The organism is Comamonas sp. HJ-2, from assembly GCF_053615495.1.
Map to the genome: position 1 here is coordinate 1 of NZ_JBSIFD010000001.1, position 228,967 is coordinate 228,967.

Annotated in this window: 209 protein-coding genes and 2 tRNA genes (1 of these 211 cut by a window edge); 103 read left to right on the top strand and 108 right to left on the bottom strand. The window is 61.7% G+C overall.

Annotated elements, in window-relative coordinates; translation table 11 throughout:
* Window positions 1-312 precede the first annotated feature (312 nt).
* The 6 genes from ACWGXF_RS00005 to cysS all read right to left on the bottom strand — a co-directional run bounded on the left by ACWGXF_RS00005 (window position 313) and on the right by cysS (window position 6,267).
* Window positions 313-405: transfer RNA gene (locus tag ACWGXF_RS00005), tRNA-Ser, on the bottom strand.
* A 54-nt stretch (window positions 406-459) separates the two neighbouring features.
* Window positions 460-1,725, bottom strand: coding sequence for an aspartate kinase (locus ACWGXF_RS00010; protein ID WP_003057587.1), 1,266 nt, complete (start codon window positions 1,723-1,725; stop codon window positions 460-462).
* 93 nt (window positions 1,726-1,818) lie between these two features.
* Complete coding sequence (gene tilS, locus ACWGXF_RS00015) at window positions 1,819-2,829, bottom strand: tRNA lysidine(34) synthetase TilS (RefSeq protein ID WP_256629949.1); 1,011 nt, start codon at window positions 2,827-2,829, stop codon at window positions 1,819-1,821.
* A 139-nt stretch (window positions 2,830-2,968) separates the two neighbouring features.
* Window positions 2,969-3,946 (bottom strand): acetyl-CoA carboxylase carboxyltransferase subunit alpha, encoded by a 978-nt coding sequence (locus tag ACWGXF_RS00020; protein WP_003057594.1) that lies wholly within the window; start codon window positions 3,944-3,946, stop codon window positions 2,969-2,971.
* 60 nt (window positions 3,947-4,006) lie between these two features.
* A complete protein-coding gene (locus ACWGXF_RS00025) occupies window positions 4,007-4,831 on the bottom strand; it encodes a DNA-3-methyladenine glycosylase family protein (RefSeq protein WP_039049873.1) in 825 nt (274 codons plus the stop codon).
* Window positions 4,832-4,881: 50 nt separating this feature from the next.
* Complete coding sequence (gene cysS / locus ACWGXF_RS00030; protein ID WP_256629948.1) at window positions 4,882-6,267, bottom strand: cysteine--tRNA ligase; 1,386 nt, start codon at window positions 6,265-6,267, stop codon at window positions 4,882-4,884.
* Between the two features lie 221 nt (window positions 6,268-6,488).
* Here cysS and ACWGXF_RS00035 point away from each other — a divergent pair, with 221 nt between their 5' ends.
* The 4 genes from ACWGXF_RS00035 to ACWGXF_RS00050 all read left to right on the top strand — a co-directional run bounded on the left by ACWGXF_RS00035 (window position 6,489) and on the right by ACWGXF_RS00050 (window position 9,540).
* Entirely contained in the window at window positions 6,489-7,052 is a 564-nt protein-coding gene (locus ACWGXF_RS00035; RefSeq protein ID WP_003070694.1) for a tetratricopeptide repeat protein, read from the top strand.
* 132 nt (window positions 7,053-7,184) lie between these two features.
* Entirely contained in the window at window positions 7,185-7,769 is a 585-nt protein-coding gene (locus ACWGXF_RS00040) for a peptidylprolyl isomerase (protein WP_003070692.1), read from the top strand.
* A 69-nt stretch (window positions 7,770-7,838) separates the two neighbouring features.
* Window positions 7,839-8,366, top strand: coding sequence for a peptidylprolyl isomerase (locus ACWGXF_RS00045; RefSeq protein ID WP_034360031.1), 528 nt, complete (start codon window positions 7,839-7,841; stop codon window positions 8,364-8,366).
* Window positions 8,367-8,742: 376 nt separating this feature from the next.
* Window positions 8,743-9,540 carry a UDP-2,3-diacylglucosamine diphosphatase gene (locus ACWGXF_RS00050; RefSeq protein WP_256629947.1) on the top strand — a complete coding sequence of 266 codons (798 nt, stop codon included), beginning with the start codon at window positions 8,743-8,745 and terminating at the stop codon, window positions 9,538-9,540.
* Window positions 9,541-9,735: 195 nt separating this feature from the next.
* Here the strand turns inward: ACWGXF_RS00050 and ACWGXF_RS00055 are convergent, their stop codons facing one another.
* Window positions 9,736-11,382 carry an acyl-CoA synthetase gene (locus tag ACWGXF_RS00055; RefSeq protein WP_256629946.1) on the bottom strand — a complete coding sequence of 549 codons (1,647 nt, stop codon included), beginning with the start codon at window positions 11,380-11,382 and terminating at the stop codon, window positions 9,736-9,738.
* Window positions 11,383-11,975: 593 nt separating this feature from the next.
* Between ACWGXF_RS00055 and dnaG the strand changes: the two genes are divergently transcribed.
* From dnaG to ACWGXF_RS00085, 6 genes are all read left to right on the top strand, one after another.
* Window positions 11,976-13,961: a DNA primase gene (gene dnaG, locus ACWGXF_RS00060; protein ID WP_452101619.1), complete on the top strand. Its 1,986-nt coding sequence runs from the start codon at window positions 11,976-11,978 to the stop codon at window positions 13,959-13,961.
* A 275-nt stretch (window positions 13,962-14,236) separates the two neighbouring features.
* Complete coding sequence (gene rpoD, locus ACWGXF_RS00065; protein ID WP_003076272.1) at window positions 14,237-16,684, top strand: RNA polymerase sigma factor RpoD; 2,448 nt, start codon at window positions 14,237-14,239, stop codon at window positions 16,682-16,684.
* A gap of 146 nt (window positions 16,685-16,830) precedes the next feature.
* Window positions 16,831-17,823 carry a Bug family tripartite tricarboxylate transporter substrate binding protein gene (locus ACWGXF_RS00070; protein WP_039049879.1) on the top strand — a complete coding sequence of 331 codons (993 nt, stop codon included), beginning with the start codon at window positions 16,831-16,833 and terminating at the stop codon, window positions 17,821-17,823.
* A gap of 21 nt (window positions 17,824-17,844) precedes the next feature.
* A complete protein-coding gene (locus ACWGXF_RS00075) occupies window positions 17,845-18,789 on the top strand; it encodes a ketopantoate reductase family protein (protein WP_012837407.1) in 945 nt (314 codons plus the stop codon).
* Window positions 18,790-19,145: 356 nt separating this feature from the next.
* Window positions 19,146-19,451, top strand: a complete 306-nt coding sequence (locus tag ACWGXF_RS00080; protein ID WP_003057624.1) for a winged helix-turn-helix transcriptional regulator — start codon at window positions 19,146-19,148, stop codon at window positions 19,449-19,451.
* Between the two features lie 130 nt (window positions 19,452-19,581).
* Window positions 19,582-19,935 (top strand): FKBP-type peptidyl-prolyl cis-trans isomerase, encoded by a 354-nt coding sequence (locus ACWGXF_RS00085; RefSeq protein WP_003070674.1) that lies wholly within the window; start codon window positions 19,582-19,584, stop codon window positions 19,933-19,935.
* Between the two features lie 76 nt (window positions 19,936-20,011).
* On the opposite strand, the gene ACWGXF_RS00090 is transcribed toward ACWGXF_RS00085, so the two are convergent.
* From ACWGXF_RS00090 to ppsA, 4 genes are all read right to left on the bottom strand, one after another.
* The gene (locus ACWGXF_RS00090) at window positions 20,012-20,518 is read right to left on the bottom strand and encodes a hypothetical protein (protein WP_003070671.1); all 507 of its coding nucleotides are present in this window, start codon (window positions 20,516-20,518) and stop codon (window positions 20,012-20,014) included.
* Window positions 20,519-20,708: 190 nt separating this feature from the next.
* The gene (locus ACWGXF_RS00095) at window positions 20,709-22,793 is read right to left on the bottom strand and encodes a VC_2705 family sodium/solute symporter (RefSeq protein WP_012837406.1); all 2,085 of its coding nucleotides are present in this window, start codon (window positions 22,791-22,793) and stop codon (window positions 20,709-20,711) included.
* The gene (locus tag ACWGXF_RS00100; RefSeq protein ID WP_034349047.1) at window positions 22,786-23,175 is read right to left on the bottom strand and encodes a DUF4212 domain-containing protein; all 390 of its coding nucleotides are present in this window, start codon (window positions 23,173-23,175) and stop codon (window positions 22,786-22,788) included. The genes ACWGXF_RS00095 and ACWGXF_RS00100 overlap by 8 nt, the downstream gene beginning before the upstream one ends.
* Window positions 23,176-23,190: 15 nt before the next feature.
* Complete coding sequence (gene ppsA / locus ACWGXF_RS00105) at window positions 23,191-25,581, bottom strand: phosphoenolpyruvate synthase (RefSeq protein ID WP_012837405.1); 2,391 nt, start codon at window positions 25,579-25,581, stop codon at window positions 23,191-23,193.
* Between the two features lie 250 nt (window positions 25,582-25,831).
* On the opposite strand from ppsA, the gene ppsR reads away from it, so the two are divergent.
* The gene (ppsR, locus tag ACWGXF_RS00110; RefSeq protein WP_003057637.1) at window positions 25,832-26,653 is read left to right on the top strand and encodes a posphoenolpyruvate synthetase regulatory kinase/phosphorylase PpsR; all 822 of its coding nucleotides are present in this window, start codon (window positions 25,832-25,834) and stop codon (window positions 26,651-26,653) included.
* Between the two features lie 151 nt (window positions 26,654-26,804).
* Here the strand turns inward: ppsR and ACWGXF_RS00115 are convergent, their stop codons facing one another.
* Window positions 26,805-27,734 carry a LysR family transcriptional regulator gene (locus tag ACWGXF_RS00115; protein ID WP_256629944.1) on the bottom strand — a complete coding sequence of 310 codons (930 nt, stop codon included), beginning with the start codon at window positions 27,732-27,734 and terminating at the stop codon, window positions 26,805-26,807.
* A gap of 189 nt (window positions 27,735-27,923) precedes the next feature.
* Here ACWGXF_RS00115 and ACWGXF_RS00120 point away from each other — a divergent pair, with 189 nt between their 5' ends.
* Window positions 27,924-28,196 (top strand): DUF2798 domain-containing protein, encoded by a 273-nt coding sequence (locus ACWGXF_RS00120; RefSeq protein WP_003070654.1) that lies wholly within the window; start codon window positions 27,924-27,926, stop codon window positions 28,194-28,196.
* Between the two features lie 88 nt (window positions 28,197-28,284).
* On the opposite strand, the gene ACWGXF_RS00125 is transcribed toward ACWGXF_RS00120, so the two are convergent.
* The 8 genes from ACWGXF_RS00125 to ahpC form a co-directional block, all read right to left on the bottom strand.
* Window positions 28,285-29,109, bottom strand: a complete 825-nt coding sequence (locus ACWGXF_RS00125) for a heme ABC transporter ATP-binding protein (RefSeq protein WP_256629943.1) — start codon at window positions 29,107-29,109, stop codon at window positions 28,285-28,287.
* Window positions 29,106-30,215 carry a FecCD family ABC transporter permease gene (locus ACWGXF_RS00130; RefSeq protein ID WP_003070649.1) on the bottom strand — a complete coding sequence of 370 codons (1,110 nt, stop codon included), beginning with the start codon at window positions 30,213-30,215 and terminating at the stop codon, window positions 29,106-29,108. Before ACWGXF_RS00130 ends, ACWGXF_RS00125 begins: the two co-directional genes overlap by 4 nt.
* A gap of 14 nt (window positions 30,216-30,229) precedes the next feature.
* Window positions 30,230-31,114 carry a heme/hemin ABC transporter substrate-binding protein gene (locus ACWGXF_RS00135; protein ID WP_256629942.1) on the bottom strand — a complete coding sequence of 295 codons (885 nt, stop codon included), beginning with the start codon at window positions 31,112-31,114 and terminating at the stop codon, window positions 30,230-30,232.
* Window positions 31,111-32,223, bottom strand: a complete 1,113-nt coding sequence (locus tag ACWGXF_RS00140) for a hemin-degrading factor (protein WP_256629941.1) — start codon at window positions 32,221-32,223, stop codon at window positions 31,111-31,113. Before ACWGXF_RS00140 ends, ACWGXF_RS00135 begins: the two co-directional genes overlap by 4 nt.
* On the bottom strand, window positions 32,220-32,609 hold the full coding sequence (locus tag ACWGXF_RS00145) for a hypothetical protein (protein WP_039049886.1): 390 nt from the start codon (window positions 32,607-32,609) through the stop codon (window positions 32,220-32,222). The genes ACWGXF_RS00140 and ACWGXF_RS00145 overlap by 4 nt, the downstream gene beginning before the upstream one ends.
* A 70-nt stretch (window positions 32,610-32,679) precedes the next feature.
* Window positions 32,680-34,944, bottom strand: a complete 2,265-nt coding sequence (locus tag ACWGXF_RS00150; protein ID WP_452101620.1) for a TonB-dependent hemoglobin/transferrin/lactoferrin family receptor — start codon at window positions 34,942-34,944, stop codon at window positions 32,680-32,682.
* 377 nt (window positions 34,945-35,321) lie between these two features.
* Window positions 35,322-36,878 carry an alkyl hydroperoxide reductase subunit F gene (gene ahpF / locus ACWGXF_RS00155; RefSeq protein ID WP_054073624.1) on the bottom strand — a complete coding sequence of 519 codons (1,557 nt, stop codon included), beginning with the start codon at window positions 36,876-36,878 and terminating at the stop codon, window positions 35,322-35,324.
* Between the two features lie 175 nt (window positions 36,879-37,053).
* Window positions 37,054-37,629: an alkyl hydroperoxide reductase subunit C gene (gene ahpC / locus ACWGXF_RS00160; RefSeq protein WP_003057651.1), complete on the bottom strand. Its 576-nt coding sequence runs from the start codon at window positions 37,627-37,629 to the stop codon at window positions 37,054-37,056.
* 393 nt (window positions 37,630-38,022) lie between these two features.
* On the opposite strand from ahpC, the gene bfr reads away from it, so the two are divergent.
* The gene (bfr, locus tag ACWGXF_RS00165) at window positions 38,023-38,499 is read left to right on the top strand and encodes a bacterioferritin (protein ID WP_012837398.1); all 477 of its coding nucleotides are present in this window, start codon (window positions 38,023-38,025) and stop codon (window positions 38,497-38,499) included.
* Window positions 38,500-38,563: 64 nt separating this feature from the next.
* Here the strand turns inward: bfr and ACWGXF_RS00170 are convergent, their stop codons facing one another.
* The 4 genes from ACWGXF_RS00170 to ACWGXF_RS00185 all read right to left on the bottom strand — a co-directional run bounded on the left by ACWGXF_RS00170 (window position 38,564) and on the right by ACWGXF_RS00185 (window position 43,770).
* Window positions 38,564-39,520: an alpha-E domain-containing protein gene (locus ACWGXF_RS00170; protein ID WP_003057653.1), complete on the bottom strand. Its 957-nt coding sequence runs from the start codon at window positions 39,518-39,520 to the stop codon at window positions 38,564-38,566.
* Window positions 39,514-39,660, bottom strand: coding sequence for an alpha-E domain-containing protein (locus ACWGXF_RS00175; protein WP_080692907.1), 147 nt, complete (start codon window positions 39,658-39,660; stop codon window positions 39,514-39,516). Before ACWGXF_RS00175 ends, ACWGXF_RS00170 begins: the two co-directional genes overlap by 7 nt.
* Window positions 39,660-41,120: a circularly permuted type 2 ATP-grasp protein gene (locus ACWGXF_RS00180; RefSeq protein WP_041743952.1), complete on the bottom strand. Its 1,461-nt coding sequence runs from the start codon at window positions 41,118-41,120 to the stop codon at window positions 39,660-39,662. The genes ACWGXF_RS00175 and ACWGXF_RS00180 overlap by 1 nt, the downstream gene beginning before the upstream one ends.
* Window positions 41,121-41,280: 160 nt before the next feature.
* Entirely contained in the window at window positions 41,281-43,770 is a 2,490-nt protein-coding gene (locus tag ACWGXF_RS00185; protein WP_427772664.1) for a DNA internalization-related competence protein ComEC/Rec2, read from the bottom strand.
* A gap of 207 nt (window positions 43,771-43,977) precedes the next feature.
* On the opposite strand from ACWGXF_RS00185, the gene ACWGXF_RS00190 reads away from it, so the two are divergent.
* Entirely contained in the window at window positions 43,978-44,436 is a 459-nt protein-coding gene (locus ACWGXF_RS00190; RefSeq protein WP_003064600.1) for a RidA family protein, read from the top strand.
* Window positions 44,437-44,599: 163 nt separating this feature from the next.
* Window positions 44,600-45,496: a pyridoxal kinase PdxY gene (gene pdxY, locus ACWGXF_RS00195; protein ID WP_012837395.1), complete on the top strand. Its 897-nt coding sequence runs from the start codon at window positions 44,600-44,602 to the stop codon at window positions 45,494-45,496.
* 288 nt (window positions 45,497-45,784) lie between these two features.
* Here the strand turns inward: pdxY and ACWGXF_RS00200 are convergent, their stop codons facing one another.
* Entirely contained in the window at window positions 45,785-47,266 is a 1,482-nt protein-coding gene (locus ACWGXF_RS00200; RefSeq protein WP_256629938.1) for an MFS transporter, read from the bottom strand.
* A 227-nt stretch (window positions 47,267-47,493) separates the two neighbouring features.
* The gene (locus ACWGXF_RS00205) at window positions 47,494-47,958 is read right to left on the bottom strand and encodes a PACE efflux transporter (protein ID WP_237734727.1); all 465 of its coding nucleotides are present in this window, start codon (window positions 47,956-47,958) and stop codon (window positions 47,494-47,496) included.
* Window positions 47,959-48,041: 83 nt separating this feature from the next.
* Here ACWGXF_RS00205 and ACWGXF_RS00210 point away from each other — a divergent pair, with 83 nt between their 5' ends.
* Entirely contained in the window at window positions 48,042-48,926 is an 885-nt protein-coding gene (locus ACWGXF_RS00210) for a LysR family transcriptional regulator (protein WP_039049892.1), read from the top strand.
* A 149-nt stretch (window positions 48,927-49,075) separates the two neighbouring features.
* On the opposite strand, the gene parC is transcribed toward ACWGXF_RS00210, so the two are convergent.
* From parC to ACWGXF_RS00225, 3 genes are read right to left on the bottom strand one after another with little or no spacing between them, the layout of a single operon-like run.
* Entirely contained in the window at window positions 49,076-51,466 is a 2,391-nt protein-coding gene (gene parC / locus ACWGXF_RS00215) for a DNA topoisomerase IV subunit A (RefSeq protein ID WP_452101621.1), read from the bottom strand.
* A gap of 40 nt (window positions 51,467-51,506) precedes the next feature.
* Window positions 51,507-52,373 (bottom strand): lytic transglycosylase domain-containing protein, encoded by an 867-nt coding sequence (locus tag ACWGXF_RS00220; protein ID WP_202787639.1) that lies wholly within the window; start codon window positions 52,371-52,373, stop codon window positions 51,507-51,509.
* 53 nt (window positions 52,374-52,426) lie between these two features.
* On the bottom strand, window positions 52,427-54,397 hold the full coding sequence (locus tag ACWGXF_RS00225; RefSeq protein ID WP_256629935.1) for a DNA topoisomerase IV subunit B: 1,971 nt from the start codon (window positions 54,395-54,397) through the stop codon (window positions 52,427-52,429).
* A 419-nt stretch (window positions 54,398-54,816) separates the two neighbouring features.
* On the opposite strand from ACWGXF_RS00225, the gene ACWGXF_RS00230 reads away from it, so the two are divergent.
* From ACWGXF_RS00230 to bamC, 7 genes are all read left to right on the top strand, one after another.
* Complete coding sequence (locus ACWGXF_RS00230; RefSeq protein ID WP_012837388.1) at window positions 54,817-56,013, top strand: MFS transporter; 1,197 nt, start codon at window positions 54,817-54,819, stop codon at window positions 56,011-56,013.
* 16 nt (window positions 56,014-56,029) lie between these two features.
* A complete protein-coding gene (locus ACWGXF_RS00235) occupies window positions 56,030-56,161 on the top strand; it encodes a hypothetical protein (RefSeq protein ID WP_003057673.1) in 132 nt (43 codons plus the stop codon).
* Window positions 56,162-56,203: 42 nt separating this feature from the next.
* Window positions 56,204-57,016 carry an SDR family oxidoreductase gene (locus ACWGXF_RS00240; RefSeq protein ID WP_256629934.1) on the top strand — a complete coding sequence of 271 codons (813 nt, stop codon included), beginning with the start codon at window positions 56,204-56,206 and terminating at the stop codon, window positions 57,014-57,016.
* An 81-nt stretch (window positions 57,017-57,097) separates the two neighbouring features.
* Window positions 57,098-57,691, top strand: a complete 594-nt coding sequence (locus ACWGXF_RS00245) for a class I SAM-dependent methyltransferase (RefSeq protein ID WP_370466538.1) — start codon at window positions 57,098-57,100, stop codon at window positions 57,689-57,691.
* A 35-nt stretch (window positions 57,692-57,726) separates the two neighbouring features.
* Window positions 57,727-59,877: a DUF6630 family protein gene (locus ACWGXF_RS00250; protein ID WP_256629932.1), complete on the top strand. Its 2,151-nt coding sequence runs from the start codon at window positions 57,727-57,729 to the stop codon at window positions 59,875-59,877.
* A gap of 298 nt (window positions 59,878-60,175) precedes the next feature.
* On the top strand, window positions 60,176-61,072 hold the full coding sequence (gene dapA / locus ACWGXF_RS00255) for a 4-hydroxy-tetrahydrodipicolinate synthase (protein WP_003064577.1): 897 nt from the start codon (window positions 60,176-60,178) through the stop codon (window positions 61,070-61,072).
* A gap of 63 nt (window positions 61,073-61,135) precedes the next feature.
* Window positions 61,136-62,248, top strand: a complete 1,113-nt coding sequence (gene bamC, locus ACWGXF_RS00260) for an outer membrane protein assembly factor BamC (protein WP_039049897.1) — start codon at window positions 61,136-61,138, stop codon at window positions 62,246-62,248.
* Between the two features lie 273 nt (window positions 62,249-62,521).
* Here the strand turns inward: bamC and ACWGXF_RS00265 are convergent, their stop codons facing one another.
* The 3 genes from ACWGXF_RS00265 to ACWGXF_RS00275 form a co-directional block, all read right to left on the bottom strand.
* A complete protein-coding gene (locus ACWGXF_RS00265; protein WP_034359978.1) occupies window positions 62,522-62,788 on the bottom strand; it encodes a hypothetical protein in 267 nt (88 codons plus the stop codon).
* A 377-nt stretch (window positions 62,789-63,165) separates the two neighbouring features.
* Window positions 63,166-64,290, bottom strand: coding sequence for a JmjC domain-containing protein (locus tag ACWGXF_RS00270; protein ID WP_012837381.1), 1,125 nt, complete (start codon window positions 64,288-64,290; stop codon window positions 63,166-63,168).
* Between the two features lie 71 nt (window positions 64,291-64,361).
* Entirely contained in the window at window positions 64,362-65,312 is a 951-nt protein-coding gene (locus ACWGXF_RS00275) for an AraC-like ligand-binding domain-containing protein (RefSeq protein WP_039049899.1), read from the bottom strand.
* Between the two features lie 358 nt (window positions 65,313-65,670).
* Here ACWGXF_RS00275 and ACWGXF_RS00280 point away from each other — a divergent pair, with 358 nt between their 5' ends.
* The 4 genes from ACWGXF_RS00280 to ACWGXF_RS00295 all read left to right on the top strand — a co-directional run bounded on the left by ACWGXF_RS00280 (window position 65,671) and on the right by ACWGXF_RS00295 (window position 69,718).
* The gene (locus ACWGXF_RS00280) at window positions 65,671-67,122 is read left to right on the top strand and encodes an aldehyde dehydrogenase (protein WP_452101622.1); all 1,452 of its coding nucleotides are present in this window, start codon (window positions 65,671-65,673) and stop codon (window positions 67,120-67,122) included.
* 176 nt (window positions 67,123-67,298) lie between these two features.
* Entirely contained in the window at window positions 67,299-67,619 is a 321-nt protein-coding gene (locus tag ACWGXF_RS00285; RefSeq protein ID WP_452101623.1) for a c-type cytochrome, read from the top strand.
* 13 nt (window positions 67,620-67,632) lie between these two features.
* Entirely contained in the window at window positions 67,633-68,148 is a 516-nt protein-coding gene (locus ACWGXF_RS00290; protein WP_256629930.1) for a hypothetical protein, read from the top strand.
* A 19-nt stretch (window positions 68,149-68,167) separates the two neighbouring features.
* Complete coding sequence (locus ACWGXF_RS00295; protein WP_003064558.1) at window positions 68,168-69,718, top strand: FAD-binding oxidoreductase; 1,551 nt, start codon at window positions 68,168-68,170, stop codon at window positions 69,716-69,718.
* 253 nt (window positions 69,719-69,971) lie between these two features.
* Here the strand turns inward: ACWGXF_RS00295 and ACWGXF_RS00300 are convergent, their stop codons facing one another.
* Window positions 69,972-70,952 carry an AraC family transcriptional regulator gene (locus ACWGXF_RS00300; protein WP_256629928.1) on the bottom strand — a complete coding sequence of 327 codons (981 nt, stop codon included), beginning with the start codon at window positions 70,950-70,952 and terminating at the stop codon, window positions 69,972-69,974.
* A 216-nt stretch (window positions 70,953-71,168) separates the two neighbouring features.
* On the opposite strand from ACWGXF_RS00300, the gene ACWGXF_RS00305 reads away from it, so the two are divergent.
* The 6 genes from ACWGXF_RS00305 (at window position 71,169) to ACWGXF_RS00330 (ending at window position 77,552) form a co-directional block, all read left to right on the top strand.
* Window positions 71,169-72,392, top strand: coding sequence for an amino acid ABC transporter substrate-binding protein (locus ACWGXF_RS00305; RefSeq protein WP_256629927.1), 1,224 nt, complete (start codon window positions 71,169-71,171; stop codon window positions 72,390-72,392).
* A gap of 221 nt (window positions 72,393-72,613) precedes the next feature.
* The gene (locus ACWGXF_RS00310) at window positions 72,614-73,489 is read left to right on the top strand and encodes a branched-chain amino acid ABC transporter permease (RefSeq protein ID WP_256629926.1); all 876 of its coding nucleotides are present in this window, start codon (window positions 72,614-72,616) and stop codon (window positions 73,487-73,489) included.
* A complete protein-coding gene (locus tag ACWGXF_RS00315) occupies window positions 73,486-74,436 on the top strand; it encodes a branched-chain amino acid ABC transporter permease (RefSeq protein WP_256629925.1) in 951 nt (316 codons plus the stop codon). Before ACWGXF_RS00310 ends, ACWGXF_RS00315 begins: the two co-directional genes overlap by 4 nt.
* Window positions 74,433-75,203: an ABC transporter ATP-binding protein gene (locus tag ACWGXF_RS00320; protein WP_256629924.1), complete on the top strand. Its 771-nt coding sequence runs from the start codon at window positions 74,433-74,435 to the stop codon at window positions 75,201-75,203. The genes ACWGXF_RS00315 and ACWGXF_RS00320 overlap by 4 nt, the downstream gene beginning before the upstream one ends.
* A complete protein-coding gene (locus ACWGXF_RS00325; RefSeq protein ID WP_256629923.1) occupies window positions 75,196-75,909 on the top strand; it encodes an ABC transporter ATP-binding protein in 714 nt (237 codons plus the stop codon). The genes ACWGXF_RS00320 and ACWGXF_RS00325 overlap by 8 nt, the downstream gene beginning before the upstream one ends.
* A gap of 191 nt (window positions 75,910-76,100) precedes the next feature.
* Entirely contained in the window at window positions 76,101-77,552 is a 1,452-nt protein-coding gene (locus ACWGXF_RS00330) for an aldehyde dehydrogenase (protein WP_039049905.1), read from the top strand.
* A gap of 278 nt (window positions 77,553-77,830) precedes the next feature.
* Here the strand turns inward: ACWGXF_RS00330 and ACWGXF_RS00335 are convergent, their stop codons facing one another.
* Window positions 77,831-78,607 carry a DUF2076 domain-containing protein gene (locus ACWGXF_RS00335; RefSeq protein WP_087865946.1) on the bottom strand — a complete coding sequence of 259 codons (777 nt, stop codon included), beginning with the start codon at window positions 78,605-78,607 and terminating at the stop codon, window positions 77,831-77,833.
* Between the two features lie 235 nt (window positions 78,608-78,842).
* On the opposite strand from ACWGXF_RS00335, the gene ACWGXF_RS00340 reads away from it, so the two are divergent.
* A complete protein-coding gene (locus ACWGXF_RS00340) occupies window positions 78,843-79,364 on the top strand; it encodes an FKBP-type peptidyl-prolyl cis-trans isomerase (protein WP_003064531.1) in 522 nt (173 codons plus the stop codon).
* 181 nt (window positions 79,365-79,545) lie between these two features.
* Here ACWGXF_RS00340 and ACWGXF_RS00345 read toward each other — a convergent pair whose 3' ends face one another.
* Together ACWGXF_RS00345 and ACWGXF_RS00350 are read right to left on the bottom strand one after the other, a co-directional pair.
* Window positions 79,546-80,151: a glycine zipper 2TM domain-containing protein gene (locus tag ACWGXF_RS00345; RefSeq protein WP_003064528.1), complete on the bottom strand. Its 606-nt coding sequence runs from the start codon at window positions 80,149-80,151 to the stop codon at window positions 79,546-79,548.
* A gap of 277 nt (window positions 80,152-80,428) precedes the next feature.
* Window positions 80,429-80,809 (bottom strand): PepSY domain-containing protein, encoded by a 381-nt coding sequence (locus ACWGXF_RS00350; RefSeq protein ID WP_012837367.1) that lies wholly within the window; start codon window positions 80,807-80,809, stop codon window positions 80,429-80,431.
* Window positions 80,810-81,089: 280 nt separating this feature from the next.
* Between ACWGXF_RS00350 and ACWGXF_RS00355 the strand changes: the two genes are divergently transcribed.
* From ACWGXF_RS00355 to ACWGXF_RS00365, 3 genes are read left to right on the top strand one after another with little or no spacing between them, the layout of a single operon-like run.
* On the top strand, window positions 81,090-81,398 hold the full coding sequence (locus ACWGXF_RS00355) for a PepSY domain-containing protein (RefSeq protein WP_012837366.1): 309 nt from the start codon (window positions 81,090-81,092) through the stop codon (window positions 81,396-81,398).
* A gap of 28 nt (window positions 81,399-81,426) precedes the next feature.
* Window positions 81,427-82,098: a response regulator transcription factor gene (locus ACWGXF_RS00360; RefSeq protein WP_046461267.1), complete on the top strand. Its 672-nt coding sequence runs from the start codon at window positions 81,427-81,429 to the stop codon at window positions 82,096-82,098.
* A 5-nt stretch (window positions 82,099-82,103) separates the two neighbouring features.
* Window positions 82,104-83,591, top strand: a complete 1,488-nt coding sequence (locus tag ACWGXF_RS00365; protein WP_256629922.1) for a sensor histidine kinase — start codon at window positions 82,104-82,106, stop codon at window positions 83,589-83,591.
* A gap of 6 nt (window positions 83,592-83,597) precedes the next feature.
* On the opposite strand, the gene ACWGXF_RS00370 is transcribed toward ACWGXF_RS00365, so the two are convergent.
* The 4 genes from ACWGXF_RS00370 to coaBC all read right to left on the bottom strand — a co-directional run bounded on the left by ACWGXF_RS00370 (window position 83,598) and on the right by coaBC (window position 86,803).
* Window positions 83,598-84,407: a hypothetical protein gene (locus ACWGXF_RS00370; RefSeq protein WP_452101624.1), complete on the bottom strand. Its 810-nt coding sequence runs from the start codon at window positions 84,405-84,407 to the stop codon at window positions 83,598-83,600.
* A 30-nt stretch (window positions 84,408-84,437) separates the two neighbouring features.
* Entirely contained in the window at window positions 84,438-84,887 is a 450-nt protein-coding gene (gene dut / locus ACWGXF_RS00375; RefSeq protein WP_003064513.1) for a dUTP diphosphatase, read from the bottom strand.
* Window positions 84,888-85,034: 147 nt separating this feature from the next.
* Window positions 85,035-85,553 carry a hypothetical protein gene (locus ACWGXF_RS00380; protein WP_039049908.1) on the bottom strand — a complete coding sequence of 173 codons (519 nt, stop codon included), beginning with the start codon at window positions 85,551-85,553 and terminating at the stop codon, window positions 85,035-85,037.
* 23 nt (window positions 85,554-85,576) lie between these two features.
* On the bottom strand, window positions 85,577-86,803 hold the full coding sequence (gene coaBC / locus ACWGXF_RS00385) for a bifunctional phosphopantothenoylcysteine decarboxylase/phosphopantothenate--cysteine ligase CoaBC (protein ID WP_256629921.1): 1,227 nt from the start codon (window positions 86,801-86,803) through the stop codon (window positions 85,577-85,579).
* Between the two features lie 113 nt (window positions 86,804-86,916).
* On the opposite strand from coaBC, the gene ACWGXF_RS00390 reads away from it, so the two are divergent.
* From ACWGXF_RS00390 to ACWGXF_RS00410, 5 genes are all read left to right on the top strand, one after another.
* Window positions 86,917-88,578 (top strand): CTP synthase, encoded by a 1,662-nt coding sequence (locus ACWGXF_RS00390; RefSeq protein ID WP_034359936.1) that lies wholly within the window; start codon window positions 86,917-86,919, stop codon window positions 88,576-88,578.
* A gap of 150 nt (window positions 88,579-88,728) precedes the next feature.
* Window positions 88,729-89,586 carry a 3-deoxy-8-phosphooctulonate synthase gene (gene kdsA / locus ACWGXF_RS00395; RefSeq protein ID WP_003057718.1) on the top strand — a complete coding sequence of 286 codons (858 nt, stop codon included), beginning with the start codon at window positions 88,729-88,731 and terminating at the stop codon, window positions 89,584-89,586.
* 435 nt (window positions 89,587-90,021) lie between these two features.
* Entirely contained in the window at window positions 90,022-91,308 is a 1,287-nt protein-coding gene (eno, locus tag ACWGXF_RS00400) for a phosphopyruvate hydratase (RefSeq protein ID WP_012837357.1), read from the top strand.
* Window positions 91,309-91,384: 76 nt separating this feature from the next.
* Complete coding sequence (locus ACWGXF_RS00405; RefSeq protein ID WP_003064503.1) at window positions 91,385-91,663, top strand: septum formation initiator family protein; 279 nt, start codon at window positions 91,385-91,387, stop codon at window positions 91,661-91,663.
* Window positions 91,632-92,174, top strand: a complete 543-nt coding sequence (locus ACWGXF_RS00410) for a hypothetical protein (RefSeq protein WP_256629920.1) — start codon at window positions 91,632-91,634, stop codon at window positions 92,172-92,174. The genes ACWGXF_RS00405 and ACWGXF_RS00410 overlap by 32 nt, the downstream gene beginning before the upstream one ends.
* 123 nt (window positions 92,175-92,297) lie before the next feature.
* Here ACWGXF_RS00410 and hslO read toward each other — a convergent pair whose 3' ends face one another.
* The gene (hslO, locus tag ACWGXF_RS00415; RefSeq protein WP_452101625.1) at window positions 92,298-93,305 is read right to left on the bottom strand and encodes an Hsp33 family molecular chaperone HslO; all 1,008 of its coding nucleotides are present in this window, start codon (window positions 93,303-93,305) and stop codon (window positions 92,298-92,300) included.
* Window positions 93,306-93,335: 30 nt separating this feature from the next.
* Window positions 93,336-93,860, bottom strand: a complete 525-nt coding sequence (locus tag ACWGXF_RS00420; protein WP_003064497.1) for a gamma carbonic anhydrase family protein — start codon at window positions 93,858-93,860, stop codon at window positions 93,336-93,338.
* Window positions 93,861-93,910: 50 nt separating this feature from the next.
* On the opposite strand from ACWGXF_RS00420, the gene ACWGXF_RS00425 reads away from it, so the two are divergent.
* From ACWGXF_RS00425 to ACWGXF_RS00435, 3 genes are all read left to right on the top strand, one after another.
* A complete protein-coding gene (locus tag ACWGXF_RS00425; protein ID WP_039049910.1) occupies window positions 93,911-94,717 on the top strand; it encodes a ferritin-like domain-containing protein in 807 nt (268 codons plus the stop codon).
* A 161-nt stretch (window positions 94,718-94,878) separates the two neighbouring features.
* Window positions 94,879-96,138 carry an EAL and HDOD domain-containing protein gene (locus ACWGXF_RS00430; protein ID WP_003064492.1) on the top strand — a complete coding sequence of 420 codons (1,260 nt, stop codon included), beginning with the start codon at window positions 94,879-94,881 and terminating at the stop codon, window positions 96,136-96,138.
* Between the two features lie 35 nt (window positions 96,139-96,173).
* Entirely contained in the window at window positions 96,174-97,460 is a 1,287-nt protein-coding gene (locus tag ACWGXF_RS00435; RefSeq protein WP_003064490.1) for an EAL and HDOD domain-containing protein, read from the top strand.
* A 102-nt stretch (window positions 97,461-97,562) separates the two neighbouring features.
* Here ACWGXF_RS00435 and ACWGXF_RS00440 read toward each other — a convergent pair whose 3' ends face one another.
* The gene (locus ACWGXF_RS00440; protein ID WP_039049971.1) at window positions 97,563-98,567 is read right to left on the bottom strand and encodes a Bug family tripartite tricarboxylate transporter substrate binding protein; all 1,005 of its coding nucleotides are present in this window, start codon (window positions 98,565-98,567) and stop codon (window positions 97,563-97,565) included.
* A 224-nt stretch (window positions 98,568-98,791) separates the two neighbouring features.
* Between ACWGXF_RS00440 and ACWGXF_RS00445 the strand changes: the two genes are divergently transcribed.
* Window positions 98,792-99,442: a twin-arginine translocation pathway signal gene (locus ACWGXF_RS00445; RefSeq protein WP_003064486.1), complete on the top strand. Its 651-nt coding sequence runs from the start codon at window positions 98,792-98,794 to the stop codon at window positions 99,440-99,442.
* Between the two features lie 8 nt (window positions 99,443-99,450).
* Here ACWGXF_RS00445 and xerD read toward each other — a convergent pair whose 3' ends face one another.
* Window positions 99,451-100,407 (bottom strand): site-specific tyrosine recombinase XerD, encoded by a 957-nt coding sequence (gene xerD / locus ACWGXF_RS00450; protein WP_452101626.1) that lies wholly within the window; start codon window positions 100,405-100,407, stop codon window positions 99,451-99,453.
* Window positions 100,408-100,569: 162 nt separating this feature from the next.
* On the opposite strand from xerD, the gene ACWGXF_RS00455 reads away from it, so the two are divergent.
* Window positions 100,570-100,815, top strand: a complete 246-nt coding sequence (locus ACWGXF_RS00455) for a hypothetical protein (RefSeq protein WP_256629918.1) — start codon at window positions 100,570-100,572, stop codon at window positions 100,813-100,815.
* Between the two features lie 674 nt (window positions 100,816-101,489).
* Here ACWGXF_RS00455 and ACWGXF_RS00460 read toward each other — a convergent pair.
* Together ACWGXF_RS00460 and ACWGXF_RS00465 are read right to left on the bottom strand one after the other, a co-directional pair.
* Complete coding sequence (locus tag ACWGXF_RS00460) at window positions 101,490-101,708, bottom strand: DUF4287 domain-containing protein (protein WP_256629917.1); 219 nt, start codon at window positions 101,706-101,708, stop codon at window positions 101,490-101,492.
* 268 nt (window positions 101,709-101,976) lie between these two features.
* Window positions 101,977-102,957 (bottom strand): tripartite tricarboxylate transporter substrate binding protein BugE, encoded by a 981-nt coding sequence (locus ACWGXF_RS00465; protein WP_034359925.1) that lies wholly within the window; start codon window positions 102,955-102,957, stop codon window positions 101,977-101,979.
* 236 nt (window positions 102,958-103,193) lie between these two features.
* Here ACWGXF_RS00465 and ACWGXF_RS00470 point away from each other — a divergent pair, with 236 nt between their 5' ends.
* Window positions 103,194-104,102: an AEC family transporter gene (locus tag ACWGXF_RS00470; RefSeq protein WP_012837347.1), complete on the top strand. Its 909-nt coding sequence runs from the start codon at window positions 103,194-103,196 to the stop codon at window positions 104,100-104,102.
* A 56-nt stretch (window positions 104,103-104,158) separates the two neighbouring features.
* Here the strand turns inward: ACWGXF_RS00470 and queG are convergent, their stop codons facing one another.
* The gene (queG, locus tag ACWGXF_RS00475; RefSeq protein ID WP_039052318.1) at window positions 104,159-105,199 is read right to left on the bottom strand and encodes a tRNA epoxyqueuosine(34) reductase QueG; all 1,041 of its coding nucleotides are present in this window, start codon (window positions 105,197-105,199) and stop codon (window positions 104,159-104,161) included.
* Window positions 105,200-105,211: 12 nt separating this feature from the next.
* On the opposite strand from queG, the gene tsaE reads away from it, so the two are divergent.
* The 3 genes from tsaE to ACWGXF_RS00490 all read left to right on the top strand — a co-directional run bounded on the left by tsaE (window position 105,212) and on the right by ACWGXF_RS00490 (window position 107,656).
* Window positions 105,212-105,733: a tRNA (adenosine(37)-N6)-threonylcarbamoyltransferase complex ATPase subunit type 1 TsaE gene (tsaE, locus tag ACWGXF_RS00480; RefSeq protein ID WP_003064470.1), complete on the top strand. Its 522-nt coding sequence runs from the start codon at window positions 105,212-105,214 to the stop codon at window positions 105,731-105,733.
* On the top strand, window positions 105,730-107,256 hold the full coding sequence (locus ACWGXF_RS00485) for an N-acetylmuramoyl-L-alanine amidase (RefSeq protein WP_256629916.1): 1,527 nt from the start codon (window positions 105,730-105,732) through the stop codon (window positions 107,254-107,256). The genes tsaE and ACWGXF_RS00485 overlap by 4 nt, the downstream gene beginning before the upstream one ends.
* Window positions 107,257-107,440: 184 nt before the next feature.
* On the top strand, window positions 107,441-107,656 hold the full coding sequence (locus tag ACWGXF_RS00490; RefSeq protein WP_003064466.1) for a glycine zipper 2TM domain-containing protein: 216 nt from the start codon (window positions 107,441-107,443) through the stop codon (window positions 107,654-107,656).
* A gap of 107 nt (window positions 107,657-107,763) precedes the next feature.
* Here the strand turns inward: ACWGXF_RS00490 and ACWGXF_RS00495 are convergent, their stop codons facing one another.
* Window positions 107,764-108,417 (bottom strand): DedA family protein, encoded by a 654-nt coding sequence (locus tag ACWGXF_RS00495; protein ID WP_003064464.1) that lies wholly within the window; start codon window positions 108,415-108,417, stop codon window positions 107,764-107,766.
* A gap of 380 nt (window positions 108,418-108,797) precedes the next feature.
* On the opposite strand from ACWGXF_RS00495, the gene ACWGXF_RS00500 reads away from it, so the two are divergent.
* From ACWGXF_RS00500 to ACWGXF_RS00510, 3 genes are all read left to right on the top strand, one after another.
* Complete coding sequence (locus tag ACWGXF_RS00500) at window positions 108,798-109,046, top strand: hypothetical protein (RefSeq protein ID WP_003064462.1); 249 nt, start codon at window positions 108,798-108,800, stop codon at window positions 109,044-109,046.
* Window positions 109,047-109,156: 110 nt separating this feature from the next.
* Window positions 109,157-111,394: a DNA mismatch repair endonuclease MutL gene (gene mutL, locus ACWGXF_RS00505; protein ID WP_452101627.1), complete on the top strand. Its 2,238-nt coding sequence runs from the start codon at window positions 109,157-109,159 to the stop codon at window positions 111,392-111,394.
* A gap of 98 nt (window positions 111,395-111,492) precedes the next feature.
* Window positions 111,493-112,368: a MurR/RpiR family transcriptional regulator gene (locus ACWGXF_RS00510; protein ID WP_012837342.1), complete on the top strand. Its 876-nt coding sequence runs from the start codon at window positions 111,493-111,495 to the stop codon at window positions 112,366-112,368.
* 99 nt (window positions 112,369-112,467) lie between these two features.
* Here the strand turns inward: ACWGXF_RS00510 and ACWGXF_RS00515 are convergent, their stop codons facing one another.
* Together ACWGXF_RS00515 and ACWGXF_RS00520 are read right to left on the bottom strand one after the other, a co-directional pair.
* Window positions 112,468-113,172 (bottom strand): aspartate/glutamate racemase family protein, encoded by a 705-nt coding sequence (locus ACWGXF_RS00515; RefSeq protein WP_427772605.1) that lies wholly within the window; start codon window positions 113,170-113,172, stop codon window positions 112,468-112,470.
* Window positions 113,169-114,662 carry an MFS transporter gene (locus ACWGXF_RS00520; protein WP_452101628.1) on the bottom strand — a complete coding sequence of 498 codons (1,494 nt, stop codon included), beginning with the start codon at window positions 114,660-114,662 and terminating at the stop codon, window positions 113,169-113,171. Before ACWGXF_RS00520 ends, ACWGXF_RS00515 begins: the two co-directional genes overlap by 4 nt.
* A 523-nt stretch (window positions 114,663-115,185) precedes the next feature.
* Between ACWGXF_RS00520 and gdhA the strand changes: the two genes are divergently transcribed.
* Entirely contained in the window at window positions 115,186-116,532 is a 1,347-nt protein-coding gene (gdhA, locus tag ACWGXF_RS00525) for an NADP-specific glutamate dehydrogenase (protein ID WP_003064453.1), read from the top strand.
* Window positions 116,533-116,635: 103 nt separating this feature from the next.
* Here the strand turns inward: gdhA and ACWGXF_RS00530 are convergent, their stop codons facing one another.
* On the bottom strand, window positions 116,636-119,341 hold the full coding sequence (locus ACWGXF_RS00530) for an HAD-IC family P-type ATPase (RefSeq protein ID WP_452101629.1): 2,706 nt from the start codon (window positions 119,339-119,341) through the stop codon (window positions 116,636-116,638).
* Window positions 119,342-119,784: 443 nt separating this feature from the next.
* On the opposite strand from ACWGXF_RS00530, the gene ACWGXF_RS00535 reads away from it, so the two are divergent.
* From ACWGXF_RS00535 to ACWGXF_RS00545, 3 genes are all read left to right on the top strand, one after another.
* Window positions 119,785-120,726 (top strand): Bug family tripartite tricarboxylate transporter substrate binding protein, encoded by a 942-nt coding sequence (locus tag ACWGXF_RS00535; RefSeq protein WP_080771282.1) that lies wholly within the window; start codon window positions 119,785-119,787, stop codon window positions 120,724-120,726.
* Between the two features lie 177 nt (window positions 120,727-120,903).
* Window positions 120,904-121,341 (top strand): cupin domain-containing protein, encoded by a 438-nt coding sequence (locus tag ACWGXF_RS00540; protein WP_452101630.1) that lies wholly within the window; start codon window positions 120,904-120,906, stop codon window positions 121,339-121,341.
* Window positions 121,342-121,435: 94 nt separating this feature from the next.
* Complete coding sequence (locus tag ACWGXF_RS00545; RefSeq protein ID WP_452101631.1) at window positions 121,436-121,801, top strand: DUF5329 domain-containing protein; 366 nt, start codon at window positions 121,436-121,438, stop codon at window positions 121,799-121,801.
* A gap of 16 nt (window positions 121,802-121,817) precedes the next feature.
* On the opposite strand, the gene ACWGXF_RS00550 is transcribed toward ACWGXF_RS00545, so the two are convergent.
* Window positions 121,818-122,693, bottom strand: a complete 876-nt coding sequence (locus tag ACWGXF_RS00550; RefSeq protein ID WP_012837335.1) for a methylglyoxal synthase — start codon at window positions 122,691-122,693, stop codon at window positions 121,818-121,820.
* A gap of 183 nt (window positions 122,694-122,876) precedes the next feature.
* On the opposite strand from ACWGXF_RS00550, the gene ACWGXF_RS00555 reads away from it, so the two are divergent.
* The 9 genes from ACWGXF_RS00555 (at window position 122,877) to ACWGXF_RS00595 (ending at window position 133,838) form a co-directional block, all read left to right on the top strand.
* Complete coding sequence (locus tag ACWGXF_RS00555; RefSeq protein WP_054073600.1) at window positions 122,877-123,740, top strand: alpha/beta hydrolase; 864 nt, start codon at window positions 122,877-122,879, stop codon at window positions 123,738-123,740.
* A gap of 158 nt (window positions 123,741-123,898) precedes the next feature.
* Window positions 123,899-125,074 (top strand): multidrug effflux MFS transporter, encoded by a 1,176-nt coding sequence (locus ACWGXF_RS00560; protein ID WP_452101632.1) that lies wholly within the window; start codon window positions 123,899-123,901, stop codon window positions 125,072-125,074.
* Window positions 125,075-125,190: 116 nt separating this feature from the next.
* Entirely contained in the window at window positions 125,191-126,189 is a 999-nt protein-coding gene (locus ACWGXF_RS00565) for a tripartite tricarboxylate transporter substrate-binding protein (RefSeq protein ID WP_452101633.1), read from the top strand.
* 16 nt (window positions 126,190-126,205) lie between these two features.
* Entirely contained in the window at window positions 126,206-127,528 is a 1,323-nt protein-coding gene (locus ACWGXF_RS00570) for a sulfatase family protein (protein ID WP_034359900.1), read from the top strand.
* 120 nt (window positions 127,529-127,648) lie between these two features.
* Entirely contained in the window at window positions 127,649-128,656 is a 1,008-nt protein-coding gene (gene miaA / locus ACWGXF_RS00575) for a tRNA (adenosine(37)-N6)-dimethylallyltransferase MiaA (RefSeq protein WP_452101634.1), read from the top strand.
* Window positions 128,657-128,694: 38 nt separating this feature from the next.
* Window positions 128,695-129,429, top strand: a complete 735-nt coding sequence (locus tag ACWGXF_RS00580; RefSeq protein ID WP_034408705.1) for an ABC transporter ATP-binding protein — start codon at window positions 128,695-128,697, stop codon at window positions 129,427-129,429.
* 20 nt (window positions 129,430-129,449) lie between these two features.
* Window positions 129,450-132,074 carry an FtsX-like permease family protein gene (locus ACWGXF_RS00585; protein WP_452101635.1) on the top strand — a complete coding sequence of 875 codons (2,625 nt, stop codon included), beginning with the start codon at window positions 129,450-129,452 and terminating at the stop codon, window positions 132,072-132,074.
* Between the two features lie 87 nt (window positions 132,075-132,161).
* Entirely contained in the window at window positions 132,162-132,602 is a 441-nt protein-coding gene (locus ACWGXF_RS00590) for a VOC family protein (RefSeq protein ID WP_054073596.1), read from the top strand.
* Between the two features lie 63 nt (window positions 132,603-132,665).
* The gene (locus ACWGXF_RS00595) at window positions 132,666-133,838 is read left to right on the top strand and encodes a lipocalin-like domain-containing protein (RefSeq protein WP_256629910.1); all 1,173 of its coding nucleotides are present in this window, start codon (window positions 132,666-132,668) and stop codon (window positions 133,836-133,838) included.
* Here ACWGXF_RS00595 and ACWGXF_RS00600 read toward each other — a convergent pair.
* From ACWGXF_RS00600 to ACWGXF_RS00630, 7 genes are all read right to left on the bottom strand, one after another.
* Entirely contained in the window at window positions 133,827-134,507 is a 681-nt protein-coding gene (locus ACWGXF_RS00600; protein ID WP_012837325.1) for a TetR/AcrR family transcriptional regulator, read from the bottom strand. The genes ACWGXF_RS00595 and ACWGXF_RS00600 overlap by 12 nt on opposite strands.
* Before the next feature lie 177 nt (window positions 134,508-134,684).
* Window positions 134,685-137,129 carry a membrane-bound PQQ-dependent dehydrogenase, glucose/quinate/shikimate family gene (locus tag ACWGXF_RS00605; RefSeq protein WP_452101636.1) on the bottom strand — a complete coding sequence of 815 codons (2,445 nt, stop codon included), beginning with the start codon at window positions 137,127-137,129 and terminating at the stop codon, window positions 134,685-134,687.
* 222 nt (window positions 137,130-137,351) lie between these two features.
* Complete coding sequence (locus tag ACWGXF_RS00610; RefSeq protein WP_003064416.1) at window positions 137,352-138,344, bottom strand: branched-chain amino acid ABC transporter permease; 993 nt, start codon at window positions 138,342-138,344, stop codon at window positions 137,352-137,354.
* A gap of 12 nt (window positions 138,345-138,356) precedes the next feature.
* Window positions 138,357-139,241: a branched-chain amino acid ABC transporter permease gene (locus ACWGXF_RS00615; RefSeq protein WP_003057801.1), complete on the bottom strand. Its 885-nt coding sequence runs from the start codon at window positions 139,239-139,241 to the stop codon at window positions 138,357-138,359.
* A gap of 48 nt (window positions 139,242-139,289) precedes the next feature.
* On the bottom strand, window positions 139,290-140,486 hold the full coding sequence (locus tag ACWGXF_RS00620; RefSeq protein ID WP_003076472.1) for an ABC transporter substrate-binding protein: 1,197 nt from the start codon (window positions 140,484-140,486) through the stop codon (window positions 139,290-139,292).
* Between the two features lie 55 nt (window positions 140,487-140,541).
* Window positions 140,542-141,261, bottom strand: coding sequence for an ABC transporter ATP-binding protein (locus ACWGXF_RS00625; RefSeq protein ID WP_003057808.1), 720 nt, complete (start codon window positions 141,259-141,261; stop codon window positions 140,542-140,544).
* Window positions 141,262-141,377: 116 nt separating this feature from the next.
* Window positions 141,378-142,148: an ABC transporter ATP-binding protein gene (locus tag ACWGXF_RS00630; protein WP_039049932.1), complete on the bottom strand. Its 771-nt coding sequence runs from the start codon at window positions 142,146-142,148 to the stop codon at window positions 141,378-141,380.
* A 718-nt stretch (window positions 142,149-142,866) separates the two neighbouring features.
* Between ACWGXF_RS00630 and ACWGXF_RS00635 the strand changes: the two genes are divergently transcribed.
* From ACWGXF_RS00635 to ACWGXF_RS00645, 3 genes are read left to right on the top strand one after another with little or no spacing between them, the layout of a single operon-like run.
* Entirely contained in the window at window positions 142,867-143,256 is a 390-nt protein-coding gene (locus ACWGXF_RS00635; RefSeq protein WP_012837322.1) for a COG4315 family predicted lipoprotein, read from the top strand.
* Window positions 143,257-143,784 carry an RNA polymerase sigma factor gene (locus tag ACWGXF_RS00640; protein WP_003064403.1) on the top strand — a complete coding sequence of 176 codons (528 nt, stop codon included), beginning with the start codon at window positions 143,257-143,259 and terminating at the stop codon, window positions 143,782-143,784. It begins immediately after the preceding gene.
* Window positions 143,785-143,795: 11 nt separating this feature from the next.
* Window positions 143,796-144,584, top strand: coding sequence for an anti-sigma factor family protein (locus ACWGXF_RS00645; RefSeq protein ID WP_256629908.1), 789 nt, complete (start codon window positions 143,796-143,798; stop codon window positions 144,582-144,584).
* A 48-nt stretch (window positions 144,585-144,632) separates the two neighbouring features.
* Here ACWGXF_RS00645 and ACWGXF_RS00650 read toward each other — a convergent pair whose 3' ends face one another.
* The 22 genes from ACWGXF_RS00650 to rpsO all read right to left on the bottom strand — a co-directional run bounded on the left by ACWGXF_RS00650 (window position 144,633) and on the right by rpsO (window position 165,292).
* Window positions 144,633-145,145, bottom strand: coding sequence for a DUF1178 family protein (locus ACWGXF_RS00650; RefSeq protein WP_256629907.1), 513 nt, complete (start codon window positions 145,143-145,145; stop codon window positions 144,633-144,635).
* Between the two features lie 8 nt (window positions 145,146-145,153).
* The gene (locus ACWGXF_RS00655; RefSeq protein ID WP_003076486.1) at window positions 145,154-145,459 is read right to left on the bottom strand and encodes a DUF2818 family protein; all 306 of its coding nucleotides are present in this window, start codon (window positions 145,457-145,459) and stop codon (window positions 145,154-145,156) included.
* A gap of 56 nt (window positions 145,460-145,515) precedes the next feature.
* Complete coding sequence (gene nuoN / locus ACWGXF_RS00660; RefSeq protein WP_003064398.1) at window positions 145,516-147,009, bottom strand: NADH-quinone oxidoreductase subunit NuoN; 1,494 nt, start codon at window positions 147,007-147,009, stop codon at window positions 145,516-145,518.
* A gap of 24 nt (window positions 147,010-147,033) precedes the next feature.
* A complete protein-coding gene (locus ACWGXF_RS00665; RefSeq protein WP_003064396.1) occupies window positions 147,034-148,509 on the bottom strand; it encodes an NADH-quinone oxidoreductase subunit M in 1,476 nt (491 codons plus the stop codon).
* 16 nt (window positions 148,510-148,525) lie between these two features.
* On the bottom strand, window positions 148,526-150,562 hold the full coding sequence (nuoL, locus tag ACWGXF_RS00670; protein ID WP_177340986.1) for an NADH-quinone oxidoreductase subunit L: 2,037 nt from the start codon (window positions 150,560-150,562) through the stop codon (window positions 148,526-148,528).
* Between the two features lie 30 nt (window positions 150,563-150,592).
* On the bottom strand, window positions 150,593-150,901 hold the full coding sequence (nuoK, locus tag ACWGXF_RS00675) for an NADH-quinone oxidoreductase subunit NuoK (RefSeq protein WP_003057821.1): 309 nt from the start codon (window positions 150,899-150,901) through the stop codon (window positions 150,593-150,595).
* Window positions 150,898-151,578 carry an NADH-quinone oxidoreductase subunit J gene (locus ACWGXF_RS00680; RefSeq protein WP_003076492.1) on the bottom strand — a complete coding sequence of 227 codons (681 nt, stop codon included), beginning with the start codon at window positions 151,576-151,578 and terminating at the stop codon, window positions 150,898-150,900. Before ACWGXF_RS00680 ends, nuoK begins: the two co-directional genes overlap by 4 nt.
* 34 nt (window positions 151,579-151,612) lie before the next feature.
* Window positions 151,613-152,122 carry an NADH-quinone oxidoreductase subunit NuoI gene (gene nuoI, locus ACWGXF_RS00685; protein WP_003057824.1) on the bottom strand — a complete coding sequence of 170 codons (510 nt, stop codon included), beginning with the start codon at window positions 152,120-152,122 and terminating at the stop codon, window positions 151,613-151,615.
* Between the two features lie 11 nt (window positions 152,123-152,133).
* The gene (gene nuoH / locus ACWGXF_RS00690) at window positions 152,134-153,210 is read right to left on the bottom strand and encodes an NADH-quinone oxidoreductase subunit NuoH (RefSeq protein ID WP_003057825.1); all 1,077 of its coding nucleotides are present in this window, start codon (window positions 153,208-153,210) and stop codon (window positions 152,134-152,136) included.
* Complete coding sequence (gene nuoG / locus ACWGXF_RS00695) at window positions 153,207-155,324, bottom strand: NADH-quinone oxidoreductase subunit NuoG (RefSeq protein ID WP_045838310.1); 2,118 nt, start codon at window positions 155,322-155,324, stop codon at window positions 153,207-153,209. The genes nuoH and nuoG overlap by 4 nt, the downstream gene beginning before the upstream one ends.
* A gap of 23 nt (window positions 155,325-155,347) precedes the next feature.
* Window positions 155,348-156,712 carry an NADH-quinone oxidoreductase subunit NuoF gene (gene nuoF, locus ACWGXF_RS00700; RefSeq protein WP_003064388.1) on the bottom strand — a complete coding sequence of 455 codons (1,365 nt, stop codon included), beginning with the start codon at window positions 156,710-156,712 and terminating at the stop codon, window positions 155,348-155,350.
* The gene (nuoE, locus tag ACWGXF_RS00705) at window positions 156,709-157,200 is read right to left on the bottom strand and encodes an NADH-quinone oxidoreductase subunit NuoE (protein WP_003057829.1); all 492 of its coding nucleotides are present in this window, start codon (window positions 157,198-157,200) and stop codon (window positions 156,709-156,711) included. The genes nuoF and nuoE overlap by 4 nt, the downstream gene beginning before the upstream one ends.
* Entirely contained in the window at window positions 157,197-158,450 is a 1,254-nt protein-coding gene (locus ACWGXF_RS00710) for an NADH-quinone oxidoreductase subunit D (RefSeq protein WP_003076498.1), read from the bottom strand. Before ACWGXF_RS00710 ends, nuoE begins: the two co-directional genes overlap by 4 nt.
* Window positions 158,451-158,479: 29 nt before the next feature.
* Window positions 158,480-159,091 (bottom strand): NADH-quinone oxidoreductase subunit C, encoded by a 612-nt coding sequence (locus ACWGXF_RS00715; RefSeq protein WP_012837316.1) that lies wholly within the window; start codon window positions 159,089-159,091, stop codon window positions 158,480-158,482.
* Between the two features lie 9 nt (window positions 159,092-159,100).
* Window positions 159,101-159,580 (bottom strand): NuoB/complex I 20 kDa subunit family protein, encoded by a 480-nt coding sequence (locus tag ACWGXF_RS00720; protein WP_003057832.1) that lies wholly within the window; start codon window positions 159,578-159,580, stop codon window positions 159,101-159,103.
* Between the two features lie 22 nt (window positions 159,581-159,602).
* A complete protein-coding gene (locus ACWGXF_RS00725) occupies window positions 159,603-159,962 on the bottom strand; it encodes an NADH-quinone oxidoreductase subunit A (protein ID WP_003064381.1) in 360 nt (119 codons plus the stop codon).
* Window positions 159,963-160,036: 74 nt separating this feature from the next.
* Window positions 160,037-160,121, bottom strand: a tRNA-Leu gene (locus ACWGXF_RS00730).
* A gap of 120 nt (window positions 160,122-160,241) precedes the next feature.
* On the bottom strand, window positions 160,242-160,637 hold the full coding sequence (secG, locus tag ACWGXF_RS00735) for a preprotein translocase subunit SecG (RefSeq protein WP_034378756.1): 396 nt from the start codon (window positions 160,635-160,637) through the stop codon (window positions 160,242-160,244).
* 57 nt (window positions 160,638-160,694) lie between these two features.
* Complete coding sequence (gene tpiA, locus ACWGXF_RS00740) at window positions 160,695-161,441, bottom strand: triose-phosphate isomerase (RefSeq protein WP_452101637.1); 747 nt, start codon at window positions 161,439-161,441, stop codon at window positions 160,695-160,697.
* On the bottom strand, window positions 161,438-162,445 hold the full coding sequence (locus ACWGXF_RS00745; protein WP_452101638.1) for an NAD(P)H-quinone oxidoreductase: 1,008 nt from the start codon (window positions 162,443-162,445) through the stop codon (window positions 161,438-161,440). The genes tpiA and ACWGXF_RS00745 overlap by 4 nt, the downstream gene beginning before the upstream one ends.
* A gap of 131 nt (window positions 162,446-162,576) precedes the next feature.
* Window positions 162,577-164,820, bottom strand: coding sequence for a polyribonucleotide nucleotidyltransferase (gene pnp, locus ACWGXF_RS00750; RefSeq protein ID WP_012837311.1), 2,244 nt, complete (start codon window positions 164,818-164,820; stop codon window positions 162,577-162,579).
* Window positions 164,821-165,025: 205 nt separating this feature from the next.
* A complete protein-coding gene (gene rpsO, locus ACWGXF_RS00755; RefSeq protein WP_003057844.1) occupies window positions 165,026-165,292 on the bottom strand; it encodes a 30S ribosomal protein S15 in 267 nt (88 codons plus the stop codon).
* 597 nt (window positions 165,293-165,889) lie between these two features.
* On the opposite strand from rpsO, the gene ACWGXF_RS00760 reads away from it, so the two are divergent.
* The 9 genes from ACWGXF_RS00760 to ACWGXF_RS00800 are packed head-to-tail and all read left to right on the top strand — an operon-like array spanning window position 165,890 to window position 176,624.
* Window positions 165,890-166,474 (top strand): GspH/FimT family pseudopilin, encoded by a 585-nt coding sequence (locus tag ACWGXF_RS00760; RefSeq protein ID WP_041743941.1) that lies wholly within the window; start codon window positions 165,890-165,892, stop codon window positions 166,472-166,474.
* 57 nt (window positions 166,475-166,531) lie between these two features.
* Window positions 166,532-167,116, top strand: coding sequence for a GspH/FimT family pseudopilin (locus ACWGXF_RS00765; protein WP_172415273.1), 585 nt, complete (start codon window positions 166,532-166,534; stop codon window positions 167,114-167,116).
* Window positions 167,104-167,808 carry a type IV pilus modification protein PilV gene (gene pilV, locus ACWGXF_RS00770; protein WP_452101639.1) on the top strand — a complete coding sequence of 235 codons (705 nt, stop codon included), beginning with the start codon at window positions 167,104-167,106 and terminating at the stop codon, window positions 167,806-167,808. Before ACWGXF_RS00765 ends, pilV begins: the two co-directional genes overlap by 13 nt.
* A gap of 9 nt (window positions 167,809-167,817) precedes the next feature.
* A complete protein-coding gene (locus ACWGXF_RS00775) occupies window positions 167,818-168,678 on the top strand; it encodes a PilW family protein (protein WP_012837307.1) in 861 nt (286 codons plus the stop codon).
* Between the two features lie 5 nt (window positions 168,679-168,683).
* Window positions 168,684-169,511 carry a pilus assembly PilX family protein gene (locus tag ACWGXF_RS00780; protein WP_041743939.1) on the top strand — a complete coding sequence of 276 codons (828 nt, stop codon included), beginning with the start codon at window positions 168,684-168,686 and terminating at the stop codon, window positions 169,509-169,511.
* A gap of 38 nt (window positions 169,512-169,549) precedes the next feature.
* The gene (locus ACWGXF_RS00785; protein ID WP_054073590.1) at window positions 169,550-173,245 is read left to right on the top strand and encodes a pilus assembly protein; all 3,696 of its coding nucleotides are present in this window, start codon (window positions 169,550-169,552) and stop codon (window positions 173,243-173,245) included.
* Between the two features lie 30 nt (window positions 173,246-173,275).
* Complete coding sequence (locus ACWGXF_RS00790) at window positions 173,276-173,716, top strand: type IV pilin protein (protein WP_003064356.1); 441 nt, start codon at window positions 173,276-173,278, stop codon at window positions 173,714-173,716.
* Window positions 173,717-173,746: 30 nt separating this feature from the next.
* Window positions 173,747-174,856 carry a bifunctional diaminohydroxyphosphoribosylaminopyrimidine deaminase/5-amino-6-(5-phosphoribosylamino)uracil reductase RibD gene (gene ribD / locus ACWGXF_RS00795; protein WP_087865222.1) on the top strand — a complete coding sequence of 370 codons (1,110 nt, stop codon included), beginning with the start codon at window positions 173,747-173,749 and terminating at the stop codon, window positions 174,854-174,856.
* A gap of 52 nt (window positions 174,857-174,908) precedes the next feature.
* On the top strand, window positions 174,909-176,624 hold the full coding sequence (locus ACWGXF_RS00800) for a phospholipase D-like domain-containing protein (RefSeq protein ID WP_054073588.1): 1,716 nt from the start codon (window positions 174,909-174,911) through the stop codon (window positions 176,622-176,624).
* Here the strand turns inward: ACWGXF_RS00800 and ACWGXF_RS00805 are convergent.
* Window positions 176,578-177,621 (bottom strand): tRNA dihydrouridine synthase, encoded by a 1,044-nt coding sequence (locus ACWGXF_RS00805; RefSeq protein WP_087866442.1) that lies wholly within the window; start codon window positions 177,619-177,621, stop codon window positions 176,578-176,580. The genes ACWGXF_RS00800 and ACWGXF_RS00805 overlap by 47 nt on opposite strands.
* A 172-nt stretch (window positions 177,622-177,793) precedes the next feature.
* Here ACWGXF_RS00805 and ACWGXF_RS00810 point away from each other — a divergent pair, with 172 nt between their 5' ends.
* Window positions 177,794-178,405, top strand: a complete 612-nt coding sequence (locus ACWGXF_RS00810; protein WP_452101640.1) for a hypothetical protein — start codon at window positions 177,794-177,796, stop codon at window positions 178,403-178,405.
* Window positions 178,406-178,416: 11 nt separating this feature from the next.
* Here the strand turns inward: ACWGXF_RS00810 and ACWGXF_RS00815 are convergent, their stop codons facing one another.
* The 6 genes from ACWGXF_RS00815 to ACWGXF_RS00840 form a co-directional block, all read right to left on the bottom strand.
* Window positions 178,417-179,631 (bottom strand): methyltransferase, encoded by a 1,215-nt coding sequence (locus ACWGXF_RS00815; protein ID WP_452101641.1) that lies wholly within the window; start codon window positions 179,629-179,631, stop codon window positions 178,417-178,419.
* Between the two features lie 33 nt (window positions 179,632-179,664).
* Complete coding sequence (locus ACWGXF_RS00820) at window positions 179,665-180,189, bottom strand: GNAT family N-acetyltransferase (protein ID WP_034348967.1); 525 nt, start codon at window positions 180,187-180,189, stop codon at window positions 179,665-179,667.
* A gap of 267 nt (window positions 180,190-180,456) precedes the next feature.
* The gene (locus ACWGXF_RS00825) at window positions 180,457-181,896 is read right to left on the bottom strand and encodes a coniferyl aldehyde dehydrogenase (RefSeq protein ID WP_003064341.1); all 1,440 of its coding nucleotides are present in this window, start codon (window positions 181,894-181,896) and stop codon (window positions 180,457-180,459) included.
* A 180-nt stretch (window positions 181,897-182,076) separates the two neighbouring features.
* Window positions 182,077-182,433 (bottom strand): hypothetical protein, encoded by a 357-nt coding sequence (locus tag ACWGXF_RS00830; RefSeq protein WP_012837300.1) that lies wholly within the window; start codon window positions 182,431-182,433, stop codon window positions 182,077-182,079.
* Between the two features lie 29 nt (window positions 182,434-182,462).
* Window positions 182,463-185,075, bottom strand: coding sequence for an ATP-dependent chaperone ClpB (gene clpB / locus ACWGXF_RS00835; protein ID WP_034359764.1), 2,613 nt, complete (start codon window positions 185,073-185,075; stop codon window positions 182,463-182,465).
* Between the two features lie 131 nt (window positions 185,076-185,206).
* Complete coding sequence (locus ACWGXF_RS00840; protein WP_452101642.1) at window positions 185,207-186,127, bottom strand: helix-turn-helix domain-containing protein; 921 nt, start codon at window positions 186,125-186,127, stop codon at window positions 185,207-185,209.
* A gap of 123 nt (window positions 186,128-186,250) precedes the next feature.
* Between ACWGXF_RS00840 and ACWGXF_RS00845 the strand changes: the two genes are divergently transcribed.
* Window positions 186,251-187,144, top strand: a complete 894-nt coding sequence (locus tag ACWGXF_RS00845; RefSeq protein ID WP_256629892.1) for a DMT family transporter — start codon at window positions 186,251-186,253, stop codon at window positions 187,142-187,144.
* A gap of 159 nt (window positions 187,145-187,303) precedes the next feature.
* Here ACWGXF_RS00845 and moaE read toward each other — a convergent pair whose 3' ends face one another.
* Window positions 187,304-187,768: a molybdopterin synthase catalytic subunit MoaE gene (moaE, locus tag ACWGXF_RS00850; protein WP_256631309.1), complete on the bottom strand. Its 465-nt coding sequence runs from the start codon at window positions 187,766-187,768 to the stop codon at window positions 187,304-187,306.
* Window positions 187,769-187,821: 53 nt separating this feature from the next.
* Between moaE and ACWGXF_RS00855 the strand changes: the two genes are divergently transcribed.
* On the top strand, window positions 187,822-188,076 hold the full coding sequence (locus ACWGXF_RS00855) for a hypothetical protein (protein WP_003057869.1): 255 nt from the start codon (window positions 187,822-187,824) through the stop codon (window positions 188,074-188,076).
* 3 nt (window positions 188,077-188,079) lie between these two features.
* The gene (locus ACWGXF_RS00860; protein ID WP_256629891.1) at window positions 188,080-188,406 is read left to right on the top strand and encodes a hypothetical protein; all 327 of its coding nucleotides are present in this window, start codon (window positions 188,080-188,082) and stop codon (window positions 188,404-188,406) included.
* A gap of 68 nt (window positions 188,407-188,474) precedes the next feature.
* On the opposite strand, the gene ACWGXF_RS00865 is transcribed toward ACWGXF_RS00860, so the two are convergent.
* The 3 genes from ACWGXF_RS00865 to ACWGXF_RS00875 all read right to left on the bottom strand — a co-directional run bounded on the left by ACWGXF_RS00865 (window position 188,475) and on the right by ACWGXF_RS00875 (window position 190,147).
* Window positions 188,475-189,062, bottom strand: a complete 588-nt coding sequence (locus ACWGXF_RS00865) for a hypothetical protein (RefSeq protein WP_256629890.1) — start codon at window positions 189,060-189,062, stop codon at window positions 188,475-188,477.
* Window positions 189,059-189,409, bottom strand: a complete 351-nt coding sequence (locus tag ACWGXF_RS00870; RefSeq protein WP_012837293.1) for a GIY-YIG nuclease family protein — start codon at window positions 189,407-189,409, stop codon at window positions 189,059-189,061. The genes ACWGXF_RS00865 and ACWGXF_RS00870 overlap by 4 nt, the downstream gene beginning before the upstream one ends.
* Window positions 189,410-189,580: 171 nt before the next feature.
* Window positions 189,581-190,147, bottom strand: a complete 567-nt coding sequence (locus ACWGXF_RS00875; protein WP_041744441.1) for a TetR/AcrR family transcriptional regulator — start codon at window positions 190,145-190,147, stop codon at window positions 189,581-189,583.
* 95 nt (window positions 190,148-190,242) lie between these two features.
* On the opposite strand from ACWGXF_RS00875, the gene ACWGXF_RS00880 reads away from it, so the two are divergent.
* Complete coding sequence (locus ACWGXF_RS00880) at window positions 190,243-191,436, top strand: MFS transporter (RefSeq protein WP_256629889.1); 1,194 nt, start codon at window positions 190,243-190,245, stop codon at window positions 191,434-191,436.
* A gap of 108 nt (window positions 191,437-191,544) precedes the next feature.
* Here ACWGXF_RS00880 and ACWGXF_RS00885 read toward each other — a convergent pair whose 3' ends face one another.
* The 9 genes from ACWGXF_RS00885 to ACWGXF_RS00925 form a co-directional block, all read right to left on the bottom strand.
* Window positions 191,545-191,898: a recombinase family protein gene (locus ACWGXF_RS00885; RefSeq protein WP_003064321.1), complete on the bottom strand. Its 354-nt coding sequence runs from the start codon at window positions 191,896-191,898 to the stop codon at window positions 191,545-191,547.
* Window positions 191,895-193,322: a short-chain fatty acid transporter gene (locus ACWGXF_RS00890; protein ID WP_003064320.1), complete on the bottom strand. Its 1,428-nt coding sequence runs from the start codon at window positions 193,320-193,322 to the stop codon at window positions 191,895-191,897. The genes ACWGXF_RS00885 and ACWGXF_RS00890 overlap by 4 nt, the downstream gene beginning before the upstream one ends.
* Window positions 193,323-193,556: 234 nt before the next feature.
* Window positions 193,557-193,811 carry a molybdopterin converting factor subunit 1 gene (moaD, locus tag ACWGXF_RS00895; protein ID WP_003064318.1) on the bottom strand — a complete coding sequence of 85 codons (255 nt, stop codon included), beginning with the start codon at window positions 193,809-193,811 and terminating at the stop codon, window positions 193,557-193,559.
* Window positions 193,812-193,822: 11 nt separating this feature from the next.
* Complete coding sequence (locus ACWGXF_RS00900) at window positions 193,823-195,079, bottom strand: molybdopterin molybdotransferase MoeA (RefSeq protein ID WP_012837289.1); 1,257 nt, start codon at window positions 195,077-195,079, stop codon at window positions 193,823-193,825.
* 14 nt (window positions 195,080-195,093) lie between these two features.
* On the bottom strand, window positions 195,094-195,636 hold the full coding sequence (mobB, locus tag ACWGXF_RS00905) for a molybdopterin-guanine dinucleotide biosynthesis protein B (RefSeq protein ID WP_452101643.1): 543 nt from the start codon (window positions 195,634-195,636) through the stop codon (window positions 195,094-195,096).
* Between the two features lie 129 nt (window positions 195,637-195,765).
* On the bottom strand, window positions 195,766-197,190 hold the full coding sequence (gene thrC / locus ACWGXF_RS00910) for a threonine synthase (RefSeq protein ID WP_452101644.1): 1,425 nt from the start codon (window positions 197,188-197,190) through the stop codon (window positions 195,766-195,768).
* Between the two features lie 155 nt (window positions 197,191-197,345).
* Entirely contained in the window at window positions 197,346-198,542 is a 1,197-nt protein-coding gene (locus ACWGXF_RS00915) for a hypothetical protein (RefSeq protein ID WP_452101645.1), read from the bottom strand.
* Window positions 198,543-198,633: 91 nt separating this feature from the next.
* Window positions 198,634-199,968 (bottom strand): homoserine dehydrogenase, encoded by a 1,335-nt coding sequence (locus tag ACWGXF_RS00920; RefSeq protein ID WP_003064309.1) that lies wholly within the window; start codon window positions 199,966-199,968, stop codon window positions 198,634-198,636.
* 68 nt (window positions 199,969-200,036) lie between these two features.
* Entirely contained in the window at window positions 200,037-201,326 is a 1,290-nt protein-coding gene (locus ACWGXF_RS00925; protein WP_452101646.1) for a pyridoxal phosphate-dependent aminotransferase, read from the bottom strand.
* Between the two features lie 166 nt (window positions 201,327-201,492).
* On the opposite strand from ACWGXF_RS00925, the gene ACWGXF_RS00930 reads away from it, so the two are divergent.
* The 4 genes from ACWGXF_RS00930 (at window position 201,493) to ACWGXF_RS00945 (ending at window position 204,840) form a co-directional block, all read left to right on the top strand.
* Window positions 201,493-201,861: an Mth938-like domain-containing protein gene (locus ACWGXF_RS00930; RefSeq protein WP_003064306.1), complete on the top strand. Its 369-nt coding sequence runs from the start codon at window positions 201,493-201,495 to the stop codon at window positions 201,859-201,861.
* Window positions 201,862-202,000: 139 nt separating this feature from the next.
* A complete protein-coding gene (locus ACWGXF_RS00935) occupies window positions 202,001-202,489 on the top strand; it encodes a peroxiredoxin (RefSeq protein ID WP_003057908.1) in 489 nt (162 codons plus the stop codon).
* A 221-nt stretch (window positions 202,490-202,710) separates the two neighbouring features.
* A complete protein-coding gene (locus ACWGXF_RS00940) occupies window positions 202,711-204,435 on the top strand; it encodes a PhoH family protein (RefSeq protein WP_059439928.1) in 1,725 nt (574 codons plus the stop codon).
* A complete protein-coding gene (locus tag ACWGXF_RS00945) occupies window positions 204,436-204,840 on the top strand; it encodes a hypothetical protein (protein ID WP_003064300.1) in 405 nt (134 codons plus the stop codon). It begins immediately after the preceding gene.
* A 157-nt stretch (window positions 204,841-204,997) separates the two neighbouring features.
* On the opposite strand, the gene dnaB is transcribed toward ACWGXF_RS00945, so the two are convergent.
* From dnaB to rpsF, 5 genes are all read right to left on the bottom strand, one after another.
* On the bottom strand, window positions 204,998-206,431 hold the full coding sequence (gene dnaB, locus ACWGXF_RS00950; protein WP_034359740.1) for a replicative DNA helicase: 1,434 nt from the start codon (window positions 206,429-206,431) through the stop codon (window positions 204,998-205,000).
* A gap of 150 nt (window positions 206,432-206,581) precedes the next feature.
* Window positions 206,582-207,034 (bottom strand): 50S ribosomal protein L9, encoded by a 453-nt coding sequence (gene rplI / locus ACWGXF_RS00955; RefSeq protein ID WP_003064296.1) that lies wholly within the window; start codon window positions 207,032-207,034, stop codon window positions 206,582-206,584.
* 11 nt (window positions 207,035-207,045) lie between these two features.
* Complete coding sequence (gene rpsR, locus ACWGXF_RS00960; RefSeq protein ID WP_003057920.1) at window positions 207,046-207,327, bottom strand: 30S ribosomal protein S18; 282 nt, start codon at window positions 207,325-207,327, stop codon at window positions 207,046-207,048.
* 18 nt (window positions 207,328-207,345) lie between these two features.
* A complete protein-coding gene (gene priB / locus ACWGXF_RS00965) occupies window positions 207,346-207,636 on the bottom strand; it encodes a primosomal replication protein N (RefSeq protein ID WP_003064293.1) in 291 nt (96 codons plus the stop codon).
* Between the two features lie 20 nt (window positions 207,637-207,656).
* A complete protein-coding gene (rpsF, locus tag ACWGXF_RS00970; protein WP_003064289.1) occupies window positions 207,657-208,019 on the bottom strand; it encodes a 30S ribosomal protein S6 in 363 nt (120 codons plus the stop codon).
* Between the two features lie 314 nt (window positions 208,020-208,333).
* Between rpsF and grpE the strand changes: the two genes are divergently transcribed.
* The 3 genes from grpE (at window position 208,334) to dnaJ (ending at window position 212,178) form a co-directional block, all read left to right on the top strand.
* A complete protein-coding gene (grpE, locus tag ACWGXF_RS00975; protein WP_012837282.1) occupies window positions 208,334-208,879 on the top strand; it encodes a nucleotide exchange factor GrpE in 546 nt (181 codons plus the stop codon).
* A 124-nt stretch (window positions 208,880-209,003) separates the two neighbouring features.
* Complete coding sequence (dnaK, locus tag ACWGXF_RS00980) at window positions 209,004-210,947, top strand: molecular chaperone DnaK (protein WP_003064285.1); 1,944 nt, start codon at window positions 209,004-209,006, stop codon at window positions 210,945-210,947.
* A 100-nt stretch (window positions 210,948-211,047) separates the two neighbouring features.
* The gene (gene dnaJ, locus ACWGXF_RS00985) at window positions 211,048-212,178 is read left to right on the top strand and encodes a molecular chaperone DnaJ (protein ID WP_452101647.1); all 1,131 of its coding nucleotides are present in this window, start codon (window positions 211,048-211,050) and stop codon (window positions 212,176-212,178) included.
* Window positions 212,179-212,241: 63 nt separating this feature from the next.
* On the opposite strand, the gene ACWGXF_RS00990 is transcribed toward dnaJ, so the two are convergent.
* Window positions 212,242-213,546 carry a tetratricopeptide repeat protein gene (locus tag ACWGXF_RS00990; RefSeq protein WP_452101648.1) on the bottom strand — a complete coding sequence of 435 codons (1,305 nt, stop codon included), beginning with the start codon at window positions 213,544-213,546 and terminating at the stop codon, window positions 212,242-212,244.
* A gap of 350 nt (window positions 213,547-213,896) precedes the next feature.
* On the opposite strand from ACWGXF_RS00990, the gene ACWGXF_RS00995 reads away from it, so the two are divergent.
* The 11 genes from ACWGXF_RS00995 to accD all read left to right on the top strand — a co-directional run bounded on the left by ACWGXF_RS00995 (window position 213,897) and on the right by accD (window position 227,993).
* Entirely contained in the window at window positions 213,897-214,865 is a 969-nt protein-coding gene (locus ACWGXF_RS00995) for a LysR family transcriptional regulator (RefSeq protein WP_003064272.1), read from the top strand.
* Window positions 214,866-214,922: 57 nt separating this feature from the next.
* On the top strand, window positions 214,923-216,344 hold the full coding sequence (gene leuC / locus ACWGXF_RS01000) for a 3-isopropylmalate dehydratase large subunit (protein ID WP_003064269.1): 1,422 nt from the start codon (window positions 214,923-214,925) through the stop codon (window positions 216,342-216,344).
* A gap of 125 nt (window positions 216,345-216,469) precedes the next feature.
* On the top strand, window positions 216,470-217,126 hold the full coding sequence (leuD, locus tag ACWGXF_RS01005; protein WP_003057935.1) for a 3-isopropylmalate dehydratase small subunit: 657 nt from the start codon (window positions 216,470-216,472) through the stop codon (window positions 217,124-217,126).
* 237 nt (window positions 217,127-217,363) lie between these two features.
* Window positions 217,364-218,440, top strand: a complete 1,077-nt coding sequence (gene leuB, locus ACWGXF_RS01010; RefSeq protein WP_003064266.1) for a 3-isopropylmalate dehydrogenase — start codon at window positions 217,364-217,366, stop codon at window positions 218,438-218,440.
* Window positions 218,441-218,814: 374 nt separating this feature from the next.
* A complete protein-coding gene (gene asd / locus ACWGXF_RS01015; protein WP_039049954.1) occupies window positions 218,815-219,927 on the top strand; it encodes an aspartate-semialdehyde dehydrogenase in 1,113 nt (370 codons plus the stop codon).
* A 371-nt stretch (window positions 219,928-220,298) separates the two neighbouring features.
* The gene (locus tag ACWGXF_RS01020; protein WP_256629882.1) at window positions 220,299-223,208 is read left to right on the top strand and encodes a FimV/HubP family polar landmark protein; all 2,910 of its coding nucleotides are present in this window, start codon (window positions 220,299-220,301) and stop codon (window positions 223,206-223,208) included.
* Window positions 223,209-223,248: 40 nt separating this feature from the next.
* Window positions 223,249-224,079: a tRNA pseudouridine(38-40) synthase TruA gene (gene truA, locus ACWGXF_RS01025; RefSeq protein ID WP_003064254.1), complete on the top strand. Its 831-nt coding sequence runs from the start codon at window positions 223,249-223,251 to the stop codon at window positions 224,077-224,079.
* A gap of 42 nt (window positions 224,080-224,121) precedes the next feature.
* Window positions 224,122-224,907, top strand: coding sequence for a phosphoribosylanthranilate isomerase (locus ACWGXF_RS01030; protein ID WP_003064251.1), 786 nt, complete (start codon window positions 224,122-224,124; stop codon window positions 224,905-224,907).
* Entirely contained in the window at window positions 224,832-226,124 is a 1,293-nt protein-coding gene (gene trpB, locus ACWGXF_RS01035) for a tryptophan synthase subunit beta (RefSeq protein WP_003064250.1), read from the top strand. Before ACWGXF_RS01030 ends, trpB begins: the two co-directional genes overlap by 76 nt.
* Window positions 226,121-226,930 carry a tryptophan synthase subunit alpha gene (trpA, locus tag ACWGXF_RS01040; protein WP_003064247.1) on the top strand — a complete coding sequence of 270 codons (810 nt, stop codon included), beginning with the start codon at window positions 226,121-226,123 and terminating at the stop codon, window positions 226,928-226,930. Before trpB ends, trpA begins: the two co-directional genes overlap by 4 nt.
* Window positions 226,931-227,117: 187 nt before the next feature.
* Window positions 227,118-227,993, top strand: coding sequence for an acetyl-CoA carboxylase, carboxyltransferase subunit beta (accD, locus tag ACWGXF_RS01045; protein WP_003064244.1), 876 nt, complete (start codon window positions 227,118-227,120; stop codon window positions 227,991-227,993).
* Between the two features lie 159 nt (window positions 227,994-228,152).
* Here the strand turns inward: accD and ACWGXF_RS01050 are convergent, their stop codons facing one another.
* A complete protein-coding gene (locus tag ACWGXF_RS01050; protein ID WP_012837276.1) occupies window positions 228,153-228,719 on the bottom strand; it encodes a YggT family protein in 567 nt (188 codons plus the stop codon).
* Window positions 228,720-228,779: 60 nt separating this feature from the next.
* Here ACWGXF_RS01050 and ACWGXF_RS01055 point away from each other — a divergent pair, with 60 nt between their 5' ends.
* A protein-coding gene (locus ACWGXF_RS01055; protein WP_012837275.1) for an LON peptidase substrate-binding domain-containing protein crosses the window boundary here: on the top strand, window positions 228,780-228,967 show its beginning. Its footprint extends 463 nt past the window's final position; only the first 188 of its 651 coding nucleotides appear in the window; its start codon is at window positions 228,780-228,782; its stop codon lies beyond the right edge, outside the window.

Here is a 228,967-nt window from a genome sequence, read left to right on the forward strand (position 1 = left end):
TCACTCACTTGACGGAATCAAGAAGAATTAATTCTTCCTCATTACTGTTTTTGTGAGCGTTTGATAACTCCGAAGAGTTTGTTCCGAAGAACTGGCTGCTTGCCCTCAAACGCCCACGCTTATCGGCTGTATTTTTTTAAGGAACCGAGTGCAAAACCGGAAAACCCGATCTGAATCTCGTTGCTTGCTGCGATCAGCGAAGCCTTGCATTGTAGCCTGTTTTTACCAGGCTCAAATCAAAGTTTGAAACTTTTTGTCAAGACCCAGAAGGTCTTGACAAAAAGAAAAAGCCTTTCGGCTTTTTCTTTGATTTGGCGGAAACGGAGGGATTCGAACCCTCGATGAGGCTCTACACCCCATACTCCCTTAGCAGGGGAGCACCTTCGGCCACTCGGTCACGTTTCCGGAATGACGCTATTGTAAACAGCTTTTTTGTTCGTTTTTGGAAAGTTGCGAAAATTATTCGCTTTTGTCCAAACCGAAGGCTGTGTGCAGGGAGCGCACGGCCAGCTCCAGGTACTTCTCGTCGATCACGACCGAAGTCTTGATCTCGGAAGTCGAGATCATCTGGATGTTCACACCTTCCTTGCTCAGGGCACGGAACATGGTGGAGGCAACACCCACATGGCTGCGCATGCCGATGCCGACGATGCTGACCTTGGCGATATTGGGATTGCCCACCACTTCGGAAGCACCCAGTGCAGGAACAACGCTTTCACGCAGCAGTTCCATGGCACGCTGGTAGTCGCCCTGACTCACGGTGAAGCTGAAGTCGGTCTTGCCGTCCTTGGAGATGTTCTGGATGATCACATCGACTTCGATGTTGGCATCAGCCACGGGGCCCAGGATGGCAGCAGCCACGCCGGGAGTATCAGGCACTCCCAGCACGGAGATCTTGGCCTCGCCACGGTTGAAAGCGATGCCGGATACGACAGCCTTTTCCATTTTTTCGTCTTCCTCAAAAGTAATCAGCGTGCCGGACTTGGCTTCTTCTTCCAGATCGATATCCCAGGGCGTGAAGCTCGACAGCACGCGCATGGGCACCTTGTACTTGCCTGCAAACTCCACGGAACGGATCTGCAGCACCTTGGAGCCCAGGCTGGCCATTTCCAGCATTTCCTCAAAGCTCACCGTACCCAGGCGCTTGGCAGCAGGCACCACACGGGGATCGGTGGTGTAGACGCCATCCACATCGGTATAGATCAGGCATTCGGCAGCCTTCAGGGCGGCAGCCACGGCCACAGCCGAAGTATCGGAGCCGCCACGTCCCAGCGTGGTGATATTGCCTTCGGGATCGATACCCTGGAAGCCAGTCACGATCACGACACGACCTGCCTCGAGGTCGGCGCGCACGCGCTTGTCGTCGATGGACTCGATGCGAGCCTTGGTGTAGCTGCTATCGGTGCGCACGGGCACTTGCCAGCCCGCATAGCTGACGGATTCCATGCCTTCGGCCTGCAGCGCAATGGCCAGCAGCGCCGAGGATGCCTGCTCGCCAGTGGCGGCCAGCATATCAAGCTCACGATAGTACGAACTCTTGGCGTGGCTGGGAGCCAGTTCGCTGGCCAGACCCAGCAAACGGTTGGTTTCGCCACTCATGGCGCTGGGCACAACCACCAACTGGTGACCTGCCCGAGCCCATTTGGCCACACGCTTGGCGACGTTGCGGATGCGCTCTGTCGAGCCCATCGAGGTGCCGCCGTATTTATGAACGATCAGTGCCATTGGATACTAAAGGGTGACGAAACAGCAGCCACGGCGCAGATCACAAAGGTTTTGGCGCGCCGGCGGTTTTCGTACAGGTAAAAAAACCAAAACCTAGGAATTGTACCAACCGAGACTTGCCCCCTGGCGCTCCACAAAACCTCGCCCCACCTTGATGTGGATGCGGTGCCCTCGCGTAGTGCAAACGCCGAGCTGCGCCATGAGCTGCGCAAGCTGGGCCGCCGTCGGCGTCGTGCCATGCTCGGTGCGCAACCAATAACGCAGGACATTGCCCAGACGCAGCTCGCTCAAACCCTGCAATGCCTTGATGGCGGGCGGCACCCCCACCCGCAGCAGATCTGCCGCCGCCTGCTGATCCAGCAACTGCGACGCCTGGGCGCAATGGGCGCTGCTGCGTGCAAACGTGCTGCGAAACTGCGGAAAGACCTGCTCCAGCACCGGCAGCAACTGAGCCCGAATGCGATTGCGCGTGTAGCCTGGATCGGCATTCGTCGGATCCTCGACCCAGCTCAAACTCCTGAGCCGCAGCCAGTCACGCAGCGCCTGCCCCGGCACCTCCAGCAAGGGCCTGAACCATTCCAGCCCTGCTCTTTGCCAATGCCCTGGCATGGCCGCCAGACCGGCCACACCGGCACCGCGCGAGAGCGCCAGCAGCAAGGTCTCGACCTGATCGTCGGCATGCTGAGCCAGCGCCATGGAGCGCACCGCATCCAGCGCAGCGCCCTGCGCATCGAGCCAAGGCTGCCGGGCCGCCTGAATCAAAGCCGCATAACGCCCCTGGCGCGCCGCATCTTCGGGGCTTTGTCCCCGCACATTGCGCGCATCGATGGCGCAGACCTTGAGGGCAATGCCGTGCCGGGCACACAGTTGCTCACAGTGCCGCTGAAATTCATCAGCCGCCGCCTGCAAACCGTGGTGCACATGAATCGCCCTCACCCGCCCCGGCCAGCGCGCATGGCAGGCCAGCAGCAGAGCCGACGAATCGGCTCCGCCGCTGAAAGCCACGGCCAGTGGCAGCGGCGGCTCGAATGCCGCCATCGCTGCATCCACCCGAGCAGCCGAGGCCCGCAACAAGTCAGCATCTGACTGGGCTTGCATGAACAACAGACTCCCTATTTCCAATTCAATAGCAGCTAGCGCTTACCCCAAAAGGGCTAGAAGCGCACTTCACTCAAAGCCTTTCGGCAAAAACAAATGGCTCCCGAAGGAGCCATTGTGCGCAAGCAGCATCAAGCCCGCTGGATCAGCGGTTGTCAGCCTTGGTGTCGGCAAACTTGCCATAGCTCTGAATGCGGTCGTAGCGACGATCCTGCAGCTCCTTGGGCTTGAGATCGGTCAACTGGCGATAGGCATCGCCCAACGCACGCTTGAGGAAGGCACCCATTTGCTTGTGATCGCGGTGAGCACCGCCCACAGGCTCGTTGACGATCTTGTCCACCAGACCCAGCGCCTTGAGGCGGTGAGCAGTGATGCCCATAGCGTCCGCAGCTTCCTGGGCCTTTTCGCCGGTCTTCCACAGAATGGAAGCGCAGCCTTCGGGACTGATCACCGAGTACACGGAGTACTGCAGCATCAGCACCTGGTCTGCCACGGCAATGGCCAGCGCACCACCCGAGCCACCTTCACCGATGATGGTGGTGATGATGGGGGTCTGCAGCTGAGCCATTTCGTAGATGTTGCGACCGATGGCCTCGGACTGACCACGCTCCTCGGCATCGATGCCGGGGAAGGCGCCGGGCGTGTCCACGAAAGTGAACACGGGCAGCTTGAACTTCTCGGCCGTCTTCATCAGACGCAAGGCCTTGCGATAGCCCTCGGGACGCGTCATGCCGAAGTTGCGCAGCGTACGCTCCTTGGTATCGCGGCCCTTTTGATGACCGATCACCATGCAGGGCTGGCCGTTGAAGCGCGCCAGGCCACCGATGATGGACTGGTCATCCGCAAAGTGGCGGTCGCCGTGCATTTCGACAAAGTCGGTAAAGCACTCGCGCACATAGTCGAGCGTATAGGGGCGCTCGGTATGGCGTGCGATCTTGGTGATCTGCCAGGGGGTCAGGTCGCTGTAGATGTCCTTGGTCAGCTGCAGGCTTTTCTTGCTGAGCTGATCGATCTCTTCCGAGATATCTACTGCGCTTTCAGTCTGCACATAGCGCAGTTCTTCGATTTTGGATTCGAGTTCGGCAATGGGCTGCTCAAAATCCAGAAAGTTCTTTTTCGCCAACGTATTTCTCCTTGTGCCAGCCTGTTGCAATCCTTGCAATCGGCCAGTGGACAGATGTCATCAAGCCACAGGCTGCGCCTCGAGCGAGCGCCAAATATACCAAGTTGCAACCGTACACCACGGTTTCCAAGCCTCGGCAACTTCACGGGCATCGCTGCGACTGACAGGATCGCCCGAAAAATGATTGAGAGAGATGCCCTGTATCAAACCGGCATCATCCAAAGGCAACACATTGGGCCGCCCCAGACAGTAAATCAGAAAATTCTCGGCCGTCCAGCGGCTGAGGCCGCGTATGGACATCAGCTCGGCAATGATGACTTCATCGCTCATCTGAGCCCATTCATCCATGTGCAGACGGTTCTCGGTGAAGTGCAGAGCCAGATCGACCAGATAGTCCACCTTGCGGGCCGACAATCCCACCGCACGCATATCGTCCACCTTGAGCCTGAGCACCTGCTCGGGCTGCATGGCAGCAGGCAGCCTGACGAACTTGTTCCACAAGGTCTTGGCGGACTTCGCCGAAATCTGCTGCCCGATGATGGACCGGGCCAAGGTGGCAAAGGCCTGCTCCTGCCCGCAAGGCAACAGCGCCTGGCTGCCGAGTTGCGGAATCAGGCGCTTGAGCACACGGTCGCGGCGCATGAGCTGACGACAGGCCTCAGCCCAATAGGCGGGCACGCCATCGGGCAGATCCAGATGAATCTTTGGAGCGGCCGCTTTGGACGCGACTGCCTGCTTTGCAGTTGTACCCGCAGGCTGAGCAATGGCTGCGGCCCCCAAAGGCGCTACAGGCAAAGGCGCAGCCGGCCCCATGGGCACGGGCAGATCAGCCACCAGCGGCAGCTGTTCAAACTCCATGGTGTCCAGATGCTTGGCCGCACTCATGCACGACTCTCCGCACTGCTCACACAGTTGATGGAATATTGCATGCAGCCTCAGCCCTTGGCGGCCGCTTCCCAGGTCGTGCCCGCGGCCGAGTCCTTGAGGACGATGCCCTGATCAAGCAGCTCCTTGCGGATGCGGTCGGCCTCGGCCCAGTTCTTGGCAGCCTTGGCCTCTGCGCGTGCGGCAATCTGCGCCTCGATCGCTGCCGCGTCCACCCCTTCGGCACCAGCCTGCAGAAACTTTTGCGGCTCGGCCTGCAGCAGGCCCAGGCAGGCCCCCAGAGCCTTGAGCAAGCCAGCCACTTCGGGCGACTTGCTGCGGTTGACCTCGGCGGCCAGCTCGAACAGCACGGCCACGGCCTCGGGCGTGCCGAAGTCTTCGTCCATCGCCGCCTTGAAGCGGGCGGCATAGGGATTGCTCCAGTCGATCTGCACCTCGGCAGGCGTCACCAGGTCTAGCGCGGTATAGAGGCGCTTGAGCGCACCGCGCGCATCATCGAGATGCACATTGGAATAGTTCAGCGGGCTGCGGTAGTGACTGCGTACGACGAAGAAACGGATGGTCTCGGCGTCGTACTCCTTGAGCACGTCGCGGATGGTGAAGAAGTTGCCCAGCGACTTGGACATCTTCTCGTTGTCCACGTTGATGAAGCCGTTGTGCATCCAGGTCCGGGCGAACGGCTTGCCGGTCGCACCTTCGCTCTGGGCAATCTCGTTCTCGTGGTGGGGGAACTGCAGATCCGCACCGCCGCCATGGATGTCGAAGCTCTCGCCCAGCAGCTCGCAACCCATGGCCGAGCATTCGATATGCCAGCCGGGGCGACCTTCGCCAAATGGACTCTGCCATCTCACATCGGCCGGCTCGTCGGCCTTGGCCGACTTCCACAGCACAAAGTCCAGCGGGTCGTGCTTGCCGTCTACCACGGCCACACGCTCGCCGGCGTTGAGCTCGTCCAGCGACTTGCCCGAGAGCTTGCCGTAGCCCGGAAACTTGCGCACGGCGTAGTTCACATCGCCGTTGCCGGCCTGATAGGCCAGGCCCTTGTCCTGCAAACGGGCGATCATGCCCAGCATCTGCGGCACGTATTCGGTGGCGCGCGGCTCCAGCGTGGGGCGCTCGATGCCCAGCGCATCCGCGTCCTGGTGCAGCGCATCGATCATGCGGTCGGTCAGACTGCGTATGGTCTCGCCGTTTTCCACCGCTCGCTTGATGATCTTGTCATCGATGTCGGTGATGTTGCGCACATAGGTCACCTTGTAGCCGCTGGCGCGCAGCCAGCGCTGCACCACGTCGAAAGCCACCATGGAGCGTGCGTGGCCCAGGTGGCAGAGGTCATAGACCGTCATGCCACAGACGTACATACGCACATGGCCCGGCTCAAGCGGCGAAAACGATTCCAGTGCACGCGACAGCGTGTTGTAGATACGCAAACTCATGAATCTTGAAATAGGGAGAGAGGGTGGCGAGCAGCAGCACTGGTCATGCCTGCGATGCATAAACCATGCCTGCCATTCCCTGAGGCTGAAAAATGCGCACTAGCATCCAGACACATCCCGGTCCGGCCAGACGCCTAAGCGCCGCACACCCCTCAGCTACAATTCCCCGCAGTATAAGCTCCCGCCGCAGCGCAGTTTTGCGGCGCCATGAAAGCACCTACATGCCTGTACGCAACTTGTTCAGTACCGCAGCGCGTGCGGCAGCCCTGGCTGCCTTGCTCGCTGCAGGTAGCGCCTACGCCGACGATTACACGGATGTTGCCCAGTTGCTCAAGAGCGGCAAGACACAGCAGGCGCTGCAAAAAGCGGACACCTATCTGGCCAAGAATTCACGCGACCCGCAGATGCGTTTTCTGCGCGGCATCGCGCTGAGCAATGACGGCAAGACCGAGGACGCGATTGCAGCGTTTCGCCAGCTGACCGAGGACTATCCCGAGCTGCCCGAGCCCTATAACAACCTGGCCGTGATCTATGCACGCCAGGGTGACCTGGATCGCGCCCGCGCCGCGCTCGAAGCCGCCGTGCGCAACAATCCGAACTATGCCGTGGCGCACGAGAACCTGGGCGATATCTATGCCCGCCTGGCCTATCAGTCCTATGCGCAGTCCCTGGCCAAGGGCGGTCGCCCCGCAGCCCTGAACCCCAAGCTCAAGCAGCTCAAGGACCTGCTGCAGCCTGCGGCCTCTCTCGCAACGCCTGCCCCGGCCCAGCCTGCACAGCGCTGAACCAGTTTTTTGCCATCGCCGCCCTTCTCCCTCTTGTGAAGCAGGCCGGCGCCCTCAGCTGCCTCAAGCCTGTTTTTCGCAGCCGCCATCCCTGCGGCCCTGCCCAAGGCCCACTTACCCAGGAATATGACCATGCTGAATTTCCGTCGAAACAGCCTCAAGGCCCTGTCTGCCATTGCGCTGACAGCCACTGTTTTTGCCATCCCCGGCCTGGCCCAGGCGCAATCCAAGGTGCAGCTCAAGACCAGCATGGGCGATATCGTGGTCGAGCTCAACGATGCCAAGGCCCCCAAGAGCGCGGCCAATTTTCTGCAGTATGTGCGTGACAAGCACTATGACGGCACGGTGTTCCACCGCGTCATCGACGGCTTCATGATCCAGGGCGGCGGCATGGACACCAATCTGAACGAAAAGCCCACACGCGCCCCGATTCCGCTGGAAGCCAGCAACGGCCTCAAGAACGACCGCGGCACGATTGCCATGGCGCGCACCGGCAACCCCAATTCCGCCACCTCGCAGTTCTTCATCAATGTGGTGAACAATGACATGCTCAACGCCCCCAAGCCCGACGGCCATGGCTATGCCGTCTTCGGCAAGGTCGTCAAGGGCATGGATGTGGTGGACAAAATCCGCGCCGTGGCTACGGGCAACCGTGGCATGCACCAGAATGTGCCCACGACGCCGGTAACAATCCTCTCCGCCACCGAAATCAAGTAAACAACCCGGCGGCGCTGCACCTGCCGGGCCGCGCCCGCCTCCTTACTCCATCCTCTAGAAAGCACAGACATGAGCAATCCCCAAGTCGAACTGCACGTGACCATCAACGTGGCTGACACCGCAACCCAGGGCGTGATCACGCTGGAACTGGACGCCGTGAACGCGCCCAAGTCCACCGAGAACTTCCTGAACTACGTGAACCAGGGCTTCTACAACGGCACCATCTTCCACCGCGTGATCAAGAACTTCATGATCCAGGGCGGCGGTTTCGCAGCCGACATGAAGCAGAAGGAAACCGCTGCTCCCATCGAGAACGAAGCCAAGAACGGCCTGAAGAACGACAAGTACACGATTGCCATGGCTCGCACCAGCGATCCTCACAGCGCAACCGCCCAGTTCTTCATCAACACCGTGGACAACGGCTTCCTGAACCACACCGCCCCCACCGGCCAGGGCTGGGGCTATGCCGTGTTCGGCAAGGTGGTCAAGGGTGAAGAAGTCGTGGACGCCATCAAGAAGGTGCGCACCACTCGCAAGGGCTTCCACGACGACGTGCCTTTCGACGCCGTGGTGATCGACAAGGCCGTGGCCCTGTAAATTGATCCCCCTGAGCCGCTTTGCGGCTTCCCCCTGAGGGGGACGACGGCCTCGCTGCGGGGCGGCCCTTGCTTGCCGTCTCTCGCACGAGGCCGTTGTGGTTTTAGGAACCGCTTACTTCACGACTTACGCAAAAACGGGTTCAGGCAGGATGACTGCCTCTGGAAGCAGGCTGTTGTTGCATTCTTGTTTGCGCAAGTCCTCACTTGTTCAAATGACTGAATCCATCGTTCATTCTGATTCCCACGCGACTGCGCCTCAAGTGACGCAGATGCAAGGCGCCCCCGGCCGGGACGACGGCCTCGCTGCGGGGCGGCCCTTGCTTGCCGTCTCTTTGTGAGGCCGTTATTGTTTTCAGGCTGCGCACTTTTCATTCATGGCTGAATCTTCTGATCCACGCACTGCCGCTCCTCAAGTCGCGCAGCTCCAGGCTGAGCCCCACTGGCGCACGCTTGATTTCATTTCCGACCTGCATCTGCAGCCTTCGGAGCCGCAGACGGTTGAAGCCTGGCGCAGCTATCTGGCACGCAGCACGGCCGACGCCATCTTTATCCTCGGCGATCTGTTTGAAGTCTGGGTGGGTGACGATGCACTCGATGAGCCCGGCAGCTTCGAAGCCGAATGTGCTGCCGTGCTGCGCGAGGCGGCGCAGCAGCGCCCGCTGTTCTTCATGGTCGGCAACCGCGACTTTCTGGCCGGTGACGAATTTCTGCGCCGAAGCGGCATGACCGGCCTTTGCGACCCCACGGTGCTGCGGTGGGCAGGCACCAGCATCCTGCTCAGCCATGGCGATGCGCTGTGCCTTGACGATGTGGATTACCAGCAATTCCGTGCTGTTTCGCGCTCCGCCGCCTGGCAGCAGCAACTGCTGGCCCAGCCCCTGGCCGTGCGCCGCGCGATCGGCAGATCGGCACGCAGCGAAAGCGAGCAGCGCAAGCAAAGCGGCGCACCCTACGCGGATGCCGACGCGCAGATGAGTGCCACCTGGATGCAGGTCGCGCAAGCGCCCTGGCTGATTCACGGCCACACTCATCAGCCCGCCGACCACGCACTGGGCAATGACCAATGGCGCATCGTGCTCAGCGACTGGCATATCGATGCCGATACGCGTCGCGCCGAGGTGCTGCGTGTGACGCCCGAAGGCTGGCAGCGCATACCGCCCGAGCTGGCCTGACGCGCCGCCCCAGTTGGCGCTATCCAATTCAGAGCTTCTTGCACTTGCCATTCATAGATTTCAGATTGAAAACTATCCAAGTTCTATGAATAACAAGCGCTAGCAGCTATCAAATTTACTGAACTGACGACAGACACGGAAAAGCCCGCCGTCCAAAGAGCTGGAGCACCGGGCTTCTTTGTTTACGGCCAGATCTCAAACCGAGATAGCTGAAGCCGAGCCTGCCTGCTTGCGCAGCTCGAACTTCTGGATCTTGCCCGTGCTGGTCTTGGGCAGCTCGCCAAACACCACGGCGCGCGGCACCTTGTAGCCGGCCAGATGCTTTTTGCAGTGGGCAATGATGTCTTCGGCCGTGGTCTCGGCTCCGGCCTTGAGTTCGATGAAGGCGCAGGGCGTCTCGCCCCATTTGGGATCGGGCTTGGCCACCACGGCCGCAGCCAGCACGGCGGGGTGGCGATAGAGCACATCCTCCACTTCGATGGACGAGATGTTCTCGCCGCCCGAGATGATGATGTCCTTGCTGCGATCCTTGATCTGGATATAGCCGTCGGGATGCTGCACAGCCAGGTCGCCGCTATGGAACCATCCGCCGCGGAAAGCCTCCTGCGTCGCCTGCGGGTTCTTGAGATAGCCCTTCATGGCGATATTGCCCTGGAACATGATCTCGCCCATGGTCTGACCGTCGCGCGGCACGGGCTGCATGGTTTCGGGGTCCAGCACGGCCGCAGAGCGCTGCAGGTGGTAGCGCACGCCCTGGCGCGAATTCAGACGGGCGCGCTCGCCGATATCGAGCGCATTCCAGCTTTCATGCTTGGCGCAGACCGTGGCTGGGCCATAGGTTTCGGTCAGGCCGTAGACATGGGTGATGTCAAAGCCCATGGCCTCCATGCCCTCGATCATCGATGCGGGCGGCGCTGCCCCTGCCACCATGGCCTTGACGCCGGCGGGCACGCCCTGCTTCATGGCAGCCGGCGCATTCACCAGCAGGCTGTGCACAATGGGCGCACCGCAGTAATGGCTCACGCCGTGGTTGCGAATGGCATCAAAAATCGCCTGTGCATCCACCCGGCGCAGGCAGACATTGACCGCCGCGCGTGCAGCCACCGTCCAGGGGAAGCACCAGCCGTTGCAGTGGAACATGGGCAGCGTCCACAGATAGACGGCGTGCTTGGGCATGTCCCACTCCAGCACATTGCTGATGGCGTTGTTGTGCGCGCCGCGATGGTGGTAGACCACGCCCTTGGGGTTCCCGGTGGTTCCGCTGGTGTAGTTCAGCGCAATCGCATCCCATTCGTCGCCGGGCAACTGCCAATCGAAACCGGCATCGCCCTGGGCCACGAAGCTCTCGTAGTCGATGGCACCGATCTGCTCGGCCGCTTCGCCGTAAACCGGGTCTTCGACCTGGATCACATAAATGGGCACGGTGCTCTGTCGCAGCTTGAGCGCCCTGGTCATTAGAGGCGCGAACTCGGGGTCCACGATCAAGGCCCTGGCTTCGCCGTGATCCAGCATGAATGCCAGGGTCTCGGCATCGAGCCGGGTATTGAGCGTGTTGAGCACGGCACCGGCCATGGGCACGCCAAAGTGCGCCTCCACCATGGGCGGCGTATTGGGCAGCATCACGGCCACTGTGTCGTTCTTGCCGATGCCGATTTTCTGCAGGCTGCTGGCCAGTTGGCGGCAACGCGCATAGGTTTGCGCCCAGTTCTGGCGCAGGTCGCCATGAACAATGGCCAGGCGCTCGGGGTAGACCTCGGCCGTGCGGGCAATAAATCCCAGCGGCGTCAGCGCGGCATGGTTGGCGGTATTCGGGGCGAGGTTCAGATCGAAAGAACTTGTCATGTTTGTCTCCTGAGCGTTTTGTACTCCAGCATCCGTCACGCCAGGCTTACAACCGAGCGCCATGCAGGCTTGTTGTGATCGGGATCAAGCAGTTGCGCCCGAAATGGCTGCACCGCACCGGCAAACCGGCATGCGACATGCGCAGACAAACCAGAGCAATGTAAAAGGTCATTCAGCGAGACAGTACTTTCAACAGCTTCTGAAAATCGATAAATTCATTTGAAATCAACCACATGGAATCCTATTGAAAAATCCCCTCATTCCCCAGGTAGGGCCAACTCATGCAAGTCATCTATAAGACATCATTTATCTGACAGACCAATCACCAGGACTTCGAATCGCTTTTAGAATGCGCACATGTTTTGAGTACATGACTGCCTGCATCGGCAGTGCAAGACCGGCATCTCTGCCCGCACGGAGCCGGTCGCAAGCCTCAAGACTGAGTGGCGGAGGAGACGTTTTAGAGGAGAGCCTGGCAATGACCCAGGCATCAGGAGACCTGAGCCTGCACCCATGGGTGCAGGCTTTTTTTTGCCCGCCTGCTCCATTCCTGCCGCGCCCTCGGCCATTGCCGAAAAAGGCAGAATACGCGGGTGGCCATTCCCCAATCATTCATCCAAGAGTTGCTATCCCGCGTCGACGTGGTCGACATCGTGGGCCGCTATGTGCAGCTCAAAAAGGGCGGCGCCAACTTCATGGGCTTATGCCCGTTCCATAGCGAGAAGTCGCCCTCTTTCACCGTCAGCCCCAGCAAGCAGTTCTTTCACTGCTTTGGCTGTGGCAAGAATGGCAATGCCATCGGCTTTCTGATGGAGCATGCCGGCATGGGCTTTGTCGAAGCCGTGCAGGAGCTTGCCAACCAATGCGGCCTGCAAGTGCCGCAGGACGACATCAGTCCTGCCGAGCGCCAGCGCCAGGCTCAGCAAAAGCAAAAGGCGGAAACACTGAGTGATCTGCTGGAAAAAGCCGGCGAGTCCTATCGCAAGCAGCTCAAGGCAGCTCCGAAAGCCATCGAGTATCTGAAAAAGCGCGGCGTCTCCGGCGAAGTCTCCAAGCGCTTTGGCCTGGGCTATGCCCCTGCAGGCTGGCATGGTCTGGCCAGCGTATTTGCCGAGTACGACAACCCGCAGCTCGAAGAATGCGGGCTGGTCATCGTGGGCGAGGACGACAGTCGCCGCTATGACCGCTTCCGCGACCGGCTCATGTTCCCGATTCGCAATGTCAAAGGCGAGTGCATAGGCTTTGGCGGGCGGGTGTTCGGCGATGAAAAGCCCAAATACCTGAACTCGCCCGAAACCCCGGTCTTCCACAAGGGCCGCGAACTCTACGGCCTTTACGAGGCCCGGCAGGCCCTGCGCGACATGGGCTACGCCCTGGTCACAGAAGGCTATATGGACGTGGTGGCACTGGCCCAACTGGGCTTTGCCAATGCTGTGGCAACGCTGGGGACGGCCTGCACGCCCGAGCATGTGCAAAAGCTGTTTCGATTCACCGATGCCGTGGTCTTCAGCTTCGACGGTGACGGTGCGGGGCGGCGCGCCGCCCGCAAGGCGCTGGATGCGGCCCTGCCACTGGCGACGGACACGCGCTCCATCAAATTCCTGTTCCTGCCTTCGGAACATGACCCTGACAGCTTCATCCGCGAATTCGGCCCCGAGGCCTTCTCGCGCTATGTGGGCGATGCCACGCCGCTGAGCCGCTTTCTCATCGAATCGGCCAGCGAAGGCTGCGACCTGGGACAGACAGAAGGCCGTGCCCATATGGCCAGCAACGCCCGGCCGCTGTGGTCGCTGCTGCCCGACGGCGCACTCAAGCGCCAGTTGCTCTCCGAAATCGCAGCCCTGGCTCAGCTGGACTCGCGCGACCTCTCCGATATCTGGGCGCAGGAGGCGGCACGCACCGCCCCCATTGCCCGCCGCGCGCCTGCGCCCCCCGGCCCTCAGGCACCAGAATGGGATGCGCCTGCGGACAACTGGGAAAGCGCTCCCGACTGGGCCGATGCCGCGGCACCGGCTCCCTCCTACCCGAGCCAGGGCAGCGGTGGCAACTGGTCGGGCCGCAAGGAATTCGGCCGCCAGCGCAAGCCCTGGGGCAAGAAGGGCGAGGACTGGAACCCGCCGCAGCTGGGCCCGCGCCCCACGCCGGTCAGCCGCGAAGACCAGGCCGCACGCCTGCTGATGTGTCACATGGAGTTCATGGAAGAGATGACCCATGAGGACTTCGATGCCCTGGCTCGCTGCAACCAAAGCCATGCTCCCTTGTTCCGTTGGCTGGAGGCCCAGTTCACCGAATCCGGCCCGCGCTCCTGGGCAGTGCTGCGCGAGCAATTGCAAGGCTCTCCCTGCGAGCCGCTGGCCCAAAAGCTCATGAGCGGCGCCCATGCCAACCCCGAGGGCGAGGTGGACGAGTTGCGCAAGGAGTTGCGCGGCACTCTCAATCTGATCCTGGTGGATCATCTCAAGCGCGAAGAAGCCAAGGCCCTCAAGGAAATTGCTACGGACCCCACCGCGGCAAGACGTTACATTGAGTTTCAACAGCGGCGAAAAAATTTATCTGTAATTATTAGCTCCACCTCTTGACATCTTTAAAAAAGGTATAATTTAGTGGATATAGGCAAGAGCGACAGCAACACCTCCGACCCGGGCACCGTGAAGAAATCACGTGATGGCAGCAACTGCATGGCCCATTTCTCGCAAGGATTGCATACCAAATGATCGCCCCAACATCTTGCCATGGAGTCTTTGTGCTCCACCGGACAGGCTAGGCCTGTTCTTGCGCCAGCTTTCATGGCGTTTGTTTGCATTTTCCGTTTTCCTTTGTGTGTTTGTGTGTGTTCGTACCGTGAGAGGTGTTCATGCCCGTTTCAAAGTCCGTGAAGTCCAAGCAGGCCCCAGAAGCTTCAGCAAAGCCCAAGACCTCTAAAACTTCCACTTCCGCAGCAGAGCCCGCGAAAAAGGCCAGTGCCAGCAAGCCTGCTGTGAAGAAGAGTGCTGCATCTGCAGCCGAAGCAAAGAAAGACACCACCGTGGTTACCAAGTCACAAGCCGAACTCAAAGCCATGGCCGATGCGCTGCTGGCGCAGGCAACTCCCAAGCGCGGCCGCAAGAAGGCCGAAGAAGACGACGACACAGCTGCCGCTCCTGCCGCCAAGAAGACTGTCGCCAAAAAGGCCCCTGCTGCCAAGAAGGCTGCCGCCGTCAAGGCCCCAGCTGCCAGTGCCGATGCCGACAAGGCTCCCGCCAAGCGCGGCCGCAAGCCCAAGGCCAAGGAGGCCGACGAGGACATGGATGATGCAGACCTGTCGGATATCGACAGCGATCTGGAAGGCGAAGTCGAAGAGGAGGCATCGACCGAAGCGTCTGCTGCTCCTGCCGAAAAGGCCAAGCCTCTGCGCATGAAGATCAGCAAGGCGAAGGAACGCGCCTTGATGAAGGAATTCGGCCTGGACGAGACTGTTCTGACCGAAGAGGAAATGAACACCCGCCGTCAGCGTCTGAAGATGCTGATCAAGCTGGGCAAGACCCGCGGCTACCTGACCCACGCCGAAATCAACGACCACCTGCCCGACAAGCTGGTTGATGCCGAAACGCTGGAAGTCGTGATCTCCATGTTGAACGACATGGGCGTGGCCGTGTACGAGCAGACTCCCGATGCGGAAACCCTGCTGCTGAACAACACCGGCCAGTCGGCGACCACCGAAGAAGAAGCGGAAGAAGAGGCCGAAGCGGCTCTGTCCACCGTGGACTCCGAATTCGGTCGCACCACCGACCCCGTGCGCATGTACATGCGTGAAATGGGCACCGTCGAACTGCTGACACGCGAAGGCGAAATCGAAATCGCCAAGCGCATCGAAGGCGGTCTGATGGACATGATGGAAGCCATCTCGGCCTCCCCCGCGACCATCGCCGAAATCCTCAACATGGCCGAGGAAATCCGCGAAGGCAAGGTTGTCATCTCCACCGTGGTGGACGGCTTCGTCAATGCCAACGAGAACGACGACTATGTGGCCGAGGAAGACTTCGACGAATACGACGAAGAAGACGACGACGACGGCAAGGGCGGCTCCAAGGCTCTGACCAAGAAGCTCGAAGAGCTGAAGAACGAAGCCCTGGGTCGCTTTGACTCCATGCGCGAACTCTTCGACAAGATGCACAAGGTGTATGACAAGGAAGGCTACGGCACCGAGGCATACATGAAGGTGCAGAAGGCCATCACCGAAGAGCTGATGACCATTCGCTTCACGGCCAAGACGATTGAAAAGCTCTGCGATCTGGTGCGCGCCCAGGTGGACGACGTGCGCAAGAAGGAACGCGAGCTGCGCAAGATCATCGTTGACAAGTGCGGCATGCCCCAGGAGCAGTTCATCAAGGACTTCCCGCCCAATCTGCTGAACCTGGACTGGGTCATCAAGCAAGTGGCGGCAGGCAAGAACTACAGCGCCGTGCTGGAGCGCAACATCCCGCCCGTGCAGGAGCTGCAGCAGAACCTGATCGACCTGCAGGCCCGCGTGGTCGTGCCTCTGGAAGAGCTCAAGCACATCAACAAGCGCATGAACAGCGGCGAGCGCGCCAGCCGCGATGCCAAGAAGGAAATGATCGAGGCCAATCTGCGTCTCGTGATCTCCATCGCCAAGAAGTACACCAATCGCGGTCTGCAATTCCTGGATCTGATCCAGGAAGGCAATATCGGCCTGATGAAGGCCGTGGACAAGTTCGAATATCGTCGCGGCTACAAGTTCTCGACCTATGCAACCTGGTGGATTCGTCAGGCCATCACGCGCTCCATCGCCGACCAGGCCCGCACGATCCGCATCCCCGTGCACATGATCGAGACCATCAACAAGATGAACCGCATCTCGCGCCAGCACTTGCAAGAGTTTGGTTTCGAGCCCGATGCGTCCATCCTGGCAGCCAAGATGGAGATCCCCGAGGACAAGATCCGCAAGATCATGAAGATCGCCAAGGAACCGATCTCGATGGAAACCCCCATCGGCGACGACGACGATTCCCACCTGGGCGACTTCATCGAGGACGGCAACAACACGGCACCTATCGACGCCGCCATGCAGGCCGGTCTGCGCGATGTGGTCAAGGACATTCTCGACGGCCTGACGCCTCGCGAAGCCAAGGTGCTGCGCATGCGCTTCGGTATCGAAATGTCCACCGACCATACGCTGGAAGAAGTCGGCAAGCAGTTTGACGTGACGCGCGAGCGCATCCGTCAGATCGAAGCCAAGGCGCTGCGCAAACTCAAGCACCCTTCGCGCTCCGACAAGCTGCGCAGCTTCATCGACTCGCTGTAAAGTCAGTCCGAGGAACCGGCTCGCCGGCTCCCCGCTACTCAAAGCCCCGACCTGCCCAGGTCGGGGCTTTTTCGCATGCAGCCCAGGTCAGCAAGCCTTCGCTTGCGGCCAAACACACCAAAAGACACATAACAACGGAGACAGACATGAATACCCCCCACGCGGGCAATGCCCTGACACGCCGCCACTGGCTAAGCTATTGCGCTGCCTTGCTGTCTACACCTTTTGCAGCCATCGCCAATCCTCCCCAGCGCCTTGGCACGCAGCTGCGTATCGTGATCCCCGCCAACCCCGGTGGCGGCTGGGACCAGACTGGCCGCGCCCTGGGCGCAGTGCTGACCAGCAGCGGCATGGTGGACAAGGTCGTTTATGAAAACATCGGCGGCAAGGGCGGCACCATAGGCTTGGCCGAGTACACCAAACGCTATGGCAGCGACCCCAACAGCCTGCTGATCGGCGGCATGGTCATGGTCGGCGCCCTGGCATTGAACAAGAAGTCAGCAGAGCTGCAGCAGGTGCAGCCCCTGGCGCGCCTGACCAGCGACTATCTGGTGGTGGCCGTGCCCACCGACTCGCCGCTTGCCAACCCCAAGGCACTGGCCAAGGCCATGCGCGAGAACCTGCCGGCACTGACCATTGCCGGAGGCTCTGCAGGCGGTGTGGACCATATGTACGCAGGCATGCTGGCCCGCCTGGCCAAGGCCAATGCGGAGCAACTGCAATACAAACCCTTTGCCGGCGGTAACGATGTGCTCCAGGCCCTGCTGCAAAAGCAGGTGCAGGTGGGAATCTCGGGTTACAGCGAGTTCAGAGAAGCCTTGCAGGCGGGCAAACTGCGCGCCCTCGGTGTTTCGTCACGCCGTGCCATGTTCGGCATTGCCTCCATGCGCGACCAGGGTCTGGATGCTGAAATGTCGAACTGGCGTGCCGTCTTTACAGGCAAGAATCTGCCGGCAGAACGCGCCCAGCAACTGCTGGCTGCTATCGACCATGCAAGCAACCAGGACAGCTGGAAGCAAGCCCTGGTCAGCAATAATTGGAACTCTTCCTGGCAAACCGGCAAGGCACTGCATGAATTTCTGGAGGTCGAAACCTCCACTGCCCAGCTGATGACCTATCTGCTCAAGCTCAAGAGCTGAGCCTCTTTGCGAGATAGCCTCATGAACATGGTCAACCACACCGCCGCCTCCGCCCGCCTGTCCATTGCCGTCATGGGTGCGGGCTCGGTGGGCTGCTACTTTGGTGCTCTGCTGGCACGCGCCGGCCACCCGGTCACGCTGATCGGTAGAGCATCGCATATGCAGGCCATCAGCCAGCACGGGCTGCGACTGCAGACGGCGACAGAAGATCTGAACATCCCCATCACCACCAGCACCGAAGCCAGTGCCGTGGCAGGCGCCGATGTGGTGCTGTTCTGCGTGAAATCCACCGACACCGAAGCAGCGGCTGCACAGATCAAACCCCACCTGGCAGCGCACACTCAGGTACTGAGCTTGCAGAACGGCGTGGACAACGACCGGCGCCTGCGCCTGGTACTGGGGCAGCAGCCGGTGGCTGCTGCCGTGGTTTATGTCGCCACCGCCATGGCCGGCCCAGGCCATGTGCGTCACTTCGGCCGGGGCGAACTGCTCATCGCCCCCTGTCCGCAGGGTGACGAGATTGCACTCCAGTTCAGCGCAGCAAACATCCCCACCCAGACCTCGGACGGCGTGCTGACCGCACTCTGGCAAAAACTCATCATCAACTGCGTGTACAACGCACTCTCCGCCCTCACCCAGCAGCCCTATGGCTGGCTGATCGCGCAGCAGGGCGTACCCGCCGTCATGCAGGATATTGCCGCCGAATGCAAGGCCGTAGCTCTGGCCGACGGCGTGCTGCTGCCGGCCTCCGTGGACGAGGCTGTAGCGGCCATAGCGCGCACCATGCCCCGACAGCTCTCTTCCACGGCCCAGGATCTGGCGCGCGGCAAGACCACGGAAATCGACCATCTCAACGGCTATGTGGTGCGGCGCGGTCAGGCGCTGGGCATTGCCACGCCGATCAACCGTCTGCTGCAGGTGCTGGTGCAACTCAAGCAAATGCCGGCACAAAAGCAGGAACTATGATTTCCATAGCTGCTTGCTCTGACAAATCAATGGCTAGAGTCAATTTTTACACCCGGAAACACCTAAGCCAGTACTAACACTTCCGGCATGGCTCGCCACCCCGTCCCGAGGGCTGCTTCAGTTCTGCCCCTATTGCTACAAACCCTGAAGCAAGCGAGTCTTCTCCCTGATTCGTGGCTGACCCGCAACACTTGCGCGCTGTTTGTGGCCTTTATCACTTCAAGGCGTTGCAGTCGAAGATTTGAAGCTACTAAACTTGTAGCAAAATAAATTAACCGCTATAGTCCATTGGACATGGCACTGAAAGCGCCTAGTGCGCCCAGCTCGACAACATCATTGCGCAAGGAGAAGCGTCCATGAGCTCCAAGGAAAACGCCGCCATCAACCAGCTGTTCGAGAAGCTCGAATGCCGCTATGCGCTGCGCGTGCTGTGGGCCTTGCGGGATGGTCATCCCCAGACCTTCCGACTGCTGCAAGACAGTGTGGGCGGCATCACCCCCAACACCTTGAACACCCGTATCAAGGAGCTGCGCGAGTGCGGCCTGCTCGAGCATGGCAGCGACGGCTACACCGTCACCCTGACCGGGCAGGATCTGCTCAAGCGTCTGTCCGATGTACAAGCCTTTGCCAACCGCTGGGTTGCCGCGCGCGCCAAGAAGTAAACCTTGCCGCTGTTGCGGCCGGGGGACTGGCAGCAAGCGGGTGCACCACTATCATCCAAGGGCCCCAAGCGTGCTTGGCGGGCCCTTTTTTCCATCGCCTTTTTCTGCTTTGCGCTGAAAGGAAATCATCATGGCATTCAACACTACTGCCTCCGGCCTGCAATACGAAGACACCGTCGTGGGCGAAGGCGCCGAAGCCAAGGCCGGTCAGAACGTGACCGTGCACTACACCGGCTGGCTCTACAACAATGGCGTGCAAGGCGCCAAGTTCGACTCCAGCAAGGACCGCAACGATCCTTTCGTCTTTCCCCTGGGCGCCGGCATGGTCATCAAGGGTTGGGACGAGGGCGTGCAGGGCATGAAGGTGGGCGGCCAGCGCACGCTGCTGATCCCCGCCGCCCTGGGCTATGGCGCGCGCGGCGCCGGTGGCGTGATCCCGCCCAACGCCACGCTGAAGTTTGACGTGGAACTGCTGGCTGTCTAAAAACAGGCTGGATCATCAAAAAAGCGGCTCTCCGAAGCCGCTTTTTTCTTTGCGAGAGGCTCGGCACAGATGGTGCCTATGTCTCATCCGCCTCAAACAGCGCCCTGTGCAACGACGTATAGGCCTTGTCACCCGCAGCATCTCGTATGCGCGGAGCCAGCGCTGCCAGTTGCTCATAACCCATGGCCGCCTCCACCGCCAGATTCAGCCGGAAGCCCTTGAGCCCAAGAGCCCCCGTGATGGACACCGCTATCGGATAGGCCCTCTGGTAGCGCCTCTGGGCGCTGCCAGGGTCGACGTCAGCAGTTGCCAACGATGCCGAACTGCTCTTTGAGAGCGAAGATGCATGGGCCTGTGCTGCAGCATCAGCCGCGACGGACGACTCTCTTGTGGCCAGCCAGCCCTTGCCGACCAGCGCCAGAATATCATCCTTGTTCACCCCCAGCGCCGAGGTCGCCTCCAGCACCTGCATGAGACTGCGACGACCGTCAAACAGCAAAAAGGCCGAGCGCAGCCGCTGGCTCAGATCGGCATGGCGCTCCTTGAAGGCCAGCTGCCCCTCGGGTGTTTTGACTAGATACATCGACCCCGCCCTCTGTGCATTGAATTGCTTCCCGCCATGCAGAGTGGCAGTTATGGCTGGAGCTGAAAAGCGGGTTTTCCTGCAAGCCTGGTCCGCCCATGCTCCAGATCAGTTCACGGCGGATATTCAGCAGAAAACTGCCTCGAACCCGACCCAAAAGATCGCTGAAGGCCATCCAATCAAGAGTTTTTCAAACTCTCGCCCGCCGCTGCTCCCACCAGCTGACGAGCAATGTGGTGGCCAAGCCCACCGGCACGCCAAACACTCCGGCCGAGATGGGCTGAATACCCCACCACAGCGCTTCGCCACGGAGGACCGATGGCAGCACCCCTTGCAGGCCCGGAACGTGCGAGGCCATGTAGTAAAGCGTCACGGCCAGGCCCAGCAGCATGCCGGCCACCGCACCACGACGCGTGGTGCCACGCCAGAAGATGCCCAGCACCATGGCCGGCACCAAAGCCGAGCCCGCCAGAGAGAAGGAGGCAGAGACCATGGGAAGAATGTCCGAAGAGCGCCGCGCCGCCACAAACGCCGCCGACAGGGCCACCAGCAGCAATGCGAATTTGGAAAGAATCACGCGCTGTTCAGGCGAGATGCGGCGCTTGCGCGTATCCAGGCGCTGGCGCTCCTGGAAATAGAGATCCCGCACCAGGGCATTGCTGATGGTCAGCAGCAGACCGTCGGCCGTGGACAGGGCCGCCGCCAGCCCGCCCGCAGCCACCAGCCCGGAGAGCACATAAGGCATCCCACCGAGTTCTGGAGTGGCCAGCATGATGAGGTCGGCCCCCATGCGGATTTCGGCGAACTGCAAAATGCCATCGCCGTTGATGTCCTCCACCGACAGCAGCGAGGCATCCACCCTTGACCACTGCGCTATCCAGTTCGGCAAGGCATCGAAATGCGTGCCAACGAGATTGCTCATGACCTCGTACTTCACCAGTACGGCCAAGGCTGGCGCCCCCAGATACAGCAACCCGATGAAGAACAGCGACCAGGCCACGGAGGTACGTGCGGCAGACACCGAGGGAACCGTGAAATAGCGCGTGAGCAAGTGCGGCAGCCCGGCCGTGCCGACCATCAAGCAGAACATCAGCGCCAGGAAATTGCGCCGACTTTCCTCATAGGCCTGCCGCTCGGCCGGAGAGCCATCCGGATCCCCCGCGAAAGGCTGGCTTTGCAGCGGCATGCCGCCCAGCGGCTTGGCCCGCTCATAGGCCTCGTGCAACTCACGGCTCCAGAGCTCGCGCGCCGCCGCCTCGTCCTTGGGCATGGCGGCCAGCTCCCGGCTGGCGGCCATGATGGCGCCGATATTGCCGCTGCTGGTGCGCAGCTCGCGGATATGCTCGCTCAGTGCCTGGCGTTCGGCCGCCAGCACATTGGGCACATCGCGCAGCTTGGCCTGCAGCACCTGAGCACGGGTGCGATAGGCCTCCAGCACCGACTGCTCGGCCTCTGAGGAAAGCAACTGCTGCTCCATGGCGCCGATCTTGCCCAGTTGCTGGCTATAGGCCAACTGCGCCCAGGGGTTGCCCAGCTGTTTGTAGGCCAGCCAGGAGACAGGCAGCATGAAGGCCAGCAGGATCACCACATATTGCGCCACCTGGGTCCAGGTGATCGCCCGCATGCCGCCGAGGAACGAGCACAGCAGCACGCCGCCCAGCCCCAGCATGATGCCGATCTCGAACTGCACGCCGGTCAGTCGCGCAGCAATCAGGCCCACGCCATAGATCTGCGCCACCACATAGGTGAAGGAACAGGTGATGGCCGCCAGCGCAGCAATAATGCGCGGCCAACGTCCGCCATAGCGCGCCTGGAAGAAATCCGGCACGGTATAGAGATTCATGGCCCGCAGATAGGGGGCAATCAGCATGCCGACCAGACAGAACCCGCCCGTCCATCCCAGGACATAGGCCAGTCCGCCGGGCTGCGTGCCGGTTCCCGAAAAGCCTTGCAGATAAAGCGCACCGGAGAGGCTGATGAAGGAGGCTGCGCTCATCCAGTCGGCAGCGGCCGCCATGCCGTTGTAGAAAGGCGGAATGCGCCGGCCGGCGACGAAATACTCCTCGGCATCGCTGGTGCGCGAATACACGCCGATGGCCGCGTACACCATCACCGTGGAGAACAGGAAGATGGGCCCGATCCAGTGGCGAGAGAGCCCGCGCTCCTCGGCCCAGAGCATGGTCAGCAGAAAGCCTGCCGTTCCCAGCACATAGAGAAACAGGATGCGATGCAGCCGCCAGTGATAGGCACGGCTCAGAACTGGCCGCTCAGGCATGAAGATCGGAAGCGGCAGAGGAGGCGTCGTGAGCCTCAGCCGCTTTGCGCGCCTCGTCACGCGCCTGCTGGCGTTCAAAATAATCCATGGCCACACAATAGACCACGATGATGAGCAGGAACATCAGGACCGCCCCTTGGGCCGCCATCCAGTAGGCCACGGGCCAGTCGGGCACCAGCGCCTGGATATCGCGCGCAAAGTAGCAGATGCCAAATGAAAATACCACCCAGACCGTCAGCAGCAAGGCCTTGAGTCTCAGGTGGTAGGTATCGTGCAGATCCGGCGGGAAGGTGACTTCCACCGGATTGCCCAAAGCATCGAATGCCTGTCGCGGAGCATCCGACACAGCATCGTCATGCACGGGCGCGTGATGCGTCTGCATGCCGATGCGCAAGGCTTACTCAGCCAGCTTCTGCCAGGTGGAGACCACGCTGTCAGGGTTCAGAGAGATGGACGAGATGCCTTCGTCGGCCAGCCACTTGGCAAAGTCGGGGTGGTCCGAAGGGCCTTGGCCGCAGATGCCCACATACTTGTTCTGGTCGCGGCAGGCCTTGATGGCACGAGCCAGCAGCTTCTTGACGGCGGGGTCGCGCTCGTCGAAGTCGGCGGCCAGCAGCTCCAGGCCCGAGTCGCGGTCCAGGCCCAGGGTCAGCTGGGTCAGGTCGTTGGAGCCCACGGAGAAGCCGTCGAAGTACTCGAGGAACTCTTCGGCAAGGACTGCGTTGGAGGGCACTTCGCACATCATGATCAGCTGCAGGCCGTTCTCGCCGCGCTTGAGGCCGTTCTCGGCCAGCAACTCGGTCACGCGCTTGGCCTGGCCCAGCGTGCGCACGAAGGGGATCATGATCTTGACGTTGGTCAAGCCCATGTCCTCGCGCACACGGAGCAGGGCTTCGCATTCCATCTTGAAGGCCTCGCCGAACTCGGCCGAGATGTAGCGCGCGGCACCACGGAAGCCCAGCATGGGGTTCTCTTCCTCGGGCTCATAACGGCTGCCGCCGATCAGCTTGCGGTATTCGTTGGACTTGAAGTCCGACATGCGCACGATCACGGGCTTGGGCCAGAAGGCAGCGGCAATCGTTGCCACACCTTCGGTCACCTTGTCCACGTAGAAGGCACGGGGCGAAGCATGGCCACGCGCCACGGACTCGACCGCCTTCTTCAGGTCGGCGTCAACGGCGGGGTAGTCCAGGATGGCCTTGGGGTGCACGCCGATGTTGTTGTTGATGATGAATTCCAGACGGGCCAGACCCACGCCTTCATTGGGCAGCTGGGCAAAGTCGAAAGCCAGCTGGGGGTTGCCCACGTTCATCATGATCTTGGTGGGGATGCTGGGCATCTCGCCACGCTTGACCTCGGTCACTTCGGTTTCCAGCAGGCCATCATAGATCTTGCCGGTATCGCCTTCCGCGCAGGACACGGTGACCAGTGTTTCGGCCTTGAGCAGATCGGTCGCGTTGCCGCAGCCCACAACGGCAGGGATGCCCAGCTCGCGCGCAATGATGGCGGCGTGGCAGGTACGGCCACCGCGGTTGGTGACGATGGCCGAAGCCTTCTTCATGACGGGCTCCCAGTTGGGGTCGGTCATGTCGGTCACCAGCACGTCGCCGGCCTGCACCTGATCCATCTGCGAGATGTCGGACACCAGGCGCACGGGGCCGGTGCCGATCTTCTGGCCGATGGCGCGGCCTTCGGCCAGCACGGTGCCTGTGCCCTTGAGCTTGTAGCGCAGCTCGGCCTGGCCCTTGGCCTGGCTCTTCACGGTTTCGGGACGCGCCTGCAGGATGTAGAGCTGGCCGTCGGTGCCGTCCTTGCCCCATTCGATATCCATGGGGCGGCCGTAGTGCTGCTCGATCACCAGAGCGTAATGCGCCAGTTGCTGCACTTCCTCGTCGGTCAGCGAATAGCGGTTGCGCAGTTCGTGGGCCACATCGGTGGTCTTGACCAGCTTGCCGTCTGCAGCCTTTTCCTCGGGCGTGGCAAAGATCATCTGGATCAGCTTGGAGCCCAGATTGCGGCGGATCAGCGCCTTGTTGCCAGCCTTGAGCATGGGCTTGTGCACATAGAACTCGTCGGGGTTCACGGCGCCCTGCACCACGGTCTCGCCCAGGCCGTAGCTGGAGGTGATGAAGACCACTTCCTCGAAACCGGATTCGGTGTCGATGGTGAACATCACGCCGGCAGCGCCCTTGTCGGAGCGCACCATGCGCTGCACGCCAGCGGACAGTGCCACCACATCGTGCTCGAAGCCCTTGTGCACGCGGTAGGAGATGGCGCGGTCGTTGTACAGCGACGCGAACACTTCCTTCATCTTGTGCAGCACGTCTTCGATGCCCACCACGTTCAGGAAGGTTTCCTGCTGGCCGGCAAACGATGCATCGGGCAGGTCTTCTGCCGTGGCGGAAGAGCGCACGGCAAACGATGCCTCGGCATTGCCGCCTTGCAGGCGGACAAATTCCTCACGAATGGCCTGCTCCAGATCGGCAGGGAACGGCTGGCTCTCCACCATGGCGCGGATTTCCGCGCCCACAGCGGCTAGAGCGCGGACATCGTCCACGTCCAGAGCGGCCAGCTTGGCCGAGATCTTGCCAGCCAGACCTTCAAAGGCCAGGAACTCGCGGAATGCATGAGCCGTGGTGGCAAAGCCGGTGGGCACGCGCACGCCCTGGGGCAGTTGCGAGATCATTTCGCCGAGCGAGGCGTTCTTGCCGCCTACGGACTCGACATCAGACATTCTCAGTTTTTCAAACGGAACGACCAGAGCGGTCGCTTCGAACAGTTGAGACATGGGAAGCTCCAAAGTTAAAAACCGGTACGCAGGCGGCTCTGGGCTGAATGGCCAGGGCACGCGAACCCATGCTGCTGGAGTGCAGTGCTTTGCTGTTCTGGATGTCGACCGTCAACGAGCATGGGCTTGAATTTGGGAATAATGGGCGCCATTGTAGGCTGAGCCGGCGAGCGTCGCGTGGCTCAAACCAGATTCAGAGTCCGGGACATGGCATTGCTTGCACAGGTCCCACCTAATAACTGCGCGCACCATGCATACCCATACAATTTTTGTCATTTCTGACGGCACAGGCATCACGGCCGAGACCTTTGGCACGGCCATCATGGCCCAGTTCGAGAGCAAGCCGAGGCTGATTCGCATCCCCTTTGTGGACTCCATGGACAAGATTCATCAGGCCGTGCGCCAGATCAACCATGTGGCCGAGGTGGAGAAGAGAAAGCCCATCATCTTCACCACCCTGGTCAATCAGGAGATGCTGGAATTCCTTGAAGCCAACTGCAAGGGCAAGCTGTTCGACATGTTCGGCACCTTTGTACGCCCGCTGGAGGTGGAACTGGGCCAGAAGTCGCTGCACCGCGTGGGCCGCTTTGCCGACATCAGCGAGAGCAAGGAATATCTGGAGCGCATGGAGGCCATCAACTACACGCTGGCCCATGACGACGGTCAGACCCATGCCGACCTGAGCGGCGCCGACGTGATTCTGGTGGGCGTGAGCCGCTCGGGCAAGACGCCAACCAGCCTGTACCTGGCCATGCAGTTTGGCCTCAAGGTGGCCAACTACCCGCTGATTCCCGAAGACTTCGAGCGCAAGCAGTTGCCGCCCGCGCTGGAGCCCTACCGCAAAAAGCTGTTTGGCCTGACGATTCAGCCCGAGCGCCTGTCCAGCATCCGCAACGAACGCCGCCCCGACTCCAAGTACGCCAGCCTGCCCAACTGCCGCTACGAGGTAGCCGAGGCCGAGGCCATGATGCGCAGAAGCGGCATCGAGTGGCTGTCCAGCACCACCAAGTCAATCGAAGAGATTGCCACCACCATCTTGCAGGAAGTGCTGCCGCAGCATCTGGGACATTAAGCCTCCCCTGAGCGGCTTCGCCGCTTCCCTAAGGGGACGCAGCCCTCGCTGCGAGGCGGCTCTTGCTCGGCCGCCCTTACTTAGCCCGCGCCTTTAGCCCGCGCCTGCGTCAAGAACTACGGGCAATGCAGGCGCCACGCAGTGTCCTCGCTCAACGCAGGACGGGCTGCTGCGGCAGCTCCTTCAGCAGATAGTCCACCAGGGCGCGAACCTTGGCCGGCACATATTTACGGTCCTTGAAGCAGGCGAAGAAGTCCAGCGGAGCATCCTCGAACTGCAACTGGCCCTTGCGCGCCGGCTTGAGTGCCAGAGGCACCAGCCGCCCCTTGCGCACCTCCTCATGGACGATGAAGCTGCCGGCCCAGGCGATGCCGCCACCGGCAGCGGCGAACTCCACCAGAGCATCGATATCGCTGCCTATGGCCGCAATTTTCTGCTGCGGATCGGTGCGCTGGCCATCGCGCAGAAAGGGCCAGCGCATGAGCCGGCCGTCACGCTCGCGCCGATACAGCAAACAGGGATGCTCGAGCAGATCCTGTGCCGACTGCGGTCGGCCATGCTGCTGCAGGTACTGCGGCGAGGCACACAGAATGCGCGGCACCGAGGCCAGCAGCCGTACCGACATGCCGGGCTCCAGCACATCGCGGTAGCGCACGCTGATGTCCACATCCTCCTTGAGCACATCCACATGCCGGTCCGTGATCAAGAGCTCCAGCTCCAGTCGCGGATGCAGCGCGGCAAACGCCGGCAGCAGCGGCGCCAGCACATGGCGGCCGAAGGCTGCCATGCAGGCAATGCGCAGGCGGCCTTGCAGCTCTCCATGAATCAGCGAGAGATCGGACTGGGCCTTTTCGAGCTCGTCGAGCACCGGAGCGACGCGCGCCAGATAGCTCTCGCCGGCCTCGGTCAAGGCCATGGACCGGGTGGTGCGGGTGATCAGGCGCGTGCCCAGCTCGCGCTCCAGCCGCGCGATGTTCTGGCTGGCAGCGGCGGGCGAAATGCCCAGTTGGCGCGCGGCCGAGGCGATGGAGCCGCCCTCCAGCGCTTTGACAAAGGTTTCTATGGCTCGCAGATTCGGCATGACTGCGAATGTATCTCCAATTGAATTCGAAAGTTCTACTTATGAGTACAACAAGTCCCGGACCTCTACCGCCGGCCGCCGCTGATGCTTACAGTGCAACCCTGTTTCCCATCCATGCATTCGGCCTCAAGCCTTTGACACAGCAACGCAAGTCGCCATGACGCCGAATGCATTTTCAGCATCGTTCCCATGAATTCATACTCCAGCTCCTTCTCCTCCAGACTTTCCGCACTGAAGCTGCACAGGCGTTACACGCCGTTTGTTTTCGCGTTTTTCATGGCCGGCATCATGGCCTTCCTGATGTGCTGCACCATTGTGGCGGCCAATACCGGCTTTGATGCCGGCTACGTCCGTCGTGTGTTCAGCGCCTATGCGCTGGCCATGCCGGTGGCGTTCTTCTGCGTGATGATGGTCAGGCCGCTGGTGCTCAAGCTGGTTGCGCTGACCGTGCATACACATTGACAGCCAGTGACAGCCAAGTCATGAACTATTGAATCTGAAGCAGCCTGCGCATGACTGGCTTCAGAATTCAATGCAGTCCACTGAAATTTCAAGCTGACAAAGCGGTATCCGCTACAAAAATATATTGCAGCGCGCCGTCGCTGCTGTGCACCGGGTCGCACTGCATGCCCCAGACCTGGCGCACCAGCGCAGGCTGCAGCACATCCAGCACCGCACCGTGATGCACTCCGGCATCACCGCCCAGCACCAGCACATCGTCGGCATAGCGCAGCGCCAGGTTCAGGTCATGGATCACCGCCACCACGCCTGCGCCCTGCTGCCCAGCCCACTGGCGCAGCAGGCGCATGGCGTGGTGCTGATGAGCCAGATCGAGAGCGGCTGTAGGCTCGTCCAGCAGCAGCCAGCGCGCCGCGCCGTCGGCGGGCGGCTGCCAGATCTGCGCCAGAGCCCTGGCCAGATGGGTGCGAGCCCGCTCGCCGCCTGACAGCGTGTTGATGCTGCGCTGCGCCAGATGATCAACCCCGGTCAACTCCATGGCCTGCACCGGAATCTGCGCCTCCCCGCAGCCGGGCTGATGACGATGCGGATAACGCCCCAGCTCCACCACCTCCTGGGCCGTGAAGTCAAAGGCCACGCTGCAATCCTGGGGCATGACGGAGCGCCGACGTGCCAGGCCCTCCACCGCATGCCCGGACAGCTCCAGCCCGTCGAGCAGAACCTGGCCCGACTGCGGCGCGCGCTCGCCCACCAGCATGGACATCAGCGTGGACTTGCCGGCGCCGTTGGGGCCGAGGATGGCGGTAAAGCGCCCGGCCTGAATCCGCACATCCACCGTCGCCAGGCGCGGCCCCTTGGCTACGCCTACGCCCAGATTGCGGCATTCGAGGCTGGACAGCCTGTGGTGCGCACTCATACCTTGCTCCTGAACTGGCGCAGCATGGCCAGGAAAAGCGGCACGCCGATAAACGCGGTGAGCACGCCCAGCGGCAGCTCGGCCGGCTTGACGATGGTGCGCGCCACGGCATCGGCGCTGACCACCAGCGCCGCACCCAGCAGGGCCGATCCCGGCAGCACCACGCGATGATCGGGACCGGCAATCAGCCGCACCCAGTGCGGCGCGACCAGACCGATGAAGCCGATGATGCCCGTGGTCGCGGTCACGGCGCCCACAGCCAGCGCCGCCACCATCACGGCGCGGCGCTTGGTTTTCTCCACGGCCACGCCCAGCAGATTGGCCTGGGCTTCGCCCAGGGCAATCGCATTCAGCGGCCTTGCCAGCGCCAGCGCCGCCGCTGCGCTGACGGCCACAGCCGCCGACACCAGGGCCACCGCACTCCAGCGCGAGGCGCCCAGGCTGCCCAGCAACCACATCTGCAGATTGCGCAGTTGCTCGTCCGTCGATACAAAGCTCAGAAAGCCCAGTCCGGCACCGGCCAGCGCATTGATGGCAATGCCGGCCAGCAGCATCAGGCCGATGCGGGTCGTGCCCTGGACCTGGCCCAGTACATAAACCACGGCGGTCACGGCCAGACCGCCGCCAAAAGCCATGGCCACCAGGGCCCAGCTGCCCAGATGACGCGGCAGCCAGGGCAGATACAGGCCGCCCAGCACGATGGTGATGCCGGCAGCCAGGGCCGCGCCGCTGCTCACGCCGATGAGCCCGGGGTCGGCCAGAGGATTGCGAAACAGCCCCTGCATCAATGCGCCGGCCAGCCCCAGTCCTGCACCCGCAGCCACGCCCATGAGCAGGCGCGGCAGGCGGATATTGAGAAAGACCAGATGCTCGGGGCCGCTGTCCACGGCAGCGCCAAAAAGACTGCGAAGCCCGTCCCAGGCAATCCCGGGCAGTTGCCCCGGTGCAATGGCATAGGCCCCGCTGGCCGCGCCCCACACCATGGCCAGCAACACCAGAGCCGCCCCCAGCAGCAGGGCTGCGCTGCGGCTGAGCCGCCCAGCAGGAGTGCGCCAACGTGATGCGACGGGCAGCTCGACTGCTGGCTTTGGTGCCACGCTCCCCATGCTTGCGCTCATGCTCAGGCCACCCACTGCAAAGCGCGCATATGCAAAGCCTGCACGGCACTGGGCAGGCGCGGGCCGAAGCCCAGCAAATGGCTGGCTTCCAGCGTCACCAGTGCCTTCTTGGCATGGGCGGGCGTCAGTGCCAGCTCGGGCCGCCTCCAGAACGCGGCCTCGCCACCCAGTGCTTCAATGCCCTGCGTGGTGTTGATGATGACCTCGGGCGCTGCGCTGGCCATGGCTTCGGCAGTCAAGGGCTTGTAGCCGTCGAACTGGTCGATGACATTGACACAACCTGCGTACTGGATCAGCGCATTGGCTGCCGTGCCCTTGCCCGCCACTTGCGGACTGCCGCTGTGCGAGAGCACAAACAGCACGCGCGGCTTGCGCTGGGCCTTGGCCACCTGGGCCTGCACGCTGCTCCACTGCGCTTCGAGCTGGGCCAACAGCTGGTCGGCTTCGGCCATGCGGCCGGTTTCGCGGCCCACGACCTTGACCTTTTCCTGCACCTCGGCCCAGTTGTGCCTGGCCACAACCAGCGATACGCGTACGCCTGCCTGACGGATCTGATCGAGCACCACAGGAGGCCCGGCCTCGCTGGTTGCGATCACCGCATCGGGCTTGAGCGAGAGCAGGCCTTCGGCCGAGAGCTGGCGCACATAGCCGACCTTGGCGGTTTTTTGCGCTGCTTCGGGAAACAGGCTGGTGGTGTCAGTGCCCACCAGCAGGTTCTGGGCATTGAGCAGGTAGACCACCTCGGTCAGTGCGCCGCTGAGCGACACCAGCCGCTTCGCTCCTGGCGCGGCAGCGGCGGTCTGTGCCAGGGTCGGCAGGGCCGTACCCGCCACGGCCGCGCCCAGCCAGTGCAGACCCTGGCGTCGGGAAATGCCTGGCGTGCTCATACGGCCTCCGCCACTGCAGTCTTGCGCGGCAGGCCGGCCACCAGATCGCGCCAGCCTTGCAGCTCGGGCTGGCCTGGCTTGCGCTCACCGAAGAACATGGCCATGTTGTTGCCTTCGGCATCAAAGGCCTCGACCGAGGTCACCACGCCATCGCTGGTGGGTTTCTGCACCACCCAGACATTGGCTATCAGGTCGATGCGCAGATGGAGGTTGAAGCCCTTGTCCAGCACATTGATCCAGCGCACGCCGTCCTTGCCGTCCATGGGCTGGATATTGCTCACGGGGCCGGTGTGGATCTGGATGCAGCCGCTGCTGCCCACAAACACCATGATGGAGACACCGTCCACCGCCGCATCGCCCAGCAGCTGCGCGACCGCGTCGGTGCTCAGGCGTTCGCAGTACTGGGGCACCAGACGGAAGGCCTGCTGGCGCTCGGCACCGAACCTGCGCAGCATCTCGAAGAACTCATGCGTGTCCTTCATATCGGTCCAGGCCTTGGTCAGCGCGGGCACGTCGATCTCGGCATCGGCCTTGACGGCAGGCTTGGCCGCAGGCTCGCGGAACACATAGCCTGCGGAGGGCTCGGCAAAGCGCTCCACCAGTGCATTCCAGGCCGCCATGTCCGTGACCTCGCGCGCAAACACCTTGTGCACGGCACGGCCGGCGGCGTCATAGAACTGCAGGCTGCGCATGGCGGGGCGATTGCCGTTGGCGGACTCCTCGGTCACGGCAAAGCCGGCATGCCAGTGCATGAAGAACAGGCGCAGATCGATCTCGCGGCTCAGCGCCAGACCGACCGGGCCTTGGGCCGAGAGGTTCTGGTAGATACCGTCTTTTTCATGCACGGTGGATTCGTTGCGCGTGAGCGCCATCACGGTGCCGCAGGCTTCCAGGCCTTTAAGAATGTCCAGCCATTCGGCGCGCAGCGGCACGGCCTTGAGCGTGCGGTCATGTTCGCCGCCATGGGCCGCGATGACCGCGCCTTCGCTCAGCTGCAGCGCCTCGGCCGCATCCTTGGCACGCAGGCCTTGCTCGCGCTTTTGCGCGAATTGCTCACGGATCTGCACCGCAGTCATGGTCTGGATTTCAGGGGATGTGATGGCGTTCATTGCAGGGTCTCCGGGCTGTGATGCCAATGTGGTTGTGGGTTGGAAAATTCGTCGTCAAAGCGGGGAGCCGAAGCCTGGGCTTCGGGCTCTGGTTCAGGCTGGGCCAGCACCCGGGCCACCGTGGCCCAACGCTGCTCCAGCTTTTGCAGAAAGTGGCGCATGCCCTCAGAGCGCTCACAGCCGTCCAGGCCTTCGGCCATGCGCGCCAGTTGCGTCGATACCCTCTGAGCCATGGGCGCGCGGTGCGCCGCACAGCAGGCCTGGCTGAAACCGGTCATCAGCGCCAGCACCGTGGCCAGCTGGGCCTCGCCCTCGGTGAGCAGATATTCCTCATCGCGACTGCCAGATGCACTTTGGGCATTGGCGGCGTTCTCGAAAACAGACATGGCACACTCCCGTAGTTCTTGAGCAAAAAGGCCTCCAGCGCTTATCCATCAAGCGCTGTCAGCTACAAAATCAGAAGTCCTGAACCAGAGACACGCGCACATTGCGGCCCGGCTGGGTAAAGGCATCGGCAATCTGCGTCGTGCGGCTCAAGCCACGTACATCCGCCCAGCGCGAATACTTTTTGTCGGTCAGGTTGTAGATGCCCACATTCAGACGCGTGCCTGGACGGATACGCCATTGCGCACTCAAATCCAGTACCGTCGCGGATGGGCTGAGCAAGGGGCGGCCAGTGGAAAGATCAGGCGCATCCTTGTCTTTTTTGCCTGCCCAGTGCGAGGCGCTGAGCTGCACGCCCACATTCGAGCGGTCATAGCGCACGCCCAGCACCAGTTGCTGAGGCGAGATGGTGTCCACCGGCTTGTTGGTGCTCTTGTCCGTACCCTTGGTGTAGCCATAGGCGGCATTGGTGCGCCAGTTGCCGCCCGCAAACCGGCCCCAGTCATAGTCGGCCTTGAGCTCGAAGCTGCTGATATGCACGCGGTTCAGATTGACGGACTGGAACGTCGCGGGGTTGTTGCGATCGCCGTATTCGCCCGCAACCTGCACCTGATCCTGAATGAAGTCCTTGTAGCGGCCCGTGAATACTGCGGCATCGAGGCGCAGCGCACTCATGCGGCCACGCAGGCCCAGCTCGAAGGTATTGCTTTTTTCCGCCTTGAGATCGGGGTTGGGAATGCTCTTGTAGAACATGAACGGGTTCTCGAAGAAGGCATTGATCTGCCCTGCGTTCGGCGCCCTGAAGCCGGCGGCATAGTTGCCGTAGACCGACCAGGCATCGTTCATCTGGAACATGGCGCCCAGCTTGGGGGAGACGGCGGAGTCCGAATTGCTGACCGCTGTGCCGCCAAACCCTTGCTGCTTGGGCTTGATGCTGTAGTGCTCGGCCCGCAATCCGGGCGTCAGGCTGAAAGCACCATAGTGCAGCTCGGCCTGGGCAAACAGCGCGGTCGAGGTTTCCGTGGTGTCGGGGAAGCGCTTGAGCGGAAAGCTCTCGCCCGCCGGCGGCGTGATGCCGTTCTGCTCGTTGACCACCTTGCCGCGCAGATAGTCGACGCCATAGCTGAACTTGCCGCTGAGACCATTGCTCCAGCGCAGCGTCTTGCCGGCCTGGGCGTGCAGTTGCAGCGCATCCTCGTCATAGGTCACATCGCGCTCGCGATAGGCCAGCGGTGGGGTGCGGGTTTCGGTCACGAACTCGCGCGAGCTCGAGCTTTGATAGCTGGCCATCAGCTTGAGCTCGTCGGCCAGTGCCGTATCCAGCTGCTGCCACTGCCCCTGCCAGGTAGCGCGCCAGCGCTTCATGGTGGTCTCGGCACGCGAATCACGGACGGTGGAGCTGCGAGCGCTCAACAGGTCGTAGTCGGCGCGCTTGTCCACGTTTTCCAGCGTGAAGACATGTTTTTGCACGGCCGATGGCGTATAGACCAGGCGCCCCAGCAGCGAATGGCTCTTGTCCTTTTCGGGATTGGGCGTGGTACGCAGAGCACCCACGGTGTTATTGCTGCCCATATTCTCCAGCGCGCTGGAGCGGCCCACACCGGCCGAAAGCAGCCAACTCCATTCATCGCTGGCCTTGCCCGCGAGGGTTGCGCCCAGGCGCTTGCCGTTGTCCGAGCCGTCATAGCTGGCCGAGACCCGGCCGCCAAGGGTCTTGCCGTCCTTGAGCAGATCGCTGGGCTGCACGGTGATGAAGTTGACCAGACCGCCCATGCCGTCCGAGCCATAGAGCGCAGGCACGGCACCGCGCAGAATTTCCACGCGCTGCACCAGACCCAGGTCCAGATAGTCACGGCCAAAGGCATTGGCGCTGAAGGTATAGCTGCGCGGCAGACGCACTCCATCGACCAGCATCAGTACGCGGTTGCCTTCGAGGCCGCGGATATTGAAGCCGCTGTTCTGGTCGCGCCCGGTAGGAGAGCCGGCCAACGTGAAACGCGCAGGACTGCGCGGCACGGTCACATTGGGCAGCTTGGCTGCAAGCTCGCGGATGTCGCCAATCTGCTCCTCTTCCATCTGCTTGGCATCGATGACGTCCACCGTCATGGGCAGGCTGTCGGCATCCTGCTCGTCGCGCGAGGCACTGACCACCACATCGCGCAGCACGGGAGTGTTGCGGTCGGTGCGGGCCGCTGCAACTTGAATGGATTCGGAAGACTTTTGCTGCGCCTGAACCGAGATGGCAGCGCAGGCCAGTGCGCAGGCCAGAGCCAGCGGACGGAGATTGGAGCGTGGCGCCAGCATGGCGCGGGCGTGCAAAGCGGTGGCGGATGCCATACCAGAAACCCTCTTTATTCATAGAAATGGACAAGAGCTGGCTTCTGATTGGTACCTCAATGGCCACAGGTCGAAACGTCAGAGGCTTCGCGGCCTGTAGCTGGCACGGCATTGGCTGGCTGAATGGAGAAAGTATATGCGAATAATTCTCAACCGCAAATGAATTCGTTACAAAACCGGGAATTGAGTCTTGGCGCAAGGCTGCGGCTTGCACCATCGCCTGTTTTCAGGCGGCTGTCCCGACCCGATGAACGCTGCAGCCCTGACAATCCCGGCGGCCATACCCCTCTTCGCGGCCGTTCATAAGAAAAAAGGACTGCCCAAGCAGTCCTTTTTTAATAGCCACCATCGCTTACCTTGCAAGCGATGCAGGCCGTTTAGTTGCGGATCAGATGATCGAAGGCCGATAGCGCTGCAGTGGCACCGGCGCCGGCGGCGATCACGATCTGCTTGTAAGGCACCGTGGTGCAGTCACCGGCGGCGAACACCCCGGGCAGACTGGTCTGCCCCTTGGCATCCACCATGATTTCGCCGAACTTGCTCAGCTCCAGTGTGCCCTTGAGCCATTCGGTGTTCGGCACCAGGCCGATCTGCACAAACACACCTTCGAGCTCCACATGGTGCTCTGCGCCGCTTGTACGGTCCTTGTAGCTCAGGCCGTTGACCTTGCCGTTGGCACCCGTGATCTCGGTGGTCTGGGCGTTGGTGATGACGGTCACATTGGGCAGGCTGTGCAGCTTCTTGACCAGCACGGCATCGGCCTTGAGCTGATCGGCAAATTCCACCACCGTCACATGGGCCACCAGACCCGCCAGGTCGATCGCAGCTTCGATGCCGGAGTTGCCGCCGCCGATCACCGAGACGCGCTTGCCCTTGAACAGCGGACCGTCGCAGTGCGGGCAGTAAGCCACGCCCTTGTTCTTGTACTCGGCTTCGCCGGGTACGTTCACATTGCGCCAGCGCGCACCGGTGGACAGGATCACGGTCTTGGCCTTGAGCGAGCCGCCATTGGCCAGTTGCACCTCCACCAGACCACCGGGCTGCGCTGCGGGAATCAGCTTCTCGGCGCGCTGCAGGTTCATGATGTCCACGTCATAGGCACGGGTGTGGGCTTCCAGGGCTGCGGCGAACTTGGGTCCGTCGGTTTCCAGCACGGAGATGTAGTTCTCGATCGCCAGTGTGTCGTTGACCTGGCCGCCAAAGCGCTCGGCTGCCACGCCGGTGCGAATGCCCTTGCGAGCCGCGTACACGGCGGCTGCCGCGCCGGCAGGACCGCCGCCGATGATCAGCACGTCGAAGGCTTCCTTGGCCGACAGCTTGGCTGCGTCACGCGAGGCTGCACCGGTGTCCAGCTTGGCCACGATTTCTTCGATGGTCATGCGACCGGAGCCGAACACGCTGCCGTTCATGAACACCATGGGCACGGCCATGATTTCGCGCTCGGTCACTTCCTTCTGGAAGGCACCGCCTTCGATCACCGTGGTCTTGACCTTGGGGTTGAGAATCGCCATCAGCGACAGCGCCTGAACCACGTCGGGGCAGTTGTGGCAGCTCAGGCTCATATAGACCTCGAAGTTGAAGTCGCCGTCCAGAGCCTTGATCTGGTCGATCACATCCTGCTCCACCTTGGGAGGATGGCCGCCCGTCCACAGCAGGGCCAGCACCAGCGAGGTGAATTCATGGCCCAGGGGCAGGCCGGCAAAACGCAGCTGGGTGGCCGTGCCCTGGCGCTGCAGCGTGAACGAGGGCTTGCGGGCATCGCTGCCGTCGGTGCGCAGCGAAATCTTGTCGCTGCGCAGGGACTGGATGGTCTTCAGCAGATCGTGCATCTGTGCACTGGTCTCGCTGTCATCCAGAGAAGCCACCAGCTCAAACGGCTGCTGCACGCGTTCCAGGTAGGCGGCGAGTTGGGCTTTGAGTTGATCGTCAAGCATGGTGGATTCCTTTGAATTTAGAGTTGTTGATGCAATGCAGCAAAGTGCTTTTGAGGCCTTTGCCCGCCCATGAAAGCAAAAACTGGGCGAAAAAAAGCCGGACGGACAGGCGGCACTCGCCTGAACGTCGTCCGGCTTTCAGAGCGCATGCACGCTCAGCCGATAGGTATCAGGCTTAGATCTTGCCGACCAGATCCAGCGAAGGAGTGATCGTGCTGGCGCCTTCCTTCCACTTGGCGGGGCACACCTGGCCGGGGTTGGCGGCGGTGAACTGGGCAGCCTTGAGCTTGCGCAGGGTTTCGGACACGTCACGAGCGATTTCGTTGGAATGCACTTCCATGGTCTTGATCACGCCTTCGGGGTTGATCACGAAGGTGCCGCGCAGAGCCAGGCCTTCTTCGGGGATGTGCACGCCGAAAGCGTTGGTCAGCTGGTGTGTGGGGTCGCCAACCAGGGGGAACTTGGCCTTGCCCACTGCGTCGGAAGTTTCGTGCCACACCTTGTGCGAGAAGTGGGTGTCGGTGGTCACGATGTAGACCTCGGCACCGGCCTTCTGGAACTCGGCGTAGTTGTTGGCTGCGTCTTCGATTTCGGTGGGGCAGTTGAAGGTGAAGGCGGCGGGCATGAAGATCACCACAGACCACTTGCCCTTCAGGCTCTCTTCAGTCACGGTGATGAATTCACCCTTGCCGTTGCGGTTCACATAGGCTTCGGTCTTGAAAGGTTGAACTTGAGTGTTGATCAGAGACATTTGCTGTTTCCTTGTGGTTAGTGTTTGAAGACAGGATGAAGTTTAGAGCGGTCCACTTAATAAAACCAATCGATTGATTTCATCAAATTGATTTACAAAACCTATCAAACCAGATTCCCGGCTTCTGATGTCAAGCCGCACCGCTGTGCAGCTCAGCTTTCTATTGTGGGCCGAAACCAGGTAGTTCAAGCCAATAGTCCTTCAATCACGCTCATAGCTTTTGTTGTCATCACTGAGTCAAACCTTGCGAGGAAGGTCAGTCAGGCAGCACGTAAGCTAAACGAGAACGCGCATCAGATGCAGCCAATTCGCGCGGGCATGGGCTTTGTTTGATTTGCCTCATAAAGCATGGACAATCGACGCGAACAACAACTGCCCGAGAAGGAGTCCCCCATGAAAGGTGATGCACAAGTCATTTCCTGGCTGCAAGCCCAGCTCAAGAACGAACTGACCGCCATCAACCAGTACTTTCTGCATTACCGCATGTACAAGCACTGGGGCTTCGACAAGCTGGCCAAGAAGGAATATGAGGAATCCATCGGCGAGATGAAGCATGCCGACGCGCTGATGGACCGCATCTTCATGCTCGACGGCCTGCCCAATCTGCAGGACCTGGGCAAGCTGCAGATCGGCGAGGACGTGCCGGAAGCCCTGGCCTGCGACCTGCGCCTGGAGCAAGCGGCGCAGCAGACCATCAAGGACGGGATCGCACACTGCGAATCCGTGCGCGACTATGTTTCGCGCGATCTGCTGCAGAAGATTCTGGACGACACCGAAGAGCACATCGACTTCCTCGAAACCCAGCTCGACCTGATCGACAAGGTCGGCACGCAGAACTATCTGCAGTCGCTGATGGGCGAGATCGAATAATTTCGGCTTCACGCTGAAAGACAAAAGCGGCCTCAGGGCCGCTTTTGCTTTGGAGACCCCGGCCTCAGGTCGGCATCAGGAAGTCCCGGCTGATGCCGGAACCCAGATCGTTGACGCGGTCGAGAAACTGCGTCAGATAGGCGTGCAGGCCGGTGGTCAGTATCTCGTCGATGCGACCGTATTGCAGGTCGGCCAGCAAGCGTCCGGCCTTGCGCGTGGTTTCCTGCGAATGGTCGTTGGCCACGCGCTCCAGGTTCTTGACCACCTCATGCATGCTGGCCAGCAACGAGCGCGGCATGTCGGCGCGCAGCATCAGCAGCTCGGCCACGCGTTCGGGCGTGATCACATCGCGGTAGACCTTGCGGTAGACCTCGAAGGCCGAGACGCTGCGCAGCAAGGCGCTCCAGTGATAGAAGTCGAAGTTCATCAGGGCGCGACCGCGCGGCATGCCGTGGTAGTCGCGCTCTATGGAATGGAACTTCACATCCAGCAAACGTGCCGTGTTGTCGGCCCGCTCGACAAAAGTGCCCAGGCGCACAAAGTGCAGCGCCTCGTCCTTGAGCATGGTGCCCAGCGACACACCGCGCCACAGGTGTGAGCGGTATTTGACCCATTCGAAGAACTGCGCCGGATCCTTTTTCCAGGCATCCTTGCCGAAGTGGCGCTGCAGCGCCAGCCAGGTCTGATTCTGCGTTTCCCAGGACTCCGTGGTCAGCGCACCGCGCACGGCACGCGCGTTCTCGCGTGCAGCCTTCAGACAGGCAAAGATGGAGGACGGATTGGCCTCGTCCGACACCATGAACTGCAGCACCGACTCACGATCCACCACGGGAAACTGCGCCTTGAAGGCCGGGATCAGCTCGCTGATGGACAGCACGCTCTGCCAGCCACGGTGCGCATCATGGATGGCCTGCGGCAGCATGGCGGTTTCATAGGCCACGCTGAGCATGCGCGCGGTGTTCTCCGCCCGCTCGGTGTAGCGGGACATCCAATACAAATGATCGGCGGTACGACTCAGCATAGGCCCTCCTTGGGCAGAGAACCCCGCACGCGCTGAACGCGCGCGCCGTATTCTGGTGAAAAAATGCTTGCAGCATTTTTTTCCGCCCGCTCGGTGTAGCGGGACATCCAGTAAAGATGATCTGCGGTATGCGACAGCATCAGCGAGCTCCCCCTTGATCTTCCAGCACCCAGGTATCCTTGGTTCCGCCGCCCTGAGACGAATTCACCACCAGCGATCCCTGCTTGAGCGCCACACGCGTGAGTCCACCGGCCACCATATTGACCTCGGTGCCCGTGAGCACAAAGGGCCGCAGGTCGATATGGCGCGGCGCTATGCCTTTTTCCACCATGGTCGGGCAGGTGGACAGGGAAAGCGTGGGCTGCGCGATATAGCCCGATGGATTGCCGACCAGCACACGGCGAAAAGCCTCTATCTCGGCCTTGGTCGCCGCCGGCCCGATCAGCATGCCGTAGCCACCTGCACCGTGCACCTCCTTGACGACCAGCTCATGCAGGTGGTCGAGCACGTATTTGAGGTCCTCCTCCTTGCGGCACAGCCAGGTCGGCACGTTCTGCAGGATGGGCTCCTCACCCAGATAGAAGCGGATCATCTCCGGCACATAGGGATATACCGATTTGTCGTCGGCCAGGCCCGTGCCCACGGCATTGCAGATATTGACGTTGCCTGCGCGGTAGGCCCGCATCAGGCCCTTGCAGCCCAGCGTCGATGTGGGCCTGAAGACTTCGGGGTCGAGGAAATCATCGTCCACACGGCGGTAGATCACGTCCACACGCTGCAGCCCCTGGGTGGTGCGCATATAGACCACGTCTTTCTCGACCACCAGATCCTGCCCTTCGACCAACTCCACCCCCATTTGCTGGGCCAGGAAGGCATGCTCGAAATAGGCGCTGTTGTACATGCCCGGCGTCAGCACCACCACCGTGGGCTCCAGCACGCCCGACGGTGCGCTGGCACGCAGGGTGTCGAGCAGCATGTCGGGATAGTGGGCCACGGGTGCCACGGCATGCTTGCCGAAAAGTTCGGGGAACAGGCGCATGGTCATGCGGCGGTTCTCCAGCATGTAGGAAACACCCGATGGCACGCGCAGATTGTCTTCGAGCACGTAATAGACGCCGTTGCCCTGCTCATCGGGCGCGCGCACGATGTCTATGCCGGCGATATTGGCGTAGACATCGTTGGGCACCTGAATGCCTTCCATCTCGGGCCTGTACTGGCTGTTGCCGCGCACCAGCTCCGTCGGAATCAGACCGGCGCGCACCATGTCCTGGCCATGGTAGGCATCGCGGATAAAGCAGTTGAGCGCCTTCACGCGCTGGGCCAGACCGGCCTGCATGCTGGCCCACTCATGGGCCGGAATGATGCGGGGGATCAAATCGAACGGAATCAGGCGCTCCGTACCGGCGCCGCTCTCGTCCTTGTCGCCATAGACGGCAAAGGTGATACCCACGCGGCGAAAAACGATTTCCGCCTCGGCACTGCGCGCTCGCAGATATTCCTGCGATTGTTTGCCCAGCCACTGCGCATAGTCCCGATAGTGGTCTCGCACCGCACCACCTTCGGCGGGCAAGCTCAGATACATCTCATCGAATGTGCGCATCTTGTCCTCTCTATTTTTGCCGCTGCTCACGCAGGCAAGCCACGGATTTCAGTTTAGCGACGCCGCACCGGACAAGCTGCCAGGCAACGAGCGTGCAACCATGCATGTCTGCATCCGCCCGAAAGCGGTACAGCATCAATGCAAGCTCCATGCCAGTTTCTCAGGGCTGCTCCTTGGAAACGGCATGGACATCCCAATAATGCGCCCGAATCAAGCGCTCGCATTCCAATTTTTCAGGTTGAGCAGAGTTCCAGTAGGCTGCGCCGCAGCGATCCTGAGCCACCAGCTGGCTGCCCACCGCCTGATAGCGCTGCACCACAGCTGCCACCGGATGCCCGAAGCGATTCCGATAACCCGCCTGCACCACCGCCCAGCGCGGCCGCAGCGTGTTGACCCAGGACTCGGTCGATGAAGTCTTGCTGCCATGGTGAGGCACCAGCAGCCAGTCCACAGGCTCGTCCAGACTGGTTTGCAACAGTTGCTGCTCCTGCGCTGCCTCGATATCTCCGGCCAACAGGGCCACGCGCCCGCTGGCCGAACGCAGGCGCAACACGCAACTGCCAAAGTTCGGCTTGGCCTTGCGACCATTGAGCCAGGCCTCTCCTGCAGGCGGGTGCAGCACTTCAAACGTCACACCATCCCATTGCCAGTGCTGCCCCTGTGTACAGCGCAGAACCGGAGCCAGGCCCGCCAGTTGCGGGGCTTGAATCACCGAGTCCGAGCCCCAGACTTTCGCGCGAGGCTGAGCCTCCTTGACGGCCAGAGCCCCGCCGGTGTGATCCTTGTCGCTGTGACTGAGCATCATGGCATCAATCTGCATGCCATTCGCGGCCATCAGCGGCAGGAGCACACGCTCGCCGGCATCGCTCTGGCGGCTGTACTGCGGCCCTGCGTCATAGAGCAGACGGTGGCTGGCTGTGCTGATGATGACGGCATTGCCCTGGCCGATATCCGCCGCCAGCAGTTCAAACTCGCCCGCACGCGGCCATGATCGAGGCCAAAACAGGGCTGGCAAAACAAATATGGCCGCCACCAGCCGCAACCTGAGTGGCAAAGGCGCAATCACCAGCAGTCCGGCGGCTATCGCCAGCACACTGGCCCACCAGGCAGGCTGCGGCAAGGCCCATACGGCTCCGGGCAGCGCAGCCAGCCACTGCAGCAGGCTCATCAAGGGCAGCATGGCGACGGCGGCAGCGCTTGCCGCCATGGGCAGCACGGCAGCCAGCAAGGCCAGCGGCGTGACCACCAATGTCACCCAGGGAATGGCCAGCAGATTGGCCAGCAGGCCCACGACGGACACCTGACCAAACAGCAGCAGACCCAGTGGTGCCAAGGCCAGGGAGATCAGCCACTGCTCGCGCCACAACTCCTTCAATCTTGCGAGAAATCGTCTTTTTGCGCTTGCAGCTTCAGCGCTAACGGCCCCTGAATTGGAAGCAAGCAATACGCCGACGGCGACAAAACTGAGCCAGAACCCAGCCTGCCACAACGCCCAGGGATCGGCCACAACAATCACCGCCAGTGCCAGCAGCCATACACAGGCCCAGGGCCAGCGCACGCCCAGCCATTGAAGCAGCGCCACTACGGCCAGCATGCAGATCGTGCGCTGCGCAGGCAGGCCCCAACCGCTGAACAAGGCATAGGCCGCCGCCAGTAACACACCCATGACCAGGGCCGCGCGCGGGGCAGGCATCCAACGACAAGCGCGCGCACTCAGCCTCCATACACGGCCCACTATCAAGACTGCCAGCCAGGCAAACATGGTGATATGCAGGCCCGATATGCTCATCAGATGCGCCACACCTGTCTGACGGAACAGGGTCCAGTCCTTGCGCTCGATCGCCTGCTGATCGCCCACGGCCAGCGCAGCCACCACGCCCAGAGCGGTCTGAGCATGCTCTGCACCGCCACCTGGCAACCAGCGCTGCAAGCGCAATGCCTCGCCCTGAATGCGATCGCGCAAGCCCTGTCGCCAGCGCTGCAGCGGATATTGGCTTGTCACGCCCAGCAGTTCGGGCGCGGGCTGCTTGCGCACATAGCCCGTGGCCTGCACTCCTTGCTCCCAGGCCAGCAGCTCATAGTCAAAGCCGTGAGGATTGCGCGAGCCATGCGGGCGCTTGATGCGCACCGTGAAGCGCCAACGCTGGCCGGGACTCAGCGCCATGCCCTGGGCCCAGTCAGGGACGAGAGGCTGGCTGGCGTCCGGCACCTGCCCGAACGGGCCATACCAGGACAGCTCCAGCAGCCTTGGCACGCCGGCATCCGAACTATCGACCACAAAACGCCAGCGCTGGCCGTTGGCCTGGTTCTGCAGCATGGAGGCAATCCGGCCTTCCACCTGCAAGTCCACCGCCTCCAGCGCCTGTGGCAGGGTCTGCGTCAGATAAACATGTGCACGCCAACCCGTCCCCCCCGCCACACAGCAGGCAGTACCCAACAGCATCAGCCACCAGCTCTGCCAGGGTCTGCCACGCCATCTGCATGCAAACAGCAGTGTCAGCAAACCCCAGGCCAGCAAGATCTGGTAGAGCGACAGATGCCACAGCCTGGCCTGGGTCACCTGCCATGCAGCGCCCAGCACACAACCCCAGAGCGGCGCCAGCCAGGACAGGCGGTGACGCTGAGAGCTTGGAGTCTGATGGAGCGGCATGCTGCCATGCTAGGAGGGAGCGACCAGGCCCAGCATTGCGACTATCCCTGCCCTGTCTCGCACACCAAAACGGCATCAAACACTTGCTCTCATTGTGCGAGCAGCTATCAATTCAAAAGCTATGGCCGCTGGCCAAGGCGATCCATGTCCGGGCCCTCTGCTGTGTCAAACTTGTCGATCCTTAGCCTCGCACTTTTTGGAGCCGTCATGAGCGTCTATGAAAAACTCAAAGCCCTGAACATCACCCTGCCCGAAGTGGCCATGCCTGCAGCCGCCTACCTGCCCTATATGCAGACCGGCAATCTGGTGTTCCTCAGCGGCCATATCGCCAAGCAGAACGGCCAGCCCTGGGTCGGCAAGCTGGGCGAGAACATGACGACCGAAGAAGGCAAGCAGGCAGCCCGAGCCGTGGCCGTGGATCTGATGGGCACGCTGCAGCATGCCTGCGGCGGCGATCTGAATCGTGTCAAGCGCATCGTCAAGGTCATGAGCCTGGTCAACTCCAGCACCAGCTATACCGAGCAGCATCTGGTCACCAACGGCTGCAGCGAACTGCTGGGCGAAGTCTTCGGCGAAGCCGGCAAGCACGCCCGCAGCGCCTTCGGCGTGGCCCAGATTCCCCTGGGCTGCTGCGTGGAAATCGAGCTGATGGCCGAGCTGGGCTAAGACTTCCGCTCACACACATAAAGTGAGCTAATACCGCTTGCCATTCATAGAGTTCAGATACAAAACTATCTGAATTGATTGATTGGCACGCGCAAGCAGCTCACTTTATCTTTGCAGCGCGATGCTTGCCGCAAGCATCTCGATCACTCACGAAAGAGCCTTTATGCCCAGCACGCAGGCACCCCCGCTGGTTCTCAGCATTCAATCCCATGTCGCCTACGGCCATGTGGGCAACGACGCCGCCATGCTGCCGCTACAGCTGCTGGGCATAGAGCCCGTGGCCGTGCATACGGTGCAGTTCTCCAACCACACGGGCTACGGCGAATTCAAGGGCCAGGTCTTCACGCCCGCCCATGTACAGGATGTGCTGGACGGCCTGCGCGCCCGCGGCGTGCTGGCGCGCTGCACGGCCGTGCTCTCGGGCTATCTGGGCGATGCCGGTGTGGGCGAAGCCATTCTGGCCGCCGTGCAGGAGGTGCGCGCCGCCCAGCCCAAGGCACACTATCTGTGCGACCCGGTCATGGGCGATGTGGGGCGCGGCGTGTTTGTGCGCCCCGGCATCCCGGACTTTCTGCGCAAGCGCGCGCTGTCCCAGGCCAGCGTCATCACGCCCAACCATTACGAGTTCGAGCTGCTGTGCGGCGGCCAGCCGCTGAGCACCGTGGAAGCGGCCACCCAGGCGGCCCGAGCCATGCTCACGCAGCTGCATCACAGCCCGTCGGCCCTGATCGTCATCACCAGCCTGCGCACCGACGATCTGCCTGCCGACCAACTGGCCACGCTGGCCGTGACTGCCGACAAGTCCTGGCTGGTACAGACGCCCTATATCGACCTGCACCCCCTGCCCAACGGCATGGGCGATGTGTTCTCGGCCGTGCTGCTGGGCCATCTGATTCAAGGGCGCGCCGTGCCCGATGCCGTGTCCAGGGCCGTGAGCACCTTGTATGCCCTGGTTTCTCGCACCGAATCGGGGCAGCGCGACCTGCCCCTGGTCGCCTGCCGCGACCAGATAATAGCTCCCGCGCAAACCTTCACGGCACTGCCTGTGCCAGCGCAGTGAATGGGCGCAAGAGCTTTGCCAAAGCTCTTTGCATCAACAGGCCTCCGGGGACTGGAGCGAGCTAGGCCTCAACCCAGGTCGAAATCGAATTTCCTGCTGTGAGCATTAATCCCCGGCGGCCGGAATTGAGTCAGCGAGGCGGGCTGCTTTGGAATAGATTTTGACTGTCGCCGTTCGGCGGCCCAAAGCCGCCGCACGCGTGCTTTATGAAACGACAGCTTTGGACCAAAGCTGCGGCGCGCTGTTGCAAAAGCAGAGCAGCCTCAAAATCCTGCCTCTGGCCTGGAGTCAGCTGCCCGTCTGCTGCTTGGGTAAATGACGAGCCATCACCAAAACGACTAGCGCGAGAGAAAAAAGCAACGCGATGACAACACCGCTAACCGCGGCAAAAGACGCTTCAAACGCTTGCATTGCGCTTTGTAAAACGGCTGGAGATTGGATGCCTTGTTGGGTATTTCGGTACGCTTCGTCCAGGCCGCTGCCAGCCATGGCCTCTATACCGCCGTGTCGTACATGCGCGACGTAGACCGCAGTCATCAGGGAGCCAAAAATAGTCACCCCCAACCCTCCTCCAAACTCATAGGCCACGCCTTCTACAGACCCCGCCATGCCTGCGCGGTCTTCTGACACATTCGTCATTACCAGCGCGCTGGAGGCGGTCAGGCTGAAGCCTATTCCCACACCGCACAAGGCCAGGACCCCCACTTGCCACAATGCGCCTGCCTCGTTCAAGCCAAGATACCCCCAGATGCCTGAGGCACACATGACCAGGCCGGCAGCAATGACACGTGGACCGCCAATGCGTCCAATCAATACCCCCGCCAATGGTCCTGCGAAGAAAGATCCCAAGGAGATAGGCAGAACAAATGCTCCTGCCTCAAGGGGACTTTTTCCCAGAACCAACTGCAGCCTCTGACTGAGCACCAACTCAAAGCCGATCAGCATCATTGACGCCACGAGGGCGATAAAAATACCCATGGCTATGGGGGTGACTGAAAGCAAGCTGAAATCAATCAATGGTTGAGGCAGCCGGAGTTGACGTCGCACAAAGACTGTCAATGTCACAGCTCCCGCAAGCAAAGCCCCCCAGGCCAAGAGCACATGACTATCGAGCTTGGCCAATTCCTTGATGCCATAAGCCAGTGCGATGATGCCAAGCGTGCTTTGCCAGCAGCTATGCAAGTCGATGGTGACGCTCGCATTCCCCGCGCTCTTGGGAACCAGCCACCAGGCCAGCACTGCAGCCACAGCAATGATGGGGACGTTGATCAGAAAAACCGAACCCCACCAAAAATGCTCCAGCAAGACTCCACCCAAGACCGGGCCCACCGCAGCGCCACCAGAGGCCACAGACGCCCAGATACCAATGGCGAAAGCCAGTTCCTTGGGGTCATGGAAGGTGGTACGAACAATGGCAATCGTGGCCGGCATCATGGCTGCGCCGCCAATGGCAAGCAATGCACGAGCAGCGATCAGTACAGCGGCGCTGGGAGCAAATGCTGCAATCACGGAGGCCAGTCCAAACAGAGCCATGCCACTGATAAAGACCATCCGGTGGCCCAGACGATCGCCTAAGGCACCCATGGCAGGCATCAATCCGGCCATCACCAAAGAGTAGGCATTGAGAATCCACAGCTTCTCCGAAGCCGTGGTGTGCAGGGCCTGCGCCAGACTCGGCAACGCCGTGTAGAGCACCGTCATATCGATGACGATGAGCAGCAACGCCGTTGAAACCACGCCAAGCGTGAGCCAGCGGCTCTGGAATTTCATAGAGAACCTTCGAACATTGACTTCGGTGCCTCGCAGATGCAGGCCTTGTGGCATTCGCTGGATAGCGCGACTGGCTAGCCTCCAAGCCAAGCGACATGATGGGCGCTCCAATTCAGTCTTCAGTCCGACACTGGACTGCGCGGGGAATCCGTAACTGCAGCTCAAACCTGCACCACGTCATGAAGCCAGCCCCTCCATGAGACTTGGCACCCAAGCCGGGCTGTGAACTATGAAGCCTCGCCCAAGTTGGAAACTACCTGAGGACGGCTATTTTCCCTGACCGGAAAAAAACGGTCATAGGCGACGTTGAACACAAAGTTGTAAACAAGATAGAACACGACGATAGCCAGATCGAGCACCAGCGTATCGAGTAGCGTCATATTCAGATACCAGGCTATCAACGGCAGCAGAATCAGCAACAGACCCGCCTCAAACAAGACGGTGTGCAGCAGGCGTGCTTTGAAGCTCTTGCGAATATGGCCGTACATCTCCCGCATGCAGCGATCAAATCCGATGTTGAACGTGAAATTCCAAACCGTCGCGATCGTGGCAGAGCCGATACCCACCACACCCATGTGCGTCATGGGCTTGTTGAACAAGGCTGCCGAGGCCGGGATGATGATCATCAACCCGATAGCCTCGAACATCAAAGCGTGCCGCACCCGATCAGAAAGACTGCGCGTTTTCATCATTTTTCTCCAATCACATTGATTGGTGTGCAATGTATCTTGATATCAAATAATGAAAAGTTATATTCCATCTTAAAATCAGATAGATGAGCATATCCATGGATCAACTGGAAGCATTCGTCTCGGCGGCAGAAAAAGGATCGTTTTCTGCCGCCGGACGAGCTTTGCGCAAGGCGCAATCAGCCGTCAGCACCCAGGTTTCAAACCTGGAAACGGATCTTGGGGTGATGCTGTTCAACCGTTCCGGGCGCAACCCCTCGTTGACGGCTGCGGGCGAGCGCCTGCTGGCTGAGGCCAGGCTGATCCTCGATCGCCGCGAACACCTCATTGGGGTTGCGGCGAGCTTCGAGGCGCATGTTGAAAAGCGCCTTGTCGTAGCCATCGACGAGCTCTACCCGGAGCATGTGCAGGGAGAGCTATTCGCCGAGTTCGCGAGCCTCTTTCCCCATGTCGAACTGGAGTTGCTGTTCCCCATGATGGAGGATGTCAGCAATATGATTCTTGATGGAAAAGCGGATATCGGAGTGATGTGGCGCCAGGAATCGCTGCCCGCAGAACTTGGCTTTCACACTATTGGCTGGGTACCGCTCAAACTGGTTTGCGGAAGCAACCATCCGCTTGCGCACACCGTTGTCGACTGGGAGGAGCTCAAGCGTCACCGCCAAATCATGGTGACCCTGAGGTCCGAGGGAACCGAAAAGCACCGCCTTCGCGTCGCTGCCGAGGTCTGGTGGGTCGAAAGCCACTGGGTCATCCTGCAAATCCTCAAGCAAGGAATTGGCTGGGCACTGATCCCTGATCACATCATCGCGCGCTCGCCTATCGCCAAGGACCTCGTCATGCCAGCGCTACGATTCGACGAAGGGGCGCACCCAGTGGCCTTGGAGCTGGTTTGGCACAAGCAGCGGCCCAGCGGGCCCGCGGCCACATGGCTGCGCGAGAGATTTGCGGCAACGAAGATCTATACGTGACAATTTCCGAGAAAGATCGAAGCGATACCGTTGACGGCTTCGACACAAACGTCCGCCACGGATCGTTCTCTGCCATTCCTTCTTCAAGCCCGATCAAAAAAACCGCTCCAGCAAAACTGACGCGGTTTTTTCATGGGCGTATCGATCACTTATTCCACGCGCGTCACCGCCTGGGGCTTGAAGCCCAGGTCGGCGGCCTTGCCCTTGCGGCCGCGGTTGCCGCGGGCGTTGTTGAGGCTGCGGATCTCCAACGTCTCGGTACGCGCCTTGCCGCCACGCCCCACGCCATCCAGGCGAATGCTGCGCGTATAGGCGGCAGCGCCGGCCAGCTGGTCCTTGTCTTCCAGGCTGATCAGCATCAGGCCGCGCCCGCCCTTGGGCATGGCCTTGAGCTCGGCGATCTCGAAGGTCAGAATGCGACCGCCCACCGAGGCGCAGATCACATGGCTGGCGGGGTTGAGCAAACCGGCCCCCTGATCGCCGCCTTCCACATATTCGGCACGCGCATTCATGGGCACGCCATGCACCACCGAAGGCGCGCACAGTGTCTCGCCCTCGCCCAGCGTGACAAAGGCCTTGCCGGCCTTCTGGCGCGAGACCATATCGCCCACATTCGCCGTGAAGCCATAGGCGCCCGAGCCCGACAGCAGCAGCTGTGTGCTTTCGCTGCCGGCAAAGTAGTACAGCAGCTGGGTACCGGCTTCGAGTTCGATCATCGTCGTCACGGGCTGGCCGTCGCCGCGTCCGCCCGGCAGGGCCGATACCGGCACCGAGTAGACCCGGCCGTTGCTGCCAAAGGCCAGCAACTGATCGACGGTGCGGCACTCGAACGTGCCGTAGAGGCTGTCGCCGGCCTTGAAGCTCAGCGTGGCAGCGTCCACACCATGGCCTTGACGCGTGCGCACCCAGCCCTTTTCGGAAATGATCACGGTCGTGGGTTCATCCACCACCTTGACCTCGGCCACCACCTTTTTCTCCTCGTGGATCAGCGTGCGACGGGCATCGCCGAAGGTCTTGGCATCGGCCTCGATTTCCTTGCAGATCAGGCGGCGCATGGTCGCTTCGCTGCCCAGGATGTCCTCCAGCTTGCCCTGCTCGCTGCGCAGCTCCTTGAGCTCCTGCTCGATCTTGATGGCCTCCAGGCGCGCCAATTGACGCAGACGGATTTCAAGAATGTCCTCGGCCTGACGCTCGGAGAGATTGAAGGCGTCGATCAGGGCCTGCTTGGGTTCATCGCTGGCGCGGATGATGGCAATAACCTTGTCGATATTGAGCAGCACGGCCTGACGGCCTTCGAGGATGTGGATGCGATCGAGCACCTTCTCCAGCCGGTGCTGGCTGCGTCGCGTCACGGTCTGGAAGCGGAAGGCAATCCACTCCTCCAGCATCTGGCGCAGCGACTTCTGCACCGGGCGGCCATCGAGGCCGATGCTGGTCAGGTTGATCGAGCTCGAAGACTCCAGGCTGGTGTGGGCCAGCAGCGCCGTGATCAGCTCCGACTGGGGAATCTTGCCGGTCTTGGGTTCGAACACGATGCGTACCGGCGCATCCTTGCTCGACTCGTCGCGCACGCAGTCCAGCACGGCCAGCATGCTGGCCTTGAGCTGGGTCTGCTCCTGACTCAGCGCCTTCTTGCCGGTCTTGACCTTGGGGTTGGTGATGTCCTCGATCTCTTCGAGCACCTTCTGGGCCGACACGCCGGGCGGCAGCTCGGTCACCACCAGTTGCCACTGGCCGCGTGCCAGCTCTTCGATCTTCCAGCGCGCACGCACCTTGAGACTGCCACGACCCGTGCGGTAGGCATCGGCAATATCGCTGCTGGACGAAATGATCTGGCCGCCGCCCGGATAGTCGGGGCCGGGAATCAGCGCCAGCAACTCTTCCTCGGGCAGTTGCGGCTTCTTGATCAAGGCCACGCAGGCCGCTGCCACCTCGGGCAGATTGTGGCTCGGGATTTCCGTTGCCAGACCCACGGCGATGCCGCTGGCGCCATTGAGCAGCGAGAACGGCAGACGCGCCGGAAGCTGCTTGGGCTCCTGGGTGCTGCCGTCGTAGTTGGGCACAAAGTCCACGGTGCCCATATCGATTTCGTCGAGCAGCAGGCCGGTGATCTTGGACAGGCGCGCCTCGGTGTAACGCATGGCCGCTGCGCCGTCGCCGTCGCGGCTGCCGAAGTTGCCCTGGCCGTCGACCAGCGGATAGCGCTGATTGAAGTCCTGGGCCATGCGCACCAGTGCGTCGTAGGCCGACTGGTCGCCGTGCGGGTGAAAGCGGCCCAGCACGTCGCCGACGACACGGGCGCTCTTGACCGGCTTGGCCGCCGTATTGCCGTGCGGGCCGCTATAGCCCAGACCCATGCGGTCCATGGCATAGAGGATGCGGCGCTGCACGGGCTTGAGGCCATCGCTGACATCGGGCAGGGCACGACCCTTGACCACCGACAAAGCGTATTCGAGATAGGCGCGCTGTGCGTATTGACCCAGGTCCAGTGCATCGCCAGCGGCTTGTTGAGACAAATCCAGTGTGGTTTGATCGCTCATGAATTCTTCGTGATTTTCCAAATTGCGCCGATCCGGCGACTCAAGGTATTTGCGCGTCCGCAGCCGCAGAGGCCGCGCCCGGCAGAGTCATGCGTATGCGGGAGCCGCCGCGGCCAGCCGAGCCGGCCGCAGCCAGCCGGCCGCTCAGGGGCCGGGCTGCCTGCAACTGCTCGTAAATGCCCGTGACGGCCTTGACGTAATTCATTGTTTCTTTGTAGGGCGGAATCGCCTTGCCGAATTTCTGCACCGCACCTTCGCCCGCGTTATAGGCTGCCAGCACCAGATCGAGCCGGCCCGGGAACAAGTCCATCAGATAGCTCAGATAGCGCGCGCCGGCAGGCACGTTCACGGCCGGGTCGGCCAGCTGCTGCTGCATGCTGCGCTTTTTGCTGGCCGACACGCCAAAGCGCTCTGCCGTGGCCGGCATCAGCTGCATCAGGCCGACAGCGCCCTTGGGCGAGACGGCCTGGGCATCAAAGCCGGACTCCACGGCGATCACGGCCTTGATCAGGTCGTAGTCCACGCCGGTTCTCTCGGCCGCTTTCTGCAGATGCGGCCTCACGCTCTTGTAGCGCGGCGAGACCTCGAAAAAGCTCTGCATGCGCGTGCGGGCGTTGAGCCCCTCGGCCGCCGAATCCTGCTTGAGCTGCAGACCCGGTTGGCTGCTGTCGTAGAGCTCGCCCTTGAAGAACAGCTTGTAGCGCTCGTCCAGCGCCTCGGCCGCAAAGTGCGTGACGCCGAATTCGTCGACATAGGCCCAGAGATCGGCATGCGCCGCCGGCGCCAGGGCCAGCCAGCCCGAGCCCGCCAGCAGGGCCGCCACCACCGCACGTCGCAAGCGCACGGACGCGAACCCGCCGCGCGCGGGCGGCTGGCTGGGTGAGGCATCGAACATGGGCTTGTGCATGGCTGGCTCCATCGACCGCTGGTGAGCGCTAGTGCAGGCGTTGTAACGCCCGCCTAGATATCGACCTCCACGGCATCGCCATGCAGCTCCATCAGCTCGCGGCGGGCGGCGGCTTCGCCCTTGCCCATGAGCTTGGTGACCACGGCCTCCGACTGTGCAAAGTCCAGATTCATGAACTGCACCGGCAGCAGACGACGCGTATCGGGGTTCAGCGTGGTTTCCCACAGCTGTTCGGCATTCATCTCGCCCAGGCCCTTGAAACGGCTGACCTGGCATTTCTCGCGCGGCACGCCGTCCTTGGCGCATTTCTCGATGATGGCATCGAGCTCGCCCGCATCCAGCGCATAGACCTTGATGGCGGGCTTTTTGCCGCGCGCCGGCACGTCCACCCGGAACAGCGGCGGCAGCGCCACATGGATGTGGCCGGCCTCGATGAGCTTGGGGAAATGCTTGAAGAACAGCGTCAGCAGCAGCACCTGGATGTGCGAGCCGTCCACGTCCGCATCCGAGAGAATGCAGATCTTGCCGTAGCGCAGGCCGGACAGGTCGGGCTCGTCATTGGGGCCATGCGGGTCCACGCCGATCGCCACCGAGATATCGTGGATTTCGTTGTTGGCGAACAGCCGGTCGCGGTCCACCTCCCAGGTGTTGAGCACCTTGCCGCGCAGCGGCAGGATCGCCTGGGTTTCCTTGTCGCGGCCCATCTTGGCGCTGCCGCCCGCAGAGTCGCCCTCGACCAGGAACACCTCGTTGACGGCGATGTCCTTGCTCTCGCAATCGGTCAGCTTGCCGGGCAGCACGGCCACGCCGCTGCCCTTGCGCTTTTCCACCTTCTGGCCCGCCTTCTGGCGGGTCTGGGCCGCCTTGATGGCGATCTCGGCCAGCTTCTTGCCCCAGTCCACGTGCTCGTTGAGCCACAGCTCCAGCGCCGGGCGCACAAAGCCCGAGACCAGACGCACGGCATCGCGCGAATTCAGGCGCTCCTTGATCTGGCCCTGGAACTGCGGGTCCAGCACCTTGGCGTTGAGCACATAGCTGGCGCGCGCGAACACGTCGTCGGGCATCAGCTTGACGCCCTTGGGTAGCAGCGAGTGCATGTCGATGAAGGCCTTGACGGCCTGGAACAGGCCGTCGCGCAGGCCGCTGTCATGCGTGCCGCCCGCCGTGGTCGGAATCAGGTTGACATAGCTTTCGCGCAGCGGCGCGCCATCTTCGGTAAAGGCCACGCACCAGGCCGCGCCCTCGCCTTCGGCAAAGCTGTCGTTGTTCTTGTCGGCAAAGCCCTCGCCCTCGAACAGGGGAATGACGGGCTCGCCATTCAGGCTCTGCGCCAGATAGTCGCGCAGGCCGCCCTTGAACTGCCAGCTCTGGGTGTCGCGCGATTTTTCGTTGACCAGCGAAACGGCCACGCCGGGCATGAGCACGGCCTTGCTGCGCAGCAGATGCACCAGCTCGCCCATGGGCAGGGCCGAGGATTCGAAGTATTTGGCATCGGGCCAGGCACGTACCGTCGTGCCCTGCTTGCGCTCGCCGGCCTGCAGAGGGCGCACCTTGAGCGGCTCGATCACATCGCCGCCCGAGAACACCAGCGTGGCCACCTGGCCGTCGCGATGCACCTGCACCTCCAGGCGCGTGGCCAGCGCATTCGTCACCGAGACGCCCACGCCATGCAGACCGCCCGAGAAACTGTAGGCGCCGCCATTGCCCTTGTCGAACTTGCCGCCCGCGTGCAAACGGGTGAAGACCAGCTCCACCACGGGCGCCTTTTCCTCGGGATGCAGACCAAAGGGAATGCCGCGCCCGTCGTCCTCCACACTATAGGAGCCGTCGGCGTGCATGGTGAACTTGATTTTCTTGCCGTAGCCGGCAAGCGCCTCGTCGGCCGCGTTGTCGATCACCTCCTGCAGGATGTGCAGGGGGTTGTCGGTGCGCGTATACATGCCGGGACGCTGTTTGACAGGCTCCAGACCCTTGAGAACGCGGATCGAGCCTTCGGAATATTCGTTGGACGGTTTGACTGCCATGGGGGCGGATTGTAGTGGCCTCTCCGAATGAGAGCTGGATAAATTCACAGTTGTTTACTCCCAATACTCTTGCACAAAGCCCGAACATCTGTCTTGGCAACGTGTTTTTACCGGGTCTTCATCGCTGCGGATACTCTGAAAACAATAGCATTTACCGCTTGCCATTCATGCGTTATGGATAGTTTCAAATCAATATCCATTACACGGATTGCGCAAAGCGCTCACTTTTTATTTTTTTCTGCCCAGCTCCGGCTCCCGCGCCGCAGCTTGCCGGTCACGCATTCTGGCAGGGCAGCCTGCCACGCATGTGACGGCCTGTGCAGGCGCAAAACAGCTTGTTTCGTTAAAGTGACAAGTTGACCGCACCCCAAGCCTTTTTTCGCACACACGGCATGACTACAAAGACAACTCAAGCCCCCATGTCCATGGCGCAGATTCTTCTGTGCGGTGGCGCCATCGTCACGCTCTCCATGGGCATACGCCACGGCTTCGGCCTGTGGCTGCAACCTATCACCCAGGAGATGGGCTGGACGCGCGAGAACTTTTCCCTGGCCATTGCCGTGCAGAACCTGTCCTGGGGCATCTTGGGCATCTTTGTCGGCATGCTGGCCGACCGCATCGGCGCCTTCAAGGTGCTGATCGGCGGCTCCATCCTCTATGCGCTGGGCCTGGCCGGCATGGCGCTGTCTCCCGATGCCACCGTGTTTTTGCTGACCGCCGGCGTGCTGATCGGCGCGGCCCAGGCCGGCACCACCTATGCCGTGATCTACGGCGTGCTGGGCCGGCAGATTCCCGTGGCGCGGCGCAGCTGGGCCATGGGCGTGGCCGCGGCAGCGGGATCGTTTGGCCAGTTCTTCATGGTGCCCGTGGAAGGCAAGCTGATCGCGCAGTTCGGCTGGTCCAATGCCTTGTTGATACTGGCGCTGTTCGCGCTGCTGATCGCCGCCCTGGCCTTTGGCCTGCGCGAGCCGGGCTTTGGCGGCAGCACGCCCATCAAGCGCGAGCAGACCGTGGGCCAGGCGCTCAGGGAAGCCTGGACCTACCCCAGCTTTCTGCTGCTGATGGCGGGCTACTTTGTCTGCGGCTTCCAGGTCATGTTCATCGGGGTGCACATGCCCAGCTATCTGAAGGACTTCGGCATGGCGCCCCATGTGGCCAGCTATTCGCTGGCACTGGTCGGCCTGTTCAATATCTTCGGCACCTATCTGGCCGGCAATCTGGGCCAGAAGCTGCCCAAGCGCTACCTGCTGTCGGGCATCTACGGTCTGCGCTCGGTGGCCACCGTGGCCTTTTTGCTGGCACCGCTGTCGCCCTGGTCGGTCTATGCCTTCTGCGCCGCCATGGGCTTTCTGTGGCTGTCCACCGTGCCGCTGACCAATGCCACCATCGCCCAGATCTTCGGCGTGCAGCATCTGTCCATGCTGGGCGGCTTTGTCTTCTTCAGCCACCAGATCGGCAGCTTCCTGGGCGTATGGCTTGGCGGCTATCTCTACGATATCAACGGCAACTACGATATGGTCTGGTACATCTCGATTGCCCTGGGCATTTTTGCCGCCGTCGTCAACCTGCCCGTGCGCGAGGCAGCCATTGTGCGCCGCGCGCCCAGCGCCGCCTGATACCGGAGACACCACCATGCAGCTCAAACTCTGGCAACGCATCTCCATCTGGTGTGCCGTGCTCGTGCTGCTGCTGGCGGTGTTTGCCCTGTATCTGCAACCGGAATTCATGCTCACACTCGCAGACCAGGTCTGGGCCTGCTTCTGAGCTCTTGGGCAAGCTGCCCGGGCGGCATGGCCGGGAGAGAGCATGACCCGCATCATCATCACCGGAGCCTCGGACGGCATAGGCGCCGAAATGGCCCGACAGCTGGCACAAACCCATCAGAGCCGGCTGCAGCTGACGCTGGCCGCGCGCAATGCCGGCAATCTGCAAGCCGTGGCAGAGCAATGCCGGGCCCTGGGGGCGCAGGTGCTGACAGTTCCCACCGATGTGAGCGAAGAGGCCCAGTGCCGCGCGCTGATCGACGCAGCCGTGCAGCAGTTTGGCGGGCTGGACGCCCTGATCAACAATGCCGGCATCTCGGCCCATGCGCTGTTCGAACAGGTCAGCGCACAAGACCTGGGCTGGTATGAGAGGCTGATGCGCATCAACCTCTGGGGCAGCGTCTGGTGCACCCATGCGGCGCTGCCGCACCTCAAGGCCAGCCAGGGCTCCATCGTCGCCGTGTCTTCGCTGGCCGGTCTGATCGGCGTGCCGGGTCGCACGGCCTACAGCGCCAGCAAGTTCGCCATGGCCGGCTTCTTCGAAGCCCTGCGCATCGAGCTCAAACCCGCCGGCGTGAGCGTGACCACGGCCTACCCCGGCGTGGTGGATACGCGCATCCGCTACCACGGCTACAACGCCAGAGGCGAGGCCGCAGGCGTCAGCGGCCTCAAGGAAGACGGCGCGATGACGGTGGCCGAATGCGCGCGCCTCATACTCGACGGCATGAGGCGCCGCCAGCGCGAGGTGGTGATGACGGGCAAGGGCAAGCTGGGCCGCTTCATCAAGCTGATCGCCCCTGGCATGGTGGAAGACATGGCCCTGGCCGCGCTCAAGGACGATGTGAAGCCGCACTGAGCCGGCGCGAGCTGCTGCCGATGCAGCGACGCACGGGCCATGCGAGGATTTGGCTGCGGGCACTGCTATAGTTTTCGCAAGATGACCAGCAACACCCAGCCTCCCACACCCGCCGCCATTCCTGCGATTGCCGCCAGCCACTGCGCGCCGGCGCCCTCCGCCTGGATTGCCCGCTTTGCCCATCTGCTACGCCCGCAGGGCTCTGTACTGGATCTGGCCTGCGGCATGGGCCGCCATACCCGTTTCCTCTCGGCCTTGAATCACGCGTTGACCAGCGTGGACAAGGCGCCGGAAGCGACCCGGTCCGTGGCGGATATCGCCGAGACGATTACCGCCGACATCGAGAACAACGCCTGGCCGCTGACGGGCCGCAGCTTTGATGGCGTGGTCGTCACCAACTATCTGTGGCGTCCGCTGTGGCCGCAGATTCTGAACAGCGTCAGGCCCGGCGGCGTGCTGCTCTACGAAACCTTCGCCCAGGGCAACGAGGCCTATGGCAAGCCCTCGCGCCCGGACTTCCTGCTGGCGCCAGCCGAGTTGCTGCAGGTCTGCGCAGGCTGGAGCATCGTCGCCTACGAGCACGGCCTGCTGCACCAGCCCGAGCGCGTGGTGCAGCGCATTGCCGCCATCAGGCCCGATGGCCCGGCCGCGCCTGCCGCATTGCTTCAAGCCTGACGCCCCTCTTCTGCATCCACATCTGCCCGACCGCCATGCCCGCCTACGCCCTGCTGCTTGCCCACGACGAACACCCCAGTGCCTCGACAGAGTGGCCCGCAGAGCCCGGCGGCAGTTGTGACGGCTGGGCCGAATGGTTCAGCAGCACACCGCTGTTGTTCAGCGTGCTGCTGGGCGATGCGCGGCATCTGCCCGAACTGGTTCCCTGCAGCGCCTACCAGGACAAGCAAAGCCTCTCGGCCCTGGCCGCACCCATGGAGCAGGTCCGGGCCCGCTGGCAATGGCTGAGGAGCGTGATTGAGCCATTGCCCGCAAAAAGCCCTGCGCATTGGCCCGACTCCGTCAAGAAGCAATGGCAGCACATCGATCACACCATCAGCACCAGCACGCGCCAGTGGCTGCTGCTGGACTGCGCCACGCTATGTCCGCATGACTTTGACGAAGCGGAGTTCACGACCTTTTTGCAGGCCCAGCGCGAGCTATGCCGGCAATGGAGCTGCAGCGGCGGCGAGCTGCCCGAATCCCTGCAGGCCTTGAAGCGGGCACCGCAATCCCATCTGGGATGGTGGAGCGATTCGGTCATTGCACGCACCGAGGTGATCGAGCAGCAAAGCGAAGAAGACTGGCCCGCCTGGCTGGCCGATCACTACGAGCCGCGCCGCCATGGCGCCTGGGACGAAGCGACCGAAAGCTATTACGTCATGCCCAAACTGCACCCGCGCACGGGCCTGAAGCCACAGAACGAAGCCGAGCGCGACCACTGGCCTGTGGGCATGGTCACGCCCTATGGCCGCTGGCTTCAGCGCCCCCTGGAAGGCGCGAGCATGACTTTTGTCTCTGGCGAGCATCTGAGCGTGCACTATCCCGAGACCACGCCGGGCGAAGGCGCGAGGTCCGGCATCAAGGATTTGAACGGCATCTGGCTGGTATCGCCCTCCGAGGGCTATCGCGACGCCTATGCCGTCACGCCCCATGTGATGGCCTGCAGATCACCGAGGCAGGAAAACATGCAGGACCTGCGCAACCTGCCCGGCCTCGCGTTGCTGCACGAAGGGCTCAGCAGCATCGACTACAACGAGGAGCAGGACGAATTCATCCGTGCCGAACAAGGCCCTTATGGCGACTCGCGCCAGCTGCTGCTCAAGCCAGACGGCCACCCTGTGTTTGATGCGGGCCGCTATGAGCACATCAACGACTTCAGCGCCAAGACAGAACTGGCCGTCGCCTGCGTCCGGGAACCCTTTGTCAACGAGCAGGGCGAACAGGAGCACCGCATCCTCGAAGGCGTGATTGACATCCGCGGCCAGGAAATCATCCCCTGTCAGTTCAAGACCATAGAGCGCGGCTTCAGCAGCTCGCCCCCCAAGGTATTTCCCGGTCGCAAGCTTCTGGCCATCACCGAAAAAGGCGAGCCGCGCATCTTCAACACCAAAGGCAAGCTGCTGGCCGCCCCTGATATCTGGTGCCCGCCGCTGAACTGCAGTCCGAAGAAAAATGAACTGCTCACCTTTGTGGGCGAAGGGCCGGGGGCCGAACTGGTCATGTTCTCCATCCAGGATTTCAGCATCACCCGCACCGGAGAAACCTGGGAGGACTACCGTAACGCACTGCGCGGCATGTTCAAGGGCTTAGGTGGCGACACCCCCGAAACCACGACCATGACCCGCGCGGAACTGATAGAGGCAGAGGATGGGGCCTGGATGCAGGATATATCGCGCATCCTCTGCCTGAATGACGAAAGCCGGACCGCAGAACTGCTGCAGCAATGGCGCGACTGCGTGGCGGCACCTGATCCTGACGACATGGGCTGGGACGAAGATGACGAGATCGACCCCGATGTCATGCATCTGCCCGCTGGTGAAAACGCGCTGACCCTGTACTGGGTGCATCTGCTTGCCGTTGCCGGTCAGTTCGCCCGCTTTGACTGGAAGGATGCCGACGGCATTGCGAACACGCACTGGCTGCCCGGCACCGATGACTGGCAGTGGGACACGCCCGCTGACGGTGTTGAATCGGGCCTGGAGCATATGGCCGAGCATATGGCCGGCCGCCAGCTGGCCCTGATCAAGCTGGCCACCGATGACGACAGCCTGCGCGTGACCGTGGTGCGCTCGGCAGATGCCGAGGACTTCATGGAGCGGCTGGCGCAGGCCCATATCAGCGCCTGGAACTACAGCGCGAACTGAAGCGATGCCAGCGTGGCAGGAACCACGGTCGCCGGGCCTGCCTGCAGGCTTTGAGGAAAACGGCCGGACCGCATTGAGCAAGACTTGCAAAGCCGCCAGATTGCAGCCATGCCGTCCGAAACAAAGCCATGATCAACGAACAATATGACGCACATAAATTAAATATTTCGTCATTTCGTCATTTATCAACAACACTTCGACAAAAACAGAGTTTTGCTAGACACTGTTGATCGCAAACCACTGCCTGCACCCTGTCCCTGTTTGTAGAATTCATTTTTACCGTTTTCTGATTGCGGATATGACATCACCCTCCGTTGCTCTCACTGGCAGCATTGTTGCCCTCATTACGCCCATGCTCGAAGACGGTAGCGTCGACTACCCGTCGCTGCGCAAACTCATCGACTGGCATGTGGCCGAAGGCACCAACTGCATCGGTGTGGTCGGCACCACCGGTGAATCGCCCACCGTGAATGTCGAAGAGCATTGCGAAATCATTCGTGTCGCCGTGGAACAGGCCGCCGGCCGCGTCTCCATCATGGCCGGCTGCGGTGCCAACAGCACGCACGAAGCCATCGAGCTGGCCAAGTACGCCAAGAAGGTGGGCGCCGACAGCCAGCTGCAGGTCGTTCCCTACTACAACAAGCCCACACAGGAAGGCCAGTACCAGCACTTCAAGGCCATCGCCGAAGCCACTGGCGACCTGCCCGTGGTCCTGTACAACGTGCCCGGCCGCTCGGTTGCGGACATGCAGCACGACACCGTGCTGCGCCTGGCCCAGATCCCCGGCATCATCGGCATCAAGGAAGCCACCGGCAACATCGAGCGTGCCCAATGGCTGATCCGCGACGTGCCTGCCGGCTTCGGCGTCTACTCCGGTGACGACCCCACCGCCGTGGCACTGATGCTGTGCGGCGGCCACGGCAATATCAGCGTGACGGCCAACGTCGCTCCTCGCCTGATGAGCGAGCTGTGCAAGGCCGCCATGGCCGGCGATACCAAGCGCGCCATGGAAATCCAGTTCAAGCTCATGCCCCTGCACAAGAGCCTGTTTGTGGAAGCCAATCCCATTCCCGTGAAATGGGCAGCAGCCCGCATGGGTTTGTGCGGCCCCGCCATGCGCCTGCCCATGACGCCGCTGAGCGAGCAATGCGAAGCAGTTGTTGAGGATGCTCTGCGTAAAGTTGGCGTACTCTGATCGAGTTGCGCTAAGCTAGCGGTTTTTCGCACATAGCTTGAACGCTACCCAAGGACAATCCGCGTGAAACAACAAACAGCACGTTTGAGCCTGCTCAGCATCGCGCTGGGCCTGTCTGCCTGCACGACCACGTTCCAAGAGACCAAGATCGACTACAAGAGCGCGGGCAAGAATCAAGCTCCCTCTCTTGAAGTCCCTCCGGATCTGACGCAGCTGTCGCAAGACTCGCGCTATACCGTCCCTGGTGGCGTGGTATCCGCTGCTGCCATGCAGGCCAATGCCAAGGCCGCCAAGCCTGCCGACAACAACACCGCGGCCAACAAGATTGGCGACGTCCGCATCGAGCGCGACGGTGCCGAGCATTGGCTCGTGGTTGATCGTGCAGCCGACAAGCTCTGGGAGCCCACTCGCGACTTCTGGCTGGAAAACGGCTTCATCTACTCGATGGAAGACCGCCAGCTGGGCATTCTCGAGACCGACTGGGCCGAAAACCGCGCCAAGCTGCCTCAGGACATCATCCGCAAAAGCCTGGGCAAGGTGTTCGATTCGCTCTATTCCACCAGCGAGCGCGACAAATTCCGCACCCGCCTGGAGCGCGAACCCGATGGCAAGACCCGCATCTATGTCACCCACCGTGGCATGCAGGAGGTCTACACCAGCGAGCGCAAGGACAACACCATCTGGCAACCACGTCCTCGCGACCCCGAACTGGAAACCGAATTCCTGCGCCGCATCATGGTCAAGCTGGGCGTGAGCGAAGAGCAGGCCTCTGCCGTCGCCAAGGCGGACAAGTCTGCAGCCACCACCTCGACCGGCGCACGCATGGACACCATCAACGGCGTGCCCACGCTGCAGCTGGAAGAAGGCTTTGAGCGCGCATGGCGCCGCGTTGGCGTGGCGCTGGACCGCACCGGCTTCACCGTGGAAGACCGCGACCGCAGCCGCGGCCTCTACTATGTGCGCTACGTGGACCCGAACGCCAAGCCTGAGTCCAAGGGCTTCTTCAGCAAGATCTTCAGCCAGGGCAAGGAAGCTGCCGCGCCTCAGAAGTATCAGATCCAGGTCAAGGGTGACGGCAACAAGTCCCAGGTCAGCGTGCTCAATGAGCAAGGCCAGCCGGACAGCTCCGCCAACGGCCAGCGTATCGTGCGCATCATCACCGATGATCTGAAGTAAAGAGCGCTGCACCCCATACAAAAGCCACCAAACTCAGCTCTGGTGGCTTTTTTCATGTCCTAACGAATCGAACTTCGGCTTGGGGGCTGCCGCTCATGGCGTGCGCTTGCCCGCCAAAATCCGCCCAAGTGCAGATTACAGGTGCAGACCTTATATGCCGGCAAGCATCCGCAGCTCGAAAATCCGCTGCGAAATCCAGACGTAAAAAAACCGCACCTGAGTGCGGTTTTTTTATGCTTGAGGCCTGGGCCTCAAGCTGGCTGATGCAGCGAATTACTTGGCAGCAGGAGCTTCAGCGGCGGGAGCAGCAGGAGCGTCAGCGGCAGGAGCAGCAGGAGCGTCAGCGGCGGGGGCAGCAGGAGCGTCAGCGGCAGGAGCAGCAGCGTCAGCGGCGGGAGCAGCAGGAGCTTCAGCAGCAGGAGCGGGAGCAGCAGGAGCTTCCACAGCAGGTGCGGGAGCAGCAGGAGCTTCTTCCTTCTTGCCGCAAGCAGCCAGAGCAGCAGCAGCGATCACGGTAGCCAGAATCAGAGAGTTCTTCATGACAGTTTCCTAAATGGTAGGTTCAGCAGACGGTATGCAGATTGCCATTACGGTCAGCCTTTTGCAGCTATTGATCGCTCTGGCAGATCAGGTCAAACGATAAATTCGACTCAGCCCGCATTATAGGTAGTTTTGCCCATTGCTGACTAACACTGACAGCAACCAAACAATTCTGCACAAATCGGTGCGTTCTCATTTACCGGGCAAGCCCACGCTTGCCTTGAGCCACACTGTGGAGCATAAATTTATTCCTGTCAAATCCCTGACAAAGCTTTGATAAAGATTTACATAACCTACACAAAGCCTGCGAAATCAACAGGAGCCACAGAGGACAAACCCGTAAGTTAGCACGATCGCTGTTACAAGTCCACCCTGTTTCAGTCGCCGGAGCGAACCCAGCCAGCATCAAACCACGACGACAGCAACTCCAGCGCGTCATCGCTGGCAGTTGCCAGATCCTTGCGCGACAGGGCTCGGCTGTCTGCCAGCTTGCGCATCAAGGTGGCATCGCGGCCGCCAGCCAGATAGCTTTCGCCATTGATGAAGATGTGCTTGGCGTCATACATCATGCGTGTGCGGCGATCCAGCACCACGCTCTCGAACATGCCGTTTTCATCGCCATGCTCGAACCAGACATTGGGCTTGGGGTCGCTCAGGTACTCGCCCAGCGCACGCTCCAGCGCCAGCGGCTCGGCCATGGCCTTCTTCAGTGCCTCGCGGGCAAAGTCATACATGCCTTCAGGAATCAGCGCCGGGTTGCTCACGGCCTCCTGTTTGGGGTCGCGATAAATGACCGGAGTTTCGGGCTCGTCGGGCTCGTCCGACATGCGCAGCAGCAACTCGCGACCCAGCTCGCTGCGATCGGGCGAGCGAAAGCCTATCGAATACGTCATGCATTCACCTTCTGCCACTCCGTCATGCGCCCATTTGGGCGGCAGATACAGCATGTCGCCGGGCTCCAGAACAAACTCTTCCTCGGGCTCGAAATTGGAGAGAATCTTCAGCGGCTTGCCCTGCTGCAGAGACAGGTCTTTTTGACGACCGATGCGCCAGCGGCGCCTGCCCTGGGCCTGCAGCAAAAACACGTCATAGCTGTCGAAATGCGGGCCTACGCCCCCTTGATCGGTGGCAAAGCTGATCATCAGATCATCGAGGCGCGCCTCGGGCACAAAGCGGAATTGCTGCAGCAACTCATGCGCCTTGGCGTCATGCATGTCCACGCCCTGCACCAGCACGGTCCAGCCCGGCTTGGTCAATGCAGGCAGGCTGCGACGGGACAGCGGGCCGTGGCTGAGCTTCCAGTTGTCGCCTTCGAGCTGCTGGATCAGGCGCGACTCCACGCCATCCTCGCCCGCCATGGCCAGCAGGCGAGCACGCGGAATCGGGGCCTTGAAGCCGGGGATGGCCTGGCGCACCAGCAAAGGCTTTTTATGCCAATGCTTGCGCATGAATTGAGAGGCGGTGAGCCCACCCAGCAGGGTGAGCGGCGTATTGATGTCCATGAATACAGTCCTGCTTTCTAAGCAACGGCCTGCATTGTCCTATAGGCCTCGAAAACGCTGGTCGGCACAGATCAATGACCGAGCGCTCTGAACTCGGACGGCGACATGCCGGCATAGGCCTTGAAGGCCCGGCTGAAGTGCGCGCTGTTGCCAAAACCACAGCCCATGGCAATGTCTGTAATGGTGCGGTGCGCGAGCGCCGGGGAATGCAGCTCCCGCATGCAAAGCTCCAGTCGGCTCTGCTGGATGAAGCCGCCCAGCGACTGGTCTCGCCCCGCAAAGGCGTTGTGCAGATGCCGACGGCTGCAATTGAGTGCTTCGGCCACCTGATCGACCGACAACCCGGGGTCGCGCACATGGCTGGCCACATGCTCGCAGATGCGGTCGTACAGGGCCTGCTTCTGCGTCACCGCCGTGGCCTGCCCGCCAAGGGCCTGCAGGGACAGATGCACCATATCCACCAGCAACTCCCCGGCGCGGCGCGCCAGCGGTGCCGTCATATTGTCCAGTTCCTGGTAAGTGCTGCGCATCGTCTGCAGAGCAATGCGCGCAATGCCGGCGCTGCCCCCCACCGATCGACCCATGAGATTTTCCAGACGCAGGCCTCGCTCGGCAATGCTCTGTTTGGGCACCATCATGATCAGGTGCTCCGTGTGCCGGGGATTGGCCACCACATAGGGCTGCGAGGTGTCATAGATGGCCCAGCTGCCATTGCTCACGCAGGCCTTGCTACCGTACTGCTCCACCTCGGCATGGCCGCTCCAGGGCGCCACGATCTTGAGATAGGCCGCTTCGCTGTCGCGCAGACGGTGGCTGTCGCGTATGACGCGGTGGCGCCCGGCATCCAGCTTGGTGAGCATCACATCGCCTGCGTATGCCACGCTCAGATGCCCGTCAAAACAGGTGTCGCCATACAGATCCGTATCCAGACCCGAGAACAACTGCGCCATCCAGCCCTGCCAGGCTGGTGCAGTTTCCTTCTCGGGAAGACCATCGGTACTCAGTACCACGGGCGCGGTCATGGGCCTTGACTCCTCGTTGTATCTATCTCTGCCTGTACCGACAAAGTACAGCAATTATCGGTAAGTGAGCACTTTCGTGCTCATGCCGGAAAGAATCTCCCACACTGCATTCAAACTAGTGCAAACCCTAGGTTGCGTGCACGATTCGTCAAACGGTTTGTGCACATTGCGCACAGCATCTTGCCAAGGCTTTTCCTACGATCACTCACACGCCAGTGTCAGGCGAAACACCACAAAAGGGGGGGAGACAAGCCCGGTGACACAAGCCTTGTGCAACGGCACCAGCTCCCACTTTTTTCAACTTGCAGCAACAAGCAGTGACCGCGGTCACGCGACCTTGGTAGCGAAGGAAGCGAAGATGATTGAACAAAGCATGCTCATCGGCGGTCAGACCGCACAGGCCAGCAATGGCGCCACTTTCGAGCGCAGAAACCCTCTGGACGGATCGGTCGCCACGCGTGCCCCGGCCGCCACAACAGCCGACGCCGTGCGTGCCGTGGAAGCCGCTCAGGCGGCCTTCCCTGCCTGGGCGGCCCTGGGCCCCACAGAACGCAGGCTGATGCTGATGAAGGCCTCGCAGGCCCTGGAGGCCAAGGCCGAAGCCTTTGCCGCAGCCATGGCGGCAGAAACCGGCGCCTCCGGCATCTGGGCCGGCTTCAATGTGCATCTGGCCGCCAATATGTTTCTCGAAGCCGCGTCGCTGACCACCCAGATCAACGGCCAGCTGATTCCTTCGGATATCCCCGGCAGCATGGCCATGGCCGTGCGCCAGCCCGCCGGCGTGGTGCTGGGCATCGCCCCCTGGAATGCCCCCATCATCTTGGCCGTGCGCGCCATTGCCACGCCCCTGGCCTGCGGCAACACCGTGATCCTCAAGGGCTCGGAGCTGTGTCCCGCCACGCACGGCCTGATCATCGAAGCGCTGCAGGAAGGCGGCCTGCCGCCTGGTGTGGTGAACTTCGTGACCAATGCGCCCGAAGACGCCGGCACAGTGGTCGAGGCCATGGTGGCCCACCCCGCCGTACGCCGCGTGAACTTCACCGGCTCCACGCGCGTGGGCCGCATCATCGGCCAGACCTGCGCCAAATACCTCAAGCCCGTCATCCTGGAGCTGGGCGGCAAGGCCCCGTTTCTGGTGCTCGACGATGCCGACATCGACTCCGCGGTGGCCGGCTGCACCTTTGGCGCCTTCGCCAACTCGGGCCAGATATGCATGTCCACCGAGCGCATCATCGTGGACGAGGCCGTGGCCGAGGAATTCATCGCCAAGCTGGTGGGCCGCGCCACAACCCTGCCTCTGGGCGACCCCCGCAAAGGCCCTGTGGTGCTGGGCTCAGTCGTGGACATGAACACCGTGAACCGCGTCAACGAGCTCATCGACGACGCCGTGACCAAGGGTGCCAGGATTCTTTGCGGCGGCAAGGCCAGCGACACCTTGATGGCCGCCACGCTGATAGACGGCGTGACTCCCGAGATGCGAATCTTCCGTGAAGAGACCTTTGCCCCGGTAAAAGCCATCGTGCGCGTGCGTGGCGAAGAGCAGGCCATCGTCATGGCCAACGACAACGAGTTCGGCCTGTCTTCCGCCGTCTACACCAGGGACACAGCGCGCGGCTGGCGCGTGGCCGGTCGCATCGAAGCGGGCATCTGTCATGTCAACGGCCCCACCGTGCACGACGAGGCACAGATGCCTTTCGGCGGCGTGAAGAACTCGGGCTACGGCCACTTTGGCGGCCAGGCCGGTATCGATGCCTTTACCGACACCCGCTGGATCACCATGCAGACCACCGCACGTCACTACCCCTTCTAAAGCGTCCAGGACAGCAGTCGTAGCCGGCAGGCATGACTCCTGTCCTCGCTTGAAACCTCCATCGCGGGCACTGGGCCATGAGGCAAAGACCTCAGGTGCAGCGCCCGCATGGGCAAGGCGCGGGCCCCAACCCGCGCCTTGTGTCTGCCGACCCACAGAACCACCGGAGACCCACGTTGAAACATGCCTCCCAACTGGCCATGGCAGCCCTGCTGTCTGGCCTCAGCCTCGCCGCCTCGGCTGCGGACTCTCACAACATTGGCCCCGGCCAGCGCTTCTACGAAAAATCCTGCGCCAAATGCCATGAAGCCGGCATAGGCCCCGTCATCAAGGGGCGAGGCTTTCCGCCCGCGACCTACGTGATCATTGCGCGCAACGGCATGAACGCCATGCCATCCTTTCGCGTGACCGATATCGACGACGCCACGCTGGAAGACTTGGCAAACTACCTGTCCAGGACAGAGGCCCCCAAGGCAGCCGAGCCAGCCAGGAAATAAGGAGGACGATGCAATGCAAACCGATCGTCGCACCCTTCTCAAAGGTCTGACCGCTGCAGGTCTGGCTGTCTCCGGCATAGGCTGGGCACAGGCTGCCACCTCCGCTGCAGGCCGCACCGCCAGCGCAGCCACACGCTCTGCCGAGGTGCTGGCCGTGACCTCCTCCATGCACGCCAGCGCGCTGGACAAGGCCTTTGCGGCCGGTGTTCAGAGCACCTCCCGCAACGTGGTGCACACCGGCCTTCAAGGTCTGGACAGCGCCGCATTCAACCAATTGGGCGAGCTGCTGACCGACAGCCAGGAAACCCTGCTGGTGGGTCTGCTTGATGACGCCTCGGCCACGTTGGTGCTGGACCTGGTTCGCTCCAGCGGTGGCCGCGTGCTGGCCGTGGAACACCATCGCGTGGACGGCGCCGCCGCCGACTGGGCCCAGGCGCTGGGTCGGTCGCTGGCGTCCGGTCAAGTCATGAACACCACCACGGCGGCAGCAGGCAAGGAAGCCCGCGTGTCCTTTAGCTGCGTAATCTAAGAAACAAGGAAAGCAGAGCATGACAAGCAAATACATGGCCCTGCCCAAGGGCATGAGCGAGAGCAGCTTCGATGCGGCCATCGCCCAATTCAAGAAGGCCCTGGGCGAAGACAATGTGATGATCAAGGACGAACTGGTTCGTCCCTACACCAAGGTGATGATGGCTGTGCCTACCGAAGAGCACACACCTTCCGCCGTGGTGACGGCCACCACCGTGGAGCAGGTGCAAGAGGTCGTCAAGATCTGCAACGCGCACAAGGTGCCCGTGTGGACCATCTCCACCGGCCGCAACTTCGGCTACGGCTCGGCCGCACCGGGCCAGCGCGGCCAGGTGGTGCTGGATCTGCGCAAGATGAACAAGATCATCCACGTGGACCCCGAACTGTGCACGGCCCTGGTTGAGCCTGGCGTGACCTACCAGATGCTCTACGACTACCTCGAAGAGAACAAGATTCCCTTGATGCTGTCGTTCTCGGCACCTTCGGCCATTGCCGGTCCTCTGGGCAACACCATGGACCGCGGCGTGGGCTACACACCTTATGGCGAACACTTCATGATGCAGTGCGGCATGGAAGTGGTGATGGCCAACGGCGATGTGCTGCGCACCGGCATGGGAGGCGTCAAGGGCGACAAGGCCTGGCAGGTGTTCAAATGGGGTTACGGCCCGACGCTGGACGGCATGTTCACCCAGTCCAACTACGGCATCTGCACCAAGATGGGTTTCTGGCTGATGCCCAAGCCCCCGGTCTTCAAGCCGCTGGAAATCCAGTTCGACGAAGACAGCGATATCTCCGAAATCGTGGAATTCATCCGCCCCCTGCGCATCGCCCAGGTCATCCCCAATTCGGTGGTGATTGCCGGCGTGCTGTGGGAGGCATCCACCTGCAACACCCGCCGCTCGGACTACACCACCGAGCCCGGCCATACGCCCGACGCCATCCTCAAGCAGATCCAGAAAGACAAGCATCTGGGCGCCTGGAATGTCTACGCTGCGCTGTACGGCACCAGGGAGCAGGTCGACGTCAACTTCAAGATCGTGCAGGACGCGCTCAAGAAGCTGGGCAAGGGCCGCTTGATCACCGAAGAGATGGCTGGCGACACCCAGCCCTTCAAGTACCGTGCCCAGCTCATGTCGGGCGTGCCCAACCTGCAGGAATTCGGCCTGTACAACTGGCGCGGGGGTGGCGGCTCGATGTGGTTTGCCCCTGTGTCGCAGGCGCGCGGCAGCGAGTGCGACAAGCAGAAGTCGCTGGCCAAGAAGATCCTCAACAAGCATGGCCTGGACTATGTGGGCGAGTTCATCGTCGGCTGGCGCGATATGCACCATGTCATCGATGTGCTCTACGACCGCAGCAACGAAGAGGAAACCAAGCGTGCCAACGCCTGCTTTGCCGAGCTGCTGGACGAGTTCGAAAAGGAAGGCTATGCCGTGTACCGCGTGAACACGGCCTTCCAGGAGCGCGTGGCGCAGAGCTACGGTCCGGTCAAGCGCGATATCGAGCGTAAGATCAAGCGTGCTCTGGACCCCAATGGGATTCTGGCTCCGGGCAAGTGCGGGATAGATATCTGAGGCTCCCCCTGAGCGGCTTTGCCGCTTCCCCCTCTCTCGCTGCGCGGGAGGGGGACAATACCTTCGCTGCGGGGCGGCCCTTGCTCGGTATTACTGAGTCAGAGCATGCTCAATCCAACGCTCTTGGTCGCAGCCAAGCACGCAAAAAAGCCACCCGATTTGAAAACGCCGGGTGGCTTTTTTGTTTTTGGATTGCTACCTTATTGATAGCTTACAGCGTATTTAGTATCTGAACCTGAGGCTTGTTTAACTCTTAATTGAGCAATTTGGAGCCAAACATGCCTGCCCTGAACTGCGCCGGCGTCTGCCCCGTATGCTGCTTGAACAGGCGGCTCAGATGCGCGCCGCTGGCAAAGCCGCTGGCCAGCGCCAGCTCCGTCAAGGTGCAGTGGCGATTGGCAGGACTGAGCAGTTCGCGCTGGAACAGGGCCACGCGCTCGGCCCAGATATGCTGGCTGATGGACAGCCGCTCATCGGCAAAGGCATTGTAGAGATGTCGCTTGCTGCAGTTGAGCGCTGTGGCCACGGCATCGACGCTCAGGGCCGGATCGCGCAGGTGCTGACGCACATAGGCCTTGATGCGGCCCAGCAGCAGCTCGCTGGCGCTCAGCGAGGCCGCACGGCCGCAGGCGTCAAGCAGGGACAGCTGGATCAGCTGCAGCAGGGAATCCGTCACATGCTGGGCCAGGCCCTGGCCCATGGCCCGGCATTCGGCAAAAGTGCCGCGCATCATGTCCAGCGCAATGCGGGACACGCCTTCGCTACCGCCCACATAGCGCCCCATGAGGGCATCGATGGCGCGGCCATGGTCTTCGAAGCGGCTTTTGGGCAGGGTGATGATCAGATGCTCGCACCACTCGGGGTTGAGCACCTCGTACTCCTGCGTGGTGTCATAGATCAGCCACTGGCCGCTGCGCGCCATGGCTTCGCGCCCGTTCTGGCAGACGCGGGCCTCGCCATGCCAGGGGGCCACGATCTTGAGAAAGTCGGTGCTGTGGCGTGCCATGCTGGCCGATGTGCGTCGCACGCGATGGCGACTGGCCTCGATCCGGGTCATGCCCACCGGCCCCAGCTCGAAGGTGCCCAGTCGCGCCGAGAAATGCTGGTCGCCATAGACATCGCTCTCCAGTCCATAGAGCGTTGACATCCAGTGCTGCCAGGCGCCCACGGCTTGAGCACCTTGCATCTCGGTCATCTTCTCGATCACTTGGTTGGCAGGAATGTCTGGCCGCATCTGGGCTCCTGAAGAAGTAACAGGATGCTTCATTATCCATAGCGACCCGGCCCCGGGTCCGGGCAAAACCGGCGCCTCGCAGGGAAATCAGTGTTTACCCACAGACACTTGCATGCTCAGACAAGACGCAATGCACGCCCAGACAAACACCTGTCGCCGCACTTTCCTACGATGGCCGAAGAACCCGGACACCCGTCCATCAAAAAGGAGACAAGCATGACATTCGCCGACAAGCGTTTTGTTCTCAAGAGCCTGGTCGCGGCCACCGCACTGGCGGGCCTGTGCGGCACGGCACTGGCCCAGGAAGCGCCCAAGTCCATCCGCATCGGCTGGGCAATTGCCAAGACGGGCGTCAACGCGGGCGGCACCTCCGTGACCACGGCGCCCAACTACAAGCTCTGGGTCAAGGAGATCAACGATGCCGGCGGCATCATGCTCAAGGCCTATAACAAGCGCGTGCCCATCGAGGTCATCGAATACGACGACCGCTCCAGCACCGAGGAGGCCGTGCGCGCCACCGAGCGCCTGATCACCCAGGACAAGGTCGACTTCGTGCTGCCGCCCTGGGGCACGGGCTCCAACCTGGCTGTGGGGCCCACCTACGAAAAGCACAAATACCCGCTGCTGGCCGCCACCTCGGTGACCGACAAGGCCCCCGATCTGGCCAAGCGCTGGAAGCATGCCTTCTTCTTCCTGGGCACGGGGGGAGAATATGCCGAGGGCCTGGTCGCCATGCTGGAAAAGGCCAAGAAGGACGGCAAGATCAACAACAAGATCGCCATGATCAACATTGCCGACGGCTTTGGCGTCGAGTTGGCCAATGCCACGCGCAAGGCCGCCAAGCAGCATGGCTTCGAGCTGGTCTACGACAAGAGCTATCCGATCGGCACGCAGGACATGACGCCCATCATCAACGAGGCCAAGGGCAAGGGTGCCGACACCTTCGTGGCCTACTCCTACCCGCCCGACACCATGCTGATCAACGAGCAGGCCAGAACGCTGGGCCTGGCTCCCAAGGTGCTGTTCACCGGCGTAGGCACGCAATTCCCCATGTTCAAGGGCAAGTTCGGCGCAGCGGCCGAAGGCGTGATGGCGCCGGGCGGCATCGATGCCGGCAACCCGCAGATGCAGGCCTATCTGAAGCGCTTCAAGGAGGTGACCGGCCAGGAATCGGACCGCTTTGCCAGCCCCATCGTCTACACCTCGCTACAGATGCTGCAGCAGGCCATCGAGCGCGTGGGCAAGATCGATCGCGCCGCCGTGACCCAGGAGCTCAAGAGCGGCAGCTTCGAGACCGTGCTCGGCCCCGTCAAGCTTGAAGGCCAGCAACTGACCAAGCTCTGGCATGTGGGCCAGTGGCAAAACGGCGAGTTCAATGCGATTGCGCCGACCAACCGGGCGGGGGTCAAGCCCGCGGTGATCCCTAGAAGCACCCCCTGAGGCGCTGCGCGCCTTCCCCCTCTCTCTACGCGCTTCGCGCTATGGGAGGGGGACGATGCCATCGCCGCGAGGCGGCTCTTGCTCGGCATCTCTGATACCCCATGGTCACTAGTGTGCCCAGCTCCGCAAGAACTATTAAAACAAGAGCTGGTTGCGCATGTCTCGCTTTCACTTTGCATTGATTTCATAACAAGAACAATGAATCACCAGCGGTATACGCTATGAATTTAATAGACATCCTTCTCGCTGGCGCCATGCTGGGCGGGCTCTACGGCCTGGTGGCCATGGGGCTGACGCTGCAGTATGGCGTGGCGCGCATCATGAATCTCTCGTATGGGGAGTTTCTGATTGCACCGGCCTTTCTGGCCTTTTTTGCGGTGAGCAGCTGGGGTATTTCACCGCTGCTTCTGGTGCTGCTGGTGCTGCCGCTGGGCTTTATCCTCCAGTGGCTGATTTATCAGCTGCTGCTGACCCCGCTGGTGCGCCGCGCCAAGGGCGGGCCGGCGCTGGAGGTGGATTCAATTTTGGCCACCTTCGGCATGCTGTTCGTCGTCCAGGGCGTCATGCTGGTGATGTTCGGCGGCGACTATCACAGCTACAGCTATCTGTCCGAACCCGTGGAGATCCTGGGCAGCAAGGTCGCGGCCAACCGTCTGCTGGTGCTGGGCTTTGCCGTCGTGCTGGGCGGCGGCCTGTACCTGCTGCTGACGCGCACCCGCGCCGGCGCCGTGGTGCGCGCCGTCTCCGTGGCACCGCAGTTCGCCCATCTGGTCGGCATCAATGTGCGCAGCACGGCGGCCCTGGCCTACGGTCTGGGCGGTGCACTGGTGGCAGTCTGCGGCGTGCTGGTCAGCATGTTTCTGCCCTTCTCGGCAGGCATGGGCACCATGTTTGCCATGAAGGCGCTGATCGTCGTCATCATGGGCGGCGTGGGCAATCTCATGGGTTGCCTGGTCGCCGGCATGCTGCTGGGCTTTGCCGAGACGCTGGTCGCCTCCTTTGTCGACCCCGGCCTGACGCTGGCCGTCAACTACGCGGTGTTCCTGCTGGTGCTGCTGTTCAAGCCCACGGGCTTGTTCGGGAGGGCCGCACGATGAATCCGAACCATCGCAAGGAAATCCTGATCTGGGCCGTCAGCGCCATCGCCATCACCGGTCTGGCCCTGCTGCCGCGCTGGCTGACGGACGAGTACTACCTCTCGCTCATGATCAGCATCCTGATGTACTGCGTGCTGGCCACGGCCTGGGCGCTGTTCTCGGGACCGACGCGCTATATCTCGCTGGCCACCGTCGCCTTCTTCGGCATGGGCGCCTATGTCACCGCCGTGTTCGGCGAATCCCTGCCCTGGTCCGCCGTGCTGGGCATTGCGGCCGGCGTGGGCCTGATCATGGCCTTGATCGTGGGCCTGTCCACGCTGCGGCTGTCGGGCGTGTACTTTGTGATCTTCAGCTTCGGCCTGGCCGAGCTGGTCAAGCAGCTCGTCACCTGGTGGGAAGTCAACATCACCAAGGACCTGGGCCGCTATGTATTCGTGGAGATCACCCAGCTCGATATCTACTGGCAGCTGCTGGCCATGCTGGCCCTGGTGCTGGCGCTGCGCGCCCTCATCAATCGCTCGCGCCTGGGCCTGGCGCTGCGCGTGATCGGGGAGGACGAGACTGTGGCCACCCATGTGGGCATCAACACCACCACGGCCAAGCTGCTGCTGTTCGCCCTCAGCGCCGTGTTCATCACCGTCACGGGTGCCATCATGGCTCCGCGCTGGACCTATATCGACCCCAGCATTGCCTTTGCTCCCGCCGTCTCATTCCAGACCCTGATCATGGCCTTGCTCGGCGGTGCCGGCGCACTGTTCGGCCCGATTCTGGGGGCCGTGCCGCTGGTGCTGCTGTTCGAGTACCTGGCTGCCAACTTCCCCAACCATTTCTCGATTCTGCTGGGCCTGGTATTCATCGTGATCGTGTACTTCATTCCCCAGGGCCTGTCTGGCGTGCTGGCCAGGCTGCTGGGCAGAAATGCGGCCAGCAAGGGAGACCAGCCATGAAGACCGCCACCCTGCTTTCCGTGCGCGGCGCCACCAAACGCTTCGGCGGCCTGGTGGCCGTCAACGCACTGAGCTTTGACGTCTACCCGGGCGAGGTCGTGGGCCTGCTCGGCCCCAATGGCTCGGGCAAGACCACGGCCATGAATCTGATCTCGGGCGCCCTGCCCGTCAACGGCGGCGAGATCGTATTCAACGGCAAGCCCATCCACACGCTCAAAAGCCACCAGATCGCCCGCCTTGGCGTGGCACGCACCTTCCAGCTGGTCAAGGTGCTGGGCTCCATGAGCTGCAGCGACAACGTCATTGCCGGCATGTCCTTCAAGCCCCGGCCGCTGTTTGGCAAACCTGCCGCTGCGCGTGCCCTGCAACTGCTCAATCAGGTAGGTCTGGCCGAATTGGCGAATACTCCCGCGGGCGACCTTACCTATATCAACCAGAAGCGCCTGGAGCTGGCCCGCGCGCTGGCGCTGGAGCCGCAGATCCTGCTGCTCGACGAATGGCTGGCAGGCCTGAACCCCACGGAGCTGCAGCAGGGCATTGCACTGATCCGGCAGTTGCAGGCCACGGGGCTGACGATTCTCATGGTCGAACATGTGATGGACGCCGTACACGCGCTGTGCAGCCGCTGCGTGGTGATGAACGCGGGCACGAAAATAGCCGACGGCCCCACGGCCCAGGTGCTCAAAGAGCCCGAGGTGGTGCGTGCCTATCTGGGAGAAGAAGTGAGTGCAGATGAAGACCGGTCAGCGGAGGCCAGCCATGCTTGAAGTGCGCAATATCTCGGTGAGCTACGGCAAGCATGAGGCACTGCACCAGGTCAGCCTCCAGGTTCGGCCCGGCGAGCTGGTCGTCATGCTGGGCGCCAACGGAGCAGGCAAGTCCAGCCTGCTCAAGGCGCTGGGCGGCATGGTCACGCCCCAGGCCGGGGCCAGCGCCCAGCTGGCGGGCCAGGAGCTGATGCAGTTGCCCCAGCATGCCATCGTGCAAGCCGGCCTGGCCCTGGTGCCCGAAGGGCGCGGCGTGTTCGGCGATCTCAGCGTCAAGGAAAACCTGCTGCTGGGAGCCCAGCCCCGGCGCGCACGCGCCAACGAGGCCAGCAATCTGGAGCAGGTCTTCGCCCTCTTTCCCAAGCTGCGCGATCGTCTGGCCCAAACCGTGCGCACCATGAGCGGCGGCGAGCAGCAGATGGTGGCCGTGGGCCGCGCTCTCATGAGCCAGCCCGATATCCTGCTGCTGGACGAGCCTTCGCTGGGCCTGTCGCCGCTGATGTGCAAAGAGCTGTTCGCCGCCCTGGCGCGCATCAAGACACTGGGCATGGGCGTGCTGCTGGTGGAACAGAACGCGCGCCAGAGCTTGGCCATCGCCGACCGTGGCTATCTGCTGGAGACGGGCCGCATTGTGGGCGAAGGCTCGGCCACAGAACTCAGCAACAGCCCCGCCGTGCGTCGCGCTTATCTGGGCGGCGAACATTGAGATGACTCCCCCTGAGCGGCCTTGCCGCCTACCCCGGAGGGGGACGATGCCATCGCTGGGGCAGCCCATGCTGGGGCGGCTGGGCCGCCTAGGCCCTTGCTCGACACCTCTGCGCTGGGCCGCGTCTAATTTCAACGGTATGAACAACAGGCAGCTTTGATGACTGCTTTCACGTCAAAAGGAGATGAAAAATGATCGAACAAAAAATGCTGATAGCCGGCCAGGAATGCACAGCCGGCAATGGCGCGACCTTTGAACGCAGAAACCCGCTGGATGGCAGCGTGGCCACACGCGCGCCGGCAGCCACGACCGAGGACGCGATTCGCGCCTGCGATGCAGCGGCAGCAGCCTTCCCCGCCTGGTCGCAACTGGGGCCGAACGCCCGCCGCGCCATGCTGATGAAGGCCTCGCAGGCGCTGGAAGCCAAGGGCGAAGCGATTGCCGCGGCCATGGCTGCCGAGACCGGCGCATCGGGCATCTGGGCCGGCTTCAACGTGCATCTGGCCGCCAGCATGCTGCTGGAAGCGGCTTCGCTGACCACGCAGATCAATGGCGAGATCATCCCCTCCGACGTGCCCGGCAGCCTGGCCATGGCCGTGCGCCAGCCCGCCGGCGTGGTGCTGGGCATCGCGCCCTGGAATGCCCCCGTGATTCTGGCCGTGCGCAGCATCTCCACGGCCCTGGCCTGCGGCAATACCGTGATTCTCAAGGGCTCGGAACTCTGCCCCGCCACCCACGGCCTGATCATCGAAGCGCTGCAGGACGCAGGCCTGCCCGCCGGCGTGGTGAACTTTGTGACCAATGCGCCCGCCGATGCGGGCAGCGTGGTCGAGGCCATCGTGGCCCATCCGGCCGTGCGCCGCGTGAGCTTTACCGGCTCCACGCGCGTGGGCCGCATCATCGGCCAGACCTGCGCCAGGCATCTCAAGCCCGCACTGCTGGAGCTCGGCGGCAAAGCCCCGTTTCTGGTGCTGGACGATGCCGATATCGATGCGGCCGTGAACGCCGCCACCTTTGGCGCGTTTGCCAACTCGGGCCAGATCTGCATGTCCACCGAGCGCTTTGTGGTGGATAACAAGGTGGCCGACGAGTTCATCGCCAAGTTTGCCGCCAAGGCCCGCAGCCTGCCGCTGGGTGACCCGCGCAAGGGGCCCGTGGTGCTGGGCTCGGTGGTCGATCTGGCCACGGTGGAGCGCTGCAATGCCATGATCGACGACGCGCTGGCCAAGGGCGCAAAAATCGTCTGCGGCGGCAAGGCCGAGAGCACCCTGATGCCCGCCACACTGATCGACCATGTGACGCCGGCGATGCGCATCTTCCACGAGGAGAGCTTCGGCCCGGTCAAGGGCATCGTGCGCGTGAACGGCGAGGAAGAAGCCATCGCCACGGCCAATGACAACGAGTTCGGTCTGTCCTCGGCAGTCTTCACCCGGGACACGGCCCGCGGCTGGCGTGTGGCGGCGCGCATCGAGGCCGGCATCTGCCATATCAACGGCCCCACGGTGCATGACGAAGCCCAGATGCCGTTTGGCGGCGTCAAGGCCTCGGGCTATGGCCATTTCGGCGGCCAGCAGGGCATCAATGCCTTTACCGAAACCCGCTGGGTGACCATGCAGACCGCAGAACGCCACTATCCGTTCTAAAGACCCCCTGAGCGGCTTTGCCTGGGCGGCCCCGCCGCTTCCCCCTCTCTGCTTCGCGGGGGGGGACGACAGCTTTGCTGCGCGGCGGCGCTTGCTTGCTGTCCCACACTTAGGTCGCGCCCTAGTTAAAGCTCGCGCCCATCGCTACTGAAATTAAAAAAAAGCCACCTGATTTGAAAACGCCAGGTGGCTTTCTTTTTTCCTTCTCACTATCTAATCCATAGCTGCTAGCGTTTGATGGAAAAGGGCTTGAGCCTCAAAAATCTCAAAGCATGTAATCAGGCAAAGTCATCGTCAAAGAAGCCGCCGCCATCGTCCCAACTGCCGCTGTCAAAGCTGGCTGAGTTGTCTATGCTGCCAAGGCCCGCATCGTTGGCCAGGCTCGAGGTATTGCCGCTGTCGCCATGTAGGCCCTGGTTGCTGCTGTCCTGCGCCAGCGACTTGCTTTCGCCGCCACTCTGGCTGCCCGAGCCGGCGTGATGGCCGCCCATCAGATTCTCCAGCCCGTTGAACAGAAACATGCCGCCAGCCACGCCGGCTGCGGCCGCTGCGGCATTGCCCAGGAAGCTGCTGCCGGCAGAGGTTGCAGGCTGGCCGTAGGCCTGCGGCGCTGCAGCACGGGGCGCCGAGCCGCCGCCAAAGAAACGGTCGCGCCAGCTGGAAGGTTGAGGCGCCACTTGCGGCTGGTTCTGCGGCTGGTACTGGGGTTGATAGGGAGGCTGGGCATTGGCAGCGTAGCCACCATCCTCGGCATGGCGCTCGGGAGCGCGGCCGAAGTGCGTGCCCAGGCCGCCCGAGAGAAAGCTGCCTGCGCCCTGGCTCTGGCTTTGCTGGGCCAGCTTCACCTGCTGCTGCAACTCGCCGATCTGCTGCTGGGCCTGCTGAATGGCTTGCTCCAGCATCAAGGTGCGCTGGGCCAGCCAGTAGACCGCATCGGGCGCGTTGCTCAATCCACGGCGCAGCTCGGCATCGGCCTGCGCGTCCTTGGGCTGACCCTGGGTCAGCGTCAGCCTGGCGCACAGGTCTTGCAGCAGTTGTTGTTCCTGAGAGGTCATGGTGCCTTCCTTAAAGCCCGCAAATTACTTGCAGCAGAGATGGGGTCAGTATGCAGGCCTGCAAGAGCGCCAATGTGAAGGCTGTGCAAGTGCTTTTTGCAGGGTGTAACAAAAGGCCTGTGCTGCAGTTGCGGGCAGCGCATGGGACAATGCCTGCCATTGCGCCACGGCCGTGGCGGCGTTTCAATTTCGGCTGCGGGACTGGCCCGCGGCCCACCAACTGCATACACACACCATGGAAGTTACCCAACAATGCGTGGTCGCCCTGACCTGGACACTGAAAGACACCCTGGGCGAGGAGCTGGATGTGCTGGACGAGCCCGTGGAGTTCCTTGTCGGCGGCGATGACCTGTTCAAGCGCATCGAAGAGGCTCTGCAAGGCCACGGCGTAGGCACCACACTGGACCTGCACCTGGAGCCCGAAGAGGCATTCGGCGACTATGACGAGAGCCTGATCTTCCTGGAAAAGCGCGAGCTGTTCCCCGAGGAGATCGAGGAAGGCATGAGTTTCGAGAGCACGGCCATGCCCAAGGGCACCAACCCCGTGCCTCCCGATCTGCTCTACACGGTCACTGAAATCTATCCCGAGCATGTGGTGCTGGACGGCAACCACCCGCTGGCCGGAATCGCCATCCGCCTGCACCTCAAGATCGAAGCCGTGCGTGAGGCCACCGAGGAAGAAATCGGTCGCGGCACGGCCGGTACGGGCTTTTTCCGTATCGAGCCCATGGCTCCGGGCAACGAAACACTTCACTGAGCCCCTGAGGCGCTTTGCGCCTTCCCCCTCAGGGGGACGACAGCTTTGCTGCGGGGCAGCCTAGGCTCTTGCTTGCTATCTCTGGCTTGAGAACACGCCAGTTTTTAAGGCTGTACTGCTCTTGACTGGTGAAGTAAAAAGGGACTCCTCGGAGTCCCTTTTGTTATGTGCGCCTGTCTGCTCAGCGGCGGAAGATCTGGTTGCCTTCCACGCGCACGTATTCACCGATGCTCAGCTGGGGAGGCTGCTGGTAGTCCAGAGCGCGCACGCTGCCGTCCTGCAGTTGCACGGTGACGCGGTAAATATCGCGCACGCTGCCGCCGCCCATGTTGTTTTGCACGGCGTTGCCGGCGAAAGCGCCTGCAGCCACACCGGCGATGGTCGCCAGTGTACGGCCCGAGCCCTTGCCCACCTGGTTGCCCAGCACACCGCCGATCACGCCACCGGCAATCGCGCCGCCCGCGCCAATGCCGCTGCCGTCCTGTACGCGCACGGTCTCGATATTCATCACACGGCCCTGCTGGGCGTATTGCTGAGGCTGCTGCGAATAGCAGTTGGGGTTGTTGTAGCCGCAGTTATTGGCGGGATAGGTCTGGACCTGGTTGTTGCCCACGGGGTAGGCCTGTGTGCTGCCAGGGTAGCCAGTACCCGAATAAGCACCCTGGGAGTAACCTCCCTGGTAGCCGCCGCTCTGGTAGCCACCCTGGGGATAGGCCGCGCAGGCCGACAGAGCCGCAACGATTGCGCTCACCATGGCCAAGCGGCCCCAGCGTTGATTGATTTGCATGGAAATCTCCTGATTGGCGCATGCACATTCCATGCGCCGCAGTCCCTGTTATGAGTTGCTCTGCAAACCTTGCACGGTCTGCCTTTCCATTGCAACGCGGCACAGGCTCGCCAGGACGACAGCTTTCACATTTGCTCACAATACTTCGAGTAAAGCGCAGCCGTTTACAACTCTTCAAACCATAGCGCCTTGCCCAATACCTGGCTTCTTTGCTCTGCAAACCGTCATGGAGTCCACAACGGCAGGGCGCTGACAGCTATCGAATCCGGAGCCAATCCTAGCCCTTGGTGCGTACGCGCAGCACTTCGCCGCTACGGCCGTCGACATAGAGCTTCACAAAGCGTCCATCGCTGGCCGTGGCCTTGACCTTGTAGAGGCCGTCGTCCCATTCCACTTCCTGGAATTCGCGATAGCCGGCCTTCTCCAGCCGGTCGCAAACATCGCGGATGGACAGGGCCGGCCCGAGCGCCATGCCGCGCACGGCGGCCACCGAGGCCGAGGCACGATCCGCCAGGGAGTTTTCTGCGGCCAGGCAAGTGCCGGCCGACAGCAGGGCCGCGCCTGCGAGCAAGACCGTGCCGCTGCGACGCCGCAGGGAGCGGAATACGGACAGGGGGCCTGAGGACATGGAAAAAGCCGGGCCGGGAAGATGGGACATGAAAACTCCTGCAGTCGCTGGGTCGAAGAAAGGGACAAAACACGGCCCGCCAGTGCACATGCACTGCGCAGCGGGTTGGTGCCGATTGTTCGCAAGTCAGGCTGAACCGTTTCTGAAGCCGCCATTCAGCTTCCGTTCATCGATGCAGGCCTATAACCTTGGCTGCAGACCGCTACCAGCCCTCATCACCTCCAACTCCAGCCCTCTCGCCATGTCTTTTCTCAACGCCTCGAATGACCCGCAATCTGCGTACCGCCCACGTCGGCGCGCCCTTCATGCCGTGCTGGCCATGCTGCTGGCAACGGCAGGCTTTGCCGCACTGAGCCTGTGGCCCGCCACCTCGGATGCCGGCGACAACGATCACGAACTCGCCCGTCAGGCCTTGCGCCAGGGTCAGGTGCTGCCGCTGCGCACGGTTCTGGATCAGGTCGAGCAGCAATACCAGGGCCAGGTCATCAAGGTGGAGTTCGACCGCGAGGACGGCCGCTTTGTCTACGAGATCCGGCTGCTGCAAAACGACGGCAAGGTGGTCAAGCTGGAGATCGATGCCAGCAACGGCAAGCTGATCAGCATGAAGCGCAAGAAGTAAACCCCGGCACTCAGGAAGGCTGCAGAGCATGCGAATTTTGCTGATTGAAGACGAACCCACGCTGCGCGAGCAGCTGCATCAGGCCCTGCTGCAGGCCGGCCACACCGTGGAGACGGCCGCCGATGGCGAGACGGCGCAATACCTGGGCGAGGTCGAGAGCTTTGACGCTGCGGTGCTGGACCTGGGCCTGCCCGTGCGCGACGGGCTCAGCGTGCTGCGCGCCTGGCGTGCGCAGGGCCGCTCCATGCCGGTGCTGATCCTCACCGCCAGAGCCGCCTGGCATGAAAAAGTCGCAGGCATGGATGCCGGAGCCGACGACTATCTGGCCAAACCCTTCCACATGGAAGAGCTGCTGGCGCGTCTGCGCGCCCTGCTGCGGCGTCTGAGCCCGCATGCCAGCGCACTGTGGCAATGCGGCTCCATCACCCTGGATTCGCGCCAGGCGCGCGTCACCGTCGAAGGTCAGGCGCTGACGCTGACCAGCCATGAATTCAAGGTGCTGGCCCTGCTGATGCAGCGCATGGGCGCCGTGGTCTCACGCACCGAGCTGTCCGAGCATATCTATCCGCAGGACAGCGACCGCGACTCCAACACCATCGAGGTATTTGTCGGGCGCCTGAGAAAAAAGCTGCCCGCCGGCTCGATCGAAACCGTGCGCGGCCTGGGCTATCGCCTGGCCGCGCCATCCAACCAAGAATAAAGCCTATGTCCGAGCACACTCTGACCTCCCCCATGCCCCAACAGCCGCCACCGCTGAGCGCGGGCTCCTGGAAGAACTCGCTGCGCCTGCGACTGCTGGCGGGTGCCCTGATCTGGGTGCTGGCAGCACTGCTGCTCACGGGCTGGGGCCTGCGCACGCTGTTTGCCGAGCACCTGACCCAGCAGTTGCGCAGCCAGCTGGTGGCCAAGCTCGACCGGCTCAGCGGCGCCGTCAACTACCAGCCGGATCAGGCCGTCCCGGTCACGGTCTCGCCCTTCTCCGGCGACCCCTTGCTGCAGCAGCCGCTGTCGGGCATGTACTGGCAGGTAGACCAGCTCGATGCGGCCGGCAAGCAGACGGTTCAGGCCGGCATCCAGCGTTCCCGTTCGCTCTGGGACCAGACCCTGGACTGGCCTTTCTTCAAGGCCGACAAGGTCTGGGAGCCCACCCTGCCCCTGCACGCTCCCGCCAGCTATGGCCATATGTCGGACGGCAATGGCAACACCCTGGTGATCGTGACGCGTACCGTACAGCTGCCCGAGGCCGATGCCCCGCCGCTGCGCCTGATGATTGCCGCCGACGCGGCCATGCTGGCCACGCCGCTGCAGCGCTTTACCAAGATGCTGGTGGCCGCGCTGTGCATGCTGGCTGCGGGGCTGATCGCCGCCGTGGTCGTGCAGCTGCAACTGGCACTGGCTCCGCTGGCCGCCCTGCGCCGTCAGCTGGCCGCCGTGAGCCAGGGCGAAGCTTCTGAAATCAGGGGCGAGCACCCGGCCGAAATCATGCCCCTGGTTCAGGAGTTCAACCATGTGCTGCGCATGAATGCCGAGATGGTGGAGCGAGCCCGCACCCAGGCTGGCAATCTGGCTCACGCAGTCAACACTCCGCTGAGCATCATGGGCAACGCGGCCGCGCAGCAGGACAGCCCGCTCGCGACCCTGGTGCGCGAGCAGGTCGCCAGTGCCAGCCGCCAGGTCGAATATCACCTGGCCCGCGCCCGCGCCGCCGCAGCAGCGGCGCAGCAGGGCCATGGCCTGCGCACCGCGCTGGCCGGACCGCTGCACTCCCTGGTCCACACCATGGACAAGCTGCATGCGGCGCGCTGCATACGCTTCGAGCTGCAGGGGGATGCCACCCAATGGGACTTCAAGGGCGACTCCCAGGACCTGATGGAGATGCTGGGCAATCTGCTGGACAACGCCGGCAAATGGGCCAGGTCGAAGGTCGTGCTGAAGGTGCAGCCTATAGCCGATGACGGCCAGCAACTGACGCTGTGCATAGACGACGACGGCCCGGGCATTGCCCCCGAGTTGCGCGAGCGCATCTTTGCGCGCGGCGAGCGGCTGGACGAACAGCGTCCCGGCGCCGGCCTGGGCCTGGACATCGTGCGTGATCTGGTTCAGACCTATGGCGGCAGCATCCAGGCTCTGCCGTCGCCGCTGGGCGGGCTGCGCATGCAGCTGCAACTGCCCGGCGCCAGGCACCAGGACTGAGGGCGATCAAAGACTGCGCAGCACCTGCGCCAGGGTATCGGCCTGGGGAAACAGCCAGTCGGCGAGCAGCCCCAGCACCACGGCCGCGACCAGGGCGCCCAGCACGGGCTTCCAGCTGATGCGCAAGGCCGCCAGCAGCCAGCCTTCGCGCTCCACCACATACAGGGTTCGGGTCATCAGCAGCGCAAACGCCACCTCTACCGCCACGGTCAGGAACAGATCGGCACCGAACACCAGCCACACCAGCGAGCCCATGCCCGTGACCGCGATCAGCAGGACCGCAAAAACCAGCAGCACCGGCACGAGCACCACGGCGCCTTCATCGAGTCCGTCCAGCCCCGACACATCGACATCGGGCAGCTCCAGGCCCGATGACGCAGGCGCGATATCAGGCACGACTGCGCCATCGTCCCAGTGGCCGCCGGCACCGCCGCCGCCGTAGGAGCCTCCCTGCCCGCTTTCAAAGCCCGCAGCGTCGGCACTGCCCGACTTGCCGCCCAAGCCGGGACCATCGGAGGGCAGCTCGCCCCCGTCCCAGTCGCGGCGCAGCATGCAGCCCGCCCACAGACGCACCAGCAGCAGATAAAGCAGATAGCCGCAGGCCAGCGCCAGCCCATAGCGCAGCCCCATGCTGTGCACACCGGCATGCAGCAGGCACAGGCTGATCAGGGACATGGCAGCCAGACTCAGGCCGCCGGTCAGAGCGGCATGCAGACGCAGCCAGTGGCGTTTTTGCAGCCGTCGCCGCATGTGCTGGTCGCGCCCCAGCTGCACCTTGGTCCAGGAGGCAGAGCGGCTGCGGGTCTGGCGGCTCATGTTGCGCGAGATGCGGGCGAGTCCAGAGACTCAGTGCTTGCCGGTAGAGCCGTAGCCGCCTTCGCCGCGCTCGCTGGCGTCGGCAAAGTCATCCACCAGATTGAACTGTGCCTGCACCACGGGCACGATGACCAGCTGGGCCAGACGGTCCATGGGCTGCAGCGTGAAGGCGGTCTGCGAACGGTTCCAGGCACTGACCATGAGCTGGCCCTGGTAGTCGGAGTCGATCAGGCCGACCAGGTTGCCCAGCACGATGCCGTGCTTGTGGCCCATGCCCGAGCGCGGCAGGATGAGCGCCGCGTAATGGGGATCCTTGAGGTGCATGGCCATGCCGGTGGGAATCAGCTGCCACTGGCCGGGCTCCAGGGTCACGGGCGCGTCGATGCAGGCGCGCAGGTCCAGTCCGGCGCTGCCGGGGGTGGCGTAGGCGGGCAGGTTGTCGCGCAGGCGCGCATCGAGAATCTTTACATCAACATTCATAAGGATCTGGCTAGTCTTGTCTGTCTTGAACAAGGCCCGTGAACCGGGCCTTGCATCCATTGCGGCAGCTGCATGGCAGCGGCCAGCAGTTTTCCTGAAGGGCGCCATTGTGCCCGCTGCCGGGCAGGCGTCGGCACTTGACGCCTGTCAGCGGCCTTGCAGGCGCTTGAGCACGCCGCCCACCAGCGACATCAGGCCCATGAGTGCGAGCAGCACGCCAAAGCCCTGGATGAACTGGGAGAGGATCACCCCGCCCACGATCAGCGCCAGCGAGCCCGGAGACACCCAGGGCTTGCGACCGTTCTGAGCCTTCTGCCCCTCGATCTCGCGCTCCATGGCCCTGAAGCGCTGCTGCGCCTCCTGCTTGGTCACGGCCGTATTGGGGCGCCGTGCAGCAGCCGTGCGCTGGGCCGGTTGAGCAGCCGCCGTGGTTCGCGCTCCCGGCACCTGCTGGGCCTGCTCGGCCATGTCGCGCGCCTTCTGCAAGGTGTTGCGCAGCTGGGACATGGGCGAGGCGGCCTGGGAGCCGGGCGTGACGACCGCGGTCTGAATCGCTCCGTCGATGCTGCGCAGCGTGCGGCGGTACTCGGGACTGGCTCGCATCAGCTGATCCACATAAGCCACATAGTCGCCATTGCGCGGGCCTTCATAGCTGGAGGGATTCATGTTCGGGCTCCTGGGATCACGGGTCAGGGACGCTTGGCGCTCAGGCGCTGCGCAATTTCATCGACCAGCTGGCGCGCCAGCACGTCCTTGCTGGCATGGGGCAGCTCCTTGAAGCCTTGATCGTCGATCAGCAGCAGTGCATTGTCGTCCTTGCCAAAGGTGGCGGGACCGATATTGCCGACCAGCAGCGGCACGCTCTTGCGCAGCCGCTTGGCGCTGGCGTGCTTGAGCAGATCATGGCTTTCGGCCGCAAAGCCCACGCAATACAGCTTGCCGGACCGAGCCTGGTCGGACTGGGCCACACCGGCGAGAATGTCGGGGTTCTCGACAAAGTCCATGGCCGGCACATCGCCCGAGCCATCCTTCTTGATCTTCTGATCGGAAAACTCGGCCGGACGCCAGTCGGCAACGGCGGCCGTGGCAATGAAGATCGAGGCCCCCGCCACCAGGGACTGCACGGCAGTCTGCATCTGGCGCGCCGACTGCACGTCAACGCGGGTCACTCCGCGCGGCGTTGGCAGATGCACGGGGCCTGCCACCAGCGTGACCTGGGCGCCGGCCTCGTGCGCCGCACGGGCAATCGCGAAGCCCATCTTGCCGCTCGAAAGGTTGGTGATGCCGCGTACCGGATCGATCGCCTCGAAGGTCGGGCCGGCCGTCACCAGCAGATGCTGGCCCTGCAGGCTCTTGGCCGTGAAGTGCGCCGCCAGCTCCTCCATGATTTCCTCGGGCTCGAGCATGCGGCCGTCGCCGGTCTCGCCGCAGGCCTGGCTGCCGTTGCCCACGCCCAGCACCTGGGCACCGTCGGCCTGCACCTGGGCCAGATTGCGCTGGGTCGCGGGGTGGGCCCACATCTCGCGGTTCATGGCCGGGGCCAGCAGCAGGGGGACGCTCTCCATGGGGCGGGCCAGGCACATCAGGCTGAGCAGCTCGTCCGAGCGGCCCTGCACCAGGCGCGCGATGAAGTCCGCGCTGCAGGGTGCGATGAGGATGGCATCGGCCTCACGGCTCAGATTGATGTGGGGCATGTTGTTGGGTTCGCGCACATCCCACTGGGAGGTGTAGACTGCGCGCCCAGAAAGCGCCTGCATGGTGACGGCCGTCATGAACTGCTCGGCCGCCTCCGTCATGACCACTTGCACCGTGGCACCGGCCTGGACCAGCAAGCGGCACAGCATGGCCGATTTGTAACAAGCCACGCCTCCGGAGAGACCCAGCACCAGATGTTTGCCTGCGAACACGTCATTCATGCTGCGCAATTTATCAGACCTGAGCGGCTTTGCTGCCGCACAAGCATCCCTGTACGCCACGCCGAAATTCGTGGCGAACCTATAATCCTGTTTTACCACCACCAAAAAAAGACATGACCAAGTTCGTCTTCGTCACCGGCGGTGTGGTGTCTTCCCTAGGTAAGGGAATCGCCTCAGCCTCCCTTGCTGCGATTTTGGAATCGCGCGGTCTCAAAGTCACCCTCATCAAGCTCGATCCCTATATCAACGTGGACCCGGGCACCATGTCGCCCTTCCAGCACGGCGAAGTGTTCGTGACCGATGACGGAGCCGAGACCGATCTGGACCTGGGCCACTATGAGCGTTTCATCGAAACGCGCATGCGTCAGAGCAACAACTTCACCACGGGCCGCATCTATCAGTCCGTGCTGGAAAAGGAACGCCGTGGCGACTATCTGGGCAAGACCGTGCAGGTCATCCCCCATGTCACCAACGAGATCCAGGAATACATCAAGCGCGGCGCGGGCCTGGGCACCGACCACGAAGTGGATGTGGCCATCTGCGAAGTCGGCGGCACCGTGGGCGACATCGAGTCCCTGCCCTTCCTGGAAGCTGCGCGTCAGCTGGCGCTCAAGCTCGGCCCCAACAACTCCGCCTTTGTGCACCTGACCTACCTGCCGTTCATCGAGACGGCCGGCGAGCTCAAGACCAAGCCCACCCAGCACACCGTGCAGAAGCTGCGCGAAATCGGCATCCAGCCCGATGCGCTGCTGTGCCGCGCCAAGCACCAGGTACCCGAAGAGGAAAAGAGCAAGATCTCCCTCTTCACCAATGTGCCCGAGTGGGGTGTGATCTCCATGTGGGACGTGGACACCATCTACAAGGTGCCGCGCATGCTGCACGAGCAGGGTCTGGACGGCCTGATCTGCGACAAGCTGCGCCTGAACACGCCTCCCACCAATCTCAAGCGCTGGGACGATCTGGTCTATGAGACCGAGCATCCCCAGGGCGAAGTCAAGATTGCCATGGTGGGCAAGTACGTGGAGCTGTCCGACGCCTACAAGTCGGTCAATGAAGCGCTCAAGCATGCCGGCATGCGCAACCATGTGCGCGTGAAGATCACGCATGTGGACTCGGAAACCATCCACGACGCGGATGCCACCAAGCTGCTCAAGGATTACGACGGCATTCTGGTGCCCGGCGGCTTCGGCTCGCGCGGTGTGGAAGGCAAGATCTCCACGGCCAAGTTTGCCCGTGAGAACAAGGTGCCCTACCTGGGCATCTGCCTGGGCATGCAGGTCGCCACCATCGAGTACGCCCGTCATGTGGCCGGCCTCGCAGGCGCCAACTCCACCGAGTTCGACCCCGCCACCCCCAACCCCGTGATCGCCCTGATCACCGAGTGGAAGGATGCGGACGGCACGATCAAGACCCGTGACGAGAACTCCGACCTGGGCGGCACCATGCGCCTGGGCGCACAGTCTTCCGACGTGCAAAAGGGAACGCTGGCGCACAGCATCTACGGCGACGTGGTGACCGAGCGTCACCGCCACCGCTATGAAGCCAACACCCAGTATCTGGACCAGCTGCGCGAAGCCGGCCTGGTGATCTCGGCCCTGACCCAGCGCGAACAGCTGACCGAAATCGTCGAGCTGCCCGCCAAGGTTCACCCCTGGTACATCGGTGTGCAATTCCACCCCGAGTTCAAGTCCACCCCCTGGGATGGTCACCCGCTGTTCAACGCCTTCATCAAGGCGGCCATGGACAACAAGGCCCAGCCGGGCAAGAAGGCCTGATTCCCTTCCTTCGGAATCAATCCTCAAATAGGAGCTGCCAGCGCTTGAAATGCAATGACCTCAGCATCAAATGATGTTGAAACCATTCAATGTAGAGCGCTGGCCGCTTCAGTTTTTGAAGCATGCGCGGCGTGCAAAAAGGAACCCACCATGAAACTCTGCGGCTTTGATATTGGTCTGGACAAGCGCTTCTTTCTGATCGCCGGCCCTTGCGTGGTCGAATCCGAACAGCTGCAGATGGACGTGGCCGGGCAACTCAAGGAAATCACTTCCTCGCTGGGCATTCACTTCATCTTCAAGAGCAGCTTCGACAAGGCCAACCGTTCCTCGGGCACCAGCTTTCGCGGCCCCGGCATGGAAAAAGGTCTGGAGATCCTTGCCAAGGTGAAGAAGGAGCTGAACGTGCCCATCCTCACCGATGTGCACACCGAGGCCGAAGTGCCTTATGTGGCGTCTGTCGTCGACATGCTGCAGACCCCCGCCTTCCTGTGCCGCCAGACGGACTTCATCCGCGCCGTGGCCCAGTCGGGCAAGCCCGTGAACATCAAGAAGGGCCAGTTCCTGGCCCCGCATGACATGAAGAATGTCATCGACAAGGCCCGTGCTGCGGCGGTGGAAGCGGGCCTGCCCGCGGACAGCTTCACGGCCTGCGAACGCGGCGCCAGCTTTGGCTACAACAATCTGGTCAGCGACATGCGCTCGCTGGCCATCATGCGCGAGACCGGCGCCCCTGTCGTGTTCGACGCCACCCACAGCGTGCAGCTGCCCGGCGGCAACGGCACATCCAGCGGCGGCATGCGCGAGATGGTGCCCGTGCTCTCGCGTGCGGCCGTGGCCGTGGGCGTGGCAGGCCTGTTCATGGAAACCCATCCCGATCCCTGCAACGCCCTGTCGGACGGCCCCAATGCCGTGCCGCTCAAGCACATGAAGGCACTGCTGGAGACACTGGTGGCGCTGGACGATGTGACCAAGCGCAACGGCTTCCTGGAAGACCATTTCCAGGCCTGAGCATGCATACACAGCGCATCAGCAGCGACATGACGGCCTTGCTGCAGGCCTGCATGTTCATACGCCCCGGCCGCCCCAAGGCGGGCAGCGGCGTCTGAGCAGATGATGCCCCCCGGCATGACCGACACGATGAAGCGTGGCGTCATGCCTTTTTTGTATCCGCTTTTGTGTCCGAATGCTTGCACAGAAACGTCTTGCGCAAGAAATTCGACTGCTGCAACACGTCAAGGCAAAAGCGGCCCACCAAATTTGTGCACAATAGCCGCCGCAGCCTCTTCCATACTCGTCGCGTGCATGGCGCGCGCGCAGCATGTGGAGAAGAGTCGGCTTCACAATTTTGATAGCAGCTTGCGCTTCATGCACAAGCGCTTGGGCGTGATTTCATGAAAGAAGTCAGCCTGCACGTACCGATTTCAGAAACCCAAAGGAAATGCAATGAGTGCCATTGTTGACATCGTAGGCCGCGAAGTGCTGGACAGCCGCGGCAACCCCACCGTTGAGTGCGACGTGCTGCTGGAATCCGGCGTGATGGGCCGTGCCGCCGTGCCCTCGGGCGCATCCACCGGCTCGCGCGAAGCCATTGAACTGCGTGATGGCGACAAGAGCCGCTACCTGGGCAAGGGTGTCCTGAAGGCTGTTGAGCACATCAACACCGAAATCTCCGAAGCCGTGCTGGGCCTGGACGCTTCCGAGCAGGCTTTCCTGGACAAGACCCTGATCGACCTGGACGGCACCGACAACAAGAGCCGCCTGGGCGCCAACGCCATGCTGGCCGTCTCCATGGCCGTGGCCCGCGCCGCTGCCGAAGAAGCCGGCCTGCCCCTGTACCGCTACTTCGGCGGCATGGGCGGCGTGCAGCTGCCCGTGCCCATGATGAACGTGATCAACGGCGGCGCCCACGCGAACAACTCGCTGGACCTGCAAGAGTTCATGATCATCCCCGTGGGTGCCCCCACCTTCCGTGAAGCCGTGCGCTGGGGCGCCGAAGTCTTCCACGCTCTGAAGGCCATCATCCACCACAAGGGCATGTCCACCGCCGTGGGCGACGAAGGCGGTTTCGCACCTTCCGTGGAAAACCACGAAGCCGCGATCCAGCTGATCATCGAAGCCATCGAAAAGGCCGGCTACAAGCCCGGCGAGCAGATCGCCCTGGGCCTGGACTGCGCAGCTTCCGAGTTCTACAAGGACGGCATGTATGTGCTGGCCGGCGAAGGCAATATGACACTGACTTCGACGCAGTGGACCGACATGCTGGCCGGCTGGTGCGACAAGTACCCCATCATCTCCATCGAAGACGGCATGCACGAAGGCGACTGGGATGGCTGGAAGATCCTGACCGAGCGCCTGGGCTCCAAGGTTCAGCTGGTGGGTGACGACCTGTTCGTGACCAACACCAAGATCCTCAAGGAAGGCATCGAAAAGCGCATCGCCAACTCGATCCTGATCAAGATCAACCAGATCGGCACCCTGACCGAGACCTTCGCCGCCATCGAAATGGCCAAGCGCGCCGGCTACACCGCCGTGATCTCGCACCGTTCGGGCGAAACCGAAGACAGCACCATTGCCGACATCGCCGTGGGCCTGAATGCTGGTCAAATCAAGACTGGCTCCATGAGCCGCTCCGACCGTATCGCCAAGTACAACCAGCTGCTGCGCATCGAGGAAGACCTGGGCGATGTGGCCGAGTACCCCGGTCGTGCTGCCTTCTACAACCTGCGCTAAAGTGCGCAGCTGAAGTAAGTGCCCGGCAACCGCTTTGCGGCTGTGACGCTTACCCTTGATTCCACCAGGTTTTTTTATGGTCAACCGCGTCGTCTGCGTCACTTTGCTGGTCTTGCTGACCGCCATTCATGCCCAGCTCTGGCTGGGCAATGGCAGCATGGCCTATGTGCACGAGCTGCAGCAGCAAATCAAGGATCAATACGCGGCCAACGCCCTAGAAAAATCGGAAAACGACAGGCTGCAATCCGAGGTCAATGACCTCAAGGACGGCCTGTCCACCGTGGAAGAAAAGGCCCGTTACGAGCTGGGCATGGTCAAACCCAATGAAATCTATATTCAGGTTTCCAAGCGCTGACCCGGCACCCGCTCTGCATCAAAGCCAGCCCCGCGCTGGCTTTGCTGTTCCTGCGCCCACGCTGGTGCTGCTGGGTGCGCCTCATGCACTGGCGCGCGGCATGGCGCATGGCTTGCTGCAGGCCCGTCTGGATGCGGGCCATGCCACGCCCTGGCAATGCCTGGCCCCCGCGAGCGGCGATGAATGGCCGGCCGATGCCCTGGTCTATGTGCTGGGCCAGGACTGGCGCGATGCCGACCCGGACCCCGCCATCGCGCAGCAGATCAGCCGATGGCGCGCACTGCTGCACGCACGCGCACAGAGCTATGTGATGCTCTACGGCAAGCCGTCTGCCCAATGGCAACAGCTGGCCGCATCTCTCAAGTTCACGGCCCCAACCGCGGACTGGGACTGGATCTCAAGCCAGAACCCCTGGAATTCCAGTCAGAAAATACGCCGCAAAGCCTGCGAGCAATGCGGCGATCCCGAGTGCGAGCTGGCACTGTTCGAGGCCTTGAAAAGCGCCCCCTGAGGCGCCTCGTGCCTTCTCCCCTGTCTTTTCCGAGCTGGAAGACACCCGCGCTGCCCCGGCCTGGGCTCTTGCAGGGTGTCTCCACCGCCATCAGAGCTCCATAGCCGCGAGCAGACTGTTCAGTTACTGCACCGAGCTGGAGCTGGGCGGCTGCTTTTGCACTTCGGTGAACAGACGCGCCGCATCGATGGCGTCGAACTGGTATTGCTGGCCGCAGAAGTCGCAGCCCACCTCGATCTTGCCACGCTCGGCCACGATGGAATCCACCTCTTTCTCGCCCAGCGAGGTCAGCATGGCGGCCACACGGTCACGGCTGCAGGTGCAGGCGAAACGCGGGGCCTGCTCGTCGGCCTGCGGAGCGAAGCGCAGCAGCTTCTCTTCCCAGAACAGGCGCCGCAAAATGGTCTCCACATCCAGCGTCAACAGCTCTTGCTGCGTCAGGCTGGAGGCCAGCGTGGCAATGCGGTTGTACTCCTCGTTCAGGCCCTGGGCGTCATGCTCGGCCTCCCCGCTTTCGGTGGCCGCGGCCAGATTCGCCTCGCCCTTCACAGGCATGCGCTGCAGCATCAGACCGGCCGCGATCTGGTCATTGGCAGCCAGCACCATCACGGTGTCGAGTTGCTCGGACTGCATCATGTAGAACTGCAGCGCATCCGACAGACGCTCGAAGCGACCGCCAGCGCCATCATTGAGCGGCACCACGCCCTGATAGGGGTTCTGACCGGGCTGGCGGTCCTTGGGGTCCAGCGTGACGGCACAGCGGCCCGCGCCATGGGCATTGACCAATTCTGCCAGCGGGGCCAACTGGCCGCGCAGGGGCAGACTGGCCTCTCCCACCAACGATGCCGTGGCACGCAGGCTCAGGTCCGACTGCACTTCGGCCACAGCCAGTTTGACGGGGCCGTCGCCCATGACCTGGAATACCAGCGCGCCATTGAACTTGATATTGGACTGCATGAGCACGCCAGCCGCCGTCATCTCGCCGAGCAAGGTGCTGACGGCCTCGGGATAGGCGCCGGTATCCTTGTTGCCGGCACGGCGCTGCAGGATTTCCTGCCAGGAGTCAGTCAGGCGAACAATGGCACCACGCACGGGCAGGCCGTCAAAAATGAATTTATGCAGTTCAGACACGCTAATCGATTCCGGTAAAGAGCTGGGCCCTCAGCCCAGCTTGCGCAAGCCGCGCTTGAAGCGGCGAGCATTTTCAACATAGTTCCTGGCGCTCTGGCGCAGACCTTCGATCTGCTCGGGCGATAGCTCGCGCACGACCTTGGCGGGGCTGCCGAGGATCATGGAGCCGTCGGGAAATTCCTTGCCCTCGGTCACCAGCGAGCCTGCGCCCACCAGGCAGTTCCTGCCTATCCTGGCGCCATTGAGCACCACTGCACCGATGCCGATGAGCGAGCCATCGCCAATCGTGCAGCCATGCAGCATTACTTGGTGGCCAACCGTCACATTGCAACCCACCGTAAGCGGTTTGCCGAAATCGGCATGCAGCACGCTGGCATCCTGGATGTTGGAGCCCGCACCGATGCTGATGTTTTCGGTATCCCCGCGGATGACCGTTCCAAACCAGACGCTGGCGTCCTTGTCCAGCTTGACGCGGCCCATGACCTCGGCGCTGTCGGCCACCCAGGCGCTTTCGTCGATCTGCGGCGCAACGCCGTCGAGTTCGTAAATTGCCATCTGCTTGTCTCCCTGTGGGTTGCTTCTTTATAGAACCTAGAATTGTAGGGATGGAGTTACGTCATCGCGCGCTAGAGGTCTTGTGTCTTGCAGACCCAGAGAAAAAAGCTGCTGCAGCCATTGATCTGCATACACAAAAAGCTCTCTATTCGATAGCAGAAACAGCACCGACACTGCGCATCCCCGAATCTGAGCTTCCCGGTCGCCCGGCCCGGCCCGAGCTCAAGCACCACACCGCCGTGGCGCGCCGCTCGCCGGCCACCCTCGAAGGCCGGGCCGTGCTCATCCATGCCATTGCACATATAGAGTTCAATGCCATCAACCTCGCACTGGACGCCATCTGGCGCTTTGACGGCATGCCCGGGCAGTACTACCACGACTGGCTTCAGGTGGCTGCAGAGGAAGCCAAGCATTTCCGCCTGCTACGCGATCATCTGCGCCAGCATCATGGTCAGGACTATGGCGACCATCCGGCCCACCAGGGCCTGTGGACCATGTGCGAGAAAACGGCAGGCGACATCGTGGCCCGCATGGCCCTGGTACCCAGAACGCTGGAGGCGCGCGGCCTGGACGCCACGCCGCAGATCCAGAACAAGCTGCGCAACACCCACGCGACCGATGCGCTGGCGGCCTGCGACATTCTGGACATTATCCTGCGCGAGGAAGTGGGTCATGTGGCCATAGGCAACCACTGGTATCGCTGGCTGTGCGAGAAAAACGGCCTGGACCCCGAGTCGTTGTACCTGGAGCTGACACAGCGCCATGAAGCGCCGCGCCTGCGCCCGCCCTTCAATGAGAAGGCACGCCGCGCCGCAGGCTTCACCGCGACCGAGATCGCCTGGCTGCAACAGATTTAGGTATTTTTTCTTGACTCGAATCAAGAACCACCGGCAAGCAAGGCCCGCGAGCCGAAGTTGTTGGCACAAACGGCCTGAACGCACGAAGCTGACACTATGATCGGCTCGTTCTTACAATAACCGGCCCAGCCAACCATTTCCCACACAGACGTCATGCAGCAATGAGTGAACAAACCATAGAGGACCAGGCATTCGCCTCGCCGCGCAACCTGTCCAAAGGCATGATTGCACGCCAGCCCATCGTCAACGGGTTGCAGCAAATCATTGGTTACGAGCTGTTCAACCGCTCGCGCTCGCCTTATGGTCACACCATGGCCTCAGACGCGACGCTGATCTTTGCTGCCCTCACGCATGCTGGAGAGGAAGATCTGGTCGGCACCAAGCTCATGTTCGTGAACTGCACTCACGAAGGCCTGACCGGCGAGCACCTGGAGCTGCTGCCGGCCGACAAGGTGGTGCTGGAGATCCCCCCTCTGGGCCATGCCGCCGTGCATGAGGTGGCAGCCCGCCTGCCCACCTTGCTGGCACTCAAGGACCAGGGCTTTCATCTGGCCTTCAACCACACGGTACTGGAGTCCGTGTATTCGGCCTGGCTGCCGCTGGCCGACTACATCAAGCTAGACCTCTCCACGCTGGCACCGGACCAGCTTACGGTGCTGGTCAAGTTCGCCAACCGCCACACCCGCGCCGAGTTGATCGCCGAAAAAGTCGAAAGTGCCCACCAGCATGAGCTGGGGCAGCGCCTGGGCATAGAGCTTTTCCAGGGTTTCTGGTTTGCCCGTCCCACGGTGATGCAGACCCGCCTTCTGACCCCGACGCAGCAAAGCATCATCCAGTTGCTGACGCTGGTACGCGAGCAGGCCAGCACCGATGCGATCGAGGAAGTTCTCAAAAAGGACGCCGCCCTGGCCTTCAACCTGCTGCGCCTCATCAACTCGGCCAGCTTTGGCGCCCATCGCAAGATCACCTCTTTCAAGCAGGCCGTGATGCTGCTCGGCCTGAACAAGCTGTTTCGCTGGGCTGCCATGCTGCTGACTGCCGCCCGTGAAGGCGGCCCCCCACCGGCCGTAGGCCAGACCGCCGTGATTCGCGGCCGTCTGATGGAGCTGCTGGCCAAGCACTCGCTGACGGACACCGACGCAGATCTGGCCTTTATCTGCGGCATGTTCTCCATGCTGGACCGCATGCTGGGCATGCCTTTGCCTGCAGCGCTGGCGCTGATTCCGGTGTCCGAGTCGGTCTCCGCCGCGCTGCTGCATCATGAAGGCATTCTGGGCGAGCTGCTGATGCTCACCAAGGCCTGCGAGAGTCATGACCAGGAACAATTCGACCGCAGTGCCTGCAGCCTGGAGCTGGAGCACGGGGACATCAATCACGCTCACCTGCAGGCTTTGAGATGGACGGAGTGTCTGTCCGACTGACAGCGCTTCTGCCCCACACCCAAGCGATAACCGACATGGATACCTCTGACACCAACTCCTCTTCACCGACCGCCAGCCCCGTTGCAGACAGGGACGAGGCCAATATGGCCAGCATTGCGCGTCAGGCAATCGTCGATGAAAAACGGGATGTGTATGGCTACGAGCTGTTTGACCGCTCGGTTGCACATAACGCACACACAGCGGCATCCGATGCGGCGCTGCTGTTCAATGCACTGTCCTACGCCGGTGCCGAGGCCCTGGTGGGCAAAAAGACGGTTTTCATCAACTGCACCCATGACAGCCTGAGCGGCGGCCACCTGGAGCTGATTCACCCCGACCGTGTGGTACTGGAAGTGCCGGCCCTGCCTGCCGATGCCACGCAGGAAAACATCGAAGCCTGCCTGCCCACATTTGCGGCCCTGCGCCAGCGTGGCTTTCGCCTGGCTTTCGACCAGAACCTGCTGCGCCGCAACTATGCGTCATGGCTGCCCATGGCCTCCTTCGTCAAGCTGGACATGCAGAGCTTCGGAATCGAGCATGCCGAAAAGCTGGTGAAGTTTGCCCAGACCTACACACGCGCCCAGATCGTGGCCGAGAAGGTCGAAACAGCCGAGCAGTTCGAGCATATGCGGAGCCTTGGCGTGAAGCTGTTCCAGGGCTACTGGTTCGCCCAGCCCCAGCTCGTGCAGGCGCGTACCATCCGCCCCACGCAGACCACCATCATCCAGCTCATCAACCTGGTGCGCCAGCAGGCCAGCACCGAGGAGATCGAAGAGCTGCTCAAGAAGGACCCCACGCTGTCCTTCAACCTGCTGCGCTTCATCAACAGCTCGGGCTTCGGCCTGTCCTGCGAGATCACCTCCTTCCGCCATGCGGTGATGATTCTGGGCCTCAAGAAGCTGTTCCGCTGGGCGGCCCTGCTGCTGACCACCTCACGCGCCGGCGGCACACCGCCGGCTGTGGGCCAGACGGCCGTGGTGCGCGGCCGCCTGATGGAGCTGCTGACCGCCGAGCTGCTGCCGCCCGAGGAATGCGACCACGCCTTCGTCGTGGGCGTTTTCTCGCTGCTCGATGTGATGCTGAGCCAGCCCATGGCCAAGGCCCTTGAATCCGTGGCCCTGCCCCAGTCCGTGGTTGACGCACTGGTACATAACCAAGGCGTTTTTGCGCCCTTCCTGGATCTGACGCGCGCCTGTGAGTCGGGCGACGAAGCGGCTTTTGCCCGCGCCGCCAATGCGCTGCAGCTGTCCAACCACCAGGTCAACTGGGCCCATCTGCAGGCGCTGAGCTGGGCCGACAACCTGGCCAGTGAAGTGATCTGAGCCAATCCGCTTCGCGACCAGTCAGTGCGCTTGCTGCGCACAACGAAACAGGGCTTGCGGCCGATGTGACCGCAAGCCCTTTTTCATTCAAGAAAGTCCCGATCAGTTGGTCTGGATACCTGCAGCCTTGATGATCTGGGCGTTGGACCTGGACTCTGCCTCGATCTGCTTGGCAAAGTCCGCTGCCTTGCCTCCGGTAGGCACATTGTCCGTGGCTTCCAGGCGCTGACGGATCTCGGGCAGCGCCAGCGCCTTGTTCACCTCGGCATTCAGGCGAGCCAGCACGGGGGCAGGCACACCGGCGGGAGCGAAGATGCCGAAGACCGATGTGGTGTTGGCGTTCTTGTAACCCAGCTCGGCCAGCGTGGGCACCTGGGGCAGCGAGTCCAGACGCGCCGGAGCACCCACGGCCAGGGCCTTGAACTTGCCGGCCTTGATGTGCTGCATCACGGCCGGGCCGGCATTCGTGGACAACACCTCGAACTGTGCACTCAGGCCGTCATTGAGCTGCTGGCCGCCGCCCTTGTAAGGCACATGGGTGATCTGCACCTTGCCCTGGTCGGCAATCTGCTCGAGCATGATGTGGCCCAGCGAGGCCAGACCGGCCGTGGCCCAGCGCACATCGCCGGGGTGGGCCTTGGCCTGGGTCATCAGCTCGGGAAAGCTCTTGGCTGCCAGACGGGTCGTTCCCAGCAGCAGCACGGGCGAGTACATCACGCTGACCACGGGAACAATATCCTTGTGCGGATCGAACAGCGGCTTGCCCAGATGGGGGCTCAGTGTCAGCGGGCTGATGGACGAAAAGCCCAGCGTATAGCCATCGGGGTTGGACTTGGCGACCTGATCCAGGCCAATCGCGCCACCCGCACCGGCCTTGTTGTCGATCACCACCGACTGACCCAGCGACTGCGACAGCTTTTCACCCAGTGCACGGGCCACCACATCGCTGACACCACCGGCAGGGTAGGACACCACCAGACGAATGGGACGGCTGGGCCAGCCAGCCGCGTCGGCTTTGTCGGCCGCCTGGACATTCAGGGACAAGGTGGCAGGCAGCACGGCTGCCAGGGCACAGGTCAGCATGCTGCGACGCAGAAAGTTAGTCATCACTCGAAATCCAAAAATCAAGACCTGCATTTTTGACCAAAGTGAATTCCCCGGTTGATTTGGACGACGATTCGTCAATTCATTGGACAGAAAACATCAAAATAAAACTTCAAACATTCAAATAGACCAACACTCCAACCGGCCAACATCTTCATCGACGTGTCGCAATGACGCCCGCAAGGCTTGCCGCTAGACTGCAGCAATCTCCACAAAGAAAGCGCCCCATGGCAGAAAAACAACCTCTATCACGTCGCTCCATCTTGCTGCGAAGCGGTGCTGCGGGCGCTGCACTGGGCGCCATGGCTCTGCCCGCCGCGGCCACACGCAAGGCCTCCCGCACCTGTGTGCTCGATGGCCTGCAACCCGCAGTGCTCACCATCAGCGGCCCCGGTGTGCAGGCCAATCGCGGCAAGCCGCAGGCCGTGGCGGACCGCATGCTGATCATCCATGGCTATCTGTTCGATGCAGCCTGGTCCTGCGGCATGGATGCGCTCAACAGCCTGGAGCAGCAGACGCTCAGGACCACGCTTGAATACGACGAAGCCGAACACAACCTGCAAGGCCCGCTGCTGGAGCAGGTGCTGCAAGCCGCCGGCGTGGATGTAGGCCAGGCCATGGCGCGCGGCCTGCAACTGACTTTGCAGGGCATAGACGGCTATCGCAGCCAGATGCCGCTGGCCCAGGCCGTGCGCTGGCGCATGCTGATCGCCACCCAGCTGGACGGCGTGCCGTTGGCCATGGGCGGCGTGGGCCCGCTCTGGGCCATTTTTGCAGCCCATCAGATTCCGGAGCTCGGCCAGTTGCCCGTCAAGCAGCGCTTTCCTGCCGCCGTCTGGGGGCTCTACCACCTGCAGCTTGGCAGCGCGACAGCCTAGGCAGCGGCTCAGCCGCGCGGGTGATGCTCGGCATGCAGGGCCTTGAGCCGCTCACGCGCCACATGGGTGTAGATGGTGGTGGTGGAGATATCGGCATGCCCCAGCAGCATCTGCACCACGCGAAGGTCGGCGCCATGGTTGAGCAAATGGGTGGCAAACGCATGGCGCAGCGTATGTGGCGACAGCGGCGAGTTCACACCTGCAATCTGCGCGCATTTCTTGACGATGACCCAGAACATCACGCGGCTCATGCCCGCACCGCGCTGGGTCACAAACACCTCCTCGGTCTGCTGCCCCCCCAGAATCACGGCACGCGCCTGCTGCAGATAGCGCTCCAGCCAGTGCTGCGCCTCCTGGCCGAACGGCACCAGCCGCTCCTTGCGCCCCTTGCCCGTCACGCGCAGCACGCCCGAGCGCAGGTCCAGCTCATGCATGCACACGCCCACCAGTTCGCTGACGCGCAGACCGCTGGCATACATCAGCTCCAGCATGGCGCGATCGCGCAAGCCCAGCGGGCTGTCCACATCGGGCGCATCGAGCAGGGCCTCCACCTGCTCCTGGGTCAGGGTCTTGGGCATGCGCGGCGGCTGTTTGGCCGCCAGCATGCGCACCGTGGGGTCGGCAGCGATGCGCTTTTCACGCAGCGCCCAGTGAAAATAGCGACGCAACACCGTCAGCCTACGGTTCGAGGAGGTGGCCTTGGTGCCCTCCACACGGGCCGTGAAATAGCCCTGCAGATCGCCTTCCAGCGCAGCATCCAGCGCCTTGGGCGGCTGCAGCCGCGCCAGCCAGCGCGCAGTCGCCGTCAGGTCACGCCGGTAAGCGGACAAGGTATTGCGCGAAAGCCCGTCCTCCAGCAGCAGGGCATCGATGAACTGATCGAGCGCATGCTGGCTCTGCGGCAAGGGCGGCGGCCAGTCATCGGGAATCTGGGACTCGCGGGCTTTTTTGGGGACGTCGGACATGGGGCTAGCGTACACGCTGGTGAAGGCCGTGCAGGTTTGACGGCAGGCCCATGCGATATGGCGCTACTGGTCAGATCGCGGGCCAGAGGCAATCCATACTCGAAGTAGGCCGTGGAGTAAGCTCAGGGAGGACAAACTCAGACTGAAGACGGATTCGGAGACATGGGACGAGAGTACAAAATCAAATTTGTCGTGCCAGGCAATTACGACCCCACTGCGCTGCTTGGAAGGTTGCCAAACCCGAACAATCCAGAAGTGATGGGCGAGGCTTACAGCTACGCGATAGAGCCGGACGGTTTCTATTTCATCGACCACCTGGCGGATCGCACTGTCGCGGCCTTAGCGTTGCAAAGCCTCCTCGATGAGGCGCTTGGGCTCAACGACACTGTCGAGCTCACCCAGCTTTAGCCCATCCACTTCGCCTGCCGTGGCGCAAACGGCCATGAGCCGCCGCTTGGGCCGACCAGAAACGGGCACTCAATGTTGAAGCCGAGCCACAAGCGACAGCTTGCCGATCTGAGCCGGCTTGAGAGACTGCCTGGATCTCGACCGGCTCTCCAGCTCGCGCCGATATGCACGCAGCATCTGGCGCGGGTAGTGACTGCCGCTGGCGAACAGGCTCTGCAGGTACTTCTGGCGCAGATACCTCATATCGAGATCCGATTTTGTAATCCCGCCTTGGCCCGCTTTGACGCTCGTGACCGCATCTTTGTGCAAGGCACAGAAGCCCCCAGACCATCAGCTGATGCGCCTCGCTCCACGCCTTGGCATGAGCTTGTGCAAGCTCCAGCAACCCGGACAGTTGCGGAACGCCAGCCACGAGCTTCCCATCTGAAATCGCCATCCGCGATGGCCAGAACCTCAACGCTTCACGCAGCACCCTCTTGAATTTCATGGCCCGGATGGATATGGAAACCTCATGTCATGCAGACGGCAGCGGTACTCAGTCCGCATCAGGCGCTTGCAGTCCATATTGGATTGGCACTCAACGGAACGGTAGACAGGGATGGAAGCCCGGTTTTTCGGCATATGCACTGCATGGCCATACGACACGCAAGTGAAGCGGCATCGGCCTGAATCATCTAACAAGCGCCGGGCTGTGCCCTATGGTATGCAACAAGCGCGTTCGCATGTCCATGACCGATGCCGTGCTCGAGTTTGAGATGTGCGACCTGCTCCATATGTTTTTTATCGCGCAGCTCATCGAGAATCTTGAGCCAGTGCGTGACCGGCTTTCCATAGGTCTTCTCGATGGAAGGAAAGTAGGACGCGGGTCCTTTGATCTTTTGTTCACTTGCCATGCACACCTCCGATGACTGGATAAAGGATCTGACGCAAAGCACCCGACAAATCGAGCTCAACGCCTTGGACAATGAGCACATTGATGCTTCTTTGGCTTATTCACCCTCACCTGGCCTTGTTTTTGTGTATCGATTGGCTGCTCAGGGCCGAAATCAGCCCACCTCATCGCCCTGTCCCGGCCCTCGCATATAAAAACAAAGCCCGAATGGCCTCAAAGGCAATTCGGGCTTGCGGTATCCGCTACTGCATCGGCAGCAGATCAGCTGCTTAGTCCAGTGTCAGCTTCTGCTTGGCCACGACCTGCTTGTAGGTTTCGAACTCTTCCTTCAGTTCCTTGGCGAATTCCTGAGGAGAGTTGCCCACCACCAGCGAACCGGTGTCTTCGATGCGCTTCTTGACCGCGGGGTCCTGCAATACCTTCTTCACGGCGGCATTGATCTTGTCGACCATGGCCTTGTCCATGCCCTTGGGGCCCAGAATGCCGTAGGAAGCCATGCGATTGACCTGGGGCAGACCCACTTCCTTGAAGGTAGGCACGTCAGGCAGCACGGCCAGACGCTGGGGAGCTGCCACGGCGATGGCCTTGAGGCGGTTGTCCTTGATGAAGGGCAGCGCCGAAGGCAGGTTGTCCAGAATCATGGGGATCTGGCCGGCAACCGCGTCGTTCAGGGCCGGGCCCGCGCCGCGATAAGGCACATGGGTCATCTGGATGCCGGTCAGCGACTTGTACAGCTCCATCAGCATGTGCTGGATGCCGCCCGTACCGGACGAGCCATAGGAGTACTTGCCGGGATTGGCCTTGAGTTCGGCCTCGAAAGCCTTGTAGTTAGCCGCGCCGGGGAACTTGGGGTTCACGGCGATCACATTGGGCGTGGCCGCAATATTGATGATGGGCGTGAAGTCCGTCAGCGGGTTGTAGGGAGTCTTGGGGTTGATGGCCGGATTGGTGGCCATGGTCGACAGCGTGGAAATGCCCAGGTTGTAGCCGTCGGGCTTCTGGCGCGCGGTTTCCTGCGCACCGATGACGCCGCCGCCACCGCCCTTGTTGTCCACCACCACGGACTGACCCAGTTCCTTGCTCAGCGGCTCGGCGATCACACGCGCAATGATGTCGGTCGTGCCGCCTGCGGCAAAGGGCACCAGCAGCTTGATGGGCTTGGTGGGGTAGTTGGCCTCAGCCAACACACCAGTCGAGAAACCTACAGTTGCCAGAGCCATTGTCAGGCCCACGCACATACGACGATTCATGAAGGGGTCTCCTTATGAGTTCTGAAATTAACGGCTGATGGTACGTGCCGCAAAAAACCCGGCACATTCTTGTTAGCCCTGATTTCTCAGTAATTACCCTAGATTCGCACCATTTCCTTGAAGCGCATCAAAGTTCAGCTCGAATGAGCCGAGCGACAACAGTAAGTACTACTACATAGAAACTTGGCGACAGCTTTCTCTCAGCAAACCTATGACCGGCTCTATGCTTACAGGCCGTGAACTATCTAGAACTGCTTTTTCCCGATTTCGCGCTCATCGTGCTGGGCTATGTGCTGTGCCGTTTCACGCCCATCAACCGCAGCGTCTGGCAAGCCGTGGAGCAGCTCGTCTACTACCTGCTGTTTCCGGTGCTGCTGTTTCACTCCATCACGCGCAACCCGATCCAGTGGGGCGACGCCAGCCAATTGCTGGCCGCCGGTGTGCTGGGAGGCCTGCTGGGCATTGCGCTGACCTACAGCCTGCCGCACCTGCCTCTTCTTGGCCGGCGCATCGATGCACGCGGCTATGCGGGAGCCGCGCAAGTGGCGTTTCGCTTCAACTCCTTTATCGCGCTGGCACTGGTTTCGCGCCTGGCGGGTCCTGACGGACTGCTCTATGTCTCGGTGCTGATCGGCGTATCCGTGCCGCTGTTCAATGTGGCCGCCGTCTGGCCCATGACGCGTGGCAGCGACCAGCATTTTGTCGGTCATCTGCTGCGCAATCCGCTGATCATCGCCACCGTCAGCGCCCTGCTGTTCAATGCCGCTGGACTGAAAATTCCGGCCTTGCTGGAAGCCCCCGTGGCACGCATCGGTGCGGCCTCGATCGCACTGGGCCTGATGGCCGCCGGCGCCGGCCTCAAGCTCAGTGCACTGGCCAGCAACAAGCTGCTGGCCAGCGAGTTGCTGCTGATACGCCATGCCATACAGCCGCTGATCGCCTTTGCCATGGTTCAGCTGTTCCACCTCAACCAGCCGCAGGCGATTGCGCTGATGGCGTTCTCCAGCCTGCCTACTGCCTCGTCCTGCTATGTGCTGGCTGTGCGCATGGGCTATGAAGGCTCGTTTGTGGCCAGTCTGGTGTCGCTGTCCACGATGCTGGGCGTGCTCAGCCTGCCCTTCGGGCTCTGGCTGATCGGTATTTGAATTTAATAGCTTCTTGTGCTTACTGGATAAGCGATAGAGGCCAATTTCACTAAAAATCAGGCGCGCTGGGCCAACGCCCAGGCCACATGTTCGGCCACCACGGGGTCGGGATGATCGGCCCGGCTCTGCAGCGCGGCCCTGAGTTCGGGCCTGCCGGTTTCGCGCCAGGCATTGCCCAGGGCCACGGCCACATTGCGCAGCCAGCGTGCATGCCCGATGCGGCGGATGGGACTGCCCTCGGTCACGCGCAAGAATGTGGCTTCATCCCAGGCCAGGAAATGCACCAGCTGCGTGCCGGCCAGTGCGGCGCGGGCGTCGAAGTCAGGCAAGACGCTGGGCTGGGCAAACTTGTTCCAGGGGCAGGCCAGCTGGCAGTCATCGCAGCCATAGATGCGGTTGGCCATCAAGGGCCGCAGTTCCTCGGGAATGCTTCCCGCATGTTCGATGGTCAGATAGGAGATGCAGCGCCGCGCATCGACCTTGTGCGGCGCGATGATGGCGCCCGTGGGACAGGCGTCGATGCAGGACGAGCAGCTGCCGCAGTGCGCCGTGACGGGGACGGTGGGCTCGAGCGCAAAGTCCACATAGATCTCCCCCAGAAAGAACATCGATCCGGCCTCGCGGCTCAGCACCAGGGTGTGTTTGCCGCGCCAGCCCTGGCCGCTGCGGCTGGCCAGCTCGGCCTCCAGCACCGGGGCGGAGTCGGTAAAGGCACGGTGGCCGAACGGGCCTATTTCCTGTGCGATGCGCTCGGCCAGCTTCTGCAGGCGGTTGCGCAGCACCTTGTGATAGTCACGGCCTCTGGCGTAGATGGAGACAATGCCTTCTTCGGGACGCTTGAGCCGATCCCATTCCACGGCCTGCCAGCCGTCCCCGGTCTCGCGCGGCAGATAATCCATGCGCGCGGTAATCACGCTCACCGTGCCGGGAACTAATTCCGCTGGCCGGGCTCGTTTCAAACCATGGGCCTGCATGTAATGCATCTCGCCATGAAACCCTTGCGCCAACCATTGCAGCAAACCGGGTTCTGCCGAGGACAAATCCACGCCCGCCACGCCGATTTGGGAAAATCCCAGCTCGCGAGCCCAGGCTTGCATCAAAGGAACCAATTGACTGCTGCTCAACATACACCCCGAATTGTAGGAAGCGAGCCCACACCGGCGCTGGCGCAGCGCCAGATACTCTGGCAAAGCGAACAGGAAACCGAGCGCTTCGCCCGGCAACTGGCCGCCCTGCCTCAGCTGCGCAACGCCTATGTGACCCTGCATGGCGACCTGGGTGCGGGCAAGACCACGCTGGTGCGCCACTGGTTGCGCGCCCTGGGCGTGCAGGGCCGCATCAAGAGCCCGACCTATGCCGTGGTGGAGCCGCATGAGGCCGGCGATCTCTCGATCTGGCACTTTGACTTCTACCGCTTCGACGATCCGCGCGAATGGGAAGATGCAGGTTTTCGTGACATTTTTGCCAGCGCCGGACTCAAGCTGGCAGAATGGCCTGAAAAGGCTGCAGCGGTTACACCTGTTGCGGATATAGCTATCCATATCGAAGCAATTGACGATGTGCAGCGACAGGTGACGCTCAAGGCCGGCACCCCCGCAGGCTGCACCGTGCTTGAAGCATTGACGGCATGAGCAAAACAACTTCCTCCACGGCTTTTCCCGATCAGCCCCGACTGGATCTCTCCCCGCCAGGCCCTTCCCGACCGGGCCTCTCCCGCCGCAATCTGCTGCAGGCAGGCGGCGTGGTTCTGCTGCTGGGTCGCCAGCATATTGCGCAGGGCGCGAGCATCGTGGCCGTACGCGTCTGGCCCGCACCCGACTACTCGCGCGTCACGCTGGAATCCGATATTCCGCTGACGGCCAAACCGGTCTTCGTGCCCAGCCCGCCGCGCCTGGCCGTTGATATCGAGGGCCTGGATCTGAACCCGGCGCTCAAGGAGCTGGTGGCCAAGGTCCGCTCCGACGACCCCAATATCGCCAGCATCCGCGTCGGCCAGTTTGCACCCGGCGTGGTACGTCTGGTAATCGACCTCAAGCAGGAAGCCAGGCCCCAGGTCTTCACGCTGGCCCCGATTGCTCCCTACAAGCACCGGCTGGTACTGGACCTCTATCCCGCCAAGGCCGTGGATCCGCTGGAAGCCCTGATCAGCGAGCGCCTGCGCGATGCCGGCAGCACGGCCGCCGCGCCGGCTGCGAACCATCCCGCCATTACGACGCCGCCCCCGGCGGCGATTGCCACAGCGCCCCAGGCCGACCCCCTGGGTGACCTCATTGCCCAGCGCAACCAGCGCCCCAGCACTCCAGCACCGGCTCCCGCGGTGATTGCACAGGCTCCGGCACCGGCTCCCGTGCCGCCACCACCGGCTCCCGCGCCACGCCCGGCACCGGCCCCCAGGCCTGCACCCAATATTGCCACCTCGCAAAGCACGGACCGCATCATCATCGTGGCACTGGACCCCGGCCATGGCGGCGAAGACCCCGGCGCCACCGGTCCCAGCGGCCTGCGTGAAAAAGACGTGGTGCTCAAGGTCGCCCATCTGCTGCGCGAGCGCATCAACAACTCGCGCATCGGCGGCAGCCCCATGCGCGCCTTCATGACGCGCGATGCCGACTTCTTCGTGCCCCTGGCCACACGCGTGGAAAAAGCCCGCCGTGTCCAGGCCGATCTGTTCATCAGCATCCATGCCGATGCCTTCACCACCCCGGCAGCGCGCGGTGCCAGCGTGTTTGCGCTCAGCGAACGCGGCGCATCGAGCACGGCCGCCCGCTGGCTGGCCAACAAGGAAAATCAGGCCGACCTGGTGGGCGGCCTGAACGTGGGCGGACTGCAGGACCAGCATGTGCAGCGCATGCTGCTGGACATGAGCACCACGGCCCAGATCAAGGACAGCCTCAAGCTGGGCACTTCGCTGCTGGGCGAGATCGGCAGCATGGCCAAGCTGCACAAGGCCCGCGTGGAGCAGGCCGGCTTTGCCGTGCTGAAGGCCCCCGACATTCCCAGCGTGCTGGTGGAAACGGCCTTCATCAGCAACCCCGAGGAGGAAGCCAAGCTGGCCTCTGCCGCCTACCGCGAGCAACTGGCCGATGCGCTGATGACGGGCATACGCAAGTACTTCGCCCACAACCCGCCCCTGGCGCGCAGCCGATCGGTTTAAGTGTGTGCTTACACAAAACCACCGTGCTGGCTGTCAGCCGACAAGCCGGCTTGATGACAGTCGCCAAGCCTGAATGACACAGGCTTGGCCCTCTCTCCTACCTGAAAGCCAGGGCAAAAGGTTCAAGATCAGGACATGTTCTTATGAAAGCTGGCCTCTAGGGCAGCTGTACAGGAGAGACCTCATGAAACTGCGAACTCTTGCCATCACCGTGTCTGCAGCCTTCACGCTTGCCATGGCAGGCTGCTCCACCTCGCCCACCAATGCCCAGATCGGCACCGGTGTCGGCGCCGTCGCTGGCGGCGTGGTCGGTGATGCACTGTTTGGTTCCACTTTGGGCACCGTAGGCGGTGCCGCGGCAGGCGCGCTGATCGGCAACGAGGTAGGCAAGCGCAAATAAACGCCTCGATGCGATCTGAATGCCAAAAAAGAAGCCCCGGCATGCCGGGGCTTCTTTTTTGGGTCAGCGCTTTTCCGGTCGGGGCAAAGCGCTGGCAAGAGCGCGGATCAGGCGGTCCTGGCCTTTTCGGCCTTGCCGGCGCGCCAGGCACCGAAGATGGCGATCAGGCCCGGCACCAGGATCAGACCCCAGATGATTTTTTCAAGATTGTTCTTCACCCATTCCATATTGCCGAAGAAGTAGCCTGCGGCGCTGATGCCCACCACCCAGAGCACGGCTCCCACGACATTGAACAGGCTGAACTTGGCGCGGCTCATATGAGCCACACCGGCCACGAAAGGTGCAAAGGTGCGGATGAAAGGCATGAAGCGCGCAAGAATGATGGTCACGCCGCCATAGCGCTCATAGAAGTTGTGGGCCTGGTCAAAAGCCTTGCGGTTGAACCAGCGCGAGTCCTCCCACTGAAACACCTTGGGGCCCAGGTAGCGGCCTATCGTGTAATTGCTCTGGTCGCCCAGGATGGCTGCTGCCAGCAGCACCACCACCGCCAACGGGTAGCTCATGTAGCCGGCTCCGCACAGCGCGCCGACGATGAACATCAGCGAGTCACCGGGCAGGAAAGGCATGACCACCACACCGGTTTCGACAAACACGATGATGAACAGCAAGGCATACACCCAGGGCCCATAGGCCACGACAAAGGCTTCCAGATGCTTGTCGATATGCAGGATGAAGTCGATCAGAAACTGAATGATTTCCAAAACACGGTCCTCAAAAATGGATTGGCATACCGGCGTATGCCGGCCAGTAATGTACTGCGCCCCCAAAGCCCGCAGACGCTCCACCCTTTGCTGTAGTGCCATGTTTTTGAGAGCAAACTCACAGCTGCTTGCAGACTGCAACAAGGCCGGCCTTTTAATGCTGGTTTGTTACAAGTTTTGATAAAACTAAACGTCAACAATACGTCAGCTTGCCATTTCTGCTGGCACAGTAGAGATGTGTCGCCGCAAGCCGTGCATTGCAAATCACGACATCGGCCCCTGGCCAACAAAGTCCGGCATCTCCAGCCTCCCGCATGTGCAGGAGTGGGCACAGAGACCAGACCGCTTTCCATAACTAGCACGACGAGAGGAATACGAACATGAAGACATTCACAATGCGCTATGGCAAGGCCCTGACTCTGGCAGCCGCACTGACCGGCGCCCTGGCACTGGGCGGCTGCGCCCATGGCCCCAGCCGTCAGCAAGTCGGTATCGGCGCAGGTGCCGTGGCCGGCGGTGCAGTGGGCAACGTGCTGTTTGGCGGCCCCGTGGGTACCATCGGCGGTGCTGCCGCCGGTGCGCTGATCGGTAACGAACTGACCAAGGGCGGCTACCGCCACCGCCACTAAGCCCTGCGCCCACGGACTGAACAAAGAGCTGCCAGAAATATTCCGGCGGCTCTTTGTGTTTTCGCCCTTCAAAAAACTCACTTCCCGGCCGGTTTGTACAGCCGCCTAGAATGGTTGCCGTGAACGCAACCAGCCCCGAACTCTCCCCCTCCCCTACCGAAACCGCCGACCAGGCTGCCCCCGTGCGCCGGCCGATTCGCGACCTGCCCGACGAGCTGATCAGCCAGATCGCTGCCGGCGAGGTGGTCGAGCGCCCCGCCTCCGTGGTGCGCGAACTGGTGGACAACGCTCTGGACTCGGGCGCAGCCCAGATCACCGTGCGCCTGCTGGCTGGCGGTGTGCGCCTGATTGCGGTCGAAGACGACGGCTGCGGCATCCCGCGCGACGAGCTGCCCGTGGCCCTGCGCCGCCATGCCACCAGCAAGATCAGCGATCTGCACGATCTGGAAACCGTGGCCACCATGGGCTTTCGCGGCGAGGCACTGGCCGCCATTGCCTCGGTATCGGAAACCTCCATCTTCTCGCGCCCCGCAGGTCAGGACTCGGCCTATCTGCTGGATGCACGCAGCGGCGAGCTGCGCCCCGCCGCACGCAACCAGGGCACGACCGTAGAGGTCAAGGAGTTGTTCTTCTCCACGCCCGCGCGTCGCAAATTCCTCAAGACCGATGCCACCGAGCTCGCGCATTGCATAGAGTCCGTGCGTCGCCATGCACTGGCTCGCCCCGATGTGGGCTTTGCCATCTGGCATGAAGGCAAGCTCGTCGAGCAATGGCGCGCTGCCGGCAGCACGCCCGACGAAGCCTTGTCGCGCCGCCTGGCCGATGTGCTGAACGACAAATTTGTCGACAACTCGGTCGCCGTCGATCACTGGGCCGGCCCCGTCCACGTCACAGGCCGCGCCGGCATCCCGGACGCGGCGCGCTCGCGTCCCGACCAGCAGTTCTGCTATGTCAATGGCCGCTTTGTGCGCGACAAGGTATTGACACATGCGGCCCGCTCTGCCTACGAGGACGTGCTGCATGGCAACAAACAGCCGGTCTACGCGCTCTACATAGAGATCGACCCCGCGCGTGTGGATGTGAACGTGCACCCCACCAAGATCGAGGTGCGTTTTCGCGACAGCCGCGAAGTCCACCAGGCGGTGCGCCACGCGATCGAGAACGCGCTGGCCACGCCGCGCGCCGCAGCCGTGGTCGAGGCGGCGGCCCAGGAAGCCGCACGCCAGCCCGGCCTGATCGACGAGAGCACTGCCACGCCTGTGGCTGCCAAATCGGCGAACAAGCCCGCCGCAGCCCCGGCCTGGCCACAAACCCGCATGAGCTTTGGCGAACCCGCCATCGGCAACCCCGTGCGCGATCTGGCCAAGCTCTGGGAGCCCATGCGCGAAGCCACTGCGGAAGCCGCACCCGCGCCCCAGATGGCAACTGCGGCACCAGCCCCAGCGAACGCCACGCCCGCGACGCCTGAATCGGCCACCGGCGCGACCACGATCACCAACACCACGGCCATGCCAAGCCCCGTGCCTCAGCCCGAGGACGAAGGCATCAGGCTGCGCCCTTCGGGCCAGTCCAGCTACTTTCAGCGAAAAGCGCCTGCACCCCAGATGCAGGAAGCACCAGCCGCTACGGAGATCGTTGTCAATGCTGCAGCTGCAGCCCCGGTCGAACCTGCTGCTGCCACGCACACTGCCGAACATGACGCAGCGCCAGCAACGCAACCACCCGTGACGGCTGCGGCAGACAATACTCCCGTCTGGCCGCTGGGCCGGGCCGTGGCCCAGCTGCATGGCGTCTATATCCTGGCCGAGAACAGCCAGGGCATGGTCATCGTGGACATGCATGCCGCCCATGAGCGCATCGTCTACGAGCAGCTCAAGAATGCCGTGAATACGGAAAATGGCGACCAGCAGATTCCCAGCCAGCCGTTGCTGATTCCCGCCACCTTTGCCGCCACGCCCGAGGAAGTCGCCACGGCCGAGGCCCATGCAGAGACCTTGCTGACCCTGGGCATGGAAGTCTCGCCCTTCTCGCCCAAGACCCTGGCCGTGCGCGCCGTGCCGGCCACGCTGGCCCAGGGCGATGCCGTGGAGCTGGCGCGCAGCGTGCTGGCCGAACTGGCCCAGCATGACGCAAGCACCGTGGTGCAGCGCGCGCGCAACGAGATTCTGGCCACCATGGCCTGCCACGGCGCGGTGCGCGCCAACCGCAAGCTCACGCTGGACGAGATGAATGCACTGCTGCGCCAGATGGAGGTGACCGAGCGCTCCGACCAGTGCAACCATGGCCGCCCCACCTGGCGTCAGCTCAGCATGAAGGAGCTGGATGCGCTGTTTCTGCGCGGGCGCTGACGGCAGCTCGGCAATGGCCGCCAAATAGCCGCTACATTGCCAATATCGACCAAAACAGCGGGCCGGCAGATCAGCGGGCCCGCCTGCCATCCGCCGTCATGAACCCCAGCTCCTCCACCCCGGAACCCGCCGAATCCCATTCCTTCATCGCCCGCGTGCGTGCGGCCCTGCCGCAGCTGCCGCCCTCGGAGCGGCGACTGGCTGAATTCCTGCTGGATTTTCCCGGCAATCTGTCGAGCTATGCGGCGGCCGAGATGGCCAAGCTCACGGGGGTCTCGAATGCCACGGTCACACGCTTCATACAGCGGCTGGGCTATGAGGGCTACGAGGATGCACGCCGCCATGCCCGCGCCCAGGGCGATAACGGCTCACCACTGTTTCTGGCTGCCGCATCGGCCCAGGGCCGGCCCACGGCGGATGTGATTGCCACCCATCTGCGCCAGGCCTCGGAGAATCTGGCTGTCACCATAGGACAGATCTCGGCACAGCAGCTCGAGGACATCGCCCTGGCCCTGATCGGCGCGCGCCAGCTGTTCTTTGTCGGCTATCGCCAGAACCGCAACTTTGCCGCCTATCTGCGCTGGCAGCTGCTGCAGGCACTGGAGATGCCCAGCCAGGTCATTCCCGGCGCCGGCGAGACCCTGGGCGAATACGCGGCCCAGATCGGCGAAAACGATGTCGTGGTGATCTTTGCCCTGCGCCGCAGCGTGCGCGTGGTCAGCGAGTTCGCGCGCCAGGCCAGGCTGCTGGGTGCCCGCCTGATCTGCATCACCGACCATGCCAGCCCGGCCCCCGAGGCGGACTGGCTGCTGCGCGTGCAGACCTCGGCCCCGGGACCGCTGGACAATCACACGGCGCTTTTCATGCTCTGCCACCTGATTGCCACGGCTACCTTGCAGCAAAGCGGCCAGCCGGGTCGCAGACATATGGCGGCCATCGAGACCAGCCACGATGCGCTGGACGAGATGCTATGAAATCAAAAGCTTGTTGCGCTTGTTATTCATAGATTTCAGATACTTTTCAATCTGAAACACATGAATGACTGGCGGTATAAGCTCTTGAATCAATAGCGATCAGCTGGCGACAGCGAACGACAGGCCGGCCAGCGCCGCCTGCATCGCGGCCACCACGGGCGACAGCACCGGCACCTCAAAGCGCGGCGCCAGCCACAGCGCGGCTTCGGACAACGGGCCACCGCCGATCACCACGGCCTGCGCGCCATCGCGCTGCACGCATTGGGCCACGGCATCGCCCAGGCGCTCGCACTGCAAGGCCGGGTCCGCGGCCAGCGCCAGCGGCTCGCCCTGGGCAATGCGGGTGCCGCAGAACCAGGGCGTCAGGCCCAGCGCCGCGACCGAGGCGGCAATCGAAGCCTCCAGCCCCGGCGTGGTCGTCGCAATGCCAAAGTGGCGCGGGCGGCCCTGCTCATCTCTAGCGGCCTGCAGCATGGCGGCTTCGCCTATGCCGAAGGCGGCAACCCGCTCCGGCAGGGCCGCACGCAGCAGCTCCAGCCCCGGATTGCCGAAGGCGGCCACGATGATGGCCCGGCCGGCCTGGCTGTCATCGCCCTGGGCAAAGCCCAGGCCCAGCCGCAGCACCTCCTGCTCGGCGATCTTCAGTCCCGCCTCGTCGGTAATCATGGCCGCTCCCCGCCCGGCCGTCGCGCCGTGCAGCAGCACGCCGGGCGGCAGACAGGCCCGCGCCTGTCTGAGCATCAGCGCCGTGGTCTGCTGCGAGGTATTGGGGTTGATCAGCAGAATATGCATGCCAGCCTTCATGCCGTGCGCTCCTGGCCAGCAGCGACCGCGCCTGCAGCGGCAGACTCCTGCTCGGCATGAGATTCTCCGCCCGCGCCTTCCTCGATGGAGCGACCAAAGGTCTCGGGGGCAAACTGAACGGCAATCGCAAAGATGAAATACATGGCCGCGATCATGCCGAACATTCCGGAGACGCCGTGCAGGTCGAACATCTTGCCCGCCAGCACCTGGGACATGGCGCCGCCAATCGTGCCCAGCGCCAGCAGGAAGGAGGTTCCCAGCGCACGGATGCGCGTGGGGTAGAGCTCGGGCGCAAAGATCCAGATGGAGGTGTTGAGCGTCAGCACGCAGAACTGGAACAACGCACCGCAGACCAGGATCATGGCCACGCTATCGGTGAAGTTGCCGAACGCCAGCCCCGCCAGACAGGCGGCAATCGCCCCTACCGTCAGCACCCGCTTGCGCGGAAAGTAATAGCCCATGGTCGATGCCGCGATCGCCCCAAGCAGACTGCCCATCTGCATGACGATGGTGAAGCTGAAGCTCTTGGTGATGGAATAGCCCTGGGCGACCAGAATCGTCGGCATCAGCGTGAGCACCGAGAGCTGCGCGCCAAACGTCATCCACGAAGCCAGGCCCACGGCAAGCGTGCGCCGCGCATAGCCGCCCCTGAAGATGTCGATGAAGGAGCTGCGCTGCACGGTCTGAGCGGCAGCCGTCTGCTCTTGTGCGCTGCCTGGGGTGATGAACTCGCGCAACTCGTACTGCGCATTGGCCAGCTTGCCGGCCGCCAGCATGCTCAGCACCTGATTGGCTTCCTCGACCCGTCCCTTGGAGAGCAGAAAGCGCGGCGTCTCCGGCACGAAGCGGCGGTAGAACACGATGAAGATGGCCGGCATGACCAGGCAACCGAACAGCCAGCGCCAGGAATCATCGCCCGGGAACAGCGTGAACACGCCCAGCGCGAACGCAGGCGCCAGCATATTGCCCAGACCGCCGCCGCCCACATTGATGAGACCAACTGCCGTGCCGCGAAAGCGGGCCGAGCAGAACTCCGCCAGCATGGTCACGGCCGTGGTGATTTCTCCGCCCAGACCAAAGCCCACGATGGCACGCGCCACGGCGAGGAAAGCGTAATCGGGTGCCAGTGCGCAGCCGAAGGCACCCAGCGTGAACAGCGCCAGGTTCACATTGAGCATGAAGCGCCGCCCCATGCGATCGGCCAGGTAGCCCGACAGCAGACGCCCCATGGCGGCGGCAAAGAAAGTGATGGTGTTGAGAAAGGCAATGTCCGTCGCATCCAGCCCCCATTGCAGGCGCAGCAGGGGGCCGACCAGGCCGACCGCGTTCTGTTCGAACACATCGAAGAGCACGCCGCAGACCACCAGAAAGATGATGCTTTTGTGCGAGCGCGTCACGCCGATCTGGTTGAGCGCATTTTCCAGTTGCTGCATCTGCGCCGCACTGGCTTTGCCTGACGCCGAGGGCGTCACGGGGATCTCACCTGCCATATCCATCTCCTGTGTGCTGATGACCGCCCAGGCGCTGGGCCGTAAGCCGGGTTTGAAATTAATTTTTCACATTTAAAGTTATGAAAACATTTTTTCAAATCCATGTTTACCCAGCCCCGATGCTTGTGAAAGAGGCCATCCCCAGACTCATATGACTGCCGTGATGAAAAAACAATTTCACAACTGCAGATTCCGTGCCTGAAATCACATGCACCACAGTGGTGCTAACACAGATAAGACAGGGCGAACGCATGAGGCCGGCCGTCACGCAACGAAAACACTTGTGCGACAGGCCGCAAAAATGTTTTTACGACACCGGAATGAAAAATCCTTTACTTCAAATGCACCATCCAAGTGCCTGAAAACTAAGAATAAATACGGCAGCAATGTTCCAAATTCGGGCATGAGCGCACCAGAATTGCGCTCTCATGCACCGAATCCATGCATGACGGCATAACTTTTTGGCATAATTTTGGTTTCGCGAGTTTCAGCGCATTCCTCTGTCCCTGTCAGAAAGTTCTCTATGAAGTACGAGTCCGTAGGCCAATTCCTGGAAGAAGTGGCACAACGCAACCCCGGTCAGCCCGAATTCCTGCAAGCCGTCACCGAAGTGATGGAAAGCCTGTGGCCCTTCATCGAGAAGAATCCCAAGTACGCCGAGCACGCCCTGCTGGAGCGCCTGGTCGAGCCCGAGCGCATCATCCAGTTCCGCGTGAGCTGGACTGACGACAAGGGCCAGGTGCAGGTGAACCGCGGCTTCCGCATCCAGCACAGCATGGCCATCGGCCCCTTCAAGGGCGGTCTGCGCTTCCACCCCTCGGTCAACCAGTCCGTGCTGAAGTTCCTGGCTTTCGAGCAGACCTTCAAGAACGCACTGACCACGCTGCCCATGGGCGGCGGCAAGGGCGGCTCCGACTTCGACCCCAAGGGCAAGAGCCCTGCCGAAGTCATGCGCTTCTGCCAGGCTTTCGTATCCGAGCTGTTCCGCCACGTGGGTCCCGACACCGATGTGCCCGCAGGCGACATCGGCGTGGGCGGCCGTGAAGTGGGCTACATGGCCGGCATGTACAAGAAGCTGTCGAACACTGCGGCTTCCGTGTTCACCGGCAAGGGCCTGTCCTTCGGCGGCTCGCTGATCCGCCCCGAAGCCACCGGCTACGGCACCGTCTACTTCGCCCGTGAAATGCTGGCCACTCGCGGCCAGTCCTTTGAAGGCAAGACCGTGTCCGTGTCCGGTTCGGGCAATGTGGCTCAGTACGCCGTGGAAAAGGCCATGGAACTGGGCGCCAAGGTCGTGACCGTGTCCGACTCCTCGGGCACCGTGTACGACGCTGCAGGTTTCACCACCGAAAAGCTGGCCATCCTGATGGACGTGAAGAACCACAAGTACGGCCGCGTCAGCGACTACGCCAAGCTGGTTTCCGGCGTGGAATTCCTGGCCGGCAAGAGCCCCTGGTCCATCAAGGTGGACGTGGCCCTGCCTTGCGCCACTCAGAATGAACTGAACGAAGCCGATGCCAAGACCCTGATCGCCAACGGCGTGCTGTGCGTGGCTGAAGGCGCCAACATGCCCTCCACCAACGAAGCCGCCCGCGCCTTCGAAGCTGCCGGCGTGCTGTACGCCCCCGGCAAGGCATCCAACGCCGGTGGCGTGGCCACTTCGGGTCTGGAAATGTCGCAAAACTCGGCCCGCCTGTCCTGGCCCGCTGAGGAAGTGGATGCCCGTCTGCTGCAAATCATGCAAAGCATCCACGCTGCTTGCGTGAAGCACGGCAAGCGCGAAGACGGCACCATCAGCTACATCGACGGCGCCAACATCGCCGGCTTTGTGAAGGTGGCCGACGCCATGCTGGCACAAGGCGTGATCTGAGCGTCAGGCGCTCGTCACTCGCAGGAAAGGCCCTTCGGGGCCTTTTTTTATGCCCTCGGCCAGGTGATGAAACGGCTGCTTGAATGCCTGCGTGCACAGCGCTCTAGGCCCGCACGCCCAGTTTCATCCAGCGTATCAAGAACTTCTCGACCTCCAGCAACAGCAGCAGGGCAACACCCAGCCCTATCGCCAGCAGTCCGGCCGCCAGGTCGACAGGACGGCTGTCGAACAGTGCCTGCATGGGCGGGGTGTAGGTGAACAGCAGTTGCACCAGGGTGACGCCGGCCACGCCCAGCAGCACCGCCGGGGTGCCCAGGACGCCGCGCAGGCTCAGCGAGGTTCCCTGCGTGTAGCGCACGCTGAACAGATAGAAGATCTCCATGATCACCAGCGCATTGACCACGATGGTGCGAGCCAGTTCGACCGAGTCACCGCGGCGCAGCGACCACTCGAACATGCCGAAGCAGCCCAGCGCGAACAGCACCGAGACCAGGGCGACGCGCCACAGCAGATAGGGCTGCAGCAATTGCTCGTCCGGCGAGCGCGGCTTGCGCTGCATCAGCGTGGGCTCGGGCGGCTCGAAGGCCAGCGTCAGGCCCAGGGCCACGGCGGTGACCAGATTGACCCAGAGAATCTGCACCGGAGTGACGGGCAGGGACAGGCCCAGCAGAATCGCCGCGACGATGACAATCGCCTGACCGCCGTTGGTCGGCAAGGTCCAGGCAATGACCTTGCGCAGGTTTTCGTAGACGGTGCGCCCTTCCTTGACGGCGGCGACGATGGTGGCGAAGTTGTCGTCGGCCAGCACCATGCCCGCGGCCTCCTTGGCGGCAGCCGTGCCGGTGATGCCCATGGCCACACCGATGTCTGCACGCTTGAGTGCCGGTGCGTCGTTGACGCCGTCACCGGTCATGGCGATGACGCTGCGATCTGCCTGCAGGGCCTGCACCAGGCGCAGCTTGTGTTCCGGACTGGTACGGGCGAATACCGTGGAGGCTCTGGCCACGTCGATCAACTGGGCATCGTTGAGCCCGTCCAGCTCATGGCCTGAAGTGACTCGGATGGTGTCGGCCAGCGCCAGTTCCCTGGCGATGGCGGCAGCGGTGGCCGCATGATCGCCGGTAATCATCTTCACGGCAATTCCGGCGCTGCGGCATTCGCGCACGGCCTCCTTTGCCGATTCTCGCGGCGGATCTATCATGCCCAGCACGCCAAGCAGGGTCAGATCCCTGACGTCGGCCATGTCCACCCTGTCCTTTGCATCCTCGGGCGCGAAGCTGGCCAGACCCAGCACGCGATAGCCTTTGGCCGCCAGGGCATCGACCTGCTCCAGCCAATAGGCTGCATCCAGCGCCTGCACGCCTTCAGCGCCCTGCTGGTCGCGGCACATGGCAAGAACCTGCTCCGGAGCCCCTTTGACGAAAACCACGGCTGGAGCATCAACGGGGCGGTGCAGAGTGGCCATGTAGCGGTGGACAGCATCAAAGGGAACTTCGTCGAATCGGCGCCAGTCCTGACGCAGGCGCTCCACATCCAGACCGGCGCGCGCGGCCAGCGTCACCAACGCGCCTTCCATGGGATCGCCTTCGACTGTCCAGGCCGTACCTTCGGCATGTCTTACATGGGCGTCGTTACAAAGTGCCGCCCCCGTGGCGAAGTGCAGCAGCTGCGGATGCAGCGCAGGCTCGATCTCCTCGCCCGCCAGGGTGAAACACCCCTGGGGCGCATAGCCCTCGCCTTCTATGTCGAAGCGGGAACCGGGCAGCACCACGGCGCGCACGCTCATTTCGTTGCGTGTCAATGTGCCGGTCTTGTCGGAGCAGATGACCGAGACGGCGCCCAGTGTTTCAACCGCCGGCAGACTGCGCACGATGGCATAGCGTGCGGCCATGCGCTGCACGCCAATGGCCAGCGCTATGGTCATGACCACGGGCAGGCCTTCGGGGATGGCCGATACGGCAATGCCCACCACAGCGATAAAGGCGTCGGCTATGTCGTAGTCGCGCACCCACAGCGCAAAGCAGAACATCAGCGCGGACAGGCTCAGTATGGTGATGGTGAGCTGGCGCGCGAAACGGTCCATCAGCCGCGTCAGCGGGGTGGCCAGTGTCTGCACCGAACCCAGCATGGTGCTGATCAGGCCCAACTCGGTACGCGGGCCCGTGGCCACCACCACGCCCAGGCCTTGCCCCGCGGCAACCAGGGTGCCGGAGTAGGCCATGGAAAAGCGGTCGCCGAGAGCGGCATCGACAGCCACCGGATCGGCCGACTTGTCGACGGCCACCGATTCCCCCGTCAGCATGGCCTCGTCCAGCTTCAGGCTGCTGGCGCGCAGCAGGCGCAGATCGGCCGGGACGCGATCGCCAGCCTCAAGCAGCACGCAGTCGCCGGCGACAAGTTCCTCGGCCGGCACCGCCATGCGCAAGCCATCGCGCAGCACATTGGCGCGACTGGAAACCATGGCCTTCACGGCGTCCAGAGCCTTCTCGGCACGGCCTTCCTGCACGAATCCGAAGACCGCATTGATCAGCACCACCGCGAGGATGACCCCCGTATCGACCCAATGCTGCAGCAAGGCGGTGACCACGGCCGAGCCCAGCAGCACATAGATCAGCAAATTGTTGAACTGCGACAGAAAGCGCGCCAGCATGCTGCGCGAAGCGGCAGCAGGCAGGGCATTGGGCCCTTGCTGCTGCAAGCGCTCGCGGGCCTCTCCAGAGCTCAGCCCGGCGGCAGTCGATTGCAATTGAGCGAGTACGGTATCGGTAGCCAACGCGTGCCAGGCGGCAACGCGGTTCTGTTCCTGCATCTGAGACTCCCTGACGATTCAACTGAAACGCTTGTGAGCCGGATCTGTGCCCGGTTGGCTGGCTGCCGCGGAGAACGCGCCGTTGCGGGGTATGCGCTGGGCAGGCCTTGCCACTGACTATAAGCAGGAATATCGATCATTGATTGACTGCAACGGGCTGATTGCCCCCGCCAGCCAACACTGCAGCGCAATCGGACTTTCAAGCTCGGCAGTGCGCCCTGCAGCTGGTTCAGCCAGCCCTACCGGCGCGAGGCACCGGCTAAAAATCATATGAAGCACTGGTTTTCATGGATTCCTATTCACACTGAATCTCATGACAATCAATTAAATTTTGTTGAGCAATTCAACACCAATCACTGAATCAACCTTCACCACAAATAATTGTGGAACTTATGAATCCAGACCGCGCCACTCTTTCCCGCCGACTTTGCATTGCCTGTGCCATGACCAGCCTGTTCGCAGGCGCGGTGCAGGCACAGGATGTCTATCCCAGCAAGCCCATCCGGATCGTGATTGGCTATGCCCCGGGCGGCTCTGTCGACATGGTCGGCCGCGTGGTCGGGGACATACTGGCCAGGCAGTTGAACGCCACCGTCGTGGTGGAGAACGTGCCGGGTGCCGCAGGCGTGGTGGGTGCGCAGCGCGTGGTCTCGGCCAAGCCCGACGGCTACACCTTGCTGGCCGGCTCCAGCAACGAAATGGCGGGCACCAAGTTTGTGAATGCCGCGCAGAAGTACGATCCGGCTGTGGATCTGACCCCGGTGAGCCTGACCGCCCAGGCCCCCAATCTGTGGGTGGCCGGTGCGCATGTTCCTGTCAAAACCGTGGATGACTTCGTCAAACTGGCCAAGGCCAACCCCGGCAAATACAGCTACGGCAGCCCCGGCATTGGCTCGACGCCGCATTTTTCGGGAGAGCTGATCAAGAAGACTGCGGGTGTCTACCTGGTTCACATCCCCTACAAGGGCTCTCCCGCCATGACCAGCGATCTGGGCGGCGGCAACCTGGACTTCGCCATCCTCTCGCCAACCGCTGCCGCCCCGCTGGCGCAGTCCGGAAAGATCCGGATTCTGGGCGCCACCACGGCCACCCGCATCGCCACGCTCAAGGAGGTACCGGCGCTGGCAGAACACCCCGCGCTCAAGGGCTATGCCTTGAGCGGCTGGTTTGCTTTGGCTGCCCCCAAGGGCCTGCCTCCGGAAGTGCTGGCCAAGCTGCAAAAAGCGATACAGACAGGTCTCGCCGATCCGGCCATCCGCCAGAAGCTGGAAGCAGCGGGAACCCCGCCCGCCAAGGGCAATGAAAGCCTTGCCCAGGTGATGCGCACCGACATGGACAAATACGCCGAGCTGGTGAAGTTCGCGAGGATCACGGGCGACAACTAAAGCGGCGGCCTGCAGCGCCATATGGTTTCCTGCCCGCAGGGCCTTGCATCACCGCGCCCGGGTTTGTTTTCGGCGCCCCTGCGACTAGGGCTGCCCCCATGGCATGGCCGCACTCCTTCCCGGTACAAGTGACAGGTTTCACAACTTGTTTCTGTAAAAACCGTGGAGGGTAATTTCATGTCCTTGATTCGCCGCGCCAGCTTTTCGACCCTGCTTTGCAGCAGCGCCTTCATGCTGTTCAGCCAGAATGCCCTGGCCCAGGCTGCTGCGCCCCAGGCGGGTGCGGCTCAGACCGGGGGCCTGTCCCGGACCATGGTCGGCAAGGCCGATGTTTCGGTACCGGGTCGCGAAGCCGTGGTAGCCAAGGTGGAGGTCGCCCCAGGCTCACGCGCGGGCCGCCACACCCACCCTGGCGACGAGATCAGCTATATCAGCGAGGGCGAGGTCGATCTGCTGATCGACGGCCAGCCGCCGCGCACGCTCAAGGCCGGCGAAACCTTTGTCGTTCCCGCAGGTGTGATTCATGATGCACACAATGCCAGCAATGGCACGGTCAAGCTGATTGGCGTGTATGTCGTGGAGAAGGGCAAGCCTCTGGCCACGCCGGCCCCTTGAGCAGCACACGGCTTCGACCGACCAAGACCAGGCCGCAGTCCATCGCTGCGGCCTTTGTTCTTTACTCGGATCTTCTTCTGTAGGATCAACCCACATGAAGCACACCGTTACCGCCCTGCTGCTGGGTGCAGCCTGCAGCTTGAGTCTTGCCGCATCGCCCACGGCAGCCGCGACTCAGGAGATCGAGTACCTGATCGGCCACCTCAAAGCCTCGGGTTGCGAGTTCCAGCGCAATGGCAGCTGGCATGACAGCACCAAGGCCGCCGAACATCTGCGCGGCAAATACGACTATCTGCTCAAAAAGGGCTGGGTGGCGACGACCGAGGACTTCATTGCCCGCGCAGGCACGGAGAGCAGCATCAGCCACAAGCCCTACCAGGTGCGCTGCAGCGGCAAGGAGGCCGAAGCCAGCGCCAGCTGGCTGCAGGCCGAGCTCAAGCGCTACCGCAACCGCCAGTAGCGCTCAGCACCCCGCCTCAGCCTGCGCGCTTGACGGCCGCATCGCACCAGCGCTGCGCCACCTGGGGCGAGGTGCTGCAGACCGCATCGTGCGTAACCGTGGTCACGGCGCGCTCCAGCAGCTGGATATCGGCTTCGTGCTGACGTGCCACATGCGGGTCTTCAAAGAAGATGGCGCGGTGGCAGCGCTTTTCCAGAACCAGATCGGCAATCTGCGCATCACCGCCCAGCGGGCCGCTGTTGTAGCGGTCCACCCAGGGCTTGTCAGCTGGCCAGCCCTTGCTCCAGGCCATTTCGTTGAGTTTCTGACCCGTGGTGCCCGTACCCACGCGGCGGCGATAGCGGCTGAGCAACTCGAAGTTGTGTGCTGCAAAGTCCAGCATGGTGGGCTTCATGGCATCGTGGGCAATCAGCGCCAGCGTCTGGTTCTCATAGTCGTGAAAGCGGTCGGCATTGCGGTCGCGCGCCAGGCCGGCGTGAATGCGCTCCATCTCGATCCAGTCGCGCGTGGAGGCAACCGTGGAAAGAAAAGGCTTGCCGTGGATCACGCACTGGCGCTTCAAGGCCAGGGCTTCGGGAAAGATGGACGAAGGGTCCACCGGGTCCATCAGATAGATGGCGCCGTCGAGAGTGCGCTCGTCACCCTCCATGCCCACCACCTCGGCCACCAGCCTCATGAGCCCGCCCTCGCGGCCATAGGGATAGCGCACCAGGCCTTTGTAGCCCTGAAGCATGCTGGCCGCCGTGATGGCGTCATAGGTGCGGCCCACGGTATGAAAGCCCAGCTTGAGCTCGCGAATTCCGGCCTCGCAGGCGCGCAGCAGGGCAAACAGCGCGGCATCCTCGGTTTGGTGGTGGAGTTTGTTGGCGGCAAGGCCCAGGCAGATCGACATAGTGAACTAATCCTTCAAACAGGCTTCAAACGCTCGCAAACTCTGCGTAACCAGCTATGCATTTGCGGCTTGAAACACCCGCAAGAATATCGCCAATTCATGCACTCCAGATGACTGGGGCCAGGTCAGACAGCCATACTTGCACAGCACTTGACAGCCGCCATCTTCCGTCGCTCTTCTTCCATGCCCAAGACCTCACGCTTCTGGAGCCCCCGCCGCATCGCGGCAGCACTCGGTCTGGCCTTGCTGCTGATGCTCGCGAGCTGGGGCATGCGCGAGCTCGATGCCAGGCAGCGGGTCTGGATTTTTCAGCCCAGCGACCGCAGCTGGCCCGGAGCCAACACGGCCGGCATGCAGGAGCGATGGATAGACTTTCGCAGCCGCGACGGCAGCGCCGCCAGGCTGCATGCCCTCTGGATGCCATCCAGCGATGCACGCGCTCCCCTGCTGCTGTTTCTGCATGGAGCGCGCTGGAATGTGACGGGCTCCTCGCCACGCATACGGCGCCTGCAGGCCATGGGCTTTTCGGTGCTGGCCGTGGACTACCGCGGCTTTGGCAAGAGCAGCCCGGCCCTGCCCTCGCAGGCCTCGGCCGCCGAGGATGCCCGTGCCGCCTGGGACTGGCTGGGCCGACAGGCCGCAGGCAGGCCGCGCTATATCTTCGGCCACTCGCTGGGCGGCGCCGTTGCTATTGATCTGGCCAGCTCCGTCAAGGATGAAAGCGGGGTGCTGGTCGAGTCCACCTTCACCAGCATTCCCGATGTGTTCGACTCCATGCGCTGGGGCTGGCTGCCCGTGAACTGGTTGATCACGCAGCGCTTCAACTCGGTCGACACCGTGGCGGACATCGGCTCGCCGCTGCTGGTCGTGCATGGCACGGCCGACCCGCTGATTCCGGCCCGACTGGGCCAGCAACTGTTCGACGCGGCGCGCGAGCCCAAACGGCTGATCCTGGTCGAGGGCGCCAGCCACCACAACACCCAGTCCAAGGCGCTGGCGCAATACCGCCAGGCGCTGCATGAGCTGTTCGGCCTGAGTCCGCGCTGAGCGACATCGCCACATACTGTCTCGTCAGCATACGTACCAATGGACAGGTTCTGATAGTCTGTCTGGCTATGTCTGCGCCGCCTGCCCTGAAATCAAAGCCAAATCCCGCTCAATCCCTTGATGAGAAAGCGAAGAGTGCTCCTGAATCTGCAGTCCTTGTGATTCTCACACTGGGGCTGCTGCTGGGTCTGCAACCGCTGGCAACCGATCTCTATCTGCCCGCCCTGCCTCAGCTGCAGCAAGGTTTCGGCGCCCATGTCTCGCAGGCCCAGCTGACACTGACCGGCTTTTTGCTGGCCTTTGGCTGCTCGCAGATTTTCTGGGGCCCTCTGTCGGACCGGCTGGGCCGCCGCCCGGTCTTGCTGCTGGGCATCAGCGGCTATGTGATCGCCGCTCTGGGCTGCGCCAGTGCCCAGAGCATGGAGGCCTTGATTGCCTGGCGCAGCCTGCAAGGCGCCGCCCTGGGCGCCGGCGTGATGTGCGCGCGTGCCGTGGTCCGCGATCTCTACGCACCGCATATGGGCGCGCAAGTCATGTCCAAGGCGCTGACAGGCCTGGGCGTGCTGGCCTTTCTGGCCCCCATCAGTGGCAGCTTGCTCGTGGGCTGGCTGGGCTGGCGTTCCACCATGCTGGCCCAGGCCTTCATGGGCTGCCTGGCCTGGCTGCTGGTGGTGCTGCGCTTCAGGGAGTCGATTCCCCAGCGCAACCCGCAGGCGCTGCAAGCGGGCAATCTGCTGCGCACCTGGTCGCGCATTGTGCGCAACCCCATGTTCCAGGCCTACAACCTGCTGACCTGCTTCAGCTATGCAGGCCTGTTCACCAATCTGGCGGCCTCTTCGTTCACCTACATCAACGTGCTGCATATGGAGCGCACGCAATACGGGCTGATGCTGGGCGGCAACGCGCTGTGCTATATCGCCGGCACCTTCGCCTGCCGCCGTCTGCTGCGCAGCATGAGCGTGCAGCGCACCGTGGCCGTGGCGGGGGTGTTGTCGCTGACGGCAGGCTCCCTCATGGGCCTGGCGGCCCTGGCCGATCTGCGCAGCATCTGGGCCTATGCCCTGCCCTTCTGTCTCTACCAGATCGCCCACGGCATTCACATGCCCTGCGGACAAAGCAATGCCATCGCGCCCTTCCCCCAGGCAGCGGGCACGGCCTCGGCCATCAACGGCCTGGTGATGATGCTGATGGCGTTTGCCATGGGACATTGGCTGGGACTGAATCTGGATGCGGATTCCACCATGCCGCTGGCTTTCGGCATCTGGTTCTGGTCGGCTTGCACGGCGGTCACGGCATGGACGCTGATACAGCGTTTCGGCATCAGCAAATCATGATTTGAAATAAGATTTATTGGTTATTTAAAAACCAATTTTTATTATTTTTCTTTTTATAGAGATTTTTTGAGAATGCCTGGACTGGCCAACGCGCCGCACTTTTGTGATCTCCAGCCATGCATTCCCGCCGCCTCTTTCTTCAGCAATCGCTGCTCGCCGCCAGCTCCGCCGGCTTCTCCTTGAACTCTCTGGCCAAGGCCGCCGAGATCTCCGCCGTTCCTCAATCCAGCCGCATTCTGGTGGGCTTTGGCGCAGGCGGCGGCATCGATCTGCTGGCACGCGTGCTGGCCGAAAACATCGCCGCACAGCTGGGCAGGAGCCACTATGTGGTGGTGGACAACAAGCCCGGCGCCAACGGCCAGATTGCCGCACAGACTCTGCTCAACGCCCCCAGCGACGGCAGCACCTATCTGATCGCACCGCTGATCACCCCGGTGCTCTCGCAGATCGTCTACAAAAAGCCCGGCTACGACCCTGCACGCGACTTCTCTCCGGTGGGCCTGCTCGCGCATTTCCAGTTCGGCCTGGCCGTCCCCGCCAGACACCCGGCGCGCAATATTCAGGAATATGTGGCCTGGCTCAAGGCCAACCCCGAGAAGGCCAACTTCGGCAGTCCCGCCGTGGGCAGCCTGCCGCATTTCTTCGGCCTGCTGCTGGGCGAAGCAGCGGGCGTCAACATCGTGCATGTGCCCTACAAGGGCGGTCCGGCCATGATGACGGATCTGATCAGCGGCCAGCTGGCCTCCGCCATCCAGACCACCAGCGAGCTCGCTCCGCTGCACAAGGAAGGCAAGGTGCGCATTCTGGGCACTTTCGGCAACCAGCGCGGTCGCGAGCTGCCCGATGTGCCGACCTTTGCCGAAGCCGGCTACCCCAAGGCCACAGGCAGCGGCTGGTACAGCCTGTGGGCACGCAAAGGAACTTCGCCCGAAGCCATTGCCGCCGTCAACCGCGCCGTCAACCACGCGTTGCTGGACCCCAAGCTGCAGCCCAGATGGGCCGAGCTGTCCCTGCAGCCTGACCCGCGCACGCCGCAGGCGCTGGAGCAGTTGCGCGTGGCCGAAGTCGCCAAATGGCGTCCCGTGATTGCCAATTCCGGCTTTGCCATCGAATAAGCAGAACGACCTACTCATGACCGCACCGAATATCGTTTTCATCCTGGCCGACGATCTGGGCTGGGCCGACCTGGGCGTCTATGGCGCCACCGATTTCAAGACCCCGCATCTGGACCGCCTCGCCGCCCAGGGCGTGCGCTTCAATCAGGCCTATGCCAACTCGGCCGTCTGCTCGGCCACCCGCATTGCGCTGATCACCGGGCGCTATCAGTACCGGCTCCAGGCTGGGCTTGAAGAGCCGCTGGCACGCCATGGCGCGCAACTAGGCCTGCCTGCCGATCACCCCACGCTGCCATCGCTGCTCAAGCAAGCGGGCTACGATACGGCGCTGATAGGCAAATGGCATCTGGGCAAGCCGCCCGCCTACGGCCCGCAGCGCAGCGGCTACGACTATTTCTTCGGCAATCACAGCGGTGCCATTGACTACTTCACGCACAAGCCCGGCGTGGGCGAGCAGTTCAGCCCCGACCTCTGGCAAGGCAACGAGCCCGTGGAGCGCACGGGCTACTACACCTATATCCTGGGGGATGAGGCCACACGCTATGTCCATGAGCGCAAGGACCAGGACAAGCCTTTTTTCCTATCGCTGCACTTCACGGCACCGCACTGGCCCTGGGAAGGGCCTGACGACGAGCATGTCGCGCACAGCATCAAGGACCTGTTCCACTACGACGGCGGCAGTCTCAAGAAATATGGCGAAATCGTCGAGGCGCTGGACAAGGCCGTGGGCCAGGTGCTGCAGGCGCTCGATGACACCGGCCAGGCCGACAACACCATCGTCATCTTCACCAGCGACAACGGCGGCGAACGCTTTTCCAAGACCTGGCCTTTCACCGGTCAGAAAACCGAGCTGCTCGAAGGCGGCATCCGCGTACCCACACTGCTGCGCTGGAGCGCCCGCATCCAGCCACAGGTCCAGGAGCAGGTCACCGCCAGCTTCGACTGGCTGCCCACGCTGCTGGCCGCCGCAGGTGCCAGACCTCACCCGGACTTCCCCAGCGACGGCCAGAACATCCTGCCCATTCTGGAGGGCCATGCAGCCAATACCGAGCGCAGCCTGTTCTGGCGCTACAAATCACAGACCCAGCGTGCCGTGCGCCAGGGACCCTGGAAATACCTCAAGATCAACGACAACGAGTTTTTGTTCAATGTGGAGGAGGACGCCCGCGAACGCGCCAATCTCAAGGAGCATCAGCCAGCAATCTTTGCCGGGCTGCGCAGGCAGTGGGAGGAATGGAACGAGCAATTGCTGCCCATCACGGCCGAAATCTACAGCCACGGCCTCTCGCCCGACATTCAGGCCGATCGCTATGTGCCGGCACGCCTGAGCCGGGGCTAGGCAGGGCACTAAGCCCCACCGCTGCCGCCAGGCGGCAGGCTGCGTTATCCTTCACAACCAGCAAGAACCAATGACCGGCGGTCATTGGTTCTTGTGCTTTGACCTGTACGGATTTCGCCCATGACTGCTGCCCACACCCTGCCCTGTATCGCCATTGCCGGCCCCACTGCCTCGGGCAAGACTGCGGCAGCGCTGGCACTGGCCGAGCGCCTGGCACAACGCGGGCAGAAGGCCGAGATCATCAGCGTGGATTCGGCCCTGGTCTACAAAGGCATGGACATAGGCACGGCCAAGCCCACAAGGGACGAGCTGGCTGCCGTGCCGCATCACCTCATCGACATCATCGATCCGCTGCAGGCTTATAGCGCGGCCGAGTTCGTGCGCGACACGCAGACCCTGGTTGCCGAAATCCGCGCTCGCCAGGCCATACCTCTGCTGGTGGGCGGCACCATGCTGTACTTCAAGGCGCTGATGGACGGGCTGGACGATATGCCCGCCGCCGACCCCGAAGTGCGCGCCATGCTGGACGCGCAGGCCGCCGAACTGGGCTGGCCCGCCATGCATGCCAGACTGGCCCAGGTGGACCCCGTCACCGCAGCACGCCTGGCCCCCGGCGACAGCCAGCGCATCCAGCGCGCGCTTGAGGTCTGGCAGGTCTCGGGCAAACCGCTTTCGAGCTTTCACACGACCAGGAACAAAACGGGCCCTGCAGAACAGATGGGACTTGCAACGCTTTTCTCGCTGGAGCCTGCAGAGCGAACCTGGCTGCACCAGCGCATTGCGCTGCGCTTTGATCTCATGCTGGAGCAGGGCTTCCTCGACGAAGTGCGCAGCCTGCGCGCGCGCGAAGACCTGCATCTGGATCTGCCCTCGATGCGCTGCGTGGGCTATCGCCAGGCCTGGGAAGCGCTGGATGCTGTGGAGGCCGATCCCGGCAAGCCGCTGGACATGGCAGGCCTGCGCGAGCGCGGCATCGCCTCCACACGCCAGTTGGCCAAGCGCCAGATCACCTGGCTGCGCTCCATGCCCCAGCGCCATGCCATTGCCTGCGATGCACCCGGCGCCCAGCAGCAATTGCTGGATGCCGCCATGGCAGCCATTGACGCGGCGCAGCGAGACGCCAGCTAAGAACCACGACCGCAGCCGCCCATCGTTAAGATCGCTGCATGGCTGCCACCGACTCACCCCACGCCCTTCCGCTGCTGCAGGTCAGCGACCTTGCCAAACGCTATGGCGAGGGCGAGGCCCAGACCACGGTCTTCGCGCAGGTGAGCTGCGAGATCGCCGCCGGCGAGTTCGTCGCCATCGTCGGCAACTCCGGCGTGGGCAAGTCCACCTTTCTCAACTGCCTGGCCGGGCTGGACAGCTGGCAGCAAGGCCGGGTTCTGCACAACGGCACGGATCTTTCCACGCTCGATGAAGCCCGGCGTGCCATCTGGCGGCGCGCGCATCTGGGCTTTGTGTTCCAGGCCTTTCATGTCCTGCCCCATCTCGATGTGGCGCAGAACGTTGCCCTGCCGCTGATGCTGCTCGGGCGCATGGACGTGCAGGGTCAGCAGCGCGTGCAGCAGGTGCTGCAAGCCGTGGGACTCGCGGGTCTGGGCCAGCGCCTGCCCCAGCAGCTCAGCGGCGGCCAGCTGCAGCGCGTGGCCATAGCGCGAGCCCTGGTGCATTCACCGCCTCTGCTGCTGGCCGATGAGCCCACGGGCAATCTGGACCCATCCACAGCCCAGCAGATCATGGACTTGCTGCTGCAGCAAACCCGCGACAACGGCACGGCGCTGGTACTGGTCACCCATTCCGCAGAAGCGGCCAGACGCGCCGACCGCGTGCTGCGGCTGACGGCCGATGGCATGCAGGCCGAACTCTCGGTGTCGCAGCAAACATCGCTAGGCCTGTGACTTCACGCCCTCCGCTTCTTATGCTGCTGAGCAGCTTCTCCTGGCAGGAGCTGCGCCAGCATCCCTGGCGCACGGCCACGGCGCTGATTGCCATCATGCTTGGCGTGGCGCTGGGCTTTGCCGTCCATGTGATCAACCAGTCGGCACTGGACGAATTTTCCAGGGCTGTGCGCAGCGTCAACGGCCAGCCCGATCTGCAACTGCACGCCATGCAGGGCGGTCTGCCGCTGGCACTCTATCCGCAGGTGGCGCAGACCCGGGGCGTCGCCACCGCCGTTCCCTGGGTCGAGACCACGGTGTTGCTGCCGGGCAGCACTGCAGATTTGCAGACGCGCAGCACGCTAGGAGCAGCGCAAGGCGTGAGCTTGCGCGTGCTCGGCAGCGATGCCCTCAAACTGGCACCTGTCGCCCCGGCCCTGATGCCGCGCCTGTTTGAAGGCAGCAACCGGCTCGATCTGTTTGCACCCGACGCCGTATTTCTCAATGCCGCCGCCTTGCAGGCCCTGCGACTGAGTCCTGAACAAGCCGCCAACGCCCCCATGCAATGGCTGCTCAACGGCCAGGCCCAGCAACTTCGCATTGCGGGCACGGTAGCCGCCAGCGGCGCACCGGTCGCAGTCATGGACATTGGCGCACTGCAACAGAAGCTCGGCCTGTTTGACCGTATCGACAGGCTGGACCTTTTGCTGACCGACAGCGCCAGCCGCAGCCAGGTGGCCACCGCCCTGCACGCCCTGCCGGCCTGGCAAGACCAGGTATTGATCCAGCAGCCCAGCGACGATCAGCAGCGCGTGGGCGAGATGTCGCGCGCCTACCGCGTCAACCTCACGGTGCTGGCGCTGGTGGCCTTGTTCACAGGAGCGTTTCTGGTGTTCTCGGTACTGGCGCTCAGCGTGGCACAGCGCGCGCCGCAGTTTGCGCTGCTGGCCGTGCTCGGCGCCACGCCGCGCCAGCGCATGGCACTGGTGCTGCTGGAAGCGCTGGCGCTGGGGCTTATAGGCAGCCTGGCCGGTATTGCACTGGGTACGGCACTGGCCTGGCTGGCGCTGCAGGTGCTGGGCGGCGATCTGGGCGGCGGCTTCTTTGCCGGCGTGCAGCCCGCCCTGCACTGGAGCCCTGTGGCAGCGCTGGTCTTCGGTCTGCTGGGCATTGCCGCCACGCTGGCCGGAGCCTGGTGGCCCGCACGCGCCGCCATGGATCTGCCGCCAGCGGCCACGCTCAAGGGACTGGGCAGCACGCATGAGAGAGCCCCGCGCCTGTGGCCCGCAGTGACGCTGCTTGCAGCCAGCCTGGTGCTGGCCTTTATGCCACCGGTGGCAGGTATCCCGCTGGCGGCCTATATGGCAGTGGGCCTGCTGTTGCTGGGCGGCATGTCAGCTCTGCCCTGGCTGCTGGGTTCGGTGCTGGGACTGGTACCCAAGGCCTTCTCGCGCCAGCCGCTGGCCATGCTGGCGCTGGAGCGCGCGCGGCGCATGCGCCACGCCACCACCGTGGCCGTGGGTGGTGTGGTGGCCAGCCTGAGCCTGGCCGTGGCCCTGACGGTGATGGTCACCAGCTTTCGCGGCAGCATGATGGAGTGGCTGGACGCCGTATTGCCCGCCCCCATGTATGTGCGCGCCGCCGGCGGCTCCAGCCGTGTCGATGCAGCCCTGCTGCCGGCCGATGCGGCGCAGCGCCTGGAACAGCTACCTGGCATAGAACGAGCCCAGGCCATGCGCAGCAGCCAGCTGGTACTGAGCCCCGAACGCCCGGCCATCAGTCTGCTGATTCGACCTCTTCAAGGGCAGCAGGCCATGCAGCTTCCCTGGGTGGAGGGTCCAATTCATGAGACACGCCCAGGCATTGCCGTGCACATCAGCGAAGCCGTGGCCCAGCTCTATGGCCTGAAGCCCGGTGATGCGTGGCCGCTGCTTTCCAAGGCTTTCAGCCTTCAAACCCATGACCACCAGACGCCGGAAGCTTCTTTTTACATAGCATCCGTGTGGCGCGACTATGTGCGTCAGTTCGGTGCCGTGGCCCTGGACTGGAAGGACTACCTGGCACTGGTGGGTCATGCAGGCAATGCCGCGCAGATCAGCGAGATCGCCGTCTGGCCGGAGTCCCAAAGCCAGCTGTCTGGCACCGATCTGCAAGCGGCGATAGAGCAGGCCCTCGGCACGCCGGGGCAATCCCCCCCTGCGCTGGAGTTTGTCAGCAGCCAGGCGCTGCGCGAGCGCTCCCTGCGCATTTTCGATCGCAGCTTTGCCGTCACCTACTGGCTGCAGGCCGTGGCCATAGGCATAGGCCTGTTCGGCATTGCCGCCAGCTTCAGCGCCCAGGTGCTGGCCAGGCGCAAGGAATTCGGGCTGCTGGCCCACCTGGGCCTGACGCGCCGCAATGTGCTGAGCGTGGTCGCCGCCGAGGGTCTGGCCTGGACCATGCTGGGCGCCATCGCGGGCACGCTGCTGGGCCTGGGCGTGGCCGTGATCCTCGTGCATGTGGTCAACCCGCAGAGCTTTCACTGGACCATGGAGCTGCGCCTGCCCCTGCTACGCCTGCTGGCGCTGGGTGCTGCCGTGGTGCTGGCAGGCGTCATCACCGCGTGGCTGGCCGGGCGCCGGGCCGCCAGTGCCGACGCGGTGCTGGCCGTCAAGGAAGACTGGTAGCTATACCAGCACCCCTGTCAGCGTTTTTCACACGATTGCGCCATGGCGCGGCGCACAATGAAACCTCAACCCCTGCGAGGAGTTCGTATGCAAATCCAGCCCTATCTCTTTTTCGACGGTCGCTGCGAAGAGGCCCTGGATTTCTACCAGGCCGCTCTGGGGGCCGAGATCACCATGCTGATGCGCTACAAGGATGCTCCGCCGCAACCCGAGTCATCGAGCCAGCAAGGCTGCGGCCCGGGCCAGATGGATCCCGAAAAAATCATGCACGCCAATGTCCAGATTGGCGAGACGCAGATCATGGCATCCGACGGCATGAACAGCGGCAAGCCGGACTTCAAAGGCTTTTCTCTGTCCATCACCGCGCCCAGCGAGAATGAGGCCGACCGCATATTTGCCGCCATCGGCCAGGGCGGCAAGGTACAGATGGCGCTGGACACCACGTTTTTTGCGCGTCGTTTTGGCGTGGTGACCGACCGCTTCGGGGTCAGCTGGATGGTGATCGTTCCCCTGGTCGATATCGGCTGAGGTAGCGCAAAGCAGCACCTCGGGGTGACGGCATTGCGCTGATCGGCTCGGCGACAATGGGTCATGCCTTATCAGCCCACGCCCTCCCAGCCTCAACAACCGGCACTGCTGGCCCTGTCACGCAGGCAGTCCCTGCAGAGGCTGGCTGCTGCCGGTCTGGGCTGGGCGACTCTGGGCCTGCCTCTGCCAGGCATGGCTTTGCCGTCCAGAACCTTGCAGTTTCCGCGCGACTTCGGCAGCCACCCGGATCTGCAGACCGAGTGGTGGTACATCACCGGGCAATTGCAGGCCGGCGGCAAGCCCTGGGGCTTTCAGCTGACTTTCTTTCGCTCGCGCATCGAAGCCGCGCAAGGCCTGCAATCGGCGCTCGCGGCCAAGCAGTTGATCTTTGCCCATGCGGCCCTGTGCGATGTCGAGGGCCAAAAGCTGCGCCACGACCAGCGCATGGCGCGCGCGGGACTGGGCCTGGCCGGAGCCAGCGAAAACGATACCGATGTGCATATCAACGACTGGTATCTTCAGCGTCGACCCGTACCGGGACGAAACGCCAGCGAAGCCAGTCGCTACAGAGCTCTGCTGAGCAGCCAGGACTTCATACTGGATCTTGAATTTGACAGCACTCAGCCACTGCTGCTGCAGGGCTTGAATGGTCTTTCACGCAAAGGCCCGCGTGAGGAACAGGCCAGCTACTACTACAGTCAGCCTCAGCTCAAGGTCGGCGGCTCCATCACCGTGGACGGGCAGCAACTGCCTGTGCAAGCCAGCGCACACAACCGCGCCTGGCTGGACCATGAATGCAGCGCGGCCATCATGGACCCTGAGGCTCAGGGCTGGGACTGGATAGGCATGAATCTCGATGACGGCAGCGCCCTCACGGCCTTTCATCTGCGCCGCCGCAATGGATCGGCGCTCTGGGCCGGTGGTTCATTCCGCGCGCCGAACCAGAGCGCGCACATCTTTGCCGCCGATCAGGTACGGTTCAAACCGCTGCGCCACTGGAGCAGCCCGCACAGCAAAGCAAGCTACCCTGTGGCCTGGAGCGTGCAGACACCGGCGGGCCGTTTCGAGGTTTATGCGCTGCTGGACGACCAGGAACTCGACAGTCGCGCCAGCACCGGCGCCATTTACTGGGAGGGTCTGTGCGAGCTGCGCAGCATCGGCGCCGATGGCAAAAGCGTCCGCGTAGGCAGCGGTTACCTGGAAATGACCGGCTATGCGAATGCACTAAGGCTTTAGGGCCTGGGGCTTGCACACCAAAGCGCGGAGCTGATCGAGCAGAAGCTGCAGATGGCGCTCGCGCAAGCTCTCGCCCAAGAGATCGACCTGCAGCAGGCTCTGCCAGGTCGCGGCATGATCCACGCGGAAGCCGGACAGGGCCGAAATCAGATAGTGGACATCGACCGCGCTCAGTTGATCCTTGAACAGGCCCTGCGCCACGCCGCGCTGCAGAATGCGCTCGATCGGCTCCAGCGCCGCCTTGCGCAACAGCTCGGTCTTGGAGATCTGGCCCAGCATCTCGCCGCCCTGGAAATTCTCCTGCAGCACCAGACGCGTGAACTCCTGGTTCTGCTCGTGATACTCGAAGCTCCTTTGCGCCAGCGCATGCAACGCCTGCAAGGGCTCCAGCGCATCGAGATTGAGCTGCTCCTCCGACTCGCGAATATCCGAGTAGCTCTGCTCGATGACCGCGAGGTACACGTCTTTCTTGTTGCCGAAGTAGTAGTAGAGCATGCGCTTGGCGCAGCCCGCCTTGGCGGCAATGCGTTCCAGCCGCGCTCCGTCATAGCCGTAATTGGCAAACTCGGTCTTGCCTGCGTCCAGCAGGGCTCGGCGCATATCGGCCGATGCCTCGTCTGCCGAAGGCTGCTGGCTCAGTGAATTTTCAGGACCTTGCTGCTCGCTCACGACCACATCTCCATTGACTCAAGCGCGCGAGCGTAACACGCAGCTCAGGCATGAAAAAAGGCCCCCCACGCTTCTCACTGCGTGTGGTCGCTGCCCCTCCGGGAGGGGCGCTGCCCGGCGATGAAAAAAGCCATGGCTCTGACGAGCCATGGCTGTTCGGTTCAATGCCTGCGTCGCTTATTTGCCGCTATCGGGCAATGCGTAGGCAATCACGTAGTCACCGCGGTCGGGCGACTGGCGGGCGCCGCCGGCCGAGATGACCACATATTGCTTGCCGGTTCTGGGCGACTTGTAAGTCATGGGGCCGCCCTGGCTGCCAACTGGCAGTCGGCCCTTCCAGATTTCCTTGCCGGTGGCGCTATCCCAGGCGCGCAGGTAGTAATCCTGCGTGCCGGCAAAGAACACCAGACCGCCCTGGGTCGCCAGCGTGCCGCCCAGTGTTGGCAGGCCCACAGGCATGGGCATGCGCATCTTGATGCCCATGGGACCCTGATCCTGCACCGTGCCCACGGGCACCTGCCAGACCACTTGCTGGGTCTTCATGTCGATGGCGGTCAGCGTGCCGAACGGAGGCTTCTGGCAAGGAATGCCCAGAGGCGACATGAAGCGGTCCTTGATCACCGCATAGGGAGTGCCTCCCAGCGGCACCTGACCCATGCCGGTGTTGGGCGCCTCGCCGCCGTCGGACAGCTTGTCCTTTTTCTGCTGGGGCATCATCTGCACCCACAGGCCCAGACGCATGTCGTTCACAAAGATCAGATTGTTGCCGGGATCCGCAGACAGGCCGCCCCAGTTCATGCCGCCCAGCGAACCCGGGAAGCTCAGCGACACATCGGTGCCAGGCGTGGTGAACAGGCCTTCATAGCGCATGGACTTGAACTTGATCCGGCAGATCAGCTGATCCACCGGCGTCGCGCCCCACATATCGGCTTCGGTCAGGGTCTTGGTGCCGATCTGCGGCATGCCCACGGACAGAGGCTGGGTCGGGGCATACTTTTCGCCGGGAATATGGCCGGGCTTGACGGCAATGTCTTCCACCTTGGTCAGCGGCTTGCCACTGTGGCGGTCCAGCACAAAGATCTGACCGGCCTTGGTACCGACCACCAGCGCTGGCGTCGTCTTGCCGTCCTGCAGAGGGAAATCGATCAGTGTGGGAGCCATGGGAAGGTCGAAGTCCCACAAATCGTTGTGCACGGTCTGATACACCCATTTTTCCTTGCCCGTGGCAGCATCCAGCGCGAGGATGGACGCACCGTACTTCAGGTCCGCTGCAGAGCGCGTGGCACCATACAGGTCCACCGAAGCCGATCCCATGGGCAGGTACACGGTATTGGAGCTCGGGTCGTAGGTCGTTCCCGCCCAGACATTGGCCGATGAGCGGGTGTAGGTCTCGCCGGGCTTGAGCACTTCATTGGGCGTGGCCGAGCCGGAGTCGAACGCCCAGCGCTGTGCGCCGGTCACTACATCGAAGCCGCGAATCACGCCACCAGGCATGTCCACCTGTACGTTGTCGGCCACGCGGCCGCCGATCACCACCGTAGTGCCGGCCACCGTGGGCGCCGATGTCAGGGTGTAGAAAGCGGGATTTGAAATAGTGCCGACACCCTGCTTGAGGTCGACCACGCCGTGATCGCCGAACTCGCCGCACAACTCGCCGTTGTCTGCGTTGATGGCAAACAGACGTGCATCGATGGTGTTCATCAGAATGCGGCGCTTGCAGGCGGCGCCAGCAGGCAGGCTCACCGCCTGCACGGGAGTCGATCCCGGCACGCTGGGCTGAGCCAGTGCGGCATCCGCATCGAAGTAGGCCAGTCCGCGGCAGCGCTCCCACACACCGCCCACATGGGAGTTGGTGTCATGACGCCACAGCTGCTTGCCGGTGTCGGCGTCGAGCGCAATCACGTTGTTGCTGGGCGTGCAGACAAACACCTTGTCGCCCACCTGCAGCGGTGTGGTCTGGTCTTCAGCGCCGGCGCCTGTGGACTTGGGTATGTCGCCGGTGCGAAAAGTCCAGGCCACCTGCAACTGGCTCACGTTGTCCACGTTGATCTGATCCAGCGCGGCAAAGCGGTCGTTGTTGCTGCTGTTGCCGTAATGGCTCCAGTCCTTCTGCTCGCCGGCAGCATCCACGGGCTTGCGTGCCACGGCAGACGGGGTCTGCACCTCGGGGTGAATCTGGAACATGGACACAAAGGCCGCCATGCCAGCCACCAGCATGACCGCCGCTGCAGCAAATGGCAGCTTGCTGGACGACGCCTTGCCCGGCTCACCAGCCTTACGCAGCAGGGGCATGCTGGCCAGCACCACCGCGGCAGCAAAGGTCAAGGCCAGCAGACGCGAAATCAGGCTCCAGTAATCCAGACCCACTTCGGCCAGCGCCCACAACACGGTCGCGCCGAAAGTGCCCAGGTAGAACCATGCACCGCTCACGCGGCGGCGAACCAATTGCACGCCGGACAGCAGCAGCCCCAGGCCAGCGAGCAAAAAGTACCAGCTGCCGCCCAGGCTGATGAGCTTGCCACCGCCTATCAAGAAGAACAGGCCGGCAAGCGCCAGCGCCGTCCCCAGAACCCAGAGCCAGATGCGCGCGGCCAAGGGCTGCGCCTGCTCCCGATGTGTCATATCGAACCTCGAACTGTATGCACCTGCACGCGCACCGGCATCCGGCTGCACTCAGGCATTTTTGAAATGAGAAAAAAAGTCCATTGTTGTGAGAAATAAAGTCCATCGCTTGCAAACGTGTACCAGCAATTTCAGAAATCTCTGAAAATTACCCTCTCCTGATCTGAGTCATGGCAATAAAAAAGGCCGCAGATGCGGCCTTGGTAGCGAGAGTGAAGCGCCCTATTTGCGACGTTGCAGCCAGGCGATCAGCTCGCCCATGATGCCCTTGCGGAACAGCAGCACACAGAGCACAAAGATCAGGCCGGTGACGATGGTGACCGACTCGCCCAGCGTGCTGAACCATTCCACGCCGGTTGCATGGGCCAGGAAGCTGCCGAACTCACCAATCTTGTTTTCCAGCGCCACGACGACCGCCGAACCCAGCAGCGGACCCGACAGCGTGCCCAGCCCCCCCATCAGCGTCATCAGAATCACATGACCGGAGGTGGTCCAGTGCACATCGGACAAGGTGGCGAAGCCCAGCACCAGGGTCTTGAGGGAACCGGCCAGACCCGTCAGGGCCGCAGAGATGACAAAGGCCAGCAGCTTGAAGCGGTTGACGTCATAGCCCAGCGAGATGGCACGCGGCTCGTTCTCCTTGATGGCCTTGAGCACCTGCCCAAACGGCGAGTGGATGGTGCGCACGATGAGTAGAAAAGCCGCTGCCACAATGATCAGCGCCACGTAGTACATGACCATATCGCTGCTCAGATCGATCACGCCGAACAGCTTGCCGCGCGGCACGCCCTGCAGGCCGTCTTCGCCGCCTGTGAACTTGGCCTGCAGCGCGACAAAGAACAGCATCTGTGCCAGCGCCAGCGTGATCATGGAGAAATAAATGCCCTGGCGACGGATGGCCAGCCAGCCAAAGATCAGGCCCAGCAGACCGCCGACCACCGTACCTAGCAACATGCCGACTTCGGGCGTAAAGCCCCAGGCCTTGATGGTGTAGCCCGCCACATAGGCCGCACCGCCCAGAAACGCGGCGTGGCCGAAGGACAGCAGACCCGTATAGCCCAGCAAGAGATTGAAGGCCGAAGCAAACAGTGCAAAGCACATCAGCTTCATGACAAAAACCGGATAGGCACCGAGGAAGGGCGCGACGATCAGGCCCAGCAGCAGCAGGCCGTAGCCCACGGGGGCAATGCGTTGAACAAGCGTCTTGGATTTCATGTCGTGCCCCTCTTATTTTTCTTTACCGAACAAGCCAGCGGGGCGAATCAGCAAAACAATGACCATGATGAAAAACACGACGGTGGACGATGCTTCAGGCCAGAAAACCTTGGTCAGCCCTTCGATGACGCCCAGCGCCAGACCTGTGAGAATCGATCCCATGATGGAGCCCATGCCGCCGATCACCACCACGGCAAACACCACGATGATCAGGTTCTGCCCCATCAGCGGCGTGACCTGGTAGACGGGAGCGGCCAGCACGCCGGCAAAAGCCGCCAGCGCGGCACCGAAGGCATAGGTCAGCGTGATCATCACGGGCACGTTGACGCCGAAAGCCTCGACCAGGCGCGGATTTTCCGTACCGGCACGCAGATAGGCGCCGATGCGCGTCTTCTCGATCACAAACCAGGTGGCCACACACACCACGATGGAAGCCACGACCACCCAGGCACGGTAATTGGGCAGAATCATGAAGCCCAGATTGGTCGCACCTTCGAGCAGCTCGGGCGTGTCATAGCCCAGGCCCGAGACGCCATAGACGGAGCGGAACACCCCCTCGATCAGCAGCGACAACCCCAGCGTCAGCAGCAGGCCGTAGAGATGATCGAGCTTGTAGATCCAGCGCAGCAAGAAGCGCTCGATCAACACCCCCAGAATCCCCACCAGCACCGGCGACAGGATCAGCATCACCCAGTAGTTGATGCCGAAATAGCTCATGGCCATCCAGGTGCACATGGCCCCCAGCATGAACAGGGCGCCATGCGCAAAGTTGATGACATTGAGCAGGCCGAAGATCACGGCCAGGCCCAGACTCAGAATTGCGTAGAACGAACCGTTGACCAGCCCCAGAAGGAGCTGGCTCATCAGGCCAGGCAATGAAACGCCGAAGATTTCCATGAGAGATACGCTGGTGAGGGTGAGGTGTGCATCAAACCGGTAGCGCCATTACTTCCAGAGCGCGCACTTGGTTTCGGCCTTGGTGGTCCAGACCGTATCGGCAGGCAACTTGGTCAGCACCTTGAGGTAGTCCCAGGGCTTGGTGGATTCGCTGGGCTTCTTGGCTTCGACCAGATACATATCGTGGGCGAAAGTGCCGTCGGGACGGATCACGCCCTTGCCGTAGAAGTCGTTGATGGGCGTGCTCTTGAGGTGGGCCATCACCTTGTCGGCATTGGTGGTCTTCACCGCTTCGACAGCCTTCAGATAGTTCATCACGGCCGAGTAGTCAGCGGCCTGCACATCGGTAGGCATGCGCTTGGTCTTGGCAAAGAACTTGTTGGCGAACTTGCGCGATTCGTCGTTCATGTCCCAGTACCAGCTGGTGGTGTGCAGCAGGCCTTCGGTGTTCTTCAGACCCAGGCTGTGGATGTCGGTCAGAAAGACCAGCAGACCGGCGGTCTTCATGGTCTTGTTGATGCCGAACTCCTTGGCGGCCTTGATGGCATTGATGGTGTCGCCGCCCGCATTGGCCAGACCCAGGATATGGGCCTTGGAGCTTTGCGCCTGCAGCAGGAAGGACGAGAAGTCCGAGGCATTGAGCGGGTGCTTGACCGAGCCCAGAACCTTGCCGCCCTTGGCGTTGATGACCTTGGTGGTGTCGGCTTCCAGCGCCTGGCCGAATGCATAATCGGCCGTCAGGAAGAACCAGTCCTTGCCGCCGCGATCCACCACCGCACCGCCCGTGCCCTTGGCCAGGGCCACGGTGTCGTAGGCATAGTGCACGGTATAGGGGTTGCACTGCTCGTTGGTCAGCGCGGAGGAACCCGCGCCGCTGTTGAAGTGAACGCGCTTTTTCTCGTTGGCGATCTGGGAAACTGCCAGTGCCGTGCCGGAATTGGTGCCGCTGAAGACCATGGAGATGCCCTGCGTATCAATCCATTCGCGCACCTTGGAGGCAGCGATGTCAGCCTTGTTCTGATGGTCTGCACTGACCAGCTCGATGGGCTGGCCCAGGGCCTTGCCGCCGAAGTCGTCAATCGCCATCTGCATGGCGACCGCACCGTTCTTGCCCTCCACGTCGGCGTACAGGCTGGACATATCGGTGACGAAACCGATCTTCACCTTTTCCTGGGCCTGGGCCAGGGGGCTGGACAGACCGGCCACGGCCAGCATGCACGAGAGAACGCTCAGTTTTGCTTTCATCTTTATCTCCACGGGTTGGTTCTTTGTTATGAACGAATGGGAATTGCTTGCAGGCTCAGACACCCAGCAGCTCGTTGAGTACGGACATCTTCTCGTCCAGTTCGCTGGCTCCGAAGCGCAAGGCGACATGACCGTGCTCGACCACATAGAAGCGGTCGGCCAGCGGCGCGGCAAAGCGGAAGTTCTGCTCCACCATCACCACGGTGTAGCCCTTTTCGCGCAGCGTGGTGATCATGCGAGCCAGGGTCTGGACGATGACGGGGGCCAGGCCTTCGGAAATTTCATCAAGCAGCAGCAGGCGCGCGCCCGTTCGCAGGATCCGCGCCACGGCCAGCATCTGCTGCTCGCCGCCTGACAGGCGCGTGCCCTGGCTGTTCCTGCGCTCATAAAGATTGGGGAACATCTGGTAGATCTCGTCGATGCTCATCCCCGGCTGGCCGGTCTTGAGCGGCGGCGGCAGCATCAGGTTCTCTTCGCAGGACAGGCTGGAGAAAATGCCGCGCTCCTCGGGGCAGTAACCCACGCCCAGGTGGGCGATCTTGTGCGTGGGCATGTGAATGGTTTCCACGCCGTTGATCCTGATCGAGCCCTTGCGCGAGCCGGTCAACCCCATGATGGCGCGCAGCGTGGAAGTGCGCCCTGCGCCATTGCGGCCCAGCAGGGTCACCACCTCGCCGGGATTGACCACCAGATCCATGCCATGCAGCACATGGGACTCGCCATACCAGGCATTGAGTCCCGAAATTTCCAGCGCCGGAGTACTTGTCTTATTCATTCGTCTCACTCAAATCACGCACGAAACCATCAAAGAGGCAGCGAGGAAGGGCCGCCCCGCACCGAGGCTGCCGTCCCCCTCAGGGGGAAGCCGCGTGAGCGGCACAGGGGGAGCATTCAATGCCCTCCCTGAAGCTGTCCGTCCGTGGTCCCCATATAGGCTTCCATCACCTGCGGATTGCGCGAAACCTCTTCGTAGCGCCCTTCGGCCAGAACGGCGCCGCGCTGCAGCACGGTGATGCGATCGGCGATGGTGGCAATCACCTTCATGTTGTGCTCCACCATCAGGATGGTGCGGCCGGCAGAGACCTTCTTGATGAGCTGGGTCACGCGGTCCACGTCCTCATGGCCCATGCCCTGTGTGGGTTCGTCCAGCAGCATCAGCTCGGGCTCCATGGCCAGCGTGGTCGCAATTTCCAGGGCGCGCTTGCGCCCATAAGGCAGGTTCACGGTCACTTCATCGGCCAGGTCCTGCAGCCCGACTTCGGTCAGCAGCTCCATGGCGCGGTCATTGAGCTGATTGAGCGTCTTCTCGCTGGTCCAGAACTGATAGGCCGTGCCCAGCTTGCGCTGCAGGCCAATGCGCACGTTCTCCAGCAAGGTGCAGTGCGGAAACACGGCGGAAATCTGAAACGAGCGAATCACGCCACGTCGCGCAATCTGTGCCGGCGCCTCGCGGGTAATGTCCAGCCCGTTGAACTGGATGCTCCCGGAAGTGGGCTCCAGAAACTTGGTCAGCAGATTGAAGCAAGTGGTCTTGCCCGCTCCATTGGGCCCGATCAGCGCGTGAATGGAGCCACGCTGCACGGCCAGATCCACCTTGCTGACGGCGGTAAAGCCTTTGAACTCTTTGGTGAGTTGCCTGGTTTCGAGAATAAGGTCGCTCATGCGCTGGCCGTCAGTCCTGAATGCTGCAAAACAAAGAGGGGAACAACTTGATGTACTTCCTCTGCCTGAGCGGCATCTTGGTCTTTCATGCTGCAGTGCCGCAGCGGGAAACTCCTAGGAATGAAGAGCCATCGGGCTTATGCTTTCCCTAATCTTCCATAAAACAAATAGCAACAACAGAAGTAACTGCAAACTTCAAACTCATCGCAACTGCAAGTCATGCCAGAGACAGCGGCATCCCCAGGAATATCAGCATCCACTTCGGAATCTCTAAAAAAGCTTATGCCTTATACATATTGCGCTATCAATATTAATAAGACTGGGCGAAATGTGCCCTCATAGCACAGCACTCCCCAGATTGGCCCTGATGCCGTAAACCCTGAGTCGCTCAATTCCCACTGGAGTAACCAGGTTACTAGCCCAATGCTCGCAAATATGCTTGCCATTTGTCGCCCTCAAAAACCAAGGGCGACAAAGAACAGCCATGTCGCTATAAATTTAAAAGCTGCTTCCGATTGCCTCATATGAATTTCATGTTCATTTATCCATGAAATAAATACTCAATCGGCGATAGCAGCTATCAAATTATTCAGCAATCGATGCCTGAGGCCATGCCTGCAAGACCTGCCGCGCTGCTCTTGAGTTCCTGCGTGAAAACGCATGGAATAAAACCCCTTGCAGAACTGTTTACTGCAGGTCAACCACAAGGAGAGACCTCATGTTTCGCATCGCTTCTCTGACGCTAGCTTCCGCCGCCCTGCTGGCGGCCTGCTCGACCGGCTCGGTCACTTCGGCAAAATCCCCTGCCACCACCCTCAACGGCGTGCTGGTCGGACCGACCCAGATGACGCTCTACGTCTTTGACAAGGATGCCGCAGGCTCCGGCAAAAGCGTCTGCAACGGCGGCTGCGCCACCAACTGGCCGCCTCTGATGGCCCCCGCGAGTGCGGCGCCGATCGGCGACTGGAGCGTGGTGATGCGCGACGACGGCAGCAAGCAATGGGCTTACAAGGGCCGCCCCCTCTATCACTGGGTCAAGGATGCCAAGCCCGGCGACATGACGGGTGACGGCTTCCTCAACAATAGCTGGCATGTCGCCAAGCCCTGAGTGAAGGTCGACGCCGCCCTGGTCCATATTCCCCGCCTGCGCCGCTATGCGCGTGCGCTGGCGGGCGATGCCGCGCTGGCAGATGATCTGGTGCAGGACACCCTGGAGCGCGCCTGCCAGAAGTGGGCCCTGTGGCAGCCGCCGGCAGCCGCCTCGGCCGAGCAGGTGCAAAAAGCCTTGCTCAGCTGGCTGCTGACCTTGATGCACAACCTCTATGCCAATCAGTGGCAGCAGTCGTCGCGGCATCGCATGGTGGCGCTTGACGAGGCGCAGGACACGCCTCACGACCCCATGCCCAGACTGACGCTGCAGCTGGATCTGGAGCGGGCCCTGTCCCATCTCACGCCGCAGGCACGCGAGGTGCTGCTGCTGATCGGCATGGAGCAGTTCAGCTATGGCGAAGCCGCGCAGATGCTGGGCGTTCCCGTGGGAACGGTGATGTCGCGTCTCTCGCGCGCCCGCGAGCAGCTCAGGCGCCTCATGGAAGGAGAAAGACCCGCGACGACCGTGTTGAGGGCTGTCAAATGAAGGAAAGTGCAATGACACCCCAGCGCCCCGATGAAACCACGCTGCATGCCTGGGTGGATGGAGAGTTGCAGCCCGATGCCGCTGCGACCGTGGCGCAATGGCTGGCCGAACACCCCGAAGAAGCAGCGCGCATGGCCGCCATTCAGGCCCAGAACGCGGGCCTTCAGGCTCTGCATGCGCAATTGCTCGAAGAGCCGGTCCCGCCCCGGCTCATACTATCCCTGCAAAAGCCGGCGCTGCAGTGGCGCTGGCAACATGCGCTGGCCGCAGGCATCATGCTCAGCGTGGGCCTGGGACTTGGCTATGGTGCAGGCCAGCAAAAATCCGGCTCGCCGCCCGCCGACACGGCCGTGCAGTTGCCAGGTTTTGTCCGCGAGGCAGCTGCTGCCCATGCCGTCTATGTGCCCGAGCAGCGCCACCCCGTCGAGGTCGCGGCACAGCAGCAGGCGCATCTGGTGCAGTGGCTGTCCAAGCGGCTGGGAGTTGCGCTCAAGCCGCCGGTGCTGGAAGCCCAGGGCTTTCATCTCATGGGCGGGCGGCTGCTGCCCGGGGAGACCGGCCAGGCCCGCGCCCAGTTCATGTACGAGGATCAGGCCGGCCAGCGCGTCACCCTGTATGTCTCGGTGCTCAAGCCCGGGACGGCAGCCACCTCCGCCCCTGCCTCCTTTCAATGGAGCAGCGACGGTGCAAGCCATGGCTTTTACTGGATCGACGGCCAGCAAGGTTATGCCTTGAGTGCCTCCCTGCCGCGCGAGCGCCTGCAGACTCTGGCCGACGCGATCTATCAGCAACTGAGCTGAAGCGACAGCCCCTAGCGTCGTCGTGCAAGGGAGAGTGAAGGTCTGGGCTTATTGCAGGCTGCCGCTGCCGCCTTCGCCGCTGGCCGACTCGGGCAAGGCCAGGGGCAGAACGCCAATGCCCTCTTCGATCAGCTCCATGGCCTCCCGGGCGCTGGTCTGGCCGCGAATGGCGCGCTCCTCGGTTTCACCGTAGTGAATGCGGCGCGCCTCTTCGGCGAATTTTTTGCCGACGTCCTCGGTATTCTGCGCAACCTGGCGCGACCACTGCATCCAGGCCGCCTGCATGGACTGGAGATGTGCCCGCGCCTCGGCGCTGATCTCGGGTACGGCAACGGAAAGCTCCGGCGCTGCGGCAAGAGCCGGTTTTGCAGTCTGGGCAGCTTTGGGCGGCTGTGCACCGAGATTGAGACGGGGAGCACTCAAGCGCTTGGTCACATCACTGTCGCCGCAAACAGGACATTCCACCAGCTTGCGCTGCAGCTGATTCTGAAAATCATCTTCCGAAGCAAACCAGCCTTCAAAGACATGGCCTGCAGGGCAGTGAAGATCAAGCACTTTCATGGCGCCACTCAACCCTTGCGGTGAACCAGATAGCGATAAACGAAGCCGGGAAATGCCAGCGTCAAAAACAGCGTAGCAGTAATGGCATAGAACTCCCAGCCTTGGGGAGATATCTGACCGGCACGACGTTCCAGCAGCAAGCCCAGGCCGCCCACCAGCAGGTACAGGGCAATCATTTCCAGCAGGCGCACCCACAGCGGCTTGCGACCGGCCATGACGGGGCCGATGATGCCCAGACGCTGGTTGATAAAAGGCAAATTGGCTGCCACAAGGGCAGCCAAGATGATGAGCCAGATAGAGGCGGTTATAGACACAAAGCCATTCCTAGAAAAAGCGATGAGGGCATCGAGCCCTCATCACATTCGTCTTATCAGGAAGCCAGGGCACGCACAACGGCGTCAGCGCACAAGGCCATCAGACCGCCGGGCAGGATACCCAGCAGCAGAACCAGCGCACCGTTGATAGTCAGCACAACGCGCACATCCAGAGGGGCAGACACGCTGGTAGCAGTGATTGGAGCATCAAAGTACATGACCTTGACCACGCGCAGGTAATAGAAAGCGCCGATCAGCGACATGATCACGGCGAACACGGCCAGACCGATGTACAGGCTGCTGCCCGAAGCGACCAGTGCCTGCAGCACGGACAGCTTGGCGTAGAAGCCGACCAGCGGAGGAATACCGGCCATGGAGAACAGGCAGATCGCCATCACGCCGGCGTACAGCGGGCTGCGCTGGTTCAGGCCGGCCAGATCGGCGATCTCTTCGCTTTCAAAGCCTTCGCGGGCCAGCAGCAGGATCACGCCGAAGGAAGCCAGGGCGGTCAGCACATAGGTCACGATGTAGAACATCGCCGAGCTGTAGGCGTTTTCGACGGTGGCAGGATCGACCTTGCCGTCCACCACACCCGACATCAGACCCAGCAGCACGAAGCCCATCTGGGAAATCGTCGAGTAAGCCAGCATGCGCTTGAGGCTGGTCTGCTGCAGACCGGCCAGGTTGCCGATGAGCAGCGAGCAGACGGCCAGCACCATCAGCATCTGCTGCCAATCGATGGCCAGCGGCAGCAGGCCGTCCACCAGCAGGCGGATGGTCATGGCAAAGGCAGCCAGCTTGGGCGCGCCGCCGATCAAGGCGGTGATGGCGGTAGGTGCACCCTGGTAAACGTCGGGCACCCACATGTGGAAGGGAACCACACCCAGCTTGAAGGCCAGACCGGCGACCACGAAGACCAGACCGAAGACCAGCACCTGGTGCTTGATTTCACCGGAATTGATGGCCTTGAAGACCTGTCCGATATCCAGCGAACCGGTGGCGCCGTAGAGCATGGACATGCCGTACAGCAGGAAACCGGAAGCCATGGCACCCAGGACGAAGTACTTCATGGCGGCTTCGACGGACACGGTGTGGTCACGGCGCAGAGCCACCAGCGCATAGCTGGACAGTGTCAGCAGCTCCAGGCCCAGATACAGGACCAGGAAGTTGTTGCCGCTGATCATGATGAACATGCCCAGCAGGGCCAGCATGGACAGTGTGAAGAACTCACCGCCGCGCAGCATGTCGCGCTCGGCCGCATAAGGGCGGCCGTAGACCATGGTGATCATCACGGCGATAGTGGCAAAGCACTTGAGCCAGTTGCCCATGGCGTCCGAGACAACCATGTTGCCCCAGCCGTAGAAGGTATTGCCGCTCGCGGCGTACATGCCTTGCATCACCGCCACGACAAGCAGGGTGAGCATGGTCAGAACATAGGTGCCGGTGCGACGGGCGCTCTTGACGCCCAGGTCCACCAAGGCAATGACGCAGGCCATGACCAGGAGAGTGATCTCCGGGTAGATCGCCAGCCAGCTGATGTTGTCAATCATCTCGTGTCTCTCGTTTCAGTCTGGTCAGTTGAGCTTGCTCACAGCCACATGCTTGATGAGCTCTGCCACAGACACATCCATCACATCGGTGAAGGGCTTGGGATACAGACCCATGACCAGCACGGCCGCGGCCAGCAGGCCCAGCACCAGGAATTCGCGGCAGTTGATGTCCTTGAGTTCAGCCACATGGTCGTTGGCCACGGCACCCAGGTACACGCGCTTGTACATCCACAGGGTGTAGGCAGCGCCGAAGATCAGAGCGGTTGCAGCGCCCAGACCAATCCAGAAGTTGTATTGCACGGCACCCAGGATCACCATCCACTCGCCGACAAAACCGGCGGTTGCAGGCAGACCGCAGTTGGCCATGGCAAACAGCAGGGCAAAGGCAGCGAACTTGGGCATGGTGTTGACCACACCGCCGTAAGCGGCGATTTCACGCGAGTGAACGCGGTCGTACAGCACGCCGATGCACAGGAACATGGCGCCGGACACGAAACCGTGGGCAATCATCTGCACCAGGCCACCGGAGATGCCCAGGTTGTTGAACATGAAGAAGCCCAGGGTCACAAAGCCCATGTGAGCCACGGACGAATAAGCCACCAGCTTCTTCATGTCCTTTTGCACCAGAGCCACCACACCCACATAGATCACGGCAATCAGCGACAGCGTGATCATCAGGCCCGACCACTCATGCGCCGCATCGGGAGCAATGGGCAGAGAGAAGCGCAGGAAACCATAGGCACCCAGCTTCAGCATGATGGCGGCCAGCACGGCGGAGCCGCCGGTAGGGGCTTCAACGTGAACGTCGGGCAGCCAGGTGTGGACCGGGAACATGGGCACCTTCACCGCAAAAGCGGCGAAGAAGGCGAAGAAGATCAGCGTCTGTGCGGTACCGGACAGGGGCAGCTTGTGCCAGTCCAGGATCTCGAAGCTGCCGCCCGACTGGGTGTACAGATAGATCAGAGCGACCAGCGTGAGCAGCGAGCCCATCAAGGTGTACAGGAAGAACTTGAAGGCTGCGTAGATCTTGTTAGGACCACCCCAGATACCGATGATCAGATACATCGGGATCAGAGTCGCTTCGAAGAACACATAGAACAGCATGCCATCCAGAGACGCGAACACACCGATCATCAGACCCGACAGGATCAGAAAAGCGGCCATGTACTGGTTGACGCGCTCGGTGATGTTGGTCCAGGAGGCAATCACCACGATGACGGTGATGAAGGCCGTCAGCGGCACAAACCACATGGAGATGCCATCCACGCCCAGGTGGTAGTGGATGTTGAAGCGCTCGATCCAGAGCGCGTTCTCCACAAACTGCATATTGGCAGTCGTGGTGTCGAAGCCGGTGACCAGAGGAATGGTCACCGCAAAACCGATCAGCGCACCGATCAGTGCCAGCCAGCGCACCGCGTTGGCCTGCCCTTCTTTGCTGAAGGCCAGCAGGAGGGCGCCAAAAGCAATCGGCACCCAGATAGAAAGACTCAACAAACCCATTTTTGTTCTTCCCCTACTACTTGTTGAGCCACACGAAGTACGTCATGAGGGCAACGATACCCAGCAGCATGACCAACGCGTAGTGATAGAGATAGCCTGTTTGCAGGCCGCGCACCCACTGACCGAACTTGGCCATGAGCTTCCAGGAGCCGTTCACGATGGCGCCATCGATGATGGCCTGATCGCCGGCCTTCCAGAAGAAGGTACCGAAGGCACGGGAGCCGCGGGCGAAGATGTTCTCGTACACCCAGTCCACGCCGTACTTGCCTTCCAGAACCTGGTAGAGACCAATCTTCTTGGAGAAAGCCATGATGGCGGCAGGAATCTCGGGCTTGACCATGTAGAACACATAGGACACCACCACACCGGCCAGAGCCAGCCAGAACGGTGCAGCCGTGAAGCCGTGCAGTGCCATGGGCACCCAGCCGTGGATCTTCTCGGCCAGTTCGGCCATGGCGCCATGCTTGGAGCCATCGACGTGGATCACGCCCTTGAAGAAGTCGCCAAACAGCATGGGCATCAGCGCAATCGCACCGATCACCACCGAAGGAATGGCCAGCAGCACCAGAGGACCGGTCACCACCAGAGGCGACTCGTGGGGCTTGGCATCATGGCCATGGCCGTGGTCGTCATGACCGTGGTGGTCATCATGGTGGGCATCGGGGTTCTGGTCGTAGCGCTCCTTGCCGTGGAAGACGATGAAGTACAGACGGAAGGAGTAGAAAGCCGTGATGAACACACCGGCCAGCACTGCAAAATTGGCAAAGCCGGCAGCAGGCAGGTTGGAAGCGTGAACCGCCTCGATGATGGCATCCTTGGAGTAGAAGCCCGAGAAGAACGGCGTGCCGATCAGCGCGAGGTTACCCAGCAGGAAGGTGATCCAGGTGATGGGCATGTACTTGCGCACGCCGCCCATCCAGCGGATGTCCTGATTGTGGTGCATGCCCATGATGACGGAGCCGGCACCGAGGAACAGCAGCGCCTTGAAGAAGGCGTGGGTCATCAGGTGGAACACGGACACCGAGTAGGCCGACACACCCAGAGCGATGGTCATATAGCCCAGCTGGGACAGCGTGGAGTACGCAATCACGCGCTTGATGTCGTTCTGGATGATGCCCAGGATACCCATGAACAGCGCTGTGATGGAGCCGATCACCAGGATGAAGTTCAGCGCAACATCCGACAGCTCATACAGAGGAGACATGCGCGACACCATGAAGATGCCAGCCGTCACCATGGTCGCCGCGTGAATCAGCGCGGAGATAGGCGTGGGGCCTTCCATGGAGTCCGGCAGCCAGGCGTGCAGCGGAAACTGGGCCGACTTGCCCATCGCGCCGATGAACAGGCAGATGGCAGTCACGGTCACCAGCAGCCAGCCCGTACCGGGCAGCTGGGTGTTCTGGATCTCTGGCAGCTTGGCAAAGATTTCAGAGTAGTTCAGCGTGCCGGTGTAGGCCGCAATCAGGCCGATACCCAGAATGAAGCCGAAGTCACCCACGCGGTTGACCAGGAAGGCCTTCAGGTTCGCGAAGATGGCCGTAGGCTTCTTGTAGTAGAAGCCGATCAGCAGATAGGACACCAGACCCACGGCTTCCCAGCCGAAGAACAGCTGCAGCAGGTTGTTGCTCATCACGAGCATCAACATGGAGAAGGTGAACAACGAGATATAGGAGAAGAAACGGTTGTAGCCGTCATCCTCTTCCATGTAGCCCATGGTGTAGATGTGAACCATCAGCGACACAAAGGTCACCACGCACATCATCATGGCCGTGATGGAGTCGATCAGGAAACCGACTTCCATCTTCAGGCCACCGACAACCATCCAGGTGTAGATGGTTTCGTTGAACTTTGCGCCGTCGAACACGACAGCCTTGAACGTGAGGGCCGACAGAACGAAGGCCAGGAGCACGCTCAGAATCGTCAGGGAACTGCTGCCGGTGCGACCAATCTTGTTGCCGCCAAAGGCCGTGCCCCAGATACCCGCGAGTGCGGAGCCGACCAGCGGTGCCAACGGCACCGCAAGCAGCATGGATGCAGAAAGGGTTTGACTCATTTCTTGAGAACCTTGCAAGTTACGGCGGACTCAACCCTTGAGGGCGTTGAGATCTTCCGCATCGATGCTTGTCTTGTTACGGAACAGCAGCACCAAGATCGCCAGACCGATGGCCGATTCAGCAGCAGCCACTGTCAGGATGAAAAACACGAACACCTGGCCGTGCATGTCGCCCAGATAGCTGGAAAACGCGACAAAGTTCATGTTCACGGCCAGCAGCATCAGCTCGATGGCCATGAGCAAGACGATCAGGTTCTTGCGGTTCAGAAAGATGCCAACCACGGAGAGTGCAAACAGCATGGCACCCAGCGTCAGGAAGTGGCCCAAAGTCAGCGTCATGCTTTTGTCTCCACAGCAGGCGCTGCAGCCGCGGCTTCAGCGTCAGGTTTTTGTGCAGGCTTGGTGCTGTCGACCTTGACCAGCTTGATGCGGTCAGAGGCGCGTACACGAATTTGATCTGCAGGGTTCATGGCCTTGCTGTCCTTGCGCTTGCGCAGCGTCAGGGCAATTGCGGCAATCATGGCCACCAGCAGGATCACGGCCGCAATTTCCACGGGATACAGGTATTCCGTGTACAGCAGCTTGCCCAGAGCCTGTGTGTTCGAGTAAGGAACGGTCTGGCCGGCGGCATTGACCATGGTCGCACCAACAGCCTTGGCGTCTTCGACATCACCGAAACCGCCCATCAGCACCATGCCCATTTCAAAGGCGATCAGCACACCGATCAGGGCGGCGAACGGGAAATGCTTCCAGAAGCCGCGGCGCATGGAGTCGATACGGATATCGAGCATCATCACCACGAACAGGAACAGCACCATCACAGCGCCCAGATAGACCAGCACCAGAGCGATGCCGAGGAATTCAGCCTTGAGCAGCAGCCAGATGGCGGCAGCTTGCGAGAAGGCCAGAATCAGATTGAGCACGGCGTGCACAGGGTTGCGAGCCGTGACAACCCGGAAGGCTGCAAACAGCAGCACGACCGAGAACAGATAGAAAAAACCAGTTTTGGCGTCCATGGATCGAATCTTTTCAAGTGATCAAGGAGCCGCTTCAGCGGTACTTGGCATCTGCCGCCTTGTTGGCAGCGATCTCGGCTTCATAACGGTCACCCACTGCCAGGAGCATGTCCTTGGTGAAGTAGAGATCACCGCGCTTTTCGCCGTGGTATTCGAAGATGTGCGTCTCCACGATGGAGTCCACGGGGCAGCTTTCTTCGCAGAAGCCACAGAAGATGCACTTGGTCAAATCGATGTCGTAGCGCGTGGTACGGCGCGAGCCGTCGTCACGCACATCGGACTCGATGGTGATGGCCATGGCAGGGCACACGGCTTCGCAAAGCTTGCAGGCAATGCAGCGCTCTTCGCCGTTTTCGTAACGGCGCAGGGCGTGCAGACCACGGAAGCGTGGCGACTGAGGTGTTTTTTCCTCAGGGAACTGCACCGTGATCTTGCGACGGAAGGTGTAGCGGCCAGTCAGGGCCATGCCCTTGGCCAGTTCCCAGAGCATGAAGCTCTTGAGGAAATCCTTGAAGGAGAAAGGTGTTGCAGCTACTGCAGACATACGTACTCCGCTTATTTCCAGATGTTCCAGGGCGAGTACAGCCAAGCACCCACAACCACCAGCCACACCAGGGTGACGGGAATGAAGATCTTCCAACCCAGACGCATGATCTGGTCATAACGGAAGCGCGGGAAGGTAGCGCGAATCCAGATGAAGCACGACACCACCAGGAAGGTCTTGATCGCCAGCCAGATCCAACCGGGGATGAAGCCCAGGAAGTCGAACGGAGGCAGCCAGCCGCCCAGGAACATGATCACGGCCAGGATGGAGACCAGCCACATGCTCGCGTATTCGGCCAGGAAGAAAACCGCAAAGCCCATGCCCGAGTACTCGACCATGTGACCAGCCACGATTTCGGCTTCGCCTTCGACCACGTCAAACGGGTGACGGTTGGTTTCGGCAACGACCGAGATCAGGTAGACGATGAAGATAGGCAGCAGGGGCAGCCAGTTCCAGGACAGGATGCTCATGCCCATGGATGCGAACTGACCTTGACCCTGGCTCATCACGATGGCCGACAGATTCATGCTGCCCGTGACCATGATGACCACCAGGAAACAGAAGCCCAGCGCGATTTCGTAGCTCACCATCTGGGCCGAGGCACGCAGCGCGCCCAGGAAGGCGTACTTGGAGTTGGAAGCCCAGCCCGCAATGATCACGCCATAGACTTCGATGGAAGTGATGGCCATGAGCAGCAGCAGACCTGCGTTCACGTTGGCCAGGGCCACATCGGGGGCAAAGGGAATCACCACCCAGGCCGCCAGGGCCGGCATGATGGCCATGACGGGGCCCACATAGAACAGGCCCTTGGCAGCTGCCGTGGGCTGAATCAGTTCCTTAGTCAGCAGCTTCAGGCCGTCAGCCAGAGGCTGCAGCAGACCCGAGGGACCCACGCGGTTGGGGCCCAGACGGATTTGCATGAAACCCAGCAGCTTGCGTTCCCACAATGTGAGGTAGGCCACGGCACCCATCAGGGGAGCCACGATGGCCACGATGCCGAGCAGAATCCAGATGACGGGCCAAGCCACATCGGTCCAGAAAGGAGCGGCGGACAGGCCCGCGCCCCAGGCTTTCAATGCGTCGATCATGCGGCGCCTCCCTCACGAACCTGACGAGCGTCAGCCGTCAATTGCAGCGACGTAGCGCGGCGCACGATGCTGTCGAGCTGGTAAATGCTGGCGACTGCAGGCGCAGTCACTGTGCCGGCAGGCACTGCGCTCACGGCCTGGGCCGCGTTGCTCAGCACATTGGCAGGCACTTGTGCAGCGCCGCCGGTGGCCTCAGCCAGCACGTCCTGTGATGTCTCATAGTCAACGCCCGGCACACCCATCAGGTTGGCCAGCACGCGCAGCACCTTCCATGCGGGACGCGTGTCGGCCAGAGGCTTGACCACGGCGTGGAAGCTCTGCAGACGGCCTTCGGCGTTGACAAAGCTGCCCGAGGTTTCCGTGAACGGAGCAATGGGCAGCAGCACATCGCTGAATTCCAGATTGGCCTTGAAGGGGCTCAGAGTCACCACCATCTCGGCCTTGTTCAGACCGGCGATGGCGGCCTTGCCAGCAGCGCTGTCGAACTCGGGCTCGTTGTTCAGCAAGATGGCAGCCTTCAGGCCACCGTCAATCATCTGAGCCGCATTCAGACCGTTGCCAGCAGGCATGGCCTTGACCCATTGCGCGCCCACGGTGTTGGCGGCTTCGGTCAGATAGCCCACGGCAGCGCCGGTCTGTTCGGCAACCCAGCTGGCCAGAGCCAGCAGTGCAGAAGCCTGAGCATGGTGCGCTGCGGCATTGCCCAGCAGCACGGCCTTTTGCTCGCCGGCCAGCAATGCAGCGGCAATCGCCTTGGCTTCGTCATGGGCCTGGCCGGCCACGGGTGCCGAGACACCCTTGGCTTCGGCCACGGCAGCGGCCACATCGGCCAGAGCCTGAGCCCAGTCGCCGGCAGCGACCACCGATGCGTTGACGGGCAAGGCCCAGTCATGGATGCGATCGTTGATGGCGAAGACCTTGCAGCCCTTCTTGGCAGCCTGGCGAATGCGCTGTGCGAACAGCGGATGGTCCTTGCGCAGGTTGGAGCCCACGATCAGAGCCGACTGCAGATTGCTCAATGCAGCGATGGGCAGACCCAGCCACTGCACGCCTTGCGTGGCAGCGAACTCGGCATTGCGCAGACGGTAGTCGATGTTCTCGCTACCGATGCCGCGCACCAGCTTGCCGGCCAGGAACAGCTCTTCCACTGTGCTGTGAGGGCTGACCAGAGCGCCGATGGCGCTGGCGCCATGGTTGCTCTTGATCTGCTGCAGGCCGTTGGCCACATATTCGAGGGCGGTCTGCCAGTCGACTTCCTTCCACTCGCCACCCTGCTTGAGCATGGGCTTGGTGAGGCGTTCGTCGCTGTTCAGCGCTTCATAGGAGAAGCGGTCGCGGTCGGCAATCCAGCATTCGTTGACTTCTTCGTTCTCGAAGGGCACAACGCGCATGACCTTGTGGTTCTTGACCTGAACGATCAGGTTGGAGCCTGTGGAGTCGTGCGGAGCCACCGACTTGCGGCGCGACAGTTCCCAGGTACGGGCGCTGTAGCGGAAGGGCTTGCTGGTCAACGCGCCCACGGGGCAGATGTCGATCATATTGCCCGACAGCTCGGAGTCCACGCTATCGCCCACCACGGTGGTGATCTCGGAGTGCTCGCCGCGGTGAATCATGCCCAGTTCCATGACGCCGGCCACTTCCTGGCCAAAGCGCACGCAACGTGTGCAGTGAATACAGCGGCTCATTTCCTCCATGGAAATCAGCGGCCCCACGTTCTTGTGGAACACCACGCGCTTTTCTTCTTCGTAACGCGAAGAGCTGCTGCCATAACCCACTGCCAGATCCTGGAGCTGGCATTCGCCGCCCTGGTCGCAGATGGGGCAGTCCAGCGGGTGATTGATGAGCAGGAACTCCATCACCGACTGTTGTGCCTTGATGGCCTTCTCGCTCTTGGTGCGCACGATCATGCCTTGCGTCACTGGCGTGGCGCAGGCGGGCATGGGCTTGGGAGCCTTTTCCACATCCACAAGGCACATGCGGCAGTTGGCCGCAATGGATAGCTTCTTGTGGTAGCAGAAGTGAGGAATGTAGGTGCCGGCCTTCTCGGCTGCATGCATGACCATGCTGCCTTCCGTCACCTCGACCTTTTTTCCGTCCAGTTCAATTTCAACCATATGCTTGTCTCGCGATCAGGCGCTCATGCAGCCTGTTTGGAAGCGTTCTGGATCTTCGCTTCGAACTCGTGGCGGAAGTGCTTGATCATGGCGCGAACCGGCATGGCTGCCGCGTCGCCAAGCGCACAGATCGTGCGGCCCATGATGTTCACGGATACCGAGTCCAACAGCTCGATATCTTCCGGACGGCCTTCGCCGTGCTGAATACGGTTCACCACGCGCCACAGCCAGCCCGTGCCTTCACGGCAGGGCGTGCACTGGCCGCAGGACTCGTGCGAATAGAAGTACGACAGACGCAGCAGGCACTCGACCATGTCGCGCGAATCATCCATCACGATCACGGCGCCCGAACCCAGCATGGAGCCGGCCTTGGAGATGGAGTCATAGTCCATCGTGCAGTCCATGATGATGTCGGCAGGCAGCACGGGCGACGAAGAGCCGCCGGGGATCACGGCCTTGAGCTTGCGTCCGGTGCGCACACCGCCTGCCAGCTCCAGCAGCTTGCTGAAAGGCGTGCCCATGGGAACTTCGTAGTTGCCGGGCAGGTTCACGTCGCCGCTGACCGAGAAGATCTTGGTGCCGCCGTTGTTGGGCTTGCCGCATTCCAGATAGGCCTGGCCACCGTTGCGGATGATCCAGGGAACGGCCGCAAAAGTCTCGGTGTTGTTGATGGTCGTGGGCTTGCCGTAGAGACCGAAGCTGGCGGGGAATGGCGGCTTGAAGCGGGGCTGACCCTTCTTGCCTTCCAGCGATTCCAGCAGCGCGGTTTCTTCGCCGCAGATGTAGGCGCCAAAGCCATGATGGGCATGCAGCTGGAAGCTGAAGCTGCTGCCCAGGATGTTGTCACCCAGGTAGCCGGCAGCGCGGGCTTCTTCCAGGGCTGCCTCGAAGCGCTCATAGACTTCGAAGATCTCGCCGTGGATGTAGTTGTAGCCGATGCTGATGCCCATCGCGAAAGCGGCAATGATCATGCCTTCGATCACGATGTGCGGGTTGAACATCAGAATGTCGCGGTCCTTGCAGGTACCGGGTTCGCCCTCATCCGAGTTGCAGACCAGGTGCTTCTGACCGGGGAACTGGCGGGGCATGAAGCTCCACTTCAGACCCGTGGGGAAGCCCGCACCGCCACGGCCGCGCAGACCGGATTCCTTGAGCGTCGCGATGACTTGATCTTGTGTCAGGCCTTCGCCGCCATCCTTGCCCAACAGCTTGCGCAGGGCCTGATAGCCGCCGCGTGCTTCATAGTCCTTGATGGACCAGTTGCTGCCGTTCAGATCCGCATAGATCTGGGGATTGATGTGACGGTCGTGGAAGCAGGTTTCATTGCCGGTCGATGCGAACTTGGCCAGCACGGCATTGGCGGCAGGATTGTTCAGAATCGTGCTCATGCCTTGCCCTCCGCTGCGCGCAGGCCGTCGACCAGCTCGTCAAGCTTTTCATTGCTCATGAAGCTGCACATGCAACGGTCGTTGACCAGCATCACGGGCGAATCGGCGCAGGCGCCCAGGCACTCGGACTGCTGCAGCGTGAACAGGCCATCCTTGGTGGTCTCGCCCATCTTGATGCCCAGCTTGTGCTCCAGGTGGTGCAAGGCCTTATAGCCGTCGCGCAGCTGGCATGGCAGATTGGTGCAGACATTGAGCTTGTACTTGCCAACGGGTTGCTGGTTGTACATATTGTAGAAAGTGGTGACTTCGTGCACCGCAATCTCGGCCATGCCCAGGACTTCGGCAATCACTGCCTCGCTTTCCTGGCTGACCCAGCCCTGCTCCTGCTGCACGATAGACAGGCAAGCCATGACGGCAGACTGTTTCTGGTCAGCCGGATACTTTGCCACCTCACGCGCAAAGCGTTCTCTGGTCGCTTCGGTAATCATCGGTCAACGTCTCCAAACACGATGTCCAGGGTACTGAGCACCATCACGGCGTCAGCCAGCATATGGCCACGGCTCAGTTCATCGAGAGCAGCCATGTGCGCAAATCCTGGTGGACGAATCTTCAGTCGATAGGGCTTGTTGGCACCATCGCTGATCAAATAAATGCCGAACTCACCCTTGGGATGCTCGACGGAAGCGTAAGCCTCGCCTTCGGGAACCTTGAAGCCTTCGGTAAAGAGCTTGAAGTGGTGAATCAGCTCTTCCATGTTGGACTTCATGGCTTCACGGCTTGCGGGCGCAACCTTGTGATTGTCCGTGATCACCGGGCCGGGATTGACACGCAGCCAGTCCACGCATTGCTTGATGATCTTGTTGGACTCGCGCATCTCGGCCATGCGAACCAGATAGCGGTCATAGCAGTCGCCCGTGGCACCCACCGGAATATCGAAGTCCAGCTTGTCGTAGACCTCGTAGGGCTGGGTCTTGCGCATGTCCCAGGGCAGGCCCGAGGCGCGCAGCATGGGACCGGTCAGGCCCAGATTGATGGCGCGTTCCGCAGACACCACACCGATACCGACGTTACGCTGCTTCCAGATGCGGTTGTCGGTCAGCAGGGTTTCGTACTCGTCCGCGCACTTGGGGAAGCGCTGCGTGAAAGCATCGATAAAGTCCAGCAGCGAGCCCTTGCGGTCTTCGTTCATGGCCTCCATGGAGCGCACATTGCGCACCTTGCTGGCCTTGTACTGGGGCATGCTGTCCGGCAGGTCGCGATACACGCCACCGGGACGGAAGTAAGCCGCGTGCATGCGCGCACCCGACACTGCTTCGTACATGTCCATCAGCGCTTCGCGTTCGCGGAAGCTGTAGATCAGAATGGTCGAGCTGCCGGCATCGTTGCCCGAGGAACCCAGCCACATCAGGTGATTCATGATGCGGGTGATTTCCGAGAACATCACACGGATGTACTGAGCACGGATGGGCACTTCGATGCCCATCAGTTTTTCAATGGCCAGGCAGTAAGCGTGCTCGTTGCTCATCATCGAGCAGTAATCCAGGCGGTCCATATAGGGCAGCGACTGGATATAGGTCTTGCTTTCGGCCAGCTTTTCGGTCGCGCGGTGCAGCAGACCGATGTGCGGGTCGGCGCGCTGCACCACTTCGCCATCGAGCTCCAACACCAAACGCAGCACACCGTGCGCTGCCGGGTGCTGCGGACCAAAGTTCAGGGAATAGTTCTTGATTTCAGCCATGGTCTTCCGTCAAAAGGCGACGAGCGCCTTTAGTGCAGGCCTCCGCCGTAGTTTTCTTCACGAATGATGCGCGGCGTGATTTCGCGAGGCTCGATCGTGACGGGCTGGTACACCACACGTTGCTGTTCGGCGTCGTAGCGCATTTCCACGTGACCGGACAGGGGGAAATCCTTGCGGAATGGATGGCCGATGAAGCCATAGTCGGTCAGGATACGACGCAGGTCTTCGTGACCTTCGAACACGATGCCGAACAGATCGAAGGCTTCGCGCTCGAACCAGTTGGCCGAGTTCCAGATGGGGTTGATCGAGGCCACCACGGGGAAGTCGTCATCGGCGCAGTACACACGCACACGCAGGCGCTGGTTCAACGTCAGAGACATCAGGTGGGATACAACGGCAAAACGCGGACCGTCCTTGCCGACTTCCGCATAAGTGGAATAGTCCACGCCGCACAGGTCCAGCAGCATCTCGAACTGGCAGTCCGGGGCATTGCGCAGAATCTGCATCACGTCCAGATACTTGTCAGCGGATACTTCCACCGTCACTTCACCATAGGCCAGAGTGACGGAGCGCACCCTGTCACCCAAGGCAGCAGTAACCACATCCCGAAGCTTCTCGGGGTGAATTGCAATTGCAGTCATCTCAGCCCTTTAAACGCGAGCGATGGTGTGGGTACGACGAATCTTCTGCTGCAGCTGGATGATGCCGTAGATCAGCGCTTCCGCTGTCGGGGGGCAACCAGGCACATAGACGTCGACGGGAACAATGCGATCGCAACCACGCACCACCGAGTAGCTGTAGTGGTAGTAACCGCCACCATTGGCGCAGGAGCCCATGGAAATTACCCAACGCGGCTCGGACATCTGGTCATAGACCTTGCGCATCGCGGGAGCCATCTTGTTGCACAGCGTACCGGCAACAATCATCAGGTCAGAGTGGCGGGGGCTGGCACGGAACACTTCGGAGCCGAAGCGACCGATGTCATAGCGGGCAGCTGCTGCGTGCATCATCTCCACCGCACAGCAGGCCAGGCCAAATGTCATGGGCCAGATCGACCCTGTCTTGGCCCAGTTCACCACCGTGTCATAACTGGTGGTGACGAAGCCTTCCTTCATCACGCCTTCGATCATCGTGTTTCCTCAGAAAAGCTGCTTATTCCCAATCCAGGGCGCCTTTTTTCCACTCGTAGGCAAAGCCCACGACCAGAATGGCCAGGAAAATCAGGACAGCAACAAAACCCACGCCGCCGACATCTTTGAGTGCGACAGCCCAGGGCAGCAGAAATGCGATTTCCAAGTCGAACAGAATGAACAGGATGGCGACCAGGTAGTAGCGCACATCAAACTTCATTCGAGCGTCTTCAAACGCCTCGAAACCGCATTCGTAGGGGGAGTTCTTGGCAGCATCAGGGCGGTTGGGACCCAGCACGTAGCCGAGCACCAGGGGTACAACACCCACAGCCATGCCAATAAGAATGAACAGAAGAACGGGAAGGTACTGATCGATGTTCATCGAGTGGGCCTTGTTATGAAAACATGCCTCACCGATCACTGCCTGATCAGCAGGGCAGGTTTTTAGTTATGTGTTGGTGCCGTCGGCGAGACTCGAACTCGCACAGCTTTCGCCACTACCCCCTCAAGATAGCGTGTCTACCAATTCCACCACGACGGCTTCGTCTCAAAGTCCGGCAATCTCTGGAACCTTCGTTGCAAAGATTCTGATCCCCAGACAATCCCTAGATTCTAGCCTGAAAAACCCCACTCTTTGGGGTTCTTCAGGATTTTCTCCAAATTATTTCGTTGGGATCTGGGCTGCACCTTCGGCACCAGCCGCTGGAGCAGCAGGAGGCACGGCTGCATCGCCGGCAGTTGCGGGCGGCACATTGGCAGCAGGCGCAGGAGCCGAAACAGGAGCAGCGCCTTCCAGCACACTGCCCGAGCTCACTGGGCGAGCGTTGCCCAGATAAGCCAGTGCCAATGTAGCCACGAAGAACACGGTGGCCAGAGCCGCCGTGGAGCGCGACAGGAAGTTGGCACTGCCCGAGGCGCCAAACAGGCTGCCCGACGAACCACTGCCAAAGGAAGCCCCCATATCGGCACCCTTGCCGTGCTGCATGAGGATGAGGCCGATCATGCCCAGAGCGGCCAGCATCTGGACCGCGAGAATGACGCTGGAAAAGACGTTCATATCAAAACCTAAAAGTCTGAATCATTGCGCACCACACCGGAGTGCGGCGCAGACGAATTATTGCGCTGCCGCAATAATGGTGAGGAAATCCGGGGCCTTGAGAGCCGCACCACCGATCAGGCCACCGTCAATATCGGCCTGAGCCAGCAGCTGCGCCGCATTGCCCGCATTCATGCTGCCGCCATAAAGCAGGGGCACGCGGTCAGCCTTGTCGCTGGCCGCCGCCAGCTGCGCCCGCAGCACGGCATGCACCTGTTGGGCCTGCTCGGGAGTGGCAGTCTTGCCGGTGCCTATGGCCCAGACAGGCTCATAGGCCACAACCAGCTCGCTCACGCAGTGGCCGACCTGATGAATCACGGCTGCCAGCTGACGCTTGACCACGACCTCGGTCTGACCCGCTTCACGCTCCGCCAGGGTCTCGCCCACGCAGACGATGGGCGTGATGCCCTTGGCCAGCGCGGCCTGGGCCTTGGCGGCAACCACGGCATCGGTCTCGCCATGATACTGACGACGCTCGGAGTGACCGACCAGCGCATAGCGCACGCCGAACTCCTTGAGCATGACAGCAGAAGTTTCGCCCGTGAATGCGCCCTGCTCGTGCTGGGACACATCCTGTGCGCCCACACCAATGGAAGTACCCGCAAGTTCCGCCTGGACTTGAGCCAGATAGGGCGCAGGAGCAGCCACGGCCACGCCCGCCTTGTTGCCAGCAGGCAAGCCCTGCTTGATGGCCTGCAGCAAAGCAGCATTGGCAGCCAGGCTGCCGTTCATCTTCCAGTTGCCAACAATGAGTTTTTGCTTCATGTTTCCCAAGTCAAAACGATTTTTCCGGTGTGCTGGCTGGATTCCATCAGCGCATGAGCCTGCGCCGCATCAGCAGCATCGAATTCACGATAGATGGCTGGGCGCACCTTGCCGGACTCCAGCAGGGGCCAGACATTGCGCTTGAGCGCCTCGGCGATCGCCGCCTTGAAGGCCACGGAGCGCGGGCGCAACGTGGAGCCGGTCACGGTCAGTCGCTTGCGCAGCACCAGGCCGGCATCGAACTCGGCCCTGACGCCACCCTGCACCGCAATGATGACCAGGCGACCATCGGGAGCCAGGCATTGGACTTCGCGCGCCACATAGCTGCCGGCGACCATGTCGAGGATGACGTTGACGCCTTCGCCCGACGTGATGCGCTGCACCTCTGCCGCAAAATCCTGTGTCTTGTAGTTGATGGCGTGATCGGCTCCGAGCTTGAGACAGTCATCGCACTTGGCATCACTGCCAGCCGTAACAATGACCGTCGCGCCCCAGGCCTTGGCCAGCTGAATCGCCGTCACGCCAATGCCGCTGCTGCCGCCCTGCACCAGCAAGGTTTCGCCGGGTTGCAGAGCCCCCCGGTCAAACACATTGCTCCAGACCGTGAAAAAGGTCTCGGGCAAGGCCGCCGCCTGCACGTCGCTGAAGCCCTCTGGCACCGGCAGACACTGGTCCACGGGCGCAGCGCAGAAACTTGCATAGCCACCACCGGCCACCAGCGCACAGACACGGTCGCCAAGCTTGAAGCCCGCCTTGCGCATGGCTGCCTCGTCGCCCGCCACGATCACACCCGCCACCTCAAGCCCCGGAAGATCGGAGGCACCGGGAGGTGGCGCGTAATGACCTTTGCGCTGTAGCACATCGGGGCGATTGATGCCGCTCGCGGCAACGCGAATCAGCACCTCCCCCTCAGCCGCCACCGGCATGGGACGTACACCCATGCGCAGCACGTCTGGCGCACCATAGCTGGTGATCTCCACCGCTCGCATTGTGTTGGCTTCCATAGTCAGGCTTTGCTTTATCAAAGAAATCAGGCTCAAACGCTTATGCAGAAAGCGCTAGCAGCTACAAAATCAGGATCAACCAGCAAACGACAAAACAGGAGACCGCCTCGCGGCGGACTCCTGCTCAGCCATTACTGCTGCTGTTGCTGCTGCTCGTCAGCGGCTGCGCGGTTTTCACGTGGCTCGCGATTCTCGCGGGGTTCGCGATTCTGGCGAGGAGCACGTTCGCGGTACTCGCGATCGCCACGGGGTTCACGCGGCTCGCGCTCGGGCATGCCGGCAGGACGCTCGGTCAGCGCCTTCATGGACAGCTTGACACGACCCTTGTCGTCGGTTTCCAGAACCTTAACCTTGACCACTTGACCTTCTTGCAGGTAGTCGGTGACCTTTTCCACGCGCTCGTGAGCGATCTGGCTGATATGCAGCAGACCGTCCTTGCCGGGCAGCAGGTTGACCAGGGCACCGAATTCCAGAATCTTGACGATGGGGCCTTCGTAGACCTTGCCGATCTCGACTTCGGCCGTGATCTGCTCGATGCGCAGCTTGGCGGCTTCGGCCTTGGCGCCGTCGGTGGCGGCAATGGTGATGGTGCCGTCTTCCTCGATGTTGATCTGGGTGCCGGTCTCTTCGGTCAGCGCACGGATGGTGGCGCCGCCCTTGCCGATCACGTCACGGATCTTCTCGGGGTTGATCTTCATGGTGTAGAGCTTGGGCGCGAAGCTGGAGACTTCGGTCTTGGCTTCACCCATGGCTTCCTGCATCTTGCCCAGGATGTGCATGCGCGCTTCCTTGGCCTGAGCCAGGGCGACCTGCATGATTTCCTTGGTGATGCCCTGGATCTTGATGTCCATCTGCAGGGCTGTGATGCCGTTGGTGGTACCGGCCACCTTGAAGTCCATGTCACCCAGGTGATCTTCGTCACCCAGGATGTCGGTCAGCACGGCAAACTTGTTGTCTTCCTTGATCAGACCCATGGCGATACCGGCCACATGCGCCTTCATGGGCACGCCGGCGTCCATCATGGACAGGCAGCCGCCGCAGACCGAAGCCATGGACGAGGAACCGTTGGACTCGGTGATTTCCGACACCACGCGGATGGTGTAGGGAAACTCTTCCTTGGTCGGCAGGCAAGCGGCCAGAGCGCGCTTGGCCAGACGGCCGTGGCCGATTTCACGGCGCTTGGTCGAGCCCATGCGGCCCACTTCGCCGGTGGCAAAGGGAGGCATGTTGTAGTGGAACAGGAAGCGGTCTTCGAACTCGCCAGCCAGCGCGTCGATCTTCTGAGCATCGCGCTCGGTACCCAGCGTGGAGATCACCAAGGCCTGGGTCTCACCACGCGTGAACAGCGCGGAGCCGTGGGTGCGGGGCAGCACGGAGGAACGGATCTCGATGGGGCGCACGGTACGGGTGTCGCGGCCGTCGATACGGGGCTCGCCCGCCAGGATCTGCGAACGCACGATGCCGGCTTCGATGTCGAACAGCATGCCTTCGACCTTGACGCCGTCGAACGCCACGCCCTGCTCGGTCAAGGCGGCCTTGACATCGGCGTATGCAGTGCGGCAAGCCAGGGTACGCACCTGCTTGTTGCGCTCCTGGTAAGCGGCGCGCAGCTTGGCTTCGCCCAGCTCGGCCACCTTGGCGATCAGCGCCTCGTCCTTGGCGGGGGCAGTCCAGTCCCATGCGGGCTTGCCGCCTTCACGTACCAGATCATGGATGGCGTCGATGGCGATCTTGCCTTGCTCGTGACCGAACACCACGGCGCCCAGCATCACTTCCTCAGGCAGTTGCAGGGCTTCGGATTCCACCATCAGCACGGCAGATTCGGTGCCAGCAACAACCAGATCCATCTGCGAATCCTTGCGCAGGGTCTGACCAGGGTTCAGCACGTATTCGCCATTGATGTAACCAACGCGGGCTGCACCAATAGGACCGTTGAAAGGCAGACCCGACACTGCCAGAGCAGCGGAGACAGCAATCATGGCAGCGATGTCGGCGTCGACTTCGGGGTTCAGCGAAATGGTGTGGATGACCACATGCACGTCGTTGTAAAAGCCTTCGGGGAACAGGGGGCGAATGGGACGATCGATCAGACGCGAGGTCAGCGTCTCCAGCTCGGAAGGCTTGGCTTCGCGCTTGAAGAAGCTGCCGGGGATCTTGCCGGCTGCATAAGTCTTCTCGATGTAATCGACAGTCAGGGGGAAGAAGTCCTGGCCGGCCTTGGCGATCTTGGAACCCACGACAGTGGCCAGCACCACGGTGTCGTCGATGTTGACCAGCACGGCGCCGGAGGCCTGACGGGCGATTTCGCCGGTTTCCATGGTGACCGTATGCTGGCCCCACTGGAAGGTCTTGGTAACTTTGTTGAACATGGTCATATTGACTCCTTTATGAATAGCTGGATGCGCTTATCCAGTCTTGATTTGGAGTGCAAACAGAACACGATGCCATTCCAGTGCTGCGCTACGCGCTACAAATAGTGCAGCACTGGAATGACACAGCTTCGCTCTGTTTTGCGAACTCCGAAGTAAAAAACGCCTGAGCTAGGCAATCTAACTCAGGCGTTTCGATCTTTCACCGTGCTTACTTGCGCAGGCCCAGCTTGGCGATCAGTGCTGTGTAGCGGTCAGCGTCCTTGGACTTCAGGTAGTCCAGCAGCTTGCGGCGACGGCTCACCATGCGCAGCAGACCGCGACGACCGTGGTGGTCCTTGGCGTTAGCCTTGAAGTGGGGAGTCAGTTCGTTGATGCGAGCTGTCAGCAGAGCCACTTGCACTTCGGGGCTACCAGTGTCGTTTTCGGAACGAGCATTGGCCTTGACAACTTCAGCCTTCTTATCGGCAGCGATCATTTTGTTTTCCTTAGGATTTGGCACTCGACGAGGAGCACCTTGGTTACTTGCGCCAAGACTGGAAAGGCCTCAGCGTGCGTCTTGCACCATGCAAAACCCGACGATTATATCAAGAGGCGATTTATTCCCTATGCAATAGCACGACTAGGCGCCAGACCAAGGCAGGCAAACCCGCTTGCCCGCTCCTAAGCAAGACTCGAACAATGCGCCCATCACCTCCAGCCGGGGATCTGCAATGACCAGCTTTTCTAGACGTAATTCGTTTGCCAGCCTCTGCACTGCGGCCCTCATGGTATTCGCCCTCGCAGATCAGCCAGCACTCGCAGCCAACGCAGGCCAGCGCAAGCACAAAGCAGTCAAGAAGCAAAGCGGCAAGGTCAAGATCCAGAACACCCGGAGCAGTTCGGAAGAGACAACTGCCGAACGCGATAGACGGCTCTATCGGGAATGCCAGGGAAGACCCAACTCCGGGGCATGCGCGGGGTATGCCTACCCAGCCTCCGGCCGCCGCCGCTGAAAGCGACCACCGATCTCCCCATCAAGACCACTCATCCAGTCACAAAGCATTCGGCATGCAACGAAACGTAATATGCCAGCATGCCCAATTTGCCCCTCATTCGTCGCCATTTTTCCAGAGGCTTCACAGCCATTGAACTCATGGTCACGGTTGCCATTCTGGCCGTTTTGGCCGGCCTTGCCGCGCCCAGCTTCAATCCAATCATTGAACGCTGGCGAGTGCGCCAGGTTTCGGAAGAGTTGCAGTCCACGTTTTACTTTGCGCGCTCCGAAGCCATCAAGCGCGGCGGCAATGTGACTATTTTGCGCAGCGATGATGGCGGAGGCTGCACAGCAGTGGGCACAGACACCAGCCTCTGGAGCTGCGGCTGGATTGTGTTTGCCGACTTGGACAACGACGGCGAGCAGGACAGCGGCGAAGACACATTGCAGACTGCCCCCGCCCCCAACAAGGTAAACGTGCAGTTCACCAATACCAGCGATGCCAAGCTGACCGACCCGATCAAGGTTGACCGCTGGGGAAGGTTCTCAAGCACGAATGCCGCCATCGATTTTGCATTTCGATTGACCCCAAAAAGTGGCAGCGCCGCCAGCGCATCCTCCATCTGCGTCAGCAGCAGCGGACGCATCAAGCGACTCGACTCTGCAACCGGCTCATGCAGTTAACTAAACGAACAGGATCATTGGGCAGCGGCACAGGCCCGCCCTCAACGAGGAATATGTATGTACCCCGGCTTAAACAACGCTCCGCACCTCGCAGCCCCCGGTTTCAGCAGTTACGGATTCACTTCCATTGAGCTGATAGTGACCGTTGCCATAGTCGCAGTCCTCAGCGCCATTGCAGTGCCCAGCTTCAACTTTATTTTTGAGCGCTGGCGCGTCATGGAGGCCGTGGAGATCATGAAATCCAGTCTGATGTTCGCCCGCTCAGAAGCTATCAAGCGCGGTGGCAACGTATATCTGGAAAAGCTTCCCCGAACCACTGTTGGCTGCGTCACTGACGGGACCAACCAGGACTGGGATTGCGGCTGGGTCGTCTTCGTGGACAGCAATGGCAACAGACGCTGGAACAGCGGAGAGGAAATCCAGCGCTATGAACCACCAACCAAAGTAAGCGTCACCAGAACCAAATCAGGCGCCACCATCCGTGTCGACCGCTGGGGAATGATGGATGGGGCCAATTTGATCGGCTTCACGATAGCACCTCAGCCTGCCGGAATAGCCTCTGCCGCCACCAAGGGCATTTGCATGTCTTCGGGCGGACGAATTCGAGTCATTGAACAAAAAGACGTGCCATGCACCAACTGAATCACACTCGCCAAATGGGCAAACAGCGAGGCATCACTTTGCTGGAATCGTTGATTGCCATCGTCGTTGCCGCACTGGGCATCCTCGGCATCCTCGGCGTACAAATGCGCACGCTGACCGACACCCAGACCAGCATGCGCCGCACTCAGGCCATCCGTTTGATTGAAGACCTCAGCGAGCGCATGAAGGTAAATCCCAATGCACTGAGCGGCATCAACACCTACGTCACAGGCTGGACCGCAACACCGCCAACCACCGCTGCGACAAAAAAATGCGTTGGCAGCACTTCCTGCACCCAGGCCGAATTGGCCGAGTACGACCTCAAGGAATGGAAACGCCTGGTGGAGCGCTCTCTCCCGCTTGGCAATGCCGCCACCTTCCTGGCCCTTGCTGACGGCGATTCCAGCAGCATCACCAACCGCCGGCAACTGGGCGTGCTCATACGCTGGCGGGAAAACGAGCGCGAAGACTTTGCAAGCGATGCCACCGGCACTGCTGCCAAAAAAGCCTACAAGGACGCCATCAACACCGGAGCCAGCATCAAGAGCGACGGCAGTATCAGCACCAAAGATCCCACCTCCTGCCCCGCCAACTTCACTTGCCATCTTCAATACATACCAGTCAGTGCACGCTGCGCACCTGACTTTCGTGCAGGCAATAGTGCACCTTTGTTTTTCTGCCCCGGAACCTGACGCATCCCTATGAAAGCCTCCAGCATCGCGAGAAGCCAGCCTCAGCGCGGCGTGACTCTGATTGAACTACTCGTCGGCATCGTCATCGGACTTCTGACGGTAGCCGTTGCCATGGGTGCGCTGATGGTCTCAAGAGGCGTTACCGGCACGGTCAGCGATAGCAGCATGCTGCAGCAACAAGCCGCATACGCTTTTCGCGTCATCGGGCAACAGATCCGCCAGGCTGGCTCCCTGAGACTGAATCTGGCCTCACAGAAGTCAGAAGGAGCCGATATCGATATGTCGGATCCGGTAGCCTTTGAGACCAAAGCCACAGATTTCGATCCCGCGGTCAATACCATCAGCGGTATGGACAGCCCCGGCACCAATGAATACAAGCTCACCCTGGGTTATCGCAACTATAAAGAGCCGGTATATACATCTACAAATGCTGCATCCATGCTGCGCGATTGTCTCGGTCAATCACCCAATGACAATTTGATTCAAAGCCGGTTCTCGCTCAATTCCACAAATAATGAATTGCGCTGCGTGGGCGCATCAGGAAACCCGCAGCCCATTATTCAGAATGTCGCTAATTTTCAAGTGCGATATTTGCTACAGACATCGGCATCCAGTGGTTCCCCGCAGATCAGCTATGTCGATGCAGCTACGGTGGCAAGCGCCTGGCCGCAGGTTGTCGGCGTGGAAATATGTCTGGTGCTTTATGGCAATGAAGCCATTGATATGCCGGACAACACCACCTACCTGGACTGCGACAACACTACATCCGTCACCATGAATACATTGGCTGCCCCACGTACGCGGCGAGCGCACATGGTTTTCCGCAACATCTACCAGCTGCGCAGCCAGGGACTGACTACCGTCAGCTGAATATCATGAATACATTCAAAATTCCCCGGCAAAGAAAACAACGAGGTATATCACTATTCGTTGTAATCATCTTTGTCATGCTCTCCATGCTGCTGGCCCTGTGGGCATCCCGCACATCGCTTTTCAATGAGTTGATCGTCGGCAATGATGCCGATTACCAGCGAGCCTTCGAGGCAGCCCAGGCCATCTTGCAAGATGCCGAACTCGATATTCGCGGAGAAAACTCTGATGGCAGCTTTTGCACACCCAATGACAGCGACGGAAACATATGCCGACGCACGACTGCAGAGAAAATCCCGCTAGAAGCACAAGAGGTGGGAACCCTTCTGGCGGACCTGGCAGACCCCACCAAGATTGCCAGCACAGCGCCGAAATGCAAAAACGGCATTTGCATCAAGCGCGCTGATCGCCCTGACATCAAAGACAAACAGGACTTCTGGAACAACACAGATTCGACCAAGGGCATTACGCTGACACAAATGACCGGTGTTCATACAGGCACCACTACGCCCGTCGGCGCGCGCTATGGTCAATTCACAGGTGCAGCAATCGGAGATGATGATAGTCCGGCAAGTGCCATATTGCGAGACCGAAGTGCCGCCAACCAAGGGGCCTGGTACTGGATCGAGATTCTCCCCTATGACGATAGCAGCAAAAATTCCGGTGTTCTTGTCAACAGCACTGGAACAGGTGCAATAAACCCACAAAGCATTTTGGCACTAAACCTGACACCTAATATCGTCTATCGAATTACAGCTCTGGCGTATGGCCGCAAGCCCAACACAATGGTTGTGCTTCAGCAGACGTATGCAAGACAAAAACTCAAAGACTAGATACCTATATTCTCTACTGATCAGATCAAGTGATCGCCATGCAAAAAAAAATACCCGCTCACTTCAAAAAAAAATCACTTGCCATAGCAGCAGGTGCAGTTCTAATACCCTCGATCGCAACATCCATCGAGTTGCTTCAGGCCCCTCCGGGCACAGTGCAGCCCTACGTCACACCTAATGTGATTATCTCCGTCGACGATTCTGGAAGCATGGACTACTGCTCAAATGCAGAAAGCTCATCCAAATGCGTAATTACAGGCTATGACAGAAGAGGCAACGCAATTTGGGGTGGCGCCACCAATGAATCTCAGCCGAATGCAGATGGAACCTGGCCCGTAACAAGCCGCCGCATTAATGTTCTTAAATATGCATTAATTGGAGCACAAAAAAGCGATGGAACTTGGGAAGGCGGCGTTTTCCGAGATAGAAATTTACTTCCAGATAGAAAAATTCGTCTATCTTGGCAAGCCATGTGGAATAACGGAGGCGCAGCTGACGCAAAAAATGTCGACTCCGATAAAATGAATCAAAATTCTATGCGTTTCTTAGGAGAAACGCATAGAAATAACTTCATTAGCTTCATTAATGGATTAGATGCAAATAATGGCACACCTTCCCATTTAATGTTCAAACAAGCCGACGCCTACATGCGTCGCGACTTATCAATAAATAGTCCCTGGGCATCAGACCCGGGGAGTCAAGCTACACCTTACCTCGGTTGTCGTCGAAACTACCATATCATGATGACGGATGGCCGCTGGAACAATACATCATATGACATCGGCGACACAAATCGTCGAGATAATGCAACCAGCATCACCCTACCAGATGCAACCATTTATGGTGGAACACAAGCCCAGCAAAAACAGACATCTTTATATAGAGACTCCCACACCGAAACCCTAGCTGATTGGGCTTTCTACAGCTGGGGAACGCCATTACAAACAGCAAAAGACGAGACAAATGGAGTTAAAGGATTAAAAGGATCCATACAACCTTCTCCAGAATATGACAATGCCCCTCAACAAGAAAATTTCGGAAAAGACTCAAAAGGCAATGATGCAATTTTAGAGAGATACTGGAACCCAAAGTTCAACCCTGCCAACTGGCCCCATATGGTCACCTACACCATTGGATTCAGCAATATGGCTGTAACTTGGCCTGGCGCATCTGATATTAATGCACCGACTAATAAAGTTCCATTTGGATACAACGGAAGCTTTCTTGATTTCGTCACAGGAAACAAATCCTGGCCTGCGATGGATAATGAAAACAAGAGATCCCTTGACCTTTGGCATGCTGCCTTAAATGGTCGTGGGCGCTTTTATGCTGTTGAGAAAGGTGAAGATCTAGAAAAAGCATTCCGTGAAATTTTTGGGCAAATCAACACCCAAACTGATCCAGATATGACATCCACTGCTACAAGTGGATCCAATAATACGCGCTATGACGTTGGAAAGTTCACAGGAAATTATGAACCCAAAAATGGCTGGAAAGGCTTCATCAAGGCTGAAACTGTCAGAACAGATGGATCGATAATATCTACTCCTGGATGGGGTGGTCAGAATACGGCAGAAAAGCTTGACGCCTTAAATGCAACAGGTGCCACAAAAAACACAACCAGCAGAACCATCCTCAGCTGGAGTGACAAATGGGGCAGCGAGGACAAGTATCAAGGTGGCGTTCCATTCCTGTGGGCAAATGATGAATCCACACTAAGCACAGCCCAAAAGCTATGGTTACAGAAGAAGCCTGATGGATCTGGAACCGACGAAGGTGCAGCAGCTGGGCAAAACCGCCTGAACTTTATACGAGGCATACGAACCCTTGAAGGCTCTGAAAGCACCGGCTACACAGCAGCCAAGCCGTTTCGTGAGCGCAAGAGTATCCAAGGAGACATCATCAACTCCATTATCTGGTTTACTGGAGCTCCTTCGAGCAACTACGCTTTAAAGGGCTATGCAGACTTCACCCGATCCAAGGGTACAAGAACGCCGATGATTTATGCAGGTGGCAATGATGGAATGCTGCATGGATTCTCTGCTGCTGATGGCACAGAGAAAATTGCATACATTCCGCAGGGAATCATCCCTAGCTTAGGTCGTCTTACAGACCCCACATACAACCAAAAGCATCGCAATTTTGTTGACGGCTCCCCAATGACAGGGGATATCTATATCGGCTCAAACATCGAAACAGACACCAACCCTGGCAACAACTGGAAAACAATGCTGGTTGGTTCACTGGGCGCTGGCGGAAAAGGTTATTTTGTTTTGGATGTCACCAACCCAGATAGCTTTTCCACGACAGCGGCTTCGAGCCTCGTCAAATTAGACCGAACTCGCAGCACTGATGCTGCGATGAATGCCGCAGCAGCACCCAACTGCGCATTGACTGGCATGAGTACTCCCGAAAAGACAGCCTGCGCCAAAGCCGTATCGGAGGATCGTGACATTGGTAACATCACAGCAACACCCGTCGCTGATGAGAACAACCCTATGCGCACCACACAGATCACGCGCATGAATAACAACCGCTGGGCAGTTGTTATGGGTAACGGCTACAACAGCAGCAACCAGCGCCCCGTATTGCTGATTCAGTATCTGGACAACGATATGGAACTCAAGCGTATCCCTGTCGTAGGCGCCGTTGATGCGAGTACTGCAGACATTGGTACAGGTAGTGGCATTGCCAACGACAATGGCCTGGCTGCCCCCCGCTTGGTTGACCTCAATGGTGATGGATTGCCTGATATTGCATACGCTGGTGATAACTTGGGCAATATGTGGAAGTTTGATCTCGCCAGTGCTGATGCAAGCAACTGGGGAGTCGCTTTCAGCGGAAGGCCATTATTCACTGCGCAAGGCCCCGCATCCTTGAACAGCACCAGAACTCTTGTCCAGTCCATTACGGCCCCACCAACTGTGCGTGCCAACGACCGGAAAATGACCATTGGAACGGGCAACGACAAGAAAACCATTGCGGTAGGCGGCATGATGGTTGCTTTTGGCACAGGCCGCAACGCTACCAAAGCTGACGAAAACAACCGGAATGTGCAAACCATTTACTCCGTCCTGGACAACACACGCTACAACTTGATTACCACAAGCCTTGGCCCACGCGTACAAGTCAATAGTGGCAATACATCCTGCACCACCCCCAACGGAACCTGCATTCCAGTCCCCACGGCCTTGGGCACCGGCGTAACCGCAGCCAAGCTTGCTCAGCAAAGCATTACGGAACTGAGCAACGGTGACTTTGGCGCTGTTGGAGCAAGTAATGACGACAACAAGCTCACCACCAGCACCTGGGCCAACTACAACGGCTGGTATCTGGACTTGCCGGCCGTAGGAGAGCGTCAGCTCAAACCCATGGAGTTTTATGACGGTAGCAATATCCTGGCCATTTACTCTCAGGTTCCGGCCAAGGGCACCGATGTAGACCCCAATGTGGAAAGCTGTGAATCCACGACGGTCGATGGAGAGCGCCAGTACCGCACCTTTATCAACATCATGGATGGGCTTCGTCCGTCGGTTCAGATCGTTGATAAAAACAACGATGGTCTCTACAACTCGCTGGATCTGAATGTGTCTCGCGTCAAGGTAAGCAAAGGCTCCCACACGCTCATCGCCCAGAAAAACAAGATCGCAGATATCGACACCAAGAATGATAAAGAGATGCTGGCACGCATGCCCGAGCAGTCGCTGCGCCCCAGCTGGCGTCAGCTGCGTTGAGCGCTGCCTGCTTCATGAGGAAAAATGAAAATGCAAAAAAAACAGCAAAAAGGCTTCACCTTGATCGAATTGATGATCGTCGTGGCCGTCGTCGGCATCCTGAGTGCCATCGCCTACCCCAGCTATACCGAGTATGTGCGCCGCGGCCATAGAGCGGATGCACGCGCCGGCCTGCTGCAAGCCCAGCTCTGGATGGAGCGTGCAGCCACGGCAACCGGGGTATATCCAACCAATGCAGACCTCACCAAGGTGCTACCTGCCAACCTGTCCTGGTCCACCGACGCCAGCAAGCGCTACCAGATCGAAATGAAAGCCAGCTCCACTGCCGCCTACACTTTGATCGCCAAACGCAAAAACCCGGGAGCACAGGCAACTGACAAGTGCGGAGACTTCACCCTCAGCAACACAGGGGTCAAGAGTGCTGACAATCTGGCAAGCGGTACCACGGCCTCGGACTGCTGGACCAAGTAACGCAGAACCCTCTGCATTACCATCCTGGGCATGACACCCTCTGCCCACTTCATGAACAAAGCGCTTGAGCAGGCTGCCCAGGCGCTTTTTCTTTCTTCACCCAACCCGCGCGTTGGCTGCGTGATCGTCGATGCTTCGGAGCGCATCATCGGCCAGGGCTTTACCCAGCAGGCCGGTGGCCCGCACGCCGAGGTGATGGCTTTGCGCGATGCTGCAGCCAAAGGCAACGATGTGCGTGGAGCCACGGCCTATGTGACGCTGGAGCCCTGCTCGCACCATGGCCGCACCGGCCCCTGCTGCGACGCCTTGATCGCAGCCGGCATCGGCAAGGTGGTGGGAGCACTGACGGATCCCAATCCGCAAGTGGCCGGCCAGGGTTTCGAGCGGCTGCGCGCTGCGGGTGTTGATGTGGAGATCGGCCCCGGCGGAGCTGAATCACGCGAGCTCAATATCGGCTTTTTCAGCCGCATGATTCGCGGCACACCCTGGGTGCGCATGAAGGCTGCCAGCTCGCTGGACGGCGTCACGGCCTTGCACAACGGCCAAAGCCAGTGGATTACCTCGGCGGCCGCCCGGGCCGACGGACATGCCTGGCGTGCCCGTGCCTGCACGATTCTGACCGGCATAGGCACGGTGCTTGAAGACAATCCGCGCATGAATGTGCGGGACGTAGACACGCCACGCCAGCCACGCATCGCCGTGGTGGACAGCAAGCTGGATATCCCGCTGGATGCTCATGTTTTGAAAGCACCTAGCGGTTGCCTCATCTATACCTGCAGCACAAAGCAATCTAGAATTGAAGAACTGCAAGCGCTAGGCGCTACGGTTATTGATATGCCCAATGCTGCAGGCAAGGTCGATCTTGCGGCCATGCTGCGAGATCTGGCCGCGCGCGGCACGAATGAGCTGCATGTGGAAGCGGGCTTCAAGCTCAACGGCTCACTGATTCGCGAAGGCCTGGTCGATGAGCTTCTCTTCTATCAAGCCCCGAAACTGCTGGGCACGGGTGCCATGGGTATTGCCAACTTCGGCCCGCTCGACAGCCTGGACCAAGGTCTGCCACTGGTGCTCCATGATGTCGCCCGCCTCGGACCGGACCTGCGCATTGTTGCCAGAGTCCAGGACCGAGAGCAGTTCTAGCGCAGTCTGTGTCCGACATGTGAACCCGGTCATCATGGGTTACAAAGCAGCAATGACGGCTTCTATCTCCACATCGTCACGGCTGCAACCATCGAGGCCGCAAAAGCATCTGGCGCTGCTTGCCGGCGTCATTGCCGCGATGCTGCTCACAGGCTGCGCGGCATCGCTGCCCAAGGATGTGGAGCGCCCCGTCAGCACCGCATTGAGCCAGCCCCAAGGCACCGAGCTGGGCCTGTTCATCTCTCAGGCTCGCCCGGCCAAGGCAAAGCCAGACGCCTCGGCTTTTGCCTTGCTCTCCGGCCCCAAGCATGCCCTCAGCAGCCGCATGGCACTGGTGGAAAACGCACAGAAAACGCTGGATCTGCAGTACTACGCCATCCATGCAGACCAAAGTACCGGGCGACTGCTGCGCGCCGTCGTGCAGGCTGCCAAGCGCGGCGTGCGCGTACGCGTGCTGCTGGACGACTTCCACAGCACGGGGCCGGACGCGCAGGTCATGCGCCTGGCTTTTGTACCCAATGTGGAGATGCGCATGTTCAACCCGCTGGCCGGCTCGCGCGCCTCCACCATCGGCCGAGCCTGGACCCTGCTGACCGACTTTCAGCGCGCGCAGCAGCGCATGCACAACAAGCTGTTTGTGGCCGACAACACCCTGGCCGTGATTGGCGGGCGCAATCTGGGCGACGCCTACTTTGACGCCTCCAATGAAGGCAATTTTGTCGATCTCGATGTCTTGACCGGCGGCCCAGTCGTCAAGGATTTGTCGCGCAGCTTCGACCGCTACTGGAACAATGTGCGCGCCTACCCCGTGCAGTCGCTGATCAGCGAGCCTGACTTGCTCAAACTCAAAAAGCAGTTTGACCAGGAAGATGCCAGGAGCGAAGCCGAGCATGCCCATAACACCACCGTCCCCAAACCGGAACCCGAAGACAGCCCTTTGAATCTGAACCAGATCCCATGGATCTGGGCCCAGGCCATGGTACTGGCCGACAGCCCGACCAAGATTCCTGCTGAAGGAGCGGAGCGGACTGCCGCCGATGAATCATTCGAAGCAGCGGTGCTCAAGGCCGACGACGCCAACAGCCTCCCCCCCTTGGCCGCACCGGCGCTGAATGCCGAGTCGGTGGTCGATGGTCTGCTGGCTCTGATTCGCTCTGCCAGGCGGGACTTGCTGGTCGTTTCGCCCTACTTTGTACCGGGGCCGGAGATCATGGATGCCTTTCGCACGGCACGCAGCAAAGGCGTACGCATCCGGGTACTGACCAACTCCCTGGCCTCCAACGATGCTCCACTGGCACATGCCGGCTATGCCCGCCACCGCAAGGCATTACTGGAGATGGGCATCGAATTGCACGAAATGCGCAGCGAAGCGGCCAATGTCAGCTCCGCCCTGCGCGCAGGCGGCACGGGCTCCAGCGGAGGCAGTTCCGGTGCTTCGCGGGCCATGCTGCACACCAAGCTGCTGGTCATAGACGGGCGGCTGGTCGCCGTGGGTTCCATGAATCTGGACATGCGCTCACGCCTGCAGAACACCGAGATCGCCGTACTGATCGCCAGCCGCCGCTTCAGCCAGCTGGCCAGCGACAGCATCGATGAAAGTCTGCCCGAAAACAGCTGGCGTGTGGATCTGAACACCAAGGGGCAACTGGTCTGGCGTGCGCCGCAGGACAGCGGGCTCAGTGATTCGTATTCCGAACCCGATGCCAGCCTGGGTCTGCGCCTTATGCTGCAGCTGCTCGGGCCTCTGGCTCCAGACAGTCTGCTTTAGGCGTGGTTTGCGGCCAGGCCCATTCCTGCTGCAGATCACGCTGCGGCAGCGCCTGCACCCAGTCGCTGATGGCGCGTTGATCGGTCTGGGTGCGCACTTCCTGATAAGCCAGCTCGGCCTCGGGAAAACGTCTGCGCATGAGGTTGAGCCACTGCTTGAGGCGACCCGCACGCTGGCGCGGCTCCAGATCCTCGCAGACCATATGCCAAAAACGCTGCACCTGGGGCACCAGCGCCAGCCAGTCAATGCCAGCGACCGCACTGACGCTGCCGTGCTCCACGGCGCGGCGCACGGCCAGGGCCAGACCCGGATCGGCCACAATGCCGCGCCCGAGCATCAGATCGTCACAGCCCGAAACTTCGCGGCAGCGCAAGGCCTCTTCCACAGTCCAGATCTCGCCATTGGCCACCACATTCACGCCCACCGCCTCGCGGATGCGTGGAATCTCTTCCCAATAGGCCGGCGGACGATAGCCGTCCAGCTTGGTACGCGCATGGACGACGATCTCACAGGCACCGCCCTGCTCCATGGCCTGGGCGCATTCCGTCATCAGCGCACGGTCGTTGAAACCCAACCGCATCTTGGCCGACACCGGCATCTGCGCGGGCACGGCACGGCGCACGGCGTCCACCACGCGCACGATCTGCTCGGGATCCTGCAGCAGCGATGCACCGCCGCCATGGCGGTTGACCACCTTGGCCGGGCAGCCGAAATTCAGATCGATGCCCTCTGGCCCCAGGCGCGCCAGATTGGCCGCATTCTCGGCCATGCTGACGGGGTCCGAGCCCAGCAGTTGCGCCCGCACCGGCACGCCGGCCAGCGTCCTGCTGCCGTTGCGCAGCTCGGGCATGGTACGCAGATAGACCTTGTCCGGCAGCAGCGAGCCGCTGATGCGAATGAATTCGGACACGCAGCGATCCGCGCCGCCCACCCGGGTCAGCACATCGCGCAGCACAAAATCCAGCAGCCCTTCCATGGGCGCGAGCAGCAGTCTCATTTCAGATTCAAATCAGATTGACCTGTGGCGCTTATTCAGAAAACGCCAGCAGCTATTAATTCAGAAGCAATTGGCAAGCTTGGGCAGTAATGACTGGCCGATCCACTGCGAATTGGCGCAGATTCACACCAGTGTCATCGTCAGCTCATGCAATAGCGCATCCGCACTTGTAATGCGCCAGACAGAAGCAGCCATGATTTTGCAGAAAACCGCCAAGGCCCAGGAGGAACTTCAGCCCGGATCGCGCCAGCTGCCGCAGCGCGCGCGCTCCCTGCTGTTGCTGGCCGGCGGCAAGAGCATGGAAGAACTTGCTGCCATGCTGGGCAGCGATCATGCCGCACTGGCCCAGCAATTGGTGGAACAGGGATATCTTCAACTGATGCCAACCAGCGCCTCCAAAGAGCGCAGCCTGGCTACTCATCGAGCACCGCCTCTCGCCAAAGTTGGAGACAGCCCGGCCACACCAACCCTGGCGCCAGCCGAAGAAGCCACTGATTCGACACCAGCCATCAATATGGCGGGCACGCGCATGTATTTATTCGATATGTGCGAGCGCCTGTTTGCCAACCGCCATGAGGCCCTGGCCCAGACATTGCGCACCCAGCTGCGCGAGGCCAGAGACCTGACCAGCTTGCGCAGCGCCGGTATCAGCCTGCTGACTGCGGTAGAGGAATATGCAGGCGAAGAGCGCGCACATTCGCTGCGCGAGAGGCTGGCGGCCCTGCTGGCGCACGGGGAAGCCGCTGATCCACCCTGCCAGGAACTGCAAGGCGCAGCGGCCTAGCAGCCTGGCTGTCAGCCCGCCTTGGCCAGACGCCAGAGCGAGGTCACTTCGGCAGAGCGCGCAATGTGCAGAGGGTCCTCTCGGTCCTGTACCTTGCCATGATGCGGGGGAACATCTTCACGCCCCAGCACCTTGAGTCCGGCGGAGTCAATCCAGCCCAGCAGCTCGTCACGCGTGCGCAGCTTCAGATGCTCGGCCAGGTCGGAGATGATGAGCCAGCCTTCACCACCCGGCAGCAGGTGTGCCGCCAGCCCTTGCAGAAAGCCGCGCAGCATGCGACTGTCTTCGTCATAAATGGCCTGATCGAGCACCGATGCTGCCTTGCCCGGCAGCCAGGGCGGGTTGCAGACAATCAGACCGGCCTGCCCTTGCGCAAACAGATCGGCATGCTGCAGCTCAACCCGGCAAGCATGACCCAGGCGCTGCAGATTCTCGCAGGCGCAGGCCAGCGCACGCTCGCTGGTATCGGTGGCGACCACCGACTTCACGCCGCGCTTGAGCAGCAATGCCGAGAGCACGCCCGTGCCGACACCAATATCCCAGGCCTGTTGAATACCGGCTGCGGGAATGCTCGCACGCGCCACCAGATCGAGATACTCGCCGCGCACGGGCGAGAAAACACCGTAGTGCGCATGAATGCGGGCGCCATCCAGGGCAGGAATCTCCACCCCCTTCTTGCGCCACTCATGGGCGCCGACCACCCCCAGCAGATCGCGCAGCGGCACCAGCACGGACTGCGCTTGCACTTCGGCCGGAACTGTGCCCCAGGCCTCGGAGCAGGCCTGACTCCAGTCAGGAGCCCGGCGCAAGGCGCAATGCCATTGCACATCCAGCTCGATCAGAATGCTGGCCAACATGCGTGCACGCTGGGCCTGGGACTGGCGGTACAGATGAAAAGCATGGGGAAAGCCTGCTGCAGCAGGGCTCTTTGCCGGGCTCTTGCGTCGCGACTTCTTGTCCAGCCGGCGGCCCAGTGCCAGCAACAACTGACGCGCATTCTGAAAATCACCGCGCCACAGCAGCGACGCACCTTCGCTGATATGGCGAAACGCCGTATCAGCGGGCATGGTGTCATCGGCAACTTCGATGCGGCGGGGCTTGGGCAGGCTGCTTTCGCTGCGCCACAAAGCCGTATGGGCCTGGGCTTGCTCCTGCCATTGCAGCAGGTCGAAAGCAGATGCGGGAGCGCAGACTGAGGCCGCGAGCTTGCTGTTGGGAGACGTCACGGCCTGTCTTTCAGTGAGTGCTGAACGCTGTGATCAGCCGTTCAGAGGACGCTTGACGCGCACTTCTTCAATCTTGATGCTGCCAATCACAGCCGTCTTGGCCGTGGACATTTCACGCTTGAAGCCTGCCATTTCATGGAAACGCAAGGCACGCTCGTTGCGCAGCGGAATCCAGGCTGTCACATTGGTGCAGCCTTCTTCCAGCAAACCATCTCGGGCGGCATCCCACAGGGCAACGCCAACACCTTGATTCCAGTGCGAGGGAGCTGCATAGATAGCCCAGATCTCGCCGGTGGTCTGGCGGGACTTTTCATCACGGGAACGGTCAAAGCCGACAAAGCCAACGATCTTGTCGCCGTCAATGGCGACCTGGACCTGTGGCTCACAGTATTCAATAGCTTCGCGCCAGTAAGCCTGGCGCTTTTCAACCGAGGACATGGCCTTCAGTTGATCATCGGGAACCAGACCTCGATAAGCCTCCAGTGCGGAAGCAGTATGGATCTGGGCAATCGCTTTTGCATCGCGAAGAGTAGCGGGACGGACCTGGATACTAGACATGGAAAAACCGGGGCGGAAACATGTAAGAATAGAAGGGCGTAATTGTCTACAGATTCAGAGTTTTGGCACGCGGTGCAGTGGTTAGCCATTTGCTCAACTGCGGCTGTTCGCAATTTCTTGCTATGGCGCAATCTATGTGCTATGCGCTCCACTAAGCAGAGCAGCAAGCCCGCAACCATCAATGGTTTGCGTCACATTTGATGACAATCTGGCAAGCGCTCACGACAGCACCGAAGCGCTCAATCCCTGTTCGACGGCCAAGAAACTTCAGAGCCAGCGTCGCATGAAGTCCATCACCCGGTCGAATTTTTCCCCGAACGGCGGGTACAGCAGGGAAGTCGCCGCCCAGCGCGACTGCACGAAAACCGCCTTCTGGTGCACAAAGCGCAAAAAGCCCTGCTCTGCGTGATAGGCACCCCAGCCGCTGTCGCCGACACCGCCGAATGGCAAGTTCTCATGCGCCACATGCAGCAAGGTGTCGTTCACACAAACGCCTCCGCTGACGGTGCGCATCAACACCGCATTGCGCTCGGCCTCGTCGTTGCCAAACCAGTACAGCGCCAGCGGGCGCGGGCTGGCGTTGATGGCATTGATCACGTCTTCGATATGCTCGTAGGAGATCACAGGCAGGATGGGGCCGAAGATCTCTTCCTGCATCAGTTGCATCTCACCCGTGGCACCGAACACCAGCGCCGGAGCGAACTGCCTCTCCACGGCCTCGCCCCAGGCCGTGGTGTCACCGTCCGCAGCCGGGGCAGCCGCTTCATGCATCCAGTGCACCTGCGCTCCCAGACTTTGCGCCTGGCGCAGCATCTGCTTGAGTCGTGCCAGATGGCGCTTGCTGATGATGGCCGTGTAGTCCGGGTTGCCCGAGATGCGCGGGTACAGCTGCTGCACCGCCGCCTGATAGGCCTCGGCAAACTCCTGCTCCTTGCCGCGCGGCAGCAGCACATAGTCGGGAGCGATGCAGGTCTGCCCGGCATTGACCAGCTTGCCATAGGCCACCTTGAGCGCAGCGGCCTGCATATCGCAGTCCTGCGCAATGATGCAGGGCGATTTGCCCCCGAGCTCCAGTGTGGTGGGCGTCAGGTGCACGGCTGCCGCCTGCGCCACACGCCGCCCCACGGCCGTGGAGCCGGTGAACAGCAGATGATCGAATTGCAGACCCGAGAACTGCGTGGCCACGGCCACGTCCCCCTCGATCACGCAGAACTCTTCGGGTGCAAAGAACTGGGCGACCAGCTCGCCCATTTTTGCCGAGGTATGCGGCGTCAGCTCGCTGGGCTTGAGCATCACGCGATTGCCCGCCGCCAGAGCCGTGATGGCCGGCGCCAGCGATAGTTGCAGCGGATAGTTCCAGGGCGAGATGATGCCCACCACGCCCAAAGGCTGGCGCTCCACCCAAGCCTTGCCTGGCTGCAGCATCAGCGGCGTGCGCACGCGCTGACGCTTGCTCCACTTGGGCAGATGCTTGAGCGTGTGCCTGAGCATATTGCGCACCAGCATCAGATCCAGCATCTCGGTCCAGCGCTCGGAGCGCACGCCAAAGTCCTGCTCCACCGCCGCGCACAAAGCCGGGCCGTTCTCGTCCAGCATCTTCTGCAGACGCAGCAGCCTCTCCCGGCGCACCAGCAAAGGTACATCAACCTGCGTGCGGCTGGCTTGGTACTGCAAGTCAAAAATGCGGTGCAAGTCCATGTAGTTCATGCCTGTCTGAAAATCCCAAGATCACAGTCCCGACCATACCGCGAGACTGCGTAAACACAGCGTAAAAAAAGAGCCTGATGCAACACTGCACAGGCTCTTGTGTGTTGACCGCGAAACAAGCCTGCGGCCCTTTATTGCCTCACCTGCTCCAAAGTATGAAGCCTGTGTAAGCGCTTGTCATTACGACTCGTGCACCTCGCGCGGCTGCACATCGGTCACATCGCCGGCACCGGGCAGAACGCCGCGGCGCCCGCGGGCTTCACGCTCATCCTTCTTGGCATCGGCATTGCCCGACGATTGCGCCATCCACTCGGCCCCCGAGCGGTACACCGTCTGCCAGCCGGCAAAGGGGCTCATGGCACCCATGCTCATGGGCACCACGGGCTGGCCCGTGAGCCTGGCCCACAGGGCGCGCGCACCCCAGGCCAGGGCGATGAGGCAGGCCACGGCCATCAGGCACAGGAAAAACACCAGGCCCACCAGCATCAGCATGATGCGGACGGCCCAGCGGGTTGCAGTGGCGGCGAAATCGTTCAAAGCAATACCTCTTTCTAGGGTTCAGGTCCTCAGGCAGCGCCTGCGGACTCGAACCGGAACACCCCGGGATCATTCACCGGGTCGACTGTCACAGCTATCGTACTCTTGGGCGGGAATTTCCCCTCAAGTAACAACTTGGACAGCGGGTTTTCAATACGCTGCTGGATTGCGCGCTTGAGCGGACGGGCACCGAACACGGGATCGAAGCCCACCTTGGCCAGTTCGGCCAGGGCCTGCTCGGACACCTGCATGCTCAGTTCCATCTTCTGCAGACGGCTTTCCAGCAACTTCAGCTGAATCCTGGCAATCGCCTCGATGTTCTTGGCATCCAGTGCATGGAAGACCACGGTTTCATCGATACGGTTCAAGAATTCGGGTCGGAAATGGTTTTTAAGTTCCCCCCAGACCGCTTCCTTCACATCATCGGCATCCTCGCCAACCATGGCCTGTATCAGATGCGAGCCGATATTGCTGGTCATCACGATCACGGTGTTCTTGAAGTCCACCGTGCGGCCCTGGCCATCGGTCAACCGGCCATCGTCCAGAACCTGCAGCAATACATTGAAGACATCAGGGTGGGCTTTTTCCACCTCGTCCAGCAGCAGCACGCTATAGGGCTTGCGGCGCACGGCTTCCGTCAGGTAGCCGCCCTCTTCGTAACCCACATAGCCGGGAGGCGCACCGATCAAGCGTGCCACAGAGTGCTTTTCCATGAACTCACTCATGTCAATACGCACCAGATGGTCCTCGCTGTCGAACAGGAAGCCTGCCAGCGCCTTGCACAGCTCGGTCTTGCCCACGCCCGTAGGGCCCAGGAACAGGAAGGAGCCAGTGGGGCGATTGGGATCGGACAGACCCGAGCGCGAGCGGCGAATGGCATTGGCCACGGCGCTGATCGCCTCCTCCTGGCCCACCACGCGCTCGTGCAGCTTGTCCTCCATGTGCAGCAGCTTGTCTTTTTCGCCCTGCATCATCTTGGCCACGGGGATGCCAGTGGCACGACTCACCACCTCGGCGATCTCCTCGGCTCCGACCTGGGTGCGCAGCAGCTTGTTGGCCGTCGCGCCGTCCTGGCCCTCTTCCTTGGCCTGGGCTTCGTGCAGCTGCTTTTCGAGTGCCGGCAGCTTGCCGTACTGCAGCTCGGCCACCTTGTTGAAGTCGCCCTTGCGCTTGAACTCCTCGATCTGGATGCGCAACTGATCCACTTCCTTGCGGATCTGCTCAGAACCCAGGGCGCTGGCCTTCTCGGCTTTCCAGATTTCCTCGAGGTCGGCGTACTCGCGCTCCAGGCTTTCGAGCTCTTCCTCGATCAGTTGCAGACGCTTTTGTGAAGCCTCGTCCTTCTCGCGCTTCATGGCCTCGCGCTCGATCTTGAGCTGGATCATGCGGCGTTCGAGCTTGTCCATCACCTCGGGCTTGGAGTCCATCTCGATCTTGATCTTGGCCGCGGCCTCGTCGATCAGGTCAATGGCCTTGTCGGGCAGGAAGCGGTCGGTGATGTAGCGATGGCTCAACTCCGCAGCGGCAACGATGGCAGGGTCGGTGATATCGACGTTGTGATGCGCCTCGTACTTCACCTGCAGGCCGCGCAGAATGGCGATGGTGTCCTCCACCGAAGGCTCGTCCACGATGACCTTCTGGAAGCGGCGCTCCAGAGCGGCATCCTTTTCGATGTACTTGCGGTACTCATCGAGCGTGGTCGCCCCCACGCAATGCAGCTCGCCACGCGCCAGCGCGGGCTTGAGCATATTGCCGGCGTCCATGGCGCCATCGGCCTTGCCGGCGCCCACCATGGTGTGGATTTCGTCGATGAAAAGAATGATGCGGCCTTCGTCCTGTGCGATTTCCTTGAGCACGGATTTGAGGCGCTCCTCGAAGTCGCCGCGGTACTTGGCACCAGCCAGCAGGCCCGCCATGTCCAGCGACAGCACGCGCTTGTTCTGCAGGCTCTCGGGCACTTCGCCGGCCACGATGCGCTGGGCCAGGCCTTCGACAATGGCGGTCTTGCCCACGCCGGGCTCGCCGATGAGCACAGGGTTGTTCTTGCTGCGGCGCTGCAGCACCTGGATGGCGCGGCGGATTTCATCGTCGCGGCCGATCACGGGATCGAGCTTGCCGCTGCGGGCGCGCTCGGTCAGATCCAGCGTGTATTTCTTGAGCGCTTCGCGCTGGCCTTCGGCTTCTGCACTGTCCACGTTCTGACCTCCTCGCACGGCATTGATGGCTGCCTCCAGGCTGGATTTGCTCACGCCGCTCTGCTTGAGCAAGGCACCGGCACGCGTGGCCGAGCCTGCGGCATCGGCCAGCGCCAACAGAAACAGCTCGCTGGCGATGAACTGGTCACCGCGCTTGAGGGCTTCTTTTTCGCTGGCCTGCAGCAGCCGAGCCAGCTCGGAGCCGACCTGCACATCGCCTTGCTGCTGCACGCGCGGCAGATCAGCCATGGCCTGTTCTGCCAGGTTTTTGAGTTGTTGCACATTGCCGCCGGCGCGCTGCAACAGCGCACGCGGGCCGTCGTCCTGGCGCAGCATGGCCACTAACAGGTGCAGAGGGTCGATGGTGGATTGATCAGCACCGAGCGCCAGGGACTGCGCGTCGGCCAAGGCTTCTTGGAATTTGGTCGTCAGTTTGTCAATTCGCATGGTTTGTCGCTTTCGCTCCAATCAGATTCATTGCCATTTATCTGATAGTCAAACAGGTGGTTTCAAGACCCGAATGCGCAAAAAACAGCAAAAAGCAGATCCGCAACCGCCCTGCTTGCGGTATATCAAGTTCAAGCATCGCGCCAGCACCGAGCCAGTTGCGTAGGAGTAAGCCCATAGTGCTTGCGAAAGCTGCGCAGCAAATGACTGGCATTGGCAAACCCCGTTTCGGCGGCCAGCCATGCCAGCTGCGGCGTGCGTCCTCTTGCACCGCCTGCGCTGCCCAGCAGGCGGGCGCAGACCTGCTGCAGACGTCGCTGCATGACCCAGTCATGCACGGTGCAACCCATGCTTTGATGGAACATGCGGGCAAAGTGATATTCGGACAAGGCCACGACCTGCGCCAGCGCGGGCAAGCTCAGGGCTTTGCTGTCGGCCAGATGAGCCTCCACATAGTCAAGCACCTTGCGCCGGGCCGTGGATGACAGGCCACCCAGTGGTTTCAGCAGCTTGTGCCGCTGCCAGGGCGCCGCCGCCTGCAGTACCAGCCGGTCCAGCACTTGCTGACTCAGGCAGTCCGCCTGCCATATGTCGTGAGCCCCACTCCAGTCCAGTCGCCACAGCGACTGTGCCCATTGCGCATAGATTGGGTCTAGGGAATAAATCTGCGGTGTCAGCGTAATGCTTCGCGGCTCGGCATCCAGCAGGCGCACCACACGGTCGGCCCAGGCAATATCCGAAACATACAGGTGCAGAAACTGCACAGGCTCGCGCACCAGCCAGCGCGATTCATGCTCGGCCGGGAGAACGCAAAAGCGCCCTGCTTCGCCTCGGGCCAGTGCATCGTCCTTGAGTTGCGATCCCTGACCTCCGGCCAGATAGACAGACAGCGTGTGATGGCCTTGCTGGCGGTAGTGCACCTCATCATCGTGATTGGCCCAGATTGCCAATTCCAGCGACTGGCTCAAACCCGCTCTGCGCCTGATCTGGGCACGTGACCGAGCCAGTACATGACTCAGATGCGAAGGGGCGGATACAACGCTGGCGGGCATGCCTGCATTGTGGCGCCAGTCATCTGGCCGCGCTTGCTGCAGCGCCACAAAACCGCAGGAATGTGCAATGCAGAGCCAATCCAGGCGCGCAAGATCTGGTTCTTCCAAGCACCAAGACTTGCCATGCTTTTACCTCTTTATGCCCTGGTCGTGCTGATCTGGGGCTCCACCTGGATCGCTCTCAAGATGCAGCTGGGCAGCGTACCCGTAGAGCTGTCCATCGCCTATCGCTTTGGTCTTGCCTCCCTGGTGCTTTTTGCCTGGCTGCTGCTGACCCGCCAGTGGCGCGTCCCCCGCGGCGCAGCCATTCCACGCGTGCTGGGCCAGGGACTATGCCTGTTCAGCCTGAACTTTGTCTGCTTCATGCACGCCAGCGAGACCCTGACCAGCGGTCTGGCTGCCGTGGTGTTTTCCAGTGCCAGCATCTGGAATGCATTTCTGGCGCGAGTCATCGATGGCCGCAGGCTTGCGCCCAATGTGCTCGCAGGCAGTGCTCTGGGCCTGACGGGTCTGGTGATTCTGTTCTGGCCGGAGCTGCAACAAGGTCAGCACGCCAGCTGGCAAGGTCTGTTGTGGGCGCTGGGTGGAACGCTGTGTTTTTCCTGCGGGAACATGCTTTCTGCATCGCTGCAGGGCCTGGGCTACAAGCCGCTGCACACCAATGCCTGGGGCATGCTGGCCGGCACGCTGCTGCTGGTGGCGTATGCGCTGATCGCCGGTCTGCCCTGGCACTTTGACACCAGCCCGCAATACACAGGCGCGCTGCTGTATCTGGTCATTCCCGGCTCGGTGATTGCCTTTACTGCCTACCTCACACTGGTGGGTCGACTGGGCCCCGAGAAAGCCGCCTATGCCACGGTGCTGTTTCCCATAGTGGCGCTCAATATCTCGGCTGTGGTGGAAGGCTATGAATGGACTGCTGTGGGACTACTGGGCTTGGCCCTGGTGATGGCCGGCAATGTGCTGGTCTTCAGGCCGCCACGCTGGCTGCAAGGCGTGAAGCTACAAAAGACATAGCGGTTTGCGCTTGACAGATCAGCGCAATAGCGCTTTTTGACTCTACAGCGCGACAAGGCCCTTGCACCCGGAACAAGCAGGCTACGAGCCAGAGACACCAAGCAAGGGCAGACCCGCCGCGCAGGTGTCGTCTCCCTTGGGGGAAGGCGCGTCAGCGACTCAGGGGGTAGCCCATCTCGCCAGCGCCTGTTCATCACTGACACGCGCATCCACCCAGCGTGCGCCTTGCTCGGTCTGCTCTTTCTTCCAGAACGGCGCTTCGGACTTCAGATAGTCCATGATGTACTCGCAGGCCTCGAAGGATTTGCCGCGGTGGGCGCTGGTCACCGCCACCAGCACGATCTGGTCCATGGGCTGCAGCAGGCCGATGCGGTGAATCACGCGCGCGCCATAGATCCCAAAGCGCGCCACGGCCTTGTCGATGATGGCCTCGATCGACTTCTCGGTCATACCGGGGTAATGCTCGAGCTCCATGCTGGAGACGACATCGCCCTCGTTGCGGTCGCGCACCGTGCCGACAAAGCTGCAGACCGCGCCCACGCGCGCATCGCCGGTGCGCAGGGCGGCAATCTCGGCCGAGAGGTCAAAGTCCTGAGTCTGAATGGATACACGTGCTTCGGTCATGCCTGCATTGTCGCAGGCCAGCATGGGCATGTCTGGCGCATTAGCATTGGGTCATGGCCACACAAACCATCAATCTGCCGGAGTACACGCTGTACCCCTCTCCGCGCAACGAGCACCGGATGATTTTCGAGTTCCAGCTCTTTGTGCCCTATCCCTATGAGCTGATCCACCTGCCCGACTATAACTTCAAGGGCAAGGCCACGCTGTTTGCTGCCCACCGCAAGCGCGACAACAAATCGGGCCAGCTCATTACCTGCGAGCTGGCCGTGGACATAGAGCGTTTCGAGCGCCTGTTCGAACCAAGCTAAGCCATGGACGACACCAGCCAAATTCAGCCGCCGACCAGCTTTGCCGAGCTGTTTCGCACGCGCAGCGGCAAGCTGTCCGTACCGATTGCCGAGGTAGTCGCACGCTATGAGCTATGCGAAGACCTGGCAAGCCACCTGACCGAGCAGGCACAGACGCTCTATCACTCGGGCAACTCCTCCGAAGAACAGGTGCTGCTGGGCATGCATGCGGGCCTGGCCGCAGAAGGCTCGGTCGTCACCGCGCCTGAGGCGGGCTGGATCGTGCAGCGCCTGGCCGAGCTGCTGGAATGGCGTACACCGCAGTTCTGCACTCCCGAAGACCCTGCCTGAAATCCCGGACGGAACCGGTTCTCAGCACTTTCAGGCCCGCATTTTTCGCTTCAAACTCCGGAGCTAGATCAGAAGGCTCCGACAGGCGCATGCAGACGCTGCCAGGCCAAGGCCCGCCAGGCAGGCGTTCCATAGGCAGCGACCAGATCTCGCCCGATGGCGACCCAGGCCGGATCGGCCGGGTTCAAGCCCAAAGCCTCGATAAATGGCGCTTGCACGATGAAGCACTGGCGCCGATAAGGCAGCAAAAAGCCATCCGCCTGCTGTGCAAGCACACTGCGCGCCTGTGCGTACTCGCTGAACCAGATGTGCAGAAGAATGCCGCTACGCGGCACATGCCAGAAGCTGCCCATGTCATCACCCGGGGCCGCCAGCGTCCCCAGCACCCGACGCGCCTGCTCCCAGCCGGCAAAGCCGACCTCGCGCGCCGCCTGATGCAAATGGTCGCGCAATGTGGCCGAGCCCGCAGCACCCTCGCGCCGCGCACGGTTCAGGCGCACGCGGGCGCGCACCTTGAGTTCGTCGACCAGGGCCTGCGGCGAAACGAATCCGGAAACAGAACCGGCCCCCGTGGCCGAACCCGACGGATCAATGGCTGCAGCACCACCGAGCAGCGCTTGGCCTGAACACATGGCATTCACGGTTTCACTGCTCATGGCTGTACCCCTTGCAGCTCTTGCTGCCACAGGGAAAGCAGGGCCTGAAGTTCGGCGTCATAGTCGAACAAGGGGTCGTCGCGCTCCTTCACGCGGTCCAGTACCTCAAAACGAAAAGCCTGTGCGCCATGGCAAGCCCAGGCCTGGGCCAGTGCCGCATCGCGCCGGGAGCCATTGCTCAGCTCGAACCGCAGGCGGTTGAGTATTGCGTCCACGTTACGGCTGGCCCCCAGGCGCAACAAGTCAGCGGCATCGCAGCGCACCGCGTAGATACCCATGGCGGGAAAAGCCTGTTTGTAGTCCCGCGTCAGCGCGCGCCGCGCCTGGGGATGGAGAGATGAAGTCATGACAGTGCTCCAGGTTGCATCGGAGCCTCCCGCGCTGGGCCCCTAGAACAACCATGGTCTGACAGAACATCGAAATCGAGCGTGAACACGCTGTCGAAAGCAAGGGTGAGAGCCTCTTGTGCGGGCAGGCGCCCCTTGGCACCTGTGAGCCGCGATTCTAGGGCAAGCGCCTCAGACCTGCTCAGGCACCAGTTGTTCGACCAGCTTGCGCCCGAACGCCACATCGGGCTGCAGACCATAAAGAATGCGATAGACGATGGGTGCCACCAACTGGTCCAGCATGGTGTCTACATCAGGACCCGACTCGCCACGCGCCCCCGCCCGACTCAGCACAATGCCAAGCTGGTCGCGAATGATGTCCACGCAGGCGCAGGTCACCTGGTCTTCCTGGGTTGCCACCAAGGTATCGCGCAGCAAGGTTCGTCCCAGGGGAGAACCCATTTCCTCGATGTATTGCTCGGTCCAGGCCTGCAGATCGCCATGCAGGCTGCCCGTGTCCGCAGGCTCGGCAATGGGACGGATGCGCTCCAGCGCCACATCGGCCAGCAACTGCGGCAGATCGCCCCAGCGGCGATACAGCGTGGAAGGCGTCACGCCGGCCTCGGTGGCTATCAGGGGAAAGGTCAGCTCCTCGCGAGGCATGTGCTCCAGCAGTTTCCTCACCGCCTGATGCACGCTGGCCTGTACACGGGAGCTGCGCCCGCCCGGCCGGGATTGGACTGGGTCTTTTGCAATCATGGTCATTAAAGCTAAATATTTGCGTTAATGATGAATTAACGCAGAATACGCAAACGCAAAAAATTTGCTTTTATGGTAGCGGAGCCAGCTTTTCCATGTCCACATCCTCTGTATCCCTGACTGCGGTATCCAGCACCCGCAATATGGCTGCTGTCGCCCTGACCCTGGCCAGCTTTCTGGCGGCATCCAGCGCTCCCACGCCCTTGTATAGGCTCTACCAGCAGGCCTGGGGCTTTTCCTCGGGCATGCTGACCCTGATCTTCGCGGTCTATGCTTTCAGCCTGCTCATCGCCCTGCTCACCATGGGCGCGCTGTCCGATTACCTGGGCCGGCGCCCCGTCATTCTTGCTGCCTTGGGACTGGAGGCGGTCTCCATGCTGATGTTCGCCCATGCACAGGATGCGCAGGCCCTGCTCTGGTCGCGTGTGGTGCAGGGTTTTGCCACCGGCATGGCGAGTGCAGCCCTGGGCGCGGCCCTGCTCGATCTGGACCGTGAACGCGGTGCGTTGATCAATACGCTGTCTCCCATGCTGGGTATGGCAGCCGGCGTGTTCGGCGCCAACCAGCTGGCCAGCCACGGCCATGACGGCTTGCACCAGATCTACTGGTGGCTGCTGCTGGTCTTTGCGGCATCGGCCTGGGCCATTGCCGTGATGCCTGAAACCGTCAGCCGCCGCAGCGGAGCCCTGGCCTCCATGCGCCCTCGCATCCGCCTTCCCGCGCATATCCGCCCTGCATTCCTGCGCATGGCACCGCTGGATATCGCTGCCTGGGCGCTGGCGGGCTTTTATCTGTCGCTAGGCCCCACCCTGCTGCGTGTGATCACCGGCTCCACCCTGATGGCAGGCCTGGCCGTGTGCATCAACACCCTGAGCGCCGCAGCGGCCATCTGGCTGCTGCGCCACTGGACGGCCCAGCACATGCTGCGCTTCGGTGGCTCGGTTCTGCCGCTGGGCATCGTGATTCTTCTGCTGGGCGTGGCCAGCCACAGCCTGATGCTGATGGTGGCCGCCTCCATCATTGCCGGTGCGGGCTTTGGCGTGGGCTTTCAAGGGGCGCTGCGCAGCGTGCTGCCGCTGGCCGAGCCACATGAACGCGGCGGCCTGCTGTCCACCATCTATGTGCTGAGCTATCTGGCCTTCAGCCTGCCGGCCATCGCCGCAGGCCTGCTGACCCAGAGCCTGGGGCTGGTGCCCACCACCTATGGCTATGGTCTGACGCTGATAGTACTGGGCTTGCTGGCACTGGCTGCCACAAGGCAGAAAGCGGTCACCCGTCATGGCGCATAAGCTGTGCGTTGCGGTCTTGCTCTACATTGCCTGACTCATTCGTCCCCGACCTCCATCAAAAAAGCCGTGCAGCAAACGCAGCACGGCTTTTTGATCGGCATGACGGCCTCAGGCCTGGATCGACTCGGCAGCCTTCCAGTCCGCGTAGCGGTTCAGGATGCGCTGCACTTGCCCATGGGTCCACTCACCGCCCTTGGCGGCCGCAATGCCCCGTGCATTGAGTTCAGCCGCCATGGCGCGGTGGGTCAGACCTTGTTGCAGCAATTCGGCGAACAACGCTTCGTGCTGCCTGGCAAAGGCATCGGCCGCCGATTTACGTTTTTCCACCGTGGCGCGGATATTGGCCGCGCCGGCCGTGCCCAGCTTGACTCCGCGCTCACGCGCTTCAGCCAGAGCCTTGCGGGTACGGGCGCTGATCTCTGGGTTCACTTCGGTAGATGGCAAATCGGCGGTTTCGGTCATGGCATTACAGGGGGGATATAGCTCAGGGTCTGACCCAGGAACCATAACAGGAACAGCACCACGGGCGCATGAACCAGCAACTGCACAAAGTTGAAGCCGATCAGATCACGCGCCTTGAGGCCCAGCACGCCCAAGAGCGGCAGCATGTAGAAGGGGTTGATCAGATTAGGTAGAGCCTCAGCAGCGTTGTAGATCTGCACGGCCCAGCCCAGGTGGTACTGCAGATCATTGGCCACCTGCATCACATAGGGGGCCTCCACAATCCACTTGCCACCGCCCGAGGGCAGGAAGAAGCCCAGCACGGCCGAGTAGGTGCCCATCAGCAGTGCATAGGTGTCATGCGTGGCAAAGCTGGTGAAGAAGGTGGAGATATGGTGGGCAATGCTGGCACCGCCGTCACCCTTGACGTCCGTCATGATGGCCGCAATCGCGCCGTACAGAGGGAACTGGATCAGCACGCCGGTCGTAGTGGGCACGGCACGTGCCACGGCATCGAGAAAGCTGCGGGGGCGCCAGTGCAACAGCGCACCGGCCATGAGAAACAGCAGGTTGTAGGTGTTCAGCCCAGAGATTGCCTGAATGAAAGGCTTGCTCGAGAACTCCTCCACCATCCAGCCCACGGTCAGCGCCACCAGCAAGATGATGAGAATGGGGCTGTATTCCAGCCATTCGCCGGGGCGGCTGGGCTTTTTGACTTCCTGCACGACTTCTGTGCCCAGGTCGACCTGGCATTGGGCCGCATCACGCGCGGTCTTCTCACCGGGTGCCGTCATGTAAGCCACGACGATGGAGATCACCATCAGCACGCCCAGCATCACGCCGGACTGCCAGAGGAAAATAGTCTGCGTGAACGGAATCACGCCGGTAATGGCCAGAATGCCGGGAGGCAGGCTGGCTGGGTTGGCCTGCAGCTGCGCTGCCGAAGACGAAATGCCCAGCGCCCACACGGCACCCAGACCCAGATAGACGGCGGCACCGGCGGCGCGGTAGTCCATCTTGATGTCGGTGCGGCGTGCCAGTTCCTTGACCAGCAGACCACCGAACACCAGGCTCAGCCCCCAGTTCAGCAGCGAGGCGCTCAGCGCCACAAACGCCACCCAGGCCACGGCGCCACGGCCGGTCTTGGGCACGCGGGCCAGCGCCTTGATGAGTGCAGATGCGGGCTTGGAGCTGGCCACCACATAACCGCCAATCACCACAAAAGCCATTTGCATGGTGAAGGGGATCAGACTCCAGAAGCCCTTGCCGAAGGCCTTGCTGGTTTCCTGCACCGGCGCACCAATGGCAAACGCTGCCAGCACCACGATGAAGATGCCGACCACGGCAAACACCCAGGAATCCGGGAACCACTTCTCCGCCCAGCTGGCGCAGCGCATGGCAAAGCGCGCAGAGCGGGTCTCCTCCATATTGACGTGAGTTGTCATGAGTAAGTGCTTTCTGTCTTTCTTGTAGAAAGCGCGGATTCTCCAAAATGAATCTCGTCAGATTCACGAAAATACGCCCAGGAAAACCCTAGTAAGCAATCTCACGATCAAGGCTGGCACCTGGAAACCGACAAACAGCAAAAAGGCCCGTGCAAGCGGTTTGCACAGGCCTTCTGTGGACTTCAGGCTTCTTCAGAAACCGTTTTTAGAGGCTCACAAGCGCTCAGAGACTCATCAGCCCCCCGTCACTGGCGGAAAAAATGCCACTTCGTCGCCATTGCTGAGCACGGCATCGGCATCGCAGATATCCTGGTTCAGCGCCATGCGCACAGCCTTGCTGGCAGCCAGCACCTGGGCAGCCGCATCGCTGCGGCTCATCAGTTGCTCGCGCAATGCTCCCACGGTGGCTGCCGGGGTCTGCAGGCTTTCGCTGCCCGTACCCAAGGCTTCCCGGATAGAGGCGAAATATCGAATCGTAACGGTCTTCATCTCCAACTCCATCAGGCCATGAGCTCGGTAAACGGGATAAAGCGCACACTGTCGCCCATGGCAACCGTGGTGCCGGCAGGGTTGTCCACCACGCCGTCGCCCCAAGCCGTGGAAGTCAGCACGCCCGAGCTCTGGTTTCTGAACAACTCCAGCCCGCCACGCTCGTTGTAGCGCACCCGCAAAAACTCTCTGCGCTTGTCGCCCTTTGGCCAGACGAAATCGGCGCGCGCTTCGATGGCTCGCGGCAGCACATGCTGCACGCCCTGTAGACGCAGCAGGAACGGGCGTACCAGCACCTGGAAGGTGACAAAGCTGGAGACCGGGTTGCCCGGCAGACCGATGAAATGCGCAAAGCCCGTGCCGGACTCGCGATTGACGCGGCCGTAGGCAAAAGGCTTGCCGGGCTTGATGTTGATCTGCCAGAGGTCCAGCTGACCCAGCTCCTGCACGGCAGGCTTGATATGGTCTTCCTCGCCCACGGAGACGCCGCCGCTGGTGACGATCACGTCGTGGTCCATGGCGGCATCGGCCAACGCGGCAATCGTGGCCTCGCGGTCGTCGGGAACAATGCCCAGATCCGTCACCTCGCAGCCCATGCGCAGCAGCAATGCGCGCAGGAAGAAGCGGTTGCTGTTGTAGATGCTGCCCGCTGGCATGTCCTGCGGCGCAACGGTACCGGGCATGACCAGTTCGTCGCCGGTGGAGAACAGGGCCACACGCGGCTTGCGTGCCACCTGCAGGCTGGCAAAGCCCATGCTGGCTGCAAGACCCAGGTGGGCTGGCGTGAGGCGGGTGCCGGCTTCGATCACGGTGGCGCCCTGCGTGATGTCCTCGCCCGCGCGGCGAATCCACTGCCCAGCCCTGGGCTGGGCCTTGATGCGCACGCGGCCGTCCTCGAGCAATTCGCAGTCCTCCTGCATGACGATGGCATCGGCCCCGGCCGGCACGGGCGCCCCCGTGAAGATGCGGGCGACGGAGCCGGCAGCCAGCGCATCGGGCGAGGTGCCGGCAGGGATGCGCTGCGACACCGGCAGCACCGCAGCGCCGTCGGCACATTCGGCGATGCGCACCGCATAGCCATCCATGGCCGAGTTGTCCTGAGGCGGCACCTGTAGCGGCGAAACGGCGGCCTGCAGCAGCACGCGGCCATCGGCATCAAAGGTGTCCACCATTTGTGCGCCGGCCTGGGGCTGGGCATGGGCCAGCAGCTCCTGCAGGGCTTCATCCAGAGGCTTGAGCGGCTTGCGAGGCGTCTGTGGTGCTTGCATTGCTGTGTCTTTCCTTAGTTCTTGTATTGCAGGGAGTCCGAATGAGCCAGCAGCCATTGCAGCACAAGCTGGGGCTGGTTGAGATCCAGCACGGGCTGGACAGGCACTTGAGGCAGGTCATGGGAAGCGTCGGTGGCCACGGCCAGCACCCTAGGGTCATGTGCAAACAGCGGCTCCAGGCTCTTGCCCTTGTCCAGCCTGTCCTGCTGCCGCCGCCAGACCTCTATCTTGGGCAGCTCGCCATGCTTGAAGCCTTCGACCAGCACCCAGTCCACGCTGGGGTCCAGCTGCGTCAGCATATGGTGCACGCTCAGCTGAGCAGGCTGCTCGTATTCGCGCATCAGCGCCATGCGTCTATCGGATGCGAGCAGCACTTCATAAGCGCCAGCCTTGCGGTGACGCCAGCTATCCTTGCCCTCGCGATCCACATCAAAGTCATGGTGGGCATGCTTGATGACCGAGACCCTGAGTCCGCGCTGCTTCATCAGCATCACCAGCGCCTCGACCAGGGCGGTCTTGCCCGCGCCCGAATATCCGGCAAAGCCTATGACCTTCATCTTGATTTCAATATGTTTTTGATAGCTACCAGCGCTCTAGGGGCAAGCGCAAAATACCAATTTCATCCAAAGAAAAAAAGCACCTGTCGCCAAGCCACAGATGCTTTTCAAGCTTAACGCCGCAGGACTTTATCTGCAGTTTTCGGCGATAAAGGCCTTGACCTGGTCCACGTCGGAGGCCATGACGACCACACGCTTGGGCAGGTCTTCGATGCCGTTGAACTTGGCGGGACGGTCTGGCTGGCGGCCCAACGCTTCTTCGATCGTCGCGGCAAACTTGATGGGCAGAGCGGTTTCCAGCACCAGCATGGGCTCGACGCCCAGATGCTCTCGCGCCACCTTCACGCCGTCGGCGGTATGGGTGTCGATCATCTGATCAAAGCGCTCGAAAGTGTCCTTGATGGTGGCCAGACGGTCGGCGTGCGTGCTCTTGCCGCTCACAAAACCGTACTTGCCGGCCGCATCCTTGAAGGCGGGATCTGTGCTCAGATCGAACTTGCCGGCCTTGGCCACGCCTTCGGCGAACAGTTGCTTGGTGCGCACGCCGTCGCGGCCCACCAGATCGAACACAAAGCGCTCGAAATTGCTGGCCTTGGAGATGTCCATCGAGGGGCTCGATGTCTCGTAGGTATTGGCCGAGCCTCGCACCTGGTAGACGCCGGTGCGGAAGAACTCGTCCAGCACATCGTTTTCGTTGGTGGCCACCACCAGCTTGGCAATGGGCAGACCCATCTGGCGCGCCACATGGCCTGCGCAGATATTGCCGAAGTTGCCCGAAGGCACGGTGAAGCTCACCTTCTGCTCATTGGAGCGGGTGGCCTGCAGATAACCGGCAAAGTAGTAGACCACCTGGGCCAGCAGACGTGCCCAGTTGATGGAGTTGACGGTACCAATCTTGTACTGGGCCTTGAAGGCGTGGTCGTTGGAGACGGCCTTGACGATGTCCTGGCAGTCGTCGAACACGCCTTCGATGGCGATGTTGTGGATGTTCTCGTCCTGCAGGCTGAACATCTGCGCCTGCTGGAAAGGGCTCATGCGGCCGTGTGGGCTGGTCATGAAGACGCGCACGCCCTTTTTGCCGCGCATGGCGTATTCGGCCGCGCTGCCGGTGTCCCCGCTGGTGGCGCCAAGGATATTCAGTTCCTCGTTGCGGCGGGCCAGTTCGTACTCGAACAGATTGCCCAGCAGCTGCATGGCCATGTCCTTGAAGGCCAACGTGGGGCCGTTGGACAGGGCTTCGATGTGCAGCACGCCGTCGAGTTGACGCACGGGCACGATGGCGTCGCTGCCAAAGACTTCCCTGGTATAGGTCTTGGCGCACAGGGCACGCAGATCCTCGGCTGGAATGTCGTCGATATAGAGCGACAGAATCTCGAAGGCCAGGGCCGCATAACCCTTGTTGGCCAGCGTCTCGCGCAGCTGGCTCAGCTTGGCATCGTCGATCTGGGGATACTCGACGGGCAGGTACAGGCCGCCATCGGGAGCCAGGCCTTCGAGCAAAATGTCGCAAAAACGCTTGCGGTCAGCATGGCCGCGGGTGGACAGATACAGCATCTCAAACTCGCCAAAAACTAAAATTCGGAACGGACAGCCAAACGGACAGAAGTCATGCCGCCAAGCCGACCATTATCGGTCAGCAAGCCCGATTTGACTGTGCGCGAATGCAGAGACCGGCCAACGCCATTGCCTCATATCGTGCCGGAAGGGGCTCAGGGCTGGAAATAGCGTTGCGCCCCCGGCTTGATATAGGCCTTCAGCTCCTTGAACGGGACACTGACGCCGCTGCCAAGGCACACACCCATGGCATGGCCTATGCCTGAAATCACAAAGCTCATCTTGTCGGGCTTGTCGAACATCAGCGCCATGTACTGGGGCAGCAGCTCGGTGCACTCCTTGTCATCCTCGGAATGCCGGTTCACGGCCTTGCTCAGAAAACGCGACAGCCGATCACCATACTCCAGCTTGTACTCGCCATATTTCACGTCCTTGAGCAGGCGGGTGAAGTCCGTATAGCCGCCCCGCAGCAAGTCCAGCACAAAGGGGTCGTAATGATTGTTGGGGTGCGCGCCACCGCAACCGGTTGAACCGGACTCCACCACACTCATCAAGGCACTTGAGAGGTAGGTCACCTTGATCGACTCGTTATTGAAGTCCCCCAGTGAGCCTGCCGCCGGGCCAGCGTTCTGGTAGATCGAGCCCACACAGGCCAGCGCTTCCAGACTCATGCCCCAGTGGCGCTGCTCCAGAACGGTATTGGTCTGCGCCAGAATTTTGCTATCCGGGTGACGCGTGAGGCGCGGATACCAGAACTTGGTACGCGCATCGCGCACCGGCCTCCAGGCCAGCGTGGGGCTGACCACCACTTCCTTGCCCTGCTCCAGCTTTTGCTCGGCCACTTTCAGGTAGTCGTAGGGCGTGGCCTGTGCCGAGATGGCAACGCCCGATGCAATACCGCTGCCCGCACCTTGCACAATCGCCAACGTCACGGCCTCCACACCGAATGGCGCTATCTTTTCAGGGTCGTACTGCGCAATATGGGTAAGGGCTAGCGGCAGTTTTTTGCCGTGAATATCATCCACCCATTCACCTGCCAAAGCACTGCCTTGCTGGCGCAGTTGCCAAACGATGCGGCGCTGTTGGGAGTCGGTCAACACGGGAGGCTCGCCACCGCTTTCACGCGCCCAGTCGTTATTCAAAGGACGTGCCTCAGACAGCGCATTCAGCGAGCCCCGGAGTGGAATATCCACTCCATGCCGCAGATAGAAATAGCGCCCCTGGCGTTCACCACCCTCACCCGGCTTGCCCAGCTCCATCACCACCGCCGAGCCGCCCAGCGTGCCACGATAGACATCGACGGGCGCCGCTTGCACACCCGCCGCCACCAAAAACAAAAAGGCTGGCGCCATAGGGCGCCAGCCTTTGAAGGAGTTTGCAATACCGACATCGCACTGAACAGGGAATAAACCGGTTTGAGTGCGACGGTACATGCTCAAGTCCTTAGTTCAGCTCTTCCTTGCGGATGCGGGTGATGGGAGCCAGCACCGTGGGCAGCCCCTGGATTTCGGCCAGGGCCTTGTCCATATCCCCTTCGCGCGTGTCGTGCGTGAGAATGATCAGGTCGGTCTGGGTCGAGCCTTCGCCGCCCACTTCGTCGGCCTCGCGCTGCAGCACGGCGTCGATGCTGATGCCGGCACCCGCCAGCAGGCCGGTGATCTTGGCCAGCACTCCGGCTTCGTCGGCCACGCGGATGCGCAGGTAGTAGCTGGTCACGACCTCGGCCATGGGCAGCACGGGCAGCTCGCTGCCAGCGGCAGCCAGGCTGCTGCTCTGGAAGGCCAGGGCTGGCACGCGGTGGGCAGGATCGGAGCCGTCCATGCGTGCGATATCCACCAGGTCGGCCACCACGGCGGAAGCGGTGGGCTCGGACCCGGCGCCCTTGCCGTAGTACAGCGTGGTGCCCACGGCATCGCCGTTCACCACCACGGCGTTCATCGCGCCTTCCACATTGGCGATCAGACGCTTGGAAGGCACCAGCGAGGGGTGCACGCGCAGCTCGATACCCTTGTCCGTGCGCTTGGTGATGCCCAGCAGCTTGATGCGGTAGCCCAGTTGCTCGGCGTAGCGGATATCGGCACCGGCCAGCTTGGTGATGCCTTCCACATAGGCCTTGTCGAACTGCACGGGAATGCCGAAGGCAATCGCGCTCATCAGCGTGGCCTTGTGGGCCGCATCCACACCCTCGATGTCGAAGGTGGGATCGGCTTCGGCATAGCCCAGACGCTGCGCTTCCTTGAGCACCACGTCGAAGTCCAGGCCCTTGTCGCGCATTTCGGACAGGATGAAGTTGGTCGTGCCGTTGATGATGCCGGCCACCCACTGGATGGAGTTGGCGGTCAGGCCTTCGCGCAAGGCCTTGATGATGGGAATGCCACCGGCCACGGCAGCTTCATAAGCCACCATCACGCCCTTCTCGGCCGCAGCCTTGAAGATTTCCGTGCCGTGCACTGCCAGCAGGGCCTTGTTGGCGGTCACCACATGCTTGCCGGCCGCGATGGCTTCCAGCACCAGGGCCTTGGCAATGCCGTAGCCGCCGATCAGCTCGACCACCACATCGATATCGGGGTTGGCGATGACTTCACGTGCGTCGCCGACCACCTTGACCTTGTCACCCACCACGCTCTTGGCGCGTTCGGTATCCAAGTCGGCGACCATGGTAATTTCAATGCCGCGACCCGCACGACGGCGAATCTCGTCTTGATTGCGTTCCAGCACATTGAAAGTACCGCTGCCTACGGTGCCAATGCCCAACAGGCCTACTTGGATGGGTTTCATAAGTTCTAAGGTCAAAAAAGCGCTGAAGCGCTTGAAAATCAAGCGCCACCAGCTATCAAAAAGATGAGTTACGCGGCTTTCTCAGCCTTGGCAGGCTTGAGTGCCTTTTCTGCCGGCACTGCCTTGGGCTTGTCCGTGCCATGGCGCTTGCGATACTTCTCGAGGAAGGCTGCCAGCCGGTTGATGGCCTCGCGCAGATCGGCCTCATGCGGCAGGAACACGATGCGGAAGTGATCAGGCTCGGGCCAGTTGAAGCCCGTGCCTTGCACCAGCATGACCTTGGTTTCCTGGAGCACTTCGAGGAAGAATTCCTGGTCGTCCTGGATGGGATAGACGGCGGGATCGAGGCGCGGGAACATGTACAGTGCGCCTTGGGGCTTGACGCAGCTCACGCCGGGAATGGCGTTGATCAGCTCCCAGGCCAGATCGCGCTGCACGCGTAGGCGACCGCCCTCCTGCACCAGGGCGTCGATGCTCTGGTGGCCGCCCAGTGCCGTCTGCACCGCCCATTGGCCTGGCACATTGGCGCACAGGCGCATGTTGGAGAGCATGTTCAGGCCCTCGATGTAATCCTTGGCGGGCTTTTTGTCGCCCGAGATCACCATCCAGCCAGCACGGTAGCCGCAGGAGCGGTAGGCCTTGGAGAGGGAATTGAAGGTGATGGTCAGCACATCGATGGACAGGCTGCCCAGCGGCGTGTGCTTGGCATCCTCGTACAGCACCTTGTCGTAGACCTCGTCCGCGAAGATGACCAGGCCATGCTCGCGCGCCAGCTCCACGATCTGCAGCAGCAGCTCCCTGGAGTACAGCGCACCCGTGGGATTGTTGGGGTTGATGACGACGATGCCCTTGGTGCGCGGCGTGATCTTGGCGCGGATGTCATCCATGTTGGGCATCCAGCCATTGGACTCGTCGCACATGTAATGCACGGGTGTGCCGCCGGACAGGCTGGTGGCAGCCGTCCACAGCGGATAGTCGGGCGCAGGCAGCAGCATCTCGTCGCCGTTGTCCAGCAGCGCGTTGGTGGCCAGGCTGATCAGCTCCGAAGCACCGTTGCCCAGATAGATGTCGTCCAGCGTCACGCCCTTGGTGCCCTGGCGCTGGGTTTCATGCATCACGGCCTTGCGCGCCGCGAAGATGCCCTTGCTGTCGGAGTAGCCTGCCGAGTTGGGCAGGTTGCGGATCATGTCCTGCTGCACTTCCTCGGGAGCATCGAAGCCGAACACGGCCAGATTGCCGATATTGAGCTTGATGATCTTCTGGCCGTCGTCCTCCATCTTCTTCGCCGCGTCCATGATCGGCCCGCGGATGTCGTAACAGACGTTTGCTAACTTGGCGGATTTTTGAACGGTTTTCATGCGAATCAATGCAAAAGGATTTCAGGCACGCCAGGGCGCATTAAACGCCATGGTGAAACCTATAATTTAAGCACAGTTCCGCGCTGCAGCAATGTCCCCACCCTCTCTGTATGGAGACAGCAGCCATCGCCCCCGTCCAGCGCGCCGATTGCGCACACTCTCCATCATGAAATTTCAGGCAGACAAATCCGATGCGCAAACCATCACCGGCTATGGCCCGGGCTGGATCGCGGTTGACAAGCAAAACCACGAAACCAGTCTGCTGGTCGGTGCCCGCGGCCTGCTGACCGAGTGGAACTGCGCCCGTTTCGAAGACCTGACGGCCGAGCATTTCGAGGAACTCGCCAAGCTGGATGCGGAAGTCGTCCTCTTTGGCAGCGGCAGCAAGAACCGCTTTCCACCCGTGGCCTGGCTCAAGCCGCTGATCGCCAAACGCATTGGCCTGGAGAGCATGGACACCGCCTCGGCCTGCCGTACCTATAACGTTCTGGCCAGCGAAGGCCGCAACGTGGTCGCAGCCCTGCTGCTAGCATAGACTTCTGAGCTTACATTGAGAGAAATACGTATTTCAGGGTAAAATCGCAGGTTGCGGTTGGGGGCGATCGATTGATAAAAACAAAAATACCACCGACGCCCTCGGCATTTCAACGAACACACCCGAGAGATACAAGCGCATGGCGATCGTTGTCAACAAACCACTCCCAGAATTTGAAGCCAACGCCACCGGCGGCGTCAAGGTGTCCAACACCTCGCACAACGGCCAGATTCTGATCCTGTATTTCTACCCCAAGGACAACACGCCGGGTTGTACCACGGAAGCAATGCAATTCCGCGATAAGTACAAGGATTTCGTGAAGGCTGGCGCCACCGTGTTCGGTGTGTCGCGCGACAACATGAACTCGCACAACGACTTCAAGGAAAAGCTGGAACTGCCGTTCGAGCTGATTGCCGACACCGAAGAAAAGATGTGCCACATGTTTGGCGTGGTCAAGAACAAGATCATGTACGGCAAGAAGGTCAAGGGCATCGAGCGCTCCACCTTCCTGATCGGCGCCGACGGCATCCTGATGCAGGAATGGCGCGGCCTGAAAGTTCCCGGCCATGTGGACGAAGTTCTCAAGGCCGTCAAAAGCCTCAAGACCCAAGACAAGAAGGTGGCCTGAGCCCCGCCCGGGACTGAAAACCTTGCAATCATCTACACGCAAAGTATTTCAAAGTCTTTAAACAAGGCAAAACAGGAAATACTGCTTCAGGCCCTCGGAGCCTATGCATAATGGGGCATGCCTCAGTGCTACGCAGTATTCTCTGTTCACCCCACCAAAGCCGCCTCGGTTTCCAGGCGGCTTTGTGCTTTTTGAATCTTGTTGAGAACGGTTCGTCCACTATGCCCCTGCCCCCCGCACCCGGCCACCGCGCCGCAAAGCTTTCCGCAGAAGCCTTTTCGTCCATCCGCAAGACTGCCAAGCAGACTGCAGAGCTTGACGAGGATCTGAACCCCTCCGACGGCGCCGCCCTGAATGCGGCTCCAGAGACCGCGCCCGCGGTCACCAAGCCGCGCCGCAGCACCAGCAAGCCCAACGCAACCGCCAAGCCGCGCAAGACCGCCACAACGGCTGGCGCAGCGCCGACGACAGCAGCACCAGCTGCCGCAGTACCTGCAAAACCCGCCGACGCAGCTGCCAAGCCTGCCCGCCGCGCCCGCAATACGCGCACCGGCCCGACCACGCTGTTCGTGCTGGACACCAATGTGCTGCTGCACGACCCCAGCAGCCTGTTCCGCTTTGAAGAGCACGACATCTTCCTGCCCATGGTGGTACTGGAAGAACTGGACAACCACAAAAAGGGCATGACCGAGGTTGCGCGCAACGGCCGCCAGGTCAGCCGCACGCTGGACTCCCTGGTTGCCTCCCAGCCCGCCGACGGTCTGGAAAAAGGTCTGCCGCTCAATGCCACAGGCCAGCGCAGCGCCACCGGCACGCTGTACTTCCAGACCAACCCTCTGGATGCCTCCCTGCCCGAGAGCCTGCCCCAGGGCAAGGCCGACAACCAGATTCTGGGTGTGGTCGCCGCCCTGCGCGAGCAGCACAAGGACCGTGAAGTGGTGCTGGTGTCCAAGGACATCAATATGCGCGTCAAGGCGCGTGCCCTGGGCCTGGCCGCCGAGGACTACCAGAACGACAAGGTGCTGGAAGACGGCGATCTGCTGTACTCGGGCGCCCTGGCCCTGCCCCACGACTTCTGGGCCAAGGCCGGCAAGAATGTGGAGAGCTGGCAGGAAGGCGCCATCACCTACTACCGCGTCAGCGGTGCCATCGTCGACCAGTTGATGATCAACCAGTTCGTCTACTACGAAGCACCGGGCGAGCCCAGCCTCTATATGCGCGTGACCGAGATCCGCGACAAGACGGCCGTACTCAAGACGCTGCGCGACTTCGGCAACCCCAAGAATGCCGTCTGGGGCGTGTCCACACGCAATCGCGAGCAGAACTTCGCCATGAACCTGCTGGTCAACCCCGAAGTCGACTTTGTCACGCTGACAGGCACGGCCGGCACCGGCAAGACCCTGCTGGCCCTGGCCGCCGGCCTGGCCCAGGTGCTGGACGAGCGCCGCTACACCGAGATCATCATGACCCGCGCCACGGTGAGCGTGGGCGAGGACATCGGCTTCCTGCCCGGCACGGAAGAGGAAAAAATGGGCCCCTGGATGGGCGCCCTGGATGACAACCTGGAGTTCCTGGCCAAGGGCGACGGCGGCAATGCCGGCGAGTGGGGGCGCGCCGCCACCAACGAGCTGATCCGCAGCCGCATCAAGATCAAGAGCATGAACTTCATGCGCGGTCGCACCTTTCTGAACAAATACGTCATCATCGACGAGGCCCAGAACCTGACGCCCAAGCAGATGAAGACCCTGATCACCCGTGCCGGCCCCGGCACCAAGATCATCTGCATGGGCAATCTGGCCCAGATCGACACGCCCTACCTGACAGAAGGCAGCTCGGGCCTGACCTATGTGGTGGACCGCTTCAAAGGTTGGCCCCATAGCGGCCACATCACCCTGGCGCGCGGCGAACGCTCGCGCCTGGCGGACTTCGCCAGCGAGGTGCTGTAAGTGGCGAGCTGGATCGCGGCACTCAAGCTCGTGCCCTGGGGCGAGGTCATCAAGGCCACGCCTCAGGTGGTGAAGGCCGCCCAGGGCATGCTCAAGAAGAAAGAAGCCCAGGCCGAGGCGCGCGAGCAGGACGCCAGCGCGCAAAGCGCTGCGCAGCGCATCTCGCCACCGGCCTCCGCCGGCGAGCAGGCGCTGCTGCTGATCCAGCAGCAGGAGGAGCGCATCGCCCAGCTCGAGCAATCGCAGCGCCAGTCGCTGGAGATCATCGAGAAGCTGGCCCAGCAAAATGCCCAGATCGTCGCAACCGTGGGCGCGCTGCGCATAGGTGCACAGCGCCTGGCCTGGGCCTGCGGAGTGCTGGGACTGTGCGTGATCGGTCTTGGCGTCTACCTGTTCAGTCGCTAACCCCGCAGCTGCTCAAAAAACAAAGCCCGCAAGGTCTGTGCCTTGCGGGCTTTTCTTATGTCCTTCAATTTGATAGCTGGCAGCGCTTGATATTCATAGCTTTCATATTCATAGAGCTATGAAATCCATACCCAACAAGCACTAACAGCTATGATTTTTAGTATTCGTCCGTGCCGTAACCCTGCGCCAGATTCTCGAAACGCGTCTGGTTCTTCTGGAAGAAGAGCTTCACCGTCCCCGTCGGCCCGTTACGCTGCTTGCCGATGATGACCTCGGCAATATTGGGCTCCTTGCTCTCTTTGTTGTAGTAGTCGTCACGGTAGATGAACATGATGATGTCCGCGTCCTGCTCGATGGCGCCCGATTCACGCAGGTCGGACATCATGGGGCGCTTGTCGGTACGCTGCTCCACCGAGCGGTTGAGCTGGGACAGCGCGATCACCGGGCATTGCAGCTCCTTGGCCAGCATCTTCAAGCCCCGCGAGATTTCGCCCAGTTCGGTGGCACGGTTGTCGGAACTGGCTGCAGATCCCGATCCGCTCATCAGCTGCAGGTAGTCGACCACGATCAGACCCAGCTTGCCGCACTGGCGCGCCAGACGACGCGCATTGGCACGCAGCTCGGTTGGGGACAGGCCCGGCGTTTCGTCGATATGCAGCGACACGGTGCGCAGACGCTCGATGGCCTCGGTCAGACGCGGCCACTCGTCGTCGCTGAGCTTGCCGGTACGCAGATTGCCCTGGTTGACGCGGCCGATGGAGCCGACGATACGAACCGCCAGCTGGGCCGCACCCATTTCCATGGAGAAGATGGCGACCGGCAAGCCCTCATTGAGCGCCACATGCTCGGCAATATTCACGGCAAACGAGGTCTTGCCCATGGAGGGACGCGCCGCCAGCACCACCATGTCGCCGGCCTGCAGGCCCGAGGTCATGCGATCCAGATCGACAAAGCCCGTGGGCACGCCGGTCACATCCATGGGGTTGTCGGCCATCTCCTGGACCCGGTCCAGCAGATCCACCACCAGCGAATCCAGCGACTGGAAACCCTGCTTGTTGCGCGCCCCCTCCTCGCCGATCGCCATGATCTTCTGCTCGGCCTCGTCGAGGATGCGCTCCACGGTCTTGCCCTGCGGATTGAAGGCATTGGTCGCGATGTCGTCGCTGGCCGTGACCAGTTTGCGCAAGATGGCGCGCTCGCGCACGATTTCCGCATAGCGGCGGATATTGCTGGCACTGGGCACATACTGCGCCAGCTGGTTCAGGTACATCAGGCCGCCGATTTCCTCGGCTTTGCCCATGCCCTGCAGATGCTCATAAACCGTGATCACGTCGGCCGGCTTGCTGGCGTTGATCAGCTTGCCGATGGCTTCGTAGATCAGCTTGTGCTCGTGCCGGTAGAAGTCGCCGTCGCCAAGCAGATCACCAACGCGCTCCCAGGCATTGTTGTCCAGCAGCAGACCGCCGAGCACCGAAGATTCCGACTCCATGGAGTGCGGCGGCACACGCAGTTGCGCCACCTGCTGATCGGCAGTGGGAACCGGGGCGAATGCATCATCTTGCAGATCAAGCGGGGGCATTACTGACGACATGAGACTCCTAGAGACAAGTCCTCCATCGTAGCGGGAGGCGGTGACGACGTCACGGCGGGTGACGATAAAAACGCTGGCGAGACAAACAATTACCAGAAAACAAAAAACCGCCCGAAGGCGGCTTTTTGCCAATTCAGAACAGAGCCTGAATTAGGAGTGGTCGCCGTACACGGAGACGGCCACTTCTGCAGCCACGTCGGTGTGCAGAGCCACCACCACAGTGGCGTCGCCAACGGTCTTGATGGGGCCGTTGGGCATGCGCACTTGCGACTTGTTCACTGCGAAACCGGCCTTGACCAGTTCTTCAGCGATGTCGGCGTTGGTGATGGAGCCAAACAGACGACCGTCAACGCCAGCCTTCTGAGTGATCTTCACGTTCACGCCGTTGAGCTTTTCGCTCAGTTCTTGAGCGGCAGCCAGCTTCTCGGCGGCAGCCTTTTCCAGCTCAGCGCGCTTGGCTTCGAATTCAGCCTTGGCAGCAGCTGTTGCACGACGTGCAGCGCCGGAGGGGATCAGGAAGTTACGAGCGTAACCGTCCTTGACCTTGACGATATCGCCCAGGTTACCCAGGTTCACAACCTTTTCGAGCAGAATGATTTGCATAGTCGTGCTCCTTAGATCTTGTGCTGGTCAGAGTAGGGCAGCATAGCCAGGAAGCGAGCGCGCTTGATGGCTGTGTTCAGCTGACGCTGGTAGATGGCGCGCGTGCCGGTCAGGCGTGCGGGCACAATCTTGCCGTTTTCGGCGATGAAGTCACGCAGGGTGTCGACATCCTTGTAGTCGATTTCTTCGACGCCGGCGACTGTGAAGCGGCAGAAACGCTTGCGCTTGAACAGCAGCGACTGGGTGTTGCGCTTAGGACGCTTGTCCTTGTTGAATTTCTTGAACGTGGCCATTGCTGGACCTCTTGAAAATTAATTTTGTTGAATATCCTGAATGTGTAAAACCAGCATCTTGCTATTGCGCGGCGTGGCCAGAAAACCTTGAAAGGTCCATTGGCTACCGGGTGCTTGGCGGGCCAGCTTTTCAGCCAGGGCGCCAAAGGCAACAGCCTTGACAGATGCATTCACGTTGCGCGCACTGCCCAGCTCTTGTTGCTGCGAACTGTGTTCAATTCGCAAATCCAGGGCCGGCAATCCGGCGGGCGTGTAGCGCAAAGCAGCTTGCTCTACGAGAAGGCCCGTCAATACAACGCGGTTTTCCACTCCTTCAGTGTCTGATGCTATTAAGCGTGCTCAGCCTGGTTGGCCTTGCGGGCTTCTTCGCGCTCAACGCTCTTCATCATGGCGGAAGCAGCTGTTTCAGCCTTCTTCTTCTGCACAGTCAGGTGACGCAGCACGGCATCGTTGAACTTGAAGGCGTGTTCCAGTTCAGCCATCACAGCCTGGTCGGCTTCGATGTTCAGGCACAGGTAGTGAGCCTTAGCGAGCTTGTTGATCATGTAAGCCAGCTGACGACGGCCCCAATCTTCTTCGCGATGCACCTTGCCGCCACCAGCGGCAATCATGCCCTTGTAGCGCTCCAGCATCGCGGGAACTTGTTCGCTTTGATCCGGATGGATCAACAAAATGATTTCGTAATGACGCATAACGACTCCTTTTGGGTAAACGCCGCCCACTGCGTCTGTAGCGGTGCGGCAAGGCAAAACGTGAGATTCTAGCCGAGTAGCAGACTATCTGTACACTCTGGGGCCTATAAACCTGCGATTACCATTGGTCAATCGAGGCGAGATGTCTTGAAATCACAAGTACTCACTCTCCTGGAATGCCCCGCAAATCCCGCAGGCTCACCCCAGCCGCTGCGCCCGCCGCCCTTTATTGGGCGGCACGGGTCTTGAAATAGACCTGGCGGAGCGCATCTGGCAGACAGATTGTCTTAAGTTTTGAGAAACCTTCACCAACTATGACCGAGAACCACAACCCCAACACCATCAACGACGCCAGCCCCGAGGAACTGGAAGCGGCCCTGGCAGCCAATGCGTCGGACGAACTGGGACGTCTGCAGGCCGAGCTGGAAGAACTCAAGGCCAAGAGCGCCGATCTGGCCGACCAATACCTGCGTGCCAAGGCCGATGCCGAAAACATGCGCCGTCGCGCCGAAGAAGAGGTTGCCAAGGCACGCAAGTTCGGCATCGAGAGTTTTGCAGAAAGCCTGCTGCCCGTGATCGACAGCCTGGACGCGGCCCTGGCCATCCAGAACGCCACGCCCGAACAGCTGCGCGAAGGCTCGGACGCCACGCTGCGCCAGCTGAATTCGGCCCTGGAGCGCAACAAGGTGCTCGCCATCAATCCCGCTGCGGGCGAGAAGTTCGACCCTCACCACCACCAGGCCATCTCCATGGTTCCCGCCGACCAGCCCGCCAACACCGTGGTTGCCGTGCTGCAAAAGGGCTATGTGATCGCCGACCGCATCCTGCGCCCCGCGCTGGTGACCGTGGCCCAGGGCTGAGCTGGCTAGACACCAAAAAAAACAACCGTCAGGGCAAAAAATAGTATGTGACGGCTCTTGAAGCCGGCCACTACGCCCACAAGTGACGAATCGAGCAAACATTCAACAGATTACGGAGAGAATTATGGGAAAAATCATCGGTATTGACCTGGGTACCACCAACAGCTGCGTCGCCATCATGGAGGGTAACAACACCCGCGTGATCGAGAACAGCGAAGGTGCCCGCACCACCCCCTCCATCGTTGCCTATCAAGAAGACGGCGAAATCCTGGTCGGCGCATCCGCCAAGCGCCAGGCCGTCACCAACCCCAAGAACACCATCTACGCTGCCAAGCGCCTGATCGGCCGCAAGTTCGCCGAAGCCGAGGTGCAAAAGGACATCGACCTGATGCCCTTCCAGATCGTCAAGGCCGACAACGGCGACGCCTGGGTGCAAGTGCGCGACCAGAAGCTGGCTCCTCCCCAGATCAGCGCCGAAGTGCTGCGCAAGATGAAGAAGACCGCCGAGGACTTCCTGGGCGAAGCCGTGACCGAGGCCGTCATCACCGTGCCCGCCTACTTCAACGACGCACAGCGCCAGGCCACCAAGGACGCCGGCCGCATTGCAGGCCTGGAAGTCAAGCGCATCATCAACGAACCTACCGCTGCTGCCCTGGCCTTCGGCCTGGACAAGGTGGGCAAGGGCGACCGCAAGGTGGCCGTGTATGACCTGGGCGGTGGTACGTTCGACGTCTCCATCATCGAAATCGCCGACGTGGACGGCGAAAAGCAGTTCGAAGTGCTGTCGACCAACGGCGACACCTTCCTGGGCGGCGAAGATTTCGACCAGCGCATCATCAACTACATCATCGACGAGTTCAAGAAGGAACAAGGCGTCGACCTGTCCAAGGACGTGCTGGCCCTGCAGCGCCTGAAGGAAGCTGCCGAAAAGGCCAAGATCGAGCTGTCGAACTCCGCACAGACCGACATCAACCTGCCCTACATCACCGCCGATGCCACAGGCCCCAAGCACCTGAACATCAAGCTGACCCGCGCCAAGCTGGAGTCGCTGGTGGACGATCTGATCGAGCGCACGATTGCACCTTGCCGCACCGCCATCAAGGATGCAGGCATCTCGGTCTCCGACATCCACGACGTGATCCTGGTCGGCGGCATGAGCCGCATGCCCAAGGTGCAGGAAAAGGTCAAGGAATTCTTCGGCAAGGATCCCCGCAAGGATGTGAACCCCGACGAAGCCGTGGCCGTGGGCGCTGCCGTGCAGGGCCAGGTGCTGGGTGGCGAGCGCTCCGACGTGCTGCTGCTGGACGTGACTCCCCTGTCTCTGGGTATCGAAACCCTGGGCGGCGTCATGACCAAGATGATCAGCAAGAACACGACCATTCCCACCAAGTTCGCGCAGACCTTCTCCACGGCTGAAGACAACCAGCCTGCCGTGACCATCAAGGTGTTCCAGGGCGAGCGCGAGATCGCCAGCGCCAACAAGATGCTGGGCGAGTTCAACCTGGAAGGCATTCCGCCCGCAGGTCGTGGCGTGCCCCAGATCGAAGTGACCTTCGACATCGACGCCAACGGCATCCTGAACGTGTCCGCCAAGGACAAGGCTTCCGGCAAGGAAAACAAGATCACCATCAAGGCGAACTCCGGCCTGTCGGAAGAAGAAATCCAGAACATGGTCAAGGATGCTGAGCTGAACGCAGCCGACGACAAGAAGAAGCTGGAGCTGGTGACTGCAAAGAACCAGGGCGAAGCCGCTGTTCACAGCGTCAACAAGAGCCTGGCCGAGCATGGCGACAAGCTGGATGCCGCCGAAAAGAGCGCCATCGAAACTGCCGTCAAGGAGCTGGAAGAAGCGCTCAAGGGCGAGGACAAGGACGCCATCGACGCCAAGACAACGGCCCTGATGACGGCCAGCCAGAAGCTGGGCGAGAAGATGTACGCCGACGCACAGGCCGCTGGCGGTGCCGAAGCTGCTGCTGCCGCAGCAGGTGCCTCCGCCGGTGCCGGCGCCTCGGCTGCCGCTGACGACAACGTGGTTGACGCCGAAGTCAAGGAAGTCAAGAAGGACTAAGCGCGGGCAGGTCCTGGCCTCAAACCATTGACCGCTTGCCGCCGCGCCGAGCTCCCTGGAGCTGGCGCGGCGTTCCTGTTCCATCCGACCGAAAACTCACATGTCCAAACGTGACTACTATGAAGTTCTGGGCGTTGCCAAAAGCGCCTCGGACGATGACATCAAGAAGGCCTATCGCAAGCTGGCGATGAAGTTCCACCCTGACCGCAATCAGGGCGAGAAGGCCAAGGAAGCCGAGGAAAAGTTCAAGGAGGCCAAAGAGGCCTACGAGATGCTTTCCGACAGCCAGAAGCGCGCGGCCTACGACCAGTACGGCCATGCCGGCGTGGATCCCAATCGCGGCATGGGCGGCGGCGAGGGCTTTGGCGGCTTTGCCGAGGCCTTTGGCGACATCTTTGGCGATATGTTCAACGGTGGCGGCCGCGGCGGTCGCGGCGGCCGTCAGGTCTACCGCGGCAACGACCTCAGCTATTCCATGGAAATCACCCTGGAAGAGGCTGCCAAGGGCAAGGATGCCCAGATCCGCATTCCAAGCTGGGACAGCTGCGACACCTGCAGCGGCAGCGGCGCCAAGCCCGGCACCAGCACCAAGACCTGCACCACCTGCAACGGCATGGGCACGGTACAGATGCGCCAGGGCTTTTTCAGCGTGCAGCAGACCTGCCCGCACTGCCGCGGCACAGGCAAGATCATCCCCGAGCCCTGCACGTCCTGCGGCGGCCAGGGCAAGGTCAAGCGCCAGAAGACGCTGGAAGTGAAGATTCCCGCCGGCATCGACGACGGCATGCGCATCCGCTCGGCCGGCAACGGAGAGCCCGGCACCAATGGCGGCCCGGCAGGCGACCTCTATATCGAGATTCGCGTCAAGGACCACGACATCTTCGAGCGCGACGGTGACGATCTGCACTGCAATGTGCCCGTGAGCTTCATCACCGCCGCTCTGGGCGGCGAGATCGAAGTGCCCACGCTGCAAGGCAAGGCGGCGATCGACATCCCTGAAGGCACGCAAGCCGGCAAGCAGTTCCGCCTGCGCGGCAAGGGCATCAAGGGCATCCGCTCCAGCTACCCCGGTGATCTGTACTGCCACATCGTGGTGGAGACTCCGGTCAAGCTCACCGAGTACCAGCGCAAGCTGCTCAAGGACCTGGACGAATCGCTCAAGAAGGGTGGCTCCAAGCATTCGCCCAGCGGCGAAAGCTGGACGGACCGCCTGAAGAGTTTCTTCAGCTAGGCCCCTGCACCCCACAAAAAGCCCATCGGCAATGCCTGATGGGCTTTTTTCATGGCTCGCCAATCACTCCTTGGCGGGCTTCCAGTTGCGCACCTCGCGCTGCACCTTAAGCCGCTCTGCGGGGCCCAATGCCTGCTCGGCCGTCTGCATGCGGCTTTGCAGCGAGGGATCCTTGGCATGAGCGATAGCCAGCCAGAAATAGGCCTTGCCCATGTCTTTCTGCACGCCCTGACCGCTGACATACATGGCTGCCAGATTCGACTGTGCCAGGGTGTAGCCCTGCTTGGCGGCGCGATCGAACCAGCGCGCCGCCTGGCCTGCATCCTGCGACACGCCCTGGCCGTTGGCATAGAGAAAACCCAGAGACGACTGAGCCGCCGCATTGCCCTGACCGGCGGACTTCTCCAGCCACCGCGCCGCGCGCGTCAGATCCTGCGGCACCAGCGCGCCTACGGCATAGATCATGCCGGTGTTGTATTGGGCGTCGGCATGGCCTTTCTCGGCCGCCTGTTCAAACCACTGCAAGGCGGCCCGGCCATCCTCCTTGACGCCCCGGCCGCTAGAGAGCATCACTCCCAGGCTGTACTGGCCTGCAGCCTCGCCACTTTTAGCCGAACGCTCGAACCATTGCACGGCCTGCGCATCATCGGCCGCCACGCCGCGCCCCTCGGCATACATCAGACCCAGATTGTTCTGCGCAATGCCGTCGCCCTGCTCTGCCGCCTTGCGGTACCAGTTCACGGCCTGCACTTCGTCCAGAGTCACACCCCGCCCGTTGGCGTAGAGCACTCCCAGGTCGGATTGCGCAGGTGCATAGCCCTGGTCGGCCGACTGGCGATACCAGTGCACGGCCTGTGCCAGGTCCTGATTCACACCCTTGCCAAAACGGTAGCGCGAGCCCAGCAGATACTGGGCCTTGGCGTCGCCCGTCTGTGCTGCTGCACGCATGGCGGCCAGCTCCTTGGCATCTTCGGCCTGATTGTTCCTGGCCTCCGGCGTCCAATGCTCACGACCCAGCGGAGCTGCCGCTGCCGCACCTGCTGCCGCAGCACCAGCGATCGCTGCATTGCGGCCGGTGCGCCCTTTTTTACCGGGCTTGCCGGCGGACTTGGCCGATGAAGATTTGGCAGCACCTGCAGTCGTGCTCTTGGTGGACTTGGACGATTTGGCTGGCGCGGCCGCACTGGATTTGGCCGGGGTCTTGCCTTTGGCCACAGCTGGCAAGGCAGTGCCGCCCAGCGCCAGCGCAGCTGTCAGCAGGCAGAGCTGACCCCAGCAACGGCTGCGGCGCAAGAGGGGCGACCCCGAAGCCATAGCTGGCAACTCGGAAGGCTCACTGTCGGACATCGGATGGTTGGGAACTCTCATGACTCACATTTTTGCAGCGAATAGCGTCGATTCCAGGCTGCTTTACTGACGATTTACTTTGTAAAAAAATACCGGAACTCAGGCAGCTGGAAGACTTCCGCACCTCAGGCCGGATCATGCTTGAACGATTCTGGCATCTAGAGTCTTCGCTATGAAAATGCAAGTACACAAGACTGACAAATGCAACATCGCTTTCCCAGGTCTTGCCCAGTCATCGCAAAGCAAGAAATCACCCATCTCCAAAATTTACCCATCGCCAAGCCAGACATCTCATTCAAAGATGGATACCGCTAGATTAATCGGTAAAAATGCTGAAAACTTCTCGAAACGAGAAGACTTGAGCCTACCCCATGAAGAATTCAGAGCGCAGTTTTGCGCGCCGCATCGATCTCACCTCGCTTCAGCTGTTCGTCGCCGTGTGCGAACTGGGCAGCATTGGCCGCGCCGCTGAACGCGAGTTCATTGCAGCCTCGGCCGTCAGCAAGCGGCTGTCCGACCTGGAAGCGACAGTGGACACCGCCCTGCTCTATCGCCACAGCCGCGGCGTGACGCTGACGCCGGCCGGCGAGAGCCTGCTGCACCATGCGCGCAATGTGCTCTACGGGCTGGAGCGCATGCAGGGCGAGCTCTCCGAATACGCCGACGGCGTGCGCGGCCATGTGCGCATGCACGCCAATATGTCGGCCATCGTGCAGTTTCTGCCCGAAGACCTGGGAGCCTTTGCGCGCGAACACAGCCAGATCAAGATCGATCTGCAGGAGCACCTGAGCCCCGACGTGCTGAGCGCCGTGGCCGAGGGCACAGCCGATATCGGCATCTGCACGCTGGGCAATATCAGGAGCAGCGAAGGCAATCAGGCCACCGTTCAGCTGACCCAGGGCAATGTGCCGCTGCAGTACCGCAGCTATCGCAAAGACCGATTGGTCGTCGTCGTGCCCGAGCGCCATGCCCTGGCCGACCGCGAAAGCGTCGCCTTCACGGAAGTGCTGGAATGGGACATCGTCAGCCTGCATGCCGGCTCCTCGATCAGCCTGGCCATGCGCGCTGCCGCAGCCCAGGCTGGCCACCCGCTGCACCAGCGCATCCAGGTCACCAGCCTGGACGCCATGTGCCGCATGATCGACAACGGCTTGGGACTGGGCCTGCTGCCCGACCGCGCATTCGAGCTGATGCATGGCGTGGGCCATCTGCGCGCCGTGCAGCTCACCGACGACTGGGCGCACCGCGAACTCTGCGTGGTGGCCCGCGACTTCGAAGCGCTGCCGGTGACCACCCGCCTGCTGGTCGATCACCTCTGCCCCGCCAGCGCCAAGGCTTGAAACATCGCATCAAGCCACAACAGAATCCTCCCAACAAACCAACCTCACGAGACCACCATGGGACGCACCCTCTACGACAAGATTTTTGACGAGCACGTCGTTCACACCGAGGAAGACGGCACCTCCGTCCTCTATATCGACCGCCATCTGGTGCACGAAGTCACCAGCCCCCAGGCCTTCGAAGGCCTGCGCATGGCCGGCCGCAAGCTGTGGCGCGTCAGCTCGGTCGTGGCCACGGCCGACCACAACACCCCCACCGACGGCTGGGAGCGCGGCTATGACGGCATTGCCGACCCCATCAGCAAGGAACAGATCACCACGCTGAACAGCAATATCGCCGAGTTCGGCTCGGCCGCCTTCTTCCCCTTCATGGACAAGGGCCAGGGCATTGTTCACGTCATGGGCCCCGAGCAAGGCGCGACCCTGCCCGGCATGACCGTGGTCTGCGGCGACAGCCACACCTCCACCCACGGCGCTTTCGGCGCGCTGGCTCACGGCATCGGCACCTCCGAGGTCGAGCATGTGATGGCCACCCAGACCCTGCTGGCCAAGAAGGCCAAGAACATGCTGGTGCAGGTCAACGGCAAGGTCGCGCCCGGCATCACCGCCAAGGACATCGTGCTGGCCATCATCGGCAAGATCGGCACCGCTGGCGGCACGGGCTACACCATAGAGTTTGCCGGCGAAGCCATCCGCGACCTCAGCGTGGAAGGCCGCATGACGGTCTGCAACATGGCCATCGAAGGCGGCGCCCGCGCAGGTCTCGTGGCCGTGGACGACAAGACCATCAACTACATCAAGGGCCGCCCCCTGGCGCCCACGGGCGGCGAATGGGATGCCGCCGTCACTTACTGGAAGACACTGCATTCCGACGCCGATGCGAAGTTCGACCGCGTGGTGGAGCTGAACGCCGCCGACATCGTGCCGCAGGTGACCTGGGGCACCAGCCCCGAGATGGTGCTGGGCATCGATGCCGCCGTCCCCGATCCCGACAAGGAAAAAGACTCGAACAAGCGCGGCGCCATCGAACGTGCGCTGACCTATATGGCACTGGAACCCGGCAAGCCCATCAACGACATCTTTGTCGATAAGGTGTTCATCGGCTCCTGCACCAACAGCCGCATCGAGGACATGCGCGAAGCCGCCGCCGTGGTCAAGAAGCTGGGCCAAAAGGTCGCCAAGAACATCAAGCTGGCCATGGTCGTGCCCGGCTCCGGTCTGGTCAAGGAACAGGCCGAGCGCGAAGGCCTGGACCAGATCTTCAAGGCCGCCGGCTTTGAATGGCGCGAACCCGGCTGCTCCATGTGCCTGGCTATGAACGCCGACCGCCTGGAGCCCGGCGAGCGCTGCGCATCGACCTCGAACCGCAACTTCGAAGGCCGTCAGGGCGCCGGTGGCCGCACCCACCTCGTCAGCCCCGCCATGGCCGCTGCGGCAGCCATCCACGGCCACTTTGTCGACATCCGTAAATTTGCGTAACCCCCTGAGTCGCTGCGCGTCTTCCCCCAAGGGGGACGACGGCCTTTGCTGCGGGGCGGCCCTTGCTGGCCGTCTCTGATGCAAGACGCGAACGTCGCCAAGACTAAAGATTCTGGAATCACACCATGCAAAAATTCACCGTGCACAAGGGCCTTGTCGCCCCCATGGACCGCGAGAACGTCGACACCGACGCCATCATCCCCAAGCAGTTCCTCAAGTCCATCAAGAAGACCGGCTTCGGCCCCAATCTGTTCGACGAGTGGCGCTATCTGGACCAGCCCGGCCAGCCCGGCGTGCCCGAAGCCGACCGCAAGCCCAATCCCGACTTCGTGCTCAACCAGCCCCGCTTCAAGGGCGCCAGCATCCTGATCGCGCGCAAGAACTTCGGCTGTGGCTCCAGCCGCGAGCACGCGCCCTGGGCCCTGGACCAGTACGGCTTCCGCGCCATCCTGGCCCCCAGCTTTGCCGACATCTTCTTCAACAACAGCTTCAAGAACGGCCTGCTGCCCATCGTGCTGCCCGAGGCCACGATCGACCAGCTGTTCAACGACGTCGCGGCCTTCCCCGGCTACGAGCTGACCATCGACCTGGAGCGCCAGGTGATCCTGAGGCCCCAAGGCGAAGAAATTGCCTTCGACGTCATCGCCTTTCGCAAGTACTGCCTGCTCAACGGCTTCGACGATATCGGCCTGACCATGCGCCATGCCGACAAGATCAAGGCTTTCGAAGCCGAGCGCCTGGCGCAGAAGCCCTGGCTGGCGCATACATTGATTCAGAAGTAACCCCCTGAGCCGCTGCGCGGCTTCCCCCTTTCTCGATGCGTTGCATCGGAAGGGGGACGGCATCTTCGCTGCGGGGCGGCCCTTGCTTGATGCCCCTTGTTTGGGGCGTGCTTGTTTTTAGGTTGCTACCCATAAATGAGCTGCTTGCGCCTTCTATTCATGAACATCAGCATTAATTCAATCTGAAATCTATGAATATCAAGCGCTTGCAGCTATCAAATTAATCAAAGGAACATCATGAAGATTGCAGTTTTGCCCGGTGATGGCATCGGTCCCGAAATCGTCGCGGAAGCCGTCAAGGTGCTCGAGGCCCTGAATCTGGGCCTGGAGATGGAAACCGCTCCCGTGGGCGGTGCCGGCTATGAAGCTGCCGGCCACCCCCTGCCTCCTGCCACGCTGAAGCTGGCACAGGAAGCCGATGCGATCCTGTTCGGTGCCGTGGGCGACTGGAAGTACGACACGCTGGACCGCCCCCTGCGTCCCGAGCAGGCCATCCTCGGCCTGCGCAAGGCCCTGGGCCTGTTCGCCAACTTCCGCCCCGCCATCTGCTACAAGGAGCTGACCCACGCCTCCAGCCTCAAGCCCGAGCTGGTCGCCGGCCTGGACATCCTCATCATCCGCGAGCTGACCGGCGATATCTACTTCGGCCAGCCGCGCGGCCGCCGTGTGGCACCCGACGGCCACTTCCCCGGTGCCGAGGAAGCCTTCGACACCATGCGTTATTCGCGCCCCGAGATCGAGCGCATCGCCCATGTCGCCTTCCAGGCCGCGCAAAAGCGCAGCAAGCGCGTGACCAGCGTGGACAAGGCCAATGTGCTGGAAACCTTCCAGCTCTGGAAGGATGTGGTCAGCGAAGTCGCCAAGCAGTACCCCGACGTGGCCCTGGACCATATGTATGTGGACAACGCCGCCATGCAACTGGTCAAGGAACCCAAGCGCTTCGACGTGGTGGTGACCGGCAATATGTTCGGCGACATCCTCTCCGACGAAGCCTCGATGCTGACCGGCTCCATCGGCATGCTGCCCAGCGCCAGCCTCAACGACAAGAAACAAGGCCTGTACGAACCCAGCCACGGCTCGGCTCCCGACATCGCCGGCAAGGGCATTGCCAACCCCCTGGCCACCATTCTGTCGGCCGCCATGATGCTGCGCTTCAGCCTGGGCCAGGAAGCCGCCGCCCAGAAGATCGAAGCCGCGGTGCAAAAGGTGCTGGCCGACGGCCTGCGCACCGCCGACATCTACAGCGAAGGCACGACCAAGGTCAGCACCCGTGAAATGGGTGATGCCGTGGTCAAGGCACTGGCAGGAGTCTGAGGTCCGGAAACCGCTGATGCCAGGCCACCGCCGCAAAGCGGTGGCTTTGGGTTTGACGCAATTTTCGGCATCAAACAAAACAAAACGTCAAAAATAAATCATTTATTTCGACGTTATGACTAGAGTTTCAAGCACTTTTAATTCTTCAAGCTTTGGCTCTAGTCGCTAGAATGACAACTCTTATGTTTGCCGCACGCACCTTCGCTCCCGAGACCCTCACACCCGCAAAGCTTGCCGGTGTGAATGCGCGCGCAATCACCATTAAGACGATTACAGGCTGACCCAGCCCGGTTCGTCGCGCGCCCCTTCCGGCCCTGACGAGCCGGACGAATCAGTCTCAAGCTACTGTTTTCAAAACTGAAAGGGCGTTTCAAATGAGCAAGCAATTGGTAGGTTTGGTGGGCTGGCGCGGCATGGTCGGCTCCGTGCTGATGGATCGTATGCAGGCCGAAGGCGACTTCGCGCTGATCGAGCCCGTGTTCTTCTCCACCTCCAATGCCGGCGGCAAGGCCCCGGCCATGGCCACGGTGCACACCGAGCTGAAGGACGCCAACGACATCGCCGAGCTGTCCAAGTGCGACATCATCATCACCTGCCAGGGCGGCGACTACACCAAGGAAGTCTTCCCCAAGATCCGCGCCGCCGGCTGGAACGGCCACTGGATTGACGCCGCCTCCTCGCTGCGCATGGAGAACGACGCCGTCATCGTGCTGGACCCCGTCAACGACGGCCTGATCCAGCAAAAGCTGGCCGCCGGCGGCAAGAACTGGATCGGTGGCAACTGCACCAACTCCATCCTGCTGATGGGTCTGGGCGGTCTGTTCAAGGCCGGTCTGGTGGAATGGGTCTCTTCCATGACCTACCAGGCCGCATCGGGCGGTGGCGCCAACCACATGCGCGAGCTGCTCAAGGGCATGGGCGTGGTGCACGCCGCCGTCGCCGACGAGCTGGCGACTCCTGCTTCGGCGATTCTCGAAATCGACCGCAAGGTGGCCCAGACCATCCGCGAAGATGTGCCCACCGAATTCTTCGGCGCACCTCTGGCCGGCGGCCTGATCCCCTGGATCGATGTGCAGCTGCCCAACGGCCAGTCCAAGGAAGAATGGAAGGGCCAGGCCGAGGTCAACAAGATTCTCGGCACCGAAGCCGCGATCCCCGTCGACGGCCTGTGCGTGCGCATCGGCGCCATGCGCTGCCACTCTCTGGCCCTGACCCTGAAGCTCAAGAAGGACCTGCCCCTGGAAGAGATCGAGGCCCTGATCAAGGGCGGCAATCCCTGGGTCAAGTTCGTGGCCAACGACCGCGCACTGACCGTCAAGGAGCTGACTCCTGCTGCCACCACCGGCGGTCTGGAAGTGGCCGTCGGTCGTGTGCGCAAGCTCAACATGGGCCCCGAATACGTCTCGGCCTTCGTGATCGGTGACCAGCTGCTGTGGGGCGCTGCCGAGCCGCTGCGCCGCATGCTGCGCATCCTGCTGGCAGCCTGATCCCGTCCACCATCAAGCCTGCGAATGGCTTGATCCAGCACAGCAAAGCGCCAGTCATCCTCGTGATGGCCGGCGCTTTTTTCATGTCCAAGCTCCAGGCTTGGGCGACAATTGCCCGCCTATTCGGGCGAATGCAAACCGTCAGCAAACCTACATTAGGTTTCATCTCGTTGCCAATCGACAACAATTGAGAGCCTTGCCAGCCATGCTTTTGCTCACATTGCAATAGCGTCGTTGACAATGCAAACTGTGTCCGCCGGGCCGAGAGACCTTTGCCGCCTGCTGGAATTTCCAATTTTTATGTGCACCGCAGCCACAAACCCGATCAAGAACAAGAGGGCTGTAGGCTGCACGAATCAAGTCTGAGCCCTATGCAACGCTGGAAACTATCTGCGCTCGCCGCAGCCACCCTCGCACTGTCAAGCCTCCCGGCCACCGATGCATGGGCATTGGCGCTGGGTCGCATCACGGTGCAGTCGGCTCTGGGCGAGCCCTTGCGTGCCGAGGTCGAGATCCCTCAACTCAGCGCAGCCGAGGCCGACAGCCTGCAGGCAGCTATCGCATCGCCAGCTGCATTCCGTGCCCAGGGCATGGAATTCACGGGCACGGCCAACTCAGTGCGCGTGCAGGTGCAAAAACGTGCCAACGGCTCGGCCGTGCTCAAGCTCAGCAGCTTTCAGCCGGTCAATGATCCCTTTGTCGACCTGGTGATCGATGCCAACTGGGCATCGGGCAAGCTGCAGCGCAACTACACCTTGCTGCTCGACCCTCCTGCAACGCGCCGCCCTGCTCCTGCGCCCACCACCGCTGCCCAGGCCACGCCTGCCGTGGTGCCTGCGCCTGCGCGTCCCGCCGTGACTGCACGCCCGGCGTCCAGCCCTGTCAACACGGCCGGCCGGGACCTGCGCAATGACCGCGATCAGGACGAAGCTGCAACCAAGCCTCAGCGAAAACGCCAGGCCGGCACTGCAGCACCGGCTGGCAGCAGCGATGAAGTTCGCGTCAGGACAGGCGACACCGCAGGTCGCATTGCTGCAGCGCACAAGCCAGCAGGCGTCTCGCTTGATCAGATGCTGGTCGCTATGCTGCGCAGCAACCCGCAGGCCTTTGTCAATGGCAATATCAACCGCATGCGCAGCGGCGCGGTGATTCAATTGCCCGATCAGGCGGCCGCCCAGGCCACCTCGGCCAAGGAAGCCCGCCAGATCATGGCGGCCCAGTCTCAGGATTTCAACCAGTTCCGCCGTCAACTGGCTGGCGTGGCACCTGTGGCTCCTGTGGAAGCAGCATCGCGCAGCGCTTCCGGCCAGGTTCAGGCCCATGTCGCAGATGCCAAGGCCGCCACCGCAGCCCCCGACAAGCTGACCCTGTCCAAGGGCTCCGTCAAGGGCATGGCCGCCGATGAGCAAGTGGCCCAGCAAAAACAGGCAGCAGACCAGTCTGCGCGTGCCGATGAGCTCAAGCGCAATATGGCCGAGCTAAGCCAGATTGCGGCAGCCACCAAACCTGCAGGTACGGCCGCAGCTCCCGCAGCAAGCGCCCCGGCTGCAGCTGCACCAGCGGCAAGCCCTGCAGTCACCGTACCCGCGGCCAGCGCCGCCAATGCTGCAGCGCCTGCCCTCGCACCGGCTGCTGATGCGGCTGCAACGTCTGCGCCCCCAGTCACACCCGAGGCGGCTGCAGCCGATGCCGGCAAGCCAGGCGACACCGCGCCTGCACCAGCTCCGGCCGAAGGCGAACCGGCACAGGCCGCAGCCGAGCCTGCAGCGCCCGCACCGGCACCGGTTGCACCTCCCAAGCCTGTGGCAGCACCGGCCCCCATTCCCGAAGAGCCCAGCTTTATCGACAGCCTGATGGAAGACCCGACCATCCCGCTGGCTGGCGCAGCACTGCTGGCCCTGCTTCTGGGCTATGGCGGCTACCGTGTTTCTCAGCGTCGCAAAGCCGCTGCGACAGGCGCGGACAGCACGCTGGGCGACAGCCAGCTGTCGGCGGACTCCTTCTTCGGCGCCAGCGGCGGCCAGCGCGTGGACACCACGACCAGCAGCAGCCAGATGTCGGGCCAGTCCATGCAGTACTCTCCCAGCCAGCTCGACGCCGGCGATGTGGACCCGCTGGCCGAAGCCGATGTGTACCTGGCTTACGGCCGCGACCTGCAGGCCGAGGAAATCCTCAAGGAAGCGCTGCGCAGCGACCCCAACCGCCTGGTGCTGCACCAGAAGCTGGCTGAAATCTATGCCAAGCGCCATGACCGCATGGCCTACGCATCTGTAGCCAACAACGTCTTTGCCCTGACCCAGGGCAAGGGGCCCGAATGGCAGCGGCTGGCCGATCAGGGCCGTATCCTGGATCCGGAAAATCTGACTTACCAGCTGGGCGGAGCTCCCCAGGCTCATGCAGCGGCAGCTGCGACCCCAAGCGCCTTCAGCCCCACCGATCCCTCAAGCGCCCTGCAAGGCGGTGTGGCCGCCGCCGTGGGCTTCGGCTCGGCACTGGCTGCTGCACAGGCTGCGGAAGCCGCTGCCAGCCACGAAGGGCCACCCACAGAGCCTGCCGGCATGGACTTCGACATGGATCTGGAGCTGCCGGCGGACCTGCCTGACACCGCAGCCAGCGCAGCGCCTGTGGCCTCCGAACCCGTCTCCTTGCCCAACGAGCAGGATTTCGCGGCACTGGCACAGTGGGACACCCCTGTCACCGCATCCGAGCCAGCACCCGCAGCAGACAATGGCCTGAACCTAAACCTCGACGATCTGGCCTCGTTCAGCCTGCCCGCCACGGCATCTCAAGCCCCGGCCCCTGTCGCAGCTCCCGCGCCCGCCGAGCAAAGCTCCCTGAATGCGCTCGAGTTCGACCTCGACAGCTTCACACTGCCTTCGCAGGCACAGCCCGAGGCTGAGAGCGGACAGGAAACTGCGCCGCTGGAACTATCTTCCAGCCAGGAGCGCCTGGACACAGAGCAGGACATCGAAGCCCTGACCTTGCAGCAACCGGGTGAAGAGGCCGCCAGCCCTACCGCCGCCCCTGCGCAAGCCGATGTGACCTTCGACCTCAGCGGCCTGTCGCTGGACCTGGGCACATCCGATATCGCTGCGCCAATCGATGCCGTGCCAGCGCCCTCCGAACCCGAAGACCCGCTGGCCACCAAGCTGGCCCTGGCCGAAGAGTTCAATGCCATCGGCGACAGCGACGGAGCGCGTACACTGATCGAGGAAGTGATCGCCGAAGCCCATGGCGATCTCAAGGCCAAGGCTCACAGCCTTCTCTCTCAGATTGGTTGATTGATTTGATGCATTCAGACCCCGCGCCGGGAGCCATGCCATGCGCATAGCTCTTGGCGTCAGCTACAACGGTCAGGCCTATCGCGGCTGGCAAAGCCAACCCGATGGCAACACCGTACAAGACAAACTCGAAGCGGCCTTGGGCCGCTTTGCTGCTCAAGAAGTCTCCACCATCTGCGCCGGTCGCACCGATTCCGGTGTGCACGGCCTGATGCAGGTCGTGCACTTTGACACCGAGTTGCAGCGCGCGCCCAACTCCTGGGTGCGCGGCACCAACACTTTTTTGCCCAAGGACATCGCCGTGCAATGGGCGGCCGAGGTCGCCGACGGCCCGAATGGCTTCCATTCCCGGGCCTGTGCCACTGCACGCCGCTATGCCTATGTGCTGCTGCAGTCACCCGTGCGCCCCAGCGTCGACCATGGCCGCGTGGGCTGGGTGTTTCAGGCCCTGGATGCGCAGCGCATGCGTGCAGCCGCCGACCTGCTGCTGGGCGAGCATGATTTTTCGTCCTTTCGCGCGGCAGGCTGCCAGGCCAAGAGCCCGGTCAAGACCCTGCGCCGCATCGACATCCACTACCGTCCCGCAGGCCAGGCACCCATGCGCGACGGACAGATGGAATGCGGCTACTGGCGTTTCGAGTTCGAGGGCAGCGCTTTTCTGCACCACATGATCCGCAACATCATGGGCTGCCTGATCTACGTGGGCCAGGGCTCCAAGCCCGTGGAATGGATGCAGCAAGTGCTGGAGGCACGCTCGCGCGAAGTGGCAGCCCCCACCTTCTCCCCTGACGGTCTGTACTTTCTCGGCCCCATTTACGATACGCGCTGGGGCCTGCCTGTAGACACCCCCCCGTTTGCCTGGCTGCCCTGAGCGGCCAGCGGCCAGCGATTGCTGCAACGCCAGAGATTTGCCATGTCTTCCATTGCCCCCCGCACCCGCATCAAGATCTGCGGCCTGACCCGCGAGCAGGATGTCGACGCTGCAGTGGCCGCCGGTGCCGATGCCGTCGGCTTTGTGCTTTATGCGCCAAGCCCGCGCGCCGTGACGCTGCAGCGCGCGGCCGAGCTGGCCCGGCGGCTGCCGCCCTTTGTCACACCTGTTTTGCTCTTTGTGAATGAAACAGCTACCAATGTGATAGCTGCTTGTGCCCTAATACCCAACGCCTGCGTGCAATTTCATGGTGATGAATCGGCAGCGGATTGCGAGGCCGCCACCCGGGGCGTCCAGCCCTGGTTGCGCGCCGCGCGCATACCCCTTGGAGACGATGCGGCGCGATTTGACCTCGTAGAATATGCCCAACGTTATTCAAAGGCCCAAGCCATTCTGCTCGACGCCCATGTCGATGGTTATGGTGGCGGCGGCAAGGCATTCAATTGGTCACTTCTGCCAACAAGCGTCGACTCTCACCTCGTTTTGTCTGGTGGACTCACGCCTGCAAACGTGACCGATGGCATCTTGCAAGTGCGCCCTCGCGGGTTGTCTCTGGCCGTTGATGTGAGCTCTGGAGTCGAGGCCGAAGGCCCCGACGGCAAGCCCCTCAAAGGCATCAAGGATGCCCACAAGATTCATCGCTTCATTGCTGCCGTACGCGCAGCTGATGCCCAAATTTTGCAGACTGACACATGTTTGAATACCAGTATCCCGACGTCCACGGCCATTTCGGCCGCTACGGCGGCAGCTTCGCCAGCGAAACCCTGACCCACGCGCTCACCGAGCTGCGTGAGGCCTACGCAAAGTATCAGAACGACCCCGAATTCATCGCCGAATTCCAGTCCGAGCTGGCCCACTATGTAGGCCGTCCCTCGCCCGTCTATCACGCCTCGCGCATGAGCCGTGAAATGGGCGGCGCGCAGATCTATCTGAAGCGCGAGGACCTCAACCACACGGGCGCACACAAGATCAACAATGTGATCGGCCAGGCCATGCTCGCCAAGCGCATGGGCAAGCCGCGCATCATTGCCGAGACAGGTGCCGGCCAGCACGGCGTGGCCACGGCCACCATCTGCGCGCGTTACGGCCTTGAATGCATCGTCTACATGGGCGCCGAGGACGTGAAGCGTCAAAGCCCCAATGTCTACCGCATGAAGCTGCTGGGCGCCACCGTGGTGCCCGTGGAATCGGGCTCCAGGACGCTCAAGGATGCGCTCAACGAAGCCATGCGCGACTGGGTGGCCAATGTGGACAACACCTTCTACATCATCGGCACCGTGGCCGGCCCCCATCCCTATCCCATGATGGTGCGCGACTTCCAGAAAGTCATCGGCGACGAGTGCCTGACGCAGATGCCCGAGTTCCTGGGCGCCGACAAGCAGCCCGACGCGGTAGTCGCCTGCGTGGGCGGCGGCAGCAATGCCATGGGCATCTTCTACCCCTATATCCCCTACGAGAACACCCAGCTGTTCGGCGTGGAAGCGGCGGGCGAAGGCCTGGAGTCCGGCAAGCACTCGGCCTCGCTGCAAAAAGGCAGCTCGGGCGTGCTGCACGGCAACCGCACCTTCATCCTGCAGGACGAAAACGGCCAGATCACCGAGACGCACTCGGTGAGCGCCGGCCTGGATTACCCCGGCGTGGGCCCTGAGCATGCATGGCTGCAGGAAATCGGCCGTGCCCAGTATGTGGGCATCACCGATCAGGAGGCGCTGGACGCCTTCCACTATCTGTGCCGCGCCGAAGGCATCATCCCGGCTCTCGAGTCCAGCCACGCCGTGGCCTATGCCATGAAGCTGGCCAAGACCATGCGCGCCGACCAGTCGATTCTCGTCAGCCTATCGGGCCGTGGCGACAAGGACATCGGCACCGTGGCCGACCTCTCGGGTGCCGAATATTTCGACCGCCCCTCCATGCGCGGTCTCACCGTCAAGGGCGCTCCCGGACATGATGCAGCCAAGGCTGCCGCAGGGGGCAACAAGTTATGAGCCGAATTACCGCCACTTTCAGCAAGCTCAAGGAAGAAGGCCGCAAGGCCCTGATTCCCTATGTGACTGCAGGCTTTCCATTTGCCGCCATCACCCCCTCCCTCATGCACGGCATGGTGGAAGCCGGTGCCGACGTGATCGAGCTGGGCGTGCCCTTCTCGGACCCCATGGCCGACGGCCCCACCATCCAGCGCGCGGGCGACAAAGCCATCGCCAACGGCGTGGGCCTGAGCCAGGTACTGGCCTATGTGGCCGAGTTCCGCAAAAAGGACCAGACCACGCCCGTGGTGCTGATGGGCTATGCCAACCCCGTGGAACGCTACGACCAGATCCATGGCGAGGATGCCTTCGTCAACCATGCGGCGGCTGCCGGCGTCGATGGCGTGCTGATCGTGGACTATCCGCCCGAGGAGTGCGAAGAGTTTGCAGCCAAGCTCAAGGCCCGCGACATGGACCTGATCTTCCTGCTGGCTCCCACCAGCACCGAGGAGCGCATGCAGCAGGTGGCGCGCGTGGCCAGCGGCTATGTCTACTATGTCTCGCTCAAGGGCGTGACCGGTTCGGGCGCGCTGGACACTTCGGCCGTGGAGGCCATGCTGCCGCGCATTCGCCAGCATGTCAGCGTGCCCGTGGGCGTGGGTTTCGGCATTCGCGATGCCCAGACCGCACAGACCGTGGGCCAGGTTGCCGACGCCGTCATCATCGGCAGCCGCATCATTGACCTGCTCGACAACCAGCCCCACGAGAAGATCGTTCCTTTGGCAATAGACTTTCTGCGTGGTGTGCGAAAGGCTCTCGACGCATAATGCTGCCCTGAAATCAGCCACCCCCTGAGCGGCTTCGCCGCTTCCCCCTTGAAGGGGGACGACAGCCTCGCAGCGGGGCGGCCCTTGCTCGCTGTCCCTGACCGGGATTGCGCCAGTGCCTGCGCCGCGCCGCCCTCATGGGTTGCGGGTGGCGCGCAGTGCAGTGGAAACTGAAAAGGAAATAACCATGTCCTGGCTTGAAAAACTTCTGCCTGCAAAAATCCAGCAGACCAATCCGACGGAACGCCACCAGCAGATTCCCGAAGGTCTGTGGATCAAGTGCCCCAGCTGCGAAACCGTTCTGTACAAGACCGATCTGGAAAAGAACCAGAACGTCTGCCCGACCTGCGGCCACCACCACCGCATTGGCGCGCGCGCGCGTCTGAACCATTTCCTCGACGCCGAAGGCCGCTATGAAATCGCACAGGAAGTCATTCCTGTCGACCCGCTGAAATTCAAGGACAGCCGCAAGTACCCCGAGCGTCTGAAGGAAGCGCTGGAGAACACCGGCGAGACCGATGCACTGATCGTCATGGGCGGCTCCGTCAAGAGCATCAATGTGGTCGTGGCCTGCTTCGAGTTCGACTTCATGGGCGGCTCCATGGGTTCCGTGGTCGGCGAACGCTTTGTGCGCGGCGTGGAAACCGCCATCGAGCAGAAAGTGCCTTTCATCTGCTTCACCGCCACCGGTGGTGCCCGCATGCAGGAAGGTCTGCTGTCGCTGATGCAAATGGCCAAGACCAATGCCGCGCTGACACGTCTGGCCAAGAAGGGTCTGCCCTATATCTCCGTGCTGACCGACCCGACCATGGGCGGTGTGTCCGCCGGCTTCGCCTTCGTGGGCGATATCGTGATTGCCGAGCCCAAGGCCCTGATCGGCTTTGCCGGCCCCCGCGTGATCGAAACCACCGTGCGTGTGAAACTGCCCGAAGGCTTCCAGCGCGCCGAGTTCCTGCAGGACAAAGGTGCCGTGGACATGATCGTGGACCGCCGCGAGCTGCGTGATCGCGTCTCCAGCTCTCTGGCCATGCTGCAACGCCTGCCAGCGGACGCCGTGGAATAAGCACCGGCCGACCAAAAGCAAAAAGGCTGACGCAGCATTCATCTGCGTCAGCCTTTTTTGTCAGCTTTAGCACCTCGGAACATCCAAAACACACCACACAGCAGGCTTTGGAATTGACGAGGCTCCGGGCAATACGGCTTTCCCGGCCCGGGCAGCCCCCTAGCGCACCCCGGCAATCATGGACAGGCCGCCAGCCTGCACATAGTTGAGCACCATCAGCAGCACCTGCAGGCCAATCAGGGCAATCAACGCCGAAAAGTCCACATTGCCTATCAGGGGCACCACCTTGCGGATCGGTGCCACCAGCGGATCGGCCAGACGCTGCAGCACGCCGTAGATGGGCGAATAGGGCTGCACCCAGGACAGGATGGCGTAGATCAGCAAGATGCCCATCATGCCGGACAGAATGACCTTGATCAGCCCGCACAGCGCCAGCCATGGCAGCGCCAGAACCGATCCCTTGCCACCCAGCAGCAGCCAGATCAACAGCACCTGCGCCAGCTGCAGCAGCAAGGCAGCAATCAGGCTGGATTTGTCCCAGCGGCCCTTGGCGGGAACGATCTTGCGCAACGGCATGACGATCCAGTCGCTCAACGCAAAGACCAGTTGTCCCACGGGATTGCCGAACGGCACACGCTGCGCCTGCATGTACATGCGCAGCAGGCAGGCCCCGCTGATCAACCCGACGACGACATCCAGCAGAAACAAAACGATTTCAAACAGCATGTGACCCAATTCAGAAAACAGTGAGCAACTCACCCATTCGTGGGATGATAGCCGGGCACCATGACTGATACACAAAGTCTGCATTCCCTGCCCCTGTTCCCGCTGAACACGGTGCTGTTTCCTGAAGGCCTGCTGAGCCTGCAGGTCTTCGAGGTTCGTTATCTGGACATGATCCGCAAATGCCAGCATGCCGACGCCCCTTTCGGCGTGGTTGCGCTGCAGTCGGGACAGGAGGTGCGCAAGGCCGG

Coding starts and splice junctions, on each gene's coding strand:
- ACWGXF_RS00010 (WP_003057587.1), bottom strand. CDS start 1,725: ATGGCACTGATCGTTCATAAATACGGCGGCACCTCGATGGGCTCGACA.
- ACWGXF_RS00025 (WP_039049873.1), bottom strand. CDS start 4,831: ATGAGTGCGGCCAAGCATCTGGACACCATGGAGTTTGAACAGCTGCCG.
- cysS (WP_256629948.1), bottom strand. CDS start 6,267: ATGAGTTTGCGTATCTACAACACGCTGTCGCGTGCACTGGAATCGTTT.
- ACWGXF_RS00035 (WP_003070694.1), top strand. CDS start 6,489: ATGCCTGTACGCAACTTGTTCAGTACCGCAGCGCGTGCGGCAGCCCTG.
- ACWGXF_RS00040 (WP_003070692.1), top strand. CDS start 7,185: ATGCTGAATTTCCGTCGAAACAGCCTCAAGGCCCTGTCTGCCATTGCG.
- ACWGXF_RS00045 (WP_034360031.1), top strand. CDS start 7,839: ATGAGCAATCCCCAAGTCGAACTGCACGTGACCATCAACGTGGCTGAC.
- ACWGXF_RS00050 (WP_256629947.1), top strand. CDS start 8,743: ATGGCTGAATCTTCTGATCCACGCACTGCCGCTCCTCAAGTCGCGCAG.
- ACWGXF_RS00055 (WP_256629946.1), bottom strand. CDS start 11,382: ATGACAAGTTCTTTCGATCTGAACCTCGCCCCGAATACCGCCAACCAT.
- rpoD (WP_003076272.1), top strand. CDS start 14,237: ATGCCCGTTTCAAAGTCCGTGAAGTCCAAGCAGGCCCCAGAAGCTTCA.
- ACWGXF_RS00070 (WP_039049879.1), top strand. CDS start 16,831: ATGAATACCCCCCACGCGGGCAATGCCCTGACACGCCGCCACTGGCTA.
- ACWGXF_RS00075 (WP_012837407.1), top strand. CDS start 17,845: ATGAACATGGTCAACCACACCGCCGCCTCCGCCCGCCTGTCCATTGCC.
- ACWGXF_RS00080 (WP_003057624.1), top strand. CDS start 19,146: ATGAGCTCCAAGGAAAACGCCGCCATCAACCAGCTGTTCGAGAAGCTC.
- ACWGXF_RS00085 (WP_003070674.1), top strand. CDS start 19,582: ATGGCATTCAACACTACTGCCTCCGGCCTGCAATACGAAGACACCGTC.
- ACWGXF_RS00090 (WP_003070671.1), bottom strand. CDS start 20,518: ATGTATCTAGTCAAAACACCCGAGGGGCAGCTGGCCTTCAAGGAGCGC.
- ACWGXF_RS00095 (WP_012837406.1), bottom strand. CDS start 22,793: ATGCCTGAGCGGCCAGTTCTGAGCCGTGCCTATCACTGGCGGCTGCAT.
- ACWGXF_RS00100 (WP_034349047.1), bottom strand. CDS start 23,175: ATGCAGACGCATCACGCGCCCGTGCATGACGATGCTGTGTCGGATGCT.
- ppsA (WP_012837405.1), bottom strand. CDS start 25,581: ATGTCTCAACTGTTCGAAGCGACCGCTCTGGTCGTTCCGTTTGAAAAA.
- ppsR (WP_003057637.1), top strand. CDS start 25,832: ATGCATACCCATACAATTTTTGTCATTTCTGACGGCACAGGCATCACG.
- ACWGXF_RS00115 (WP_256629944.1), bottom strand. CDS start 27,734: ATGCCGAATCTGCGAGCCATAGAAACCTTTGTCAAAGCGCTGGAGGGC.
- ACWGXF_RS00120 (WP_003070654.1), top strand. CDS start 27,924: ATGAATTCATACTCCAGCTCCTTCTCCTCCAGACTTTCCGCACTGAAG.
- ACWGXF_RS00125 (WP_256629943.1), bottom strand. CDS start 29,109: ATGAGTGCGCACCACAGGCTGTCCAGCCTCGAATGCCGCAATCTGGGC.
- ACWGXF_RS00130 (WP_003070649.1), bottom strand. CDS start 30,215: ATGGGGAGCGTGGCACCAAAGCCAGCAGTCGAGCTGCCCGTCGCATCA.
- ACWGXF_RS00135 (WP_256629942.1), bottom strand. CDS start 31,114: ATGAGCACGCCAGGCATTTCCCGACGCCAGGGTCTGCACTGGCTGGGC.
- ACWGXF_RS00140 (WP_256629941.1), bottom strand. CDS start 32,223: ATGAACGCCATCACATCCCCTGAAATCCAGACCATGACTGCGGTGCAG.
- ACWGXF_RS00145 (WP_039049886.1), bottom strand. CDS start 32,609: ATGTCTGTTTTCGAGAACGCCGCCAATGCCCAAAGTGCATCTGGCAGT.
- ACWGXF_RS00150 (WP_452101620.1), bottom strand. CDS start 34,944: ATGGCATCCGCCACCGCTTTGCACGCCCGCGCCATGCTGGCGCCACGC.
- ahpF (WP_054073624.1), bottom strand. CDS start 36,878: ATGCTTGACGATCAACTCAAAGCCCAACTCGCCGCCTACCTGGAACGC.
- ahpC (WP_003057651.1), bottom strand. CDS start 37,629: ATGTCTCTGATCAACACTCAAGTTCAACCTTTCAAGACCGAAGCCTAT.
- bfr (WP_012837398.1), top strand. CDS start 38,023: ATGAAAGGTGATGCACAAGTCATTTCCTGGCTGCAAGCCCAGCTCAAG.
- ACWGXF_RS00170 (WP_003057653.1), bottom strand. CDS start 39,520: ATGCTGAGTCGTACCGCCGATCATTTGTATTGGATGTCCCGCTACACC.
- ACWGXF_RS00175 (WP_080692907.1), bottom strand. CDS start 39,660: ATGCTGTCGCATACCGCAGATCATCTTTACTGGATGTCCCGCTACACC.
- ACWGXF_RS00180 (WP_041743952.1), bottom strand. CDS start 41,120: ATGCGCACATTCGATGAGATGTATCTGAGCTTGCCCGCCGAAGGTGGT.
- ACWGXF_RS00185 (WP_427772664.1), bottom strand. CDS start 43,770: ATGCCGCTCCATCAGACTCCAAGCTCTCAGCGTCACCGCCTGTCCTGG.
- ACWGXF_RS00190 (WP_003064600.1), top strand. CDS start 43,978: ATGAGCGTCTATGAAAAACTCAAAGCCCTGAACATCACCCTGCCCGAA.
- pdxY (WP_012837395.1), top strand. CDS start 44,600: ATGCCCAGCACGCAGGCACCCCCGCTGGTTCTCAGCATTCAATCCCAT.
- ACWGXF_RS00200 (WP_256629938.1), bottom strand. CDS start 47,266: ATGAAATTCCAGAGCCGCTGGCTCACGCTTGGCGTGGTTTCAACGGCG.
- ACWGXF_RS00205 (WP_237734727.1), bottom strand. CDS start 47,958: ATGATGAAAACGCGCAGTCTTTCTGATCGGGTGCGGCACGCTTTGATG.
- ACWGXF_RS00210 (WP_039049892.1), top strand. CDS start 48,042: ATGAGCATATCCATGGATCAACTGGAAGCATTCGTCTCGGCGGCAGAA.
- parC (WP_452101621.1), bottom strand. CDS start 51,466: ATGAGCGATCAAACCACACTGGATTTGTCTCAACAAGCCGCTGGCGAT.
- ACWGXF_RS00220 (WP_202787639.1), bottom strand. CDS start 52,373: ATGCACAAGCCCATGTTCGATGCCTCACCCAGCCAGCCGCCCGCGCGC.
- ACWGXF_RS00225 (WP_256629935.1), bottom strand. CDS start 54,397: ATGGCAGTCAAACCGTCCAACGAATATTCCGAAGGCTCGATCCGCGTT.
- ACWGXF_RS00230 (WP_012837388.1), top strand. CDS start 54,817: ATGTCCATGGCGCAGATTCTTCTGTGCGGTGGCGCCATCGTCACGCTC.
- ACWGXF_RS00235 (WP_003057673.1), top strand. CDS start 56,030: ATGCAGCTCAAACTCTGGCAACGCATCTCCATCTGGTGTGCCGTGCTC.
- ACWGXF_RS00240 (WP_256629934.1), top strand. CDS start 56,204: ATGACCCGCATCATCATCACCGGAGCCTCGGACGGCATAGGCGCCGAA.
- ACWGXF_RS00245 (WP_370466538.1), top strand. CDS start 57,098: ATGACCAGCAACACCCAGCCTCCCACACCCGCCGCCATTCCTGCGATT.
- ACWGXF_RS00250 (WP_256629932.1), top strand. CDS start 57,727: ATGCCCGCCTACGCCCTGCTGCTTGCCCACGACGAACACCCCAGTGCC.
- dapA (WP_003064577.1), top strand. CDS start 60,176: ATGACATCACCCTCCGTTGCTCTCACTGGCAGCATTGTTGCCCTCATT.
- ACWGXF_RS00265 (WP_034359978.1), bottom strand. CDS start 62,788: ATGAAGAACTCTCTGATTCTGGCTACCGTGATCGCTGCTGCTGCTCTG.
- ACWGXF_RS00270 (WP_012837381.1), bottom strand. CDS start 64,290: ATGGACATCAATACGCCGCTCACCCTGCTGGGTGGGCTCACCGCCTCT.
- ACWGXF_RS00275 (WP_039049899.1), bottom strand. CDS start 65,312: ATGACCGCGCCCGTGGTACTGAGTACCGATGGTCTTCCCGAGAAGGAA.
- ACWGXF_RS00280 (WP_452101622.1), top strand. CDS start 65,671: ATGATTGAACAAAGCATGCTCATCGGCGGTCAGACCGCACAGGCCAGC.
- ACWGXF_RS00290 (WP_256629930.1), top strand. CDS start 67,633: ATGCAAACCGATCGTCGCACCCTTCTCAAAGGTCTGACCGCTGCAGGT.
- ACWGXF_RS00295 (WP_003064558.1), top strand. CDS start 68,168: ATGACAAGCAAATACATGGCCCTGCCCAAGGGCATGAGCGAGAGCAGC.
- ACWGXF_RS00300 (WP_256629928.1), bottom strand. CDS start 70,952: ATGCGGCCAGACATTCCTGCCAACCAAGTGATCGAGAAGATGACCGAG.
- ACWGXF_RS00305 (WP_256629927.1), top strand. CDS start 71,169: ATGACATTCGCCGACAAGCGTTTTGTTCTCAAGAGCCTGGTCGCGGCC.
- ACWGXF_RS00310 (WP_256629926.1), top strand. CDS start 72,614: ATGAATTTAATAGACATCCTTCTCGCTGGCGCCATGCTGGGCGGGCTC.
- ACWGXF_RS00315 (WP_256629925.1), top strand. CDS start 73,486: ATGAATCCGAACCATCGCAAGGAAATCCTGATCTGGGCCGTCAGCGCC.
- ACWGXF_RS00320 (WP_256629924.1), top strand. CDS start 74,433: ATGAAGACCGCCACCCTGCTTTCCGTGCGCGGCGCCACCAAACGCTTC.
- ACWGXF_RS00325 (WP_256629923.1), top strand. CDS start 75,196: ATGCTTGAAGTGCGCAATATCTCGGTGAGCTACGGCAAGCATGAGGCA.
- ACWGXF_RS00330 (WP_039049905.1), top strand. CDS start 76,101: ATGATCGAACAAAAAATGCTGATAGCCGGCCAGGAATGCACAGCCGGC.
- ACWGXF_RS00335 (WP_087865946.1), bottom strand. CDS start 78,607: ATGACCTCTCAGGAACAACAACTGCTGCAAGACCTGTGCGCCAGGCTG.
- ACWGXF_RS00340 (WP_003064531.1), top strand. CDS start 78,843: ATGGAAGTTACCCAACAATGCGTGGTCGCCCTGACCTGGACACTGAAA.
- ACWGXF_RS00345 (WP_003064528.1), bottom strand. CDS start 80,151: ATGCAAATCAATCAACGCTGGGGCCGCTTGGCCATGGTGAGCGCAATC.
- ACWGXF_RS00350 (WP_012837367.1), bottom strand. CDS start 80,809: ATGTCCCATCTTCCCGGCCCGGCTTTTTCCATGTCCTCAGGCCCCCTG.
- ACWGXF_RS00360 (WP_046461267.1), top strand. CDS start 81,427: ATGCGAATTTTGCTGATTGAAGACGAACCCACGCTGCGCGAGCAGCTG.
- ACWGXF_RS00365 (WP_256629922.1), top strand. CDS start 82,104: ATGTCCGAGCACACTCTGACCTCCCCCATGCCCCAACAGCCGCCACCG.
- ACWGXF_RS00370 (WP_452101624.1), bottom strand. CDS start 84,407: ATGAGCCGCCAGACCCGCAGCCGCTCTGCCTCCTGGACCAAGGTGCAG.
- dut (WP_003064513.1), bottom strand. CDS start 84,887: ATGAATGTTGATGTAAAGATTCTCGATGCGCGCCTGCGCGACAACCTG.
- ACWGXF_RS00380 (WP_039049908.1), bottom strand. CDS start 85,553: ATGAATCCCTCCAGCTATGAAGGCCCGCGCAATGGCGACTATGTGGCT.
- coaBC (WP_256629921.1), bottom strand. CDS start 86,803: ATGAATGACGTGTTCGCAGGCAAACATCTGGTGCTGGGTCTCTCCGGA.
- ACWGXF_RS00390 (WP_034359936.1), top strand. CDS start 86,917: ATGACCAAGTTCGTCTTCGTCACCGGCGGTGTGGTGTCTTCCCTAGGT.
- kdsA (WP_003057718.1), top strand. CDS start 88,729: ATGAAACTCTGCGGCTTTGATATTGGTCTGGACAAGCGCTTCTTTCTG.
- eno (WP_012837357.1), top strand. CDS start 90,022: ATGAGTGCCATTGTTGACATCGTAGGCCGCGAAGTGCTGGACAGCCGC.
- ACWGXF_RS00405 (WP_003064503.1), top strand. CDS start 91,385: ATGGTCAACCGCGTCGTCTGCGTCACTTTGCTGGTCTTGCTGACCGCC.
- ACWGXF_RS00410 (WP_256629920.1), top strand. CDS start 91,632: ATGAAATCTATATTCAGGTTTCCAAGCGCTGACCCGGCACCCGCTCTG.
- ACWGXF_RS00420 (WP_003064497.1), bottom strand. CDS start 93,860: ATGGCAATTTACGAACTCGACGGCGTTGCGCCGCAGATCGACGAAAGC.
- ACWGXF_RS00425 (WP_039049910.1), top strand. CDS start 93,911: ATGGAGTTACGTCATCGCGCGCTAGAGGTCTTGTGTCTTGCAGACCCA.
- ACWGXF_RS00430 (WP_003064492.1), top strand. CDS start 94,879: ATGAGTGAACAAACCATAGAGGACCAGGCATTCGCCTCGCCGCGCAAC.
- ACWGXF_RS00435 (WP_003064490.1), top strand. CDS start 96,174: ATGGATACCTCTGACACCAACTCCTCTTCACCGACCGCCAGCCCCGTT.
- ACWGXF_RS00440 (WP_039049971.1), bottom strand. CDS start 98,567: ATGACTAACTTTCTGCGTCGCAGCATGCTGACCTGTGCCCTGGCAGCC.
- ACWGXF_RS00445 (WP_003064486.1), top strand. CDS start 98,792: ATGGCAGAAAAACAACCTCTATCACGTCGCTCCATCTTGCTGCGAAGC.
- xerD (WP_452101626.1), bottom strand. CDS start 100,407: ATGTCCGACGTCCCCAAAAAAGCCCGCGAGTCCCAGATTCCCGATGAC.
- ACWGXF_RS00455 (WP_256629918.1), top strand. CDS start 100,570: ATGGGACGAGAGTACAAAATCAAATTTGTCGTGCCAGGCAATTACGAC.
- ACWGXF_RS00460 (WP_256629917.1), bottom strand. CDS start 101,708: ATGGCAAGTGAACAAAAGATCAAAGGACCCGCGTCCTACTTTCCTTCC.
- ACWGXF_RS00465 (WP_034359925.1), bottom strand. CDS start 102,957: ATGAATCGTCGTATGTGCGTGGGCCTGACAATGGCTCTGGCAACTGTA.
- queG (WP_039052318.1), bottom strand. CDS start 105,199: ATGCAAGCCTGGGCTCGCGAGCTGGGATTTTCCCAAATCGGCGTGGCG.
- ACWGXF_RS00485 (WP_256629916.1), top strand. CDS start 105,730: ATGAGCAAAACAACTTCCTCCACGGCTTTTCCCGATCAGCCCCGACTG.
- ACWGXF_RS00490 (WP_003064466.1), top strand. CDS start 107,441: ATGAAACTGCGAACTCTTGCCATCACCGTGTCTGCAGCCTTCACGCTT.
- ACWGXF_RS00500 (WP_003064462.1), top strand. CDS start 108,798: ATGAAGACATTCACAATGCGCTATGGCAAGGCCCTGACTCTGGCAGCC.
- mutL (WP_452101627.1), top strand. CDS start 109,157: ATGGTTGCCGTGAACGCAACCAGCCCCGAACTCTCCCCCTCCCCTACC.
- ACWGXF_RS00510 (WP_012837342.1), top strand. CDS start 111,493: ATGAACCCCAGCTCCTCCACCCCGGAACCCGCCGAATCCCATTCCTTC.
- ACWGXF_RS00515 (WP_427772605.1), bottom strand. CDS start 113,172: ATGAAGGCTGGCATGCATATTCTGCTGATCAACCCCAATACCTCGCAG.
- ACWGXF_RS00520 (WP_452101628.1), bottom strand. CDS start 114,662: ATGGCAGGTGAGATCCCCGTGACGCCCTCGGCGTCAGGCAAAGCCAGT.
- gdhA (WP_003064453.1), top strand. CDS start 115,186: ATGAAGTACGAGTCCGTAGGCCAATTCCTGGAAGAAGTGGCACAACGC.
- ACWGXF_RS00530 (WP_452101629.1), bottom strand. CDS start 119,341: ATGCAGGAACAGAACCGCGTTGCCGCCTGGCACGCGTTGGCTACCGAT.
- ACWGXF_RS00535 (WP_080771282.1), top strand. CDS start 119,785: ATGACCAGCCTGTTCGCAGGCGCGGTGCAGGCACAGGATGTCTATCCC.
- ACWGXF_RS00540 (WP_452101630.1), top strand. CDS start 120,904: ATGTCCTTGATTCGCCGCGCCAGCTTTTCGACCCTGCTTTGCAGCAGC.
- ACWGXF_RS00545 (WP_452101631.1), top strand. CDS start 121,436: ATGAAGCACACCGTTACCGCCCTGCTGCTGGGTGCAGCCTGCAGCTTG.
- ACWGXF_RS00550 (WP_012837335.1), bottom strand. CDS start 122,693: ATGTCGATCTGCCTGGGCCTTGCCGCCAACAAACTCCACCACCAAACC.
- ACWGXF_RS00555 (WP_054073600.1), top strand. CDS start 122,877: ATGCCCAAGACCTCACGCTTCTGGAGCCCCCGCCGCATCGCGGCAGCA.
- ACWGXF_RS00565 (WP_452101633.1), top strand. CDS start 125,191: ATGCATTCCCGCCGCCTCTTTCTTCAGCAATCGCTGCTCGCCGCCAGC.
- ACWGXF_RS00570 (WP_034359900.1), top strand. CDS start 126,206: ATGACCGCACCGAATATCGTTTTCATCCTGGCCGACGATCTGGGCTGG.
- miaA (WP_452101634.1), top strand. CDS start 127,649: ATGACTGCTGCCCACACCCTGCCCTGTATCGCCATTGCCGGCCCCACT.
- ACWGXF_RS00580 (WP_034408705.1), top strand. CDS start 128,695: ATGGCTGCCACCGACTCACCCCACGCCCTTCCGCTGCTGCAGGTCAGC.
- ACWGXF_RS00585 (WP_452101635.1), top strand. CDS start 129,450: ATGCTGCTGAGCAGCTTCTCCTGGCAGGAGCTGCGCCAGCATCCCTGG.
- ACWGXF_RS00590 (WP_054073596.1), top strand. CDS start 132,162: ATGCAAATCCAGCCCTATCTCTTTTTCGACGGTCGCTGCGAAGAGGCC.
- ACWGXF_RS00595 (WP_256629910.1), top strand. CDS start 132,666: ATGCCTTATCAGCCCACGCCCTCCCAGCCTCAACAACCGGCACTGCTG.
- ACWGXF_RS00605 (WP_452101636.1), bottom strand. CDS start 137,129: ATGACACATCGGGAGCAGGCGCAGCCCTTGGCCGCGCGCATCTGGCTC.
- ACWGXF_RS00610 (WP_003064416.1), bottom strand. CDS start 138,344: ATGAAATCCAAGACGCTTGTTCAACGCATTGCCCCCGTGGGCTACGGC.
- ACWGXF_RS00615 (WP_003057801.1), bottom strand. CDS start 139,241: ATGGAAATCTTCGGCGTTTCATTGCCTGGCCTGATGAGCCAGCTCCTT.
- ACWGXF_RS00620 (WP_003076472.1), bottom strand. CDS start 140,486: ATGAAAGCAAAACTGAGCGTTCTCTCGTGCATGCTGGCCGTGGCCGGT.
- ACWGXF_RS00625 (WP_003057808.1), bottom strand. CDS start 141,261: ATGAATAAGACAAGTACTCCGGCGCTGGAAATTTCGGGACTCAATGCC.
- ACWGXF_RS00630 (WP_039049932.1), bottom strand. CDS start 142,148: ATGAGCGACCTTATTCTCGAAACCAGGCAACTCACCAAAGAGTTCAAA.
- ACWGXF_RS00635 (WP_012837322.1), top strand. CDS start 142,867: ATGTTTCGCATCGCTTCTCTGACGCTAGCTTCCGCCGCCCTGCTGGCG.
- ACWGXF_RS00645 (WP_256629908.1), top strand. CDS start 143,796: ATGACACCCCAGCGCCCCGATGAAACCACGCTGCATGCCTGGGTGGAT.
- ACWGXF_RS00650 (WP_256629907.1), bottom strand. CDS start 145,145: ATGAAAGTGCTTGATCTTCACTGCCCTGCAGGCCATGTCTTTGAAGGC.
- nuoN (WP_003064398.1), bottom strand. CDS start 147,009: ATGATTGACAACATCAGCTGGCTGGCGATCTACCCGGAGATCACTCTC.
- ACWGXF_RS00665 (WP_003064396.1), bottom strand. CDS start 148,509: ATGGGTTTGTTGAGTCTTTCTATCTGGGTGCCGATTGCTTTTGGCGCC.
- nuoL (WP_177340986.1), bottom strand. CDS start 150,562: ATGAGTCAAACCCTTTCTGCATCCATGCTGCTTGCGGTGCCGTTGGCA.
- nuoK (WP_003057821.1), bottom strand. CDS start 150,901: ATGACGCTGACTTTGGGCCACTTCCTGACGCTGGGTGCCATGCTGTTT.
- ACWGXF_RS00680 (WP_003076492.1), bottom strand. CDS start 151,578: ATGGACGCCAAAACTGGTTTTTTCTATCTGTTCTCGGTCGTGCTGCTG.
- nuoI (WP_003057824.1), bottom strand. CDS start 152,122: ATGTCTGCAGTAGCTGCAACACCTTTCTCCTTCAAGGATTTCCTCAAG.
- nuoH (WP_003057825.1), bottom strand. CDS start 153,210: ATGATCGACGCATTGAAAGCCTGGGGCGCGGGCCTGTCCGCCGCTCCT.
- nuoG (WP_045838310.1), bottom strand. CDS start 155,324: ATGGTTGAAATTGAACTGGACGGAAAAAAGGTCGAGGTGACGGAAGGC.
- nuoF (WP_003064388.1), bottom strand. CDS start 156,712: ATGAGCACGATTCTGAACAATCCTGCCGCCAATGCCGTGCTGGCCAAG.
- nuoE (WP_003057829.1), bottom strand. CDS start 157,200: ATGATTACCGAAGCGACCAGAGAACGCTTTGCGCGTGAGGTGGCAAAG.
- ACWGXF_RS00710 (WP_003076498.1), bottom strand. CDS start 158,450: ATGGCTGAAATCAAGAACTATTCCCTGAACTTTGGTCCGCAGCACCCG.
- ACWGXF_RS00715 (WP_012837316.1), bottom strand. CDS start 159,091: ATGACTGCAATTGCAATTCACCCCGAGAAGCTTCGGGATGTGGTTACT.
- ACWGXF_RS00720 (WP_003057832.1), bottom strand. CDS start 159,580: ATGATCGAAGGCGTGATGAAGGAAGGCTTCGTCACCACCAGTTATGAC.
- ACWGXF_RS00725 (WP_003064381.1), bottom strand. CDS start 159,962: ATGAACATCGATCAGTACCTTCCCGTTCTTCTGTTCATTCTTATTGGC.
- secG (WP_034378756.1), bottom strand. CDS start 160,637: ATGAACGTCTTTTCCAGCGTCATTCTCGCGGTCCAGATGCTGGCCGCT.
- tpiA (WP_452101637.1), bottom strand. CDS start 161,441: ATGAAGCAAAAACTCATTGTTGGCAACTGGAAGATGAACGGCAGCCTG.
- ACWGXF_RS00745 (WP_452101638.1), bottom strand. CDS start 162,445: ATGGAAGCCAACACAATGCGAGCGGTGGAGATCACCAGCTATGGTGCG.
- pnp (WP_012837311.1), bottom strand. CDS start 164,820: ATGACCATGTTCAACAAAGTTACCAAGACCTTCCAGTGGGGCCAGCAT.
- rpsO (WP_003057844.1), bottom strand. CDS start 165,292: ATGATCGCTGCCGATAAGAAGGCTGAAGTTGTCAAGGCCAATGCTCGT.
- ACWGXF_RS00760 (WP_041743941.1), top strand. CDS start 165,890: ATGCCCAATTTGCCCCTCATTCGTCGCCATTTTTCCAGAGGCTTCACA.
- ACWGXF_RS00765 (WP_172415273.1), top strand. CDS start 166,532: ATGTACCCCGGCTTAAACAACGCTCCGCACCTCGCAGCCCCCGGTTTC.
- pilV (WP_452101639.1), top strand. CDS start 167,104: ATGCACCAACTGAATCACACTCGCCAAATGGGCAAACAGCGAGGCATC.
- ACWGXF_RS00775 (WP_012837307.1), top strand. CDS start 167,818: ATGAAAGCCTCCAGCATCGCGAGAAGCCAGCCTCAGCGCGGCGTGACT.
- ACWGXF_RS00780 (WP_041743939.1), top strand. CDS start 168,684: ATGAATACATTCAAAATTCCCCGGCAAAGAAAACAACGAGGTATATCA.
- ACWGXF_RS00785 (WP_054073590.1), top strand. CDS start 169,550: ATGCAAAAAAAAATACCCGCTCACTTCAAAAAAAAATCACTTGCCATA.
- ACWGXF_RS00790 (WP_003064356.1), top strand. CDS start 173,276: ATGCAAAAAAAACAGCAAAAAGGCTTCACCTTGATCGAATTGATGATC.
- ribD (WP_087865222.1), top strand. CDS start 173,747: ATGACACCCTCTGCCCACTTCATGAACAAAGCGCTTGAGCAGGCTGCC.
- ACWGXF_RS00800 (WP_054073588.1), top strand. CDS start 174,909: ATGACGGCTTCTATCTCCACATCGTCACGGCTGCAACCATCGAGGCCG.
- ACWGXF_RS00805 (WP_087866442.1), bottom strand. CDS start 177,621: ATGAGACTGCTGCTCGCGCCCATGGAAGGGCTGCTGGATTTTGTGCTG.
- ACWGXF_RS00810 (WP_452101640.1), top strand. CDS start 177,794: ATGCGCCAGACAGAAGCAGCCATGATTTTGCAGAAAACCGCCAAGGCC.
- ACWGXF_RS00820 (WP_034348967.1), bottom strand. CDS start 180,189: ATGTCTAGTATCCAGGTCCGTCCCGCTACTCTTCGCGATGCAAAAGCG.
- ACWGXF_RS00825 (WP_003064341.1), bottom strand. CDS start 181,896: ATGAACTACATGGACTTGCACCGCATTTTTGACTTGCAGTACCAAGCC.
- clpB (WP_034359764.1), bottom strand. CDS start 185,075: ATGCGAATTGACAAACTGACGACCAAATTCCAAGAAGCCTTGGCCGAC.
- ACWGXF_RS00840 (WP_452101642.1), bottom strand. CDS start 186,127: ATGCCCGCCAGCGTTGTATCCGCCCCTTCGCATCTGAGTCATGTACTG.
- ACWGXF_RS00845 (WP_256629892.1), top strand. CDS start 186,251: ATGCTTTTACCTCTTTATGCCCTGGTCGTGCTGATCTGGGGCTCCACC.
- moaE (WP_256631309.1), bottom strand. CDS start 187,768: ATGACCGAAGCACGTGTATCCATTCAGACTCAGGACTTTGACCTCTCG.
- ACWGXF_RS00855 (WP_003057869.1), top strand. CDS start 187,822: ATGGCCACACAAACCATCAATCTGCCGGAGTACACGCTGTACCCCTCT.
- ACWGXF_RS00860 (WP_256629891.1), top strand. CDS start 188,080: ATGGACGACACCAGCCAAATTCAGCCGCCGACCAGCTTTGCCGAGCTG.
- ACWGXF_RS00865 (WP_256629890.1), bottom strand. CDS start 189,062: ATGAGCAGTGAAACCGTGAATGCCATGTGTTCAGGCCAAGCGCTGCTC.
- ACWGXF_RS00870 (WP_012837293.1), bottom strand. CDS start 189,409: ATGACTTCATCTCTCCATCCCCAGGCGCGGCGCGCGCTGACGCGGGAC.
- ACWGXF_RS00875 (WP_041744441.1), bottom strand. CDS start 190,147: ATGATTGCAAAAGACCCAGTCCAATCCCGGCCGGGCGGGCGCAGCTCC.
- ACWGXF_RS00880 (WP_256629889.1), top strand. CDS start 190,243: ATGTCCACATCCTCTGTATCCCTGACTGCGGTATCCAGCACCCGCAAT.
- ACWGXF_RS00885 (WP_003064321.1), bottom strand. CDS start 191,898: ATGACCGAAACCGCCGATTTGCCATCTACCGAAGTGAACCCAGAGATC.
- ACWGXF_RS00890 (WP_003064320.1), bottom strand. CDS start 193,322: ATGACAACTCACGTCAATATGGAGGAGACCCGCTCTGCGCGCTTTGCC.
- moaD (WP_003064318.1), bottom strand. CDS start 193,811: ATGAAGACCGTTACGATTCGATATTTCGCCTCTATCCGGGAAGCCTTG.
- ACWGXF_RS00900 (WP_012837289.1), bottom strand. CDS start 195,079: ATGCAAGCACCACAGACGCCTCGCAAGCCGCTCAAGCCTCTGGATGAA.
- mobB (WP_452101643.1), bottom strand. CDS start 195,636: ATGAAGGTCATAGGCTTTGCCGGATATTCGGGCGCGGGCAAGACCGCC.
- thrC (WP_452101644.1), bottom strand. CDS start 197,190: ATGCTGTATCTGTCCACCCGCGGCCATGCTGACCGCAAGCGTTTTTGC.
- ACWGXF_RS00915 (WP_452101645.1), bottom strand. CDS start 198,542: ATGGCGCCAGCCTTTTTGTTTTTGGTGGCGGCGGGTGTGCAAGCGGCG.
- ACWGXF_RS00920 (WP_003064309.1), bottom strand. CDS start 199,968: ATGAAACCCATCCAAGTAGGCCTGTTGGGCATTGGCACCGTAGGCAGC.
- ACWGXF_RS00925 (WP_452101646.1), bottom strand. CDS start 201,326: ATGAAAACCGTTCAAAAATCCGCCAAGTTAGCAAACGTCTGTTACGAC.
- ACWGXF_RS00930 (WP_003064306.1), top strand. CDS start 201,493: ATGAAATTTCAGGCAGACAAATCCGATGCGCAAACCATCACCGGCTAT.
- ACWGXF_RS00935 (WP_003057908.1), top strand. CDS start 202,001: ATGGCGATCGTTGTCAACAAACCACTCCCAGAATTTGAAGCCAACGCC.
- ACWGXF_RS00940 (WP_059439928.1), top strand. CDS start 202,711: ATGCCCCTGCCCCCCGCACCCGGCCACCGCGCCGCAAAGCTTTCCGCA.
- dnaB (WP_034359740.1), bottom strand. CDS start 206,431: ATGTCGTCAGTAATGCCCCCGCTTGATCTGCAAGATGATGCATTCGCC.
- rplI (WP_003064296.1), bottom strand. CDS start 207,034: ATGCAAATCATTCTGCTCGAAAAGGTTGTGAACCTGGGTAACCTGGGC.
- rpsR (WP_003057920.1), bottom strand. CDS start 207,327: ATGGCCACGTTCAAGAAATTCAACAAGGACAAGCGTCCTAAGCGCAAC.
- rpsF (WP_003064289.1), bottom strand. CDS start 208,019: ATGCGTCATTACGAAATCATTTTGTTGATCCATCCGGATCAAAGCGAA.
- grpE (WP_012837282.1), top strand. CDS start 208,334: ATGACCGAGAACCACAACCCCAACACCATCAACGACGCCAGCCCCGAG.
- dnaK (WP_003064285.1), top strand. CDS start 209,004: ATGGGAAAAATCATCGGTATTGACCTGGGTACCACCAACAGCTGCGTC.
- dnaJ (WP_452101647.1), top strand. CDS start 211,048: ATGTCCAAACGTGACTACTATGAAGTTCTGGGCGTTGCCAAAAGCGCC.
- ACWGXF_RS00990 (WP_452101648.1), bottom strand. CDS start 213,546: ATGAGAGTTCCCAACCATCCGATGTCCGACAGTGAGCCTTCCGAGTTG.
- ACWGXF_RS00995 (WP_003064272.1), top strand. CDS start 213,897: ATGAAGAATTCAGAGCGCAGTTTTGCGCGCCGCATCGATCTCACCTCG.
- leuC (WP_003064269.1), top strand. CDS start 214,923: ATGGGACGCACCCTCTACGACAAGATTTTTGACGAGCACGTCGTTCAC.
- leuD (WP_003057935.1), top strand. CDS start 216,470: ATGCAAAAATTCACCGTGCACAAGGGCCTTGTCGCCCCCATGGACCGC.
- leuB (WP_003064266.1), top strand. CDS start 217,364: ATGAAGATTGCAGTTTTGCCCGGTGATGGCATCGGTCCCGAAATCGTC.
- asd (WP_039049954.1), top strand. CDS start 218,815: ATGAGCAAGCAATTGGTAGGTTTGGTGGGCTGGCGCGGCATGGTCGGC.
- ACWGXF_RS01020 (WP_256629882.1), top strand. CDS start 220,299: ATGCAACGCTGGAAACTATCTGCGCTCGCCGCAGCCACCCTCGCACTG.
- truA (WP_003064254.1), top strand. CDS start 223,249: ATGCGCATAGCTCTTGGCGTCAGCTACAACGGTCAGGCCTATCGCGGC.
- ACWGXF_RS01030 (WP_003064251.1), top strand. CDS start 224,122: ATGTCTTCCATTGCCCCCCGCACCCGCATCAAGATCTGCGGCCTGACC.
- trpB (WP_003064250.1), top strand. CDS start 224,832: ATGTTTGAATACCAGTATCCCGACGTCCACGGCCATTTCGGCCGCTAC.
- trpA (WP_003064247.1), top strand. CDS start 226,121: ATGAGCCGAATTACCGCCACTTTCAGCAAGCTCAAGGAAGAAGGCCGC.
- accD (WP_003064244.1), top strand. CDS start 227,118: ATGTCCTGGCTTGAAAAACTTCTGCCTGCAAAAATCCAGCAGACCAAT.
- ACWGXF_RS01050 (WP_012837276.1), bottom strand. CDS start 228,719: ATGCTGTTTGAAATCGTTTTGTTTCTGCTGGATGTCGTCGTCGGGTTG.